The sequence below is a fragment of the Asanoa ishikariensis genome (assembly GCF_900107455.1).
Classification (GTDB): Bacteria; Actinomycetota; Actinomycetes; order Mycobacteriales; family Micromonosporaceae; genus Asanoa; species Asanoa ishikariensis.
Window position 1 is genome coordinate 1,132,921 of the sequence record NZ_FNQB01000003.1, and the last position, 230,686, is coordinate 1,363,606.

The 230,686-nt window shown below is 69.2% G+C and carries 183 protein-coding genes, 3 pseudogenes and 2 riboswitches (2 of these 188 running past the window's edge); of the genes and pseudogenes, 95 read left to right on the forward strand and 91 right to left on the reverse strand.

Annotated features, from left to right (window positions below):
- From BLV39_RS29250 to BLV39_RS29270, 5 genes and pseudogenes are all read left to right on the forward strand, one after another.
- A protein-coding gene (locus BLV39_RS29250; RefSeq protein WP_090799870.1) for a class I SAM-dependent methyltransferase crosses the window boundary here: on the forward strand, nt 1-327 show its 3' end. Its footprint begins 330 nt before the window's first position; the window shows 327 of its 657 coding nt (coding positions 331-657); the start codon falls outside the window, past its left edge; its stop codon occupies nt 325-327.
- Between the two features lie 69 nt (nt 328-396).
- Nucleotides 397-1,093 (forward strand): annotated as a pseudogene (locus BLV39_RS29255) (response regulator transcription factor).
- A complete protein-coding gene (locus BLV39_RS29260; RefSeq protein WP_090799871.1) occupies nt 1,086-2,111 on the forward strand; it encodes a sensor histidine kinase in 1,026 nt (341 codons plus the stop codon). The pseudogene BLV39_RS29255 and the gene BLV39_RS29260 overlap by 8 nt, the downstream one beginning before the upstream one ends.
- A 72-nt stretch (nt 2,112-2,183) precedes the next feature.
- The gene (locus BLV39_RS29265; RefSeq protein ID WP_090799872.1) at nt 2,184-2,732 is read left to right on the forward strand and encodes a DM13 domain-containing protein; all 549 of its coding nucleotides are present in this window, start codon (nt 2,184-2,186) and stop codon (nt 2,730-2,732) included.
- A gap of 853 nt (nt 2,733-3,585) precedes the next feature.
- Complete coding sequence (locus BLV39_RS29270) at nt 3,586-6,141, forward strand: ATP-binding protein (RefSeq protein ID WP_090799873.1); 2,556 nt, start codon at nt 3,586-3,588, stop codon at nt 6,139-6,141.
- Between the two features lie 31 nt (nt 6,142-6,172).
- Here BLV39_RS29270 and BLV39_RS29275 read toward each other — a convergent pair whose 3' ends face one another.
- The 4 genes from BLV39_RS29275 to BLV39_RS29290 form a co-directional block, all read right to left on the reverse strand.
- Nucleotides 6,173-6,499 (reverse strand): hypothetical protein, encoded by a 327-nt coding sequence (locus BLV39_RS29275; RefSeq protein ID WP_090799874.1) that lies wholly within the window; start codon nt 6,497-6,499, stop codon nt 6,173-6,175.
- 168 nt (nt 6,500-6,667) lie between these two features.
- Nucleotides 6,668-7,903 (reverse strand): hypothetical protein, encoded by a 1,236-nt coding sequence (locus BLV39_RS29280; RefSeq protein WP_218137099.1) that lies wholly within the window; start codon nt 7,901-7,903, stop codon nt 6,668-6,670.
- A 29-nt stretch (nt 7,904-7,932) separates the two neighbouring features.
- Nucleotides 7,933-14,208, reverse strand: a complete 6,276-nt coding sequence (locus tag BLV39_RS29285) for an RHS repeat domain-containing protein (RefSeq protein WP_090800779.1) — start codon at nt 14,206-14,208, stop codon at nt 7,933-7,935.
- A 62-nt stretch (nt 14,209-14,270) separates the two neighbouring features.
- Entirely contained in the window at nt 14,271-17,861 is a 3,591-nt protein-coding gene (locus tag BLV39_RS29290) for a LamG domain-containing protein (RefSeq protein WP_239083416.1), read from the reverse strand.
- 427 nt (nt 17,862-18,288) lie between these two features.
- Between BLV39_RS29290 and BLV39_RS29295 the strand changes: the two genes are divergently transcribed.
- Complete coding sequence (locus tag BLV39_RS29295) at nt 18,289-19,632, forward strand: RICIN domain-containing protein (RefSeq protein WP_090799876.1); 1,344 nt, start codon at nt 18,289-18,291, stop codon at nt 19,630-19,632.
- 257 nt (nt 19,633-19,889) lie between these two features.
- Here BLV39_RS29295 and BLV39_RS29300 read toward each other — a convergent pair whose 3' ends face one another.
- From BLV39_RS29300 to BLV39_RS29310, 3 genes are all read right to left on the reverse strand, one after another.
- Nucleotides 19,890-20,354 (reverse strand): hypothetical protein, encoded by a 465-nt coding sequence (locus BLV39_RS29300; protein ID WP_090799877.1) that lies wholly within the window; start codon nt 20,352-20,354, stop codon nt 19,890-19,892.
- A gap of 265 nt (nt 20,355-20,619) precedes the next feature.
- Nucleotides 20,620-26,784, reverse strand: coding sequence for an RHS repeat-associated core domain-containing protein (locus tag BLV39_RS29305; protein WP_239083415.1), 6,165 nt, complete (start codon nt 26,782-26,784; stop codon nt 20,620-20,622).
- Nucleotides 26,785-26,839: 55 nt separating this feature from the next.
- The gene (locus tag BLV39_RS29310; RefSeq protein ID WP_239083414.1) at nt 26,840-30,508 is read right to left on the reverse strand and encodes a LamG domain-containing protein; all 3,669 of its coding nucleotides are present in this window, start codon (nt 30,506-30,508) and stop codon (nt 26,840-26,842) included.
- 412 nt (nt 30,509-30,920) lie between these two features.
- Between BLV39_RS29310 and BLV39_RS44395 the strand changes: the two genes are divergently transcribed.
- Nucleotides 30,921-31,142 carry a hypothetical protein gene (locus BLV39_RS44395; protein WP_239083413.1) on the forward strand — a complete coding sequence of 74 codons (222 nt, stop codon included), beginning with the start codon at nt 30,921-30,923 and terminating at the stop codon, nt 31,140-31,142.
- Between the two features lie 36 nt (nt 31,143-31,178).
- On the opposite strand, the pseudogene BLV39_RS45160 reads toward BLV39_RS44395, so the two are convergent.
- The 4 genes and pseudogenes from BLV39_RS45160 to BLV39_RS43745 all read right to left on the reverse strand — a co-directional run.
- A pseudogene (locus BLV39_RS45160) lies at nt 31,179-31,376 on the reverse strand (ATP-binding protein); the annotation flags it as partial.
- Between the two features lie 356 nt (nt 31,377-31,732).
- Nucleotides 31,733-32,272, reverse strand: a complete 540-nt coding sequence (locus BLV39_RS29320; protein ID WP_143049923.1) for a DUF3995 domain-containing protein — start codon at nt 32,270-32,272, stop codon at nt 31,733-31,735.
- Between the two features lie 444 nt (nt 32,273-32,716).
- On the reverse strand, nt 32,717-33,814 hold the full coding sequence (locus BLV39_RS29325) for a hypothetical protein (protein WP_090799881.1): 1,098 nt from the start codon (nt 33,812-33,814) through the stop codon (nt 32,717-32,719).
- Between the two features lie 66 nt (nt 33,815-33,880).
- Nucleotides 33,881-34,075, reverse strand: a complete 195-nt coding sequence (locus BLV39_RS43745; RefSeq protein WP_090799882.1) for a hypothetical protein — start codon at nt 34,073-34,075, stop codon at nt 33,881-33,883.
- A 183-nt stretch (nt 34,076-34,258) separates the two neighbouring features.
- Between BLV39_RS43745 and BLV39_RS29335 the strand changes: the two genes are divergently transcribed.
- Nucleotides 34,259-34,897, forward strand: coding sequence for an HNH endonuclease family protein (locus BLV39_RS29335; protein ID WP_090799883.1), 639 nt, complete (start codon nt 34,259-34,261; stop codon nt 34,895-34,897).
- 296 nt (nt 34,898-35,193) lie between these two features.
- On the opposite strand, the gene BLV39_RS29340 is transcribed toward BLV39_RS29335, so the two are convergent.
- The 6 genes from BLV39_RS29340 to BLV39_RS29365 all read right to left on the reverse strand — a co-directional run bounded on the left by BLV39_RS29340 (nt 35,194) and on the right by BLV39_RS29365 (nt 42,667).
- The gene (locus BLV39_RS29340; protein ID WP_090799884.1) at nt 35,194-35,880 is read right to left on the reverse strand and encodes a hypothetical protein; all 687 of its coding nucleotides are present in this window, start codon (nt 35,878-35,880) and stop codon (nt 35,194-35,196) included.
- Between the two features lies 1 nt (nt 35,881).
- Nucleotides 35,882-36,361, reverse strand: a complete 480-nt coding sequence (locus tag BLV39_RS29345) for a sigma-70 family RNA polymerase sigma factor (RefSeq protein ID WP_090799885.1) — start codon at nt 36,359-36,361, stop codon at nt 35,882-35,884.
- Between the two features lie 146 nt (nt 36,362-36,507).
- The gene (locus BLV39_RS29350) at nt 36,508-36,954 is read right to left on the reverse strand and encodes a hypothetical protein (protein WP_090799886.1); all 447 of its coding nucleotides are present in this window, start codon (nt 36,952-36,954) and stop codon (nt 36,508-36,510) included.
- A 117-nt stretch (nt 36,955-37,071) separates the two neighbouring features.
- Entirely contained in the window at nt 37,072-37,518 is a 447-nt protein-coding gene (locus BLV39_RS29355; protein ID WP_090799887.1) for an SDR family oxidoreductase, read from the reverse strand.
- Nucleotides 37,519-37,558: 40 nt separating this feature from the next.
- Nucleotides 37,559-39,055 (reverse strand): endo-1,4-beta-xylanase, encoded by a 1,497-nt coding sequence (locus tag BLV39_RS29360; protein WP_090799888.1) that lies wholly within the window; start codon nt 39,053-39,055, stop codon nt 37,559-37,561.
- 717 nt (nt 39,056-39,772) lie between these two features.
- The gene (locus BLV39_RS29365) at nt 39,773-42,667 is read right to left on the reverse strand and encodes a glycoside hydrolase family 9 protein (RefSeq protein ID WP_090799889.1); all 2,895 of its coding nucleotides are present in this window, start codon (nt 42,665-42,667) and stop codon (nt 39,773-39,775) included.
- 175 nt (nt 42,668-42,842) lie between these two features.
- On the opposite strand from BLV39_RS29365, the gene BLV39_RS29370 reads away from it, so the two are divergent.
- On the forward strand, nt 42,843-43,349 hold the full coding sequence (locus BLV39_RS29370) for a hypothetical protein (protein WP_090799890.1): 507 nt from the start codon (nt 42,843-42,845) through the stop codon (nt 43,347-43,349).
- A 294-nt stretch (nt 43,350-43,643) separates the two neighbouring features.
- Nucleotides 43,644-46,145, forward strand: a complete 2,502-nt coding sequence (gene uvrA, locus BLV39_RS29375) for an excinuclease ABC subunit UvrA (RefSeq protein ID WP_204082572.1) — start codon at nt 43,644-43,646, stop codon at nt 46,143-46,145.
- Nucleotides 46,146-46,343: 198 nt separating this feature from the next.
- Here uvrA and BLV39_RS29380 read toward each other — a convergent pair whose 3' ends face one another.
- Nucleotides 46,344-46,832: a cupin domain-containing protein gene (locus BLV39_RS29380; RefSeq protein WP_090799892.1), complete on the reverse strand. Its 489-nt coding sequence runs from the start codon at nt 46,830-46,832 to the stop codon at nt 46,344-46,346.
- A 110-nt stretch (nt 46,833-46,942) separates the two neighbouring features.
- On the opposite strand from BLV39_RS29380, the gene BLV39_RS29385 reads away from it, so the two are divergent.
- A complete protein-coding gene (locus BLV39_RS29385) occupies nt 46,943-47,419 on the forward strand; it encodes an RrF2 family transcriptional regulator (RefSeq protein ID WP_090799893.1) in 477 nt (158 codons plus the stop codon).
- A gap of 50 nt (nt 47,420-47,469) precedes the next feature.
- On the opposite strand, the gene BLV39_RS29390 is transcribed toward BLV39_RS29385, so the two are convergent.
- A complete protein-coding gene (locus tag BLV39_RS29390) occupies nt 47,470-47,889 on the reverse strand; it encodes a DoxX family protein (RefSeq protein ID WP_090799894.1) in 420 nt (139 codons plus the stop codon).
- Nucleotides 47,890-48,184: 295 nt separating this feature from the next.
- Here BLV39_RS29390 and BLV39_RS29395 point away from each other — a divergent pair, with 295 nt between their 5' ends.
- Nucleotides 48,185-48,637 (forward strand): hypothetical protein, encoded by a 453-nt coding sequence (locus BLV39_RS29395; protein WP_143049924.1) that lies wholly within the window; start codon nt 48,185-48,187, stop codon nt 48,635-48,637.
- Here BLV39_RS29395 and BLV39_RS29400 read toward each other — a convergent pair.
- Nucleotides 48,634-51,225 carry a tetratricopeptide repeat protein gene (locus BLV39_RS29400; protein WP_090799896.1) on the reverse strand — a complete coding sequence of 864 codons (2,592 nt, stop codon included), beginning with the start codon at nt 51,223-51,225 and terminating at the stop codon, nt 48,634-48,636. The genes BLV39_RS29395 and BLV39_RS29400 overlap by 4 nt on opposite strands.
- Before the next feature lie 794 nt (nt 51,226-52,019).
- Between BLV39_RS29400 and BLV39_RS29405 the strand changes: the two genes are divergently transcribed.
- The 3 genes from BLV39_RS29405 to BLV39_RS29415 all read left to right on the forward strand — a co-directional run bounded on the left by BLV39_RS29405 (nt 52,020) and on the right by BLV39_RS29415 (nt 54,206).
- Complete coding sequence (locus tag BLV39_RS29405; protein WP_143049925.1) at nt 52,020-52,331, forward strand: hypothetical protein; 312 nt, start codon at nt 52,020-52,022, stop codon at nt 52,329-52,331.
- Nucleotides 52,328-52,678, forward strand: a complete 351-nt coding sequence (locus tag BLV39_RS29410; protein WP_090799898.1) for a hypothetical protein — start codon at nt 52,328-52,330, stop codon at nt 52,676-52,678. The genes BLV39_RS29405 and BLV39_RS29410 overlap by 4 nt, the downstream gene beginning before the upstream one ends.
- Before the next feature lie 145 nt (nt 52,679-52,823).
- A complete protein-coding gene (locus tag BLV39_RS29415) occupies nt 52,824-54,206 on the forward strand; it encodes an NB-ARC domain-containing protein (RefSeq protein ID WP_176985131.1) in 1,383 nt (460 codons plus the stop codon).
- On the opposite strand, the gene BLV39_RS44850 is transcribed toward BLV39_RS29415, so the two are convergent.
- The gene (locus BLV39_RS44850) at nt 54,191-54,703 is read right to left on the reverse strand and encodes an RICIN domain-containing protein (protein WP_342342480.1); all 513 of its coding nucleotides are present in this window, start codon (nt 54,701-54,703) and stop codon (nt 54,191-54,193) included. The two genes, BLV39_RS29415 and BLV39_RS44850, sit on opposite strands and share 16 nt — an antisense overlap.
- A 320-nt stretch (nt 54,704-55,023) precedes the next feature.
- Here BLV39_RS44850 and BLV39_RS29425 point away from each other — a divergent pair, with 320 nt between their 5' ends.
- Complete coding sequence (locus BLV39_RS29425) at nt 55,024-56,289, forward strand: ricin-type beta-trefoil lectin domain protein (RefSeq protein ID WP_143049926.1); 1,266 nt, start codon at nt 55,024-55,026, stop codon at nt 56,287-56,289.
- 759 nt (nt 56,290-57,048) lie between these two features.
- Here the strand turns inward: BLV39_RS29425 and BLV39_RS29430 are convergent.
- The 3 genes from BLV39_RS29430 to BLV39_RS29440 all read right to left on the reverse strand — a co-directional run bounded on the left by BLV39_RS29430 (nt 57,049) and on the right by BLV39_RS29440 (nt 58,793).
- Nucleotides 57,049-57,357, reverse strand: a complete 309-nt coding sequence (locus BLV39_RS29430) for a hypothetical protein (RefSeq protein WP_090799902.1) — start codon at nt 57,355-57,357, stop codon at nt 57,049-57,051.
- 165 nt (nt 57,358-57,522) lie between these two features.
- Nucleotides 57,523-57,921, reverse strand: coding sequence for a hypothetical protein (locus BLV39_RS29435; protein ID WP_090799903.1), 399 nt, complete (start codon nt 57,919-57,921; stop codon nt 57,523-57,525).
- A gap of 368 nt (nt 57,922-58,289) precedes the next feature.
- Nucleotides 58,290-58,793, reverse strand: a complete 504-nt coding sequence (locus tag BLV39_RS29440; protein WP_090799904.1) for a DinB family protein — start codon at nt 58,791-58,793, stop codon at nt 58,290-58,292.
- A gap of 82 nt (nt 58,794-58,875) precedes the next feature.
- Between BLV39_RS29440 and BLV39_RS29445 the strand changes: the two genes are divergently transcribed.
- From BLV39_RS29445 to BLV39_RS29455, 3 genes are read left to right on the forward strand one after another with little or no spacing between them, the layout of a single operon-like run.
- On the forward strand, nt 58,876-59,193 hold the full coding sequence (locus tag BLV39_RS29445; protein WP_090799905.1) for an ArsR/SmtB family transcription factor: 318 nt from the start codon (nt 58,876-58,878) through the stop codon (nt 59,191-59,193).
- Entirely contained in the window at nt 59,190-59,714 is a 525-nt protein-coding gene (locus BLV39_RS29450; RefSeq protein WP_090799906.1) for an SRPBCC domain-containing protein, read from the forward strand. The genes BLV39_RS29445 and BLV39_RS29450 overlap by 4 nt, the downstream gene beginning before the upstream one ends.
- Nucleotides 59,714-60,094, forward strand: coding sequence for a VOC family protein (locus BLV39_RS29455; RefSeq protein WP_090799907.1), 381 nt, complete (start codon nt 59,714-59,716; stop codon nt 60,092-60,094). The genes BLV39_RS29450 and BLV39_RS29455 overlap by 1 nt, the downstream gene beginning before the upstream one ends.
- 18 nt (nt 60,095-60,112) lie before the next feature.
- Here the strand turns inward: BLV39_RS29455 and BLV39_RS29460 are convergent, their stop codons facing one another.
- Together BLV39_RS29460 and BLV39_RS29465 are read right to left on the reverse strand one after the other, a co-directional pair.
- Nucleotides 60,113-63,175: a tetratricopeptide repeat protein gene (locus tag BLV39_RS29460; RefSeq protein ID WP_239083409.1), complete on the reverse strand. Its 3,063-nt coding sequence runs from the start codon at nt 63,173-63,175 to the stop codon at nt 60,113-60,115.
- Entirely contained in the window at nt 63,172-63,603 is a 432-nt protein-coding gene (locus BLV39_RS29465; RefSeq protein WP_239083408.1) for a hypothetical protein, read from the reverse strand. The genes BLV39_RS29460 and BLV39_RS29465 overlap by 4 nt, the downstream gene beginning before the upstream one ends.
- A 149-nt stretch (nt 63,604-63,752) precedes the next feature.
- Between BLV39_RS29465 and BLV39_RS29470 the strand changes: the two genes are divergently transcribed.
- Nucleotides 63,753-64,097, forward strand: a complete 345-nt coding sequence (locus BLV39_RS29470; RefSeq protein ID WP_143049927.1) for a hypothetical protein — start codon at nt 63,753-63,755, stop codon at nt 64,095-64,097.
- A 612-nt stretch (nt 64,098-64,709) separates the two neighbouring features.
- Here BLV39_RS29470 and BLV39_RS29475 read toward each other — a convergent pair.
- Together BLV39_RS29475 and BLV39_RS29480 are read right to left on the reverse strand one after the other, a co-directional pair.
- Complete coding sequence (locus BLV39_RS29475; RefSeq protein WP_090799910.1) at nt 64,710-65,396, reverse strand: RICIN domain-containing protein; 687 nt, start codon at nt 65,394-65,396, stop codon at nt 64,710-64,712.
- 13 nt (nt 65,397-65,409) lie between these two features.
- Nucleotides 65,410-68,217 carry an ATP-binding protein gene (locus BLV39_RS29480; RefSeq protein ID WP_090799911.1) on the reverse strand — a complete coding sequence of 936 codons (2,808 nt, stop codon included), beginning with the start codon at nt 68,215-68,217 and terminating at the stop codon, nt 65,410-65,412.
- A 1,180-nt stretch (nt 68,218-69,397) separates the two neighbouring features.
- Between BLV39_RS29480 and BLV39_RS29485 the strand changes: the two genes are divergently transcribed.
- The 7 genes from BLV39_RS29485 (at nt 69,398) to BLV39_RS29510 (ending at nt 80,564) form a co-directional block, all read left to right on the forward strand.
- Nucleotides 69,398-69,892 carry a class III lanthionine synthetase LanKC N-terminal domain-containing protein gene (locus tag BLV39_RS29485; protein ID WP_143049928.1) on the forward strand — a complete coding sequence of 165 codons (495 nt, stop codon included), beginning with the start codon at nt 69,398-69,400 and terminating at the stop codon, nt 69,890-69,892.
- Between the two features lie 323 nt (nt 69,893-70,215).
- Nucleotides 70,216-70,401, forward strand: coding sequence for a hypothetical protein (locus BLV39_RS29490; protein ID WP_090799913.1), 186 nt, complete (start codon nt 70,216-70,218; stop codon nt 70,399-70,401).
- Between the two features lie 197 nt (nt 70,402-70,598).
- Nucleotides 70,599-72,797, forward strand: coding sequence for a S8 family serine peptidase (locus tag BLV39_RS29495; RefSeq protein ID WP_090799914.1), 2,199 nt, complete (start codon nt 70,599-70,601; stop codon nt 72,795-72,797).
- A gap of 33 nt (nt 72,798-72,830) precedes the next feature.
- Entirely contained in the window at nt 72,831-76,322 is a 3,492-nt protein-coding gene (locus tag BLV39_RS29500; protein WP_090799915.1) for a DUF8189 domain-containing protein, read from the forward strand.
- Nucleotides 76,323-77,226: 904 nt separating this feature from the next.
- Entirely contained in the window at nt 77,227-77,376 is a 150-nt protein-coding gene (locus tag BLV39_RS45165; RefSeq protein WP_176985133.1) for a BTAD domain-containing putative transcriptional regulator, read from the forward strand.
- An 11-nt stretch (nt 77,377-77,387) separates the two neighbouring features.
- Nucleotides 77,388-77,666: a BTAD domain-containing putative transcriptional regulator gene (locus tag BLV39_RS43210; protein ID WP_176985134.1), complete on the forward strand. Its 279-nt coding sequence runs from the start codon at nt 77,388-77,390 to the stop codon at nt 77,664-77,666.
- A gap of 129 nt (nt 77,667-77,795) precedes the next feature.
- Nucleotides 77,796-80,564, forward strand: coding sequence for an AfsR/SARP family transcriptional regulator (locus tag BLV39_RS29510; protein WP_176985135.1), 2,769 nt, complete (start codon nt 77,796-77,798; stop codon nt 80,562-80,564).
- A gap of 709 nt (nt 80,565-81,273) precedes the next feature.
- On the opposite strand, the gene BLV39_RS29520 is transcribed toward BLV39_RS29510, so the two are convergent.
- Both BLV39_RS29520 and BLV39_RS29525 read right to left on the reverse strand, forming a co-directional pair.
- The gene (locus tag BLV39_RS29520) at nt 81,274-82,458 is read right to left on the reverse strand and encodes a PP2C family protein-serine/threonine phosphatase (RefSeq protein WP_090799918.1); all 1,185 of its coding nucleotides are present in this window, start codon (nt 82,456-82,458) and stop codon (nt 81,274-81,276) included.
- Nucleotides 82,459-82,579: 121 nt separating this feature from the next.
- The gene (locus BLV39_RS29525) at nt 82,580-83,908 is read right to left on the reverse strand and encodes a hypothetical protein (protein WP_090799919.1); all 1,329 of its coding nucleotides are present in this window, start codon (nt 83,906-83,908) and stop codon (nt 82,580-82,582) included.
- Between the two features lie 692 nt (nt 83,909-84,600).
- Here BLV39_RS29525 and BLV39_RS29530 point away from each other — a divergent pair.
- Nucleotides 84,601-86,004 carry a hypothetical protein gene (locus tag BLV39_RS29530; protein ID WP_143049929.1) on the forward strand — a complete coding sequence of 468 codons (1,404 nt, stop codon included), beginning with the start codon at nt 84,601-84,603 and terminating at the stop codon, nt 86,002-86,004.
- A gap of 63 nt (nt 86,005-86,067) precedes the next feature.
- On the opposite strand, the gene BLV39_RS29535 is transcribed toward BLV39_RS29530, so the two are convergent.
- Nucleotides 86,068-88,446 carry an ABC transporter permease gene (locus tag BLV39_RS29535; protein ID WP_090799921.1) on the reverse strand — a complete coding sequence of 793 codons (2,379 nt, stop codon included), beginning with the start codon at nt 88,444-88,446 and terminating at the stop codon, nt 86,068-86,070.
- Nucleotides 88,443-89,123: an ABC transporter ATP-binding protein gene (locus BLV39_RS29540; protein ID WP_090799922.1), complete on the reverse strand. Its 681-nt coding sequence runs from the start codon at nt 89,121-89,123 to the stop codon at nt 88,443-88,445. The genes BLV39_RS29535 and BLV39_RS29540 overlap by 4 nt, the downstream gene beginning before the upstream one ends.
- Nucleotides 89,124-89,356: 233 nt before the next feature.
- Between BLV39_RS29540 and BLV39_RS29545 the strand changes: the two genes are divergently transcribed.
- The 4 genes from BLV39_RS29545 to BLV39_RS29560 all read left to right on the forward strand — a co-directional run bounded on the left by BLV39_RS29545 (nt 89,357) and on the right by BLV39_RS29560 (nt 93,442).
- A complete protein-coding gene (locus tag BLV39_RS29545; RefSeq protein ID WP_090799923.1) occupies nt 89,357-90,631 on the forward strand; it encodes a sensor histidine kinase in 1,275 nt (424 codons plus the stop codon).
- Nucleotides 90,628-91,299 (forward strand): response regulator, encoded by a 672-nt coding sequence (locus tag BLV39_RS29550; protein ID WP_090799924.1) that lies wholly within the window; start codon nt 90,628-90,630, stop codon nt 91,297-91,299. The genes BLV39_RS29545 and BLV39_RS29550 overlap by 4 nt, the downstream gene beginning before the upstream one ends.
- Before the next feature lie 299 nt (nt 91,300-91,598).
- A complete protein-coding gene (locus BLV39_RS29555) occupies nt 91,599-92,156 on the forward strand; it encodes a TetR/AcrR family transcriptional regulator (protein WP_176985136.1) in 558 nt (185 codons plus the stop codon).
- Complete coding sequence (locus tag BLV39_RS29560; RefSeq protein ID WP_090799926.1) at nt 92,153-93,442, forward strand: FAD-dependent oxidoreductase; 1,290 nt, start codon at nt 92,153-92,155, stop codon at nt 93,440-93,442. Before BLV39_RS29555 ends, BLV39_RS29560 begins: the two co-directional genes overlap by 4 nt.
- A gap of 279 nt (nt 93,443-93,721) precedes the next feature.
- Here BLV39_RS29560 and BLV39_RS29565 read toward each other — a convergent pair whose 3' ends face one another.
- A complete protein-coding gene (locus BLV39_RS29565; protein WP_143049930.1) occupies nt 93,722-94,024 on the reverse strand; it encodes a hypothetical protein in 303 nt (100 codons plus the stop codon).
- 1,133 nt (nt 94,025-95,157) lie between these two features.
- Here BLV39_RS29565 and BLV39_RS29570 point away from each other — a divergent pair.
- Both BLV39_RS29570 and BLV39_RS29575 read left to right on the forward strand, forming a co-directional pair.
- The gene (locus BLV39_RS29570) at nt 95,158-95,523 is read left to right on the forward strand and encodes a nuclear transport factor 2 family protein (RefSeq protein ID WP_090799928.1); all 366 of its coding nucleotides are present in this window, start codon (nt 95,158-95,160) and stop codon (nt 95,521-95,523) included.
- A 148-nt stretch (nt 95,524-95,671) separates the two neighbouring features.
- Nucleotides 95,672-95,854 carry a hypothetical protein gene (locus BLV39_RS29575; RefSeq protein ID WP_090799929.1) on the forward strand — a complete coding sequence of 61 codons (183 nt, stop codon included), beginning with the start codon at nt 95,672-95,674 and terminating at the stop codon, nt 95,852-95,854.
- 204 nt (nt 95,855-96,058) lie between these two features.
- Here the strand turns inward: BLV39_RS29575 and BLV39_RS29580 are convergent, their stop codons facing one another.
- The 3 genes from BLV39_RS29580 to BLV39_RS44405 form a co-directional block, all read right to left on the reverse strand.
- A complete protein-coding gene (locus BLV39_RS29580) occupies nt 96,059-96,256 on the reverse strand; it encodes a hypothetical protein (RefSeq protein ID WP_090799930.1) in 198 nt (65 codons plus the stop codon).
- A gap of 376 nt (nt 96,257-96,632) precedes the next feature.
- Nucleotides 96,633-97,400 (reverse strand): hypothetical protein, encoded by a 768-nt coding sequence (locus BLV39_RS42535; protein ID WP_143049931.1) that lies wholly within the window; start codon nt 97,398-97,400, stop codon nt 96,633-96,635.
- A 355-nt stretch (nt 97,401-97,755) separates the two neighbouring features.
- Nucleotides 97,756-99,336, reverse strand: a complete 1,581-nt coding sequence (locus tag BLV39_RS44405) for a hypothetical protein (RefSeq protein WP_244895846.1) — start codon at nt 99,334-99,336, stop codon at nt 97,756-97,758.
- A gap of 1,317 nt (nt 99,337-100,653) precedes the next feature.
- Here BLV39_RS44405 and BLV39_RS29590 point away from each other — a divergent pair.
- Complete coding sequence (locus tag BLV39_RS29590) at nt 100,654-100,902, forward strand: ATP-dependent DNA ligase (RefSeq protein ID WP_176985137.1); 249 nt, start codon at nt 100,654-100,656, stop codon at nt 100,900-100,902.
- Nucleotides 100,903-101,144: 242 nt separating this feature from the next.
- Here the strand turns inward: BLV39_RS29590 and BLV39_RS29595 are convergent, their stop codons facing one another.
- The 3 genes from BLV39_RS29595 to BLV39_RS29605 form a co-directional block, all read right to left on the reverse strand.
- Nucleotides 101,145-101,387, reverse strand: coding sequence for a DUF2283 domain-containing protein (locus tag BLV39_RS29595; protein ID WP_090799932.1), 243 nt, complete (start codon nt 101,385-101,387; stop codon nt 101,145-101,147).
- Nucleotides 101,384-108,127, reverse strand: coding sequence for a polymorphic toxin-type HINT domain-containing protein (locus tag BLV39_RS29600; RefSeq protein WP_143049932.1), 6,744 nt, complete (start codon nt 108,125-108,127; stop codon nt 101,384-101,386). Before BLV39_RS29600 ends, BLV39_RS29595 begins: the two co-directional genes overlap by 4 nt.
- A 296-nt stretch (nt 108,128-108,423) precedes the next feature.
- On the reverse strand, nt 108,424-111,543 hold the full coding sequence (locus BLV39_RS29605) for an AfsR/SARP family transcriptional regulator (protein WP_090799934.1): 3,120 nt from the start codon (nt 111,541-111,543) through the stop codon (nt 108,424-108,426).
- Between the two features lie 23 nt (nt 111,544-111,566).
- Here BLV39_RS29605 and BLV39_RS42540 point away from each other — a divergent pair, with 23 nt between their 5' ends.
- Nucleotides 111,567-111,806: a glycoside hydrolase family 5 protein gene (locus BLV39_RS42540; RefSeq protein ID WP_143049933.1), complete on the forward strand. Its 240-nt coding sequence runs from the start codon at nt 111,567-111,569 to the stop codon at nt 111,804-111,806.
- A gap of 114 nt (nt 111,807-111,920) precedes the next feature.
- The gene (locus BLV39_RS43215) at nt 111,921-112,067 is read left to right on the forward strand and encodes a hypothetical protein (RefSeq protein ID WP_176985138.1); all 147 of its coding nucleotides are present in this window, start codon (nt 111,921-111,923) and stop codon (nt 112,065-112,067) included.
- A gap of 265 nt (nt 112,068-112,332) precedes the next feature.
- On the opposite strand, the gene BLV39_RS29610 is transcribed toward BLV39_RS43215, so the two are convergent.
- Complete coding sequence (locus BLV39_RS29610; RefSeq protein WP_143049934.1) at nt 112,333-113,622, reverse strand: hypothetical protein; 1,290 nt, start codon at nt 113,620-113,622, stop codon at nt 112,333-112,335.
- Nucleotides 113,623-113,788: 166 nt separating this feature from the next.
- Here BLV39_RS29610 and BLV39_RS29615 point away from each other — a divergent pair, with 166 nt between their 5' ends.
- Together BLV39_RS29615 and BLV39_RS29620 are read left to right on the forward strand one after the other, a co-directional pair.
- The gene (locus tag BLV39_RS29615) at nt 113,789-115,051 is read left to right on the forward strand and encodes a sensor histidine kinase (protein WP_090799936.1); all 1,263 of its coding nucleotides are present in this window, start codon (nt 113,789-113,791) and stop codon (nt 115,049-115,051) included.
- Entirely contained in the window at nt 115,048-115,710 is a 663-nt protein-coding gene (locus BLV39_RS29620) for a response regulator (RefSeq protein WP_090800788.1), read from the forward strand. Before BLV39_RS29615 ends, BLV39_RS29620 begins: the two co-directional genes overlap by 4 nt.
- Before the next feature lie 129 nt (nt 115,711-115,839).
- Here BLV39_RS29620 and BLV39_RS29625 read toward each other — a convergent pair whose 3' ends face one another.
- The 3 genes from BLV39_RS29625 to BLV39_RS29635 all read right to left on the reverse strand — a co-directional run bounded on the left by BLV39_RS29625 (nt 115,840) and on the right by BLV39_RS29635 (nt 120,141).
- On the reverse strand, nt 115,840-116,682 hold the full coding sequence (locus BLV39_RS29625) for a hypothetical protein (RefSeq protein WP_090799937.1): 843 nt from the start codon (nt 116,680-116,682) through the stop codon (nt 115,840-115,842).
- Between the two features lie 96 nt (nt 116,683-116,778).
- Nucleotides 116,779-118,275: an arabinofuranosidase catalytic domain-containing protein gene (locus tag BLV39_RS29630; RefSeq protein ID WP_239083406.1), complete on the reverse strand. Its 1,497-nt coding sequence runs from the start codon at nt 118,273-118,275 to the stop codon at nt 116,779-116,781.
- A 30-nt stretch (nt 118,276-118,305) separates the two neighbouring features.
- Nucleotides 118,306-120,141 carry an RICIN domain-containing protein gene (locus BLV39_RS29635; protein ID WP_090799938.1) on the reverse strand — a complete coding sequence of 612 codons (1,836 nt, stop codon included), beginning with the start codon at nt 120,139-120,141 and terminating at the stop codon, nt 118,306-118,308.
- Nucleotides 120,142-120,378: 237 nt separating this feature from the next.
- Here BLV39_RS29635 and BLV39_RS29640 point away from each other — a divergent pair, with 237 nt between their 5' ends.
- Genes BLV39_RS29640 through BLV39_RS29655 form a run of 4 tightly spaced genes read left to right on the forward strand, consistent with a single transcriptional unit; the run spans nt 120,379 to nt 125,088 of the window.
- Nucleotides 120,379-121,623 (forward strand): sugar ABC transporter substrate-binding protein, encoded by a 1,245-nt coding sequence (locus BLV39_RS29640; RefSeq protein WP_090799939.1) that lies wholly within the window; start codon nt 120,379-120,381, stop codon nt 121,621-121,623.
- Nucleotides 121,624-121,637: 14 nt separating this feature from the next.
- Entirely contained in the window at nt 121,638-122,531 is an 894-nt protein-coding gene (locus BLV39_RS29645; protein WP_090799940.1) for a carbohydrate ABC transporter permease, read from the forward strand.
- Entirely contained in the window at nt 122,528-123,352 is an 825-nt protein-coding gene (locus BLV39_RS29650; RefSeq protein WP_090799941.1) for a carbohydrate ABC transporter permease, read from the forward strand. The genes BLV39_RS29645 and BLV39_RS29650 overlap by 4 nt, the downstream gene beginning before the upstream one ends.
- Nucleotides 123,353-123,384: 32 nt before the next feature.
- Entirely contained in the window at nt 123,385-125,088 is a 1,704-nt protein-coding gene (locus BLV39_RS29655; protein ID WP_090799942.1) for an amylo-alpha-1,6-glucosidase, read from the forward strand.
- Here the strand turns inward: BLV39_RS29655 and BLV39_RS29660 are convergent.
- Nucleotides 125,085-126,098 carry a LacI family DNA-binding transcriptional regulator gene (locus tag BLV39_RS29660; protein ID WP_090799943.1) on the reverse strand — a complete coding sequence of 338 codons (1,014 nt, stop codon included), beginning with the start codon at nt 126,096-126,098 and terminating at the stop codon, nt 125,085-125,087. The genes BLV39_RS29655 and BLV39_RS29660 overlap by 4 nt on opposite strands.
- 276 nt (nt 126,099-126,374) lie before the next feature.
- Here BLV39_RS29660 and BLV39_RS29665 point away from each other — a divergent pair, with 276 nt between their 5' ends.
- Nucleotides 126,375-126,869: a hypothetical protein gene (locus tag BLV39_RS29665; protein ID WP_143049935.1), complete on the forward strand. Its 495-nt coding sequence runs from the start codon at nt 126,375-126,377 to the stop codon at nt 126,867-126,869.
- A 190-nt stretch (nt 126,870-127,059) separates the two neighbouring features.
- Here the strand turns inward: BLV39_RS29665 and BLV39_RS29670 are convergent, their stop codons facing one another.
- The 6 genes from BLV39_RS29670 to BLV39_RS29695 all read right to left on the reverse strand — a co-directional run bounded on the left by BLV39_RS29670 (nt 127,060) and on the right by BLV39_RS29695 (nt 132,333).
- On the reverse strand, nt 127,060-128,034 hold the full coding sequence (locus BLV39_RS29670) for an ABC transporter permease subunit (protein ID WP_090799945.1): 975 nt from the start codon (nt 128,032-128,034) through the stop codon (nt 127,060-127,062).
- On the reverse strand, nt 128,031-128,930 hold the full coding sequence (locus tag BLV39_RS29675; protein WP_090799946.1) for an ABC transporter ATP-binding protein: 900 nt from the start codon (nt 128,928-128,930) through the stop codon (nt 128,031-128,033). The genes BLV39_RS29670 and BLV39_RS29675 overlap by 4 nt, the downstream gene beginning before the upstream one ends.
- Nucleotides 128,927-129,322, reverse strand: coding sequence for a GntR family transcriptional regulator (locus BLV39_RS29680; RefSeq protein WP_090799947.1), 396 nt, complete (start codon nt 129,320-129,322; stop codon nt 128,927-128,929). Before BLV39_RS29680 ends, BLV39_RS29675 begins: the two co-directional genes overlap by 4 nt.
- 154 nt (nt 129,323-129,476) lie before the next feature.
- Nucleotides 129,477-130,655 (reverse strand): GDSL-type esterase/lipase family protein, encoded by a 1,179-nt coding sequence (locus BLV39_RS29685; protein ID WP_090799948.1) that lies wholly within the window; start codon nt 130,653-130,655, stop codon nt 129,477-129,479.
- Nucleotides 130,652-131,260 carry a TetR/AcrR family transcriptional regulator gene (locus BLV39_RS29690; RefSeq protein WP_239083405.1) on the reverse strand — a complete coding sequence of 203 codons (609 nt, stop codon included), beginning with the start codon at nt 131,258-131,260 and terminating at the stop codon, nt 130,652-130,654. Before BLV39_RS29690 ends, BLV39_RS29685 begins: the two co-directional genes overlap by 4 nt.
- Before the next feature lie 299 nt (nt 131,261-131,559).
- Nucleotides 131,560-132,333, reverse strand: a complete 774-nt coding sequence (locus BLV39_RS29695) for an AraC family transcriptional regulator (RefSeq protein WP_090799950.1) — start codon at nt 132,331-132,333, stop codon at nt 131,560-131,562.
- Nucleotides 132,334-132,387: 54 nt separating this feature from the next.
- Here BLV39_RS29695 and BLV39_RS29700 point away from each other — a divergent pair, with 54 nt between their 5' ends.
- Together BLV39_RS29700 and BLV39_RS29705 are read left to right on the forward strand one after the other, a co-directional pair.
- Nucleotides 132,388-133,371, forward strand: coding sequence for a zinc-binding dehydrogenase (locus BLV39_RS29700; protein ID WP_090799951.1), 984 nt, complete (start codon nt 132,388-132,390; stop codon nt 133,369-133,371).
- 37 nt (nt 133,372-133,408) lie between these two features.
- The gene (locus tag BLV39_RS29705; protein ID WP_143049936.1) at nt 133,409-134,137 is read left to right on the forward strand and encodes a hypothetical protein; all 729 of its coding nucleotides are present in this window, start codon (nt 133,409-133,411) and stop codon (nt 134,135-134,137) included.
- Between the two features lie 10 nt (nt 134,138-134,147).
- Here the strand turns inward: BLV39_RS29705 and BLV39_RS29710 are convergent, their stop codons facing one another.
- Both BLV39_RS29710 and BLV39_RS29715 read right to left on the reverse strand, forming a co-directional pair.
- Nucleotides 134,148-134,450: a MerR family DNA-binding transcriptional regulator gene (locus tag BLV39_RS29710; protein ID WP_090800793.1), complete on the reverse strand. Its 303-nt coding sequence runs from the start codon at nt 134,448-134,450 to the stop codon at nt 134,148-134,150.
- 621 nt (nt 134,451-135,071) lie between these two features.
- Nucleotides 135,072-136,037: a S41 family peptidase gene (locus BLV39_RS29715; protein ID WP_275414215.1), complete on the reverse strand. Its 966-nt coding sequence runs from the start codon at nt 136,035-136,037 to the stop codon at nt 135,072-135,074.
- On the opposite strand from BLV39_RS29715, the gene BLV39_RS29720 reads away from it, so the two are divergent.
- On the forward strand, nt 136,022-136,552 hold the full coding sequence (locus BLV39_RS29720; RefSeq protein ID WP_090799954.1) for an ArsR/SmtB family transcription factor: 531 nt from the start codon (nt 136,022-136,024) through the stop codon (nt 136,550-136,552). The genes BLV39_RS29715 and BLV39_RS29720 overlap by 16 nt on opposite strands.
- Here BLV39_RS29720 and BLV39_RS29725 read toward each other — a convergent pair.
- Entirely contained in the window at nt 136,527-138,458 is a 1,932-nt protein-coding gene (locus BLV39_RS29725) for a potassium transporter Kup (RefSeq protein WP_204082571.1), read from the reverse strand. The two genes, BLV39_RS29720 and BLV39_RS29725, sit on opposite strands and share 26 nt — an antisense overlap.
- 311 nt (nt 138,459-138,769) lie before the next feature.
- Between BLV39_RS29725 and BLV39_RS29730 the strand changes: the two genes are divergently transcribed.
- From BLV39_RS29730 to BLV39_RS29740, 4 genes are all read left to right on the forward strand, one after another.
- Complete coding sequence (locus BLV39_RS29730) at nt 138,770-142,003, forward strand: BTAD domain-containing putative transcriptional regulator (RefSeq protein ID WP_090799955.1); 3,234 nt, start codon at nt 138,770-138,772, stop codon at nt 142,001-142,003.
- Between the two features lie 468 nt (nt 142,004-142,471).
- Entirely contained in the window at nt 142,472-142,609 is a 138-nt protein-coding gene (locus tag BLV39_RS43220) for a hypothetical protein (protein WP_176985139.1), read from the forward strand.
- Nucleotides 142,610-142,718: 109 nt separating this feature from the next.
- Nucleotides 142,719-144,041, forward strand: a complete 1,323-nt coding sequence (locus tag BLV39_RS29735; protein WP_090799956.1) for a YcaO-like family protein — start codon at nt 142,719-142,721, stop codon at nt 144,039-144,041.
- Nucleotides 144,038-144,733 carry a TfuA-like protein gene (locus BLV39_RS29740; protein WP_090799957.1) on the forward strand — a complete coding sequence of 232 codons (696 nt, stop codon included), beginning with the start codon at nt 144,038-144,040 and terminating at the stop codon, nt 144,731-144,733. The genes BLV39_RS29735 and BLV39_RS29740 overlap by 4 nt, the downstream gene beginning before the upstream one ends.
- On the opposite strand, the gene BLV39_RS29745 is transcribed toward BLV39_RS29740, so the two are convergent.
- Both BLV39_RS29745 and BLV39_RS43225 read right to left on the reverse strand, forming a co-directional pair.
- Complete coding sequence (locus BLV39_RS29745; protein ID WP_090799958.1) at nt 144,672-145,895, reverse strand: MFS transporter; 1,224 nt, start codon at nt 145,893-145,895, stop codon at nt 144,672-144,674. The genes BLV39_RS29740 and BLV39_RS29745 overlap by 62 nt on opposite strands.
- A gap of 76 nt (nt 145,896-145,971) precedes the next feature.
- The gene (locus BLV39_RS43225) at nt 145,972-146,154 is read right to left on the reverse strand and encodes a hypothetical protein (RefSeq protein WP_090799959.1); all 183 of its coding nucleotides are present in this window, start codon (nt 146,152-146,154) and stop codon (nt 145,972-145,974) included.
- A gap of 220 nt (nt 146,155-146,374) precedes the next feature.
- On the opposite strand from BLV39_RS43225, the gene BLV39_RS29755 reads away from it, so the two are divergent.
- Together BLV39_RS29755 and BLV39_RS29760 are read left to right on the forward strand one after the other, a co-directional pair.
- The gene (locus BLV39_RS29755) at nt 146,375-146,968 is read left to right on the forward strand and encodes a malonic semialdehyde reductase (RefSeq protein ID WP_090799960.1); all 594 of its coding nucleotides are present in this window, start codon (nt 146,375-146,377) and stop codon (nt 146,966-146,968) included.
- A gap of 10 nt (nt 146,969-146,978) precedes the next feature.
- On the forward strand, nt 146,979-147,722 hold the full coding sequence (locus BLV39_RS29760; RefSeq protein WP_090799961.1) for an SDR family NAD(P)-dependent oxidoreductase: 744 nt from the start codon (nt 146,979-146,981) through the stop codon (nt 147,720-147,722).
- Between the two features lie 69 nt (nt 147,723-147,791).
- On the opposite strand, the gene BLV39_RS29765 is transcribed toward BLV39_RS29760, so the two are convergent.
- On the reverse strand, nt 147,792-148,535 hold the full coding sequence (locus BLV39_RS29765) for an IclR family transcriptional regulator (protein ID WP_090799962.1): 744 nt from the start codon (nt 148,533-148,535) through the stop codon (nt 147,792-147,794).
- Between the two features lie 155 nt (nt 148,536-148,690).
- Here BLV39_RS29765 and BLV39_RS29770 point away from each other — a divergent pair, with 155 nt between their 5' ends.
- Nucleotides 148,691-150,139: an aldehyde dehydrogenase family protein gene (locus BLV39_RS29770; RefSeq protein WP_090799963.1), complete on the forward strand. Its 1,449-nt coding sequence runs from the start codon at nt 148,691-148,693 to the stop codon at nt 150,137-150,139.
- 7 nt (nt 150,140-150,146) lie between these two features.
- Nucleotides 150,147-151,547, forward strand: coding sequence for an MFS transporter (locus tag BLV39_RS29775; protein WP_090799964.1), 1,401 nt, complete (start codon nt 150,147-150,149; stop codon nt 151,545-151,547).
- Here BLV39_RS29775 and BLV39_RS29780 read toward each other — a convergent pair.
- A complete protein-coding gene (locus BLV39_RS29780) occupies nt 151,520-151,894 on the reverse strand; it encodes a nitroreductase family deazaflavin-dependent oxidoreductase (protein ID WP_143049937.1) in 375 nt (124 codons plus the stop codon). The genes BLV39_RS29775 and BLV39_RS29780 overlap by 28 nt on opposite strands.
- Nucleotides 151,895-152,034: 140 nt before the next feature.
- Here BLV39_RS29780 and BLV39_RS29785 point away from each other — a divergent pair, with 140 nt between their 5' ends.
- A complete protein-coding gene (locus BLV39_RS29785) occupies nt 152,035-152,988 on the forward strand; it encodes a peptidoglycan-binding domain-containing protein (protein WP_176985140.1) in 954 nt (317 codons plus the stop codon).
- Nucleotides 152,989-153,029: 41 nt separating this feature from the next.
- On the opposite strand, the gene BLV39_RS29790 is transcribed toward BLV39_RS29785, so the two are convergent.
- Complete coding sequence (locus BLV39_RS29790) at nt 153,030-153,986, reverse strand: ribonucleotide-diphosphate reductase subunit beta (protein ID WP_239083430.1); 957 nt, start codon at nt 153,984-153,986, stop codon at nt 153,030-153,032.
- A gap of 38 nt (nt 153,987-154,024) precedes the next feature.
- Nucleotides 154,025-156,397, reverse strand: coding sequence for a ribonucleoside-diphosphate reductase subunit alpha (locus BLV39_RS29795; protein WP_090799967.1), 2,373 nt, complete (start codon nt 156,395-156,397; stop codon nt 154,025-154,027).
- 126 nt (nt 156,398-156,523) lie between these two features.
- Nucleotides 156,524-156,729, reverse strand: a riboswitch (cobalamin riboswitch).
- Between the two features lie 91 nt (nt 156,730-156,820).
- Nucleotides 156,821-157,025: riboswitch (cobalamin riboswitch) on the forward strand.
- Nucleotides 157,026-157,121: 96 nt separating this feature from the next.
- Here BLV39_RS29795 and metE point away from each other — a divergent pair.
- On the forward strand, nt 157,122-159,377 hold the full coding sequence (gene metE, locus BLV39_RS29800) for a 5-methyltetrahydropteroyltriglutamate--homocysteine S-methyltransferase (protein ID WP_090799968.1): 2,256 nt from the start codon (nt 157,122-157,124) through the stop codon (nt 159,375-159,377).
- A 110-nt stretch (nt 159,378-159,487) separates the two neighbouring features.
- Nucleotides 159,488-159,934, forward strand: a complete 447-nt coding sequence (locus BLV39_RS29805) for an acyl-CoA thioesterase (RefSeq protein ID WP_090800799.1) — start codon at nt 159,488-159,490, stop codon at nt 159,932-159,934.
- Here BLV39_RS29805 and BLV39_RS29810 read toward each other — a convergent pair.
- Nucleotides 159,928-160,470 carry a hypothetical protein gene (locus tag BLV39_RS29810; protein ID WP_090799969.1) on the reverse strand — a complete coding sequence of 181 codons (543 nt, stop codon included), beginning with the start codon at nt 160,468-160,470 and terminating at the stop codon, nt 159,928-159,930. The two genes, BLV39_RS29805 and BLV39_RS29810, sit on opposite strands and share 7 nt — an antisense overlap.
- Nucleotides 160,471-160,607: 137 nt before the next feature.
- Between BLV39_RS29810 and BLV39_RS29815 the strand changes: the two genes are divergently transcribed.
- The 3 genes from BLV39_RS29815 to BLV39_RS29825 are packed head-to-tail and all read left to right on the forward strand — an operon-like array spanning nt 160,608 to nt 163,130.
- Nucleotides 160,608-161,528 (forward strand): metal ABC transporter solute-binding protein, Zn/Mn family, encoded by a 921-nt coding sequence (locus BLV39_RS29815; protein WP_090799970.1) that lies wholly within the window; start codon nt 160,608-160,610, stop codon nt 161,526-161,528.
- A complete protein-coding gene (locus BLV39_RS29820; protein WP_090799971.1) occupies nt 161,528-162,268 on the forward strand; it encodes a metal ABC transporter ATP-binding protein in 741 nt (246 codons plus the stop codon). The genes BLV39_RS29815 and BLV39_RS29820 overlap by 1 nt, the downstream gene beginning before the upstream one ends.
- Nucleotides 162,261-163,130: a metal ABC transporter permease gene (locus BLV39_RS29825; RefSeq protein ID WP_090799972.1), complete on the forward strand. Its 870-nt coding sequence runs from the start codon at nt 162,261-162,263 to the stop codon at nt 163,128-163,130. Before BLV39_RS29820 ends, BLV39_RS29825 begins: the two co-directional genes overlap by 8 nt.
- Here the strand turns inward: BLV39_RS29825 and BLV39_RS29830 are convergent.
- Nucleotides 163,114-163,932: a sugar nucleotide-binding protein gene (locus tag BLV39_RS29830; protein ID WP_090799973.1), complete on the reverse strand. Its 819-nt coding sequence runs from the start codon at nt 163,930-163,932 to the stop codon at nt 163,114-163,116. The genes BLV39_RS29825 and BLV39_RS29830 overlap by 17 nt on opposite strands.
- 83 nt (nt 163,933-164,015) lie before the next feature.
- On the opposite strand from BLV39_RS29830, the gene BLV39_RS29835 reads away from it, so the two are divergent.
- Entirely contained in the window at nt 164,016-164,657 is a 642-nt protein-coding gene (locus BLV39_RS29835; protein WP_090799974.1) for a tetratricopeptide repeat protein, read from the forward strand.
- A 20-nt stretch (nt 164,658-164,677) separates the two neighbouring features.
- Here BLV39_RS29835 and BLV39_RS29840 read toward each other — a convergent pair whose 3' ends face one another.
- Nucleotides 164,678-165,091, reverse strand: a complete 414-nt coding sequence (locus BLV39_RS29840) for a WD40 repeat domain-containing protein (protein ID WP_090799975.1) — start codon at nt 165,089-165,091, stop codon at nt 164,678-164,680.
- A 364-nt stretch (nt 165,092-165,455) separates the two neighbouring features.
- Complete coding sequence (locus tag BLV39_RS29850) at nt 165,456-166,352, reverse strand: alpha/beta fold hydrolase (protein ID WP_090799977.1); 897 nt, start codon at nt 166,350-166,352, stop codon at nt 165,456-165,458.
- Nucleotides 166,353-166,509: 157 nt separating this feature from the next.
- On the opposite strand from BLV39_RS29850, the gene BLV39_RS29855 reads away from it, so the two are divergent.
- The 5 genes from BLV39_RS29855 to BLV39_RS29875 all read left to right on the forward strand — a co-directional run bounded on the left by BLV39_RS29855 (nt 166,510) and on the right by BLV39_RS29875 (nt 172,288).
- On the forward strand, nt 166,510-167,133 hold the full coding sequence (locus BLV39_RS29855) for a sigma factor (RefSeq protein WP_090799978.1): 624 nt from the start codon (nt 166,510-166,512) through the stop codon (nt 167,131-167,133).
- Nucleotides 167,134-167,225: 92 nt separating this feature from the next.
- Nucleotides 167,226-169,889 (forward strand): ATP-binding protein, encoded by a 2,664-nt coding sequence (locus tag BLV39_RS29860; RefSeq protein WP_176985141.1) that lies wholly within the window; start codon nt 167,226-167,228, stop codon nt 169,887-169,889.
- Nucleotides 169,886-170,848: an NAD-dependent epimerase/dehydratase family protein gene (locus BLV39_RS29865; protein WP_090799980.1), complete on the forward strand. Its 963-nt coding sequence runs from the start codon at nt 169,886-169,888 to the stop codon at nt 170,846-170,848. The genes BLV39_RS29860 and BLV39_RS29865 overlap by 4 nt, the downstream gene beginning before the upstream one ends.
- 31 nt (nt 170,849-170,879) lie before the next feature.
- Nucleotides 170,880-171,200, forward strand: a complete 321-nt coding sequence (locus BLV39_RS29870; protein ID WP_090800801.1) for a PadR family transcriptional regulator — start codon at nt 170,880-170,882, stop codon at nt 171,198-171,200.
- The gene (locus BLV39_RS29875; RefSeq protein ID WP_090799981.1) at nt 171,200-172,288 is read left to right on the forward strand and encodes a hypothetical protein; all 1,089 of its coding nucleotides are present in this window, start codon (nt 171,200-171,202) and stop codon (nt 172,286-172,288) included. The genes BLV39_RS29870 and BLV39_RS29875 overlap by 1 nt, the downstream gene beginning before the upstream one ends.
- 4 nt (nt 172,289-172,292) lie before the next feature.
- Here the strand turns inward: BLV39_RS29875 and BLV39_RS43230 are convergent, their stop codons facing one another.
- The 4 genes and pseudogenes from BLV39_RS43230 to BLV39_RS29890 all read right to left on the reverse strand — a co-directional run bounded on the left by BLV39_RS43230 (nt 172,293) and on the right by BLV39_RS29890 (nt 177,428).
- Nucleotides 172,293-172,430 (reverse strand): hypothetical protein, encoded by a 138-nt coding sequence (locus BLV39_RS43230; RefSeq protein ID WP_176985142.1) that lies wholly within the window; start codon nt 172,428-172,430, stop codon nt 172,293-172,295.
- A 163-nt stretch (nt 172,431-172,593) separates the two neighbouring features.
- Entirely contained in the window at nt 172,594-174,876 is a 2,283-nt protein-coding gene (locus BLV39_RS29880) for a cellulase family glycosylhydrolase (protein ID WP_143049938.1), read from the reverse strand.
- Between the two features lie 76 nt (nt 174,877-174,952).
- Nucleotides 174,953-176,383 carry a GH1 family beta-glucosidase gene (locus BLV39_RS29885; protein ID WP_090799983.1) on the reverse strand — a complete coding sequence of 477 codons (1,431 nt, stop codon included), beginning with the start codon at nt 176,381-176,383 and terminating at the stop codon, nt 174,953-174,955.
- Nucleotides 176,384-176,394: 11 nt separating this feature from the next.
- Nucleotides 176,395-177,428 (reverse strand): annotated as a pseudogene (locus BLV39_RS29890) (LacI family DNA-binding transcriptional regulator).
- Nucleotides 177,429-177,663: 235 nt separating this feature from the next.
- Here BLV39_RS29890 and BLV39_RS29895 point away from each other — a divergent pair.
- The 4 genes from BLV39_RS29895 to BLV39_RS29910 all read left to right on the forward strand — a co-directional run bounded on the left by BLV39_RS29895 (nt 177,664) and on the right by BLV39_RS29910 (nt 182,353).
- A complete protein-coding gene (locus tag BLV39_RS29895; protein WP_090799985.1) occupies nt 177,664-178,971 on the forward strand; it encodes an ABC transporter substrate-binding protein in 1,308 nt (435 codons plus the stop codon).
- 68 nt (nt 178,972-179,039) lie between these two features.
- Nucleotides 179,040-180,011 (forward strand): carbohydrate ABC transporter permease, encoded by a 972-nt coding sequence (locus tag BLV39_RS29900; RefSeq protein ID WP_090799986.1) that lies wholly within the window; start codon nt 179,040-179,042, stop codon nt 180,009-180,011.
- Nucleotides 180,012-180,023: 12 nt separating this feature from the next.
- Nucleotides 180,024-180,926, forward strand: a complete 903-nt coding sequence (locus tag BLV39_RS29905) for a carbohydrate ABC transporter permease (protein ID WP_090799987.1) — start codon at nt 180,024-180,026, stop codon at nt 180,924-180,926.
- Entirely contained in the window at nt 180,923-182,353 is a 1,431-nt protein-coding gene (locus BLV39_RS29910; RefSeq protein ID WP_090799988.1) for an MGH1-like glycoside hydrolase domain-containing protein, read from the forward strand. The genes BLV39_RS29905 and BLV39_RS29910 overlap by 4 nt, the downstream gene beginning before the upstream one ends.
- On the opposite strand, the gene BLV39_RS29915 is transcribed toward BLV39_RS29910, so the two are convergent.
- Together BLV39_RS29915 and BLV39_RS29920 are read right to left on the reverse strand one after the other, a co-directional pair.
- Nucleotides 182,350-183,930: a Na+/H+ antiporter gene (locus tag BLV39_RS29915; protein WP_090799989.1), complete on the reverse strand. Its 1,581-nt coding sequence runs from the start codon at nt 183,928-183,930 to the stop codon at nt 182,350-182,352. The two genes, BLV39_RS29910 and BLV39_RS29915, sit on opposite strands and share 4 nt — an antisense overlap.
- A gap of 30 nt (nt 183,931-183,960) precedes the next feature.
- Entirely contained in the window at nt 183,961-184,677 is a 717-nt protein-coding gene (locus BLV39_RS29920; protein WP_090799990.1) for a tetratricopeptide repeat protein, read from the reverse strand.
- A 67-nt stretch (nt 184,678-184,744) separates the two neighbouring features.
- Here BLV39_RS29920 and BLV39_RS29925 point away from each other — a divergent pair, with 67 nt between their 5' ends.
- Nucleotides 184,745-185,170, forward strand: a complete 426-nt coding sequence (locus BLV39_RS29925; protein WP_090799991.1) for a hypothetical protein — start codon at nt 184,745-184,747, stop codon at nt 185,168-185,170.
- Between the two features lie 8 nt (nt 185,171-185,178).
- Here BLV39_RS29925 and BLV39_RS29930 read toward each other — a convergent pair whose 3' ends face one another.
- Nucleotides 185,179-185,763 (reverse strand): dihydrofolate reductase family protein, encoded by a 585-nt coding sequence (locus tag BLV39_RS29930; protein ID WP_090799992.1) that lies wholly within the window; start codon nt 185,761-185,763, stop codon nt 185,179-185,181.
- Between the two features lie 70 nt (nt 185,764-185,833).
- Between BLV39_RS29930 and BLV39_RS29935 the strand changes: the two genes are divergently transcribed.
- The 3 genes from BLV39_RS29935 (at nt 185,834) to BLV39_RS29945 (ending at nt 187,987) form a co-directional block, all read left to right on the forward strand.
- Nucleotides 185,834-186,322 carry an Lrp/AsnC family transcriptional regulator gene (locus tag BLV39_RS29935; protein WP_204082570.1) on the forward strand — a complete coding sequence of 163 codons (489 nt, stop codon included), beginning with the start codon at nt 185,834-185,836 and terminating at the stop codon, nt 186,320-186,322.
- Nucleotides 186,323-186,450: 128 nt separating this feature from the next.
- Entirely contained in the window at nt 186,451-187,422 is a 972-nt protein-coding gene (locus BLV39_RS29940) for a maleylpyruvate isomerase family mycothiol-dependent enzyme (RefSeq protein ID WP_090799994.1), read from the forward strand.
- Nucleotides 187,415-187,987 carry a sigma-70 family RNA polymerase sigma factor gene (locus tag BLV39_RS29945; RefSeq protein ID WP_143049939.1) on the forward strand — a complete coding sequence of 191 codons (573 nt, stop codon included), beginning with the start codon at nt 187,415-187,417 and terminating at the stop codon, nt 187,985-187,987. The genes BLV39_RS29940 and BLV39_RS29945 overlap by 8 nt, the downstream gene beginning before the upstream one ends.
- A gap of 83 nt (nt 187,988-188,070) precedes the next feature.
- On the opposite strand, the gene BLV39_RS29950 is transcribed toward BLV39_RS29945, so the two are convergent.
- The 4 genes from BLV39_RS29950 to BLV39_RS29965 all read right to left on the reverse strand — a co-directional run bounded on the left by BLV39_RS29950 (nt 188,071) and on the right by BLV39_RS29965 (nt 190,914).
- Nucleotides 188,071-189,465, reverse strand: a complete 1,395-nt coding sequence (locus BLV39_RS29950) for a peroxidase family protein (RefSeq protein ID WP_090799996.1) — start codon at nt 189,463-189,465, stop codon at nt 188,071-188,073.
- The gene (locus BLV39_RS29955; protein ID WP_090799997.1) at nt 189,462-189,689 is read right to left on the reverse strand and encodes a hypothetical protein; all 228 of its coding nucleotides are present in this window, start codon (nt 189,687-189,689) and stop codon (nt 189,462-189,464) included. The genes BLV39_RS29950 and BLV39_RS29955 overlap by 4 nt, the downstream gene beginning before the upstream one ends.
- Before the next feature lie 38 nt (nt 189,690-189,727).
- Nucleotides 189,728-190,483 (reverse strand): SDR family oxidoreductase, encoded by a 756-nt coding sequence (locus BLV39_RS29960; RefSeq protein ID WP_090799998.1) that lies wholly within the window; start codon nt 190,481-190,483, stop codon nt 189,728-189,730.
- 65 nt (nt 190,484-190,548) lie between these two features.
- The gene (locus BLV39_RS29965) at nt 190,549-190,914 is read right to left on the reverse strand and encodes a sigma-70 family RNA polymerase sigma factor family protein (RefSeq protein ID WP_090799999.1); all 366 of its coding nucleotides are present in this window, start codon (nt 190,912-190,914) and stop codon (nt 190,549-190,551) included.
- Between the two features lie 128 nt (nt 190,915-191,042).
- On the opposite strand from BLV39_RS29965, the gene BLV39_RS29970 reads away from it, so the two are divergent.
- The 5 genes from BLV39_RS29970 (at nt 191,043) to BLV39_RS29990 (ending at nt 195,278) form a co-directional block, all read left to right on the forward strand.
- The gene (locus BLV39_RS29970) at nt 191,043-191,765 is read left to right on the forward strand and encodes an alpha/beta fold hydrolase (RefSeq protein WP_090800000.1); all 723 of its coding nucleotides are present in this window, start codon (nt 191,043-191,045) and stop codon (nt 191,763-191,765) included.
- A 68-nt stretch (nt 191,766-191,833) separates the two neighbouring features.
- On the forward strand, nt 191,834-192,466 hold the full coding sequence (locus BLV39_RS29975; RefSeq protein WP_090800001.1) for a TMEM175 family protein: 633 nt from the start codon (nt 191,834-191,836) through the stop codon (nt 192,464-192,466).
- Between the two features lie 70 nt (nt 192,467-192,536).
- Nucleotides 192,537-192,977, forward strand: coding sequence for an iron chaperone (locus BLV39_RS29980; RefSeq protein WP_090800002.1), 441 nt, complete (start codon nt 192,537-192,539; stop codon nt 192,975-192,977).
- A 27-nt stretch (nt 192,978-193,004) separates the two neighbouring features.
- A complete protein-coding gene (locus BLV39_RS29985) occupies nt 193,005-193,955 on the forward strand; it encodes a hypothetical protein (RefSeq protein ID WP_090800003.1) in 951 nt (316 codons plus the stop codon).
- Between the two features lie 72 nt (nt 193,956-194,027).
- Nucleotides 194,028-195,278 carry an SGNH/GDSL hydrolase family protein gene (locus tag BLV39_RS29990; RefSeq protein ID WP_090800004.1) on the forward strand — a complete coding sequence of 417 codons (1,251 nt, stop codon included), beginning with the start codon at nt 194,028-194,030 and terminating at the stop codon, nt 195,276-195,278.
- On the opposite strand, the gene BLV39_RS29995 is transcribed toward BLV39_RS29990, so the two are convergent.
- Nucleotides 195,271-198,153: an AfsR/SARP family transcriptional regulator gene (locus BLV39_RS29995; RefSeq protein WP_176985143.1), complete on the reverse strand. Its 2,883-nt coding sequence runs from the start codon at nt 198,151-198,153 to the stop codon at nt 195,271-195,273. The two genes, BLV39_RS29990 and BLV39_RS29995, sit on opposite strands and share 8 nt — an antisense overlap.
- 169 nt (nt 198,154-198,322) lie before the next feature.
- Between BLV39_RS29995 and BLV39_RS30000 the strand changes: the two genes are divergently transcribed.
- A complete protein-coding gene (locus BLV39_RS30000; RefSeq protein ID WP_143049940.1) occupies nt 198,323-198,799 on the forward strand; it encodes a GNAT family N-acetyltransferase in 477 nt (158 codons plus the stop codon).
- Here the strand turns inward: BLV39_RS30000 and BLV39_RS30005 are convergent.
- Together BLV39_RS30005 and BLV39_RS30010 are read right to left on the reverse strand one after the other, a co-directional pair.
- Nucleotides 198,777-201,512: an AAA family ATPase gene (locus BLV39_RS30005; protein ID WP_090800007.1), complete on the reverse strand. Its 2,736-nt coding sequence runs from the start codon at nt 201,510-201,512 to the stop codon at nt 198,777-198,779. The two genes, BLV39_RS30000 and BLV39_RS30005, sit on opposite strands and share 23 nt — an antisense overlap.
- Before the next feature lie 55 nt (nt 201,513-201,567).
- Nucleotides 201,568-202,191, reverse strand: coding sequence for a hypothetical protein (locus BLV39_RS30010; protein ID WP_090800008.1), 624 nt, complete (start codon nt 202,189-202,191; stop codon nt 201,568-201,570).
- Between the two features lie 72 nt (nt 202,192-202,263).
- Here BLV39_RS30010 and BLV39_RS30015 point away from each other — a divergent pair, with 72 nt between their 5' ends.
- Entirely contained in the window at nt 202,264-202,740 is a 477-nt protein-coding gene (locus BLV39_RS30015) for a DUF5946 family protein (protein ID WP_204082569.1), read from the forward strand.
- 27 nt (nt 202,741-202,767) lie between these two features.
- On the opposite strand, the gene BLV39_RS30020 is transcribed toward BLV39_RS30015, so the two are convergent.
- The gene (locus tag BLV39_RS30020; RefSeq protein WP_090800009.1) at nt 202,768-203,718 is read right to left on the reverse strand and encodes a quinone oxidoreductase family protein; all 951 of its coding nucleotides are present in this window, start codon (nt 203,716-203,718) and stop codon (nt 202,768-202,770) included.
- Entirely contained in the window at nt 203,715-203,921 is a 207-nt protein-coding gene (locus tag BLV39_RS42550; RefSeq protein WP_143049941.1) for a hypothetical protein, read from the reverse strand. The genes BLV39_RS30020 and BLV39_RS42550 overlap by 4 nt, the downstream gene beginning before the upstream one ends.
- Before the next feature lie 63 nt (nt 203,922-203,984).
- Between BLV39_RS42550 and BLV39_RS30025 the strand changes: the two genes are divergently transcribed.
- Nucleotides 203,985-204,617: a TetR/AcrR family transcriptional regulator C-terminal domain-containing protein gene (locus tag BLV39_RS30025; protein ID WP_090800010.1), complete on the forward strand. Its 633-nt coding sequence runs from the start codon at nt 203,985-203,987 to the stop codon at nt 204,615-204,617.
- Between the two features lie 52 nt (nt 204,618-204,669).
- Here BLV39_RS30025 and BLV39_RS30030 read toward each other — a convergent pair whose 3' ends face one another.
- The gene (locus tag BLV39_RS30030; RefSeq protein WP_090800804.1) at nt 204,670-205,275 is read right to left on the reverse strand and encodes a class I SAM-dependent methyltransferase; all 606 of its coding nucleotides are present in this window, start codon (nt 205,273-205,275) and stop codon (nt 204,670-204,672) included.
- Between the two features lie 58 nt (nt 205,276-205,333).
- The gene (locus tag BLV39_RS30035) at nt 205,334-206,656 is read right to left on the reverse strand and encodes a lanthionine synthetase LanC family protein (RefSeq protein ID WP_204082568.1); all 1,323 of its coding nucleotides are present in this window, start codon (nt 206,654-206,656) and stop codon (nt 205,334-205,336) included.
- A gap of 73 nt (nt 206,657-206,729) precedes the next feature.
- On the opposite strand from BLV39_RS30035, the gene BLV39_RS30040 reads away from it, so the two are divergent.
- Complete coding sequence (locus BLV39_RS30040) at nt 206,730-207,932, forward strand: MFS transporter (protein ID WP_090800012.1); 1,203 nt, start codon at nt 206,730-206,732, stop codon at nt 207,930-207,932.
- 13 nt (nt 207,933-207,945) lie between these two features.
- On the opposite strand, the gene BLV39_RS30045 is transcribed toward BLV39_RS30040, so the two are convergent.
- Nucleotides 207,946-208,314 carry a VOC family protein gene (locus tag BLV39_RS30045; RefSeq protein ID WP_090800806.1) on the reverse strand — a complete coding sequence of 123 codons (369 nt, stop codon included), beginning with the start codon at nt 208,312-208,314 and terminating at the stop codon, nt 207,946-207,948.
- Nucleotides 208,315-208,376: 62 nt separating this feature from the next.
- Between BLV39_RS30045 and BLV39_RS30050 the strand changes: the two genes are divergently transcribed.
- Nucleotides 208,377-208,835 carry a MarR family winged helix-turn-helix transcriptional regulator gene (locus tag BLV39_RS30050; RefSeq protein ID WP_090800013.1) on the forward strand — a complete coding sequence of 153 codons (459 nt, stop codon included), beginning with the start codon at nt 208,377-208,379 and terminating at the stop codon, nt 208,833-208,835.
- A gap of 54 nt (nt 208,836-208,889) precedes the next feature.
- Here BLV39_RS30050 and BLV39_RS30055 read toward each other — a convergent pair whose 3' ends face one another.
- Genes BLV39_RS30055 through BLV39_RS30070 form a run of 4 tightly spaced genes read right to left on the reverse strand, consistent with a single transcriptional unit; the run spans nt 208,890 to nt 211,280 of the window.
- Nucleotides 208,890-209,570 (reverse strand): hypothetical protein, encoded by a 681-nt coding sequence (locus BLV39_RS30055; RefSeq protein ID WP_143049942.1) that lies wholly within the window; start codon nt 209,568-209,570, stop codon nt 208,890-208,892.
- 10 nt (nt 209,571-209,580) lie between these two features.
- Entirely contained in the window at nt 209,581-210,027 is a 447-nt protein-coding gene (locus BLV39_RS30060) for a nitroreductase/quinone reductase family protein (protein ID WP_090800015.1), read from the reverse strand.
- A 2-nt stretch (nt 210,028-210,029) separates the two neighbouring features.
- The gene (locus tag BLV39_RS30065) at nt 210,030-210,395 is read right to left on the reverse strand and encodes an MmcQ/YjbR family DNA-binding protein (protein ID WP_090800016.1); all 366 of its coding nucleotides are present in this window, start codon (nt 210,393-210,395) and stop codon (nt 210,030-210,032) included.
- A 9-nt stretch (nt 210,396-210,404) separates the two neighbouring features.
- On the reverse strand, nt 210,405-211,280 hold the full coding sequence (locus BLV39_RS30070) for a DUF5996 family protein (RefSeq protein WP_090800808.1): 876 nt from the start codon (nt 211,278-211,280) through the stop codon (nt 210,405-210,407).
- A 215-nt stretch (nt 211,281-211,495) separates the two neighbouring features.
- Between BLV39_RS30070 and dnaE the strand changes: the two genes are divergently transcribed.
- The 5 genes from dnaE (at nt 211,496) to BLV39_RS30095 (ending at nt 217,627) form a co-directional block, all read left to right on the forward strand.
- A complete protein-coding gene (dnaE, locus tag BLV39_RS30075) occupies nt 211,496-215,098 on the forward strand; it encodes a DNA polymerase III subunit alpha (RefSeq protein WP_090800017.1) in 3,603 nt (1,200 codons plus the stop codon).
- Nucleotides 215,095-215,448, forward strand: coding sequence for a DUF6300 family protein (locus BLV39_RS30080; protein WP_090800018.1), 354 nt, complete (start codon nt 215,095-215,097; stop codon nt 215,446-215,448). The genes dnaE and BLV39_RS30080 overlap by 4 nt, the downstream gene beginning before the upstream one ends.
- A gap of 123 nt (nt 215,449-215,571) precedes the next feature.
- Nucleotides 215,572-216,345 (forward strand): SAM-dependent methyltransferase, encoded by a 774-nt coding sequence (locus tag BLV39_RS30085; protein ID WP_176985144.1) that lies wholly within the window; start codon nt 215,572-215,574, stop codon nt 216,343-216,345.
- 158 nt (nt 216,346-216,503) lie between these two features.
- Nucleotides 216,504-216,833 (forward strand): sigma factor-like helix-turn-helix DNA-binding protein, encoded by a 330-nt coding sequence (locus tag BLV39_RS30090; RefSeq protein ID WP_308442626.1) that lies wholly within the window; start codon nt 216,504-216,506, stop codon nt 216,831-216,833.
- The gene (locus BLV39_RS30095; RefSeq protein ID WP_090800019.1) at nt 216,833-217,627 is read left to right on the forward strand and encodes a hypothetical protein; all 795 of its coding nucleotides are present in this window, start codon (nt 216,833-216,835) and stop codon (nt 217,625-217,627) included. The genes BLV39_RS30090 and BLV39_RS30095 overlap by 1 nt, the downstream gene beginning before the upstream one ends.
- Here the strand turns inward: BLV39_RS30095 and BLV39_RS30100 are convergent.
- Nucleotides 217,624-218,217 carry a hypothetical protein gene (locus BLV39_RS30100; protein ID WP_090800020.1) on the reverse strand — a complete coding sequence of 198 codons (594 nt, stop codon included), beginning with the start codon at nt 218,215-218,217 and terminating at the stop codon, nt 217,624-217,626. The genes BLV39_RS30095 and BLV39_RS30100 overlap by 4 nt on opposite strands.
- Nucleotides 218,218-218,342: 125 nt before the next feature.
- On the opposite strand from BLV39_RS30100, the gene BLV39_RS30105 reads away from it, so the two are divergent.
- The 4 genes from BLV39_RS30105 (at nt 218,343) to fxsT (ending at nt 224,991) form a co-directional block, all read left to right on the forward strand.
- Nucleotides 218,343-219,626 carry a toll/interleukin-1 receptor domain-containing protein gene (locus tag BLV39_RS30105; protein WP_143049943.1) on the forward strand — a complete coding sequence of 428 codons (1,284 nt, stop codon included), beginning with the start codon at nt 218,343-218,345 and terminating at the stop codon, nt 219,624-219,626.
- Entirely contained in the window at nt 219,619-220,575 is a 957-nt protein-coding gene (locus BLV39_RS30110) for an AAA family ATPase (protein ID WP_090800022.1), read from the forward strand. Before BLV39_RS30105 ends, BLV39_RS30110 begins: the two co-directional genes overlap by 8 nt.
- 262 nt (nt 220,576-220,837) lie before the next feature.
- A complete protein-coding gene (locus tag BLV39_RS30115) occupies nt 220,838-221,527 on the forward strand; it encodes a hypothetical protein (protein ID WP_143049944.1) in 690 nt (229 codons plus the stop codon).
- Complete coding sequence (gene fxsT / locus BLV39_RS30120) at nt 221,524-224,991, forward strand: FxSxx-COOH system tetratricopeptide repeat protein (RefSeq protein ID WP_090800024.1); 3,468 nt, start codon at nt 221,524-221,526, stop codon at nt 224,989-224,991. The genes BLV39_RS30115 and fxsT overlap by 4 nt, the downstream gene beginning before the upstream one ends.
- On the opposite strand, the gene BLV39_RS30125 is transcribed toward fxsT, so the two are convergent.
- A complete protein-coding gene (locus BLV39_RS30125) occupies nt 224,983-226,392 on the reverse strand; it encodes a hypothetical protein (RefSeq protein WP_143049945.1) in 1,410 nt (469 codons plus the stop codon). The two genes, fxsT and BLV39_RS30125, sit on opposite strands and share 9 nt — an antisense overlap.
- Before the next feature lie 41 nt (nt 226,393-226,433).
- On the opposite strand from BLV39_RS30125, the gene BLV39_RS30130 reads away from it, so the two are divergent.
- Nucleotides 226,434-227,042, forward strand: coding sequence for a GyrI-like domain-containing protein (locus BLV39_RS30130; protein WP_090800026.1), 609 nt, complete (start codon nt 226,434-226,436; stop codon nt 227,040-227,042).
- Here the strand turns inward: BLV39_RS30130 and BLV39_RS30135 are convergent.
- The 3 genes in view from BLV39_RS30135 to BLV39_RS30145 are tightly spaced (at most 4 nt apart) and all read right to left on the reverse strand, a layout consistent with a single transcriptional unit that may run on beyond the window.
- Nucleotides 227,018-228,085: a hypothetical protein gene (locus tag BLV39_RS30135; protein ID WP_143049946.1), complete on the reverse strand. Its 1,068-nt coding sequence runs from the start codon at nt 228,083-228,085 to the stop codon at nt 227,018-227,020. The genes BLV39_RS30130 and BLV39_RS30135 overlap by 25 nt on opposite strands.
- Nucleotides 228,082-229,320: an MFS transporter gene (locus BLV39_RS30140; protein WP_176985145.1), complete on the reverse strand. Its 1,239-nt coding sequence runs from the start codon at nt 229,318-229,320 to the stop codon at nt 228,082-228,084. The genes BLV39_RS30135 and BLV39_RS30140 overlap by 4 nt, the downstream gene beginning before the upstream one ends.
- Before the next feature lie 4 nt (nt 229,321-229,324).
- On the reverse strand, nt 229,325-230,686 hold the 3' portion of the coding sequence (locus tag BLV39_RS30145) for an HEXXH motif domain-containing protein (RefSeq protein ID WP_090800029.1). 357 nt of this gene lie beyond the right edge of the window; the window shows 1,362 of its 1,719 coding nt (coding positions 358-1,719); the start codon falls outside the window, past its right edge; it ends in the stop codon at nt 229,325-229,327.

The following is a 230,686-nucleotide window of genomic DNA, read 5'->3' on the forward strand; positions in this document are numbered from 1 at the left end:
CCGGCCGAAGGGCAATGGAGCCACGCGGTGCTGCTCGACGGCAACATCGGCATCGGCGGCGACCCGGTGGCCCTGCTGCGGCGCTGCACGTCGCTGCTCCACCCGGCCGGCACCATTCTGGTCGAGCTGGACCAGCCCGGCAGCGGGTCCTGGCGCGGGTCCGCCCGAGTCGCGTCGGCGACGCTTGGGGAGGCGTTTCCATGGGCCCGGCTCGACACCACCTCGGCGCCGCCCGTCGCCGCGCGAGCGGGTCTCGCGGTCCGAGCGATCGCCCAACGCGGCGGCCGGTGGTTCGCCGAGCTGAGCTCCCCCGACCGGCGACCGTAAGGAACTGGCAAGGACTCCTCCGGCCACCCGTGGTTACGCTGGCGCTGCGGACAGGGCGGGAGGTGGACGATGACGCGGCGCGTGCTCGTGGTCGACGACGACCAGACCGTCAGCGACGTCATCTGCCGCTACCTCGAACACGCCGGATACGCGGTCGGTCACGTAGGCGGACGGCGCCGAGGCCCTCGCCGCCGTCCGCCACGAGGCACCCCACCTGATCGTGCTCGACGTGATGCTGCCGACGGTCAGCGGCCTGCAGGTATGCCGTGAGCTCCGGTCCCGGCCCGACGGCGTGCCGATCATCATGCTGACCGCGCGGGGCGACGAGGCGGACCGGGTCCTCGGTCTCGAGCTCGGCGCTGACGACTATCTGACCAAGCCGTTCTCCCCGCGCGAGCTGGTCCTGCGGGTGGGCTCCGTGCTGCGCCGCGCGGGCGCCGGCCCGGCGCCCGCGACCGCCGAGGTGCTCCGCGACGGTCCGATCGAGGTACTCACCGGGCCGCGAGTCGCCCGGCTCGGCGGCGCCGAGCTGACCCTGACGCTGCGCGAGTTCGATCTCCTGACGCACCTGCTGCGCCACCCGGCTCGCGCCTTCACCCGCGCCGAGCTGCTCGAGCAGGTGTGGGGCTGGACGTTCGGCGACCAGTCGACCGTGACCGTGCACGTGCGGCGCCTGCGGGAGAAGATCGAGAGCAACCCGGCCGACCCGCGGCGGATCATGACTGTATGGGGCGTCGGATACCGCTACGAGCCGTCCGATGCGTGACCTCGCCCTGATCTTCGCGATCGCCCTGGCGGCGGCGCTCACCGTCGGCCTCGCCGGCGCCCTGCTCCTGCGCCTGCTGCGAGCCCGGTCGATCCTCGTTCACCTCTCCGCCCTACTCACCTGCACCGTGCTCGCGGTCGTGGCCGGGGTGGCCGCGGTGGCCGAGGCGATGTTCCTGTCGGCCCACGACCTCGAGGTCGTCTTGATCACCGTCGCGGCCGCGGCGGCCGTCAGCCTCGGCGTGGGCTGGCGGTTCGGCCACCGGCTCGCCCGCGCCGCGGTCTGGACCGACCAGGCCCGGGCCCGCGAACAGCGGCTGGAGAAGGACCGCCGCGACCTCGTGGCCTGGGTCTCACACGACCTGCGGACGCCGCTGGCCGGCTTGCGGGCGATGGCCGAAGCGCTGGAAGACCGGGTGGTCGACGACCCAGCGACGGTCGCCGAGTACCACCGGAGAATCCGGCAGGAGACCGATCGGATGACCCGGCTCGTCGACGACCTCTTTGAACTGTCCCGGATCAACGCGGGAGCGCTGCGGCTGTCGCCGACCACCGTCCCGCTCGGCGAGATCGTCTCGGACGCCCTCGCGGCGGCGGCACCGCTCGCCACCGCCCGGCGGATCCGGCTGGTCGCGGCGAAGTCGGGCTGGCCAACAGTCACGGCCAGCGAGCCGGAGCTCGCCCGAGTGATCGCCAACCTGCTGCTCAACGCCGTCCGGTACACACCTGATGACGGCACAGTTCGGGTCGAGGCTGGCCGCGAACCCGACGCCGCCTGGCTCGCCGTGGCCGACACCTGCGGCGGGATCGCACCGGCAGACCTACCGCGACTCTTCGACGTGGCCTTCCGCGGCGAACGGGCGCGTACCCCGGCCCAGCCGACCGGTGGCGCCTTCGGCGGTCTCGGGCTCGCGATCGTGCACGGCCTCGTTCAGGCGCACGGCGGGTCGGTCGACGTGCACAACACCGCGGAAGGCTGCCGATTCGTGGTCCGACTGCCGGCGGGCAACGCCGGCTGACGCGCCGCCGGGAAGAAGATCTGTCAGCGTTTGGTAAGGGTTTTCCTGGGCAGGATGCGCTGTACTGACGAAGTGATTGCTCCGCTACTTCGCCGGCCGATGGTTTGGGTCGCGACTTTCGTCCTCGTTTCCGCGGCCGGCCTCTACTGGTTCCAACCGTGGAAGCTTTTCACCGATCGTGAGGTCGTCGAGACACTAGCCGCCGTTCCGTCGCCGCAGAGTTCCGGGCCGCTGTCCGCGCCCACATCCGGGCCACCTAGCGGCCCAGCGGTAATACGACAGGGCGATTTCGTCAGCCACGAACACGGCACCAACGGCCGCGCACGCGTGGTTCGCAACGCGGACGGTTCCCACGTCCTGGAGTTGGTCGGCCTCGCGACCTCCAACGGTCCCGATCTGCGGGTCTGGCTGTCCGATCAGCCCGTGCGGGCCGATGCCTCCGGATGGCGGGTCTTCGATGACGGCAGGTGGGTCGAGCTCGGCCGGCTCAAGGGCAACAAAGGCGACCAGACCTACGCGATCCCATCTGGTACGAACCTCGACCAGCTCGGAAGCGTCACGATCTGGTGCAAGCGATTCTCGGTCTCTTTCGGCGCGGCCAGCCTCGCACTCACCAGCTGACGTCAGTCGGATGAGGATCCCGCCACCGCGACCAAGCGCTCGCCGGGTTCGCCCGCAACAATCCCACAGGTCGCTGCCACCGGCCGTGGCGAGAAATCCGGCTGCTCGTCTCGCTGCCTACCTGGAGGTCGGCTTTAGCGTGCCTCAGGGACGCTGGCATTGGCTCGAGCAGGTTGGCGCATGGCACCATGGGGACACAGGTCGGGCCGTCGGCCGCTGACCACCCGCCGAACGGCTGAAGGGTCGGCCATTACCTCCTCACGCCCTCCGGGTGTCCGTGATCCGGATAGAGCCGACCACCGCGCAGCTCAAACCACAGTAGTGCGCTGAGGGTGGCCGTAATCCAGGTTTACCGCCGCCGACGAGAGCGTGTGCAGGCCACGCGACCGGAGGGCATAGCAGGCGCTCCCCGCTCGCCGCCATTGTTGCGTGCCGGTGAGGTCTGAGGTGCCGGTGGCGCCGAAGCCGAATCGACCAAGGCGCCACCGGCTGGACACTGGACTACCTCAAATGTGCCCGCAGCCGGGCCGTGGGGAGCCACCTTGCTTCATCAACACTGACCCAATCCCACCCGGGATTCAACAGTTGCGTCGATTCGTGAGTCCAGAGAACCTGCGCATGGTGAAGAAAATCGTGCTGTGGAGGAGGTTTGAGATCGATGACCGTGTTGGGGAGCGGGTTGCGTCGAACTTCCTTTACCGCTAGGCGACAGGATGAGAGGCGAACCCGCGATCGATGAACCGGGCGGCCAGGGCCGGCGACGCGAGGCAGTAGTCGTTGGCTCCGCCGACACCGCATTGATCATGGTCTTCGGCTAGCCTGTCGTCTTCATGCGCTGACGGGGAGCCGAGTATTGGACGACGAGTTCGCAGCACAGCTACGCGGTCATCGCCTCGCCCTCCGACTCACCCAGGAAGTCCTGGCTGAACGGGCCGGCATCAGCGCCCGCTCGGTGGGCGAGATGGAGCGCGGACGCGGTCGCGGACCACAGCCGCGCACGCTGGAGCGACTGGCCACGGCGCTCGAGCTCACCGACGACGCCCGCAAGCCCTTTGTGGACGCCGGCCGGGCGCTGTTCTGGAGCAACCGCGCCGCGCCCGCCGCCAGCCCACCTGTGCAGGTCGGCGCGGCCCGCCACCTGCCGCGTAACATCGCCGACTTCGTCGGCCGCCACGATGAGCTGGCCCTGCTCGATGCGACCCTGTTCGCCGAGCCACGAAAGGCACGCCTGGTCGCGATCTCCGGCGCTGCCGGTGTCGGCAAGAGCGCGCTGGCCATCCACATCGGTCACCGCCTCGCGGCGCGGTTTCCCGACGGGCAGCTCTACGCCGAGCTCGGCGGGGAGAACCGCGTGCCCGCCGAACCGACCGACGTGCTGGCGGTCCTGCTCAGGATGCTCGGCGTGGACGGCTCCGCCCTCCCCGCGGGACTCGAGGACCGAGCGGCCATGTTTCGATGCCGGATCCTGGACCGACGGACCCTGCTGATCCTCGATGACGCGGCCGGCCATCGACAGGTCGCCCCGCTCCTGCCACCCGACGGTGTCGCGACTGTCATCACCAGCCGCCTGGCACTCACCGGGCTTCCCGGTGCGGAAACCATCGATCTGCGGCCGCTACCCGGCCGCGACTCGATCGAGCTTCTGCGTAAGGTCGCGGGTCCGGAACGCGTGCAGGCCGAGCAGGACTCCGCCAACGCGCTGGTGGCGGCGTGTGGCAACCTCCCGCTGGCCGTCCGTATCGTCGCCGCACGTCTTGCTGCCCGACCCCACTGGACGTTGGGTCAGCTAGGCGAGCGGCTGATCGACGAACGCCGCCGGCTCGACGAGCTGCGCCACGGTGACCTGTCCGTGCGGCCCATGCTGCAGGTGACCTACCGTGCGCTGAGCCCGGCGGCCGCACGGGCGTTCGCGTTGCTGGGCTCTCTGTGCGGCACGGGGATCTCGTCCGTTCCGGAATGGGCCGTCGTCGCTCTCCTGGACAGCAGCCCTGTCGCCGCGGCCGCTGCCGTCGACGAGCTGCTCGACGCACGGTTGCTCGAGTCGACCGGTCTCGATCAGGCTGGCCAGCAGCGCTACCGGTTCCACGAGATCACCCGTCTCTACGCACGGGAGCGGCGCGAGGCTGAGATCAGCGACGCCGAGTGGTCCGCCTCGTTCGCCCGCGTCGCCGCGGGTTGGCTCGGTCGGGCCCGCCTGGCGCGCGAAGGTCTGCAGTGTGAGCGCTTCTACCTGGATGACCCGGCGGCCGCGGTCCTCGGCAGCTACCCGACGGCGACCGCCGTGGGAACGAACGCCGTGGAGTGGTTCGAAGCCGAACGGGACAGCCTGGTGGCGCTCGTGGCGGCCAGCCGGACGGCCGGACGAGCCGACATCGCGCGCGGCCTTGCCGCCTGTGCGGCCGAGTTCTTCGAGCTGCGCGGCTATTACGACGACTGGCGTCGAACGATGCGGACGGCCCTGGACTCGTGCCGCGAGGCCGGAGACCGGCACGCCGAAGCCGCGATGTTGCGTGGCTTGGGCGGTTGCCTGGTCGAGTGTGAGCTGCCCGACCAGGCGCTATTGACCTTGCGTGCCGCGCGAGCACTCGCCGAACAGGTCGGAGACACCGCGGGAATGGCCATGGCCAGCAAGGACATCGGTTACATGCTCGGCCTGGCCGGTCAGCTCGACGAGGCGGAGAGTGAGCTGCGAGCGGCCGTCGACGGGCTGGATAGGTTCGGGCGCGACTCGGTCAAGGTCATTGCCATGACCAACCTGGCCTGGGTGTTGCGCGAACGTGGGGCCTCCGACGAGGCGATCGACGTCGTCCGCGCGGCACTGAGAACCGCGCGTGGGGCAGGCGACAGGTTCGCGCTGGCGTACGCGTCGCGTGGCCTGGCCGGGGCACTGCTCGCTGCCGACCGCAGCGCCCTAGCCGAACGAACCGCACGGCGGGCCGCTCGGCTCTTCGAGCAGATCAATGATCCCATCGGCGCCGCTCAGAGCCTGCGCGTCCAAGGCGAGGCGTTGGCGAAGGATCCGGCGCGGCTGGTCGAGGCGGAGCAGGCTTTCAGGGCTGCCGCGGAGATCTTCCGTCGCCGCGGTCACAACTGGGGACTCACGCTCGCCGAGTTGAGCCTCGGCGAGGCTCAGGCGCGCCGCGGCCTCGCCGGCGCGGACACCCGCCTGCGCGAGGTGCTGCGGTTCTGGACCGCCGAGAACGTGCCAGCCTTGCGCGCACGAACTCTCGTCGCCCTGGCCCAGGTCGCCGAGCAGGCCGGTGACCCGTCGGCCGTTCTGCTCAAGACGGAAGCGTACGAGCTCTATCGGAGTTTGAAGGCGCCGCAAGCCAAGGAGCTGGCACGACAGCTCGGATGGGACGAGGACGCGACCTACGAGGTCGCCGTGTCACTGGACGAGGGTTCGTGAACGAGAGCAGCGGCGCCGGTCGGGCGACCCATCACAATCCGGTTGGGTCCGTCCGTCCGGCGATGCGCGGTCGAGGAGGTTGGCACGGTGCTGGCCTCGTCTCGACGACGTGGCTCCGGGACCGGCCTCGGCAGGACATCGCGAACTCCATGCCGGCCTGGAACCGAGTCTCGACACCGAAGTGGTCGAGCAGTTCGGCCAGCCGCCGGCTGAAGGTCCTCGGCGACACGTGCAGCCGGTTGCAGGCCGCCGCGTCCGTGATCCCGCTGAGCAGCACCATGAGCACCGGTTGGAGATGGACGGGCACCGTCTCGAAGCAGCCGCGCCAGCGCTGATCCTGCTCGCGTGGTTGGAGCATGGCGATCCCCCCGATGGGCCGTGGATGACGAAGACCCGTTCATCAGAGCGCGGGGATCGCCTGCGGGCCAGGACAGTGAACCGGACGTTGAACCAGACGTTCCGCGATTGCCACCTCGAAGGCCCGGGCTGTCGCGCCCCGGCGGGCCGGGGCGCGACAGCGTGGTTGTCAGGGCATGCCGCTCAACGGGACGCTGTACAGCACGCGGCCTCCGGGGGCGCCCGCGTTGCCGCGGGGCCACTCTGTGGTCGACCACACCTGCCCGGTCGACCACCAGTAGGTCACCGCCTCGGGATGCAGCGACCAGCACAGCGTGGTGGTAGCACCGTTGACCTGACAGGTGCTCGACCGTCCGTTTCCGCCACCTGGCGTGAAGCCCCAGATCTGGCCCTTCAGGGTCGCCGAGCTGTGCACGACGTACCAGCGGTTGTTGAACGACAGCACGCCCTGCTGGTTGCCGACCCCGCTGGCGTACGCCTCGATCGGTGTCGCGTTGGTGGGTAGGAGGAAGTCGGCGCCGAACGAGTAGCGGATCAGCCGGCCGCGCTTGGTCTGGTCGCTGAAGTACTCCGCGGTCACCAGACTGTCGGGGCTGGTGCTGCGGTCGAGCGACAGCGACGAGAAGCACGGGATGCCGGTGTCACTGTCCATGCTGCACGCGCCGCTGCTGTAGGTGTAGTAGCCGATCTGTGGCATCACGTACTTGTAGCCGTACGCCGCCCATCCGCCACTGACCTTGCCGATGTCGGAGACCCCCGAGGTGGTCTGCAGGATGTGGCTCATGCTGAACACCCGCAGGGCCACGGTGCCGTTGCCGACGGCGTTGACGATCAGCTTGTCGCCGAACCAGATCATGCCGCCGATGTGCGTCTTGGCGGCGGTGAAGTCGCTGCCGGTCGAGTTGGGGTCGACCAGATAGACCCACCGGTACTTGGGCGCGCCCGGGTTGGTGGTGTCGATGAACGCGACCCGGGCGTCGTTGCGTCGGTCGCCGCTCCCCCACGACCAGCCGGACAGGATCGCCTGCTTGGCACCCCAGGCGCCGTCGTCGTCGGCGTCGCCCGAGCTCGTGATCCCCTGCGGGGCCCAGTTCGAGTCGGTCGCGTCGGCGCTGTTGAAGCACCACTTGGCGGTGGCGGCCGGAGAGAGCGGCAGCGCGGCCAGCTCCTCGCTGTTGCAGGTGGTCATCGCCCGGTTGCCGTCGTCGAGCACGGTCGCGACACCGACGTTGGGCAATGCCGCGTCCAGCGCGGAGATGGCGGCGGCCGGCTCGGCGTGCCAGGTGAGCCCCATCGGGGTCTTGCTCGTGGCGACGAGCGGATCGGCATAGGCAGCGGCCGCCGGCGAGCCGGGCAGCGCCACCAACGCGACCGCCACGGCGAACGACAACATGCCAGCGGTCAACCCACGTATGGTCATTGTTCCCTTCCCTGTCATGAGATCAGTCCTATGTCCTGCATGTCCTGGATCAAGGACGCGTCATTGGTATCGATCTGGAGGAGAATCGCGGGCATGGGGAAAAGGACCTTGTGGTCACGCCACTGCGATGCCGGGTTCTCCCGCTGCAACGCCCCGTTGGAGATGTTGCCCTCGTTGTCGATCCGTAATGTCTTGCCGGGAAGGGACAGGGCGGTGTAGGTCCGGTCCTTCAAGTGGGGCGTCACGATTCGCCCTAGTGGCTCGACGGCCTCGCTGCCCTTCAGCGGGATGCCGCCCGCTGCGGTGAGAAGATTCTCGGTTCCCGACTTGTAGTTTCCGTTCTCGTAATTACCCAAGGCCTCTATGAGGTTGATTCCCACCGATAGGTAGGGCGCATTCTTCATGTACTCATAGACGGGATCGGGTTGGTCGCCGCCGTAACAGGACTTGGAGTCGCCTCCCATGGCGAGGCAGACGTGCGACATGAAGAACAGTGCGCCGAAGTAGCCCGGCTTGCACGCACCGCTCGACAGGCACCGATAGTGGGTAATCGCGTCACCAATTGTGAAGTCCGCGCTGCCGTGGTAGCCGTATTGGCTGCGCAGGGCGTTATATTCGCTCTGGGAAAGGGTCTTGCCCGTAATCTTGATCCCGCTCAGCTGTTGGGCCCGCGCGCTCGGTGGGCGTTGCACCCTCTTGGTCTTGGTGCTCGACAGGCCCATCTTCCTGCCCCAGGATTTGTTCTTCTTGGTGCCGCATCCGTGATAGCAGCCGCCCGCGCCGCGATGGTCGCCCTTCTTGAGTGGACGCGGGTCGTAGCCGTAGCAGTCGAACTCGCGGCAGTCCGCGGGGATCGTGCCGGTCGGGTCGCTCATGCTGATCGGGCTGTTGTTGGCGTAGGCGTACCCGTTCCACTGCTGTGGATCGCCGAGGTCCTGGACCGGGTCGACCGAGATGAACCGGCCGAGGGACGCGTCGTACTCGCGGGCACCGACGTGGGTCAGGCCGGTCGGATCGGTGTCACCGCCGACGAAACCCTTGCCGTTGGGCCAGGCCGGGCTGGTGCCGCGCGACTGACCGTAGGGCGTCTGTCGCCTGGTGGTGACAGTCTGGGTGGCGGCGTTGACGCTGGTGTGCTGGGTGCCCTGGTGGTCGGTGTAGAGCCAGGTCAGCCCGGCCGGGGTGCGGGAGGCGACGAGCCGGCCCGCGAAGGTGTAGTAGCGGGTGCCAGTGACGTTGCCACTGGTGTCGCGGCGCAGCTCCTGGCCGGGCAGGTAGAGCGTGGTGCCGGTGGCGTCGCGGCGGATGAGTCGGGTGCCGTCCACGCCGTAGATGTTCGTTTCGGTCGCCTGCCCGCCGACGGTCACCTTGGCCAGCCGGCCTTCGGCGTCCCAGACGAGGTCCTGCGAGCCGCTGCCAGGCGGACACATGTTGGCGCTGCTGCCGGTGGGTCGGCAGGTCGTGTTGCCGGTGTTGTCGTAGCCGAAGTTCGTGACCACGGCGGCCTGACCGGGCGCCGTGGTCGTCACCCGGGTGACGGCGTGGGGCCGGACGACCCCAGGCCCGCCGGTCGGCACCGTGTAGCTACGGCTGGTGTCGCCGGCCGCCGCGTGTGACACCTCGGTGCGGCGGTTGCCGGCCGCGTCGAAGGTCCAGTCCAGCCAGTACGGTGCCGGGCCACCGAGGTTGCCCACGGCCGGGTTGGTGCCGCAGGCGACACCGGCCTTCGGTGTCCAGGCACTGGTGAGCCGGCGCAGCAGATCGTGCCGGAAACACTGGGTGTCGGCGGAGCCGACCTGGGGAGCGTCGGCGATGGAGGTGATGGTGCCGGAGGCGTCGTAGCTGTACGCACGGTCGGAGACGGTTCCGGTCGCGGTTTCCGGCTTGACCGCGGTGCGGGTGACACGCCGGGTCGTCTCGTCGTAGTAGGTGGTGTCCTCGACGTAGACCCCGCCGCCGGTCTTGCGCGTGGTCTTCGTCGGTTCCCCGAAGCGGGTGTAGTCCTGCGCCGCGACGTAGCTGGCCACGCCGATGGCGGTGGTGTCCAGCGTGCTGGGAAGGCCGGTGGCCGGGTTGTGCGCGGTGGTGACGGTCTCGTTGGTCAGGCCGCCGCCGCCCGGGTAGAGGATGCTCGTCTGGCTGCCGTCGTAGTCCGAGTATCCGAAGCCGATGCTCCACGTGCTGGCCAGACCGGTTCCCTCGACAGCGGGGATGACGTAGTTGACGTTTGCGGGCTGCGAACGGTTGGTGAACGTGCCGACCTGCCACTTGTAGATGCTGGCCACGCCGGACTGGTCGTACTCGAAGCGGTGCGCCTCAGTCAGTTGGGCCTTGGCGCCCAGCGTCGAGCCCGTGTAGAGCTTGTCGTAGAACTGCTTCGAGCGCAGCCGCCCGGTCGATGAATCGTCTCGGATCTCAGTCTTGCGGCCGAGCGTGTCGTAGACGTGCCAGAGCGACTCGCCGCGGGCATCAGTGGTCTTCACGACCTCGTCGTACTCGTTGTACGCGGTCTTCGTGGTGCCCTTGTCCGGGTCGACGGCCTCGACCTGGCGCCCCTTGATGTCGAACGTGTACGTCCAGCGGTTGTCGTCGTGGTCGCTGACCGTCGTCTGCTGACCCTTGCCGTTGAAGGCGTACCGGGTCGACTGGTAGGCACCCGCGACGCCCTGCGCAGTGGTGTGCTGGCGCAGTTCCACGGTTCGGCCCTGGTAGTCGGTGACGGTGGTGGTCGGCGTGCCGCCCGCCGGTGGAGTCACCGAGGTGCGGTCTCCTTCGTAGGACGTCGTGGAGCGCCACTTCTCGACCACATTGTCAACCCCGTCGCCGGCCAGCAGGATCGTCGCGAGGGGCCGGCTGGCGTTGTCGAACACCGTCCTGGTAATTGCGGGGACCGACCATTCCGGCTCCCACCACAGCGTCCCGGACGGGCTGCCCGGCTCAGCGTGTGCGCTGTAGCTGACCGTGGCCCGGCCGAGCTTGTCGTAGTTGGTGTCGCTGACCACCCGGTCCCCGCCGACGCCCGCCGTCTGCTGCTGCCGCGGTCGCAGCAGCGAGTCCATGATCTCGTAGCTGACCCGGTAGCCGCCGCCCGCGTGGAGCGCCTTCGAGATGGTGTAGGGATAGGCGTTCCGATTCGCCGCGATGGCGTAGGTGTACTCGGCGGACGGCTTGTCCCCGTGATCGGCCTTGCTCCAGCCGATGTTCCACACCCGCCACACCCGGCCGAGCGCGTCGTGCGAGATGTCGGTGACGTGCCCGTTCTGGTCGATGGCGCGCTTGGTCGATCCCCAGTACGGATTGGTCTCCGCGACGGTGACCCAGTTGTACGGCGCCGGCCCGGTGGTCGTGATCAGCGTTACCGGTCCGCCCACCGCCGGGGTGTACGCATTCCGGGTGGTGTTGCCGCGGACGTCGGTGCTGGTCTGGATCCGGCCGTGCATGTCATAGGTGCTCTGACTGGCGGTCTGCCATACGGTGCCGCCACCCGGGCTCCAGTCCTTGAGCTGCTCGACTCTGGTGACCGACCCGAAGGTCGGTGCGGTGTCCACGCTCGCGGCGCCGTCGTAGTAGCTCCGCACGTCGGAGATGACGTGCTCGGCGCTGGTCGGCGCGGTGCCGCACGGCAGCGCCGTCGTGGTCGACTGCTTCACCGTATGCAACAGGTTCGCGGCCACACCGCGGTTGTACGTGTTGGTCGTGCAGGTCTCGTCCCCGGTCCGGCCAAGGTCACCGTCGTCCTGCGACCGGTCGACCGTGCCGTAGGTGTCGGAGAGCCAACTCTGGGTGCGTCCGGTGCGCCAACCGCGTGCACCGTCGACACCCAGCGCCACCGCCTGGTACGTGGTCTTCGTGTTGGTGAACCGGGCGGTGACGGTGTCGCCGTTGATGGTGCGTGATGCGGTCGGCGGTGACATCCACGGCACGCTGACCGACTTGGACACCGGTTTGGTGACGACACCGTTGTAGGTGATCTCCTCGCGGACCATCCCGGCGAACTGGTCCTCGTCGTAGACGGTCTCCGAGCCGAGCGACGCCGGCACCGTGACGCTGCGGGTGCCGCCGGTCGGTGCCAGCCGGTCGCCGTGCATGCCCTGCAGGTACCGCAGCTCGGTCAGCGTCTGCGCGCCCGCGTCCTCACCGACCCGGACCCGGACCGTGCCGTAGCCGCGGAACTGGTCCCAGGTCTTGCGGTCCGGTTTGGTCAACCCGTCGTCGTCGGCGTAGTGCCAGGCCGGGGTGCCGTACTCGTAGAAGGTGAACGTGGTTAGGCCGGGATGACCGACCGTGTCGACGGGCAGATCCGACTCTGACACCGACTTGACGCGATGCTTGTGCCACCACTCGGTGACCAGCTTCTTGCCCTGCGGGTCGTCCGGATCCACCACGAGCACCGGATAGCAGCGCATGGTGTTGGTGTGTGCCGCTGACGGCTTGTTTGAGCTCGTGCACTGCGGCTGGTCCCACTCCAGATCGATCTTGGCGCCGGTCTCGGTGATGATGTAGTCGATGCGCTGCCAGTTGTTGGTCGTGGTGGTGCTGGTCAGCACCCGGTTGGGCAGCGAGACCGGGGTGAACGTGATCGGTGGCATGGTCGCGGTCGAGCCGACCAGTCCGGCCTGCTGGATCTTGTCCAGCCACAGGCCCGCGTGGTCGGAGCCGTCACCGGGCGGCGGGAACGAATGGGTGAAGGTCCAGGACGAGACGTTCTGCCAGTCCGGCGTCGTCCGGGTCGTGTCCCAGACCCGCGTGGTGACGGTCGCCAAGCGCTTGGTGGACCAGAACGTCGGTGAGTACTTCTTGGCGCAGGTGGTGCCGGTGCACTCCTGGTCCCAGGGAGTGTCCGGCCAGTTCGTCGCATTGTGGGTGCCGCATGAGGTGGTCACACACCGGTCCGCCGTGCCGAACAGCACCTGTGCGGGTGGGCTGACCGAACGGTCCGTGGCGCCGCGATCCCAGGTGCCGTAGTCGATTCGGGTCAGCGTGCCACCGCGGACGTACGAGGCCGCGTCGGTGTCGCTCAAGTTGCGGGCGTACTTGTTGGTTTCCTTGGCGTACCAGTACGACATGGTGTTGCCACGAACATCCACGACGTAGTCCAGGTTCCACCGCCAGGCCTGGGTGCAGAACGAGGCAGAGAAGGAGCTCTGCCGGCAGGGTTCGCCGGTGTGGTTGCCGGCGACCGGAACCGTCCACGTGGAGTCGGTCACCGCTGACTGGCCCGGCAGGCTGTGCCGGCCGAAGAAGTACTGGGTGCCCTCCCCCGTGGTGACCTTCCAGTACTCGCCGTCGTTGTCACCGTTGCCGCCACCGGTCAGCTTCTCCACCCGGGAGCCGTCCTCAGATCGGCCGTGCCACCCCTTCCCCGCCTCGTACACGAGCTCCGTGCCGCCTCCGTTGAGGTTCAGCACCGCGTTGTCGGAGCGCCAGCACTGGTCTCCGGTCTTCGTGGTGTTGTTCGCACCGGGGCCCATGTCGTCGGAGCAGGGAACGTACCGTCGCTCGATGTAGCCCGGCCAGTAGTCGAATCCTTCGCCGATCCAGGACGGCTGGTTGTTGGTGACGGCGGATCGACCATCCACACTGGACGATGAGTAGGCGACCGAGACGTCGGGGGCCGGGCCGCCCGGGGCCGGGGGGACCTCCATGGGGTACGACCAGGAGAAGTCACCGCTGTTGCCGCCCGCCGACCAGGTTGCCGACGACGCCAGCGAGGTGGCCGTGAAGTCACCGCCCGAGCCGGAGGGGCCGGCCGCGAGGGCGATGAGGCTGGAACGGCCCAGCGACGTGCGAGCGGTCACTTCGCCGGTCACCTCGTCGTTGGTGGACGGCAGCGGAGTCGCCGCGCAGTTTGGACCCGGGCTAGGCAGCACCGCGCAATCGGGCAACCGCCACAACCGCAGCCGCGACGCCCAGTCGCCGCCGTACGCGTGCCGGAAGGCGTCGTAACTGACCGACAGCTTGACCGGGCGGTCGGTCTTCGTCTGCGGCCGCTCCACCCGCAGCAGCAGCCCGTCCCGCCAGGCCGCCGGCGCCGTCGCCCGATCCAGGACGCGCACCGTCACGTCGGAGACCCGCTCGCCCGCCGCACCGGCGATCCGGGCGACGTCCGACGTGGGCCACACCGGTGCCGGCGCCGCCACGTGCTTCTGCGGCGCGTACGGCCAGGCCCGGGTGCGCACCTGCGCGCCCACGGAGTCCAGCTTCTCCTTCTGGGGCGACAACCGGACCCGCTCCGGCGTCGCCTGGGCCGGCACGGCGACCAGCAGGCCACCGAGCAGAACTCCGGCCAGGACGCTCGAGACAAGCGTGCGCGCCGCCGTCCTCGCTTCGTAGAACACGTTGGCCTCCCTGGCTAGGCGTTGTAGAGGGCGCGGACCTGGGCGTCGGTCATCGCGCCTTGGAACGCGGCGATGCCGTCGATGGCTCCGACCCACTGGTCGGTGAGCTGGTCGCGCCACAAGGTGCGCCCGACCAGGAACGGTCCGGCGGCCGCCATGGGCGTGAAAGCCACGCTCTGAGTGCCTTCGAGCGCGCCGTTGACGTAGATCCGAATCTGCTTACGACTGGCGTCGTACACACCCACGACATGGGTCCAGACGCCCTCGTCGGCCGTCGACAGCGACGAGACGCTGGCCCCGGGCGATCCGGTGACGTCCTCGTCGGTGACGATGAACTGCCATTTGCCGGTCGTCGACAGGAACTTCAGCCAGGCACCGCTCTCGTGGGCGCCACGCTGCGCCACCGCCGTGCGGCTCCCGTCGCGGGCGTCCAGGTTGACCCAGGCGGACATGGTGAACGACTCGTCGGTGCGCAGCACCGGCCTGTCCTGCCACGTCGTGTACTGGTTTCCCGCGCCGTCCGGCGGGGTCAGTCCGGTCTTGGCCGCCGACCGGCCGTACTCCTGGGTCGCCTGCCACGGCTCCGGGTTCTCCTCGGGGAAGTACCACCCGTCGAGCCGCAGACCGTTGCCGCCGTTGCCGGCCCCGATCGTGGCACCTCTGGTCAGCGCCAGCCACCGGCCGAACGGGGTGCCGTCGCCGGCGTCACACGTGTCGGCCAGATCCTGCACGTAGCACGGTCGGGCCAGCTCGAAGTCCCACCGACCGACCTGGATCGGGGCCAGGATGCCTTCCGCGTCGACGCCCCCCGAGGTCGGATCCGTGGCGAGCTGACCGGTGAAGTCCTGGGCGACCAGGACCCGGTCGAACACCTGCACGTCGGCGATCTCGCCCTTGAAGAAGGATTCGTCGGCGCTGAAGTTGCGGCTTCGGCCCACGGCGAACACGCCGTTGGCGATGTAGCCGTCACCTCGGCTGGCCAGCCAGGTGGACGGTGGGGTGACCGAGGAGACCAGGACACCGTCCACGTACAGACTGATCTTCTTGTCGACCTCGTCCCAGGAGCCGGCGACATGCGTCCAGCGGCGGATGGCCGTCGGGGAGTTCGAATGGGCCTCGACGAAGGTGCCGCCGTCGCGGTCCGGCACCCGCATCCGCCAGCGGTCGGCCCAGCAGTCGTACTCGAGGGTGAACCCGCTGGAGACGTTGCCGTCGGCCGAGGCGACGGTCAGGTTCCCGCAGCCGGTGAAAGAGTCGACCCGGACCCACGCGGCCACGCTGAACGACCCGGCCGTGTTGACGGCCGGCCCGGCGGTGACGGCCTTCGAGCTCGTTCCGTTGAACCGCGTGGTCTGTCCGCCGGCGAGGCGGATCCCGTCGGCCCACGTCACGCCGGTCGCGGTCAACGGCGTGTCGAAGCTCAGCGCGGGCTGCTTGTCGGCCAGGGCCTGGGCCTGCGTCTGACCCGGGTACGTCTCCAGTCCCCACCGGGCGACCGGCGGAGTCGGGCGGTTGACGAGGATCTCCCGCGTCGCGATGTTGCCCAGGTTGCCGACGGCGTCGACCCCGCGGACCCAGAGGATGTTCTGCCCGTACCGGGGCACGGTCAGCGTCACCGTGGCTGTCCTGCTGGTGGTGCCGGTCGCCGCGACCTCGGTGGTGGGCGGGCTCGACCAGCCGTAGCGGAACTTGACCACGTCGGTGGCCGGCGTGCTCAACGTGAATGTCACGGGCAGACCCGGCCAGGGGACGGCGCCCGGCGTGATCGTCGGCGCCGGTGGCACCGCGGTGTCCACGGCGAACTGGCACCAGGGTGACCAGCCACTCCACTGGTCGTAGGGCGCCGGGTCCACCGCGGTGACGCGGTACGCGTACGTCTTGTTCCTGACCACCGTCACCGCCGCGGTCGTGGCCCGCGCGTTCGCCGTCGCGGACGCTTTGGCCGGCGGTGAGAGACGTCCCGGATAGGTGTCGGTGACCGTGCCGATGCCGCCCGCCGGCACCTCGATCCATTCGTAGGTGCCGGTCAGCGTCTGCCCGGTATCGGCGTCCGGGTAGACCGCCGAGAACGTGGGTGTCAGCGTTCCGGTGGTCAGCACGCCGGTGCCCGGGCAGGCGACGCCGGCGACGCGCAAGCCGTTGGGCTGGCCCGGCTTCGAGTCGTAGTCGACCACGAGCTTGGCCTGCGCCGGATAGAACTTCTTCCACCGGTCCTGCGCCGACTCCCACTCGCCCAGTTCGTTGCAGGCACAGAAGCCGACGGTGAGGGTGTTCCAGCTCTTCGTCGCCGCGGTCTGCACCTGCGTGGTCACGGCGTCTCGCTCGAAGTTCATGATCATGTCCGGCTGCGGCGAGTCGGAGCAGCCGCCCGCCTTGTTGGCGTGCCCTTCGGCCGAATCGAGCCAGGTCGCCAGTTTCATCGCCGACCACGACGCCTTCATCGTCGCGGTGATCGCCGAGGAGAAGTACATGTGCACCCAGGTGTTCCCGCAGGACCAGGAGTGCTGGAGCTTCATCTGGACGTACGCGGACTCGATGTGCTTTCCGCTCAGTGCCGCTGTCGGGAACTCGAAGAACGACCGGAACCGAACGCCGTCGCACGGACCGTCGGGGCTCAGCCCCACCCTGGCCACCGAATAGTCGGTGTTGGTGCAGCCGTTGCTCGTCGCGTACGCCCACTTCGACCGGGCCACGGACCAGGAGGGGTCGATGAAGAGCGGGAACGTGGCGTCGGGGCGGTCGAACATCGTCGCGTCGGGCACGAGCTCGAGGTCGCCGTCGCCGGTCACCCGTGTCGCCACCGACGCCGTGCGCGCGCCGTCGCCGGCCGCGAGCGCCGTCGACGGCGCGGGCTCCGCGGCCGACTTGGCCGCGACGGGCGACGACGAGTCCCACATCACCGCCGGCTCCGCCTGGGCCAGCAGCGTGCCGCCGTCGACGGCCCGCAGGGAGCCGTCTGCGAGCCGCTCGAGTCGCGCGTCGCCGCTGGCATCGAGGGTCAGCTTGCGCACCCGACGGTCCGCCGCGGCCGCCGCGGTCTTGACCACCAGGACGTGGGTGAAGCCCGTGTGCGTCGCACGAACGACCAGGTCAACGTCCGGGAACACACCGGAGTAGGTCGCCGAGTCGCCGGCGACCCGGGGCACGGGCAGCCGACCCGGCCAGGACAACCCCAGCGAACGGCCCTCGCGGGTCAGTGACACCAGCGGGCCGTCGCCACCGGCCGAGAACGCGACATCGGCGACCGAGGCGCGCGGTCGCAACCGACCATCGCCGCCGGCCCGCAGGCGCAGGTCGACGTCGGCCCACGACCCGTCCGAGCGGCGGGTGCGCTGGGGCACGACCGCTGATTCGAACCTCAACCGACCGTCGGGCTGAGCCAACACCTGCGTGTACTCGGTCCGCGTCCCGCCCACCGCGACAGGCTGGCGGCAGGCCGCCGCGGCGGCGAGCGCCTCGCGTTCCGACGGCGCCTGTGTCACGCACGCCCTGCTCGTCGCCTCCGCCGCCGCGACCTCGGCTCCGACGGCTGCGGTCGCCGTGACGACGACCAGGACCACCGCTGCCGTCGACAGCCATCGCCTTCCCCACCCCGCACCGACCACGAAGCCCTCCCCCGATCCCGAACCGCTGTGCGGGCCGTCCCCGCGCAGCGATGCGTTTCAGGCTGGCGGCACGCGGTCCGGGCCGACAAGATCCGGGGGCAGTTGATGACCAGAACTCGCCATTTCGCTTGGCGCTGGCACTGGGACGGCGGAGAATCCGTGCGCGAAATGTGTTACGGAACCGACCTCAATCGAGTCGTATTGACACTTCACGATGCGTGAACGCATGCTAACCAAGCCGGGGCTGCCCGCGGTCGCAGAGCGTCCCTAGTGGACTCCGCATCGACGTCGAACCCACCGGGATGGGGGCGCGCTCCGGCGTGCCCGCTCCTCGCAACCCGTCCGACGCCACCGAGAGCGCGGTGCAGAGCAACGTCGTCGCGGCCGGCTACCGCTGAGCCCACCGTCCAGAGAACGGAGCACACCCATGCCTCAGGTCACCAATCGGCATCGTTGGCGCGCGCTACTCGCGGCCGCCGGGGCCTTCGTTCTGGCCTGCACCAGTGTCACGGGCATCCGGCTTGCCTCAGCGGCGGCGGACGCTGTCCCCCTGGCGGCGACCGCCGGATGTGGCAAGGCCCCGACGCTGAGCAGTGGAACACACACGATCCAGAGCAGCGGCCAGAACCGCAGCTTCGTCCTGCGGGTTCCGGCCAACTACAACAGCAGCAACCCGTACCGGCTGATTTTCGCGTTCCACTGGCGCGGCGGCACGATGAACGACGTCGCCTCGGGCGGAAGCAGCGGAAACGCCTGGGCCTACTACGGGATGCTGGAACAGTCGAACAACAGCGCGATCCTCGTGGCGCCGCAGGGCATCGGCAACGGCTGGGCCAACTCCGGTGGTCAGGACATCACGTTCGTGGACGACATGATGAGGCGGATCGAGGACGCCCTCTGTGTCGACACGGCACAGCGCTTCGCCATGGGGTTCAGCTACGGGGGCGGCATGAGCTACGCGATCGCGTGCGCCCGTGCCAGCGCCTTCCGGGCGGTCGCCGTGTACGCGGGCGCGCAACTCAGCGGATGCGCCGGGGGCACCCAGCCGATCGCGTACTTCGGGATGCACGGCATCTCGGACAACGTCCTCAACATCTCCATGGGACGTACGCTGCGTGACACGTTCGTCCGCAACAACGGCTGTGCCGCCCAGAGCCCCCGCGAGCCGGGTCAAGGCAGCGGGTCGCACATCACCACGCTCTACTCGTGCCGCGCGGGATACCCGGTGCAGTGGGCCGCCTTCGACGGGGGCCACGGGCCAGGTCCGGTGGATGGATGCTCCGGCTGTGAGGACGGCGTCAGGACGTGGACCAAGGGCGAGGTGTGGCGGTTCTTCGCGCAGTTCGGGGGCACCAGTCCTTCGCCGGACCCGACCACTCCGCCGCCTAACCCGAGCGGCAACCGGCTGCGGAACGAGGCCTCCGCGCGCTGCCTGGACGTCAGCCAGGCTTCCTCGGCCAACGGGGCGCAGGTCCAGGTCTGGGACTGCCACAACAACGCCAACCAGCAGTTCATTCAGAACGGGGCCGCCCTGCAGGTGATGGGCAAGTGCCTGGACGTCCCGGTGAACGCGGCCGCCGGCACCCGGCTACAGATCTGGGATTGTCACGGCGGCGCGAACCAACAGTGGGTGTTCAACGGCAACGGCACCATCAGCAGCGCCCAGACCGGGCTGTGTCTGGACGTCAACGGCGGCGCCACCGCCAACGGCTCCGCGGTCATCGTCTGGAACTGCCACGGCGGCAGCAACCAACGCTGGGCGCGAGCGTAGACACGAGGTTGGAGAACAGCCACCTGACCTGACCTCGACACACTACGACCTGAGCGGCCCGCGGTGGAGGAACCGCGCTTCCTCCACCGCGGGTAGCTCAAAGGCGCTTTGCTCGAGCTTGAGCCGACGGGGATCACCGAAGCCGTCGTTGTTTGAGCTCAACGAGGCATCGCGGCTTGCCGGGCCTCGATCGGCTATTCATTCTGGTTCCCAGGCTGCCCGCGTCTGTGGGTCGACAGCGTGCAGACGGACCTCCCCTACAGGTACGACACGCCGGTCTGCCGGCACCGCTGCCAGCCTGAGCTGCTGGAGTGGTTGTAGTACAGGTCGATACACATCTGCCCGACGCCACTGCTTCCGGATGTCTGCCCGCCCCAGAACCATATGTTTAGCGTCGAATAACGGTTCTCCAAGGCTTTCGTGCAGTCCCTCGTTACCTTGGGCGTCTTCCACGTGCTCGAGAAATTGATCGTCACGTAAGCGGTGACCTTGCAGCCCGTTGCCGAGGTCGCGTTCGGGCCGAACTGGATCGTGCCGCTGTGTTGGATCGTGTTCATCGAAGGACCCGGCACCCAGTCAATGAAGTTGCATGCGAATATCGCCTGTGCCGGATCTGCATAGCCGAAGTCCTGACAAGCCGTGTACGCCTCGGGAGGCGAGGCGTTGGCGGTGGTAGAAGTCAGCGATAGAGCGGCAACGGCTACGGCAATGACCGACAGCATGCGCCGAACGAGTCTGGTATACATCGTTCCCCGTCTTCAGCGAGGGCGAATCGAGCGCCCGATGATCTTATACGTGAGCAGTTTGCTGGAGCTGCGATGTGCTGTCAAGAGCATCTGCGGCGACCTATTTGCTATTAGAACTCGAAGATGACTTGAGTATGAATTCAGCGGATATGGAGGATGAATGGAGTGCGATGCTGAGCCGAATCCGCAGAAGTACCGACCCGATACTCTCAGTTCTGAATGCATCGTGCTGGATCTGGGTTTAGGGAAAGTCGCCCTTCTCTTTTGCATCACAGATCGTGTCGCCCAGGAGTGTGACTAACCCGACCCTCTTGCTAGCGAAAAGGAGCATCCCGCCAAGCCCGAACTTCCCCCAGGTCGGCGTGTCGCAGTACATATCGACTTGGAGCTGTGCCGTATGGAACAGCAACGGAGGTCCTGCTTTATTGACGTTGTAGACGAAAACCCCCGCTTTTACGGCGAACTGGACCTGTTTTTCATGCATACATTGGAAAGAGAGGATGCAGATGTCGCGACGGAGGACGGGCTTGGCGACCTGCAACGACAACATCGTGGGGCTGGTTGTCGTCTTCTTCTTCGGCTTCAGAGATCCGGGCTTCGGGACGTACCTGGCCTTGGTGCTGCTTCGGTTGTTGGCCTTGCCCCACTTCTTGTTCTTTGCGGTGCCGCAACCACCTGGGCAGCCCCCAGCGCCGCGGCCGTCCTTCTTCTTGAGCGGGCGCGGATCGTATCCGTAGCAGTCGAACTCGCGACAATCAGCCGGAATGGTGCCGGTCGGATCGCTCTTCGTCACGGGGCTGCCGTTGGCGTAGGTGTAGGCGTTCCATTGTTGCGGATCGTCGAGGTCGTGGATCGGATCGACCGAGACGAAGCGGCCGAGTTCAGGGGCGAACTCGCGGGCGCCGATGTGGGTCAGGCCGGTGGGGTCCTTGTCGCCGCCCACGAAGCCCTTGCCGTTGGGCCACACGGGGCTGGCGCCGCGGAGCTCGCCGTAGGGCATTTGCCGCCGGGTGAGGACCGCCTGGCTGGCAGCGTCGACGCCGGTGTGCTGGGTGCCCTGGTGATCGGTGTAAAGCCACGTCAGGCGAGCGGGATCGCGGGAGGCCACGAGTCGGTCGTTGAAGGAGTAGTAACGGGTCGCGCTCATCGCCCCGTTCTTGGCACGGCGTAGTTCCTGCCCTGGTAGGTAGAGGGTGGTGCCGCTCCCGTCGCGTCTGATGAGCCGCACGCCCTCGGCGTCGTAGACGTGGGACTCGACGGCGGTCCCGCCGGCGCTGACCGCGCTGGCCCGGTTCTCGGCGTCCCACGTGATGCTCTGGGAACCGGTGTTGGGGCAGGCGTTGTTGACGCTGCCGGATGGTCGGCACACCGTGTTGCCGGCGTTGTCGTACGTGTAGTTCATGACGACGTCCGACTGGCCGGGTGCCTTTGTGGTGACTCGGGTCACCGCGTGGGGTCGAACGACGTCCGGCCCGCCGTCGGGTACGGCGTAGGTGCGGGTCGTATCGCCACCGCCGGTGTGGGAGACCTCTTGGACCCGGTTGCCCGTGGTGTCGAACGTCCAATCCAGCCAGTACGGGGCTGGCCCGCCGAGGTTCGCGACGCTCGGCGCCACCCCCTTGCAGGTGACGCCGGCCTTCGGCGTCCAGGCACTCGTGAGCCGCCGCAGGCGATCGTGCCCGAAGCACTGGGTGTCGGCGGCTCCGATCTGCGGGGCGTCGGTGATGGAGGTGATGTTTCCTTGGTCGTCGTAGTCGTAGGAGCGGTCGACGACGGCGCCGGCGGCCGTTTCGGGCTTGACCTTGATCTGGTCGACGCGGCGGGTGCTCTCGTCGTAGGAGGTGGTGTCGTCGACGTAGACACCGCTGGCGGTCTTGCGGATCGTCTTGGTGGGTTCACCGAGGCGCGTGTAGTCCTGCGCGGCGACGTAGGTGGACACCCCCGTGAGACCGGTTTCCAGTTTGGTGGGCAGACCGGTGACGGCGTCGTAGACGGTCGTCACCGTCTCGTTGGTCAGGCCGCCGCCGCCGGGATAGAGGATGCTGGTGGGGCTGCCGTCGTACGATGAGTAGCCGTAGCCGAAGGTCCAGGTGGTGTCGAGGCCGGTGCCCTCGACCGGGGGGATCACGTAGTTGACGTTGGACGGTTGCGATCGGCTCGAGAACCCGCCGACCTGCCATTTGTAGATGCTGGCTGCGCCGGCCTGGTGGTACTCGTACCGGTAGGACTCGGTGAGCAGCCCCTTCGCGCCCAGGGCTGAGGTGGTGTAGAGAACGTCGTACTTCCACTTCGCCCGCAGGCGTCCCGTCGACGAGTCGTCGCGCATCTCGATCTTGCGGCCCAGGGCGTCGTAGACGTACCACAGGGACTCACCGCGGGCGTCGGTGGACTTTCGGATCTCGTCGTAGTCGGTGTACTCGAACGTCGTCTTGCCTTTGTCCGGCTCGGTGACCGCGACGCGTCGGCCCTTGACGTCGAACGAGTAGGTCCATTTGTTGCCGAGGTGGTCGGCGGCCAGGACCACTTCGTCTTTGGCGTCGTACTCGTAGCGGGTCGACTCGTACGCGCCGGTGACGCCGCTCACCGTGGTGTGCTGACGCCGTTCGACGGTACGGCCCGCGATGTCGGTGAGCGTCGTGGTGGGGGTGCCGCCCTCGGGCGGGGTGACAGTGGTGAGATCACCCTCGTAGGTGGTGGTGGTCCGCCAGTCCTCGACGAGGTTGTCCTTACCGTTGCCGGCCAGGAAGCTCTGCGCACGGGGCCGGTTGGCGTTGTCGAAGACCGTCCGGTTCACCCCTGGCACCGACCATTCGGGCTCCCACCACAGCGCTCCGGACGCATTGCCGGGCTCGGCGTGCGCGTTGTAGGTCGTCGCGGCCCGACCGAGCTTGTCGTAGATGGTGTCGGTGACCACCCGGTCGCCGCCGATGCCGGCAGTCTGCGTCTGCCGGGGGCGCAGCAGCGAGTCGGCGATCTCGTACGTGGTGCGGTATCCCCCAGCGGCGTGCAGAATCCTTGATGTGGTGTACGAGTAGGCGTCGCGGTTGGGGGCGAAGGTGTAGGTGTACTCCTCCGACGGGCTCGACTCGTGGCCGGCCTTCGCCCAACCGACGTTCCACACCCGCCATACGCGCCCTAGCGCGTCGTAGGAGACGTCGGTGACGCCACCGTTGGGTTCGGTGGTCTTCGTGACCGAGTCCCAGTACGGGCTCGTGTCCTTGGTGCTGACCCAGTTGTACGGGGCGGGGCTCGTCGTCGTCACGCGCGTGACGGGCCCGCCGACGGCCGGGGTGTAGTCGGTGCGGGTGACGTTGCCCCGCACATCCGTGGCAGTTCGCACACGGCCGAAGGAGTCGAGCGTGGACTGGCTCGTCGTCTGCCACAAGGTCCCGCCACTCTGGCCCCAGTTCGTGAGCTCCTCCACCCGCGTTTCCGATCCGTAGGTGGGCTCCGTGTCGACGCTGGTGGCGCCGTCGAAGTAGCTACGCGTGTCGGCGAGGACGTGGGTGGAGCTGGTGGGCGCGGTGCCGCAGGGCAACGCGGTCGTCGTGGTCTGTTTCAGAGTCTCCAGCAGGTTCTTCGCGAGGTTTCGATTGTAAATTTGCACCGTGCACTTCTCGTCGCCGATCTTGTTGACGTCACCGTCGTCCTGCGTGCGTTCGAGGGTCCCGTACGCATCGGAGAACCACGCCTGCGTTCGCTTGGTGCGCCAGCCCCGCGCGCCGTCGACGCCCAGCGCGGTCGCTTCATATGTTGTCTTGATGTCGGTGAAGCGGGCGCTGACGGTGTCGTCGTTGATGGTCCGCGACGCCGTCGCGCCGGACATCCACGGCACGTTGACCGATTTGGACACCGGCTTGGTGTCGACGCCGTTGTAGACCGTCTGCTCGCGGATCATCCCCGCGAACTGGTCCTCGTCGTACACGGTCTCCGACCCCGTCGACGCGGGCACCGTCACGTTCCGCGTGCCGCCTGAAGCCGCAGCCCGATCGCCGTGCATGCCGCGCAGGTAGCGTGTCCGCGTCAGCGTCTGCGCGCCGGGCACGTCTCCCACCCGGACGTCGACCGTGTCGTATCCGCGGAACTGGTTCCACGTCTTGCGGTTCGGTTTGGTCAACCCGTCGTCGTCCGCGTAGTGCCACGCTGCTGGCCCGTACGTGTAGTAGGTGAACTTCGGCGGAGCCGGATGGCCGGACAGGTCCGACGGCAGGTCCGATTCGGAGACTGACGCGACCCTGTGCTTGTGCCACCACTCCTGGACGAGTCTCTTCCCTTCCGGGTCGTCCGGATCGGTGACCAGCACCGGGTAGCAGCGTCTGGTGTTGGTGTTCGCCGCACCGGGCAGGTTCGAGGCGGTGCAGTCATTCAGGTCGTACTCGACGTCGATCTTCGCGCCGGTCTCCGCGATGATGTAGTCGATGCGTTGCCAGTTGTTGCTGGTGTTGTTCATAGTCAGCACCCGGTTGGGCATCGACACGGGCGTGAACGTGACCGGGGGCATGGTGACCACCGTTCCGACCAGACCGGCGTGCACTATCTTGTCGAGCCACAGGCCGGCGTGGTTGGACCCGTCTCCGGGCGGTGGGAACGAGTGCGTCAGCGTCCAGGAGGCCACGTTCTGCCAGTCCGCGGTGGACTTGGAGGTGTCCCACACCCGTGTGGTGACCTTCGCGAGGCGTTTGGTGGACCAGAAGGTCGGTGAATACTTGGTCGGGCAGGTGCTGCCCGTGCACTCCTGGTCCCACGGGGTGTCGGGCCAGTTCGTCGAGTTGTGCGTGGAGCAGGAGGAGGTCACACACCTGTTTCCCGGCTCGAAGAGCACTTGGGCGACCGCCTTGACCGAGCGGTCGGCCGAGCCACGATCCCAGGTGCCGTAGTCGATGCGGCTGAGCATGCCTTCCCGGGTGTAGGACACGGCGTCGCTGTCGGTCAGGTTGCGGGCGTATTTGTTGGTCTCCTTGGCATACCAGTAGGAGGTCGTGTTGCCGCGTACGTCGACCACGTAGTCGAGATTCCACCGCCATGCCTGCAAGCAGAACGAGGTGACGAAGGTCGCGGCGCGGCACGGGTCGGCGGGCTTCTCGCCGGCTGCCGGGTGGTTCCCGGCGACCGGCACGGTCCACGTCGAGTCCGTCACCGAGGACTGCCCGGGCAGGCTGTGCAGGCCGAAGAAGTATTGCGTGCCGTCGGCGCTGGTGACCTTCCAGTATTCACCGTTGTTGTCGCCGTTACCGTTCGCGCCGGTGAGCTTCTCGATCCGGGCGCCGTCTTCCTGGCGGCTGTGCCAGCCCTTGCCTTCCTGGTAGACCAGCTCGCCGCCTTGGCCGTTGAGGCTCATGACGGCGTTGTCCGACCGCCAGCACAGGTCGCCGGTCTTCGTGGTGTTGTTGGCGCCGTTTCCCATGTCGTCGAGGCACGGAACGTAGCGGCGTTCGATGTAACCTGGCCAGTATTCGAACCCCTCACCGATCCATGACGGCTGGTTGTTCGTCACTGACGAGCGTCCATCCACATTGGCTGACGAGTAGGCCAGGGCCAGGTTGGGCACCGCACCGGCGATCGCCGGTGGCACGTCCATCGGATAGTTCCACGAGAACGCGCCGCTGTTGCCGCCCGCGGACCAGGTCGCCGATGGGGACAGGGACGTGGCGGTGAAGTCGCCGTTCGGTCCGGACGGGCCTGCGGCCAGGGCGACCAGCGAGTTGGCAACGCTCACCGGGGTCTCCGCGCTCACCGTCGCGGACTTCGCGTCGTTGGTGGACGGCAAGGCCTTGGCGGCGCAGGCCTTGGCGGACGGCGTCGTCACGGCACAGTCGGGGAGTTGCCACAGCCGCAACCGTGAGGCCCAGTCACCTCCGTGGGCGTGCCGGAAGCCGCTGTAGTTCACGGACAACCGGACGGAGCCCTCCTTGGCCGCGCCGGGGGCGCCGGCCAGGCGCATCAACAGGCCGTCTCGCCATCCGGCGGGGGCGTTTGCCCGGTCGAGCACCTGCACGGTTACCGCAGAGAGCCGCTCCCCCGTCGTACCGGCTGCCCGGTCGACGAGGATGGGCAGGTTTCCCGCGCGTACCGCAGTGTCGCCGGCGCGTCGATCTGCCGCTGTCGGCAGGGTCACTCGGGCGGTGCCGGGCGTCGGCCAGACCGGCTCGGGGGCCGGCACGTGCCGCTGCGGCGAATAGGGCCACGCCTTGGTCCGCGCCGGTCCTCCGTCGGTGTCCAGCTTCTCACGCTGCGATTGCAGTCGGGCCGGTGCCGGCAGGGGGTCGGCCGCCGCCGGCACGACCAGCGCTCCGCCGAGGAGCGTACCGATGATGCCGCTGGCAACCAGCTTACGTAGCAGTCGTGGGCGGGTAACTCGCCGCTGGGCTCGCGCGGACTCTACCGCCGGTTTCTCTTCCTCGAACACCAATTCCTCCACCACGTGTCATGTCCTGCTGAGCAACCGGAAGGGGGTAGCGCCTCTAGAACTGGGGATCTTTGGCGGCCTCGTTGCCGTGGAGGACCTTGACTTGGGCGTCGGACATGGCACCCTGGCGGACCGATACGTCGTCGACGGCGCCGATCCAGGGGTCCCTGAGCTGGTCGTGCCACAGCGTGCGGCCGACAAGCAGCGGTCCCGACGAGGCCATCGGGACGAACCCGAGGGCCTGCGTGCCCACGCGTGCGCCATTGACGTAGAGGCGCAGCTGGTTACGCTGCGAGTCGTAGACACAGGTCAGGTGGGTCCAGACATCGGGCTCTGGGGGTAAGACCGAGCTGACGCTCGCGGTGGTGGAGCCGTTGACATCCTCGTCGGTGACGGCACACACCCACTTGCCGGAGGCGGTGGCCTTGATCCAGGCTCCGCTCTCGTGCACGCCGCGCTGTGACAGCACGGTGTTCTCGCCTTCGAACCGTTCGGGTGCGACCCAGGCGGACATGGTGAAGGACTGGTCGGTCCGCAGCACCTGCCTGTCCTGCCAGATGGTGGTCTGGTTGCCGTCCTCGTCCGGCGTGGTCAGTCCGGTCTTGGCGGCCGAGCGCCCCCATTCCTGGGTTGCCTGCCACGGTTCCGGGTTCTCCTCAGGGAAGAAGAGGCCGTCCAGATGCAGCCCCTTGTCTCGGTTGCCGGCCCCGATCTCGGCGCCGCGGGTCAGTGCCAGCCAGCGACCGAACGCCGTCCCGTCGCCGACGTCGCAGGTGTTGGCCAGGTCCTGGAGGTAGCAGGGTCGGGCGAGCTCGAATTCCCACCGTCCAACTTGGATCGGCGCCAGGAAGCCTGGCTCGTCGACGCCGCCGGAGCCGGGCTCCGACGCGAGCTGACCGGTGAAGTCCTGGCCCACGAGTGCCCGGTCGAAGACCTGGACGTCGGCGATCTCGCCCTTGAAGTAGGAGTCGTTGATGCCGTAAAAGCGGCTGCGGCCGACCGCGACGACACCGTTGGCTATGTAACCGCCGCCACGGCTGGCGAGCCACGCGCTGGATGGAGTTACCGAGGAGACCAGCGCGCCGTTGACGTAGAGCTTGATCTTCTGGTCGAGCTCGTCCCAGACACCCGCGAGATGGGTCCACTGGCGCAGAGCTGTGGGACCGGTCGACGCGGCCTCGACGAAGGTTCCGCCGTCCTTGTCCGCGACCCGCATTCGGTAGCGGTCCGACCAGCAGTCGTACTGGAGCATGAAGGCGCTGGCGGCGTTCCCGTCGGCGGAGACTGCGGAGAGGTTGATGCAGCCGGCGTACGGGTCCACGCGCACCCACGCGGCCACGCTGAAGGAGGCCGAGGTGTTCACTGCCGGACCTGACGTGGTCGCCTGCGAGGATGTGCCGTTGAATCTGGCCGTCTGCCCGCCGACGAGGCGGATTCCGTCCGCCCAGGTCACGTTGCTCGCGGCAAGGGGAGTGTTGTAGCTCAGCGATGGTTGCCTGTCTTCCAACGCCTGAGTCTGGGTCTGCCCCGGGTATGTCTCCAGGCCCCAGTGGGCGACCGGTGGGGATGCGCGAGCGACCGTGATCTCTCTGGTACCGAGGTTGCCGAGGTTGCCCGTCGCGTCGACGGAGCGGACCCACAGGACGTTCTGCCCGTACCTCGGCACCGTCAATGTGACCGCGGCGGTCTTGGTGGTGGTGCCGGTCGCGGTGACCTCCGTGGTGGGAGGGCTGGACCACCCGTAACGGAACTTGACCACGTCGGGGGTCGTCGTTGTGAAAGTGAAGGTAATCGGTGCGCCGGGTCCGGGTATCGCGCCGGGGGCGATCGTCGGGGCGGGCGGCACCGTGGTGTCGACGGCGAACTGACACCAGAGCGACCAACCGCTCCATTGCGAGTACGGCGCCGGGTCCACGGCGGTCACCCGGTAGGCGTAGGTCTTGTTCTTGACCACCGTCACCGCCGTGGTCGTCGCCCGCGCGTTCGCGGTGGCCGGCGCGTTGGCGGGTCCAGGCAGGCGCGCTGGATAGGTGTCCGTGACGGTGCCGATGCCGCCGGCCGGAACTTCGATCCACTCGTATGTGCCGGTCAGGGTCTGCCCGGAATCGGCGTCGGGATAGACCGCGGAGAACGTCGGGGTCAGCGTGCCGGTGGTCAGCACGCCCGAGGTCGGGCAATTCACTTGGGCGACTTGCAGGCCGGTGGGCTTGGCTGGTTTCGAGTCGTAGTCGACGACGAGCTTCGCGTCGGCTGGGAAGAACTTCTTCCACCGGTCCTGGGCGGTCTCCCACTCCCCGTTCTCGTTGCAGGCGCAGAACCCGACGGTGATGGTTGGCCAGCTTCCGTTCGCGGCCGTCTGCACCTGGCCGGTCACCGTGGAGCCGCTGAAATTCATGATCATGTCGGGCTGCGGGGAGTCCGAGCAGCCCGAGCCTTCGTTGGCGTGTCCCTCGGCGGAGTCGAGCCAAGACTTGAGCCTCATTGACGACCAGGACGCCTTCATGGTGGCGTTGATGACCGGTGTCAGGAACATGTGCGCCCAGGTGTTGCCACAGGACCACGAGTGGTCGAGCTTCATCTGCACGTACGCCGACTCGATGTGCTTGCCGCTTAGCGACACCGAGCCGTTCGACGTCGGAAATTCGAAGAACGAGCGGAACCGCACGCCGGCGCAGGGGCCGTCGGGGCTCAGGCCGACCCGGGCCACCGAGTAGTCAGTGTTGGTGCAGTTGTTGTTGGTCGCGTACGCCCATTTCGTCTTTGACACCGACCAGGCGGGGTCGACGAAGACCGGGTAGGTGACGCCTGCGCCCTGTAGCAGCGAGGCGTCCGGGATGATTTCCAGCGCGCCCCCGGCGGCGACGCGGGTCGCCACCGCCGAGGTACGCGCACCGTCACCCGCGGCGAACGCCGTCGAGTCGGCCACGCCGTCGGTGCGGCCGGCTGCCAGGTCGCCGCCGGTTGGCCGCGACGAGTCCCACATCACCGCCGGCTCCGCCTCGGCCACCACCAGGGCGCCCGCCACGGCCATCAGCGATCCGTCCGCCACCTGCTGGACCTTCGCATCGCCGCCGACGGCGAGCGACAACGTCCGTACGCGAGGATCGGCGGCCGCCGTCGCCGTCTTGACCACCAGGACGTGGGTGAACCCGGTGTGCGTCGCGCGGACCACCAGGTCGACGTCTGGCAGGACGCTCCGGTAGGTCGCGGAGTCTCCCGAGACGGTCGGGGCTGGGAGTTGGCCCGGCCAGGTCAGGCGCAGTGTCTTGCCGCCCCTAGTCAACGACACCAGCGGTGTGTCACCGCCCGCGGAGAACGCGACGTCGGCCACCGAGGCCGTCGGGCGCAGCAGCCGGTCGGCGCCTGCGCGCAGGTTCAGATCGACCGAAGCCCAGGATCCGTCGGAGCGCCGGGTGCGTTGCGGCACGACCGCCGACTCGAAGGTCAGCCGACCGTCCGGCTGTGCGACCACCTGTGCGTACTCGGACTGCGATCCGCCAACCACCACCGACCGAGCGCAGGCGGCGGCGGTCGCCAAGGCGTCCTTCTCCGACTTCGCCACATCCGTACACGCCAGGGCCGCCGCGGCCAACGGGGACGAGATGACCGCCGGCACGAAGACGACGCCGGCCGCTATCGCCACCGCCACCGCCACCGATGCCCGCGACCACCGCTTGAAGAAACTGTCCACCACGCCGTCCTCCCGCACTCCGAGCAGTGCCATGCGGGCAGGCTGCTACCGGCCCGTAGCCCTCGGCAAGATCCAGATGAGAGGTTGGCGACAACTCGCCACGTGCCCGTGGCGCTGGCCGTGGTTCCGGGAACCCCAGGTCGCCTGGCGGCTACGGCCCCAGGGACTCGACGACCGGCCGATGACCGTCGGTCAAGCACCGCCAGGTCGCGACCCGCTCAGCCGACCGCCACGCGGCCCAGCCGTCGGAACGTTTCCCGTGGCGGCACGCCCGCGGTGCCACGGCCAGCGGCTCGTCCAACGCCGCGACCTTCTCCAGCCACTCCCACGTCGGCCACCACTGAGGGCAGCAGACATAGCCGCCCGTCCTTATCGTGGCGGGATGACGTGAACGCTGCACGAGCACGAGGACGACATCGTCGCCGCTTACAACGCCGGGCAGCCCGTGGAGAAGATCGCCGCGAGGTTCGAGCTCGGCGCGGCGCGGGTGGAACTCATCGTCGACCGGTGGCTGCCGCCCACGGCACTCCAAGTCCCCGGCACGGGAGTCCTGGTCGCCACCGGCATCAGGTTCCTCGCGGCATTCCTCATCGTGCTCGGGATCGTCGCCGCCATGGTGTCCCTCCCGATCCTGACGTCGCTGGCACCGCCGCGCGGTCGGTGGTAACGGATCACCACGCGGCCCGCAGCTAGAGCGGGCCAGACCCGCGACCTCGCGTACGAGCCGGGACTTCCCTACCCCTGCCTCTCCAATGACAAGGAACGTGCTGCCGCGGCCGGCGTCGCCCGCTCGGTCCAGCGTGCGGAGGAGTTGGAACTCCTCTTCGCGCCCCACTAGCAGCAGACAGAGCATCTGCCGCATTCCGCGATTACCCGGCCGCCTCGCTGCCCAGCCATCCATCGCACCCGATTGTTATCTGGTCCTGTACCACTCGAAGAGGATGAAGCTGGTGGCGTTGCGGATCGACACCTCCAGCCGCTGACTCGAAGGCGGGGTGAGGCCGAGAGTGAACTGCGCGGTCGCCACGGTCTGCACTGGCGCGGTTGCGCTCACGCGGTATCACGCGGCTTCCCGCCCCCTCATACGAGGGACAGTGCCGCCCCAGGCGTCGGTTGGCCTCCGACCCGCGAGGCAACACGCTTACGCGAATGGGCTCCCCGTTGCACTCGACGACGGTCAGGTCCTGGGCCGACCAGCTCACGTTGCTCCGACTCGTCGCTACGCGTGCGGCTGCCGGCGCGACGGTGCGCCAATCATCAACCGCTGTCCTCACCATCTGGGCTCGCCGCTGCGTGGCAGCCGGCGACCTGAGGCTGCCGCGCCCTTTCGTCCGTTGGGCGCCGCATGTACGCCCGGGTAGCCGCGATGAGGACCACGGCACCTACGAAGAAGTAGGCGTTGATCGCGATGCCGGCCCAGAACTCGCCGACAGAAATGTCCTGACTGCCCATGAACCCGCCGCGGCGCACGCCAGTGAGCATCACCGCGTTCTCGACCAAGCCGGGTACGCCGCGCACCACCAATAGGACAGTACCGATCCAGAGCGACGTCGAGATGACCCACCGGGGGACAGCCGCTCCCCACGGCCGCACGCTAGCCAGTGAAACGAGCGCACCGGCCGCCGCAACAGCGATGAGCACAACGTTGAAGGCGACGTACGCCGAGTAGCTCCACGGTCCACCGCCGGTCGGGTCCTCGCCGGGGTACACGACCGCCGCGACGTGCGAGAAGACGAAGGTCCCCAACCACGTCACCGCGGCGTACCCGGCTCGGCCGGACTTCCTCATTCCATCCATGACCTGCAGCCAACCGTGTCGGCGGCCGGTCGGCCTCCCTCCCACGCGCCAGCACACTCCCCCGCGTGGGGGACCGGATTCACCCCTGGCCGGGAGGGCTTGGCACGCACGTGCGCCAGATGCTGGTGCACGTCGGAACGAAGGGACGCATCATGACCACCGCAGGACTCGAGCTGTCACCGTCACTGCTCGGTGACGGACGCCGGCCGGGAGAGCCGGCACCACCGGCCGGCCCACCGCCGGCGGCAACGAACCGCTGTGTTGACCTCAGCGGCGGAGACACCCGCTGCCCGGGTGGCTGACGCCGCCAACTCGATGTCGGTCATGGCCTTCGCCGGCTCTGCTCTATTTGAGGTACGACGCGAGCACAGACATGACCTCGCCGCTGCGATCGACTCCGACATCGTGCCCCGATGAGTCATGCCGAGTGGGCCCACTGTTCGGTCAGTCGGAGAACGCTCGCAGGTGCAGTGGAGAGGCCACTGCGTCGGCGAACCATGGGTAGAAGTCGTTGCTCGGGTCGATGTCCGCCCGCACGACGTCGCACCAGTCTGGCTGGTCGAGGACCGACAGATAGCGCCGCACGATGTGGTCGCGCTCTTCGGCGGTGCATCCGCTTCGATGAGGGGCCTTGTCGGCAAGGTGGTGGGCGATGAAGGCAGCGGTGGTGTATCTGGCCGCGGTCGGCGCCTGTGCGGCGAGGTGAGTCGCGTGCGCGGTCAGGACGATGGGGGCCGGCGGGTAGTGCTCGAGGGTCATACCCACGCCGCCGCAGTCCCCCATGATTTTCAGCAGCCGGCCGGCGTGATCCCACAGGTCGTCGTCGGCCTCACTGCTCAGCACCGCCTCGTGCAGGTGGGCCGCGGTCGCCAGCTGTCCGGCGAAGTAGCCGTTGAGGAAGTCGCCGTCGCACGCGTGGCGGAGCAACCATTCGCGGGCTGGGCCGTCGACGCCGCGTTGGCACAGTTGCTCGACGACGTACACCCGGCCCCAGCCCGCCACTCGTTGTGCCAGCCACAGCAGGGCTTCGGTGCCTGATACGCGACGCGAGAGGGCTTCGGTCGCTAACGGCCCGAACTGTTTCGACAGCAGGCCGATGGTCTGGATCAGCGGGATGTCTTCGTCGGTCCAGTCTGTGGCGAGCAGCGCCAGCCCGACGGTTGCCGAACACCGGTCGGTGGCGTGGCGCACGAGCCACCGGCCGGTCCGGCGTACCCGCTGGCGGTCCGCCCGCAACGCCGCCGCCGCGATGTGATCGTTGCGGTGGATCGGCACGTAGAGGTCGTGGAACGCGTCGGCGAGCTCGCTCGGCGGGGCATCGGTTCTGGCGAAGTGCTCGTCGAGGACGGCGGTGACGTCCGCGCCGTCGAGCCGGCGGTCACTGTGGCCCTTTAATCGCCGACCACTGTGGAGCGCGTCGTCCGGGTACGGCTCCCCGTCACGGGTAAGGACACCGTCCGGGTTGTCGCGGTGCAGCCGCAGGGCGTGGTCGAACAGAGTGGTCCGAGGTTCGAGCCCTTCAGGCTCGGTGGTCGCGCTCACCGGCGAACGGTGGTCTCAATTCTTTCGTTCATGGTTCAAGATAGTAACGCCATCGTGCGGGTCCGCTCAGATTGCGCCGGTCAGCTGCAGTGACTTCATCACAACCAGACCGAGCAGCAGTACGGTCATGGCGGTGTTCGTGGCCACATGCGTGGCCACCCGCCGCTGCTGCGGTGCGTAGGCCAGACCCGCGGCGACCGCACCGCCGACCAGTAGCCCTCCGAGGTGGCCCTCCCATGACGTGAAGCCGGCGGAGAGCATCGTCTACCCGCCGGTCCTCGATCGGTTCGACAGCCTCGGCATCGGAGCCCGATACGCCTGAAGGCTCGCGCAAGGAGCCGGTCATGGACCGACAACCAACACATCTGCTTTCATCTATGTGACGTGTGTCGTGTCCCCGCCGGAACACCCCTGTCCGGCCACGGCCACAGGTCAGGAGACACGATGGTCCGCACCCTCAGGGCCGCGATCGCCATGGCAGCCACCACCGTGGCCACCCTCACGATCACCCTCACCGCGAGCCCCGCCGCCGCCACCCCACCGAGCATCCCCTCGTACAGCACCGCGTTGAGCCGGCTCAACGCGCTGACCGTCGCCGCCGAGTCCCACCACTCCACGTACAACCGTGACCTGTTCCCGCACTGGATCACCATCACCGGCGCCTGCAACACCCGAGAGCAGGTCCTCAAACGTGATGGCACCGGCGTCGTGGTCAACAGCAGCTGCGCCGCCACCTCCGGCAACTGGTACAGCCCCTACGACGGGGCCACCTGGACCGCGGCGTCCGACGTCGACATCGACCACATGGTCCCCCTCGCCGAGGCCTGGTCATCCGGCGCCTGGTCCTGGACCACCGCACGCCGCCAGACCTACGCCAACGACCTCGGCGGCCCCGAGCTCTGGGCGGTCACCGACAACGTCAACCAGTCCAAGAGCGACCAGGACCCCTCGACCTGGCAACCGTCACTGTCCTCGTTCCGCTGCACCTACGCCCGCGCCTGGATCCAGGTCAAGTGGTACTACAGCCTGACCGTCGACAGCGCCGAAAAGACAGCTCTCAACGGCATGCTCTCCACCTGCTGACCGACACCCCTCCTTGCCCGCCCGTTTCCGGGCGGCCCACACATCCGGCCTCCGCGACGCAGCCCGTTGCCCGCGGCGGATGCGCAGGTCTGCCTGTTGGAGTTCGTGGGCAGTTGCATGGGACCACGGGCCGCTGTGTGAGCAGGAGACCCCGTGCGGTCCCGTTCCAGACGTGGGGACGGGACCGCACCGTGTCAGCTCAGGGATTCGAGCGTAGGACGCCCAGCCGCTGGGCAGCCCGGCGGCGACGCTCGCCGCCCCCTGTACGAGGCGTCAGCCGGTCCTCGTCGGGCGCGCTAGTTCGCAGGCGTGAAGTACTCGCCGAGCTGGGTCGCACCGTTGACCATCTTCCAGGCGTAGCCGTTGACGTCGTTCTGCATAGTCGTGCCCGGGTCCCAGGCGACGTACACATTGATGGTGTTCGTGCCCGCGGGGGCCGTGACGTCGAGGCTTGTCGTGACCGGGGGTACACCGCAGGCGACCTGGCGGGACGCGTCCACGCCGTCGGGCAGTTTGTAGAACCCAGGTGAGACGTCGAGTCGGATGGTGCCGGTGCCGGTGCCCCGGCAGGTGACCTCGTAACGGTAGGTGCCGGCACGCTCGACGACATTCGCCGAGTCGACGGGTGAGTGCGCCGAGGCGGCCGAACCGACGAGCCAAGCTTTGCGAGGCAGGAGATCTTTCGTGAACGGGGGGTCGTTCGGATCTGGCGTCGTGGGGGTCGCCGGTGCGGTGGCGCCCGATGTCGCCGCGTTCGGTGGTGCCACCGGAGTTCGCGCCAGCGGATTGGCGATGACGACAGCGCCGACGGTGAGACCGACGATCGAGACCGCTGCGCCGAGCGTGGTCGCTCGACGACGGTGCCGTAGTGAGCGCCGGGCCGCGGCCGAGCCACGGGGGTGGAGCTCATCCAGCATGGATAGCCGCAGTTCGTCGAATGCGGCGTGGACCTGCTCCTCTGTGAGGTCTTGGTCGCGAGACATCTCAGGCATGGTGTACCTCCGAGTCGAGGCGGTCGGCCAGCGCCATCCGACCGCGATGGAGCCATGAGCGGACTGTGCCTTCCGGGACGTCCTCCCGCAGCGCGATCTCAGCCACGGGAAGATCAACGAGATAGCGCAGGACCATCGCGCGGCGGACCCTGTGTGGCAGGGTCGCGAGCGCCGCAACGATGGCCAGGCGTTGAGAATCCGGCGGATCCACCACCGGCTCGGCCCGTTGCGAACGCAGGTAGGCACGTGCGGTCCGCAACCGGCGCCAGCGGCTCGCGGCGAGGTTGAACGCGACACGACGTACCCACGCGGCTGGATCGTCGTAGGAGTCGACGCGCCGCCAGCGGGCCAGAGCCCGGACGAACGCCTCCTGGACAAAGTCTTCCGCTTCCTCGCGGTCACCGTAGGCGGCGAAAACCTGCACCACGATCTCGGCGTAGTGCGCTGCGTAGAAGTCGTCGAAGTCATGCATCGGCCACTACACGCCTGGACTCTCCGAAACGTTGCGCATAAACCAAACGAAGCCCGTGCACCGAAGACCACAGCCTGATCTGGATCCTCGGCCTCGCGAACTCGCCGGCGGCCGTCCGCGACCGCGACATCGTCCTGCGCGGACGATCAGGCGGTCCTGTACCAGCTGTCGAGGCTAGCCGCGTAGCGTTCGGCGTCGTAGTCCTCCTCCAGCCACACGACGTAGTCCAGGATCCGCCGAGCTTCATCCGTGCCCAACGCGGCCAGGAATTCCTTCGTCCGGGCCACCCCGGCGCCCAACAGCATCTGCCCATCGATGGCGCCGGTCGCGTCCATGCTGGTCGCGCGGGCACGATCGATCAAGAGCACGTCCTCGACGACGCCCGCGTGCCAGAGCTGGGCGGCGCAGATCCGCATCAGGTCCGTATTGCCGTAAACAGTTCCCGTTCCGGCGTAGGCGCTTGCCTCGTGCCGGGCTTCTCGAGTGAGGATCTCGCGAACTCTGGGAAGCAGGTCGGCAGCGACGCGCAAGCCGTGGGCGGCAAGGTACTCGTCGGCGTCTCGCTCGAACCTGTCAAACATCTGCGACTCCACGTGCCCTTTGTAGCAGCGCGTAGTGCACGCCAGGCCAAATGCCCGCACCGGGACGAACGGCGGCGGAGCTGGTCGCCGGTGCTCCGCCGGCGCCGACGACGGGCACCAGTCCGTGCGCTAGATGACGGGAAGTTCGCCGCCGTCGACGACCAGGGTCGTTCCGGTTACCCATTGGGCCCGGTCCGAGACGAGGTAGGAGACGGCCTCGGCGATGTCGCGTGGGTCTCCGGGCCGGCCCAGTGGGATGCCCGCCGTGACGTCGGCGAGCGAGGCGCCCATCGCGTCGGCGCCCGGGGTAAGCACGTTGCCAGGAATGGTCGTGGCGACGCGGATCCCGGCCGGCGCGAGCTCAGCGGCGAGCGCCTTGCCGTAGGTGTTGAGCGCGGCCTTGGCGGCGCCGTTGAGCGCGGCCGCGGCGAACGCCTGCACGCCCGTGTGCGTGCTGATGTCGCCCTGGATGAACGTGGCAGCCTTCGGCGTCTCGTCGGTGGCGTTGCGGGCCGTGACGCTTCCACCCGGCGTCCTGCGCGACCTCGCTGCCGCCAGCGACCACCTGGCCCGGATCGCCGATCTCGCCTGCGATCCGGGCCAGGGGTCGCATCACTTACGTGCGGGACACGAGCCTGAACTGCTGGTTCGATTGTCCGTTGCAGTTGTACAGCTGGATCTGTGCTCCGTTGGCCGTGCTCCAGACGTCAAGGCATCGCCCGGACTGGACGCCGGAGATGGAGCCGTTGGAGTTGAGGTTCCATTGCTGGTTGGTCCCGCTGTGGCAGCTGTAGATCTGGATCCCCGCACCATTGCCGGAGCCGGCGGCATCCAGACACATGCTGCCGTACACCTGAAGCTGTTTGTTCGAGGTGTACGTCCACGTCTGGTTGGACTGCCTGTTGCAGTCGTAGAGCTGCACCCGGGTGCCGTTGCTCTGGGAGGCATTGGGCACGTCGACGCACCGACCCGACTGAGAGCCGACGATCTCGGAGCCCGATCCTGGGTTGGAGGTGGGTGACGAGGTCGGGTTGGCGGTGGGGCTGCTTGTGGGGCTGCTTGTGGGCGAGGGGCCGGCGCTGTTCAACGCGTCCAGAGTGGACGTGTACGCGGCCTTCTTGTTGCCGTTGCAGTCGAAGAGCAGCGGAGTGCCGCTGGAGCGCCACGAGTCGCAGTCCCGCACACCCCACACCGTGATGCCGTTGCAGCGGGAAACGGCAAGGCAGTCGTTGACCACGTTGCGGTACGTGTTGGCCTGCGTGCTGCCGGATCCCTCGATGTCGAGCTCGGTGATCTGCACGTCCACGCCGAGGGCGGCGAAGCTGGACAGCGTCGTGCGGTAGTTGCTGTTGTAGGGCGAGTTGGCGTTGAAGTGCGACTGGAACCCGACGCAGTCGATCGGCACACCACGCGACTTGAAGTCGCGCACCATGTTGTAGACGGCCTGGGTCTTGGCCCAGGTCCAGTTGTCGGTGTTGTAGTCGTTGTAGCAGAGCTTGGCGTTCGGGTCCGCCGAGTCCGCGGCGCGGAACGCGGCCTCGATCCAGTCATTGCCGGTGCGCTGCAGGTTGGAGTTGCGGCGGGCGCCGCTGTTGCCGTCGTCGAACGCCTCGTTGACCACGTCCCACGCGAGGATCTTGCCGCGGTAGTACGTGGCGACGCGGGTTACGTGGTTGAGCATCGCGGAGCGCAGTGAGCTGCCCTCCATGCCCTGCATCCACCCCGGCTGCTGCGAGTGCCAGGCCAGCGTGTGGCCGCGGACCTTCCAACCCCGGTTGAGGGCGTGGTTGACGATCCGGTCGGCGTTGCCGAACGTGAAGTTGTTCTGCTGTGGCTCGGTGGCGTCGATCTTCATCTCGTTCTCGGCCGTAACGACGTTGAACTCGCGGTTCAGGATCGTCGTGTACGCACCGTCGCTGAGCCGACCGCCGGCGACGGCGGCACCGAAGTACCGGCCGGACTGAGCTGCGGCCGCGCCGAGGGTGGGCTCGGCAGCTTGGGCCAGATTAGGCATCAGCGAGACGAGCAGGGCCGCAACTATCGCAGCACTTCCGGACAAGGTGAGGGCCCGGAGTCGACCTCGGGCGAGTCTGGGGCGAGTTCGGGAGATCATGGTGATCCTCCAACATGGATACGAAGTCGACGTGGCGGTTTTAGGCAGGACACATCGCCTGGACGTGCGTTGCTACGTGGTTGTGCGCGCCGACGGCGGGCACCGGGGCGACCGGTGTGCGTCGACTCTGCTACCTACTCAACGGCGTTACATGTGATCGTTAACATCCATGGACGTCATTAGGTTTCCAGAAAGTTGCGGCCATTTCAAGCAGTGATTTCGGAATATCGCCGATAGTTTCGGAGACCGCGCTGCCCTGGAGAAGATCGCGGTGGTGTCGTTGCCCGATATCCTGTTGCGGTGAGGCTGGGATTGGTGTTCTTCGGTGTTGACGGGACGTTGGTCCCACACACCAGCAGCGGACAGCACCTGGCGGAGCTGCTGGGCCACGCCAAAGTCGTGCAGGAGGCGGAGGCCGGCCACGCCGCAGGAATCCTGACAACGAGCAGGTCTGCGTGCTCGACGCCCGCGGCTGGGCGTCGCGAAGTCCTGCGGAGGTGCGTGGGTTCCTGGAGACGCTGCCGCTGGTAGAGGGCATCGCTGAGACCGTCGACTGGTGCCGTCGGCGCCGGCTGGTGCCCATCCTGGCCGCGACGTGCTACCGCTTCTCGATCGTTGGCTGGAGAACATGCCGTAGTCAGCGCCCGCTAGCGGCACACGTGAATCTTGGACAGTTACCGCTCGCACTGCGGTAACTGTCCAAAATCTCGACACGAATCAGGCCGTGCAGGCGACGCCGTTGAGGGTGAAGCTGGTCGGCTTCGGGTTGCTTCCGGTGTGGGCGCCGTTGAAGCCGATGCCGGTCGACGCCCCCGGTGCCAGCGCACCGTTGTAGGACAGGCTCGTGGCGGTGACCGCCGCGCCGGTCTGGGTGAACGTGGCCGACCAGCCCTGGCTGACCTTCTGCCCGGAGTGCGGGAAGGTGAAGCCGAGGCTCCAGCCGTTGATCGCGGTCGTCCCGGTGTTGGTGATCGTGATGTTCGCGGTGAACCCGCTGCCCCAGTCGTTTGTCGCGTACGCCACCCTGCAGGCACCGGCGGCGGGCGGCGCCGACGTGGTCACGGTGACCGACGCGGACGCCGGGGAGATGTTGCCGGCCGCGTCGACGGCCACCACGTAGAAGGTGTACGCGGCGGCCGCGGTCAGCCCGGTCACCGCGAGCGTGGTGCCGGTGGGCGAGCCGACGAGCAGGTCCGTCGCGCCGTTCTCCCGGTAGACCCGGTAGCCGGTGACGCCAACGTTGTCGGTCGACGCCGCCCAGCTCAGGGTCACCCCGCCCGTGGTGATAGTGGACGCGGTCGGCTGGCCGGGCGCCGTCGGCGCGACGGCGTCCGGCGCGGGCGGGTCGGTGGTGGTGACGGAGAGCGGTGCGGACGCGGCGGAGCGGTTGCCCGCGGCGTCCTTGGCCACCACGTAGAACGCGTAGGAGGTGGAGGCGGTCAGCCCGGTCACCGCGAACGTGGCGGCGGTGGGCGAGCCGACGAGGACGTCGGTGGCGCCGGCCTCGCGGTAGACGTCGTACCCGGTGACGCCCACGCTGTCGGTCGACGCCGCCCAGCTCAGGGTCACGCCGCTCGGGGTGACCGCCGACGCGGTCGGCCGGCCGGGCGCCGTCGGCGCGGTGGTGTCCGGGGTGGGCGCGCCGGGCTCGACGCCCCAGACCCGCCGACCACCGGCGTAGAGCGGCACGTTGCGGTTGGGCCCGGCGACGGTGCTGTACGACGGGTCGTTGGTCGGGTCCCAGGTGCCACCCTCCGGTACGCCGACCTTGAACTGCACCTCCATCCGGTGCTGCGACTGCCCTGCCGGGGCGATGGTGTGCCCGGTGCAGTCGACCTCGACGTACCAGAGGTCGCCAGAGACCTGGCGGGCCGTGGACGGCGACGGGCACCCCTGGGTGTAGCCGGGGGTGACCACGACGGGCGTCGCGCCCTCGGCGCGGAAGTAGTAGCGGAACTTCGCGTCGGTCAGGGCGCGGGCCGGGTACGCGGAGCGGTTGTAGATGATGGCCTTGAGCCCGGTGCCCCGCAGCTCGGCCTGCATCACCGTGGTCTCCACGGTCAACTCGTCGCGGTCCGGGGTCTCGGCAACCGGGAAGTTCGCCAGCGGGGTGCCGCCGTGCTTGGTCAGCAGCGCGGCGAGCGCGGAGGTGAAGCCGGCGTTGTAGTCGGTGGCGACCTCGTTCATCACGTAGTCCGACCGGGTGTCGCTGTACGCGTCGTTGGCCGACGAGGGCCCACCCACCAGCGCGCCGTAGAGCACATGCCGGGTCTCCTCGGGCACGGTCTGGCTGTCCCACCAGGAGCCGTGCGCGGTGCGGTGGTGCGGGTTCTTCGGCGAGTTGGCGCCGAACCCGATCACGTAGCTGGAGTTGCGCGGGTTGTCGCCGAGCGCGTAGTTGATCTGCCGCAGCGCGAAGTCCTGGTACCGGGCCTTGCGGGTGGCGTCGGTGAGGTGGTCACCGTGCAGCAGGGCGACGAAGCTGGTGTTCGACGCGTAGCGCAGCGCGCCCCACGAGTCGAGCACCGCCATGCCGCCCGGTGAGTACGGCACCCGTTGCCCGTTCACGCCGACGGTCCAGTAGTCGAGCCACCGGTTGGCGTCGTCCAGGTACTTCTGCTTGCCAGTCAGGCGGGCCAGCAGCACGTACGCGCCGTACTGTTTGTTGTCCCAGGCGATCGTCCACTTGTAGGACTTGGTGGTGGTCTGGTTCTCGTTGCCGAGCAGGTCGTACTCGCTCTCGGCCTTGGCGAGGTAGCTGGCGTCGCCGGTGGCCCGGTACAGCCAGATCGCACCCCAGACCAGCTCGTCCTGGTAGCCGCTCCACGACCGGTAGAAGTTGGTCGCATCGGTGATGCACTCGTGGTAGCTCTTCCGCACCGTGTCGGCGAACGTGTAGAGCTGCTTCGCGTGACCGAGCAGCTTGTCCGCGTAGGCGGCGTCGGTGGGTCGGAAGACCATGGACGACGCGGCCATCGCCGCCGCCGTCTCACCGGCCAGGTCCGCGCCGCCACAGCTCGCATCGATCTTGTACGAGGGACGCGCCATCGGCATCACCTCGGCCGGACCCCACCATTTGTGGTCGGCGTCGCCGTTGCCGATCTGTCCGTAGAGGACGTTCGGTGACGGGTGCGCCTTGACGAAGTAGTCGTTGACGAAGCGCAGGTTGTTGAGCAGGTGCGGGAGCTGCCCGGAGGCCACGTAGCCGTCCCGGTACTCGACCGCGCCCCAGGCGAGCATGGTGGCGCTGAACGCCATCGGGAAGCCGAACTTGACGTGGTCGCCGGCGTCGAACCAGCCACCGGTCAGGTCGAGCCCGACGTCGGCGCCGTCGGTCAACGCGGAGTCCCCGCGCCAGGAGACGCGGTTCCAGGAGGGCTTGGGGCCGGACTGCTGGGCCTCGTAGAAGAGGAGGGACTTCTGCAATGCCTCGGCGTAGTTGAAGGCGGGCGCGGCGGCCTGCACGCCGGTCGTGGCGGAGACGGCCGCGGACGCGGGACCGGGGACGGCGCCGAGGGTAAGCCCGGTGACCAGGGCCGCACCGGCGGCGAGGACACGGCGTGGCCACGGCTGGTCGGACCGCGCCCGCCGCAGGCGTCTGACGTGGTGCATGACGGTTACTCCTGTCGGAGGTGGGGGCAGGTCCAGGAGCCGGGAGCGCTCCCATGGATAGACGACAATGTAACGGGGACGTCATCAGTTTGTGAAGGGCGGTCACTCTCATCGACAGAAGCGGATGCGGCAGTCCACTGACAAAAATGTCACCCGTCCGTTGTAGCGTGCGGCCATGACCGAACAGATCACCGACGAACAGAGCACTGACGGCCGGGGCGACTTCGACTTCTTCTTCGGCCGGTGGCATGGCGCGGTCCGCAAACTCGCCGACGTCAGCGACCGCGACTGCACCGAGTGGGTCGAGTTCGAGGCGAGCTGCGATTGCGCCCCGATCCTGGATGGACTGGGCAACTTCGAGACCGCGATCATGCGTCCCGGCGGCGAGGCTGTTGCGGGAGCGACCCTGCGCCTGTTCGACCCGACAAGCCGGACGTGGCGGATCTGGTGGATGTCGACGCGGCTGCCGGGAGTCCTTGACACGCCGGTCGAGGGGCGCTTCGAGGGCGACCGTGGCGTCTTCGAAGGCCCGGATGAGTTCCATGGCAAGCCGATCCTCGTGCGCTACGAGTGGGACCTGCTCGGCGCGGACAAGGTCCGGTGGGCGCAGCGATTCTCCTGGGACGACGGCGCCACCTGGGATGATCTAAATTGGACCACCATCTGGACCAGGCTCCCTTGACCCCAGACCGCTGCGCTGTGAGAAGAATGCCATCGTCGAGGCATTGACCGAAGAAGTCCAGTCGCGGGTCAACAACGCCGGCAACTTCACCGCCGGATTCTTCGAGGCAGGGTCTGCCAGGGAGACGCCCACCTGCTCATGGCGGCACGCTGGGACCGCACCCGCCCCAACCACCTCACCAGGACGGGCCAGCCGCCCGAGAGCCCTCCGCCCGATACGCTGGCATAAGCAGCATTCGCCCGGCTCGGGAGGAAGACCGTGCCCAGGTCACCGCGATCCTCTCACGACGCCTACGTGCGGGTCCGTGGCGCGCGGGTGCACAACCTGCGCGACGTCGACGTCGACATCCCGCGGGACGGGCTCGTCGCGTTCACCGGCATCTCCGGCTCGGGCAAGTCCTCACTCGCATTCGCCACCATCTACGCCGAGGCCCAGCGGCGCTACTTCGAGTCGATCGCGCCCTACGTCCGCCGCCTGCTCAACCAGATTCCGGCGCCGCAGGTCAAGGAGATCACCGGGTTGCCGCCGGCGGTCGCGTTGCAGCAACGGCGCGGCGCCGGTGGCGCCCGCTCGACGGTGGGCACGCTGACGACCCTGTCCAACCTGCTGCGCTTGCTGATGTCGCGGGCCGGCACCTACCCGCGCGGCACGACGGATCGGCTCGACTCCGACGCCTTCTCCCCCAACACCGCGGTCGGCGCCTGCCCGACCTGTCACGGGCTCGGCCGTACCCACGTCGTCTCGGAAAGGTTGATGGTCCCCGACCCGAATCTGAGCATCCGCGACGGCGCGGTCGCCGCGTGGCCCGGGGCGTGGCAGGGGGTCAACCTGCGCGACATCCTCGTGGCGCTCGGCTACGACGTCGACCGGCCGTGGCGCCGGCTGCCCAAGCGTGACCGTGACTGGATCCTCTACACCGAGGAACAGCCTGTCGTGGAGGTGCATCCGCAGCGCGAGCGCGGCGAAGGAATCTACAACGGACGGTTTTGGAGCGCCGCTTCGCACGTGATGCACACGCTGACCAATTCGAAGAGTCCGAAGATGCGCGAGCGGGCGCTGCGCTTCGTCGAGGTGGGACCATGCCCGACGTGCGACGGCACGGGACTCAAACCCGAGGCGCTGGCGGTGACGTTCGCCGGGCACCACATCAGCGAGCTGTCGGCGCTGCCGCTGGCGGAGCTCGCCGAGGTGCTGCGCCCGACCGCTGCGCTGACCGATCCCGAGCCCGCGTGGGAGTCGTCGTTGTCCGGCGAGCGCAGCGAGGTCGCGGTGACGCTCGCCGCCGACCTCCGCGACCGGATCGCGGTGCTCGTCGACCTCGGGCTCGGCTATCTCCAGCTCAACCGGCCGGCCCCGACGCTGTCGCCGGGCGAGGCGCAGCGGCTGCGGATCGCCACCCAGCTGCGCTCCGGGCTCTTCGGCGTCGTCTACGTGCTCGACGAGCCGTCGGCCAGCCTGCACCCGGCTGACGCCGAGCCCCTCATGCGGGTGCTCGATCGCCTGCGCGCCGCCGGCAACTCCATCTTCGTCGTGGAGCACGACATGGATGTGGTACGCCGTGCCGACTGGATCGTCGACGTCGGACCCGGCGCGGGCGAGGGCGGCGGGCACATCGTCTACAGTGGACCGGTTGCCGGCCTGCGCGACGTCGAAGGCTCGGCGACCCGCCCCTACCTTTTCCCCGCGCGCCGTCGGGCGCCGCGGCGGCTGCCCCGCGAGCCGGCCGGCTGGCTGCGGCTGCGCGGGATCGACCGGCACAACCTGCGCAACCTCGACGTCGACCTGCCGCTGGGCGTGCTGACCGCCGTCACCGGGGTGTCCGGATCCGGCAAGTCGACGCTGATGACCCAGGTCGTCGCCGGGATCGTGCGCGACCACCTCGGCCTGCCGGCCCCGGCCGAGCCCGACGACGAGGAGCCAGGCGGTCCCGGTCCGGCACCCGCGCCCGACGTGGCGACCACCGCCGCCGACGTCCACGGGCTGGACGCCTTCGACCGCCTGGTGAGCGTCGACCAGAAGCCGATCGGCCGCACCCCGCGCTCCAACCTCGCCACCTACACGGGGCTGTTCGACGCCGTACGCAAGGTGTTCGCGAACACCGACGGGGCACGGGAACGCGGCTACGACCCGGGACGGTTCTCGTTCAACGTGGCGTCCGGCCGGTGCCCGACCTGCCAGGGCGAGGGCTTCGTGACCGTGGAGCTGATCTTCCTGCCAGGCACCTACGCGCCCTGCCCGACCTGCCACGGCGCCCGCTACAACGCGCAGACACTGGAAATCACCTACCGGGGCGCGACGATCGCCGACGTGCTCGGGATGACCGTGGACACCGCCGCGACGTTCCTCGCCGACGTCCCGGCGGCCGCCCGGAGCCTGCGTACGCTCCTGGACGTCGGGCTGGGCTACCTACGCCTGGGCCAGCCGGCCACCGAACTGTCCGGCGGCGAGGCGCAGCGGATCAAGCTCGCCACCGAGCTCCAGCGCGCCCACCGTGGACACACGCTCTACCTGCTCGACGAGCCCACCACCGGACTGCACCCCGCCGACGTCGAGCTGTTGACCCGCCAGCTCCAAGGCCTCGTTGACGCCGGCAACTCCGTCATGCTGGTGGAGCACGAGATGAACGTCGTCGCCGCCGCCGACTGGGTCGTCGACCTAGGCCCCGGCGGCGGGGACGCGGGTGGACGAATCGTCGCCGCCGGCCCGCCCGACGAGGTCGCCTCCGGCGACAGCGACACCGCGCGCTACCTGGCCCGGGTGCTCGGAGTTCCGTCCCGGCGGCGCGCGGGCGCATGACGGAGTCGACGTAGACCAGTCGCTGCGACCTGCCGCGCCAGGACAGCGCGTTAGGTACGCCCACCGTTACTAATACAGCCAACGCGAAGCTGACGCGGTCGAATGGGCGGCTGAGGTGCGCGTACGGCGGCGCCGCGGATGCGCCGGCGCGATCTCGGGATACCGCTCGGCCACACCACCACAGTCACCCCGCCGGAACTACTTCTTGAGGTCGAAGTAGTTCGCCGCGCGGCCCGCCCACAGCGGGCTGTCCACGTAGTGGTTGTCGTAGCGGTCCTGGGTCTCGCCGACTTCCTGCCAGGTGGCTTCGCCCTGGTGCACCTTGTCGAGCAGTCGGTAGTAGTCGAACCGGGGTTTGCCGGGGGTGATCACGACGAGGAAGTCGGCGTCCTGCCCGTCGGCCGGGGCGAAGGCGTGCGGGGTGTTCGGCGGGACGAAGAGCGCGTCCCCCTTATGCAGGATGTGCAGCTCATCGCCGACGAGCATCTCAAGGGCGCCGTCGAGCACGAAGAACAGCTCACCGGAGTGGGTGTGCAGGTGCGGCGGCGCGCCGTCGGTGCCGTGCTTGAGCAGAGTGCGGTTGCTGGTCAGGGCGCCGCCGGTGTGCTCGGGGTCGAGTAGCAGCGTGATCACGCTGGCCGGGTCGCTGTCGAGAACCTCGGCCTGCGCTGCGCGTACCAGTGTCATTGTCGGCTCCTTCGGTGTTCGCTGTTTCCTAGACATTAAATGTCCAGGATCACCCGCCGCTAGCGATCATGGCGGGCGTCACAAATTCTGGACATGTAAAGTCCAGGACTATGCGGACAAGTCAGGGCGTCGAATGGGCCCTCCACACGTGCCTCAACCTGAGCTGGCTGGACGCCCCGGTGCCGACCGGCATCCTCGCGGCGTTCTACGAGCTTCCGCCGGCCTACCTGAACAAACAGCTCCAGGCCCTGGTCCGGGCCGGGATCCTGACGTCGACCTCGGGGCCACGCGGGGGATTCCAGTTGACCCGGGACCCGGGGGAAATCTCGCTGCTGGACATCGTGGCCGCGATCGAGGGCCCCGAGGAGCTGTTCCGGTGCGACCGGATTCTCAGCAAGGGGCCAGGGGAGCACGCAGGCGTCGACTATCGACAGTCGTGCGTGTTCGCCCAGGCCATGCGGGGTGCCGACCTGGCCTGGCGACGAGAGCTGGCCGGCAAGACCGTGGCTGACGTCCAGGCCGACGTCGAGCACCGGCACCCCGAGTCCCCGGCCAACACCCGGGCCAGGATCGCGGAACTGCGCTAGGACTTTCACCGCGGGCAGAAGGCTGGCGCGACGGTGCGCTCCCCCGGTCGTCAAGAACCTTCGGTCGTATTTCCCAAATGACTGCGGGTGCTCGGAGGCCTGCCCGCAGCGTGCGCTACTCGCATTGACCACCACACCAGCGGCGCTTGAAGCGGCAGCCTGCTGTAGGCGATCGCCCGCGCGAGCGGACTGCGTCGCCGCCAGTCGATCGCCATCTTGACGTTGGCCGGGAACACCGCGACGAATAGCGCCGCAGCGGCCAGCCCGCCTACCGCGCGGGTCGGCCGGCACGCGACTGCGCCCGCGACCGCCAACTCGGCGACACCGCTGGCATACGTCCACGCCCGAGCCGGCCCAGGAAGCCGGCGCGGGACAATGCTGTCGTACGGCCCCGGCACGGCAAAATGGGTCAGCCCCGCCACCCCGAGCAACAGAGCCAACGCGAACGCGTCGCGGTCATCAGGTGTCATGGCCCGAGTATCACCTGGCGGCCACATCATTCGCCGTGGCGTGGAGAACCCGTGAGTCGCTGAGCTCGCGGATGCCCTGCGCGGCCCGAACGGCTGGTCAACCGGACCAGCCCGCGGTGAGACCGGCGACCATCCACACTGGCTGCTCTCGCTGCCTGGTCGCCATGGTCGAGTACAGCCGAGCGCGTGCTGACCGGGCCAGAGCGCGCGTCCGGGATCGTCCGGATCTGGTCGCCAACGGCGCCGTCACGGCCATGCTTACGCCATCGACGCACACCCGACGTTGGAGGAATCCGTGCGAGTGCTCCGCTTACTGACCGCTCGGCTGCTGGCGACCACTGCTGTCGCGACCGTCGCGCTCGTCGGCGTCACGGCCGGACCGGCGCAGGCCGTCCGATCTCAAAACATCCCCGTCTATAGCGCCAACAATCCCGCAATCACCCTGGGTAGTGGGCGTTGGTTGTCTGAGCGGGGTGCCTACTCGAACGGGGAGATCTCCGTCGAGGACCGCTTTGACGACGGCGCCAACGGCATCATCCTCGAGTTGTCGAAGCGGACCGGTAGCGCGTGGTCCCGCGTCAACCTCGTCAGTGTCCGCGGTGTGAACAAGTCGAACTATGTTGACGTCAAACCGATCTACAACGGCGGGCCGACTGTGGGACAGCAACTCCAGATCAAGGTGTGCAAACTTCTTCCCAACGGGGATTGGAAGGACTGCCAGATCAGGATCGACCACAACTACCCCTAGGGCGAGATCGCGCCGAGGTCTTCGCGGATCTGATCGGCCAGCGGGATGTCGAGGTCGGTGTAAAGGGAGTACGCGCGTTCGTACTCCATCCGGGCTTGGCCGAGTTCACCACAGGTGTGGTGAGCACGGCCGAGCCCGGCGTGCGCTCTGGCTTCCTGGTGGCGCGCCCCGATCTCGACGGCTATCGCGAGCGCGGCGGCGTGGCTGTCGAGAGCCTCCGCGACGCGACCCGCGATGAGCGCGGTCTCGCCAATGCCGTTGAGCACGAACGCCTCCCCGTGTCGGGTGCCGGTGGCCCGGAAGATCGCCAGCGCCTGCCGTCGATGCGCCATGGCCGGCACTGGCTCTTCGAGTCGGGTGTGGAGTGTGCCGATGTTGTCCAGTGTCATCGCTTCACCGAGACGGTGCCCCGCATGCTGGTAGAGGTCGAGGGCCTGCCGCAGGTGGGCGCCGGCCGGACCGTACTGACCCAGCCGCACCTCGACCAGGCCGAGGCAGCTGAGCGCGGAGGCCTCGCCAGTGCGGTCGCCGATGCCGCGAAACAAGACCAGGGCGCGCTGCTGGCATTCCACGGCCGCCGGGTAGCGGGTGAGGTGCTCTTCCACGATGCCGAGGTTGGTCAGCGCCCGTGCCTGCCGTGGCCGGTCTTCGAGCTCTTCGAAGACGACCACGGCCTTGCGGAGGTGTTCGGCGGCCGACCGGTAGCGGCTCAGTCGTTCCTCGATGATGCCGAGGTTGCCCAGGGAGCGGACCTGGCCCGAGCGGTCGCCGATCTCCTCGAAGAGGGCGAGCGTTCGCTGGAAGTACTCGGCGGCCAGTTCGAAGCGCCCGAGTTGCATGTGCGCGGCGCCAAGGTTGATCAGAGCGTTCGCGTGTCCGGCTGGATCGCCGGCGTCGTGCGCAGCGCGGCTGGCATGGCCGTGGATGGCCACGGCCTCGGCTGAATAGCCGCTGTTGAGGTAACGCAGCAAAGTGTTCGACAGGTCGATGGTGTGGGTGGGCCACCCGGCGGTCGCGGTGTGGGCGGCGACGGCGACCAGATTCGGCCGTTCGGTGTCGAGCCAGGTGATCGCGGCTTCCGGATCGGTCAGTGGTGGGGTGGGCGTGGCGCCCGGGCCGATCCGCGGTCGTTGGTCGGACTCGGCCGGATGCAGGACGTCCATCGCCGCGGCCGCGGTGGACAGGTAGTAGTCGAAGAGCCGGGTCTGGGCGGCGCGGCGTACGGGTGCGGGATCCTGATCGCGGGCCTGCGTGCTGGCGTAGGTGCGGATCAGGTCGTGCAGGGTGTATCGGTCGGGTGCGACGCGTTGCAGCATCTGGTCGCGGTGCAGTTCGGCGAGGTCGGATCGGGCGGAATCCAGGTCGGTGTCGGTCAGCGCGGCGGCGGCGTGCGCGTCGATGTCGTGACCGGGGTGCAGTGCGGTGCGTCGCAGCAGCCGTTGCCGGTCCACCGGCAGGTGCCTGTAGGACAGGTCGAAGGCGAGCTCCACACCGGCGTCCAGAGACCGGTCGCGGTGGCGTTCGTCGAGCCAGTCCGCGTGGTCGCTCAGCGTCCAACCGGATGTCCGCCGGATGCGTCCGGCGACCAGGCCGAGAGCCAGCGGCAGGTGGCCGCAGCGATCGGCGATCCGCTCCAGGGCGCGCGGATCGCTGCCGGTGGGAACGCGGTCCATTGCCTGGGTCAGGAAGGCGGCCGCTTCCCGCGGGGGGAACACGTCCACGAGCAGGTGCTTCATGCGTCCCGAGTCGATGAGCCGGCGTCGGCTGGTGACCAGCGTCGGGCAGCCCGGCGTCTGTGTCAGCAGCGGCAGCACCTGATCGGCGGTGGCGGCGTTGTCGAGGATGACCAGGGTTCGGGTGCCGGACAGGCGTTCGCGGTAGGCCGCGATCCGGGCCGGCGACCCGTGCGGGATCGCCTGCCCGGGCATGCCCAGCAGACGTAGGAACCCGTCCAGGACGGCGGCGGGATCGGCTGGAGGCTGGGCGGGATCGGGATGGAACCCGCGCAGGTTGACGAACAGCGCCCGGTCGACCGCGCCCTCACCTACCAGCACATGTCCGACGCGGATAGCCAACTGGGTCTTGCCGACCCCGGCCATACCGGTGATCGCGAAAGCCGGCACCACCTCGTCGACCCGCAGCTCGCGGCGCAGCGCCTCCAGTTCGGCCGCTCGACCGGTGAACCCCTCCAAGTCGTGCGGCAACGTGTCCTGCACGCGCACCTGGGCTGCCGCTTGTGCCTCGCCGCCGAGCACACGCAGGGCTTGCCGCCACTGCGTCACGTATCCCTCGTCCGGGTGCAGCACCCGCACCACGGCGACGATGAGGTCACTGTTCAGGCGCCGCCGGCCCAGCCGGAAGCAGTCGGCCACGGTGCTTTTCCCGGCCAGCTCGCTGGCACGTACTCCCGCCGCCGTCCACGCCGCGTTGACCCGGCCGGTCATTGTCTCGTACGAGGGACTACCTGCCCAGACCTTCAACAACTGGAGCCGCTCGACGATCTCGTCGAGGGTGCCGGCCTCCGCCGGGTCGGGTGGCGCGACGAACGTCCCGGCGGGTGTGTTGGACCGTTCCGCGCTGCGCGGCATCGACTCTCCACGTCCGCAGGACGGCTCCCCGTTCGCCGCCTGCCTCGTACGCGACGGGCCTGATCAACGATCGACCTTATCCGATGCGGCGTGAGGTTCAACACCACGCATCGGTTACGCCGCGGCGAACACTGACAGCACCTCGGGCGACTCGTGGCGGCCCGGATGCGGGTGCGGTCGTTGCGGTGGCCTGTCGGTCGCTTTCCTCGGCGATGTTGTCGATCTCGCCGCCGCTGGCGTCGCCAAGTTCGCCAACGGTGGTATCTGGCTGCAGGCAAACGACCGGCGGAAACTGCCTTGGCTTCTCCCCCGGCCGCTTCGACCATGCCTTCTTAGTGTCGGTGATTCACATGTCCGGACCGCGATAGTAGACAGGCATCCTCACGCCATCCACCGGGTCGTACATCACCGGCCGTTTCGGCCGACTCAAACTCCCCCTCCTTGACGTCGGCCTCGAACGGTCCTAGCGTTTTTGAAGTCGACGTCATGGCCAACCCGGTCTTAAGCCGGAGTGGCCTTTTCTTTGCGCTGCTTCGGTAGAAGCGGTCGTGAAGGAGAGGTCGAAGTGGACTGGCCAGGCATCCTGCAAGGGTTGGCGGCTCTGGTTGGCGCCCTAGGGGGCATCATCGTGCCTATCTATGTCTTACGGCGCGGTGGGCAGCCGCCAGCAGGCGCGACCGTTGGTGAGGGTCAGAAACCCAGGCCGGACACAATGAAGAGCAGCGACGGTACTGCACTACCGTGAGTCGGCTCTCAAGGACCCAAAGGGAGATGTGGTGAATTCCCTCGCCGACATGAAGCGCGATCTACGTCGGACTATTTCCATCGCCACTATCGCGTTGGCAGTCGTGGCGCTGGTGCCGTTCGTCCTGGTCGTCGTGACCATGGCTCAGGGGCGGTGGGACGACGTGCCCGGCTGGTCCGTCCTGCTGTGGCCAGGCCTGCCACTCTTCACGCTGTTCGTCGCAGCCGGCTACGCCATCGCGTCGCTGCGCGCCTCCGACGCCGCGGCCTCCCGCCGCTACAGCAGGATCAACAACTGGATCCTGCTCGCTCTCATCGTCGTCGTCAGCGGCTCGAGCGCGATCATCACTGCGCTGCGATGAGTTTCACCGTCGACCCGGACGCTATCCGAGCCTTCGCGCAGCAGATGACCGAACACGTCGCGGTCACCCAAGCCGCCCGTGGCTACCTGCACCGGCACAAGGACCTGGCACGGCAGAGCGACATCGGTCTGCTCAGCCACCCCGCCGCGCACTCGGTCGCCGTCGAGATCGGGGCGCGCCACCAGGAAGCCAGAGCCCACGCCGGGCGCGCCCGGGCCCACCGCGCCTGCGGGGATCTCGCCGGCGCCCGCGCGGAGTACGAGCGCGCGTATGCCCTGCACACCCGGCTCGAACTCCCGTCGGCCGATCAGATCCGCGAGGAGCTGGCCACGATCCTGCCGCCGTGACCCGGGTGCGGCGTTCGGAACCGTCCGGGACCGTCCGGCCTGCTTGCCCAAGGGCGAGTCGCGCCGAAGTCTGCCGTTGACGGGCTGGGGTTCGCGAGGTGGGGGCGATGCCGCAATGAGTTTCGACAGACCGATGCCACCGTCGGTGCCCGCGACGAACGCGGCCGATTTCGTCGCCGCGCTGCGCGCGCTGCGCGTGTGGGCTGATCTGACCTACCGCGCACTCGCGATCAGATCGAAATCGCTCGGTCACTGCCTTCCGATGAGCACCACCGCGTCGACGTTGGGGCGGAACACCCTGCCGCGCCGGGAATTCGTTGCCCAGTTCGTCGCCGCTTGCGGGCTGGATCCCGATCAGGCGAAGGAATGGACCGCGGCTCGGGACTCGTTGGCGGCCGGACAGCCGGCTGTCGCGCGGGGCGCCAGCGAACAACCTGCCACCAAGCCGGCGGCCACGGACGACATCGCACCCGCGATGCTCCCCCCGGACGTGCCGGATTTCACGGGCCGCACGGTCGAGGCGGACACGCTGTTCGGACGCCTCGACCGGGAACGACGCGGCGGCGCGGCCGCGCTTCCCGTCGCGGCGGTCTTCGGCATGGCCGGGTCGGGCAAGACTGCGCTGGCGCTGCACGTCGCGCATCGGCTCGCCGCCTCCTATCCGGATGGACAGCTTTGGTTTGACCTCGGCGGTGCCGTTGGCTGTCCATTGGGCGCAGGTGAGGTTTTGAGCCGGATGCTCCGGGCGCTCGGCATGCCGAGCCGGGCCATTCCCCGCAGGCTCGACGAGCGCGCTGAGACCTACCGGATGCGCCTGGCTGGCCGCCAAGTGCTCGTCGTGCTCGACAACACCCGGGGCGAAGAACAGGTGCGGCCCTTGCTGCCCGGCACCGGAACATGCGGTGTGCTGGTGACGAGCCGTCGCCGGCTGACCGGGATCGAGGGCGCCCACCATCTGGAGCTCGCCGTATTCCCCGAGGCTGACGCGCTCGGGCTGCTGAGCCGCATCGTCGGCGTCGAGCGACTGCGGAGCCAGCTGGCAGAGGCCGGCGAGATCGTCGCGCGTTGCGGGCGGCTGCCGCTCGCCGTACGCGTCGCGGGCGCCCGACTGGCCGCCCGACCCGCCTGGCCGCTACGGCGACTCGCTGAGATCCTCGGTGACGAGCGACGCCGGTTGGACCAGCTGGCCACCGGTGACCTCGCGGTGCGGTCCTCCCTGTTGGCGAGCTACCAGGACCTCCAGCAGGAGCAGCAGCGGCTGTTCCGGCTGTTGGGTCTCTTCGACGCTGAGGACTTCCCCGGTTGGCTCGCGGCCGCCGTCCTGGGTGGCCCACCCACCCGCGCCGCGGATCACCTCGAGGCGCTCGTGGACGCGCAACTCCTGGGCGTCGCCGGCGTAGATCCGGGCGGGCAGCTCCGCTATCGGTTCCATGGCCTGGTGAAGCTGTTCGCGCGGGAGCAGGCGCGCGCCGAGGAGTCAGACGAGTGCCGCTGGTCCTCCGTGTGCGAAGGTCAGGCGCCCGCGTAGAAGATCTGGGAAGCGCTCGACCTGTTGCACGTCCATTGGATCAGTCTGGTGCCGTTTGCCGTCCCCGCGCTGGCGATGCCCATGCACAATCCCGAATTCACGTTCTTGTACAGCCGCGGAGAGCCGCCACGCGCGGTGGTCATCGGCACCCACAGGTTGCTGCGATTGGCTTCCTGGCAGGTGTACTGCTCGAGCGGGGCACCTGCCACCGTGCTGTTCCTTGGGACCCTGATGCACTTCTGACTGTGTTGGTTCCGCGATAGGCATAACGTTGCCAGCGCGAATCGGCCCCTACCCGATGCTATGCCGACCGCATCGCTGTTCGAGTTAGTGCGAATCTGTTCGGGTTCGTTCGACGGCTTGCCAATCGGTCTCGACAAGGCGGACGATCGTGGCGCACGGCGCTCATCGAGGGCTGGCGATTGGCTCCACGGCGTTGGAGCCCACGTGACCACTGGCCAACAGCATCGCCCTCGTTCGCGCGCCGCAGTGACCACTGTGGTCGCTTTGATCGCCGCCTACGCCGTCGTCAACCCCGCATCCACGAACGCGTCGGGAAGCCGGCGCACGGCGCGGTTACCTGCGCCGGATCCGAAGCGGCGCGATAGCCGACAAGATCGGTGACGGCCGCCGAACCACCGTAGCGAATCACAAGTGCAAGGAAGGAAACGATGTGAGCTCAAGCCGCAGTGTAGGGTTCCTTGCCTCGAGACGAACGCGACAGTTCATCACAGCGATTGCTTGTGCTGTCGCCACTACGTTGACCGCGCCAGCCCCGGCGACCGCCGGTCCGGCGCCTGCGTTTAAGAACGTATCGGTGCGCAACTCGGCCATCGATCCGGCGATGCCCACCAATTGGCCGCGCTGGCGATTTGAGGTACAGAACCCGGCCGATCGGTCCCGCTGGGCCATGGATGCCGCCTTTCAGGGCGGCCCAGGCACGAGAGTGCAACTTTGGGAGCCCAACAACGGCGACGCCCAGCTCTGGTACGAGGAAGCCGCTCGGGAGGGCGGGGTGTACCTACACCCGGCTTACAACCGGGATCTTTGCCTCGGCGTGACCGGAACGCAGGTGGGCAGCCCGCTGCTCGTCCAGTCCTGTAACGGAAACGCCCTGCAACGCTTCCATATCGTCTGGGGCGGACGCGGCGGCGGCATGCGGGAGATACGTTCGGTCGTCGACGGTCGCTGCATTGACGTCAGTTACAGCCAGTACCAGCCTGGGACGACTTTGTGGTTATGGGGCTGTCGGAATTTCGACGCACCGCAGCGCTGGCTGCGGCCGGCGCCCAACCGCGACGACGGCCGGACAGAACCCGTGCTGTTCGTCCACGGCTACGATCCGGCCGCGAGCCCGGGCTACAACTGCTGGGGCTATTTCGGCAATATGATCAATAAGTTCCTGGAATGGGGCTGGACGTACAACATGCGTACAGTCGGCTACTACGCGGGCGACACTCAATGCGACGTCCGAATCGCGAGCGATACACACAACTCTGGGCTCTACTGGCTCAGCCAGCAATTTGCCTGGTTCATATATGACAACTACTCCTCCAAACATGTGTCGGTCGATATTGTCGGGCATTCGATGGGCGGGCTAATCGCGCGCGGCGCTGTGCACTACACCCGCAAGGGAGCTGGCGAGGACAGTTCATGGCCGCCGTACCTGTTCGTCGAGGATGTCGTCACGCTTGGCACGCCACACGATGGGTCCGACCTTGCAGGCTTTTGCGATGTTCTTCTGCGCGATCCGGAATGTATCGACATGCGGTGGGGATCGGGGTTCGTCAACGGGCTGTCCACGGCGGAGAACCCGCAGTCCGCCCAAAACACGGACTGGACGACCATCGGCGCGGAAGACGACGCGGTGGTCTCCTGGCAGTCCGCCCAGGGCATGCAGGCCGGCCATCGAATCCGTTACTTTTCTCAACAGGGCATGTGTCACGACTGTCTAAAGAGCACGACGTCCGGATCGTTCTGGATGTACAACTGGAATTACCATGACGGCGGGCCTGGCAACATCCAAGGTGGGTCGCCGGTGTCGTCCACCTCAAACGCGCTGCATAACTACTGGCGCTGGTAGCTGGTGCGCTCGGATCCGCTGACGTACCGGTGTCGTTGGCGGATCCGAGCATACTCAGATTCCACTCGTCACCATCGGGATGGCGGTCTCGGACCGTCGACGTAGCAGTCATACGCCGTCAACCTTGACGGGCACCCAGACTTCCATTGGGACCGCCGGCCCGCCCGGCCCCGCACAGACCCAACCGCCTACTGATCGGCGGTTTGCTCGCTGGACCGCTGTTCGTCTTCGCGTTCCTCCTGCAAGGAGGATTCCGCGGCGGCTACGACCCACGCGTCATCCGGTCAGCTCGTTGGCGCCGGGCCCCGCCGGTTGGGCAGATAGCCACTTCTTCCTTTGCCGGCGCGCCCAGCCTCGCCTTCGCGGTGGGCCTGCGGCGTAGCTTGAGACCCCGGCACGCTTCGTTCGCCCAGTGGCTCACCGACAGCAGATCCATCCACCCGAGCGGGTTCGCTGTGTCCCCGCTGCGGCGGGCGACTTCATCTGCCCGAGCACATCGCGGGAGTCGGCGAAGTTCGTGTACACGCACGGGTTCGCTGCGATCGCGAGATCTAGCCGAAGCGCGACTACACGATCGAGGGTCCCGGTCGATGGTGGTGACGGCCTGGTGGTGGCCATCGTTGGCGATGTTGTAGATCTCGCCACCGAGCGCCGCGTCAGCGTGCCGACCAAGGTAGGCCTTGGTTTCCGCTGCACAATCCCCAGCGCGGTCGACCTGCTTGGAGAAGCCGTCCAACGCGTCGGGGTCAACCCGAAAGCTCATGCGGCCACCGCCAGCGCAACACCAACGGCAACCACGACCACCGCCACTCCAAGCAGAAGCCAGCTCTTGATGAAGTACGTCGCGCCCGCCAACAGCCCACCGACAATGGTCACGATCAACGAGGCGGTGCGGTCATCACTTGTCGTCGACGAGAGGGCCGCAATGAAGCCGACCAGTATGCACAGATTCGCGATCGCGGGCCGCAGGTTCCGGTAAGACGACTGCTGTAGTTGATGAACAGCACCCCGGTACGCGCGCAGGTGTTGTTCCCTCTCCTCCGGGTCAACCTCACGTCGCCGTGGCATCTGCCCACGATATCCACGAACGTCAACGCCCGGATGCCCTCAGTAACCGATGTGACTAGTGGCCGGAGGTCTCCTCCGGCCAGACTGTTGCGCCCGGCTGCCGGCCGTGTCTACTCCCACCACATGCTTGACAGATCCGTCCCAGCACATGGCTTACACAATCGCCTAGCAGCTCTGCAGGACGCGCTCCACGTCCGCACCCGCTTGCACGAGCACGGCCTCGGCGCGAAGTTCCTCGGGAAGGTGGCGCCGCTGCCTTTCGTGCGCGAGCAAGGTGGAGCAGCCAGGCAGAAGCACGACCGCATCAGCGAGCCCGATGTACCTGACGAGCAGGTCGAGAACGGCACCGGCGGAGAACCGGCTGATCATGAGACTGTCGAGTGTGCCGTCGGCAAGGGCCGCGTAGAGGTCCGCCGTGCCGCCGTCATGGGCGCTGATGTGCCAGTAGCTGTGTTGAGGTTCCCGACGGTCGACGCGGGGCTCAAAGACGGCCAGGAACGCGTCACCCGCCATCGGCGCCGCATCGCCTTGGTCGAACCGCTGAACGAACATGTCGTAGCTCATTCGAGGACGCTAGCCCTCGGCGAGAACGATCGCTTCAAGTCCCTGGTGGGACTCATCATCCGCCCCCGTCAGCCAGCCGAATCCCGTCGACAATGTCCAGCTGCCACAGCGCTCCATCGGCACCTCGCGCTGCCGCGCGCGTCGTGACAAGCCGCGGCGGCGCCCAGAGCCCTTAGACACGCTCGCGTCCAGCTCGAGCACGCCGACGCGACGAAGTCCACATAGCACTGGCCCTGCCGCGAACGGCGAGCGGATCGCGGCAGATCCGGTTGGCCGTCACAGTGGTCGCCAGGTCTGACAGGAGGGATGGGATTGGCGCAACCAGGGTTCGGCCGCACGGGAGTCGAAGCCGGAGCCAGGGCTACTGGTCAGGTGTTCACCAGCCACTGTTGCCCGTCGATGAGTTCGCGAACCGCGTCGAGGTGTCCGGCGTGGCAGGCGGTCTCAGTGATCACATGGAGCAGGACATCCCGAACATTGTGCAGGCGCCACTCACCCTCGGGAAAGGGCCACCAGAGCAGGTCGGCATCTGGGGATGAGGCGGCGAGGACCGCATCTGCCAACGAAGCCTCTTGCCGATAGCGGTCAAGGACGTCGGCGGCCGGCAGCCCGGGATCCACCTGCCATGCGCTGGCTTGGCTACCCACCTGGTCGACGACCACCGGATCCCCAGCCACAACGCCACGGAAGTACAAACGCTCCACCGACAGCGTGAGGTGCTGCACCATCCCCAGGCAGCTCCACCCGGAGGGCAGCACGGGGCGCCTTAGCGCCTCATCGCTCAGGCCTTCCACGGCACCCAGCACGTGGTTTCGCTGTCTCTGGAGGCACTGCATCAACGCGGTGATCTCGGCGTCGACTGCCACCGTCATTTCTGAACCTCCCGGACACGACACTTCTTCACGGACTGAATGTAACCTTGCGGGTACGTACCCACAAGGTTACATTCGCATCATGGACGCCGTGTTGCACGCGCTGGCAGACGAGAGCCGGCGCACGGTTCTCGAGATTCTCCGCGACCACCCGGCGAGTGCAGGAGAGCTGGCCGAGGCTCTCCCGATCGCTCGCCCGGGCGTGTCCCGGCATCTTCGCGTGCTGCGGGAAGCCGGGCTGGTCGACGTACGCCAGGACGCGCAGCGCCGGATCTACACACTCCGCCCGGAGGCGCTCGTCGAGGTCGACGAGTGGCTGGGAACGTACCGCCTGCTCTGGGAGAACCGGCTCGACGCTCTTCATGCTGCAATCGCACGAGGAAAGAAGGCACGACGATGACCACGATCGCGACGATGCGAGCGCTCGACGAGACCCGCGGAGCAGTCAGGGTCGAGGACCTTTACGACACGGACATCGGCGACCTCTGGCAGGCGTGTACGACGCCCGAGCGGCTGGCCCGCTGGATCGCCCGGGTCGACGGCGACATGCGGGTCGGCGGCACGATCCGGACCGTCTTCACGAGCAGCTGGACCGGTCCGGCGCGCATCGAGGTGTGCGATGCGCCCCACCACCTCCTGCTGACGACGGAGCCGGGTACGGACGACGAGGGGCAGATCGAGGCGTGGCTGACCGAGGAGGGCTCCAAGACCCGACTGGTGGTCGAGGAGCGCGGCCTGCCGATGAGGCATCTCCCGTTCCACGCCTCTGGTTGGCGGGTCCACCTCGAGGATCTCGGTCGGTCGCTGGAGGTCGACGGCCCGGTCCATCCGGAGGGCTGGAGCTCCGATGCCGGAGCGCCCGGCTGGAAGGAACGCTGGGAAGAGCTCACGCCGACATACCAGCAGATGGAGATCGATTGATGTCGGACCTGATCAGACTCAGCCTGACGACGGTCAATGCGCCCGACGCGATCGCGCTCGCGCGGTTCTACGCCGAGATCACCGGCGGGGTCGCGAAGGGTGACGAACACTGGGCGCTCGTAGAAGGGCCGAACGGCGACATCGGGTTCCAGCAGATCGACGACTACCGGCCGCCGACCTGGCCTGATGGCGAGGTGGGGATGCAGATGCACCTCGAGTTCTTCGTCGACGACCTGGTGGCGACCGGAGCGCGTGTGCTGGCCGCCGGCGCTACCCGATTCGAGCATCAGCCCAACGCGGACCACTGCTTCGTGTACGCCGACCCGGCCGGACATCCGTTCTGCCTGTCCATGTGGGGGGCCCCGAGAGTCGGCGACTGACTCAGCTCGTTCGAGCCCCTACTTCTGCATACGGGCCGAGATCTCGTCGAGCTGCCTGCGGACGTCGAGCGCTTCATCCGTGCGGCCGAGTCCGTCGAGGACATCGGCGAGTGTCTGGTGCGCTACGAACAGCCGCGCGGCGAACGTACGTGGCTGTCTCTGCCTGAGAGACCCGTAGAGGTCGAGGGCCTCAAGGATCGAGTCCAGGGCTTGTGGCAGGTTGGCCTGCACATTCACACACGTAGCGGCGTATGTCCACAGCGACATGGCGAGGTTGGGCAGGTGGGCATCCGGGTTGCCCTGGGCCAGCCGGCGCCAGATGCCGGTCGCTTCCTCGGCTGAGGCCAACGCCTGTTCCGGCTCGTCCAACCGCATCAGGCAGACGCGGAGATTGCTTAACGACTGGGCGAGCTCCGGCAAATCAGTGTCCGGGTTGGTTTCGGCCAGCCGCCGCCGGAGGCTGTCCGCTTCCATGGCCCGGGCCAAGGCCTGTCCCCGCTGGCCCAACTTCATTAGGGAGGAGCAGAGGGTGATCAACGACCCAAGGAAGGCAGATAGATAGGCATCCGGGTTGGTCTCGGCCAGCCGGCGGTAGATCCTCGCCGCTTCCTCGGCCGGGGCTAACGCCTGCTCCCCCCTGCCCGCCTCCGACAGGTGGCGGCCGAGATTTCTCGACAACATGGCGAGGTGAGACAGGTGAGCATCCGGGTTGGTCTCGGCCAGCCGCCGCCGGATACCAGCAGCCTCCTCTATTGGGGCCAGGGATTGCTCCCACTGGCCCACGTCCCCAAGGCAAGCACCGAGGTTGTTCAACGACGCGGCGAGGTCGGGGAGGTAGGCGTCCGGGTTGGTTTCGGCCAGCCGCCGCCGGATGCCAGCAGCCTCCTCGGTCGGGGCGAGGGCCTGCTCCTGCCGGCCCAGCGCTGACAGACATATGCCGAAGTTGTCCAACGACGTAGCGAGGTCGGGCAGGTGGACGTGCGGGTTGGTTTGGGCCAGCCTCCGCCGGATGCCAGCAGCCTCCTCGGTCGGGGCAAGGGCCTGCTCCTGCCGGCCCAGCACCGAGAGGCACACGCCGAGGTTGCTCAACGACAGGGCAAAGTCGGGTAGGTAAGCGTCCGGATTGGTCTTGGCCAACCGGCGGTAGATGCCCACGGCTTCCTCGGCCGGACCCAACGCCTGCTCCCGCCGACCCAGCACCGATAGGTCACCGCCGAGATTCGTCAACAAGATAGCGAGGTGGGGCAGGTGAGCATCCGGGTTGGTTTCAGCCAGCCGCCGCCGGATGCCGACGGCTTCCTCGGTCGCGACTAGGGCATGTGCTGGCCAGCCCAGCGCCGACATTGAATTACCAAGGTAGTTCAACGACACGGCGAGGTTGGTTAGGTAGGGGTCCGGGCTGGTCTTGGCAAGCCTGCGGTAGATGCTCACCGCTTCCTTGGCCGAGGCCATGGCCTCCTTCTGCCAGCCGGCGTTGGCGACTCGGAAGGCATGGGTCGCATGTAGGCGGGCTTGCTCGGCAGGGTCGCTGGTGTGCGTGAGGCGGTGGTGGGTGAGGGCACCGGTAATGGCAGCGGTAGCGATGTCGAGGTCGATGTGGCGCCCGGCGGGCAGTAGGGGTTCAAGGATTTCCAAGACGCCCGGGTCGATGCCGGGGATGCCGGTCAGGCGGGTGAGCGTGGCCCCGCCCGCGGTGATTGCCAACTGCGGGTGCTCGCGGATGAGCGGGTACAGCACGTCGATGGCGACGTGTGGCCAGCGGCGAGCGGTCTCGACCAGCACGGTGAACGCGGCCGCAGCCCATACCGGCGGCAGCGCACTGGTGGTGAGCAGGCCGGCGATCGCCGCGGGTGTCCAGTCGCGTTCCAGGTCCACGACGCCGTGATTGCCGTGGCCGGGGGTGGACAGGGCGATGAGGTCTTCGCCGAGTCGGTCGGGGTGCAGGGGCTCGAACACGGTGCGAGTGTCGGCCGGCGGGTAGCAGGTGGTGTGGTCGTCGATGATCTGGTCCGCAGCCGTGCCGGAGGCGGCCACTCCGGCATCGACCAAAGCGTGGCGTGCCGCGTCTCGAGGTTGGCCACCGGTTAGGGTCGCGGCGACCACCGTGCGGTGCATCACCGCGGGCGGGCTGTGCATCGATAATTCGGTACGGGTGTGCAGCTGAGACCAGTACGCCAGCTCCCGGCGCAGTAGATACGCCGACACCGTGGCGACCTGGGTGGGTGGGGCCTCGCCGTGCCGGGTCGCGTCCACGGTCGCCAGCGCCGCCATGTGCACGGCCAGGACCTGCCCGAACCCATCCCCGGTCAGGTCCGGTACCGGCCAGTTCGCCGACTCGAGGTCTAAGGCGGTCGCGAACCGGGCCGCGGCGGCGACGAACAGGCCCGTGCGGTCGTCGGCACTGTCCGCGGCCAGCGCCGGCAACGCCCGCTGGTCGACCTCGATGCCAAGGTCGCTGTCGGCCCGCTCTGCCAACGCCGGCCACCAGTAGCCGTCCGAGCGAGCCAACATCAGCACCCGCACCCGGGTACCCGCCCGCGCGTGCAGATTCCCCAACTGAGTGAGCAGGCCCAAGAGAGCCGACGCCGGCCACCGATCCGCGTAATCCACCAGCACGAGAACCGCACCACCAGCCAACTCGACCGTCGAGACCGCGGCGGAGCCAGCGACCGGGCTCGGGGTGTGAGTCACCTGCCACACCGCCCATCCCGCGGCCGCGCACTGGGCGCTGACCTGCGCGGCGAGGCGGGTTTTGCCCTGCCCGCCCGCTGCGTGCAGGAGCAGCGCTGCGACCGGCTCCTCCCCGCCGACCCAGGCGGCCAGGGTGTCCAGGGTGTGCTCACGGCCGGTGAAGGGCACGACCTGATGCCGGGCCAGCAACAACCGGCTCGGCTGCGCCCGCGCCCGTTCCACGGTCAGCGGCAACGGTGCGTCATCAGCCGGTACGACGCGGTACGGCGGCCGGTCCAGGCTGATCGTCACGTTCCCGCCGACACCGCTGATCTGGATGTTGTCGCCGAAGACCACGCTGCCGGTCACCGACTGCTCCACGGCCAGGTGCGGCCCCCACCAGCGGGTCACCGGTCAACCTCGACGTCGCCGGAGACGTCGTCGACCTGCCGTACCGGGCCCGCCGTCGACGACCGAGTCAGTGACTGCCCGCCGTCACCGTCGCCCGGCGGTGACGCCGGCGCCGGTGACGGCGAGGACGCAGCCGGCGGCGGTGGGACCGCCGAGGGTGGGGCGCCCGGGCCGATCCGGACACTGCCCCGCACTCCGCGGACCTGTGCCACCCCGCCACCGATCGCCGCATCGGTCACCGACTGCCCACCGGCGCGCCGACGAGCACCGATCGCACCGACCGCGGTGAGGACTAGACCCGCCAGGCCGACGAACAGCCCCAGCACACTGGCCCACTTATCCGCCTTGTCCAGACTCTGGACGGCCAAAAACGCTCCTAGCCCGGCGACCAGCAAACCGCCGGCGAACGGCATCCGCCACCTGCGCATCCGATCACCTTCCGTCATCACACCATCGTGGACTGCCGTAGCCACCGACGGCATCGCTCTCCTGGCCGCTCTTGCGGTTATGAACGGTGCTGGTCGGTCGTCAGGGTCGGCCGGGCTGCTCTTGTCACGGCTGCACTTAGGATGCGGACGTGGACGGGAAGCGTCGCGTGCAGTTCAACCACCTCGGTACTGCACGGCGTGAGCTCCTGGCTTGGGCCGGCGCCATCGCCGTACCCCTTGCGCGGGTGGAGTTCGTCGTCCCGTTTGTCAAGACCGACTTTGACGCCGACGTGTGGCTGTTCTTCGACACCCACGCCAACGTGGAACATTGCGCCGAAACGGGCGAGACGGCCAGAGTAGAAGAAAAGTTCCGCTCGATCCTCGCTGGCGACGGCTACCCGACCGACTGGCTCGTCGGTATCTCGTTCTACGTCGACTCCCACGACAACGTTGAACGCAACTATGAAGGCAACTACTTCTATCGCCTGCGGTAGCCGGCCGGGTGGCCACTAGCCTGAACGTCGTACCGTCGCTAAGGGACCAAGGAGCGGCTCAGCCGCCCGACCGACTATGAACAGCCCCTGCACGCGCAGGAATGCGATCGCGCCGCCCGGAACGGCCCTCGCGCCCCAGCAAGTGGAGGTGGATGCGCTTCGGCGCGCGTTCCGCGGCTTTGAGGTGGGGTTCATACCTGCGCACAACAGCGGTCAACTCCACTCGTCGCCCGCGCCCCGCAGACGAGAGAACCGCAGGCCCTGGCGCGGGTACCCGATCCCCGCGCCCGCCGGGGCATCCGCCATCAACTGGCGGTCGTGGTCACCGCGCGGAAGTATCCACGGCCATCGTCGTATCAGTCATCAGGTGCTGCTCCTTGATCAAGAGTTACACCGTTCGTTTTACAGTCCCGGTAGCAGCCTGTCGGACGCCCGGGCGGTGCCTACATCAGGGATGCCGAGAGCCGGCAGGTCAGCTGACCGTGTCGACGTCCGATATCCGTCCTCGTGGCCCGAGGGCCACTGGACCAATGCGATCCGGTTGCCGTCCGGATCGGTGATCCAGGAACTTCTCCTTGATCGGCGCGGGTTCCGGCCGCGGCCGGCACACGATCAGCAGGTGTGCATCAAGTTTGGACAAACGATCCGCCATTGCTGCGACCCGGTGGCGTTCGCCGGGCGGGTCACGGCGCGGAAGTCCTGCGCGCTGGAAGCGTAGTAGGAGTGGTCCAGGTACCGACCACTGCTCACTTGCTGGATCGTGTAGTAATCGCCGCCAAGGGCCTGCAGGTGCCAGAGCTGTGTGTTGTTGTTCTGCTGTGGACGAGTGACGACGCGGTAGTCAAGGCTCGCGATCTCGTGGGCGTCGAGGAAGCGACCACTGCTCACCTGGACGATGGTGTACTGGCCGAAGCCGATGTCAGTCAGCAGCCACAGTTGGGTGGAGTCGCGCTGAAAAAGCGGTCTGGTGACCACGTTGTAGTCCATCGACGAGATCTCATGCGCATCGAGAAATCGAGCGCCCCAGTCGTGGAAGATGCGCATCACGCGCGGGGGCTGCAGCGCAACGGCCGCCAGAATTCGGGAGTCCGTGGGCGCGCCAGCGCGAGCCGCCGACGCCCCACCTGTCGAGGCGAACATGATCGCGGCCGCCACGGCCAGCGTTGCGAGCAGCCGCCCTGCCACTTGGTGTCGCACCTTGGCGGTGCTGATGCCGGCCATGGTGCACGTGACGATAGCCATTGTTGTCTCCTCGATGTCGATGGTGAGGAAACACTGGCTGGACCCCGCCTCGGCCATCAACCTGGAAACCTCAGGTGTTTGCCCGTGTGGAGGCAGCCAGCCGGGCCCGAGAGCGGATGCCGAGCTTGCGATAGATCCGGGTCAGCGCGGTCTCGACCGTGTGCACGGTCAGGAACAGGGCCGCCGCGACCTCGCGGTTGGAGTGGCCTTCCGCGACGAGTGCGGCGATCCGCCGCTCGGCCTCCGTGAGCTCGGTCGAGCTGGGTCCGCGCCCACCGATGCGCGCCAACTCGGCCCGGGTCTGATCGGCCCACAGGGGCGACCCGAGCCGTACGAATCCAACCAAGGCGTCATCCAGAGTGGAGCGGGCGGCCGTCGCGTGCCCGGCTCGGCGGTGGGTCCGGCCAAGGGCGAGCAGGGTACGAGCGCGGTGAAAGGGATCCGGGCTGCGAGCGTGCTCGGCCAGCGCGCCTTCGAAGTCGGTGAACGCGCTGTCGACGTCGCCCCGAGCCGCTTGCAGCAGCCCGTGGCCGCGGTGAAGAATCGCCAGCATCCAGGCGCGGTCGACGGCCGCGGCCCGCGGCCGCCACACGTCGATGATGCCCTCGGCCGCGTCGAGCTTGCCGACCGCGATGAGCGCCTCGAGCAGGTCACCGAGCTCGAGTCGCTGGGCGGGCTCGAGCATGAAGTCGTTACGGATCTCGTACGATCGCTGCAGATGGGGCACGGCCAGGCCAGGCTGGCCGAGCGAGAGCTCGAGGAAGCCGAGCACCCAGCTATGACCGGACTCGGCGATGCGGATGCCGGCGGCCTCGCCCCGGCCGATCGCCGCCACCGACCGGTCGCGGGCCGCGTCCACCTGGCCGCGATGCGCCGCGATCACGGACGCCGGAAACTCGGCTGGTGGCGCGAGTTCCTCGAACTGGGCCATTACGTCCAAAGCGTCAGCTACAAGCCGGTCGGCCCGTTCCCAGCGGCCGGCCCGCCATTCGAGAAAACCGAGGAACCATCGCGCCCACGCCGCGGTGAGCGGATCGTTGCGGGCCTCGGCCCCGCGCACCATGTCATCGAGGATGTCTCGTCCGCGCTGCGTGTCGGCCGACCAGAACAGCTGCAAGCCGTACTGGTAGGTCGGTCCATCCGGCAGCGGCCACGAGGGCAACGTCCGTTCCAGCGCCACGGCTTCGTCCATCGCGGCGACATCGAGGCCGTACCCCGCGTAGAAGCGGGTCACACAACGGCCGGCCAGTGCGTGCGCGTATAGGGCCGCGTCGTCAACTCGCGACGCCGCGCGGCTGGACAGTTCGTCGTGATACATCCGCTGCTGCCAACCGGCGCCCCAGTTCATCGCCTTGGCCAGGCGGAGGTGGATGGTCGCCTGCAGCCGGTCGTCGGTGGCGGCGGACCCAACCGTCTCGGCGAGCGCCTGCTCGTAGAGCGGGATCGACGCCGGTGCCGCCTTGGTGTCGGCCAGGTGCAGCAGCACCGCGGCTCGGTCGTTGCCCGCCGCCGCGCCGGCGAGGGCAGTAGTCAACAGCTCGGTCGCGCGGAAGATGTCCCCGGCGCGACGGTGCATGTCAGCCGCCAGCAATAGCCGCCGCCGCACTTCGGCGCCGGAGTTGGCCACGGTGAGTCGGAGCGCCTGCTCGGCGAGTTCGCCGGCGGCGCTCGGTGCGCCGCGCACCTGCGCCGCCTCGGCCGCCGCCTCGAGCACCGCCGCCACGCCCTCGTCCGGTCCATCAGTGGCCAGGGCCAGGTGGCGGGCCTTCTCCTCGGCGGAAGGGACGAGTGTGGCGAGCCGCGCGTGCAGGGAGCGCCGGCGTGATGGGGCCTGACCGGCCGCGACTGCGCGACCGAGCAGCGGATGGGTGAACCGGAGCCGGTCACCGCCGATCTCGAGGACTCCGGCCGCCACCGCCTCGGCCAGACCAGCATCACCGGAGCGACCCAGGGCCGCATCGACCAGGTCGATCGTTGGGTCGGCCAGGGCCGCGACAGCGCGGGCGACCCCGCGGGCGGCTGGACCCAGACCGCGCAGCCGGGTCTGCAGTAGTTCGTTTAGGTCCGACGGGATCGGTAGATCTTCGCCCGGCGCTACCGTCCCGCCACGACGGGCCAGGGCGGTGGCTAACTCAAGGGCAAAGAACGGGTTGCCGCCCGATGTCTCCCACAGCCGCAGCAGCAGCGGTCGAGGGTATGTCGCGTCGAGACGGCGGCGGAGCACCTGACGCAACTCGCCAATACTTAGGCCGGTCATCTCAATGGTTCGCCGATCGTCCGGGCGGACGCGGCGCACCCACTCCGGCGCGATGCCGCGGGCCGCGAACAGCACGGCGATCGGCTCCCGATCGAGGCGGTCGAGCGCATAGCTGACCGCAGCGAGCGAGGCGCCATCCAGCCACTGAACGTCGTCGATCGCCAAGCAGACCGGTGCATCCGTGGCGAGCTGGCGAAGCACTCCCAAGAAAGCCAATGCCACGGCCCGCTCCTCCGCGCGCAGATCGGACTCCCCGACCAGCAACACGGCGTCGATCGCCCGCCGCTGAATGGGCGGCAGGGCCGACAGGACGTCGCCCGCGACCTGACCAAGCAGGTCGGCCAACCCGACGTACGAGAACCGCGCCTCGGCCGCTGAAGGACGGCAGGACAGCACCCGGTAGCCACGCGCGACCGCCACAGAGATCCCGGCGAGCCACAGAGTCGTCTTGCCGATCCCCGCCTCGCCCTGCAACACGATTGCCCTGGGCGGCCGGTCGGCGATGTCCAGCGTCGCCACGATCGCCGCCACCTCCGCCTCCCGGCCGACAATCACCGGGCCGGCGCTGTCTCGGTCGGAGCCACCCCCGTCATTGAGGCGGCCATCCAGAGGCGCGTGCATCTCCCCATTGTGTACCTTGAGCGGCGTCGCGACGGAGAGCAGCGGTGGGCTGAGCTCTACTCCACCGGCTACGACGTCATCGCCCGCGCCGCGCGGTAGCAATCAGTGCGGTCCTCCGGCCTCACCCATCCCGCATCCCAATCCTCAGCTCCAGCCGCACGCCTCCTCCGCCGTCGTTGGGGTGCCGTCGCCAGAGGGTCCTCGATGTAGACGCGGCGGGCGAGCCCGTCACGGGACTCGGTCATCGTGAAACCGCGTCGTGGCCGTCGTTGAACGCTTCCGCCGACAGAACGGTGTGAGGCTTACTTCTGGAATTCTTCATCAGGCGGCTGAACAGGTGAGCGCTCTGTCAACGACAGCTCGTTGTCCGCTGACTGTCTTCAGAACCGCACCCGGTTGCAAGTCGCGCGCTCGGTGAACAGGACCTGGATGCGCTTCGGCACGCGTTTCGCGAGTTTGAGGTGAGGCTCGAACCTGCGCACAGCGTTCTCGCCGTCGGCGGGCTCGTCCTCGACCGTGTCCTTCGCGGTGGGCGCGCCGGCGGCGGGCGACCATCTTGGCCGGATCGGGCCACGGCGTCGTGCGCTCCGGCAGCCGGTACTCCCGCCGGGCCGACTCCTCGAGCGCCGGATCAGCGGCCAGCGCACCCGAGGCGGGGAGCGTCTGCAGCGACTCGGCGGTGACCTCGCGCTGCGACCAGATGCCGGCATCTGGCATAACGCGGAGTGTGCGACCTCGCTGGCGCACCACACAGCCCTGGCCGCACGAGCACGCGCCCAGGGCAGCCACCTCGTGGCCGCCGTTCCGGCCAAGCCACCCCAGTTGCCCGATCCTGCGTCCCGCCGTGTTGTCGTCGGGGGCGACGCCCACCGGCGGGCTGGTGGCTTCCGCAGTGAGATAGAGCGGCAGCAACTCGTAGGCGTCATAAATAGCGCTCCGCTACGCGTCCAGCTGTTGCACCGGCCACGGGATGTCAGGATCGCATCCCCGCGCTGACGCCGGTCCGTTCACCCTGGAGCAGGTGGCTTGACGCCCAATGGCACGAGGTTGAATGCGCAGGACAGGGCCCGTTTCCGGGTCGGCTGCCCACCGAATCGCCGGCACGATCCGGGCGGTGTCGCGAACCCGACAAGGGACCACGTTTCAGGGCCGTTTCAGCGAGCCGGCCATGGTTGTCAGCGTGACGGAGAGCGACTCGCTGCTGTTGTTGGACATCGCACGCGCGGTGTTGGGACGGTCCAGCGGTACGCGGTGGTCGGTGCGGCCCACGGATGCCTGGTGCCATGTGACATCGCCGGCCGGCGTGTCCCGCAAGCATGGTTGGAAGCTGCACCTGCGCGCGACCCCGCTGTCGGCGCCGCTGGTACTCGCGCGGGCGACCGAGGTACCGATCGAGCGGGAGTGCTCATTCAAGTTCGCCACGGCCATCCGCCGGGTCATCGAACTGGTCGACGGCTGGTACGACCGCGGCGGCAGTGGGAAGTTCGTCACCGGGTACCCGACCGACGACGAGCACTTCCGGGTGGTCGCCGAGGAGCTGCATCGGGCGACCGACGAGATGGCCGGGCCGAGGATTCTGTCGGACCGGCAGCTTCGGCCAGGGAGCCTGGTCCACTACCGCTATGGAGAGTTCCTCAGCGAGCGGGCGTTCACCGACGACGGGTTGTTCGAGTAGCGGATGGTTGGCCCGGACGGCAGCGCCGTGAAGGACGAACGCCAGGCATGGTTCTCGCCGCCGGCGTTGGCACCTTCGCCGTTCCCGGATTCCGCGGTAACGGCGGACGCCGCGCCGCAATCGGTGTTGCTGGACGGGCGGGTTTCGCGCGACCGGTGCGATCCGGCACGCCAACAAGGGCGGTGTCTTCCGCGCGGTCGACGAGTCCACCGGTACGGAGGTCGTGATCAAGCAGGCCCGCGCGCACTGCACCTGACCGGACTCGCACTCTCCGACAGCACGCTGGTCGACGCCGGCGTCCAGCGGCTGGGGCGCTGGCCGGCGTGTCGCCCGACCGCTGGAACGTCAAAGGGACGGTCCTCTGCTCCGGCTACGCCGGTGTCCTGCGGACCGCCCTGTCCGTGACGGAGTCCGCTTCGGATGCTCGGCTCCGCGCACTCGTCGAGGCGGCCGCGACCGCGACGCTCCAGGCCCACGAACCGGGCTCACGCTTCGGCTTTCCACACTAAATCATGGGCGTCCGGGTCGATGGTGCCGACCTTCTGTACGGGGCTTCCGGCGTGGCACTCGCCCTGTACGACTACAGCCACCACAGCCCCACGCCGTGGCCCTCTCTCCTACTGCTCAGCTAGGCCACGCCTTTCAGCACCGCTTCAGTGGCCAGTTCTAGGTTTCGGGCAGGAATGGATCTCTATTGGGAGTTTTGATGCCTCTTGCTGTCCGGAAACGCTTAGTGGTGGTCGTTCCGACGATCGCCCTGCTGTTAGTCGCCAACCAGGCGCACGCTCAGCCAAGCCGCGATGGCGCCAGAACGACCATCATCAACGCCGACTCGCCCGCCGCGGTTCCCGACCACTACATGGTCAAGCTGGTGGACACCAGCTCCGTGCGATCCGAGAGCCTCGATGAGGTCGCGCACGGCCTAGCTACCACGTACGACGGGGAAGTCGACCACATCTTCAAGTTCGCGTTGCAGGGCTTCTCCGTGCGGATGGCGGCGGAGGACGCACAGCGCCTCGCCGCCGATCCCGCGGTGGAGTATGTGGAACAGGACCAGTGGGTGGGACCCGCCAACGACACGCAGGAGAGCCCAGGCTCGTGGGGCCTCGACCGCATCGACCACCGCAAGCGGCCCCTCAACGGCGCCTACAGCTATCCCAACGCGGGCGAGGGTGTGACCGTATACGTCCTGGACACCGGGCTTCGGATCACCCACACAGAGTTCGACTCCGGCGCACGCGCCCGCTGGGGTTGGGACTTCGTCGGCATGGACCCGATCTCGGATGACTGCGGCAACCATGGCACGCATGTCGCGGGGACCATCGCCGGCACGAAATACGGCGTGGCGAAGAAGGCGACGGTGGTCGGTGTAAGGGTCCTGGATTGTGGCCCGAACACGCTGATCTCGAAGATCGCGGCCGGCATCGACTATGTCGTGCAGCACGCGCCGAGGCCGGCGGTCATCAACATGAGCATCGAATGCAAGCTGCCGTCGGGGCAGTCCTGCTCATGGCCGACGCTCGACTCAACGGTCAACTCCGCGATCCAGGCCGGCATTCCGGTGGTGTTCGCTGCCGGAAACTTCAACAACGACGCCTGTAAACGCGGCCTTGCCGGCATTCCAAACGCGATCGTCGTCGGCGGCACCGAAAGCAACGACTCGCGCTCAGGGAGTTCCAACTGGGGGGCATGCGTGGACATCTACGCCCCCGGTGAATCGATCGTTTCCGCAGGGTCCGCCAGCGACACGGCGGTGCTTTCATTGAATGGCACCTCGATGGCGGCACCACATGTCACCGGGGCCGTCGCGCTCATCATGGCGCGCAGCGCCCAGTGGGCGCAGCAGACACCAGCGGATATCACCGCCGAGTTGGTGGCCCGGATGTCCACCAAGAACGTGCTGACCAATCTCACGCCCAGCGACCCGAACAAGCTGCTCTACAACGATGGCCCGCCGGTCCGGGGAGGATCCTCGATAGCAGTGGCGCCCAACGCGGACGGGCGGCTCCAACTGGTCGCGGCGACCGCGGACGGACGCTGGATCTCTCGTACCCAGATCACACCCGGCACCACCGCTTTCACTGACGCGACGTCGCTGAACGTCAGCCGAAACTACTACTCGGTCGCCGCGCAGCGGGCCGTGGGCAACGCCAAGGTCACCACCGTCGCGCTTACCCGAACCGGAAGTACGTCACCTCCCCTGAACGACGGTGAGGAGATCGTCATCGCGGAGCAGCTGGCGCCGAACTTCAACAACTGGACGGAAAGCCCGGCCACGCTCGACGGTCGGCTCACCGCTGCCGCCCTCTCCAGCCGTGGCGACCTGCTGGAGATGTGGGGTGCCAACACTCTGGGACAGGTGTGGCGCCGCACGCAGACAACATCCTCCATCACGAACTGGTCGGCTTGGCAACCGTTCGGTGCCTTCGGGGCGGGCGCCGCCGTACGGTCCATCGCCGCGGAGCAAAACGCCACCGGACTGCCCCAGGTCTTCGTGACGACGACGGACGGGCGGCTCCTGACCGGCTGGGAGACCCTGAAGGGCGGCGGCTTCATGACCGCGCAGGTACCCGGGCTGCCCGGTGGGGCGAAGGTCCGCTCGATGGCCGTCGCCCGCTACCCCGACGGCAGGGTGTTCCTCGCCGCGACTGACGACAAGGGGCAGGTCTTCAGGACCGAGCAAAACAAGGGCTGTCAGGAGAGCTTCGCCTGCAACAGCTGGTGGACCTGGTCGCTGCTCGATGGCTCGGTGCGATCCCTGGCAGCCGACGTCAACGCCAACGGCCTCGTCGAGGTGTTCGGTGTGAACGCCGCCGGTCAGATCTTCCACGTTGCGCAGGTGGATGCCGACGGCAACAACTGGACGAAGTGGTCTCAGATCCCCGGCGCACCCCTGCGGCCCTAGCGGCAGCAGTCATCGAAAGGAGTCGAGTACACCGTGAACCGTTTTGCCCGCACGACCATTGCGATAGCGGCAGCCGGGTTGTTGGCGACTTTCCCCAGCGGCCTAGCCATCGCGGCGCCCGAAGTCCCGCCGACAAGGAGCGATGGCCTCGCCCCGTTGATCTCACCGCCAGGCGCGACCCTGGTGAAAGACCACTACGTCGTGGTGCTCAAAGGCGATCCAGGCACCGACAGCGCCAGGCAGTCTTTGACTGAGGCACTCGATCACGCCCGCGACATTGGCGTCTCCATCGACGCACCGTACGACCGCGTTGCCAACGCCTACGTCGCGACGTTGACGGCAAGCCAGCTCGAGCAGGTCCGGGCTGACCCGGCCGTCGCGCACGTCGAGGCCGACCGGCTCATATCGGCGGCGGCTGCGGCTCGTGGTGCGCCGCCTAGGGCGGCGGAGCCCGTGTACAAGACGGGTAACGCGTCCGCCACCGCGGGCTTCGACGTGGACGCCCCGGCCCCCTCCTGGGGTCTGGACCGGATCGACCAGCCGGCCTTGCCGCTGGACAACGAATACCACTTCGAGGTGGTCAACCCTTCGGCGAACATCACCATCTACGTCATGGACTCGGGCATCAACAGCACGCACAACGAGTTGTCCGGCAAGGTCGATACTGGGATGACCAACGTGTTCGACGGGAGGGGTACCCAGGATTGCTATGGCATCGGAACGGCGGCCGCGAGCCTGGCCGCAGGCCGCACACTTGGTGTGGCCAAAGGGCTACAAGACTCCGTACGCCTGCGCTCTGTGCGTGTCATCGACTGCGAGGGTCGCACCACCCTGGCGCAGATACTCGACGGCTACAGCTGGATCGAGGTGCGGGCCAATATTCACAACGTGAAGCCCGCCGTCGCATTCACCGGTTTCCGGACCTCGGCCAGCCCGACGCTGGACAACGCGACGCGCAATCTGCGGGCCGCCGGCGTTCACACGGTGGTAGCCGGGGTGAACTTCGGAACCACTGGGCCATTGGCTACTCAAAACAACTGCGATCTCTCGCCGCAGCGCGCGGGCTTGCCGCTCGTGGTCGGATACACCGGAAGTAATGACAGCCGCATCACCAACAGCGGCTGGGGCCCGTGCACCACCCTCCTCAGCCCGCAGTTGGGCACCAAAGCCGCGTTGCACACCAGCAATTCGGCAACCATCGTCCTCAGCCAGGATGACCTCAGGACAGCGGGCGCTGGATACGTTGCAGGCGTCGTTGCCATGCAGATTCACCGGCATCCGACGTTCACCGTGCAACAGATCGAGGGCGCGATCCTCAACGAGGCGAAGCCGGTGGTGACCAACACCAACGGAACGAGCAACCGGTTGGTGCACTGGCCGTACGGCGGAAACGCCGAGCCTGAACCGGAGGAGCCCGAAGAGCCCGAAGAGCCGGAATGGGGCCCGGCGGAGGCGGAGCTGGGCCGGTCGGTCAGCGGCGACTTCGATGGCGACGGCATGACCGACTTCGCCCTGACCGACGACGCGCCGGCCTGCAACCAAGGTGACGAGTTCAACGGCCAGAACGTCGTGGCGACGACCAGGGGCCAAGGCGGGTTCAAGATTGCCCGGGGAAGCCCTCCGTTCGCCGCCACGATCAACTGCGCGAAGCACCTTATCACCGGCGACTTCAACGGCGACGGCACGGACGACGTCGCAGCCATCGGGCGGTCCGGCTGCACGGCCCAGTGCGACCAAGGCGCCGTGATGACCGCCAGCACCAACGGCAACGACGACAGTGTGTTCTACGCCGTGGACGGTGTGACCCCGAGCGACGTAGGTTTCGTGCCGAACGACCAAAGCCCGGGCGATCACTTCTTCAGGAAGGCCATCGACGAACGGTCAAGGTTTGTCGCGGGCAACTTCAACGGTGACGAGAAAGACGACATCGTCATGCTCCACCAGCCGGACGTCAGCCCCTGCCCGCACCCCTGCAACGCCCCGGGCGACTGGCACGTGTACGACGGCGCGCTGCTCACCTCCACCGGCAACGGCAAGTTCACCGACAGCTGGATCGAGTTCCCCCAACCCTTCGCCTACTGGTCCGAGGACCGGGCGAACCCGACCGGCAAAAACAACATCACCGTGGCCGCTGAGGACTTCGACGGCGACGGCTACGACGACATCGTTCTGACCGGCGGGTACGGCTGGCACACGCAACCCGTGGCGTTCTCCAACGGCAACGGCACCTTCAGCGTCAGCAACGCGAACCTGCCGGGCTTCGCCTCCCTGGCCCAACAGCCGGGACAAAACGGCATCAAGACGAAGGTCGCCGTCGGCGACTTCAACAAGGACGGCCGCGCCGACATCGCGCTGGGCGGGATACAGAGCTGGGCCAACGTCCCGGTGGCGCTATCCCAGGGCGACGGGACGTTCATCCAAACCGGCTGGACTCCGTCGAACAGCGGGATCATGCTGGTGGCGGCCAAGGAGAAAGCGGGGTTCCTCGGGGGCGACTTCGACGGTGACGGCCGCGGCGACATCGCGCAGCCCCACGCCTTCACCAGAGTGCCCGTCAGCTTCTCCCAAGGTGACGGGCACTTCAACACCGTGGCCAACTGTGTGTGCGAGGCGGACGCCTATCCGGCGCACCCCGGCACTTCCATCGCGGCCTCCGTCGGTCACGACGGCCGGATGCGCGTCTTCGGCGTCGACCAGGCTGAAGGCGTCTGGCACACGCGTCAGGTGAGCACGGGATCCGAAACCGTGGCGCCATGGACACCCGGCGGGAGCAACCAACGGACGGTGGCGTCGCAGGCCAACGCCGACGGGACCGTCGCACTGTTCGCCGCCGATGTCAGCGGGAAGCTGTTCAATGTCCAACACCACGATCCCACCAGCAACACACAGTCGTGGACGCCGATGGCAACACCGGAAGACGGACGGGTCACGTCCGTAGCCGTGGCACGTAACGCGGACGGCCGGCTTCAGCTGTTCGCCGCCACGACACACTCCACTTCGACTAAGGCCGGGGTCTGGACACGGCGAGAGACGTCGGCCGGCTCTGGCACCTGGTCGGACTGGGTCCGGATCGGCAGCACGGTCTATCACAAGGGCCGGACCGTGGCCGCGGAAACCAACGCCGACGGTCGTATCGAGCTGTTCGTCCTCAACAACGGCAAACAACTCCACCACCTCTGGCAGGTCGCACCAGGCTCCGAGGCGTGGTCGGATTGGACCCTGATGCCACACGCGCTCACCTCGATCGCCGTTGCCCGCAACAGCGACGGACGGCTGGAGATATTCGGCACCAATGACAAGACCGAACTCTGGCAGCGATGGCAAACATCCCCCGGATCCGCCACCTGGTCCGGATGGGCACTCATGGGCAAGAACGCTCGCTCGGTCGCCGCGGAAACCAACGCCGATGGGCGGATAGAGCTGTTCTCGGTCACCCAGTACGGCACCGGCTGGCACCGTTGGCAGAAGCCAACCGGCGGCTGGAGCAACTACAAGTCGCTGGGCAACCCCCACCTGCGTCCCTAGGGTTATTGCCGCGGCGGTCAGGTTTGTCAGCGAGACCTGACCGCCGCGGCACCACACCGACGACGAGTCGTGCCCCAGGCGGGAGCCGAAACCGCTAATGGCCGCATTGGAGGAGGCTGTCCGGCCTTCGGACACCTGGGCCTGGATGCGGCGTGTGGCGCCGCCTGCCGCCCACCCCGTGATGCTCAGGCGGGACCCGGATCGTCGATCCGTTCCCGCAGTTGGGCATTCGCGATCCGGGCCCCTGCGGCCTGGTTCTCGTGCGCGGTCAGCGAACGGCCGAGCTCGTCGAGAGTGGGCAACAACCGCTGCGATACAGCCCGCCGATTCAGCGCGTCGAGGGCGGCGGCCTGCCGCCAGACCTTGCGCTGTAGCTAACGCCGCACCGCGGTCAGGTCACCATCGAGCTGGGCCCGCAGGCCGTCCCGCTCGGCCGCCAGCTCGACCAGCTGCGATCGGGCGTCGGTAGACGGGGTCATGTTCTCACCTCCCTCCGACCAGGTGGCAGTCAGCGCACCGCCCAGGTCAGGCTCGTGGAAGGCGACCACGCGGAGGCCGACAGAGGCCGCGTCACAGCACAACAGGCCAAGGGACAGCTCGTCGGACGGCAAGCAGCACCAAGGTGTTGGAAGTTTTATGCCAGTCATCGACGACGTCAGCATGGGCCACGGCGAAATCGAGAGCCGCATGTGTCGCCCGGCAAGCTTGCATCGCTGGCGGCAGGTCACCACGGGTAACCAGGTAGAGACGGGAGATCGCAATCCGTCGACCTGCACCGGTTCCGCTCGCTCACCAGCCAGGCTCGCGGCTGCGGCGACGCGGGCGACACCACGGTGCAGGTGTCTTTGCCGCACGAGGCGCTCAGCCTGCGGCGCGGTCCGGCGCTCACCGGCACGGATGGCCGGTGGGCGGGGACATCCGGTTCACGCTCGAACGGAAGCGGGTCGCCGCCCGGCTCGCCCACTGCGACGCCCGGATGCGTCTGGGCGGGCACGGCGACGTGGTGTCCGACCTGGCCGAACTCGCCGCCGAGGACCCGCTGCACAGGAGGTGATCTCCCGCCTCATGCTGGCGCTCTACCGCACCGGCCACGTCGGGGCGGCGCTCGACTCCTTCGCGCAGGCGCGGCAGCGGCTCGTCGACCACTTGGGCACCGACCTGGGCGTTGAGCTGGACGGGTGGCACCGGCGCATCCTGCGCCGGGATGCCGCGCTGACGGGTTTCGGGACGGGACGCCAGTCCAGGCCAGCCGGAGCGGGGGTCGGCGCCGATCGGCCGGATGAAGCACCTTTGACGCAGCTCAGAGTCGGCTGGTTCCCGCCGCTGTGTGTCGTATTTTTGTAACGCACGGAAGTCCGGACAACGAAAACCGATCTGCCACGCGTCGCGTAGTTCGATGTGTGGCCGTAAAGGGGATCGGTATCTTTGGGGGTTTCCGTGCAGGTTAGACTTCTTGGCCCGGTTGATGTGACTGTGGACGGTGTCGCCCGGCCAGTCCCCGGCCTGCGCCGCAAGGGGGTACTCGCCGTCCTGGCACTGCACGCCGGCACGATCGTGAGCGTCGACCGGCTGGTGCACGCCATCTGGGACGAGCATCCACCGGCCACGGCGCTGAACACGCTCCAGCGTCACATGTCATACCTACGTCACGTCTTCGGTGCGCGGGACACCATCGTGGCCCGTTCACCCGGCTATGTTCTGGAGCTCGGCTCCGAGGCGACGGACGCCGCGGTGGCCGAGCGCCTGGTACGGCAGGCACAGCAATCAGAGGACTGGATAGCGAACACCGCACGACTCAGGGCCGCTCTGGCGCTGTGGCGGGGTCCGGCATTGGTGGACGTGGCCGGCCTGCGGTGGATGGAGGAGCAGTCGCGGCGCCTCACCCTGCTGGAGGAGGAGGCCCGGTACGCGCTGATCGAGGCCCGCTTGGTGCTGGGCGAGCACGCCGAGCTGGTGCCGGAGCTTGCGCGCCTCACCGCCGAGCAGCCCTACCACGAGAACGTGCACGCGCAGCTGATGCTGGCCCTGTATCGGGCCGGTCGGCAGGCCGACGCGCTCGAGGCGTACCAGGTGCTGCGGCGGGCGCTGCGCGAGGACCTGGGGATCGAGCCGAGCGCGGCACTGCGGGACCTACAGACCAACATGCTGCGGCACGACCCGACTCTCGATCCGCCGGGACAGGCCGTGGCCGGGTCCCGGTCGGCGTCGAAAGCGACCGTGCCGTCGCAGCTCCCGCTCGCGGTGCGCACGTTCGTCGGCCGGGAGCCGGAGCTCGCCCGCCTGGACGCGACCCTGACCGATACCGAGCAGGCGCAGCCAGCGGCGGTGGTCATCTCGGCGCTGTCGGGGACCGCCGGGATCGGCAAGACCGCGCTCGCGCTGCATTGGGCACACCGCGTCGCCGCACAGTTCCCCGACGGGCAGCTCTACGTCAACCTACGCGGGTTCGACGCGGGCGGTTCGGTCCTGGACCCGGCGGCCGCGTTGCGCTCGTTTCTGGACGCGCTCAACGTGCCGGCCCACCGGATCCCGGCGACCCTGGACGACCAGGCTAGCCTCTACCGCAGCCTGCTGGCCGGCAAGCGGGTCCTGGTGGTCCTGGACAACGCCCGCGATGTGGCACAGATCCGGCCGCTGCTGCCCGGCTCCGGTGGATGTGTGGTGGTGGTGACCAGCCGCCGGCAGCTCACCGCGCTGGTCGCGACCGAGGGCGCCCACCCGCTGACCCTGGACCTGCTGACCCCGGCCCAGGCGCGCGACCTGATGTCGGCCCAGATCGGCAAGGACCGGGTGGCGGCCGAGCCAGCGGCGGTCGACGAGATCATCGAACGTTGCGCCCGGCTGCCCCTCGCGCTGGCCCTCGCCGCCGCCCGCGCCGCGACGCGCCCCCACCTCCCACTGTCCGGGCTGGCCGCCGAGCTGCGCGACGCCGGCGCACTCGCACCCTTCGACCGCGACGACGCGACCGCCGACCTGCGCGCGGTGTTCTCGTGGTCCTACAGCGCGCTGAGACCGGATGTGGCGCATCTGTTCCGCCTGCTGGGGCTGGCCCGCGGGCCGTACATCACCGCGGACGCCGCGGCCAGCCTCGCCGGTCTGCCGCTGGCGCAGGTCCGCACGCTGCTGACCGAGCTAACCGACGTCAACCTGCTGTCCGAGCACGCGCCGGGGCGGTACACGTTCCACGACCTGCTCCGGGCGTACGCGGCGGAGCAGGCCGACCAACTCGACGACAACCACATCCGCCGCCCGGCGGTCCATCGGATGCTCGACCACTACCTGCACTCGGCCCACCCCGCCGCCCAACTCCTGGACCCCCACCTGGTCCCCATCGACCCGGCGCCGGTACAGCCACACGTCATCGTCCAGCAGCACAACAGCCACCACGCCGCGCTCTCCTGGTTCTCCGCCGAGTACACGCCGCTCCTCGCCGCCATCGACCACGCCGCCGAGATCGGCTTCGAGCAACACCCATGGCAGCTCGCCTCGACCGTGAGCACGTTTCTGCTACGCCAGGGGCTCTGGCAGCAGCACACACACGCGCACAGCACAGCCCTGGCCGCCGCGCGGCGGCTCGGACACCGTGCCGGTCAGGCCCACGCCCTCTTCGGCCTCGGGATCGGTAATGCCCGAGCCGGGCGGTTCGACGAGGCCCACCCCCAGCTGGAGCAGGCGCTTGACCTCTTCGGGAAGTTGGACCACCGGATCGGTGCGGCCGTCGCGCTGGAGACCCTGGCCTGGATATCGGAGCGTCGAAATCGTCCCGCCGACGCGCTCCGCGACGTGAACCGGGCGCTGAGCATCGTGGAGACCACGAGCCATCGCGGCCACCAGGCCAGGTTCCTCAACGACCTGGGCTGGTTCCACAGCCTGCTCGGCGACCACCACCAGGCCGTCGCCCACTGCGAGAAGGCACTCGCCATCGGCCAGGAGCTGGGTGACGTGAACGGCCAGGCGGCGACCTGGGACAGCCTCGGCTACGCCCACCGCCAGCTGCGCGACTACCCGCGGGCCATCCGCTGCTACCAGCAGGCGGTCGACCTGTACCGCGAGCTTGCGGACGCGTACAACCAGGCGGTCACGCTCGCCGACTTCGGCGACACCCACCAGGACGCGGGCGACGCCGACGCCGCCCGGCTCGCGTGGCGCGAGGCCCTGCGCATCCTCACCCAGATCGACCACCCAGACGCCGACGACGTACGCGCCCGGCTCGACCGGGAGTCCGCACCGGAACCGGCGTGAGGATGCGCTCGTAGAGGACCGCGCCTAGGATCGGGTTGATTGCGGCGAGGCCGAGGCGGGCAGCCGCGCCGGCGTCGTTATACGGGAGCGGCGCTGCTACCAGCTGAGCTACGGCGGCGCACGTAGCCGGCAACGGGACTCGAACCCGCGACCCATCGCTTACAAGACGACCACCCGGCCACCGAATACCGCACAGCCCAGAACACCGACTACCTAAGCAATCCGTGGCACTAAACTACATACAACGCGCCTCGGCGCGCGTTTCGTGGGTCTGAGGTGGGGCTCAAACCCTGCGCACGGCGCGATCCTCGACCAGACACTCTGCGGGCCGCCCTCGCGTTCCTCCCGGACAGCCGCGTCCCCCTTGCCGAGCCACTCTTAGCGCGGCCGACCATGGGAAGGTGGTCAGAACGGCCCTCGATGGCGGAAGCCAACGGTCAGCATTGGTTGACCGCCATTGCCCGCGATAGCAAGCGGGCACGAGCTGAGGCTACGGCGGCGGAGGATGTGCAGCACGCCGATGGTAGGGCCTAAGCGGCGAGCAACAGCGTCACACTCACCACGCCAGAGGGCGGTCAGGAGCATGGCCAGGTCGAGTTGGGTTATGTCACGCATGAGGAGTTGGGCCATGTCACGCAGGAGAGCGTGACCGACCGAGTCGTGCAGTTCGCGGGCCGGTGGCAGAGCCATCCAACACAGAGGGCGCGGGCTATCCGGATCCCGACGTTCTCCTGGCCCAGGGATCGCGGGCTGGGCGCCATTCGAGAAGGATGGCGGTCGCGTCGTCCTGAAGTCGCTCGCCGTGGTGGGTGAGCACGGCCTGCACCAGCCGTCGCATGGTCTCCGGGGTGGGTAGCTCGTCGTTGAGGGCCCGTTGCACCAGATCGAGCAGGCGCTCCAGGCTGAACCGCTCGCCCGCCCGGTTGACGGCGTCGGTGACCCCGTCGGTGTAGACCAGCACGCGGTCGCCGGGATGCAACATCTCTTCGTGCACCCGCGGCGGTTTGTCGGAGAAGTACCCCAGACCCAGCGGCAGCGCGGTTGGGCCGGGCAGCTCTTTGATCGCCTTGCCGTCTCGTACCAGCTGGGCGCCGGGGTGGCCGGCGTTGATCATGCGGAGTGTGCCGTCACGCCGGTCGAGCTCGATCAACACGGCGGTGGCGAACAGCCCGCGGTGCTCGGAGCTGAACCACCGGTCGACGCTGACGGCAGTCGCGGCCAGGTCAAGACCCGTGCGGCGGGCGTTGCGGTAGGCGCCTACCGCCAGGGATGCGAGCGCGCTCGCCTTGATGCCGTGGCCACAGGTGTCGAAGAGGCCGACGCTGAGCACGTCGCCGTTGAGCGCGTAGTCGAACACATCGCCCCCGACGTCGTAGCAGGGCTCGAGCACCGCTGTGACCACCACGTCGCTCGCGGCGAATGTCAGCGGCGGCAGGAGGCCCCAGACGATCTCGGCGGCAACCTGCATCGGCTCGCGGCGGCGCAGCCGCTCGACGGTGTCGCCGTAGGCCCGCCGGCTCTTCAGCAGCTGGGCCACGCACGCGGTCACCTCGTGGGCCGCGTTCTCGTCCAGCTCGGCGTCGCTGTCGAACTGGACCACACCGAGCCGTTCACAGCCGTCGAGAAGCGGCATCCAAAGCCGCCCTGGCCCGCGTTGCGCTTCGAGGGTCGTGAACGCGCGGCCGGCGAGGGTGGAGTCGATCGCCGCTGCCTCGACCGGCCGGCCCGGCGGGCTCAGCGGCACCAGGCTCACCTGCGCGTAGTCGGCCAGGAAGATGATGATGTCGCGGGCGTCGACCAACGACGCGACCCCGGCCACCAGCGCCGGCAGCTCGTCGGGCCCGGTCAGCGGGGCCTGGTTCAGCAGCCGGCGCACCGCTTCGTAGGCCCGCACGCCACTACCCTAGCCGCGGACCGACCCTGCCCCGCGGCCTGGTTGCGGCTGAGCCACCCGCGTAGGGGCGGTGGCCAGCGCGGACTCTCCTCGCGACCACCGCCACCCGTGTCCACAGGAATCAGCGAATCTTGGCCTTGACGTATTTTTCCCAGGCGGCGTAAAAGTCCTCGTACGAAACGTCGAGGACCTCTTGCAGGACATCCTTGATCTCCTTGCCCCGGTAGTGCTCCGCGACCACCTCGAAGGCCTTCGGCTCCCCGTACTTCTCGGCTATGTAACCGATCGCCGCATGGCCGCACCAGTACGCGAGATCGGTGCTCTCGGCGTTCTTTCTGTTGAACTCGTCTTTCAGCCCTAAGGACCAGCCGGTGCGCAGGGATTCCTTGGCCGCCGGGGTGCGGGGACTGGTTGTCCACGGCTTCTGCTCGTTCTCGAGGTATTCGGCGAATCCCTCGGTCACCCAGCTCGACTTCAGAACGAGGGTGAGGTCATCCTCCTGGTAGGTGAGCGCGGCGACCATCGAGTGGGCCAACTCGTGGCGGAAAATCTCCGAGGGCCCTTCGGGCACACTCTGATCGAAGAAACCGGTGTTCAGGTCGATCACCACGCGACTGCCCCCGATCAGAGGGGCCTTGTCGTCGTCCGGTGCGTTGATGTCCTGGAAACGGCGAACGCCGTACGACTTCCCGGCCTCGGTCGGTGGCTCCTTCGACCTCCGGTAAAGCGAAGCGAGATCCTTCTTGCCCTTCACCAATGAGATGACGAAACCCTGCGGGATCTCGCCGGCAACTCCGCCGGCCCGCCACGCGGCGAGGTCCGCCACCGCAGCCCGCTCGGCCTGCGGGGCGTACCGCTTGGCCTGCGCCTTCAACGACCCGTCCACGATGAACAGCGTGTGCTTGGTCCGCTCGACGTGGATGGTGCGCCACTTGTCCCAGGGCGCGGGATAGTAGGTGAATTCTCCCCTGTTGTTGGTGATCCCCTTGACCGCCGTGACCTTGATGGGGCCGCCCTGTTCGGTCCGGACGATCGTCCATTCGTACTGCTCGTCCACCGGGTGCAGGTCGTACCCGTCGATCTTGTGCACGAACGCCACCACGTGGTCGACGCTGGCTCCGGTGCCGACAGGTCTGAAAGCCGACCCTTCTCCGAGTCTCTTGAACGCGGCCTCGGCGAACGGCACTTTCATCAAGTTGCGGAACAGCACGCCCTGCTGGTCCACCAGTTTCTTGTCCGCCGGGTCGTAGGCCGCCAGGAACGCCTTCTCGTCGCGGTCCTTGAGCGCCTTGGCCTGTCCCGCCAACAGCGCGTCGATCTCGTCGATCTTGATGGGGTTGAGCGCCTCTTCCGCGGCCGCGTAGGCGGCATCCCGCTTGGCCTGCTCGTTCGCGAGATGCCCCCGAACCACGAACACCGTGCCGGCGAGGAGCAGGACGACCGTCAGCACCGAGCCGAGGATGATCCACCGCCGGCGCTTCGACTGCCCGCCCCCCGGCGGGGCGCCCGACCCGGGCGGCCCGTACGGTCCGGGCCGCGCAGTCTGGTGCGCCGGGTCGTACGGCCCGTAAGACCCACTTGCCGGGTGACCCGCGGGGGGCGGGCCGGCGGGGGTGGACGGGGGAACGGAGGGGTGCCCCTCGGTCATGAGTCTGTTTCCTCGCTTGTGTACGTCGAATCGGTGGGACCGTTCGCCACGACTGTCCCGAAAGGATCCGCGCCATTGTGGGGCGCGGCGCCGCTGATGGTCAGCGCCGCCCGATGACCCTCAGGTAGCGCGTGTAAGAAACGCAGCCGTGACGGCGTCCAGACCCCGACTCACGATCTACCCCATGGCAGCGACCAATTCCGGAACGAGTCCAAGACCCGCCAATGAGAACGTCCAGACCGGCAGCAGTCCAGGACGTTTGACCGGACGTTTGACCGGACGTTCGGCGGCCGGGGTCCTGCATGGTGCGGGTGTCCAGTGGGATCAGCGGAAACCTGGACGAGAGAGCTACGTCACCATCGGCATCTCGGCTGCGTCGCTTTGAATCCGGGACGGACATTGGCGGCCCCGGAAGGAATAATGACTCGGCCTGTCCGGTCTCGGTCCCTTGTGGACTCTGGCCGGTCCGACGTCGACATCAGCGAGGATCTGTCATGGCCGAGGGCCACCCCTCCGTCCCGAGCCCACCCGCCCAACCTTGGGCACACGCGCCCGCTCCGGTGCCGCCGCCGCCGTCCCGGTCCCGGCGCGGCCTGTGGATCGCGTTGACCGCGGTCGGGGTCGTTCTGGTCCTTGCGCTGGCCGGCTCGGTGATCGCCGTGGTGCGCCTCCTCGGCCGCCCCTCCGCCGATGGCGCCGAGTCCGACGAGATCGCGACCCTGCTGGCGGGGCACACCGGGGCCCTGGCGAAGCGGGACCTCCAGGCATTCCTGGCGCCGTTCGACCCGGCCGACAAGGACCTGATCGCGCGGCAGACGACCCTCTTCCACAGCCTCAACAAGCTACCCCTGGCCGAGGCGCGGTATGAGGAGTTTGGCGCCACCGTCTCGACCGAGGGCACGTTCGACGTGCAGGTGTCGTTCGTGCACCGGTTCGATGTCGCCGACCCGTCCCCGGTCGATGAGTTGTACGAGTGGACGGTGACCCGCGCCAGCCCGGACGCCGCGCTGAGGGTCACCGCGGTCAAGGGCGGCCTGCCGGTCGACGAGAACTCTGACATGGTCACGTACTACCCGGCTCCGTGGGACCGAGGCCGCCCCATCCATGTCGAGAAGACCCCGCACACAGTGGTCATCGCGGACGAGTCGCTGAAGGCGCAGGCCAAGCGGTACGCACGTGTGGCGGAGCGCGCCGCGACGGAGAATCTGGCCGCGTGGCGCGCCGGCGGAGTCGACGCGAAGGTACCGCAGGGCTTCGTGATCTCGTTGGTGAAGGGGAAGAAGGAGCTCGGCTCGCTGTACCGAACAACGAAGGACACGCCGACCGAGTCCGGTGTGGCGATCCCCGTGCGCCCGGCCGGGGAGCTAAACGGCGGTGGCGAGCAGGAGATCGCCACCAGCCGCGTGGTCATCGACGTGGCTGACAAGTACCACTTCGCGCAGGGCGACGACCGGACGCTGGAGATCTTCCGACACGAGTTGGCGCACGCCATCGTTAACGTGCTGACGAAGCGTGGCCCGGGCGCGACGGCGTTCGACGGCCCGGAGAAATGGGTCGTCGAGGGGTTCGCCGAGTACCTCGCGCATGGCCGCAAGCCCTTCACGACCAGCGATCGCACCGCCGAGGCCAGGCAGATCCTCCGCTCCTACGACTACCAGCAGGACCTGCCCGGCAACGCCTCCTGGAAGATGGAGGACCGGTTGAGCTACCACTACTGGCTGGGTCACTCGGCGATGAGCTACCTCGCCGACCAGTACGGGGAGGAGAAGGTCTACCAGTTCGTCGCCAAGCACTATCAGGGCGCGCCGGTCACCGCGGCGACGCGGGACGTGCTCGGGGTCTCGTACGCGGACTTCGAGGCCGGCTGGACGGCGCACCTACGGTCGGCCATGCGCTGACCCGGTGCGGGCGGTCTCGCAACCGGATCAGGCAGGCTGCTCGGATGCTCAGCGTAAAGGGCTCTATTCGGTGCGCAGCGCTGTGGCGGTGCGGGTACGCGCTGCCCAGCCGGCCGGCAGCAGCGCGCCGAGGACGGCGATGACGATGCCGCCGAGGCCGAACAGCACCAACTCGACCGGGCCGAAGACGTCGAGGATCGAGGCGGGCAGGTGGTAACCGGCCCCGCGACCCATCTCGGTCACGATTGTCCGCTGCAGGAGCACCCCCGCCGGCGTACCGATGGCACCGCCGGCCAGGCCAGCGACGGAGACCGAGGCGATGACCATCGCGATGGTCTGCCGCGGTGCCATGCCCAGGGCCTTGTGAATGCCGAGGTCATGTACGCGTTCCCGGGTCTCCAGGACGACCATGTTGAGGACGCCCAACGCGGCGACGGTGGCGAGCATCAGGCTGAGCACGGTGGTCAGCGCGTTGATGATGAGGACAATCTCGGGAGTGCCGATGTTCTCGGTCATCGCGTACGCGTCGAATTGTTGTATCTCGGGCTCCAACGCCTCGGCATAGGCCTCCGGGTCGGTTCCGTGCTCCACATTGATGTAGAAGAGCTCCGGTTCGGCGGTCGCGAGGGTCTTGGCGGCAGTGAGGATCTGCATGCCGTCGTGGTCATCGTTGAAGGCCTCTCCGACGATCCGAACGGCGATCTGCGTGCCGTGGTCGGTCAGCACGACGGTGTCCCCAACGCGGGTCTGGGTAGCGGTCAGAAACGGTGTCGCTACGACGATCTCGCCGGGCTTGCCGAACCAGGAGCCTGAGGCCATCCGGTAGCCGGACGAGCAACTGTTACCGGTGGCGCCGAGGATCTGGAGAGCGCCAGCGAACCCGGCCACGGTCACCTCACTTTGAGCGACACCGCAGTAGCCGCTGGTGCCGGCCTGGGTAGTGATGGCCTTGACGATCGCTGCCGTGTCCTGCGCCGACCTGGGCGTGACGACGGGCCTGGACGGTTCCCTGTCGGCCTTGACCGGATCTCCGCCGGGCGTCCCCTGTGTCGGCCGGCCGGTGCCGATGACGACGTCGCCGTGACTCGCGGTGGCCTGGACCTCGGCGAGGGAGGCGGCCAGGCCGAAGGAGAACGTCACGGCGGCTGCACCGAACGCGATCGCCGCGACGATCGCCGCCGACCGGACCGGTCGAGCGAAGGGATGGGCCATCCCGAGCGTCACCGGCCGGGGCAGGGGGATCCGCGCGGTCAGCCGGGCTGCCCACTGGCCGCGGCCGGCCTTCGGGGTACGTCCGACGGCGAGCGCGTCGACGGTGCGCAACCGCCCGGCGCGTGACGCGGCCACCCAGGCGGTCGCGGTGACCAGTGCGAGCACCGCGGCGAGCAATCCCGCGTCGACCCACGGGGCGACGCCGGAGTCACTCGTGCCGTAGATGTCGTTGGTCAACGTCAGCACCGGGATGGCAATCGCGTTGCCGAGGATCACGCCGAGCACGGCACCGGTCAGGGCGGGGATCAACGCCTGACCGAGGTACGCTCGTACGACCTGGCTCGGAGTGAACCCGAGCGCCTTGAGAATGCCGATCCTGCGGGTCCCTGTGCTGACCGCGCCGGCAATCACGTTGCCGACGATGAGGACCGCCATGATCAGACCCAGCACCCCGAACGCGATGAGGAACGGCACGAACAGGGCGGTGTCGCCGGAGCCGTCCTCCCGGGTCGTGAGCCAGGACCGCGACGCGGTCAACGCCCCCGCAGGCAGTGCCGCTTCTACCGCGACGCGGCCGGCGTCGACCTGCGCGGCGGTGTCGGCGGCGGCGAACCGGTAGAGCATCTGGTAGCCACCGTCCGCTTTCGACGTTGCCAACGCCGCGATCTGCTCCGGAACCACCCAGCCGTCGGCGGTCGCGCTGATCGAACGGGCCTCACCGACGATGGTCAGGGTCGGGCTGCCAGGCAGGTCCGACAGCCGCCACACCGTGCCGACCGCCCGCTCGTGTGGCGGGAAACGGCCGTCGTTGACGACCACCAGCTCGCCCGGGCCGGTCGCCCACCGCCCCTCGGTCAGCGTGACCGCGTCGACGGCCGCACCATCCGGCGCGGTCCGTCCGACCACCGTCAGCGGCGATATCGGCTGGTCCTTGTCGTCGACCGGGTGGATCGAGGCGGTCCGGAACGGGCCGGTGGCCGCGGCGACCCCGGTGGCCTGCGCGGAGGCCGTGAGCTGGTCAGACGTGGTCTTGGTCAGGTCGAAATACGCGGTCAGATGCGCGCCGTTCTGCTGGGCGAAAGCCCGGTCGAACGGGGCGTTGGAGGCTACGAGCAGCGTGCTGCCGAGCACGGACGCGGACACCGCGATCATCACCACCAGTCCGATGACGACGGTCTGCACGCGGCGGCGCCCCACTCCGGAGCGGACCACCCGGCTTAGCGCGCTCATCGGGCCGACTCCCGCGCGGTGTCGACGGCGACGCGGCCGTCGACGAGTTGGATGGTACGGGTGGCACACGAGTTGGCCAGCGACAGATCGTGGGTGACCATGATGATCGTTTGGCCGTCCGCGTGCAGCTCTCGGAGCAGCTGCTTGACGTCCTCCCCGGAGGCGCTGTCCAGCGCGCCGGTGGGTTCGTCGGCCAGCAGCAGCGCCGGACGGTTCACTAGTGCCCGGGCCACCGCGACGCGCTGGCGCTCACCGCCGGAGAGCCGCCCCGGGTAGGCGGCGGCGTGCCGGTCGACGCGCAGTGCCCCAAGCACGTCCATCGCGCGGCGCTGCGCGGTGCTGCGGGATATCCCGGTCAGTTGCGCGGGCAACATGACATTGTCGGCGACAGTCAGGTCGTCGAGCAGGTTGAAGAACTGGAAGACCATGCCGATCTTCGCGCGCCGATACATCGCGGAACCGGCCTCGCCGAGCTCGTCTACGCGGACGCCGTCCACAGTCACCGTGCCACCGCTAGGCCGGTCCAGGCCGGCGACCAGGTTCAGCAGCGTCGACTTGCCGCTGCCCGAAGGCCCGAGGATCGCGACCGCCTCGCCGGCCGCAATCGTCAGCGACACGTCGCCCAAGGCGGGCGGCCCGTCGCCGTACCTTCGGGTCACGTCGCGCAGCTCGATCATCGGCAAAGTCACGGTGGGTCCTCCTCGGGTCCGACCACGTTCAGGCCGGCTAGACGCTAGATCCACTCCGGACCGGATACATCGGTCGCGACACACCGTTCGACGGAGGCGCCCCCGGCACCCATCGTGATGAGACGCGACCGATCTCATCCCTGAGATTTAGGCGAGCGATGTGACCCCAGCCGGTCTTGCGGCCGAAGCCGCGAACCGGAATTCGCCGCGATAATGGCCCGGTGACGAGCGTGACGGCGGCTGACCGGCTGCGGGCCGGAATCGGGCGACTCCTGCGCTCGCCCGGGACGCTGCCACGGCTTTCGTGGCGCAGCCAGGCAGTCGACGCGGGCCTGGCGTTGCTGACGTACATCGTTGTCGGGAGCATCGGCATCACCCGGCGCGTACCCCCGGCGACGATGTACGACCAGCTGCCCGCCCCGCTCCGGGATCAGATCGTGCCGACCGACCTCCATCGGACCACCTGGGCAGTCCTGATGCTCCTGACGGTCGTACCGTTGGTGTTCCGCCGCCGGTACCCGCTGACGATGCTGTGGGTCGTGCTGGGCGTTGCGCCGTTGCTGGCCGCAGACCCGGTCGCGTTGCTGCTCTCCTTCGTCACCTGCATCATCGCCGGCTTCACCGCGGCGGTGCACAGCCCGTACCGGGTACCGGCACTGGCGAGCCTGCTGGTGGCGGTGCTGTTCTACGGCAACACGGAGGCCGTCCGCGTCCCGGACGCCGTCCTCCCGTTCCTGATCCTGTTCCCGATCCTGATCGCGGCCGACGGGCTGCGCCGCTGGAAGCACCGCGCCGACGAGGGCCGTGCGCACCTGTCCGCACTGGAACGAGACCAGATCACGGCGCTGGTCCGCGCCACCGAACACGAGCGGGCCAGGATCGCCCGCGAGCTGCACGACGTGGTGACGCACCACGTCAGCGTGATGATCGTCCAGGCCGGCGCTGGCCGAAAGGTCCTGGACACCGCCCCCGAGCAGACCCGGGAGGCCCTGCTGGCGATCGAGGCCGGCGGACGGGCCGCGATGACGGAGCTGCGCCACGTCATGGGCCTACTCACGATGAACAGCGCCGGGCCGGACTCCGCTGGTACGGCGGACCTCGCTCCCCAGCCCGGGCTGGACCGCCTTGACGCACTGGTCGACCGGCTGTCAGATAGCGGGGTCCCGGTCACCATGACCAGAACCGGGCAGCCGCGCCCGGCGCCGGCGGGCGTCGAGCTGGCCGCCTACCGGGTGGTCCAGGAGGCATTGACCAATACGGTTAAGCACGCGGCCGGCGCCACCGCGACGGTTCACGTCGAATACGGCGCCGACTACCTGCGGGTTCAGGTCACCGACACCGGCGGCGGACCCAGCGCGTCGGCTGCGGCCGGCGGCGGGCAGGGGCTGATTGGCCTACGAGAACGGCTCGCCGTCTACGGTGGAACCCTGCGCGCCGGGCCGCGCCTGACCGGCGGCTACCGCGTCGACGCACAGATACCGCTGGAGAACACGTGACCGAGCCCTTGCGGGTGGTGATCGCCGACGATCAACCGCTGCTCCGCGCCGGCTTCCGGATGATCCTGAACGCCGACGGCATCGACGTGGTCGCCGAGGCGACCGACGGCACCGAGGCCGTCGATGCGGTCGAGCGCACCCGGCCCGACGTTGTCCTGATGGACATCCGGATGCCGGAACTGGACGGGCTGGAGGCCACCCGGCGCATTCTCACCGGAGCCACCGACGAGCCGCGCGTAATCATGCTGACGACGTTCGACCTGGACCACTACGTCTACGCGGCGCTGACCGCCGGGGCCAGCGGCTTCCTGCTCAAGGACGTCACACCCGAGCACCTCGTCGCCGCCGTCCGCATGGTCCGCGCCGGCGACGCGCTGTTAGCCCCGGCCATCACCCGCCGCCTCGTCGAGCGGTTCGCCCACCGCGACCCCGACCCGCCCACCTCCCACCGCGACCTGGCGACGCTGACGAGACGCGAAATCGAAGTGCTGCAACTACTCGCCCGGGGTCTAAGCAACGCCGAGCTCGCCGGCCACCTGCGCCTGTCCGAGGCGACCGTCAAATCCCACGTCGCCCGAATCCTCGCCAAGCTCGGACTCCGCGACCGGGTACAGGCCGTCGTCCTCGCGTACACAACTGGACTGGTCAACCCGGCGACACCCACGTAGTAAGGGCCTCGTATCGAGGGCGACACGAGCCCGACTCCGAATTGGTCCTATAGAAGCGGCAGTCAGGGCGGCGATGCGCTTGGAGACCGCCTGCTGAGTCAGGGGCGAGGCCGACCTGCTGGGTGATCCGACCACTGTCGATCCGGCGCCGGTCCGGTCGGTGGTGTACCCGGACGGCTGCGGCAATCTCAAAACGAGTTGATATGACTCGCCTGGCACCACCAACCAGTTGGTTGATCGATCGCCTCAGTCAGTGCTACCGTCCACCAACCAGTTGGTTGAGGTTGAGGTGCATGGAAATGGCTGACCAAGCCGACCGTCGTCAGGCGCTGATCAGTGCGGCGTTCGCGGCGATCGCGAACGAAGGCTTCGAGGGCTTGCGGTTGCGGCCGATCGCTGCCGCCGCCGGCATCGACCACTCCACGTTGCACCACTACTTCCGGACCAAGGAGGACCTGATCGCCGCGGTGCTCGAGCACGTGACCAGCCAACTCGAGGGATCCATGCGAAACGACCTGGAACCCGCCGGGCGACTGCGCCACCACCTGGGTGCGATCGCCACGGCTATTGCGGAACGGCCTGAGCTCTTCATCGTGCTCGACGAGCTTGACCTGCGCGCCCGCCGCGATGTGACGATGGCTGCCAACATCAAACATGACGAGCAGGGCTGGCGGGCCGCGCTCGTGGCGCTGTTCGACGAAGGCATCGAGCAGGGGACCTGGTCGGTCGACCTCGACGTCCACGCCAGCGTGGAGCTCGTGATCGCCACCCTCAAGGGCCTTCGCTTGCGTCCCGATACGGCCGAGGTCGTCGTCAAGCAGCTCTGCGACCTCTATTCACGGGGAGCCTCAGAGTGATCAACGTAGTCATCATCGGCGGCGGCATCGGCGGTCTCGCGCTCGCGCAGGGCCTGCGGCGACACGGGGTCCAGGTCGCGGTGTACGAGCGCGACGCGCATCGCGACGACCGGCTGGACCGCTACCGGCTCGCGATCAACCCGGCCGGGAGCCGGTCGCTGCGAGCCTGCCTGCCCGACCAGCAATGGCAGGTGTTCCTGGACACCGCAGGCCGCCCCGGTGGCGGCTTCGGCTTCCTCGGCACCGACCTTCGCGAGCTGGTGGTCGTCGAGGACGCGATCATGTACCCGCATGTCGCCGACCCCGCCGAGCGGTCCTACCCCGTCGACCGCCACACGTTGCGCGGCATCCTCCTCGACGGGCTCGGCGACACCGTCCACTATGGTAAGACCTTTGACCGGTACGAGATCGGTGCCGCCGGCCGCCCAACCGCCCACTTCGCCGACGGCACCACGGCAACCGGTGACATCCTTGTCGGCGCAGACGGGATCAACTCCCGTCTGCGCGCGCAATACCTGCCCGCCGCCACCTGCCACGACACCCACGCGATCGGCGTCGGACTCAAGCTGCCGCTCGACCGGGACACCCGAACCTGGCTGCCCGCCCGGTTGGGCCAGGGCATGAACCTCGTCATGACGGCCGCGCCGCAGTTCCTGTTCACCTCGGCGTTCGAACGTCAACAGCCGGCCGGGGACGACTACCTGCTGTGCGCCTTCGTCGCCCGCGACGACCAGTTCCCCGCACACCCGGAAGGCCTCGACGGCACCCGGCTCAAGGCCCACATCGCCAGCCTGACCACCGACTGGCACCCGGCACTGCGCCAGCTCATCGACCAGTGCCCACCGGAGGACGTGAGCGCGTACCCGTTCCGGGCGTCCGACCGCCCAACTCGCTGGACGCCCTCCCAGGTCACCGTTCTCGGTGACGCGGTGCACAGCATGCCGCCAACCGGCGGCAACGGCGCCAATACCGCCCTGCGCGACGCCGCCCTCCTCACTCGGCAACTGTCGCAGGTCGCCCAGGGCCAACTACCCCTACTCGACGCGATCGGTGACTACGAGGCCGACATGCGCGATTACGGCTTCCAGGCGGTCGACCTGGCCATGGAGACCCTGCGGCAGGGGCTGACCAGCAACCCGGTCGACATGTTCTTTAGCCGCGCCTGGTTCCGTTTCTGCGACCTGGCGGCGCCGCTTCGCCGCATGACGTTCGGCAACAGCTGGGCAAAGGTCAGCGCCCCTCGCCAATGGGAGCGGGCGGTCACCACCCCGATCCGCACGCCCTAGGAATCGCGGTCGCGTCGGCGTTCCACATCAGAGCCGTAAGGGAACGTGCGAGGCGTCGGCCGCCTGGCTCGCCGACGTCACGACCACGTTCACGAAGTTCGACGTACCGACCGGGCCGGACTTCGTTGTGGTCGACTCCACCGCGGAGTACGTGAGTGCGGAGGCCAACGCTTCGTCGTGGCCTTGCGCGACATCTACCGCTTCGCGGGAGAGGATTGACCGCCATCACCTCGTACACGGTCGAACTGCCGACGGATAGCCTCGCCTGATCCCTGTCCTTCAATGATTCATCGGCGCCACCGCCTCGCTCGCCGCCATCCAGGCCGCGAAGGCGACGTGACCGATCCCGAACGCGACCAGGTCGGCATCCCAACGCGAACCTTTGCCGCCGGCGGACCACACGAGCAGGCCCACCCCGGCGGCCACGTTGAGCGCCGACCACACGCCGTTGACCACTGGTCCGGAGTTTCGGCCGGCGAGTGGGGTCAGGTGCCGACGGCCCGTGACGGCGGTGGCCAGGTGCGGTGCGGCATTGGCGATCAGCAACCCCGCGGCGAACGACGCGACTCGTGAACGATCCATTCCCGCACGCTAGCGACCGCGGTCTGCTGTCGCATAGTGCGGCGCTGTCGTCGCGGGCCGGGTCAACATATTAGTCAGGTCAGTCCCAGTTCCTCGGCGGTCGCGGCAGCACTTTCTCGCAGCGCGTCGCGTTCTGGACCGTCTGGCAGTTCGTCAGCGAGGGCGAGCGGGCGACGGCCACCGGTTGGACGCGCACCCAGAGTCAACCACGGGTACAGCGATCGGCGCAGGAACGACTTCACCCGCCGATGGGCACGGGTCGACCGCGGGAACCGACGGTTGGGCATGACGTGCCTTGCGGAGCGCTGGTGAGCCAAGAAGCGCAGAACGGCGCGTCGTAAACGAATCGAGGCCGCGCGGCGCCGGGGCCGCGGTCGCTGCTCGGCCGTTCCGTGAGGGTGCACTGGTAGTCGCAAGGCGCTGTCACGCTGGCCGGGCGACCGTAAGTCAGCCCTGAACTCATTCATCCATCGTTGGCTCCCACGACGCGCGATGTGCGATCCATGTGTGCTCGGTGGTTCCGGAACACGGTGATACGCGCCAGCAGTGCCCGGCATGCTTCGCGCCTCACAATTTGTACAGAGCATGAAAGATCGGCACCAAGCGGCAGCGCAGGGTGCTCACTAGTATCACCGTGTTTGCGCTCTAATCCGCTGCTTTGACAGAGGAGGCCTGAACGGTCGCGGCCCGACGACGCGCCTGGAGTCGAAGCGCCACAAGACTTGCCGCTCCCCCACCCACTTATCAGGGACCAGGCGCAGGACATTAGGCCCGGGATAGGTACGCACTACAGGTGGCTCATGGACTTAGCTCTGAACCCGATCCACCGATCGCCCGCCGGGCCGAGCCTGACCTCGTGCAACAAGACCACCTCCTTGGAGGGGAGGACATGGATGCGCCTCGGCGCGCCTGGCGCGGGTTCGAGGTCGGGCACGAACCTGCGCACCGGTGGTGGCTGCGGATCCCCACGGTCAGCGGCATGAGCGGATTCCAGCGAGCGCCTGATGAGGGGCGTTGCGGAAGTGGCATGAGATCAGCGGATCTACCACGATGGCGACAGCCTCGTCCTTGACTCTCCCGCAGGGGGAGCCGTCAGTGTGGACGTGTAAGGAGAGCCACGGAAGGAAACACCCATGAGCACTCAGCTTTCACTTGATCCGACAGTAGCCGCCCATATCGCCTCCATCAACAGGTTCGACATCGATGCCGTCATGGCCACGTTCGCTGAAAACGCGTTGGTCAACGACGTTCACCGCGAATTTTGGGGGCAAGAGCACATCCGTGCCTGGGTCGCTAAGGAAATGATGGACGATCACGTCACCCTCGAACCGGTCGAGGCTGTCGACAACGCCGGCATGCACGTTGTTCGGTGCAAGTTCGACGGTGACTACGACAAGACCAACCTGCCGGATCCACTGATCATGACGAACTACTTCCGGGTCAGCGATGGCAAGATCGTCACCCTGTTCGTTATTAAGAACAGCGATCCCGCGTACTGACCACCGCAACCTCCCGGGCCGGTCGCCCGTCCGTGGTGGGCCCGCGGGCGGGTAATCGGCTTGCCGGCGGGCCGCTGAGCGTGTCGTCGAGGCCTTGTCGGGCCTGCCGGTCGCCAGATGGCGAGACGATTGCCGGGTATGGCACGAGGTGCGCCGGCTGGTCGAGGATCGGGCCGACGCCGAGGAACGGGGAGAGTGCCTTCTGTACGGCGTCGACGTCGTCGAAGCCGTCACCGAACTGCTCACAGGTGTTCTACCGCAGGCCGAAGTCTCCGGACTGGCGCATCCACTCGAACGGCGCCTGACGGAACAGGCGTCGATCACACCGTGACAACTGTTAGCCTCCCGGGTCCGTTCGCGCACGCCGGCGATCCTCGGAAAGGAACGGTCAGCACCTCCGCGATGGCCAACCGAGAACGTGAGGTTTCGGTGCTTCTGGGCCTGTAGATGGCGCGTCGTGACGGTGCCAGTGCCGGACCGGCACCGTCACGACAGCAGCACGCATCCTGGTGAGCGCGCGCCATTTGGTGCGGATTCATTCAGGCGGCGGCTGGTTGCTACACCGTGGGGCCAGCGGCGAGCGACCGAGGAGGGCCATCGCCCGAAGAACCTGCGCCCGCTCGGACGGTCTCGTGCCGCGCAGAACGATCACGACGAGGACGATCCGGGTCACCGCCCAGATCATCGTGCAGGAAACGGGGACGAGGAACGCGTAGGTGTGCAGCGCGTCCATTGAGGCAACCTCCGGCAGACACGGCACGCACGCGTCCGCTATGACAGCTGCACGAGATCAAACGCGGGTCGGCATCGTCAATCTCTACAGTCGTGTGCGGAGAGTTCCCCAACCTACGTGTCCTGCTTCCGATGATTTACAGCCGTAAGCGAGGATTGAACCGTGCGTCTGACTCGCCTCCTTAGCATCGCCGCCAGCGTCTTCGGCGTCCTCGCTACCACGCTAGTCCGTGTCTGTGAAGCGGACACGCGGCGAAAGTCCGAACATCAGCCAAGTAGGCGCTGGGCGGCTGATGTTTAGCGGATCTGCCGCGCCGTCTGGTAGCACGGTCGCCGGCGCCTGGGTAGTGACTATTGACAGAAGGTGCGCCTGGTCGTTAGGTCGAACGCGCTCCCCGGCGCGTCATCCGCAGCGAGACGCGCTTTACTTCACTTCCCATCCAGTAAGGTAGAGAAACTGTACGAATGAATAGCACATTCATCGCGCGCAGGGGGCGATCGTGGTATGACTGCCTCATGCCGCGCTCGAAGAACAGATTCGGGATAGGGAGTACGCTGCCGCGCAAAATGCGTCGGGTTTTGCGCCTCTTTCCAGCGAGCAACTCTCCGGAGTCGACGTCCCGGAACCACACTCGTCCGGCTGCATCAACGAACCGAAACCATCTTCTGTATGCATCGAGCGGGACGCGCACCGATCGGTGCGATTCGTCGCTTTCGGGCGCCTCGCTCCAAGTTAGAGAGCCATCTGGGGCAAGGCTGCTTGCGTACATGCCGTCAGATTTGCTTATAGCTGATGTTCCAAATGGTCCCCATTTGGATTCGGGACGATACCGGCTTTGCAAGATTGGGTCGGCGGTCGCCTTGACCTCGCGCTTGGTCATTGCGCGAAAGACCATCCCAACGTTGGTGATTGGCAAGTCTGATCCGTTATGCACGAAGACGGTAACCCTTTCAACTGCTACTTCATGTTCTTGGTCGTTGATGTGGTAAACGACCAACTTCTCAATCCAAGCAGCGATGGCGCTTGCCTGCTCTCGATCAGCTGCCCTTCGATCGCGAAGAATAATATAGAGAGCTAGGAAGATCGAGACGGAACTGCCAACCGAACTAACCCACTGTGGGATGTTTCCCCAAAGACCATTCACCGGGGTAGTATAGATATAGGTCGAAGGAGCGTGCGACGCCGACAGGAGGACCACTCCAAGCGCAGCCGCACCGCGGCGCCTCGTCGCCAGCCACCTAGCCGCCGGCACGTAAGGCCTCTACTACGTCGTCAGCGAGTCCCGCAGGAGCTCAACCACTAAGCTACGCGCCGCCGCGCCGGTTGAGTCAGACCCGAGCCCTTCACATGGCAGCGGAGGTGACTCGTTAGGACCACAAGATCGGATCCACCTGGTACCGACAGTCTGCCTGGTGCGGATGCTGCCCAAGGCTTCCCATGCTCGGACCCAACGTTGCCGTTGAGTCCCACCCCGCGGGCTCGGTGTCGTGGTCACCGTTCTAGGACCTGGTCGGTCTCGTCTTGTGCGCTGCCCGCGCTAGCTCGTTGTCTTCTTGGCCGGTTGAACCATGCTCTAACTTTTGTGCAATCCACAGCACCCGCGCGCTCAGCCGCTCGACATCGCTGCCATACCGATGGCTCTCATAATCATCGAGCGGCTGTACATCTGGCAACTGCTCAGCGATCAATGCGGCTACATTGCCGACGGGGAACCACGGCGGCAGATCTTCAATATCATTTGCCCAGCGCGGAGATGCTTCGCCTCCGACACTCTCGCTCCAAGTAGAAACGCCGACTAGTACCGGATCCAACGTCTGCGGTTGATCAGTCAGCAGTTCAACAATGACGCTTTGAATCTCCTCATCGCCTATCTGTGCGGCCGTCCATGAGAGCACTCGTCTCGCGTGCATCGCGTTTGCGGTCCACGTCGCAGCCAAGGACCACGGTGCAGCCACCAGCAAAGTCATTATTTCTGCACTCGATTCAGCCTCAAGCTGAGTCCGTTCTGCCTTTCGTGCTACAAACATCAGCTCGCGCAGAACCGCAACCGCAGCCGCAAGTGGTTCCAGACGAACGCTGCGCGCAATTACCTCTCGAAAATCATGATCGTCAGCGTTGCGAGCGACCTTCGCAGCAAGACTAGCTGTGGTATCCAGCCCAACCGGAATTAGCGAGATTATCGGTGGCAGGTTCACCGCAACCGCTGTCGCAGCCATTAGACGCTCGCAAAGGTCACGGTCGTATGGGCGATGAGTCACCCGCGCCCACGGGCGTGCGGCTTCAAGCAGTTCGTGATGCTCGCGAACCAATCGCTCGGCGTCTGTCTCTTCTGGTTCCGGCTGTGGTGGCGCCTCCACAGGCGGTGCCTCGGCCGTCACACCCTTCCAAGTTGCGGTCAGAGATAATGAGGCGCGCTTAAGCTCGTTAACTGAATCGGCCCATAGCTGATCGTCGGTGCCCTCTGGAGGGCGTCCGGGCCAGCGGCCGGCCGAATCAAGCAGGCGCCGGGCGCACCTTTCAACCCAGTCACACCACGGCGTCAGTGCTTCATCCACAGCCTTAGCTGCGTGAAGCTCCGCGCTTAGCTGCACGAAGGGAGCGCTGAGCGTAACCACGGCCGCTGCCAAGGCATTGTCTAGCGCCTCTGCGTAAAGTCGCGTCTCCGCCCGGGATGGCTCGACCGTCAAGCGTTCGCCGTTCGCGTCGTAGATCAACATAGAGCGACTGACACGCCTGCGCATCAGTCGCCAGTCGTCGACGGCAATCTTGACGCCAGCCCGCTGTTGATGACCGCTCTCAATGATTGCGCCACATTGACGAGCCACTGCCAGCATTGTTGACGCGGCAGCTGTCGCCAGACCATGATCACGCACAGAGAACGACGCACTTACGACGTCCGCCGCTTCGGCATCGGTCAGGTTCCATGATCGCTGTAGTTCTTGGAACTCAGCGAGCTGTTCCTTCTTCCACTCCCTTAGCAGGTCCGCCGTAAAGTGCTGAGAAGTTTGATCAATTTCCCAGGCGTGTGTCTCGCAGAGCGGAATCAGGTTCGACGCATCACGGTTGTCAGCCTCGGACATGCCCGGGTCCCAGCGAGGGCCGCCCTGGCTACGCGCGTGGATGTGAGCAACGCGGCTGTTGAGGATGTACTCGCCTGTCTCGTCGTTCAGCCGGTAAAGGGGCTTCTTGCAGGTTGGCTCGCCGCACCGCCATGCCGTGCCGTAGAGCTGCTTGATCGTGCCCTCAGTCGGCGTCCGATGCTCGACTGGGCCGGCACCTGAAGTGTTTGACACCTAACCATCATCGCCGATCGCTATCCCGCGAGATGTGAACCCCCGCGCGTCGAAGCGCATGGAGGGCGTTCGTTGGCCGCTCTCCACCTTCGCCCTTCACGAAGGCCCGCCTGAATATCCGAAGCAGCGACGATCGCTGCATACCGGGACGCGATCAGGTCAGCTGCCAGGTGCCGCTATTGACGGCCACGTCCGTGGGCATGTCCAGCCGTCCCCATGTTCGGGGAGACCCGCCGAGGGTTCGAACCTGCGCCGTGATCGCGCTACGACCGCCGGATCCGGACCGGCGCGACGGCCACAAATTGGCCCTGAGCTGCGGGAATGCAGTTTGGATTGTGCCACGTTTGGTCCACTCGGGTTCGAGCTCCGTCGGGACCACCCGGGTTCGAGCTCCGTCCGCCATCTTCGATGCGGACAACCCGAACCCGCGGGTTTGGCTCCATGCGCCAGTCGCTCCTCTACCGGGTCGACCGGTACGCCGACAGTCGGTGATCTTTCGCGCGGGGCTACCCTGATGACAGCGCGACGCGCTGTTCGATCACGATCTTGCCCAAGTGCTGGTCAGCGGTTTGGGGTGTTCTGCGGGTTCCCGGCGGCGCACCGCCAATGAAGGCTCTGAACTGGCGTTTCATGCCAGATCGGAGCTCTCCTCATGTCTAATATGGACACTTGTGTGCTCGATGTGTGATCGACGGTCTGGGCGACGGTCCCTGGGCGACGGCGATGAACGACATCCAACTTCCAGCAGGATCATGTGCCGGACCCCGATGAAGGTCTGTGGGTTGCATCATCGGGATCCGAGCTGATCGTCCAGCGTGTCTTGAAGCCACGGTCCCCCGCTTGCGGGCACCAAGTTCTGGATCACGCCACAGCATGCCCACCGCCCTGCCAACCGGCCGGAGATGACTTTTCGACGGCGGAGGCGTGGGAGGCGATCAGCCGTGAGGTGTGTCCGCATTGACGCTGGGGAATCTAGCTGCGTCGCTGCGCTCATCCGTTCGACGAGCGGGTCGTGGCAAGATCCGCGTGTCGGGCGGGCGGCCCGGCACCGTGACGATCCCCGGCCGACGCGACCGCGCCACCCGGTAGAGCCGGATGCTGGCCGTGTCCACCAGCACGCTTCCGGTCGGGCCGGCGTGGGCGTATCAGCCGAAGTGGGACGGATGGCGATGCCTGGCCTCGGTCCGCGAAGGCCGGGTGCAGCTGCAGACCCGCAACGGCAAACCGATCGGTGGGCAGTTCCCCGATATCACCCGCGTCCTGCGCCGCAGCGTGCCACCCGGTGTCGTCCTCGACGGCGGGCTCGTCGTCTGGGACGAAGCCCGCCAACGCAGCAGCTTCTCCCTGGTGTAACGACGTGCCGGCACCGGCCGGCGGGTGCTGCAGCTTGCGCGCGAGTACCCGGCGCATTTCGTGATGCCAGGCTAAATGTCGATCGGCAAGTCGCTACCACTCCTCGTGGACGGTGTGCAGGAACTCTTGCCGCCAGTCATTTCCCACCCTTTCCTTGTGCGCCGTCTGCTTAACCATCTTTAGGGCGTTTAGCGCTTGCCTATTGCCCGGTGCCGCCGCGTGGGTGAGGTCGCGGACCCGGGTCAGGAATCGCCCCCGGGAGCCTCTGCCCCATCGAGTACGTAATGTGCGAGCTTCGATCTTGCCGCTAGCACTTCTATACCGACAAGGCGACCTTCTTCATCAAAGTCAAGGTTGATCATGCCGCCGACCTCGATCGGATCACATGCATATACTTTTTTTGATGCGACCCGACTCTGCGGATCCGAGAGATACACGTATGCAGCATTGGCGCCAGGATCGTACGTAACGCGAAATTCGGTCATGGCCTAGCTCTCTGGAGTCGCGAAGGATATCCTCTATCCACGTTCCTTATGACTGTATTGATGTTTCCGTCAATCGTCTTTCCAATAAATATCTTTGAACCCGGATCATAATAGCCCATCTTCCATTGGCCGTCGTGCCAGTACGGGAAAGGTTCTCTGTCGAGGACCCTGCGGGCCTCCGCCTCGCTTACCTCGCGACTCGCGAGGCGATCACGCGCATGGTTACTAAATTGGTCGCCAGGGAGGTCTTCAGGGCAGTTGTGGACAAGGATTGGCGTAACGCCAGCGAGGACATAGTAGGTGTGGATGTTGTCAACGGTGAGGTTATACATGGTGACCGGGCCGCTGTATGTGGTTACTTTCCGAACCACGGCCCCTGAGGCATCGAGGGTGTCCAGGGTAACGCCGTCGTGAAGGTTCGCTGCACCGACCCACTCGCCCCGGCTTGGTACCCAGAAGGGGTGCTCGTCGGTCGTCTTTACAACTGTCTCGACCCCGTTAACGGTAGTAACCGTGAGGTCCGTCAATGCCACGTCGATGTTGACGTGAAGCTCGGTCACCTTCCTGGCGGTTGTTTCACCCGACTCTGGGTCGGTGACCGTAAGCTGGTCTCCGACTTCGATTTGGTCGATGGGTCTCGTTTTGCCGTCGGCCATGAGTACCAACGTTCCCGCCGCAAAGCTGTTTGCCTTGCACGCCGCCCCAAGGAGGTCGTCGGCCTCCTTTTGCACAGCCTTCTCTGCGTCGAGGACTTCTCTCGCCCATTTGCGTTCTTTAGCCAGAGCTCCTACTGCTTTTATGGCCCTTGCGATGCCGCTAATCAGCTCCCCTGATCGGCGGGCGAGAGAAAACGCTCGGCCAACGGGGAAGACGTCGAGGGCTGCCCAGAAGCATGCTGCAGCGCTTCCGTCTATGCAGCCCATGATGTTGTCGATCCCGAGGAGGCTGATGACGATTTGGCCGGCCGCTTCGATCACGACATCGAGTGTGGATTTGTCCTCAATGTCGTGCGCTTTGTCGACGTCCTCTTTGGACGGCTTCGTGCCTCCGCCGTCGTCGCCCTTCGGTGGCGTGGGCGGGTCTGGCGGTGGCTTGACGGGATTGCTGTCCATGCCATCGTCGATGCGGCCCAGGCCGCTGGGATCGCTGCTTGTTACCGGGCTGTTGTTGGCGTAGGCGTAGCCGTTCCAGCTTTGCGGGTCGGAGAGGTCGAAGAGGGGGTCGACGCTGATGAAACGGCCCAAAGTGGGATCGTATTCGCGGGCGTCGATGTGGGTCAGGCCGGTCGGGTCGAGGGTGCCGCCGACGAAACCTTTTTGACCTGGCCAGGTGCCTGGCTGGTTGCCGCGGGGTTCGCCGAAGGGCATCGTGCGGCGACGGGTCATTGCCAGGGTGTCGGAGTTGATGGTGGCTTGGTTGGTGTCGTGGTGGTCGGCGGAGAGCCAGGTCAGGCCGGCGATGGTGCGGACGGCGACTGTGTCGCCATTGTGTGAGTAGTAGCGGGTGCCATCTGAGGCGGCGGTGCCGTTGCGGTGGATTTCGGTGTCGCCGAGGTAGAGGGTGGTGCCGTTGGCGTCTCGGCGGAGGATCCGGTTGCCGTCGGCGTCGTAGACGTAACTGGTGGTCAGGCCAGCCTGGGTGGTGGTTTCGAGGTGGCCTTCGGCGTCCCAGGTCAAGGTTTGGGTCGTGCCGTTAACGGTTCGGCTGGTGGTGAACCCGCCGCCGTTGTAGCCGAAGGAGTCACCGGGACGGCTTGCTGCCCCCGTGTAGGCGACGGAGGAGACCGCGTGCGGCTGCGGCGCCCCAGCGGCGGGGTAGGTGCTGGTGGCGGTGGTGGTGCCTGCCGCTGTGGTGGTGGCCTGGGTTTTACGGTTGCCGGTGACGTCGTAGGTCCAGGCGACCTGGTAGGGGTCGGTACCAGTGCGCTGCGGTGTGGTGGTGCAGCCGGTGGCGGCCTGGGTCCAGGCGTTGGTCATCCGGCGTTGGTGGTCGTATTTGAAGCATTCGATCTGGTCGAGCACGCCGTTGGTGGTGCCGTCCATGGACAGGACGTTGCCGGCGTCGTCGTATTTGAAGGCGGTGCTGGTTTTGCTGTCCCACTTGGTCGTGTCGGCCTGGTTTTGCGTGGCGACGTCGCTGGTGTTCAGGCGGCGCGTGCCTGTTTCCAGGACGTAGGACTGGCGGACCTGTTTGGTTCCGGTGCCTAGGAGACGCTGGGTAACCTGGCCGTCCCACGCGAGGGTCGTCCCACCGACGTAGGTGGTGGCACTGCCCGCCTTCATCGTCGTTGCCGCTCCTGCGGCGGTGTATTCGTAGACGAGCGTCTCGGCCGGGAGCCCACCGACCGAGGCACCACCTGGCAGGGTCGCGGTCGCGATGGAACCATCCACGTTGTACGTCGCCGAGGTGGTGTAGCTGCCGAGGCCGACCTCGCTGACCGGCACGGTGACTGTGGTTCCGAGCGGCTGATAGCTGGCGTCGTATCCCGTCACGGCTGTGGTGTAGGTGTTGCCGCCGGTGTGCCGGGTGGACGAGGTGGGCAGGCCCTTGGCCAGGGTGTCGTAGATCCACGAAGCCCGCAGGGTGCCAGTGGCGGAGTCGTCGCGAAGTTCGGTCTGTCGGCCGAGCTCGTCGTATTTGCGCCACAGGACTTCGCCGCGTCCGTCAGTGGACGTGATCAGTTGGCCGGCGTTGTTGTAGGTGCTGGTGGCGGTGCCGGCGTCTGGGTCGACGGTTTTGGTGCGGCGGCCGAGCAGATCGTAGGTGTGGTCCCAGTGGTTGCCGGCAGCGTCGGTCACCTTCGTCAAACGGTCGCTGTCGTCGTAGGCGTAGGACGTGTCCTCGTGTGTCCCGGATGGGCCTGAGCCGGCGTACTGCCAGACTGCACTGGCGCGTCCGCGGGCGTCGGTGATTGTGGTCGTCGGGGTGGCGCCGACCGGTGGGTCGACGTTGACTCTGTCGCCGTCGTAGGTCGCGGTCGTCAACCATTTGCGGGTGTCGAGAGACCAGAGCTCGTCCGTCGACTGCCGGCCCAGGCTGTCGTAGGTATACCGGTTCTGTGTCTCGACGTTGGAGTCCGCGAAGTTGCGCAGGGCGTTGCCAGGGGCGGTGTTGCCGTCGTAGAACGCGGAGATCTTGTTCACGAGGCCGCGCTCGTCGTATTTGCTATCGGAGACGGTCGTTTTCCCGTCCGGCGACATCTGTTGCGTCTGCCGCGGCCGGAGCAGACCGTCGAAGAACTCGAATGATGAGATTTGGGCGCCGGCCGGGTTGAGGGTCTTGGTTTGGATGGAGTTCGGTGCGGTGTTGGTGACCGCGTACGCGTACTCGGTGTTCGGGGTCAGGTTCGTCTCCCGGCCGGGCAGCCAAACCTTCGTGGTGCGGCCCAACGCGTCGTACTGGCCCGTGGTGACCTTGCCGTTCGCGTCGTTGACCGTGATCGGTAGCCCGCGTGTGGGGTCGAGGGTGGTGGTGATCTCTTGCTTGTTCGTATCCGGCATGGGGTTGCGGACCTTGACCGTGGCGTCCAGGCCGTTGGTGCCCTGGGTGTAGGTCGTGGTGCCCGTCCGGTCCAACGCGTCGGCGACGGAAGTGGCTCGTCCGTACGTGGTGTCGTATCCGATGGTTGAGGTTTTGATGTAGTTCGGTGTTGACCCGGTGTACGAGGTGGCTGCCTCGGTCTTGGTGACGAGGCCCTTGGTGGGCGCGGCGCCGTGGGTCGTGGCACCGTCGTAGAAGGTGCGTATGTCCGAGACGGCGTCGGCGGGGAACGACGGCGTCGCTGTACAGGCGACGCCCACAGTGCGGACCCGGTTGGGCATGCCGATGAGGTAGCGGCCGCCGGTGGTGTTGTCGGTGTACCAGTACTCGGTACAGCGGTCGTCGGTGCTCAACGCGACGTCGCCGCGGTCGTTGGTTTTAAGTAGGTAGCCGCGGCCCGGGTCCCAGGTGTTTTCGACGGCGGTCTCGCGGAACCGAGGTGGTGTGGCGCCCGCGAGCCAGGTGTAGGTGCGGGTGACCAGGTTCCGGCTGATGATCGACCGCTGGTCAGCCGGGATCACCCATCCGAACAGGGACCGTATGCCGGTCTCGAAATTCACGGGCTCGTAGATCGTCTTCGACTGGATCTGTCCTGCGGAGTCGACGTGCTGCTCCTCGAGCAGCCAACCGCGTCGCCACCGGTTGTCCGGCCACGCCGTTCCGATCGAGTTCGTGACGGTGGAGACCCGGTCCTCACCGACGTCGGTCAGATCGCCGCGGAGGCCGCGCATGAAGATCTTCTTGGTCACCGTCTTAGGACCCGCGTCGGGTCCGGTGGTGATGGTGACGTTGGTGTAGCCGCGCCAGTCACCCCACGACTTTTTGTATCGGTCTTCGTCCCCGCCTTCCCGGCCGGCGGTGGCCCACATCGACGCCCCGCCGTCGTAGGCCCACAACACTGACGTGGACGCCGCGTCGAGGCTGTAGGCGTACTTGTTCACGACGTCGGGCGACCCGCCAACGAGGTCCTTCTCGGTGACGCTTTCGACGACGTACTTGTGCCACCAGCCGAAGCCGGCCTCGACGGTCTGCGGCTTGAAGAACCTCGGGAAGCAGCGGCGCGGGTTGTTTTCCGGGGTCGGGAACGTCCCCCCGAACTGGCAGCCGCCGCCGACACCGGTGTACTTGACCCCGATGAGCCCGCCGGTCTCGGTCTTGACCTCGTTGATCCGGAACTTGCGTGGTTGGGCCATTGTCGCGCCCGGGTCGTAGTCCGCACGTTGGTCCATGCGCACGCCCTCGAACCGCACCTCAGGCAGGGTCAGGGCGGTACCACCGGCCCTACCCGTGCGCTGGATAGACCGCAGCCACAGCACCGGGTCGGTCCCGTTACCCGTAGACGGGAAATCGTGCGTCAGCGCCCATTCGTCGACGCTGTTGTAGGTGGTGCCGGTGCCTGTCCAAATCTGGGTCGTGACCTTCGCCAGCTTCTTCGACGTCCAGAACGACGGGGCGAGGTTCTCCGGGCACGCCGAGGCCGACGTCGAGCAGTCCAGGTCCCACGGTGTATCCGGCCAATTCGCAGTTTTCGGGGCAGCGAAGGTCCCACAGTCGCTCAAGCACCGCTCGTTGTTGGTGAAGAGCACCTTCGCCGGCGGTGTCGCGGTGGCGAGCTCGGTGCCGGCACGCATGCCGTACTCGATGCGGTTCAGATCGGCGGAGCGATCGTAGGTCTGGAACCACTCCCCATGGCCGAGCGTGCCGGAACGTTGCGTCTGCTTGTCGTAGAAGTACGCCATCGAGTTGTTGTGCACATCGACGACGTAGTCCAGGTTCCACCGCCACGTCACGTACGCGAACGAGTCCCGGATGCCCGCCGCGTTGTACAGCGGCTCGTTCGCGTGGTTGAACAAGACCTTGACGTTCAGCGCCGAGTGCGTCTCCCGTTTGCCCGTCGACCAGCCCGGCAGACGGTTGAGGCCGAACGTGTACTTGGTGCCGTCAGCGGTGGTCAGCCGCCAGTGCTCACCGGTCGCGCCGTTGCTCGCCCCTTCCAGCTGCTCCAGCTTCTCCCCGTCGTCGTCGGCCAACCGCCACGTCCCGTTGGCGTCAGGGATCATCTCGGTGGACTTGCCGCCCCACACGAGGCGGAAGTTCGAGAACCTGTAACACAGGTCCCCGGTCATCGCGACCCAGGAAGGGTGGTGGTCGATGTCGTCCGCGCAGGGCCGGTACGCCCGTTCGATGTAGCCGCCGGTCTGCAGGTCCCAGCCCTCACCGACCGCGCCCGGCTGGACGTTCTCCCCCGCCGTCTGCCCATCAACCGAACCCGAGTTGTACGACAACCCGACACTCGGCTGCAGACCACCCGGGACCGGCGGCACGGCCATCGGATACGACCAGGAGAAGTCACCGGCCGACGTGCCCGCGGTCCACTCGTACGACGACTTGTACGACGTCTTCGAGAAGTCACCGGTGTCCGACGACGGCGCCGCCATCACCGCCAACACCTGCGCACCCGCACTCATCGCGGGATCCGGCGCCGCCTGCTGCGGGCTACCAGAAGCGGGGGCATCAACGGCGGGAGCGTCGACCACCGCGGACACGTGACCGGTCCGGTTGTCCAGCCGCGACGACTCCACCGGCTGCGGGCTCGAACACCCCTCGGCCGCCGGCGTCGTCAACACACAAGCCGGGAACCGGGCCACCATCAACCGCGAACGCCAGCCACCACCGAACGCACCCGCGAAACCCGACGTGTCCACATCCACGGCCACCGGCCCGGACGACGAGCCGCCGTCCGCCCGCTGCACCCGGAACAACACACCGTCGAGGGCCGCGGCCTTCGACACCTTCTGGTCAAACACCTCCACCGACGCACGAGCCGGCACCGACGCTGCCGACCGAGCCGCCGCGTCCACCTGCGGCCGACCGACCGACACCACCCCAGATCCCGCCTGCGCAAGACGCCCACGCGCGCCCGCAGCCGGCGCGGCCGGCAGGTCAACCTCCTGCAGCGACGCCGCCGGCCATTTCGGCGAAGAAGGCGTCCACTGCGGCATCGACGACTCCGACACCGCCGCTGGTTTATGCGGCGACGTCGGCACCGACCGCTGCGAGATGTCCGGGCTGGACGTGCCGCCCGGTGGGGCAGCGGCCGCCTCCGGTGCTGCCAACAGCGATGCGATCATCACGGCTGACATCACCGCGGCGATGCGTGGGCGTTTCAGAATCACGGCGAAGCTACGGGCCACAGACATCAGGCGTCTCCCTGTACCGAGACTGCAGCTCCCCGCGACAGCAACATGCCCGTCACCACCGTCGACCCAACTGGGTCGTCAGCGGTTGACCAGCGCGCACCCGACGAGAGCCTTGGTGCGCACATGAAACCCCACCTAGCGCGAAGAGCAAGACGCGGTGAACCGTCCACCACCCGCCGAGGTGGCCGTCCATGGCTGGGAGCTGGAACTTTGAAGATCGCAAACGGATGGCGTACGGATGGCGCGACCAACGAGTCACGGCGTCCTCGCGCGGCGCCTCCTGGCGTCCGGTGGGCCTAACCGCCGCCAGATTTGCTCGGTCCAAGCGCTGGGCTGCCGCCCTGGTCGAGGTGCGTGAGTCGGCGGGCCACGTCCTGTTGCTCAGGTGCCTCCTGCTCGAACAGGGTCAACGCCACCTTGAGATGCTGCCGGGCCTGTTCGGGGTCCTCGTCGATCAGGCAGATGGCCATGCCGTGGGACGCGCGAGCCCGTTCGCCTTCGTTCCCGATAGCGGCTGCCAACTGCAATGCCTGCTCGAAAGCCTCAATCGCGCCGGGTTTCCCAAAGGCGATCAGCGTGTACGCCAGGTCGTTGAAAATCTTGGCGGACACGTGCCTAATTCTGGTCGACGTGGACGCCTCCAGGGCCTGGCGGTGATGTCGTTCGGCTTGGTCGTACATGCCGAGCTCGCGGTAGACGTTTCCGAGGTCGTTCAGGACGTCCACGGCGTCAAAATTCCGTTGTCTCTGGTGAAGGGCCAGGCAAAGACGCAGAATCCGAAGTGCCGGCGCCGGCTGCCCGGCACGAAGTCGAGTCTCCCCCAGCACAGCGAGCGCGGTGAGGAGTCTACGAAGGTCGGTCGTCTGACGAGCGAGGAACAACGCGGTTCGGCCCGTACGCAATGCCCTCTCTGATTGGCCCAGCTCCGCATAGGTTTTGCCGAGCATCGATAGCCAACTCGGAACCATGTCCAGAGTGGAATCACGCGCGATGGCTTCCTCCAGCAAACGCGCTGCGGCCGACATGCGCCCTTGCACCAGATACACTGTTGCCAGGTTCCCTTGACTCACATAGAAACCACTCCAGTCGCCGATTCCACGGCGAATCTCGAGTGCTTCCCGCAGGTGTCGCTCAGCCAGGCCGAGTTTGCCCATGGTGAAGTATCCGGAGGCGAGATAGTTGTGAGCAGCGCTCGCCAAGCTGTCATTGACCAATGCCCTGGCGACCTCCAACGCTATCGTCTGTGTTTCTACGATCTCCTCGACCGCGCTGTTGTTGTACAAGTGTCGCCACACCGCCATTGCCAGCTGTCCGCCGCGTTCGTGGCGGCCCAACGCTGGCGCTGAGCGAATCAAGGTAAGCAGATTGGCCTGCTCTTCAGCGAACCAGCCGGGTCCAGGGTCTGCAGGAGTGAGCTCTCGGCGAAGCGTCGGAGCCGTCTCGAAGTACTGGAAAACCCCGCTGGACGCCCCACCCGGAGACAGGCTCAAGGCGGACGCGGCCGCGTAGTAGTCATAACAGCCGCCTATCCAGCCGGTTCGAACCTCTGCGGGATCGATCGCGTTCGCCAGACTCGCCGCGTAGCTCTTCATCAGATCGTGGAGTCGATAGCGCTCTACGTCGTGCTCGACGAGCAGGTTGGCATCGGCAAGCTCGTCTAGGTCCTGCTGGGACTGCTCGACGGCGCCGTCTGTCGCGGCGGCGACGGTGTACGCCGTCACGTCATCGACCGGTAGCGCCCCGATCACGCGGAACGCGTTTTGCGCGCCAACGGTCAGCTTCTCGTACGAGGTGCTGAAGGCAGCTGTCACCGTGCGGTCTTCAGCAGACAGGTAGGACAGCGCGGACCCGTTCCGCAACCGCGCCGCCAGATCGGCGAGACTCCAGCTGGTGCGACGGCTCACCCGAGCGCCAGCCAGTCGCAGCGCCAACGGATGGTGACCGCACAGCTCGACGATTTGGGCAGCAGCCTCTGGCTCGGCGCCCACACGTCCATGGCCCGCGATTCCGGCCAGCATTTGAATGCCTTCGCTGCCCGTCAGGACCGGAAGCGATTCGGACCATGCAGCGGTGGTGTTGGTGAGTCTTCTCCGGCTGGTCACGATCACTAGACTTCCGGGCGCGTCGGGAAGCAACGTTTCGATCTGTTCCGAGCTTGCGGCGTTGTCGAGTACCACCACACACCGGCGACGCGACAGCTCATCCCTCCACAGCGCCGCCCTTCCTTCCGCCCCAGGTGGCAGGGCGGCGGTGGGGAACCCAAGCTGGCCCAGCAACATCCGTAGAACGACACTCGTTTTGCGGGCCGATGCTTCGGCATGCCCCTGCAGGTCGATGAAGAGTTGAGCATCCGGGTAGCGATCCTTGACCAGGCGTGCCGCATGTACGGCCAGCGTAGTTTTGCCGATCCCTGGCATCCCGTCGATCATCCAGACAAGACTCTCGCCGGCGTGAACCACTTCGTCCACGTGCCTGATTAACCGCTCAACGACACCGTCACGGCCGATGAACCCGTTCGGAGATCGAGGTAACCACGACCTCGGCACCGCCTGAACCGCCGACGCCGCGCCGTTGCTCACCGCGGCGCTCGTCTCGGCGGTTTCCGCCAAACCCGGCGGCGTCGCATCGACCGAATCGGAACCCACGAAGACGCTCCGCTCGGTGTCGATGAACGTCTGCGACGGATCCAAGCCGTGATGGACGCGGAAATACGTCCGGACCCCTCTTGCTACCGCGAGCGCTTCAGTTCGCCGGCCGGTGCGGTGCAGAGCCAGCATCAGCAGGACAGCCGGACGCTCCCGCTCCGGCTGCGCTGCCACCACCTCGCGCAGCACCGGAATCTGCTCGTCGGCATAGCCGACGTTGATCCGAGCCTCGGCCAGCCGCTCGATCGCGTCCAGCCGCTGCTCCTCCAGAGCCGCCCGAGCCGGCTCAGCGAACGCCGCGGCTACGTCAGCCAGAGCGGTGCCTTGCCAAAGCGCCACCGCCTCGCTCAGTTTGCGGGAAGCGGCCGCCCAGTTGGTCCGCCCCGCGAAAGCCGTCGCCTCTCCCACCAAACGCCGAAACACCTGGTAATCAGTGTGTCCTGCTGCGCTAACCAGCTTGTACCCGCCGGTCGTGGTCACGATGGTCTCGGCCTGGCCCCAGGCCAGGAGGGCCTTACGGATGGCAGCGACATCATTCTGTATCTGACTGCGCGCGGTCGAGGGCGGCAGCGCGCCCCAGATCGCTTCGATCAACTCGCCGACGGTGACGGCGCGATTCGGCGCGAGCAGGAGGTAGGCCAGCACAGCGCGACGCCGAGGGCGCTCGAGACGAACCCACCCTTGCCCGACGCGGATCTCGAGCGTGCCCAGCACCCGAAAGCGCATCTGTTCCTCACGGGTTGAGTCATGACGTATCGACGAGCGCCGCATGGCGCCCGCCAGCAGGCTAAACGATGGACGTGATGGTGGCGAAGAGGAGAGCGGCTGCAAGGCCTGGCGGGGGCCGGGTCTGCCAGCCGGAGGCGCAAGCCTGGCTGGACTGGATGAGGGCCAACGGCGTTTCGTGGACGGCGTGGAAACTGTCGACCGGCACTGACTCCACCAACCTGCTGGCCGCCGGAACACCGGTCAGCGGCGGCTGGAACGCCTACCTGCACGGCCATGCACCGATCGTCGTCGCCGGCATGAGGTAACGGCGACCCTTCCGGGCCGCGGCGACAGTCACGGCCCGGAAGGAAACGTTTCGCCAGCACGCCTTGGCGGGTACGAGGGGCGGCCATCGGTACACCACCCCCAGGGAGAACCCCATGTCGGTCCAGGCATTCCTCTACGTTCTCGCCGTCATCCTGATCGTGCTGGCCGCCCTGCCCCTGCGGACGCGGGGGTTCTCCCTGGCCCTGCTCGGCGCGGCCTGCGCACTGCTCGCATACGCCTGGCCGGTGATCACCGGCTGAGCGACCCCGACGTGCACCCGGCGCGGCGCGGCACAATGATCTCGTGGAGCTGACGACCGCACACTGTTGTGCCGGTTCGTCCCTCCTCACCCGGCAGTGCCGGCGCAGGCGACAGGCGTGTGGGCGGCACCAGCGGCAGCATCGACCCCCGGCGAAGACCCGCTGACAGACCCGGCCACCCCCGCTGCGAGCCGAGCAGTGCTCTGGAAGTGCCCCCTTGCCAACGCCTTTGGTTGTGAAGGGGGCACTTCCAAACATCCTCACCTCACGTGGCGGGCACGACGACCGGCGCTGCCGCCACAGGTGCCTGGTCCTGCCCGCTGCGCAGGGCGCGCGCGACCAGCCCGTACCCGATGAGCAGCAGCACCGGCGCGACCAGGCCGGTGACGCGACCGGTGGTCAGCATCAGGAACGCGACGACGCCGACGCCGGTGATCACCGGGACGTACCAGCGCACCAGGCCCGCACGGGAAGCCGCGACCGGCACGAGGATCAGCCCGAGCAGGGCGCCGGCCATTCCCGGTATCGCCACCGCGAGCCCGAACATCGCGTAGCCGTCGGTCCGCGTGGTCACCATCGCCTGCTGGGCGGGGTCGAGTGTCTGCTGCACGCCGAGCGCCAGGTAGTCGCCGATCATCAGCCCGTTCCAGTGGAGCAGGCCGACGACCGCGATGCCGCCGGCGACGAAGGCGAAGACGCGACCCCGGCCGGTGATGCGCCGGACCACCGCGAGCATTCCCGGGATGAACAGGAGCCAGCTCAGGTGCAGGAAGAACGCGCTGGCCTGCGCAAGCTGCGGATCAGTGCTGAACGGGTCGATCCGGGTCGCGGTGCCGGGCATGGTGGCGACGCCGACCGCGAGGGCGACGGGTGCCGCGACCAGGCACGCTTCGCCGACCTTCTGTTTCCAGGTGCTCTCCGCGCCGCCGCCGACGGTTCCCCACGCCTTCGCCACGATCACGATGTTCGCGGCGGTCAGCACGGCCGGCCCGGCCAGCGACAACGGCACCGGCTCGATCGCGAACAGGAAATAGAGCGCGAACCCGGCGAGGGCCGCCCCCGCCGGCCACCACCCGATGACCTTCGCCCGGGCCGCAGCGACCGGCGTGAGCGCGAAGGCCACGAACCAGCCGACCAGACCCGGCAACTGCCAACCCGCGGACATCCACGTGTACGTCGAGACGCGCTCCTCGAACGCCGTAAAGGTGGCAGGTTCGACGGTCTCGGCGACCGCGATCGCGGTGACGTCGGTGAGCACCAGACCGGCGAAGGTGACCAGGCCGACCAGCGTCGCGACCCAGGCGATCGCGCCGAGCACGCGGCCCCGGGCGTGGATCGGGCCGAGCAGGCTCAGGAAGCCGGGGACGAAGAGCACGTACGCCCAGTGCAGGAGCACGGTGTGCCACACGGCACCCTCTGGGTCGGCGCCGACGTGTGTCTCCCAGGCCCCCTCCCCGAGGGCCGGGTCGACCGCGGTCGCGACCAGCAGAAGGACCGGCGCGACGGCCAGGCACAAGAGTCCGGCCCGGCGCCGCAGGACTGTGGATCCATTCATCTCGTTCTCCCCTTCCCCCCGGCGACCTGCCGGGGCTCGGGGAACGTATGGCTGCCCGGCCGCCCCGGTCGTCCTTCCCTGGGCAGACCGGCGTCCGCCGCGTGGGGGATACGCGGTCCGCCGGTGGACGGGCGCTGGCCGACGACGCCGCCCGTACGCTCGGGCAATGCTCTCTCGGCGGATGATGCGGGTCGACGTCGTCGTGGCTGTCGTGTTCCTGGCAATCGGCTTGGTCGAGGAGCTGACGGCGCCGCACCAGCTGTCGTGGTGGTGGGCCCGCCTCGCCCTGGCGACACTGCTGGTGCTGGTCCGTCGGGCGGCCCCGCTCGGCACGATGGTCGTTGACGTCGTGGTCCTGCAGACCCTGCTGATGCCGATGTCGGTCGACAACTACCGGGTGTGGCAGGCGTTCTGCATGTTGATCGGCATGCACACGATCGGCCGCGAGATCATCCTCCGCGGCCCCGACCGCGATCCCCTCTGGCGGCGCGCCGCCGCCCTGGTCGTGGTCGCCGGCAGCGTGGTCTACCTGGTCCTGCAGGACCTGGCGATGCTGTCGGACTACTTCGCGACGGTCGGCTACCTCCTCGCCGCGTGGGTGTCGGGTCTGCTCCTGCAGATCCAGGCCCGCCGCATCGCCGAACGCAACGCGGCCGTGGCCGCCGCCGAGGCTTTGCGCGCCCGTGAGGCCCTGGCCGACGAGCGCGCCCGCATCGCGCGCGAGCTCCACGACATCGTCGCCCACAGCGTGACGGTCATGGTCCTGCAGGCAAGCGTCGTACGCCGCCGCCTGTCCGAGTCGCAGGAATCCGAACGCCACCTGCTGTCCTCCGTGGAGGACGCCGGCCGCGAGGCGGTGACCGAGCTGCGCCGCACGCTCGGCCTGCTCCGCGGCGCGGCGTCGCCGGAGCTGGCGCCCCAGCCCAGCTTGAGCCGCCTGGACGACCTGGTCGACCAGCTGCGCGCGTCGGGCCTCGCCGTACGCGTGCGCGTCACCGGCACGCCGCTGATGTTGGCGCCGAGCCTCGACCTGTCGGCCTACCGCATCCTGCAGGAGTCGCTGACCAACGTCCTGAAGCACTCCGGCACCGACCGGGCGGACGTGACCATCTCCTACTCCCCCGACGCGTTGTCCCTCTCGGTCGTAGACCCCGGCGGCCGCTCTTCGCTGCCGTCCGCCGCCCGCCCACCGGGCGTGGGCGGCGGCCAGATCGCGGGCGCGGGCACGGCAGTCGGCGCGGGTCACGGCATCGTCGGGTTGCGCGAGCGCGCCGCCATGTTCGGGGGCACTCTTGAGGCCGCGCCACAGTCCGGGGGCGGCTTCCGCGTCACCGCGAACCTCCCGATTCCGACCCGCGCCGACTACACGCATCCTCCGGAGTGGACCCGCGGGCCGGCGGCGGTCGGGGAAGGGACCGGTGCGCGGTGATCAGGGTGGCCATCGCCGACGACCAGGCGATGATCCGAGCCGGGCTGCGGATGGTGCTGGAGACCGAGCCCGACCTCAGCGTCGTAGGCGAGGCCTGCGACGGCGCCGACGCGCTGGCCGTGGTCCAGCGGACGTCTCCCGATGTCGTCCTGCTCGACATCGCTATGCCACGGATGGACGGCCTCGCCGCAGCTCGGCGCCTGGCCGCGCTGCCCGACCCGCCGCGGGTCATCGTGTTGACCACGTTCGACAGCGACGAGAACCTCTACGCCGCGCTGCGTGCCGGCGCCAGCGGCTTCCTCCTCAAGGTCTCACCTCCCGAACATCTCGTCACCGCGATCCGGGTGGTCGCCGCTGGTGCCTCGATCCTCGATCCGGCCGTCACGACCCGGGTGATCGCCGCATTCACCCGCCAGCCCGCCCCGGCGCCACCGGCCGCGCTCGACCTGCTGACCCCGCGCGAGCTCGAGGTGCTCGGCCTCCTCGGCCGTGGACTGTCCAACGTGGAGATAGCCGCCCGGCTCGGCCTCGGTGACGCTACGGTAAAGACCCATGTGGCCCGGGTGCTCATGAAGCTCGAGCTCCGAGACCGCGTCCAGGCCATCATCTGGTCGTACGAGAGCGGCGTGCTCCGCGTCGGCGACGCTGGGCTCCCATGATCGCTCGCAGCTGACAGGTATCCCGTACCGCGTAAGCTCGTAAACCAGCTCCGTTCATGCGGCGGAGCCGCGAGGACCGCTGGCGGGTCCTCGCGGCGTTCGATGTATCTCGGTGCCGCGTGAGAGGTCCTAGGTGACGTCGAGGGTCACGATCCGCATGCCCCCGGCGCGGCAGGCTTTCTCCCAGCCCCGCATGGATTCGGTGTTCATGAAGTTCGCGGTGGACTGGTTGAAGGCGCCACCCCGGTAGCGCCACACGGCCACCACGTAGGCGTCGTTGTTGAACGCCTTGAGGATTCGCAGCTCCCAGCCGGCCTCCTTGCGCAGCCGGTTGAGCTTCTGGAAGGCACTCTCGTTGTTGGCATCGACGCCGGCAGCCAGGATGCCGTAGTTCCATTTCTGGCCCGAGCTGCCCTGGTCCGAGCGCCACAGCCCACCGATCTTGCCGTCGTCACGGATGACGATGTCGACGAGGCGGAAACCCTGGTCCCACAACACGTCGTCCTGGTTCACGAAGTCCGTCCACGTCGGGATGGCGGTCCGCCAGAACCGATCGCCGGTGCCCGGGCGCCATACCGCGAAGAACTCGTCGCCGTCACGATCGAGCTCGGCCATGCGCAGGCCCTGGTCGTAGTAGATGTCGTCCCAGAGCTCGAGCTCGCCGATCGACATGTGGCCGTGCACCCACTGGGCGCCCGAGCCCGGCCGCCAGACCGCGGTGACGTCGTGGCCGACCACGTCCAGCTCGGTGATCCGGTATCCGTTGTCGAAATAGAAGTCGTCCCGTTCGAGGAACGACGACCAGCTCTGGTCGTGATACCAGTACTCGTTCCCCGGGTTCACCACGGTGCTGCAGCTCGCGTGGTAGCCGCCGTACGGCGCGGCCGCCGCCGGCGCCGAGGCGACGTGCAGGACGCCGGCCACGGCCATAACGCTGACCGCCGCGATGCGCGCGATCCTCTTGAACATCATGCCCTCCCCTTCGATGCGGGATCGTTGTTGCCCCGCATCGAAGGGGAGGGCGGTTGCGCACCCGTTGTGACAATGTTGTGCCGCAGCTCAGCTTGGTCAGCGGTAACCGGCGTTCACCACGTTGGCCTGCACCGCGTTCTCCGTCGCGTCGGATGGATAGCCGGCGACCATCGCCCCTTCATAGAAGGTGCCCGCGCTGAGGTTGGCGCCGCCGTCGGGCTTGCAGCAGTCACCGCCGCTGCCCAGGATGATCGCGCCCTGTTTGCGCATCGGGCTGTATCCCGACGGAAGCGAACCGTCCCAGAGCGTATAGAGGCTGCCGGACTGGGCGTTGCTGCCCTTGATGGCGAAGCGGCTCGTGCCGTTGTTCTTCAGCGTCGCGGTGACGAACTTGCTGGTGAAGGCGCGCTGGTTGGAGTTCCAGCTCTGGCTGCCGCCGGAGAACAGGCCCCACTCGAGGTCAGCCTGCACCCATGGACCGCTGCCGGAGCAGCCACCGAACCAGCACTGGGTGCTGAAGTTGATGGCGTCCATCGCGCCGGCGGCGTCGGCCTTGCGGGTCGTCTCGCTGTTGCCGTAGTCGAAGCAGCAACCGCCGTTGACGTGGGTGCCGCTGGTCACCACGTACATGCCCTCGGGCGCGGCACCGGTCGGCACGCCGGTCAGGTGTCCGTCCCGCCAGTAGCTGTTGCCGGGATTGATGTACAACGAGTAGGCCTTGGCGCCGCCCACCGTCAGGGACTCCGACGTCGCGACCGCCGGCCTGCTCTGCGGCGAGCCCGGCACGACGCTCGACCCCTGATACCAGAGGTCGTTGCCGCGACCGGCCTGGTCGAAGACGACCGTGATCACACACGTCGTGTTGGCACAGAACGCGTCCTGCGTTGCCGCGTTCGCGGTGCCGCCGGCGCTGGACACGGCGATGTCGCGGGTGGTGTTGTCCGACGAGCGCCGGACCTGGTAGAGGTTGCCCGCGTACGCACCGTAGAGCGCCCGCGTCGTGCTGTGGGCCGCGACGCACGGAGTGCCGCCGGAGGCGTAGATGTCGCACGGGCGCGCGCCGGTCGGCTGCTGCGTGCTCGGCGACGTCCATTGCTGGTTGGTGCCGCCGTGGCACGCCCACAGGTGGACCTTCGTGCCGTTCGCGGTGCCGTTGGCGTTGGCATCGAGGCACAGCCCGGACTGCACCCCGGTGATGGTGCCGTTGGTGTTCACGTTCCACTGTTGGTTGGCCTGGCCGTTGCAGGTCCAGATGATCGCGGCCGTGCCGTTGGCGGTGCCCTGACCCGAGGCGTCGAGGCACTTGTTGCCGTACACCATGAGCTGTCTGGTCGACGTCCATGTCCAGGTCTGGTTGGTCCCGCCCTGGCAGTCCCACAACTGGACCGCGGCGCCGTTGGCGGTGCTGGCGTTGGCCACCTCCAGGCAGCGGCCGGACTGGACGCCGGCGATCCGGGTGCTCTGCCCCGGCTCGATGGCGGCCGCCGACACGGGCGCGGCGCCGACGGTGGTGGCGCCGACTCCGATGAGCAGGCCGATCAGCGCACCGGCCAGAGCGGGGAGACGTCGAAGGGGACGGCTTCGCAGTCGCACGAGTAGCTCCTCAATGGTGAGTTGAGTGGGTCAGCGACCCCAGATCCGCCACGTCTGGTTCAGCGGGCTGCCCTGACCGGTCGGGTTGCAGGTCCATTGGTGGACGATCGCCCGCGCCGCCGTGGAGACCGCGTTGACGTCGACGCACTTGCCGCTGTGGCGGGCGACAAGCTGATAGTCGTGCGCGTCGTTGCCCGAATAGCTGACGCGGCGGAGGGTGAACTGCTGGTTGAGGCCGTTCGCGCAGGTCCACTGGATCACGGCGGCGCCGTTGGCGGTCGAGACGCCGCTGACGTCGAGGCACTTGCCGCTCTGCTGGTTGACCACCGTGAACGTGTCGGCTACGCCGGTGACGGGGCGGAAGTTCCAGAGCTGCTGGTCGCCGCCCTCGCAGTAGAACTGCTGCTGGGCGTTGCCGTCCGCGGCGCTCGTGCCGGTGTTGTCCAGGCACTGCTGGGAGTGCTGGGCCACGGCCACCGACTGGAAGGAGCCGTCCGAGGGTGGCAGCAGGGTGACCGTGTAGGTGTCGGTCTGGTTCGCGTACGGCAGGGTCACCGTGACGTTGTTGTTGGACACGTTGACCACGCTGTTCGAGACGGTGATCGGGCCCTGCACCGCGCCGCCGCCGTTGTTCGGCACGCGTTGCGTGCGGACGCGCACCTGGTTGTTCTGCACGAGGCCGCTGGTGGTGTCCAGCCGCTGCAGGTTGACGGTCAGGTTGCCGGTGGTGCGGCCGCCGCCGACCAGGACCCTTGCCTCGCCGGTGGCCTTCGTGGCGTACGCGTCGTAGGACTGGCTCGCGGTCACCGCGACCGCCTGCCCGCTCTGGGACCCGTAGTAGCGGTAGGCCCACCACTCGCCCTTGGGCTGGTGCTGCCCGGCGGAGTTGCGGACCAGCAGGTTGGCGATGTCGTTGTGCAGGTTGCCGCCGCCGGCCCAGTTCGCCCGCAGGCCGTCGGCCCGGGCGCGTTCCAGGCGTGCGATGTACCAGGCGCCGTCGGCGGGGTTCTGCTCGTCGGGCGCTCCGTACTCGTTGATCTGGTACGGACGGGGGTGGGCTATGCCGCGCGGGTCGAGCGTGGCGTTGGCGGCGGCGACGTTGGCGACCGGGTCGCCCGGCAGCGAGTGCCAGCTGACGATGTCCGGCACCGTGTTGGTCGAGCGCACGAAGTCGAGGTACTGGTTCCAGAAGGTGTGGCTGGTGGACGGCACGCAGGCGCAGCTCGGCCCGACGATGAGCTGGTTCGGGAACTCCGCGCGGAGGCGCTGGTAGGTGCGCCGCCACAGTTCCAGGTACTGGGAGATCGGGCGGTTCCAGAAGATGGTGATGTTGGGTTCGTTCCAGAGGTCCCATTGCACGGTGATCCCCGCCGTCCGTACGTCGCTGACGAGGCGGGTCAGGAAGCTGTCGTAGTCGCTCCAGTTGCCGTTGTCGCCCGGGAAGCGGGAGATTCCGGCACCGTCCGCGCCCCACAGGTCGTGCGGCAGGATGATGAACGTGCCGCCGAGGGCCGCGGTCCGGCGGGCCTGGGCGAGGGTGGAGCTCCACCGGCGGTCGTACGTCCCACCGACCCACCCGCTCCCGGCGAGCTGCGCGCCGCCGGCCCGCATGTACTGGAACTTCACGTCGCGGTAGAAGTGGTCGGCCGGACCGCTGGCGTTCTCGGTCATGCCGTAGATCCAGCCGGACGCGCGATAGGTCGGCGTGCCGGTGGTCGTGGCGAAGTTGACGCTGATCGACTCGTCTGCGGCCTGGGCCGGAGACGCGGCCACGGTGACGGTGGCGGCGGCAGCGAGCAGGCCGACCACGAACCGGGCGGCGATCGCTCGGACTGGTCCTGGCCTGCCACGGGACGGGGTTTGCACGGGCGGCTCCTTGATGGGCGTGGGGACGACGCGCTCCGGGGCTGCACTGCGAATCGATTCGCTCGGATCGTATGACCGAGACTCAAGGATGTCAATGGATGTCGCGCCGCTGGCAATGCGGCTGTGGTTGACCATCGCGTAGTCGACCTGATCATCTCTTGACCGCCGAGTATGGACAGACCTATCTTCGGGCGAACCGATTCGTCGAATCGGTTCGCTACGGAAATGAGGCAGCACATGACAAGGCTCAGCCGACCGCGGCGCCTGGCCGCCGTCGCCGTGATAGCCCTCTGCGCCGTGACAACGGCCGCCTGCTCGTCGTCCAGCGACGACCCCGCCGGCGGCGGAGGCGGCACCTACCTCGTCTGGGACCCCTACCCACAGTTCGCCGACGACTCCGACTGGGTCGCACTGCTGAAGAAGTGCGGGACCTCCGCGGGAGTAACCGTCGAGCGGACCGGCTACGACACCACCGACCTGACCAACAAGGCCCTGCTCGCCGCCCAACAGGGCAACTCGCCGGACGTGCTCGTCGTCGACAACCCGGTGATATCGACGCTGGCCGAGGCCGGCGCCCTGACCACCACCGAGGAGAACAAGCTGGACGTGTCGAGCATGGAGGCCAACCTGCTCGGCGCCGGCCAGAGCGAGGGCAAGACCTACGGGGTGCCGATCGGGGCCAACACCCTCGCCCTGTACTACAACAAGGACCTGCTGGACGGTGCGGGCGTCGATCCCGGCTCGATCAAGGACTGGACGTCGCTGACCGCGGCGCTGACCAAGGTCAAGGCGGCCGGGAAGAAGGGCATCACCTTCTCCGCGATCGGCACCGAGGAGGGCAGCTTCCAGTTCCTGCCCTGGTTCTGGGGCTCTGGCGCACAACTGACCAGCTTGGACTCCGCGCAGGCGGTGTCCGCGCTGACGCTCTGGACCGACTGGCTCAAGCAGGGGCACGCCCCGAACTCCGTCATCAACAACACCCAGACCACGAGCTGGCAGGAGTTCGCCACGGGCGAGTACGCCTTCGCCGAGAACGGCACCTGGCAACTGGGCAACGCCGAGAAGCTCGGGTTCGGGTACGGCACCATCGCGATCCCGGCGAGCACGGGCGGCCCGGCGCCGGCGCCGACAGGGGGCGAGTTCGTCTCCATCCCGGTGCAGAGCGACGCCGGCCGGTACGCCACGACGCAGCAGCTCGTCACCTGCCTGACCAGCGCCGACAACCTGCTCACGACCGACGCCACGCTCTCCTACGTCGCACCGGTCGCCGCTGTGCAGGAACGCCAGGTCGCCGCGGACCCCAAGCTCAAGGTCTGGGTGGAGGCCGTCAAGGTGGCCCGGGGCCGCACCGGCGACAACCTCGGCACGAAATACCCGAAGATCTCCGAACCCCTGTGGACAGCGGTGCAGGCGGCCCTGAGCGGCACCAAGACACCGCAGGAGGCGCTCGCCGCCGCACAGGCCGCCGCCTCGAACGGATAGCGCCGACCGACCCGATGACTCCCCCGACACGTACCCGCCGGTGGCCGGCGTGGGCGTTCCTGGCGCCCGTGACCGGCTACCTGGTGGCCTTCTACGCCTACCCGCTCTACCGCAACGTCGAGTTGAGCCTGCGCGAGTACACCGTGCGCTCGTTCGTGCAGGGTGGTGCGCCCTTCGCCGGCCTGGACAACTACCGCACCGTCCTGTCCGACCCGACGTTCTGGCCGACGCTGGCGCACACCCTGGTCTTCACCGGCGGCTCGCTCGCCTTCCAGTTCACCTTCGGGATGGCCCTGGCGCTGTTCTTCCACCAGCACTTCCCGCTGTCGCGCACGCTGCGCGCGTTGATCCTCGTGCCGTGGCTGCTGCCGCTGATCGTCTCGGCGTCGACCTGGTCATGGCTGCTCAACAGCGACTCGGGCCTGGTCAACGCGGCACTGGGCGTGGTCGGGATCGAACCGGTCCACTGGCTCACCTCGCCGGGCTGGTCGCTGGCCTCGGTGACCATCGCGAACATCTGGATCGGCATCCCGTTCAACCTGGTGGTGCTCTACAGCGGCCTGCAGGCGATCCCGGCCGAGGTGTACGAGGCGTCCGCACTTGACGGCGCGACGGGCTGGCAGCGGTTCTGGTCGATCACCCTGCCGTTGCTGCGGCCGGTCTCGGCGATCACGCTGCTGCTGGGACTGATCTACACGTTGAAGGTCTTCGACATCATCTGGATCATGACCAAGGGCGGCCCGACCGGCTCCTCGGCGACGCTCGCCATCTGGTCGTACCGGCTCAGCTTCGGCAATCTGCTGCCCGAGTTCGGTCCGGGCGCGGCGATCGGCAACCTGCTCATCGTGATGGCCCTGGTCGCCGGGCTCCTCTACATCCGGCTCGAGCGAAGGCAGCACCTGCGATGACCACGTCGAGGCCGCGCGCCTGGTGGAAGACCGGCGTCGGGCTGGTGCTGACCGGGCTGATGCTTTTCCCCGTCTACTGGATGGTCAACGTCTCGTTCACCCGGGACCGGGACCTGCGGGCCACCCCGCCGCACCTACTGCCGACCGACGGCACGTGGGACGGCTACCGGGCGGTGATCGACCAGCAGCTTCCGTACCTGGGCACCAGCTTCGTGGTTGGTCTCGGGACAGTGGCGCTGACCGTGGCGCTGGCCGCCCCCGCCGGATACGCGCTGGCGAAACTGCGGCCACCGGGCGGACGGGCGCTGAGCTTCGTGCTGCTGATCGCCCAGATGATCCCGGGAATCATCATGGCGATGGGCTTCTACGCCAGCTACCTCACCCTGGGCATCCTCAACACGCTGCCGGGCCTGATCCTGGCCGACTCGACCCTGGCGGTGCCGTTCGCCGTCCTGATCTTCACGGCCTTCATGTACGGAATTCCCGACGAGCTGCTCCAGGCCGCCGTGATCGACGGGGCCGGCCGGCTGCGTACCTTCTGGTCGGTCGTGCTGCCGGTCAGCCGCAACTCGGTCGTCACCGTGTCGCTGTTCGCGTTCCTGTGGTCGTGGTCGGACTTCATCTTCGCCTCGACCCTGGTCGGCGGCGGCGACCACCAGCCCATCACCCTCGGCATCTACCACTACATCGGCAACAACAACCAGCAGTGGAACGCCATCATGGCCACCGCTGTCGTCGCCTCCATCCCCGCCGCCATCCTGCTGATCCTCGCCCAGCGCTACGTCTCGATGGGCGTGACCGCCGGCGCCGTCAAGGACTGACCAACCGCACCGCAGAGAGGCAACCGCCACCCATGACCGTCGCCCCGTCCGGTCCGCAGTTCTCCATCCAGGACATCCCGTTCAGCTACCACGGCTCGTGGCTCAACATCTCCCCGGTGGTAGGCGAGAAGACGTACGCAGAGGACCTGCACCTGGTCTCGCACCAGGGCGGGCTGCACCCCGTGCTGCGGCTGTCGCCCACGGACGCCAATACGACGGTCATCGCCACGCCGTCCCTGCTGACCTGGCACGCCGGGCCGGGCCGGATCGACGCCGTCTTCGACGGCCCCGAGACCGTGCGGATCCGGGGCCGGCGGCTCGGTCTGCGGATCGCGGCGGCCGAACCCGCCCTGACCCCGTTCAGCGGCACCTACCTCTACCACGACCCGGTCGACGACTCGCACGTGTTCACCTCGTACGAGACCGGCCGCCGCTACCGGGTCACGATGCTGGCCGGTGCGCTACAGGGCACCGAAGGTGTCGAGGCGCTGGGGACCGCGGAGCGTCACCTGGACCTGTCGGGCGATCAGCCCTGGGAGATCGCCGTCGAGGAGTACGCCACCGCCCGCCGGCCGTACCACCGGACCGCCCTCTTCGACCGCCTGTGCCTGGACCGGAGCACCGAGTTCACCGCGTTCGTCGACGCGATCGCGCCGTGGCGCGGCGCGGACACCCCGGCCGCCGAACTCGCCGCCTACGTGCTCTGGTCGGCGACGGTGCGCCCGGCGGGCTTCGTCACCCGGCCGGCCGTGCTGATGTCCAAGCACTGGATGGACAAGGTGTGGAGCTGGGACCACTGCTTCAACGCGATCGCGCTGGCGGCCGGGGAGCCGGAGCTCGCTTGGCACCAGTTCCACCTGCCCTTCGACCACCAGGACGAGGCCGGCGCCCTGCCCGACTCCATCACCCACTCCGAGGTCCTGCACAACTACGTCAAACCCCCGATCCACGGCTGGGCCCTGCGACACCTGCGCCGGCGCCTGCCCGCGCAGCCGCAGCGGGCGGCGTTGGCCGAGACGTACGACCGGCTGGCCCGGTGGACCGGCTTCTGGCTCGACTCGCGCCGCTCCCCCGGTCAGGACCTGCCCCACTACCAGCACGGCAACGACAGCGGCTGGGACAACGCCACCACCTTCGACGACGACCGCGTCCTGCAGACGGCCGATCTCGCCGCGTTCCTCATATCGCAGTTGCGCTGCCTGGCCGACCTCGCCACCGAGCTCGGCGAACCCGCCGACGCCTGGGCCCACGAGGCCGACCGGATCCACTCCGCCATGCTGCGGGAGCTCTGGGACGGTGCCCGGTTCCTTTCCCGCGCGCCCCGGACAGGGCGGCGGCGGGCCAGCCGCAGCCTGCTCGACCTGATGCCCGTCGCGCTCGGCGCCGACCTGCCGGCCCCGGTCCACACCGCGCTGGCCCGGGGCGTGCGGACCCACCTGACCACGCACGGCCTGGCCACCGAGCCGACGGACTCGGCCCACTACCTCGCCGACGGCTACTGGCGTGGACCGATCTGGGCACCGTCCACGGTCCTGGTCGAGGACGGCTTGCGACGGGCCGGGCACACGGGGATCGCGGACGACATCGCGGCGCGGTTCCTGGCGCTGTGTGAGAAGTCGGGCTTCGCGGAGAACTTCGACGCCGAAACCGGTGCCGGGCTCCGCGACCGTGCGTACACGTGGACCGCCAGCAGCTATTTGATCCTCGCCGCCGCCCAGCAGGAGAGACGCCTTTAGCGGGTCGGCACCGGGCCGGTGCTGGAGCGCAGCGAAATGGGCGGGCTGTGCAGGTGGTGCCGCGGCACGCCCCCGGGCGAGGCGATGATCTCCAACAGCAGGGCCACGGCCTCGGCGCCCATGTCCCGCGTCGGCACGTCCGCAGCGGTCAACGGTGGCCGGAAGTCCTCTGCCCAATGCTGGGCCGCGACCCCGGTCACGGAGAAGTCGGCCGGGACGGACAGGCCGGCGCCGGTCAGCGCGCGCTGGATTCCCGGCAACGCGGCCTCGTTGATGGTGGCCACCGCGGTGACATCCGGGTGGGTGGCGAGCAACTGCTCCACGCACGCCTCGCCGGAGGCGGCGTCGTCGCCGCAGCAGACGTCGACGCCGGTCAGGCTGCGCTCCACCACCGCCGCCCGGAACCCGGCCAGCGCGCGATGGCTGGGGCCGTAGCCCGTGGCCACCAACTCGGCAGAACGGTTGACCAGGGCGACGTGCCGGTGGCCGAGATCGGCCAGGTGGTGCACGCACCGGGCGATCAGACCGGCGTAGTCGATGTCGATCCAGCTCATGCCGTGCGGTTCGGCGGTCCGCCCGATCGTCACGAACGGCAGCCCCGCCTTGGCCAGCCGGGTCACCCGGTCGTCGGCCAGCCGGATCTCCATCAGGACCACGCCGTCGACCCGGCGCCCGGTCACGATCCGCTCGAACGACCGGTCGTGCTCGCCACCGGACGGCGACAACAGAACGTCGAGGTCGTGCCGGGCGGCGGCCTCGATGACGCTGGCGACAAAGCCCAGTTGCATGTCGGTCAGCCGCTGGCTGGCCGGCGGGATCACCAGGCCGAGGGTGCGGGTGCGCCCTTCCTTCAGCGCGCGAGCGCTGGCGTTGGGCCGGTAGTCCAGCTCGTCGATGACCGCCTGGATCCGCTGCCGGGTCGCCTCGGAAACGGTGCGCTTGCCGCTCAGCACATAGGAGACGGTGCTGCGGGACACTCCCGCACGGCGGGCGATCTCCCCGATGTTCATCCGCCACCCCTCGACGCTCCGCCGACGAGCATAACCGTGCCGCACTGCGACGCAGTAGCTCGTCGGGCTGGCACCCGCGGCGCGAACGGCACCGCGGCGCCGGAGCCGACTATTTTCGACTGATTGGTGAGGCGAGAGGAAAGCCCCTCACGGCGAGCACAACACGCGCGACGGTGCGGCCGCGCGGGTCCTCTTCGGCGACGGCTCCTTCCCGGACGTGACCCACCACCTGGGGCTAGTATCGTCGCGTTGATCAACTCGAGGCGAGGAGTGTCGATGCGACGCGCGGCGGTCAGCCTGACGGCGTTGGCTCTGGCCGTGGGAGCGACCGCCTGCGAGTCGACCCCGGTCGCCGCTCCCCCGGCCACGCCGACGCCGACCACCGCCGCCCCGCGGCCCGCCGCGGCCGCGCGCCCCGCCACCGCGGCCGTCTGCGCCGAGGCCGTCCAGATCAGCGACGCCGGCGCGAAGGTGTACAGCCGGACCCTCGACGAGCTGTACGTGCTCGCCCGCTCCGACCTCGACCAGGCGACGATCGACGCGCGCTCCGCAGAGAAGGAGCGGGTGCTGGACGAGGCCGTGGGCGTGTGGGCCGACCGACTGACCACGTTGGCCCGGCTCGACGTCGACCCGCCCGCTCGCACCGCGCTGCTGCAGGGAGCCAGCACCATCAAACACGTCAACGACCCGGCCACCCCGATCTCCGTCGGCGAGGTCCGCACCACGCTGGAGCGCATGGGCGGCACGATCGCCGCCTCCTGCCCCGCCTAGCTCTCCTCGAACACCTCGGCGGGCCACGGTGTCGGCGCATCCAAGGTTCGGAGCCGGCTCCAGGCCGAGGCCCGACGCGACACCATCCGCTGGATCGCCTTTCACAACCACCGCCGAACGTCGGCGCAACGCTTGGCCGACAAGCCGAACAGCGTGTCAACCAACACTGTGGACGTTTGTGGTCAGGGCGCTAGATCATACGGCGCCGTACCCGCCACACCACCACACCGATCAGGACCGCCGCGACGGCGATGAACAGGGCCGCCTCGATGAGCTGGAACGTCCAGAACCGGTCGGCCGGGTGGTAGACCCCGAACTGCTGGATGCCCCGCGCGTGCAGGAACTGGTTGAGGTTGGTGCCGGCCTGGTTGGCGGCGCCCTCCAGCTCGTCGTACTCGGTCCAGCTCAGCCTTTGCCCGGTGGCGTCTGCGTAGCCGTGTTCGATCATCCAGTCAGCGAAGCTGGGCACGGTCCCGTGCCCTGCCTGGTCCTTCGCGCCGCCGACGGGGACCGGCTGCATGGTGGTGAGCGGCGTGGCGTACCCGGGACGGGCCAACAGCGCCACCGGCATCCGGGTGGCGAGGAACGCCCCGAACGCGACGCCGAACGCGGGCAGGCTGCGCCGCAGGATCGCCCCCGCGGCGGTGGCGATGCCGAACGCGAACAGCGCGTACGCCACCGGGACAAGTCCCTCCAGGTCGAAGGCGTCGTACTGGAACCGCCCTTCCCACGCGTCGAATGGCTGACGGAACCAGGTGAGCACCAGGGTGAACATCCCGGTGAGCGTGACGGTGACGCCGGCCAGTGCCACGAGCTTGGCCGCCAGCCAGCGCATCCGGGGCACGGCCTGCGTCCAGGCGAGCTGCCAGGTGCCGTCCTCCAGTTCGCGCGCGAGCAGCGGCGCACCGAGGAACGCACCGATGACGACGGGGACCAGATAGAAGCCCGCCAGGAGGTTCTCGACGTACCCGTACTCCTCGTCGAGTCGGCGGAAGGAGGCCGCGCAGGCCTCGTTGATACCGGCCTCTCCCGCACATCGGGCGGGACCGCCGGGGAACAGGTCGTGGGCCTGCGTCCCGAGCACGAGCAGGGCAATGCCGAACATGCCGACCAGCACGCCCAGGACGCAGACCTGGGCGTGCTGGCGCCAGATCAACCACGTCATGCCGGCACCCCCGACGTGACCACGGCACTCGGCTCGGACGGCCGGCGCAGGTAGGCCAGCACCAGGTCCTCAAGCGCGACCGGCCGGGCCTGCCACCCAGGCGCGGCCGGGATCGCGCCGTCGCGTACCAACAGGGTCGTGTGCCGGTCGCTGTGGACGGCCTCCACGACGGCGACGGCCCCGTCGAGGTCGTTGGCCGTGCGCGGGCCGACGAGCAGCCGGTGCTCGGCGAGGAGGGTGTCGATGTCACCGGTGAGCGTGACCCGGCCGTTGTTGAGCACGACCAGGTGGTCGCAGACGCGCTCGAGCTCGTGCACGACGTGGGAGGAGAACAGGACGGTCACCCCGCCTTCGGCCACCGCGCCCATGAGGACCTGCAGGAACTCGTGCCGGGCCAGCGGGTCGAGGCTGGCCACCGGCTCGTCGAGGACAAGCAGGTCCGGCCTTTTCGCCAGGGCCAGGGCCAACGCGACCTGGGCCTGCTGCCCGCCGGAGAGCGTGCCGGCCCTGCGGTCGAGCGGGATGCCCAGTTGCGCCAGCCGGCGCTCGGCCAGCCCCTGGTCGAACCGCAGGTTGCAGGCCCGTCCGAAGCGGAGCATCTCGGCGACGGTGAAGCGCTTGTACAGCGGGTGGTCCTGGGCCAGGAACCCGACCCGGGACAGAGTTTGCGGCGTGCTGGCGGTGACGTCGTGGCCGAGGACCTCCACCGTGCCGGTGCTCGGTGCCAGCAACCCGACGACCAGGCGCAGCAGCGTGGTCTTGCCCGCGCCGTTCGGCCCGACCAGCGCGATCACGCCGCCCGCCGGCAGGGCCAGGGTGCAGTCCCGCAGCGCCCAGCCCTTCCGGTACCGCTTGCCCACACCGTCGGTGCGCAGCGCGAACTCGGTCGCTGTCACGCCACGTCCTCATTCCTCGTCTGCTGGTGGACGGAAGTAAAAAGCGCGTTGACCGCCTGCTCGTCGAGGCCGGCCGCATAGGCGCGGCGCAACCAGGTCGCCAGGCCGCGGCCCAGCGACGTGTACGTCGATGACGACATCGCGGCCGACTGCAGTTCATTGACGAACGTGCCTTGGCCGGGCCGGCCGGTGACCAGGTTCTCCTGCTCCATCTGCCGGTACGCCTTGGCGACGGTGTTCGGATTGATCGCCAGGTCCTCGACCACCTCGCGGATGAGCGGGAGGCGGTCACCGGGTTGGAGAAAGCCCAGCAGCACCGCCTGGCGGACCTGCTGGACGAGTTGCAGGTACGGCGGCACGCCGGAGTGGGTGTCGAGCCGGAAGACGAACACGGTAGCCCCTTACTGCTTTACTAGTACCATAGTAAAGCAGTAAGTTGGAGGTCAAGAGAGCCGGCGCACCCGCACGACCGCGGCGGGCAGCGCACGCAGGCGCCGCCACGCGCGGCGGGCAGCGGGCACCACCGGCCGGGCTGGTCCTGCCACGTCACCCGTCGCGGGTGGCGGCGAAGGCGCCCTTCTCCTCGAACGCCAGCTTTCCGAAGCGCTCGGCCATGCGGCGGTGTGCCGCGGCGTCCGGATGCAGCCGATCGGGCAGCGGCAGCTCCGCGAAGTCCGCCTCGCCATAGAGCTCGAGCCCATTCAGGTAGTGCAAGTGGGGATCACTAACGGCGCGCTCGGCCACGATCCGGGCGAGCTCCTCACGGATCGATCGCAGCGTCAGCTTCCCGGCGGCCCGGTCGGCTGGGTCGCCGGTCGCGACGAACTTGACCTGCCCCTCGCGCATGGCCTCGAGATCGAAGGCGCCGGGCCCAGGAGTGTCCTCATGGATCGGGCAGTAGATCGGCGAGACCACGAGCAGCGGCGTGGCAGGGTGCCCGTCCCGGATCGTGTCGAGGAAGCCGTGCACAGCCGGGGTGAACGCCCGCAGCCTCATCAGATCGGTGTTCACCAGGTTGATGCCGATCTTGACGCTGACCAGGTCAGCGGCCATGTCTCGCATGGTACGGGCGGTGAACGGGTCGAGCAGCGCACTGCCGCCCAGGCCCAGGTTGAGCAGCTCCACACCACCCTGCGCCGCCGCCAGCGCCGGCCAGGTGGTGGACGGGCTGCCGGCGTTCGAGCCATGGCTGATCGAGCTGCCGTGGTGAAGCCATACCGGGCGGTCAGTTCCCGTGACCGGTGTGACCGCGGCGTCGGTGCGCAAAGCCACCAGGTCGGTGATCTCGTTGTGTGGCAACCAGATCTCAACGGTCTTCTCGGTGCCCGACAGGCGGGTGAACGACACCGTGCCGGGCGGCCCGGTCCGGTGTTCAGCCGTCCCGGTGCTCATGTCGATGGTCACGATATTGCCGCCGGGCACGCTGCTCTGCCCGGCCAGGCTGCCGTCGATGAGCAGGTCGTAGCGGCCGGGCGGCTGGGCCGGCAGGCCGATGTAGACCCGCCGGGTGGCCACGGCGTCGAGCTCGATCGCGGTCGCGGCGGTCCGGAAGCAGACCCGTACCCCGGACGGCTGGGCCTCGACCAGGTGCAGTTGCGGGTCGGGGCTCTGCGCACGGGCCCAGCCTGGCAGCCGGTGCGGCCGCAGGCCGTGCGTGGTGCGTTCCCACTCGGCGGCGCCGCGCAGGAGGCTGGTCGTGATCGGTGTGGTGATCCAGGTGCTCATGACGCCACCTCAGGGGGCGGGGTGTGAGTGGACAGGGCGGGCCAGTTGCGCAGCAGGGCGTCGAGGGCGTCCATGATCCGTTCCCAGGACTCCTGCGAGTCGGGCTCGCTGTGGTCGAAGCCGCCGGCCAGTTCGAGGCTGATGTAACCGTGGAAGGTGCTGCCGATCAGCCTGACGGCGTGGACCTGGTCGGCCCCCTCAAGGCGGTAACCGAGCAGGATCGCCCGCATCAGCTGCGAGTGCCGCGGTCCGGCACTGCTGGCCGCGGTCTGCGGGTCGAGGCGCAGCCGGGCCGCGGCGTAGCGGCCGGGATGCTCGCGGGCGTAGTCGCGGTAGACGGTGCCGAGGGCGATCAGCGCGTCCCGGCCGGCCCGGCCGGCCAGTGCCGCGGCACCGCGGTCGGCCAGCTCGGCCAGGGCGTACAGGGAGATCCGGGTCTTGAGGTCGCGAGAGTTCCGCACGTGCGAGTACAGGCTCGGCACCTTGACATCGAACCGCCGAGCGAGTGCGGAGACGGTGACGCCGTCGAAGCCGACCTCGTCGGCCAGCTCCACGCCGGCCTGCACCAGACGCTCCGCCGTCACACCCGCTCGGACCACACTCACCACCCGCTTCCTAAGACAACTATCCACCAGCCTAAAGCATTTAGGCAAATAGGGCCTTGGCCAACGCCGGCCGCGCACCGCGCCGCCATGGCAAGTCTTGAAACAGATGCTGCTGCTGGGGCCATGGTGACCGTTGACACCGGCCCGTCTGGTTCGGGCTGGTCGTCGACGACGTGGTCACCGACGACATCGCCGCCTGGGTGGACGCCGGTGGACCCGGCGTCGCGCCGCTGCCCGCGGTCCTCGAACTGTCTGTCGTCCAGGGAGCCGACGCGCACTGAATCTGGCGGTCGGCGTCGTCAGCGACGGCTGGGCGCGTCCGAGGTGTTGCCGCTGCGGTGGCGGCCGGGTGTCGTGCCGACGACGGCCGTGAAGGCGGCGATGAAGCTGCTCGGGTTCGCCCATCCGCAGGCGTGCGCGACGTGCGTCGTGTTGTGGCCTTCGGCGAGCAGGACGAGCGCGTGACAGATGCGCAGTTGGGTGCGCCACTCAAAGAAGGTCATGCCGAGCTCGTCGTGGAACAGCCGGCTCAGAGTGCGGGCGCTGGCGCCGATGCGCTGACCGAGCGCGGCCAGCGAGCTGTTGTCGGCGGGGTCCTCGGCCAGGATGTGGGCCACGGACCTCAGCCGGTCGTCGCGTGGTTCGGGCAGGTGTGTGGGCTGCTCGTGCGCCTGGTGGAGCTCGTCGACCAGGACCCGGTGCAGACGCGCGCGGGCAGCGTTGTCGAGCTGTCGCGGGCCGGTGAGGGTCAGCAGGACCTCGCGGGCAAGGCCGGACGCGAGGAACACCGCCGGGCCGCTCGGGGCGCGGCGGGCGAGTGCGGCCGACAGGAAGACGATCCGCATGTCGGTCTCGCCGTGCGCGCGGTGGTGGTGCGTGGACAAGGCCGGGACCCAGGCGACCCGGTTGGCCGGAACGATCCAGGTGCCCGTCTCGGTGTGGACGGACAGGATGCCGCTGGCCGCGTACACCAGATGCCCGCGTGGGTGGGAATGTGCCCGGCTGGTCCCGCCGGAGGGCCACAGGTGCCTTCCCCCGGACGGCCAGATGCGGGATTGGCGGGCTACGGGCATAACTTGGCATTCTAACGGTGGACCGCCGACCGGCTCGTGACAAGAGTTGGGGACATGAGAACGACGATGCGAGCAGCGGTCTGCGTACGCGCGGGTGGCCCTGAGGTCCTCGAGATTCGTGAACTGCCGGTGCCAGAGGTGCGCGAGGGCTGGAGTCTGGTGCGAGTGATGGCCGCCGGCCTGAACCGCTCGGAGTTGCGCACCCGCCAAGGGCATTCGCCGAGCGTCCGGTTCCCACGGGTGCTGGGGATCGAATGCGTGGGCGTCGTGGCGGCGTCGACCGATCCCGCGCTGCCGGAGGGGACGACCGTCGCGGCGGTGATGGGAGACATGGGCCGGGCGTTCGACGGTGGTTATGCCGAGTACGCGCTGCTGCCGAACACGCTACTGATGCCGGTGGCCACCACGTTGCCCTGGGAGGTGCTGGCCGCGTTGCCGGAGACGTACCTGACCGCGCAGGGCGCCTTGGACGCCCTGGGGATCCGGCCAGGTGAGCGCCTGCTCATCCGCGGCGGCACCTCATCGGTCGGCATGGCCGCCGCGTCGATCGCGCACGGCTGCGGCGTCGAGGTCGCCGCGACGACCCGCCGGCCTGAGAAGGCCGGCGCGCTGGCCAAAGTCGGGGTCGACCACGTGCTCGTCGACGACGGCGGGGCGCCGCGCACGCCGTGGCCCGAAGGTCCGGACCACGTTCTCGATCTCATCGGGACGAGTACGGTGCTCGACTCGCTGCGCCTGGTCCGCCGCGGCGGGACCGTCTGTGTGGCCGGGTCCCTGAGCGGATGGCTGATCCCGCAGTTCGAGCCGATCGCGATGATCCCCTCCGGAACCCGGCTCACGGCGTTCCACAGCGACGACGCCAAGGGCAGCGCGGGCGCGGCCGTGCTCCAGCGGGTCGTCCGCAACGTCGAGGCCGGTGTCTACCAGCCGAACCTCGACACGGTCTTCGACCTGGACGACATCGTCGCGGCCCACCGGCACATGGAGGACAACCAGGCGGCGGGCAAAGTTGTCATGCTGCCTCGGCGCGCTACCTGATGCCGTCGGCCACAGGCGGAGACTGAAGAATCGCGACATGGTCCGCCTTACGCGATTGCGGTCGGTCGACATGAACGCCCAGGTCCTGCCGAGCCGGCTGGGCGCGGAGAAGCCGCACCGGTGGAAGGCCGCCGACCGGTTCGCGAAGCACGGCGCGGTCGTCACCGAGCTGTACTCACGCGACCTGCTGCGAGGCGAGCCCGTACCCGCTCAGACGTGGTGGGTGCGCCTTCTGCCCGACGAGCAGGTCGGCGCGGCACGTTTCAGCGACCTTGCGATGTCCGTCGCAGATGGTTTCGGCGAGGTTCACGAGGTGCCGTTCGACCCGGACGTGGTGGACCTCCCGGACCACCAGCGCCGCCTGGCCATCCTCGGCTTCGTGCAGGAGAACCTGTTGGCGCTCGCCGCACTGCGGGGCTGGCCCCGGCAGCCGTTCGAGGACGCTTACCGGGCGTGTCTTGCCGACAACCTGCACCTGGAGCTTCTCGGTGCGGCAAAGGCCAGTCCAGACCGCCGCCTTCGTGCTCGCGTGCGGTTCAGCCTGGACGGCAACGGCGACGGGTGGTCGGTGGTGGAGTTCCTGGACCGCGGTGACCGCGTGGTCGGGCGTAGCGAGGCGTTCGACAGCCCATGGGAGACACGCGGCTTTCGCCATATCGAGAAAAGCCTCCGCTGGCATGAGAACACCTCGGTGTCCCTGGTGCCGTGGTGGACAGTAGGCGACTGGGAGGGCCAGCGACGTCTCATCCCTAGCCCTGGGAACTGAGTCGGCGGGGTCAGTCGTCCTGGCGGGCCTGGTTCTGGCGCAGCGCCTCTTCGAGCTGGTCCTCGAGGATGATGATGCGGCAGGCCGAAGCGATGTCCGTGCCCTCGTCGCACATCTCCCGAGCCCGCGCCGCCAGTCGTATCTGATAACGGGAGTAGCGGCGATGCCCGCCGTCGGAGCGCAGCGGCTCGATCAGCTTCGCCTCGCCGAGCTTGCGCAGGAAATCCGGCGAGCAGCCGACGATCTCCGCAGCCCGGCCCATCGTGTAGGCGGGGTAATCCTCATCATCAAGCCGGTTTTCGGGTTGGCCCATGTACACCTCCGTGGCGAGGGCCCCGGCGCTGGAAGCGCCGGGGCCCAAGGGTTGCGGGTCAGAAACACCATCTACCGACAGAACGTCGGCTTGTCGTATCCACACCAAGCCTCGCTGAGGCTTTCGGGTGCGAGGATCGCATAAGCGTGACCGGAGACCACCTCTCGTTCGATGGAAACAGCGGTGTCCGCCCCTGAGCCCGTCAATGCGGCCGGCGGCGGGCGATCCAACGGTGCGCAGCCCTCCCTTTCCTCTGACTTCATCCTTCTTACTCGTGCTGTCCGCCGGTGTCGGAACCCCACGCGACTTCATGGCCCCGGCACGTGCGACGAACGGTATTGCCCTGGCGGAGCCCTGAAACTGCCTCAGCCCCACCAGCTCTGCGCCCGGACCGCGAATCACAACCCGGGGTACTGCCGTACCTGACTTCCTGCCGTGCCGAGCGGGCCCTGAGAACCTCGGCCCTGCTCCTTCGCCTCGTGCGGGCGGGTGCGTCAGCGTCTTTGTTGTTCCTCTCTCGACCAGAGGAACGTTAACCGATGCCAACGAGCATGTCTAGGTTTTCGAGCACAGATTTCCTGCGTGTCGGCCAGCAGGGTCCCGCCCTGTGCCTTCGACGAACTAGGCCAGGATGGAACCCGGTCGCGTGGCGAGGCGTTCGCGGAGCAGCGCGAGCGCCGCGGGCAGGGTGTCGTCGGGGGTGGTCTCGACGGTGGGTATCACTCCCACGCCCTCCCAGTTGCCGCCCGTCACCGGGGATACCGAGCGGGCGACCGGGACCGTCAGCTCCAGGTGGTCGTCGATCCGGAAGCCTTGTCGGGGGTGGGCGCCGCCGCGGCTGCGTTGACCGACCACGGTCGCCCGACCCGTCTGCTGCAGGTCGTAGGCGAGTTGTTCGCCGCCGGAGAACGTGGTGCCGCTGATCAGCACGGCGAGCGGCTTGTCCGGACCGAAACGGCGGCCTGGCGCGTACGGGTGGGTCCAGGCCTGCGCCACGCGGCCGGTGGTGCGTTCGAACAGGCCGCTGATCTCCACCGGCGCGGCGCCGAACAGGTAGCCGCAGATGAACGTGACCATCGACGGTTCGCCGCCCAGGCAGCCGCGTAGGTCGAGAACCAGGGCGTCGGCCGGCGCGACGAGCGTCATCGCAGCCGCGATCGCCTCGCCGGAGACGACCGTCGGGAAGAGCACCGGGCGCAGGTCGAGATGGGCGATGCCGTCGTCGAGGCGTTGGACGGCGGCGACGCCACCGCCGGTGCGATCCGCCCAGGCGGCCATCGTGGCGAGGTCGGTCTCGTCGTCACCGTGACCGTCCGGCAACGGGTCCTCGTGGTGGATCAACCGGAGGTGCTTGTCGCCGTTGACCGACTGGAGGGACCGCGTGACGGCGTCGGCGAGGGCCGCGCGGTCGACGGGAAAGGCCGTGGATTCGAGCACCCCGACCACCTCGCGGGCCACGTCAGGAAAGACGTAGTGCCTCGACATCAGGTCGACGACCTGCTTAACGATCTCCATGAACGAAAGAGTCAAGAGTTCTTGACCCTTTGTCAAGCCCCTGGTTCGCTGGTCCCATGACCCACGGACCACCGGCCCAGACGCTCGAAACCCGGCACTTCAAGGCCTTGTCCCACCCGATGCGGCACCGGCTGCTCTTCGCCCTCGGCGAGAAGCCGGCCACCACCAGCCAGCTCGCGGCCTCGTTCGCGACGCGAAAAGGCAACATCGCCCACCACCTGCGGGTGCTGCTGGAGGCGGGCCTGGTCCGTCCGGCGGGAACACAGCGGGTACGCGGCGGCGTCGAGCAGTATTACGAGCGGACCGCACGGGCCGTCCACCTGCCCAGCGAGCACTACGTCGAGCATCTCCCGACGGCGTTCCGGGCCATCGCCGACGAGATCGCGACCGCGCAGGAGGAACCGGTGCTCGTGCTGCGGTACCTGCACCTGAGCCCCGATCAGGCGGCACGGATCACCGAGACCCTCAACGCGATAGCCCACGAGACCCAGGACGCGGGCGCCGACCACCCGCGCTACGGCGTCCTACTAGGACTCTTCCAGCCTGCCGTGAACGCCTCTGTCACACCGCGATTCGCGAGCCCATGATGACCGTGCGCTCGCGCGGCAGGCCGAAGTACTCGGCGGCGTCCGCCGTCACGTACGACGTGGCGATGAACAACCGCTTGCGCCAGCCGGCCATGGTCGGCTCGTCGCCGCGGGTCAGCTCGATCTTCGACAGGAAGTACGAGGCGCCGTCGAGCGAGACCAGTCCCTCGGTGCGGTCCGGATCGAGCAGGGCGAGGGTCGCGGGCACGTTCGGCGTCTCGATGTAGCCGAACCGGGCGACGACGTGGACGATCCCGTCCCCCGCGAACCCGAGGTCGTCGACCACGATCCGTTCGCTGTCCGGCACGTACGGCACGGTGTCCGTCTCGATGGACAGGATCACCACGTGCTCGTGCAGGACGTGGTTGTGTTCGACGTTGGCCCGCAGCGCCAGCGGCGCGGTCTCCTTGCCCCGGTTGAGGAACACGGCGGCGCCCGGCACCCGCGTGAACCTCGCCGGCTCGTCGTGCAGCGCGGTGACGAACTCGCGCAGCGGGCCCTCCGCCAGGCCGCGTTCGCGGGTGACCACTTCGCGTCCGCGCGACCAGGTCGTCATCACCGCGAACGCGGTCAGCCCGATCAGCAACGGCAGCCAGGCCCCGTGCAGCAGCTTGGTGAGGTTGGCGGCGAAGAACAGCAGGTCGATGGCCAGCAGGACACCGCCGCCGGTCAGCACCAGCCACAACGGCTTCCGGAAGCGGACCCGGGCCAGATAGAAGAAGAGCAGCGTGGTGATCGTGATGGTCCCGACGACGGCCATGCCGAAGGCGTACGCGAGGGCGGCCGAGGTGCGGAACGCGAAGACGAGCGTCAGCACAGAGACCATCAGCAGCCAGTTGATCCACGGTACGTAGATCTGGCCGATCGTCGACTCCGAGGTGTGCGCGATCCGCAGCCTGGGCAGGTAGCCGAGCTGCGCCGCCTGGGACGCGACCGAGAAGGCGCCGGTGATGACGGCCTGCGAGGCGATGACGGTCGCCGCGGTCGCCAGGATGACCATCGGCAGGCGAGCCCAGTCGGGGGTCAGCAGGAAGAACGGGCTGCTGATCGCGCTTTCGTCCGAGAGGATCAGCGCTCCCTGGCCGAAGTAGCTGAGCACGCACGCCGGCAGCACCAGCGACAGCCAGCCGCGGGTGATCGCCCTGCGCCCGAAATGGCCCATGTCGGCGTAGAGGGCCTCGGCGCCGGTGACGGCGAGCACGACCGCGGCCAGCGCGAAGAACGCGATGTGGAAGTGCCCGGCCAGGAAGCTGATCGCGTACGTCGGCGACAGCGCCATCAGGATCTCGGGGTTCTGGACGATCCCACCGACGCCGCAGGCGGCGATGGCGACGAACCAGGCGATCATCACCGGGCCGAAGAACCGGCCGACGGCAGCCGTGCCCTGCCGCTGGACGAGGAAGAGCAACACGATGATGACCGCGGTGATCGGTACGACCGCGTCGTCGAGGCCGGGCTGCACGATCTTGAGGCCCTCGACGGCCGACAGCACGGAGATCGCAGGCGTGATCATGCTGTCGCCGAAGAAGAGCGCGGCACCGAACACCCCGAGCGCGGCGAGCACCAGAGCGGCGCGGCGCCCACGTCCACCGGCCAGACGGCGGAGCAGGGTGATCAGGGCCATGATGCCGCCCTGTCCCTGATTGCTGACCCGCATCACCAGCGTCACGTAGGTGAGCGTGACGATCAGCATGACCGACCAGAACACGAGCGACACGACGCCGTACACGTTGTCGGTGCTGACCGGCACCGGGTGCGGGTCGGCCGGGTTGAAGACGGTCTGGATCGTGTAGATCGGGCTGGTCCCGATGTCGCCGAAGACGACACCGAGCGCGCCGACCACCACGGCCGCGCGCACCACGTCCCGGCCGCCGGCTTTCTTCGCCGGCGACGATTCTGTGCTCACTCGTTCCCCCCGAGGTCGCGATACCGGGCCTCATCCTGCCGGTTCGGAGGCGGATCGCGGCGTCAAGAAATCGTCAAGATTCACCCCGCGGACCCACGCGGGCGAACCTGCCGGGAATGCTGCCGGTCGCTTGCCCGGATCCCGGGCGACGGCGCTGGTCAGCGCGGTGGGGGCGACGTTGAATATCGATCAAGTCGCGATGGGGCCAGTGTGCCGTACGGTACTGCTCCGGCGGGGTGCGAAAAGGGCGCGGCCCATCCATGCACGTGGATAATGCACGCCGTGGCGGCTCGGGCTAGACGGAGACGGTCGTGAGCGAGGACCATGCGGCACACGTCGGGGCGGCGATCCGCCGGCATCGGACGGCGGCCGGGCTGACCCAGCAGGAGCTCGCCCAGCGCGCGGGCCTGAGCGTGCGCTCACTGCGCGAGATCGAGCAGGGCCGGGTCGGCCGGCCGCGGTCGAGTTCGGTTCGCGGACTGCTCGACGCGCTGGCGCTGCCCGCCGACGAGGGTGCGGCGCTGCTTTCTCCCTCGACCGCCGCACGCAGACTGCGGGTGGGCGTGCTCGGGCCGTTGGACGTCGTCGTCAACGGATCGAATGTGGACCTTCAGTCCGTGCGGCAGCGCACTGTGCTCGCGCTGTTCGCCCTGCACCACGGTCGGACCGTTCCGGTCGACGACATCATCGACGCGCTGTGGGGCGACCAGCCACCCCGGACCGCGCGCAACCTGGTGCAGCTCTACGTCGGCGAGGTGCGGACGCTGCTCGAGCCGGCCGGGCATACCGTGCGGTTCGCCGGGAGCGGTTACGCGGCCGAACTGGGCGACCAGGAGGTCGACCTGGCGCGGTTCGACGATCTTGAGACGCGGGCACGGGCCGCGTGGTCGGACGGCGACGCGGAGCAGGCGGCCAGGCTGTACGCGGACGCGCTGGGCTTCTGGCGCGGTCCGGCACTGGTCGATGCGGGAGACCGGCTGCGCCACCATCCGGCCGCCATCGCCGCCGGGCAGCGGCGGATCGCCGCCACCGTCGCGTTCGCCGACGCCGCCATCGCGCTCGGCGCCGGCGAGCGGGCGATTCCCGCCCTGCGGGCGATGTGCCGGGAAGAGCCTCTCCACGAGGCGGTCCACGGCCGGCTGATGCTCGCGCTCGCGGCCGCCGACGAGCGGGCCGCCGCCCTGCAGGTGTTCGCGGACCTGCGCGCGGTGCTCGCGGACGAGCTCGGGGTCGAGCCGGGCGCCGCGCTCGCCGACATCCACCTGCGGATCCTGCGTAACGGGCGGCCCGTGACCGGCGCGGCGCCGCCGGATCGGCCCGCGCGCCAGCTCCCGGCCCCGCCGTCGCCGTTCGTCGGTCGCACCGGCCAACTGGCGGCGCTCGACCAGTTGCTGACCGGGGACCTGGTGGCCGTGATCGCCGGCACCGCCGGGGCCGGCAAGACCGCGCTGGCCGTCCATTGGGCGCACAGGGTCGCCGAGGAGTTCCCGGACGGTCAGCTCTACCTGAACCTGCGCGGATACGACCCCGACACACCGCTGAACCCTGGCGACGCGCTGGCACGGCTCCTCGCCGGCCTCGGTGTGCCCGGCGAGACGGTCGCGGCGACGGTCGACGAGCGGGCCGCACAGCTCCGCACGGAGCTGGCCGGCCGGCGCGTGTTGATGCTGCTCGACAACGCGGGCACGGCCGAGCAGGTCCGGCCGCTGCTGCCGGGCACCGCCGGGTGTGCCGTCGTGGTCACCAGCCGCGACGACCTGGCGGGTCTGGTCGCCGAGCGGGGCGCCCGGCGAGTCGACCTCGACCTGTTGCCGGAGGCGGAGTCCGCCCTGCTGCTCCGGCGGCTGATCGGCGCCCGCGCCGAGGCCGCGCCGGACGCCGTCGCACGGCTCGCCCGGCAGTGCGCGCACCTGCCGCTGGCGCTGCGGGTCGCGGCCGAACTGGCCGCCGCCCGGGCGGAGTCGTCACTCGCCGACCTCGCCGGCGAGCTGGCCGACCACCACGAGCGGCTGCGATCGCTGGATGCCGGTGGTGATCCCAGAGCCGCGGTCGCCACTGTCTTCTCCTGGTCGACGCGGCAGCTCGCGGCGGACACCGCCCGCACGTTCCGGCTGCTCGGGCTCCACCCGGGAGCGAACATCGACGCGTACGCCGCGGCGGCGTTGGCCGGCACCAGCCCCCGCCAGGCGCGTCACGACCTGGCCGCACTCGGCCGCGCGCACCTCACCCAGGTGAGCGACGGCGGCCGGCACGGCATGCACGACCTCCTGCGCGCGTACGCCATGCGGCTCAGCGGAGAGCTGGACGGCGTCCGGCAGAGCGTGGCGGCGCGCGGCCGGCTCCTCGACTTCTACCTGGCTACCGCGGCGGCGGCGATGGACACGCTGCATCCGGCCGAGGCGCACAGAAGGCCGCGCGTGCCCGCGTCACCGACGCCGATGCCCGACCTGCCCGATGCCGCGGCCGCGCTGGCCTGGCTCGACGCCGAACGGCCCACATTGGTCGCGGTGACCGCGCACGCGGCCGCTCACGGGTTCGGCAGCCACGCCACCCGCCTCGCCACCGTGCTGTTCCGGTACCTCGAAGGCAGCCACTTCGCCGACGCGTCGATCATCTACCGCCATGCCCTGGCCGCCGCGAGACACGACCGCGACCGCGCCGCGCAGGCGGACGCCCTGCACGGTCTGGGCTGCTTCCACTTCAAGTGCGGGCACTTCGACCTGGCGGCCCGCTACCTGCGTACCGCCCGGGAGCATTTCCGGCACGTCGGCGACCGTGGCGGCGAGGCACGCGCGCTGAACAACCTCGGCAGCGTCGAGCAGTGGCGCGGGCGGTACGACGCGGCCGCAGAGCTCCACCAGCGCGCCCTGAACCGCTTCCTGGACGTCGGGGACCAGGTCGGTCAGGCGCGGGCCCTGTCCAACCTCGGCCGGACCGAGTACCGGCTGGGACGCCTGGACGCCGCCGCCGGACACCTGCGACAGGCGCTCGCCCTGTGCCGGACCATCGCGGACGCACCCGGCGAGGCCGAGGCGCTCGACCGGCTCGGCAGCGTCGAGCATCAACGGGGCCACCACAGCCGGGCCGCCGAATACCATCTGCGGTCGCTGCGGCTGCACCAGCGCAACGGCGACCGCAGCGGCGAGGCGTCCACGATGACCAACCTCGGCACCGTCTACCCGGAGCTCGGCCGGCATGCCGAAGCGGCCGACCTGCTGCACCAGGCGCAGGCGCTGTACCGGGAGCTCGGCGACCAGGACGGCGAGGGCATGGCCCGCAACGGTCTGGGCGAGGCGTCGCGGGCCGAAGGACAGCATGCGGAATCGCTCCGCCACCACACCGCCGCCCTCGCGCTCGTCACGATGAGCGGCGCCCGCGACCAGCAGGCACGCGCCCACGCCGGCCTCGGCCACGCCCACGACGCGCTCGGGTCCGCCGCCGACGCGAACCTCCACTTCCGGCACGCCCTCGCCCTCTACGCCGACCTGGGCATGCCGGAAGCCGAACCCCTACGGACGCACGTCGCCACCCGCCGGCCGCGATGACAACCCCTAACCCCAGATCCACAGCCCGTTGTGGCCACCGTTGCAGTACGCACGACGTATTCTCTCTCGGCAGACCAAATACGCACGTCAGGAACTCCTTAGGTCGACGCTTTCCCACGCCTGTCGAGCCGCTGCTTCGTTGCCTGAAAGGCACTCCTCGGTACGGTACGGCGGAGCGACCCCAACACCGCTTGATCGCTACGGGATGCCGTCGGCGACACGCTGACCAGCGCCGATGCCCATCGACGGCGGCCCGGCCGGCACGCGATCGGCAGAATCCCGGCGGATCGCGGTCAAGGGCAGACAGATTGAAGGTTGGCTGTATATGCTTCCGTTCGCTGGCGGAAATAGGCCGCCGCCTTTGTCGGCCGTCGATATGTCCGCGACATTGTCCACTCACGTCGGGCGATAGGATCGGACGCTTTCGTGGCCGTCGAGTTCGCACGGGAATCAACGGGAGGAGCTGCCATGAAGGACAACGTGGACGCGGTCGAGCTGGCGGAGGTGTCGCCGGTGGAGCTGCAGCAGCTGTTGGAGGACGAGCTCGGCCTCGCGGTCGGCGACACCGGGTGTGCCGCCTTCGCCGCGCCGATCAGGCAGGAGTGAGCCGCGCTCGGCTGACTGTTCCGCCGGGTCACGGACCCGTGGGTGCCGACGGTCGCGGGGTCACACCCGCGGCCGTTGGTCCCGAACGCGCAACCGCCGGCCCACGACCATGATTCGAGACCAGGCGCCGAAGCTGCGCGGTCACGGCGCTCACCGCGAACGCCGCCCGCAGGACACGTTCGACAGCGTGCGCCCGCACTTCCGCCGGATCGGCATCACCCGGATCGCGGACATCACCGGCCTGGACCGGATCGGGATCCCGGTGCACAACGCCATCGTGCCGCGGTCCAACGACGTCCTCTCGGTCTACACCGGCAAGGGACTGACCCCGATCGACTCGATGACGTCGGCGGTCATGGAGGCGGTCGAGCGTTACGCCGGTTGGCTGCCGCTGCGGCCGGCGACCGTCGCCTCCTACGAGGACCTGGTGTCCACGGGCACCCCGGCGATGCGCCCGGCCGACCTCAACATCGCGCTGCTTCCCCAGTACGCCGACCATCTCCCCATCTACTGGGTGCCCGGCCACGACCTGGTGAGCGAGGAGACGGTGCTCGTACCCACCAGCGCGGTCTGCTACGGGACGGATCCCGGCGCACCACCCTGCTACCGGCTCGGCGTCACCAACGGCCTCGCCTCCGGAAACACCCTGGAGGAGGCGGTGTGCCACGCGCTGTGCGAGCTGGTCGAGCGCGACGCGCTGACCCTCTCGGAGATCGTCAGCGGGCGGTTGAGCCAGATCCTGGCCGAGGGGCTGGCCGGGCCGCGCCGGCCGGAGCAGGTGGCCGCGCTACGGCAGCTACATCCGCACATCGACCCGGGCAGCACGCCGCCGACCGTCGCACGCCTGCTCGACCGGTTCCACGACGCCGGCCTGCGCATGCGGCTGGTGTCCATCACGTCCGACCTGGGCATCCCCAGCGTTCTGGCGGCGTCCTCGGAGGACAACGGACCGTCCACGTCCAAGGGGTACGGCGGCTACGGCACGCATCCCGACCTCGAGGTCGCGATGCTGCGGGCGGTGACGGAGTGCGCGCAGTCGCGGGCGGTGGACATCCAGGCGATGCGCGAGGACATCAACCTGCCCGACGCGCAGGTGCCCAAGCACCGGCACCATACGAAGCGCGCCACCACCGTCGACCTCAACAGTTGGGCCTGGCGGCCGGCCGAGCGGCAGGTCTCGGCGGCCGAGCTTCCGTCCCATCCCAGCGACGACGTGGTGAGCGACATCAGGATGATGGTGGCCCGGCTCCGCGACCGGGGCATGTCCCGGGTCATCGTCGTGGACATGTCGCCGCCGGACCTGCCGGTGCGGGTGGCGCGGGTGGTCGTACCCGGTCTGGAGTCCTGGGCGGTGGACCGCTCGAAGCTGGGTCAACGGGCGGCGAACGCGTGGAACCGGGCGCTGCGGCAGCTCACTTCGGTGTCCGCATGAGCCGCCCCGTGGTCTTCGTCGGCCCGAGCCTGCACGGCGGCGCCGCCCTGCGGCGTGCCGACATCGAGTTCCTGCCGCCGGTCCGGCGTGGCGACATCGACGCGCTGCTGGCCCGCGACGCACCGCCGCCGGCGATCGGCATCATCGACGGCGCGTTCTTCCAGAGCCTGAGCGTCTCGCCCAAGGAGGTGCTCCGGGCGATCGACGTGGGCGTGCGGCTGTACGGCTCCTCCAGCATCGGCGCGCTGCGGGCGGTGGAGTGCGCGCCCTACGGCATGGTGGGCGTCGGCCGGATCTACGAGGAATACCAGTCCGGGCGGATCAACGCCGACGACGAGGTCGCCATCACCTACGACGACGAGACCGGCCGGGCGCTGTCCGAGCCGCTGGTGAACCTGCGCTTCGCCGTCGCCGCCGCACAGGCCGCCGGCGTGGTGGAGGTTCCGCTCGCGGAGCATTTCCTCCTGCTCGCCAAACGCCGGTACTTTCCGGAACGCACCGTCGCGCTGATCCTGCAGGACCTGGCCGCCGAGGTCGGAGAGGCGCCGTGTGCCCCGCTGCGGCAGTTCCTCGCGCACGGCGCGCCGGACACGAAGCGGGACGACGGCCTCCGTCTTCTCGACCTGATCGTCACCGACGGCTCCGCGACGAACGGGCGACCACTGGAGTGGCCTCCGCCGGTTCACCACTGACCATCAGCGACAGCAGCGCCGCGAGCGCGGTCACTCCCCCGGCCATCAGGAACGCGACGTCGACGTCGTCGCCGGCGAGGCTGATCAGTTGGCCGGCGGCACCGGAGCCGAGCGCGTACCCGGCCCACATGGACGAGCCCATCCAGGCAAACGCCTCGGTGCGGTAGCGGGCCGGAGCCGCCTCACCCAGAGCCAACTGGTGCAACGTGTCGCGCGGCCCACCGACGAGGCCGACGGCGAGCAGCGCGATGCCGAGAGCCAGCAGCGTCGGTGCCTGGCTCACGCCGGCCACCAGCAGCGCCGAGACGGCGTGGAACAGGGCCAGTTGCCGGCCGAGCGAAGCCGCCCGGGGCCGGGTGCCGTAGACGAGCGCGCTGACCACCGTGCCCAGGGAGACCGCGCCGACGAGCAACCCGGCCGCACCGGCGGAGTCGGCCTCGGCGGCCGCCGCCGGCGCGGCGACGATCACGGCACCGAACACGAACGCGTCGCACACGATGATGGCGAGCAGCAGGCGCACCTGCCCGCTCGCGAGTGGACCGAGATAGTTCCTGCGGTCGGCCCCCACGGTGCCCACGCGCCGCCGGACGCCGGGCGTGCTCACCAGCAGCAGGATGCCGATCAGCATGGCGAGCCCGGCCACCCCGGTGACGACGATCGGATCGGCGAACAGCAGCAGCACCGACACCACCAGCGGCCCGGTGACGTACATGGCCTCGTTGACGACGGCGTCGAGGGCGAACGCGGCCGGCAACCGCTGCGGCGGCACGAACGCCGGCCAGGTGGCGCGCACGACCGGGCCGGCCGGCGGGGAAGTGGCGCCGAGCGCGACCGCGCAGCCGACGAGCACGCCGGTGGGCAGGTCCTGGGCCAGGGCGACGATCAGGACGACGTACGCGGTCAGGTGGGCGGCGAGCAGGCCGAGCAGGATCCGGTGGGCCGCGAGGCGATCGACGAGTCGCGCGGAGACGGGCACCGACAGGGCCAGCGCGGCGGCGAACCCGGTGAGCACGAGCCCGGCCGCCGCGTACGACCGGCCGAGGTCGACCACCGCGAGGAACAACGTAAGGGTGAGCATCGGGGCGGCGATGCGGGTGGTGACGGCGGAGACGACCAACGGCCGCACCTCGGGAACCGCGAACAGCTCACGATAGGCCCGCACCTGACCTCCACCCGATCACCCGAATGCCCCGGCAGCAGACTAGTCGATTGAGATCGATGCCTCGCGGTGGCTCGACTCAGCTCGCCCTCAGCAGCTTCAGGGCTGCGGCCAGGGTCTCGTCGGGAGAGGTCCTCGACACGTCGGGGAAGACGTGGTGCTTCCACATCAGGTCGACGACCCGTTCAACGATCTCCGTGCACGAAAGAGTCAAGAGTTCCTCGCGGTCGTGCACGAGGCCAAGGACGCGGGCGCCGACCATCCGCGCTACGACGTCCTACTAGGACCTTTCCGACCCCTGGGGCTGGCGCCGACTTCCACCGGCAGGGAGTGACGAGGGTCGCACCGGCCCCAGCGGGGCTGAATGTCCCGTCCAGCGGAAAAGCCGCCGCCCGGCACGTTGTCGACGAGCGAACGCCCGACCAAAGCTGGGTCAGCCGGCCGACGAATCGCCGGTAGCTGACACACCACAGGACGGAAACATGTCTCTCCTACTCGACGGCACCACGCAGGACCTCTTGTTCCGGGCCGCCCGCACGGCCAACACCTTCACGACCGACCCGGTGACCGACGGACAGCTCAAGGCCGTCTACGACCTCATCAAGTACGGCCCCACCGAGATGAACGGCCAGCCGCTGCGGATCGTCCTGGTCCGGTCGCCCGAGGCGCGCGAGCGGCTGCTGGAACACATGGACGACGGAAATAAGACCAAGACCAGCGCCGCGCCGCTCGTCGCGATCATGGCGGCCGACACCAACTTCCACCACGAGTTGCACCGCACCTTCCCGCACGCGCCGACCGCGCGGGACAAGTTCGACCGGCACGAGGCCCTTCGCGTCGGGTCGGCCCGGCTCAACGCCGCGCTCCAGGTGGGTTACTTCATCGTCGGCGTCCGGGCGGCGGGCCTGGCCGCCGGTCCGATGGTCGGGTTCGACGCCGACGGCATCAACCAGACGTTCTTCCCGGACGGCGAGCACCAGGTGCTAGCCGTGGTCAACGTCGGCAAGCCCGGCGCGAACGCATGGTTCGGCCGCGGCCCGCGGCTCGACTACGACGACGTCGTCACCACGGCCTGAAGGAGGAGAGATGCAGACACACGAAGGACGGGTGGCGGTCGTCACCGGGGCTGCCCGGGGCATCGGGCAGGCGATCGCCCGCCGGCTCGGCGAGCGCGGCGCGACGATCGTCGCGATCGACCTCGACAGCCCGGACGAGACGCTCGCGCAACTCGGCAAGTCCGGCCACACCGTCCTCGGCCGCGCGGTCGACGTGTCCGACCCGGACCGGGTGGCCGCGGTCGGCGCGGAGATCGTCCGTAAGTTCGGCCGGGCGGACATCCTGGTCAACAACGCCGGGATCCTGCCGCACATCAGCATCGACGATCTCGACTACGCCACGTGGCGGCGGATCCTCGCGGTCAACCTCGACTCACAGTTCCTGATGGCCAAGGCCCTGCTGCCGGCGATGAGAGAGCGAGGTTGGGGCCGGATCGTCAACCTGACCTCCAACTCCATCGTCACCGCCGCGCCGAACCTCTCTCATTACATGGCGAGCAAGATGGGCGCGATCGGCTTCACCCGCGGACTGGCCAACGACGTCGCCTCGTACGGCATCACGGTCAACGCCGTGGGTCCCACCCTCAGCCGCACACCGGGCGCGCTGAAGGAGCACTCCGACGAGGCCCTGGCGGCGGCCGCCGCGAGCCAGGCCATCAAGCGCAACGGCGAACCCGACGACGTGGCCGGCACCGTGGCGTTCCTGACCAGCGACGACGCCGGCTTCGTGACCGGACAGACCATCATGGCCGACGGCGGGTACGCCCGGCTCTGACACACGCTGGCCCGAGGGGCGTCATCCGCGGCTGGGGGCGCGGGTGGCGCCCCTCGGGCCAGCGCTGCGTCAACTGCCGAGCTCGGCGCCGAGGTCGGCCGCCGCCTTGACCAGGATCGGGCCGATCCACGGCAGCGTGCTCTCCGGTAGGCGGGTCGCCGGGCCGGCCACCGCCAACGCGCCGCGGACCCGGCCAAACGGGTCGACCACGGCCGCGCCGATCGCGGTGATGTCGGGCTCGACGCCGCCGATGTTGACCGCGTACCCCCGTTCGCGGGTCTCCTCGAGCACGAGATCCAGCTCCGGGTCCGCCGCCGCGGCCGGCCCGAGACACCGCACGAGGTTGTCGCGCGACAGCTCGGCCAGGATCGCGCGCCCGGTCGAGGAGAGCGTCGCCGGGTGCTCGATGCCTAGCCGCAGGCCCGCCCGCAACGACCGGGTCGACTCCTGACCCGCCAGGAATCGGGTGCGGCCGTTGTGCAGCACCGCGACATGCACCGTCTCGCCCAGTTCCTCGGCCAGCGCCGCCAGATACGGCTCGCTGCGGCGCACGAGTTCGCCCTCCGCCCGGTCACGGGCGCCCGACAGCTCGAACAGGGCCGGTCCGGGCAGGTAGGGCCGATGTCCGGGCCCGGCGGGGCGCACCACATGGCCGCTGCCCTCCAGCGCGGCCAGCAGCCGGTGCGCTGTCGACGTCGGTAGCCCGGACTCGGCCGCGAGCTGGGCGAGCCGGGTCTCACCGTGCTCGCTCAGCACGGCCAGCAGCCGCAGGGCACGCAGGACCACGGACTCAGCACTCTCGTTCTCCCGCATGTCGGAAGAGTAGCGCGCCCAACCAGCGAGACCCACGTCACTAATTCCGCTCAACGGAAGACTTGGTCGGTCGGGGTTTGGCGTGCCGCGGCTGTGGTGGGACGTTCGGCTCGGGCATCCGACCGGGTGTCCACCGCTGACACGAAGGTCGAGAGATGAGCACGGTCAGGACAGCCCTGCACTGGATCAACGGCAAGTGGGTCGACTCGGCCCAGCACGGCGAGAGCGTCAACCCCGCCACCGGCGAGGTCGTGGGCCGCTACGCCGACGCCGGCCGCCACGAGGCGGAGGAGGCCGTACGTGCGGCGACGGCGGCCTTCCGCGAGAGCCGGTGGGCCGACGACATGGAGTTCCGCACGAACGTGCTCCTGGAGATCGCCGCGTCCTTCCAGCGCCACGAGCGCGATCTGGCCGACCTCACGACGCTGGAGAACGGCAAGACGATCGGCGAGGCGGAGTTCGAGGTCAGCTTCGCCAAGGGCAATTTCACCACGGCCGCCGCGCTCGCGCAGACCACGTACGGCCGGGTCATGGAGGTCGAGCCCGGCAAGCACACGATGGTGGTGCGGGAGCCCGTCGGGGTCGCCGCGGTGATCACGCCGTGGAACTCACCGACGGCGCTGCTGGCCCGCGACCTCGCACCCGCGCTCGCCGCCGGCTGCACGGCCGTGGTCAAGCTGCCGGGGCAGACGCCGTTGCTCAACGAGGCGATCAGTCGGGTCTTCGCCGACGTCCCGAGCCTGCCGACGGGCGTCGTCAACATCATCACCGAGAGCGGCAGCGAGGCCGCGAAGTGGCTGGTCGACAGCCCGGACGTCCCGGTGATCATGTTCACCGGCAGCACCCCGACCGGGCGAGCCATCGGCGCCTCCGCCGCGAAGCACGTCAAGCGGGTGGGTCTCGAGCTCGGCGGCAAGACACCGCACATCGTTTTCGACGACGCCGACCTGGACCTGGCGCTGGCCGTCATCGAGAAGTCGCTGACCATCTTCACCGGCCAGTTCTGCATCACCGCCAGCCGGCTGATCGTCCAGCGCGGCGTGTACGAGACGGTCAAACAGCGCCTCGCCGAACGCCTGGCCAACGTCACGGTCGGCCCCGGCTCCGACCGGTCCGTCGACATGGGAGCGCTCATCGACAAGGCCAGCGTCGCGCGAGTCGACCGGCTGGTCGAGGAGGCCATCGCCGGCGGCGCGGTCCCGGTCGTCCGCGGCGGCCCGGTCCGCGACGGCGACCTCGCCAACGGCGCGTTCTACCGGCCGACGCTGCTCGAGGTCACCGACTCGTCCCTACCCATCGTCCAGCAGGAGGTGTTCGGCCCGGTGCAGACGATCCAGGTCTTCGACACCGAGGCGGAGGCGGTCGCGCTCGCCAACGACAGCGAGTTCGGTCTCGGCGCGAGCGTCTGGAGCAACGACGTGAACCGCCCGCTCCGGGTGGCGCGGAAGGTGCAGGCCGGGATGCTCTGGATCAACGACTGGGGCCAATTGCCGAACCAGTTCGAGATCGGCGGCTACAAGCAGAGCGGTGTCGGCCACGCCAACGGACCGGGCGGCATCGACCATTTCCTCGAATACAAGACGATCACCCAGAAGTTCGCCTGAGCCGGCCATGACCAGCTCGCCTGTCGCCCGTACCGTCGCCGTCGCGGTGGTCGCGATCTTCGTGACCTACCTGCCCATCACCGCGGTGAGCGTCTCGCTGACCACGATCGGAGGCGCGACGGGCGCGTCGACGGCGGGCTTGCAATGGGTGACCGTCAGCTACATCATCCCGGTGGCGGCGGTGATCCTCTCCGCCGGCGTCTTCGGCGACCTGCACGGCCGGCGCCGGGTGTTTCTGATCGGCATGGCGCTGACGGCGGCGGGCACGGCCATCGCCGCCGCCAGCGCTACGGCCGGGTCGGCCGCCTTGGGCATCCTCTGCGCCGGGCAGGTGGTGACCGGGGTGGGCGGCGGGCTGATCGTGCCGACGACGCTCGGGCTCATCGCCCACGCCGTCCCGGAACCGGCCCGACGGGCACGGTTCGTCGCGATGTGGGCGACCGGGCTCGTCGGCGGCCTCACGGTCGGACCGCTCGCCTCCGGCGTCATCCTGCGGTACGCCGGTTGGGGTTGGATCTTCACCCCGGTCACCGTGCTCGCGGTCGGCACCGCCGCCCTCGCGGCCCGATGGCTGCCCGAGTCCCGGTCACCGACCGGCCGGCACCTGGACTGGCCGGGCCAGATCTTCGCGTCCGTCGCCATCGCGGCCAGCATCTTCGGCGTCATCGAGGGCGGGCAGGCCGGCTGGGGCTCGCCGCGCGCGGTCCTCGGCCTGGTCGCCGGCGCCGCCGCGCTGGCCGGATTCCTCCGGGTCGAGACCCGCTCCACGTCGCCGCTGCTGAACCTGGCGCTGTTCCGCTCCCCCGCGTTCAGCGCGGCGGGCGTCGCGGCCCTGGTCGCCCTGTTCGCCCTGGTCGGCACGATCTTCCTGCTGAGCCTCTTCTTCGGTGCGGGGCAACACCTGTCGCCGCTGCAGATCGCGGTGAGGCTGCTGTTCCTCAACGGCGTGACCGTCGTCGCCGGCCCGTTCGTCGGACGGCTGCTGGGCCGGTGGTCGCCGGTCGGCCTGTTGGCGTTCGGGCTGGCGCTCGGGGCGATCGCCATGCTCTGCCTGACCGGGCTGCGGGCCGGCGCCGGCATCGGGGACGCCGCCTGGCGGCTGGCCGTCCTCGGCGTCGCGGACGCGTTCATGCTCAGCGCGGTTGCGGTAGCCGCCATCCACCGGGTCCCGCACGATCTCGCCGCAATGGCCGCGGCCGGCAACACCGCGCTGCGCCAGTACGGCGGCACGCTCGGCCCCGCCGTCCTCGGCGCCGTTCTCACCACCCGGATGGGCTCCGGGGCGTCCATGGTGGACGCCCTGCACACCGCCCTGGCCCTCAACGCGGGGTTGCTCCTGGCCGCTGCCCTCGGTTGCGCGTTGGCGGCGCGCCTGGACCGTCAGCGGGTCGCGACGAGCAACACGTAGGCGCGGACGCGTGCCGGCCGCACGACCGCGCGGGCCCAGGCCGGAATCAGCGGCGTGCCGGCCGCGGCGTCGAGCAGGCGAACCTGACTCACTTCATGTCGCTGGCCCGCGCGGGTCAGCGCGACTCCCCCGGGTCCGCGCGCGTTGCGCAGCCACTGCACGTCGTCGCCGTAGAAGAGGGCGACCACCCAACCCTCGGGCGCCGGGAACGCCATGACCGGTGTCTGGTACGAACGCCCGGACCGGCGGCCGACGTGGTGGATGACCGCCAGCGGCGGCACGCGTCGCGCCATCGGCACGATGAGCGGGTTGACCGTCTTACCGACCTTGCGAAACGAACGTGGCACCGGCACAGGAGCCTCCCACGACACGACGGCGGCTTGTGAACGCTATCGCGGGCGGCGATTCGACGTACATGGAATGTCGTGGACCCCCGGTGGGGCGGTGGCGAGCATGGGTCGATATCCGTATCGAAGGGAGTTCTGCTTTGCTCTCGTCAACATTCCGCCGGGTCCTGGCGGGCCTGTGCGTCACCGTGCTGGCATCGGTCGGGCTGGCGGCCACCGGACCGCCGGCGTCGGCGGCCCCGCTCATCTGCAACACCGTCAACGACGTGTGGAACACCGGGGTAGGACCCGACAAGGCCGCGGTCGCGTTTCCGACGTACGGCGGCTACCAGAGCGACTGTGATCTGCGGATGGACGAGAGCTGGAGCAATCCGGCGGTTCGCGTGCTGCAGTCCACGCTCAACGCCTGCTACGGGCCTTACGCGATCTACCACGGCCACGACGGCGGCAAGACCCGCCAACTCTCCGTCGACGGGGAGTACGGGCCCAACACGCTGGCCGCCGTCCAGGAGTTCCAACGCTGGTGGAACAGCCGCAATCCCGTGGGCGAGGCCGACCTCACCGTCGACGGCTACGCCGGCCCTAACACCCGGTCGAAGATGAAATGGGTGAGCAACGGGCTCTACGGCGGGAGGTGCACCACCGTCGTCAAGAACCCGGAGATCACACCGACGGCGCCGCCCGGCGTGCGGGGAATACCGAACTACTCACCGGACTGCGTCATCAGCAGGACGGCGATAACCGCGTCGTTGCACGGCCGCAGCGTCTTCCTCGACCGGTGCGGCAACGGCACCCGGGTCCGGATGGAGAACGCACCCGCGGGCGCCGTCGTCTCGGTCGACCGCTCGAACTTCCGGTCGCCCGATTACTGCGTCGACGACAAAGGCAAGCACGTCGACTGCTACCTGGACTCGTACGAGATCGGGGTGCGTTCCGAGAACCCCCGCTACCACTTCCGGGACGACAGCTCCCGCAGTGGTAACACCGTCGTGTCGCCATGGATCGCCGCGACCGACTACTACACCCGGCCCTGTTTGCTGCTGGTCGGGTACTACCAGTGCTGGAACAAGTGGTACGCGGACACTGATGCCTGAGCTGCACGGCTCGGCGGGTGACCGCCGAGCCGTGCGACAGCCTAGAAGTCGTCGTCGAAACCGACCGTGCCGGTGACGCCGACCTGGTACGCGGACACCCGGCGCTCGAAGAAGTTGGACAGCTCTTGCACGTCCTGCAACTCCATGAAGGCGAACGGGTTCTTGCTGCCGTAGCGCGGCGCCATGCCCAGCACGGCCAACCGCCGGTCGGCCACATGCTCGAGATACGAGCGCATGTCGGCCGGCGACAGGCCGCTGACGCCTTGCTCCAGCAGGTCCTCGGCGAACTGCACCTCGCAGTCCACCGCCTCCTCCATCATCGCGGTGACCTGTTTCTCCAGGTCGGCGTCGAACAGGTCCGGCTCTTCACGCCGGACCGTGTCGACCACGTCGAACGCGAACGCCATGTGCATCGACTCGTCGCGGAACACCCAGTTGGTGCCGCTGGCCAGTCCATGCAGGACGCCGCGGGAGCGCAGGAAGTACACGTACGCGAAGGCGCCGTAGAAGAACAGGCCCTCGATGCAGGCGGCGAAGCAGATCAGGTTGAGCAGGAACGCTCGGCGGTCGTCGCGGGTCTTCAGCTCGCGCAGCTCGAAGATCGAGTCGATCCACTTGAAGCAGAACTCGGCCTTGCGCCGGATGGACGGGATGTTCTCGACCGCGGCGAACGCCTCGAACCGCTGCTGCTCGTCCGGCACGTACGTGTCGAGCAGGTTGAGATAGAACTGGACGTGCACGGCCTCCTCGAAGAGCTGCCGCGACAGGTAGAGCCGGCCCTCCGGCGAGTTGACGTGCTGGTAGAGGTTGAGGACCAGGTTGTTGGCGACGATGGTGTCGCCGGTCGCGAAGAACGCCACCAGCCGCGAGACGAGGTGCTGCTCGGCGGGCGAGAGCTTGGCCAGGTCGGCGAGGTCGGTGTGCAGGTCCACCTCCTCGACCGTCCAGGTGTTCTTGATGGCGTCCTTGAAGCGGTCGAAGAACTCCGGGTAGCGCATCGGCCGCAGGGTCAGGTCGAGTCCGGGGTTGAGCAGGGTCACTGGCAGGCCTCGCAGCTCTCGGGGTTTTCGAGGGAGCAGGCCAGAGCCTCGGCGTCGGCCACGACGGGCAAGGTCTGGACCAGGGAGACGGTGGCCTGCTGGATCCGGGTCGCGGGACGCGACCGCAGGTAGTACGTGGTCTTCAGCCCGGACTTCCAGGCGTAGAGGTACATCGAGGAGAGCTTGCCGATGGTCGGCGCGCTCAGGAACAGGTTCAACGACTGCGACTGGTCGATGTACGGCGCCCGCGCCGCGGCCAGGTCGATCAGCGCCCGCTGCGGAAGCTCCCACGCGGTGCGGAACAGCTCGCGGACGTCGGCGGGCAGGCTGTCGATGCCCTGCACGGAACCCTCGGCCCGCTTGATCTGGTCGCGGACCTCGGGCGTCCAGCTACCGAGCGCCTTGAGCTCGCGTACCAGATAGTTGTTGATCTGGAGGAACTCGCCGGACATGGTCTCGCGCTTGAACAGGTTGGACACCTGCGGCTCGATGCACTCGTAGCAGCCGGCGATCGACGCGATGGTCGCCGTCGGCGCGATCGCGACCAGCAGCGAGTTGCGCAGACCGGTCGTGGCGATCCTGCCGCGCAACGCGTCCCAGCGCGCGGTCCGCGTGGGCGTGGCGCCCCACAGGTCCGGGTGCAGGTCGCCGTTCGCGGCGCGGGTCTCCGGGAACGACGGGTGCGCGCCGAACTGCTCCGCCAGAGCGGCCGAGGCCTCCAGCGCGGTCAGGAGAATCTCCTCCTGTACGCGGGTCGACAGCTCACGGGCCGCGTCGGAGTCGAACGGCAGCCGCAGGCTGAAGAACGCGTCCTGCAGACCCATCAGGCCCAGCCCGACCGGCCGCCAGCGCGGGTTCGACGCGGCCGCCTGCTCCGACGGGTAGTAGTTGATGTCGATGACCCGGTCGAGGAAGACCACAGCGGTACGCACGGTCGCGCGCAGCTTGTCCCAGTCGACGCCGTCACCGGCCAGGTGCGCGCCGAGGTTGATCGAGCCGAGGTTGCAGACCGCGGTCTCGTCGTCGGAGTTGACCTCGAGGATCTCGGTGCACAGGTTGGACAGGTGGATCGCGTTGCCCGGCGCGCCGGTCTGGTTGGACAGCTTGTTCGACGGGTCCTTGAACGTCATCCAGCCGTTGCCGGTCTGCGCGAGCGTGCGCATCATCCGCCCGTACAGGTCGCGCGCCTTGACGGTCTTGACGGCCTTCTTCTCCGCGGCGCGGTACGCCTCGTCGAACGCCTCCCCGAACAGGTCGGGCAGCTCCGGCGCGTCGGACGGGTCGATCAGGGACCAGTCCTCGTCGGCCTCGACGCGGCGCATGAACTCGTCCGGGATCCAGTTGGCCAGGTTGAGGTTGTGCGTCCGCCGGGAGTCCTCACCGGTGTTGTCGCGCAGCTCCAGGAACTCCTCGACGTCCGGGTGCCACGGCTCCAGGTAGACGCACGCCGCGCCCTTGCGCCGGCCGCCCTGGTTGACCGCGGCCACGCCCGCGTCGAGGGTCTTGAGGAACGGCACGATCCCGTTCGACTTGCCGTTGGTGCCGCGGATCAGGGCGCCCCGGCCACGGATCCGCGACCACGAGATGCCGATGCCGCCGGAGAACTTGGACAGCTTGGCGACCTGGTGGTAGCGCTCGTAGATCGAGTCGAGCTCGTCGCGCGGCGAGTCGACCAGGAAGCAGGACGACATCTGGGTGTGCCGGGTGCCGGAGTTGAACAGGGTCGGCGAGCTGGGCAGATACGCGAGGCTGGACATGAGCCGGTAGAAGGCGATCGCCTCGGCCGGGTTCGTGGACAGTCCACATGCGACCCGCAACAGCCAGTACTGCGGCGTCTCGACCACGAGGCGGGTCTGCGGGTGCCGCAGCAGGTAGCGGTCGGCCACCGTACGCAGGCCGAAGTACTCGAAGCGCCGGTCACCGTCGGGGTCGATGGCGTCGTCGAGCTTGCGGGCGTTGCGCGCCACGAAAGCTGCGGTCTCGTCGCCGATCAGGCCCTGGTCGTACGCGTACCGGATCGACTGGCTGAAGCTCGCGACGCCCTGGCCGCGGACCTCCTTGTCGACGTACGCCGCCAGCAGCCGCGCCGCCAGCCGCGAGTACTGCGGCTCCTCGCCGATCAACTCCGCGGCGGTCTGGATCGACAGCTTGTCGAGCTCGGCCGTGGTGGCACCGTCGTACAACCCGCTGATCGTCTTGGTCGCGACCCGAAGCGGGTCGACCTCGTCGAGGTCACCGACCCACAACTCGACCGCCCTGACGATCTTGTTGACGTCGACCGGCTCGAGGTCGCCGTTGCGCTTGCGGACCTGCATCGCGTGCCGTCGCTGCTCCGGCACGGCGGGCGCCTTCTCCTGGGTGACCGTCATGTCCCCCTCCTCACGACCAAAACCCGAGGTCGTCGGACACGCAGGGAGACGCCACCGACCCGCGACGCGACGCGGCTCGGTGCTGGCGTCGGCCGTCCCACGCGGCCTTCGACCGCCGCACCCCGGACGGCGTGCGGCGCACTGGCAGGTCTTCGGACTCGTGGGCGCTTGCACGCTCCTACTGGCCGTCGCTTCCCAGGCCGAGGGCCCAGTGCTTCGTTGACGGCGGTCGTTCCCACTCACCGCTGCGGGGCAGTCCCGGATTCGCACCGGGTTCCCTGTTGCCTCGACCATCCGGTGAGGACGGCCGAACCAGCTGCGAGAGACACCATATATGGGTGTCACCACGAAACACCAACACCAGATGGTGTGCCGGCGTGTTGCGTGATGTGCGTCGCTCCCCCTTCGCTGGTGGCGCCCTCTACGATGAGCGACAGTGCTGGTTCGCCTGCGGTTCACCGGAGGCGTCGTAAGAGGGAACCTGGTGTAAATCCGGGACTGCCCCGCAGCGGTAAGTGGGAACGACCGCCGTCGAAGACACTGGGCCACCCGGCCTGGGAAGTGACGGCCAGTAGGAACGTGCACAGCGCCCACGAGTCCGAAGACCTGCCCGCACCGCGTACGCGACCGCGTGCGCCGCCGACGGCCTCTCGGGAGGGCCAGGGCCGCCGTTCCTCGCGCCCTGGGTGGTTGTCGGCCACTTCGAGGGAAGGAACACCCGCAGGTGACCACACCGTTCGGGCAGAGCACCGTGCTCGGCTATCCACGCATCGGCCCCGACCGCGAGCTCAAGCGCGCCGTCGAGGCGTACTGGGCCGGTCGTATTGACGCGGCTGCGCTCCAAGAGACCGCCGCCGGCCTGCGCGCCCAGGTCTGGCGCACGCTCCGTGACGCCCGGCTGGACGCGATTCCGTCCAACACGTTCTCGCTGTACGACCACATGCTCGACGCCGCCGTGACCGTCGACGCGATCCCGGACCGGTTCCGCGCGCTCGGGCTCGGCGACCTCGACACCTACTTCGCGATGGCCCGCGGCACGGCCGCGCAGCCGGCTCTCGAGTTGACCAAGTGGTTCAACACCAACTACCACTACCTGGTGCCGGAGATCGGCCCGTCCACGGCCTTCGCGGCCCGGCCCGACAAGCCGCTCTCCGAGTACGCGCAGGCGCGTGAGCTGGGCCTTTCGACCCGCCCGGTGCTGGTCGGCCCGGCCACCTTCCTGCTGCTGGCCAAGCCGGCCGCGGACGCGCCGGACGGGTTCCGCCCGTTCGACCGGCTCGACGACCTCGTGACGGTCTACGCCGACCTGCTCGCGGCGCTGGCCGACGCCGGCGTGTCGTGGGTGCAGCTCGACGAGCCGGCCTACGTCGCCGACCGCAGCCCGGCCGAGATCGACGCGCTGCGCCGCGCGTACACCCGGCTCGGTGGTCTTCGCCGGCGTCCGCGCCTGTTCGTCGCCACCTACTTCGGCGAGTTGGGCGACGCACTGCCGGCCCTGCTCGGCACCCCGGTCGAGGCGATCGGGCTCGACCTCGTCGCCGGCCTCGGCAACCTGGAGCGGCTGGCCGCGAGCGGGCCGATTCCGGGCAGGACGATCGTCGCGGGCCTGGTCGACGGGCACAACATCTGGCGCACGGACCTGCGCACCGCCGCGGAGCGGGGCGCCGTGCTGACCGGTCTGGCCGACCACGTGTCGGTGTCGACCTCGTGCTCCCTGCTGCACGTGCCGGTCGACCTGGCCGCCGAGCCCGACCTGGATCCGGCGCTGCGGGAGCGGCTCGCGTTCGCCCGGCAGAAGGTCGACGAGGTCGTACTGCTCGGCCGGGCGCTGCGGGACGGCGTGGCCAAGCTGCCGGCGCCCGCTGGCCCCCACCACTGGCGGGACGACACCGTTCGTGGCCGGCTCGCGGCGTTGCGCCCGTCGGATACCCGGCGTGGCCCCTACCCGTCGCGGGCCGCGGCGCAGCAGGCCCGGTTGGGGCTGCCGCCGCTGCCGACGACCACGATCGGCTCGTTCCCGCAGACCGCGTCGCTACGGGCGGCGCGGGCCGACCTGCGCGCCGGGCGGCTCTCCCCCTCGTCCTACGCCGCTCGGATGCGGGACGAGGTCGCCGCGGTGATCGCCCTCCAGGAGCGCCTCGGCCTGGACGTGCTCGTGCACGGCGAGCCGGAGCGCAACGACATGGTCCAGTACTTCGGCGAGCGGCTGGGCGGCTTCGCCGCGACGGTGAACGGCTGGGTCCAGTCGTACGGGTCGCGTTGCGTCCGACCGCCGATCATCTACGGAGACGTGACCCGGCCCGCGCCGATGACCGTGGAATGGTCCAGCTATGCCCAGTCGCTGACCCGCAAACCGGTCAAGGGCATGCTCACCGGCCCGGTCACCATCCTGGCCTGGTCGTTCGTCCGCACCGACCAGCCGCTCACCGACACCGCCAACCAGGTCGCCCTCGCCCTGCGCGACGAGACCCACGACCTGGAGGCGGCCGGCATCCAGGTGATCCAGGTCGACGAGCCCGCACTGCGGGAACTGCTCCCGCTGCGGGCCGCCGACCAGAAGGCGTACCTGGACTGGGCGGTCGAGTCGTTCCGCCTGGCCACCAGCGGGGTCGCCGACAGCACCCAGATCCACACCCACCTCTGCTATTCGGAGTTCGGTGAGGTGCTGTCCGCCATCGACACCCTGGACGCCGACGTGACCAGCATCGAGGCGTCGCGCTCCCGGATGGAGATCCTCGACGACCTGCGCGCCGCAGGCTACGCCCGGGGCATCGGGCCGGGCGTGTACGACATCCACTCGCCACGGGTGCCCGACCAGGCGGAGCTCACCGCCGCGCTGCGCCTCGCGCTCGCGGCGGTGCCGTCCGAACGCCTCTGGGTCAACCCCGACTGTGGCCTCAAGACCCGCGGGTACGAAGAGGTCGAGCCGGCCCTCACCAACCTGGTCGCCGCCGCGGCCGAGGTCCGCACCACCCTGTAACGATCGAATGCCTCCCGGGACTGCCACAAGTGGTCCCGGGGGGCGCCTTGAAGGAGAACCCCTTGCCCGGCAAGCCCACCGCCTCGTCCCGACTGACCATCTCGCGCATCATGAGCCCGCACGACACCAACCTGATGGGCACCGTCCATGGTGGAGTGATTCTGCATCTCGTCGACGACATCGCCGGTGTGGTCGCGGCGCGGCACTCCGGTGGGCCGGCGGTGACCGCCTTCATGGACGAGATGGCGTTCCTGACCGCCGTGCACGTCGGCGACGTGGTGCACGCGCACGCGCAGGTCAACTGGGTCGGCACCACCTCGCTGGAGGTCGGCGTCCGGGTGCTCGCGGACCGCTGGAACGAGTCGGTTCCCGCGACTCACGTCGCCACGGCGTACCTGCTCATGGTCGCCACCGGCCCAGACGGGCGCCCGCGGCGGGTGCCGCCCGTGCTGCCGGAGACCGACACTGATCACCGCCGCTTTCGTGAGGCCCAGATCCGGCGGGACCACCGGCTGTCGCGGCGCGCGGCCATCACCGCGTCGCGCAACGGTCACTGAACCTGATCTGCCGTCAGCGCCGACGGCCGTTCGCCGTCGTAGGGAATCCATAGGAAGCCGGCGGCGAACGGCACGAAGCTCGGGCCCCGCAGATCGGCGAGCACCGTTTCGGCGAGCACCAGGCCGGCCAGGGTGTCGTCGCCGTCGGCGAGCACATCGGCCCAGTTCTGCCTCAGCTCCGCCGGATCGACCTGCCAGTCTGGCTCCCAGCCGACCTTGGCTGCCTGGTAACCAGCGAGCCCGGCGACCAACTCATAGAGCCCACGGCCGACGATGCTCAACTCCGCGGCCGTCAGTCGTAGCCGCTCATGCCCGCGGTCGAGCGCGACAGCCGCACCGACGCCGACGGGCATGACGGACATTTCCAGGTACGGAACGCCGTCGATCGCGGTGACCCGGTTGAGCAGTGGTTCGTGCAGGCGGATGTGCCGTGACCCGACCTTGATGCCCGCGGCGCCGCGAACCAGGTCGCAGGCGGCACGCGCCGCAGCGTCGTCGGACCCGAAATTAACCACCAACTCGAAGACGATCGCCACGCATATGACGATATGGCGATACCGCTATAAATAATGAAAGTCACTTTCAACTCTCTTGCGTCGCTCGTACGCCACCCTTAGCGTCCTGTCCGTAATGAACTTCGTTTTCATTTAGGACTCGAAAGGTGGCGTCTCCGATGCGTCATGAACGCGCGGCTCTCTTCGGTGCCGCCCTGGTCTCGGTCGCGGTGCTCGCGGTGGGGTGCGGTTCCTCGTCCGGAGGCGAAGGCGAAGCGGCCGCCGCGACCCCGACCGGCGTCTCCGTGGTCGCCTCCACCAACGTCTACGGCGACATCGCCAAGCAGATCGCCGGTGACAAGGCCACCATCACCTCGATCATCAGCGACCCGGCGGCGGACCCGCACTCGTACGAGGCGAACACCCGCACGCAGCTCGACCTCTCGAAGGCCGAGATCGTCATCGAGAACGGCGGCGGCTACGACGACTTCGTCGACACGATGCTCAAGTCGGCCGGCAGCGACGCGAAGGTGCTCAACGCCGTCGACATCTCCGGCAAGACCGCCACCGGCGGAGCCGAGCTCAACGAGCACGTCTGGTACGACTTCCCGACCATGAGCAAGCTCGCCGACCAGCTCGTCAGCGCGCTGTCGACGGCCGACCCCGGCAGCGCCGCCACCTTCAGCGACAACGCGACCGCGTTCAAGCAGAAGCTCCAGGGTATGGAGCAGCAGTCGGCCGCGATCCGGTCCGCGCACAGCGGTGCGGGCGTGGCGATCACCGAGCCGGTGCCGCTCTACCTGCTCGAGGCGTGCGGGCTGGCGAACAAGACTCCCGAGGAGTTCAGCGAGGCGATCGAGGAAGGCACCGACGTGCCGGCCGCCGTACTGAAGGAGACCCTCGACCTGTTCGCCGGCAAGCAGGTTGAGCTGCTCGCCTACAACGAGCAGACCTCCGGCCCCGAGACCGAGAAGGTGCTGGCGGCCGCGAAGGACCACCAGGTCGACGTGGTCCCGGTGACCGAGACGCTGCCGGCCGGCAAGGACTACCTGACCTGGATGACCGAGAACCTGTCCGCCATCGAGACCGCGCTGCGCTGATGCTGGAGCTCGTCGATGCCGGGCTCGCGTACGGGCCGCGGCAGTTGTGGTCGGGGCTCTCGTTGCGGGTCGAGCCCGGGGAGTTCGTCGCGGTCCTCGGCGCCAACGGCTCCGGCAAGACGAGCCTGGTGCGCGCGATCCTCGGCCTCCAGCGGTTGTCGGAGGGCACGGTCCGAGTGACCGACGGCATCGGGTACGTGCCACAACAGCGGCGGATCGAACCCCTCACACCGCTGCGGGCCCGCGACGTGGTCGGCCAAGGTCTCGACGGACACCGTTGGGGCCTTGGCCGGTCCGCCGACCGGAACGCCCGGATCGGTGCCGCGCTCGAGGCGGTCGACGCGGCCGAGCTCGCGGACCGGCCGGTCGGACTGCTCTCCGGCGGGGAGCAGCAGCGGGTACGGGTCGCGCAAGCCCTCGTCGCCGGCCCGCGGCTGCTGCTCTGTGACGAGCCCCTGCTCTCGCTCGACCTGCGCAGCCAGCGCACCGTCACGGCCCTGGTCGACCGGCGCCGCCGGGAGGCCGGCACCGCCGTGGTGTTCGTGACCCACGAGATCAATCCGGTACTGCCCTATGTGGACAGCGTGCTCTACCTGGCCGGCGGGCGCTTCCGGGTCGGCACCGTCGAGGACGTGTTCACCTCGGCGACCCTGACCGAGCTGTACGGCGTGCCGGTCGAGGTCGTCACCGCGGGCGGTCGGATCCTGGTCGCCGGCATCCCGCAGGCACACCATGAGTGAGATCTTCAACTTCGCCGACTACGGGCAGCTCCTGGCCCTCGTGCACAACTCGATCGCCGCCGGCGCGGTGCTGGGCCTGGTCGGCGGCCTGATAAGCGTGTTCGTGATGATGCGCGACATGCCGTTCGCCGTGCACAGCATCAGCGAGCTGTCCTTCGCCGGCGCGTCGGGCGCCCTGCTGTTCGGCGCGAACGTCGTGCTGGGCTCGTTGACCGGATCCATCCTGGCCGCGCTGGTCATCGGGCTGCTCGGCACCAGAGCCCGCGACCGCAACTCGGCCATCGGCGTGCTGATGCCGTTCGGACTCGGCCTGGGCGTGCTGTTCCTGGCGCTCTACAAGGGACGCTCGGCGAACAAGTTCGGGTTGCTGACGGGCCAGATCGTCGCCGTCGACACACCACAGCTTTCCTGGCTCCTGGTCACCTCCGCGATCGTGCTGGTCGGTCTCGTGGTGGTGTGGCGGCCACTCGCGTTCGCGAGCACAGATCCGGAACAGGCGGCGGCGCGCGGCGTACCCGTGGCGGCCCTGTCAACGGTCTTCATGGTGTTGCTGGGCCTGACGGTCGCGATGTCGGTGCAGATCGTCGGCGCGCTGCTGGTGCTCAGCGTGGTGTGCACCCCGGCCGCGGCGGCGATGCGCGTCACCGCGTCCCCGGTGCTGGTCACACTGCTCAGCGTGGTGTTCGCGGTGGGCTCCGTGGTCGGCGGGATCCTGCTCGCCCTGGGCAGCACGATCCCGATCAGCCCGTACGTAACAACGATCTCGTTCCTGATCTACGTGGCGTGCCGGATCATCGGAAGGAAGGGCCCCTTGTTAACGAAATCCGCAGCGCAAGGGACCCTTGTTAACGGCACGGGGTGAGCAGGAACTCGCGGACCCCGCGCAACCGGGTTGTCAGGCGCGCTTGGCTGTTGGTGCTGTCCAGGCGCACGTCGACCGGTCCGGGGATGCCGCTGCCGGTGCGCAGGGCTCGTGGGAGTGCCGACTCGTCCAGGCCGTCCCGCCGGGCGATCAGGACACCGAGCTCGTGGCGGCTGACCGCGTCCGCGCCGGCGACGTGGTGGATCCCGGCGTGCGGTGACGCGGCCAGCTCCAGCAGCGCAGCCGCGAGGTCGGCCACGTCCACCGGGCAGCGCAGGTCGTCGGTGAACAGGGCACCGGTCGCGCCGCCCGCCAGGGCATGCACCTGGCGCTCGTGCTGTGAGTCGCCGTGCCCGATGATCAGCGAGGTGCGGGCGATGACCGCCGCCGGTGTGATGCCCCTGACCGCTGTCTCGGCGGCGGCTTTGGCGGCACCGTACGGCGTGATGGGGTCCGGCACCCGGGTCTCGTCATAACGGCCGGCCGCGCCGGAGAAGACCGCGTCGCTGGACACGTGCACGAGCCGCGCACCGATGTCGGCAGCGGCCAGGGCGACGTGCGTGCCGCCGTCGGCTGTGGTCGCCCAGTCCGACTGCTGGTACGCGGCGTTGACCACCACAGCGGGCCGCACGGCCCGGACCAGCGCGACGACCGCGTCACGGTCGCGGATGTCCACGTGGTGCGAGTCGGTGTCCGGCCGCCGCCGGTGGAAGGTCGTCGCGACCCGCTGGCCCGCGCACCGTGCCTGCCGGGTGACCTCCCGCCCGAGAAGGCCGCTGCCACCCACCACGAGAAGATCCACTCGATCACCGTAGTGCCCGGGGCCGAGCCTGTCCGATCGAGACGTTAAGGTTCGTCTTTCTCTTTCCTGACGGGGGCAGCGCCATGGAAGACCGGATCGAGCAGACCAGGAACCTCTACGACAGCTTCGTGTTCGGCGGTGACGCCGGGGCGCTCCGTGTCGCCGAGAAGCAGCTCGACACCGTACGGGCCGATCTCGCGCTGGCGCGCGGCCGGATCGTGCACGGCCGGTTCCTGGAGAACGGCGACGTGGATCCGCGCGAGCTCGCCCTCTTCGAGCAGGCGCTGGTGCTGTTCCAGGCGATCGGTGACGTCCGCGGCGAGGCCGAGGCCCACTTCTGGATCGGCATCTACAACCAGGTCGTCGAGGGCAACCACGCCGCCGCCGTGCCCGCGTTCGAGCGGTCGCACGAACTCGCCAAGCAGATCGACGACCGGCGGACCATGTCGTACGCGCTGCGGCACCTGGGTGTCGCCGCGCAGGCCGCCGGGCGGCTGGACGCCGCGCGTGAGCACCTCGAGGAGTCCGTGAAGCTGCGACGGGAGCTCGGGCACCTGCCGGGCGTGGCCGCGAACATGGTGGGGCTGGCGTACATCGCCGCCGGGCAGGGGCGGCACGACGACGCCCGGGCGATCATCGACGAGGCGCGGGCCATCGCCGAGGCCAGTCAGGCGCACGGCACGCTGCGGTCCATCGAGGAGGCACACGCGGCCATCGCGTCGTAAGGCGCGATCGAGTAGCCCGGCTAGTGGATCAGTCCGTGGATCTGGACGGTCCGGTCCTCGCTGCCGCTGGCGAAGAACTGGCCGTCCGGGCTGAAGGCCATCGTGTGGACGACCCCGGTGTGCCGCACGGTCGCCGGGCCGATGGGTTGACGCTGCTCGACGTCCCAGAGCTGGACCTTCACCCGGCCCTGCGGATCGACCTGGGCGACAGCCAGCGTCCGGCCGTGCTCGCTGAGCGCCAGGGCCGGCAGGAACGCCGCGGAGCCTGGCAGCACGCCGGTGCGCTGACCAGCGATCACGTCCCAGATCTCGACGTTCTTTCCCCACTCGGCCACCGCGAGGGTCCGGCCGTCCGGGCTGAACTCGTCCTGGACGGGCTCGTTCGTCGACGCGCGCGGGGTTCCCGGCCCGGCGACGGGTTGGCGGCTCTCCACGCTCCACCGCCCGGCGACCTGTCCGTCGTAGACGGGGAACCTCGTGGCCGGCCAGCCACGCGGTGCCGTCGGCGATCCGGCGCTTGGGGTTGGCCCCGTACCCGGCCGGCTGGGCGACCGCGGACCGCTCCGCGTCCGCACCGGTCAACATCCCGCCGTCGGGGTTCACGAAGACACCGGACGGCAGGAGTGGGGACGCGTCGAAGAGCAGCGGGCCGCACCGTCCGTCAGGGCCGCTGAGCACCGCCACCGTCGTCGAGGTGCCGCAGTCGACACCGAGGCGGTAGCTTCGCGCGGTCACCCGCCAACTCTTAGCCAACCCGGGCAGTCACGGGATCTCATACACCACAGTGGAGCGACGCCGTCACGGGGTGACCTCCCGCACGGCGGCGACGAACGCGGCCGGTGCCTCCTGCGGCAGGTTGTGCCCCGCGTCGGGAACCCGGTGGTGTGCGCGTGGGCCGGTGAAGTGGACCGCGCTGGGGCTGCCGTCGGTGGCGGGGAAGTTCCCGTCGGCCGTGCCGTCGAGGGTGACCGTGGGAACGGTGATGGCCGGTGCGAGGGCGAGTGCGGCTTCGGCCTCGGCGTAGTCAGGTGCCCCGGCGGCCTGCCCGAGCCGGTGCCGGTAGGAGTGGATGACGACCTCGACGTAGTCGGGGTTCTCGAAGGCCTGTGCCGCACGGTCGAGGTCGGCGGCGGTGAAGCTCCACTTCGGAGAGTTGCGGCGCCAGATCACCTCGGCGATCTGGCGCCGGTTCGCGGTCAGGCCCGCGCGTCCACGCTCGGTCAGGAAGTAGAAGAAGTACCAGAAGCCGGCCTCCAGGTCGGGCGGCAGCGGGTGCATCGCGGTGCTGATGTCCTGGACGAGGTAGCTGTTGACCGACACGAGGCCCGCGACCCGGCCGGGGTGCAGGGCCGCCGCTACGCAGGCGGCGCGTCCGCCCCAGTCGTAGCCGGCCAGGACCGCGCGCGGAATGCGCAGGGCATCCATCAGGGCGATGACGTCGGCTCCGAGGGCGGCCTGCTGCCCGGACCGTGGGGTGTCCGGGCGAAGGAATCGGGTCGGCCCGTGGCCGCGCAGGTACGGCACGACGACCCGATGCCCGGCTTCGGCCAGCATCGGTGCCACCTCGACATAGCTGTGGATGTCGTACGGGAAACCGTGGAGCAGGATCACCGGCGCCCCGTCGGCAGGCCCTGCTTCGTGGTAGGCCACGTCGAGCACATCGGTGGTGACCCGCCGGATCGGTAGGTTCGTCATTCGGCGCTCCCCTCTCTCGTCACCAAACGAGACAGGACAACCGAGAGTTCTGTGACAGCGGCAGCCGCGCGCACATTACGTATTCCTACGTACGCAACCGACCGGTGCTCGCTCATACCTTCGAATCCAGGAAACCGCCTGGCGAAGGAGAACGACGATGGACCACCTGACTGACCCGCAGGCGGCCGTTTCCGTCTTCTTCGAAGTGCGCCCACGCCTCTTCGGGATCGCCTACCGGATGCTCGGCATCGTCGCCGAAGCTGAGGATGTGCTGCAGGAAACCTGGCTGCGGTGGCAGGACACCGACCACGAGACCATCGAGAACCCGTCGGCGTTCCTGGCGCTGATCACCACCCGGCTGTGCCTCAACGTCGTGCAGTCCGCGCGTTGGCGGCGCGAGACCTATGTCGGGCCCTGGCTTCCGGAGCCGGTGGACACCAGCGCCGACCCCGCGCTCGGTGCCGAGCGGGCCGAGGCGCTCGAGTTCGCCTGCCTGCTGCTCATGGAGAGGCTCACCGCGTACGAGCGGGCCGCCTATGTTCTCCGCGAAGCCTTCTGCTATCCCTACGACGAGATCGCGGACGTGCTCGCGGTCAGCGCGGTCTATGCCCGCCAGCTTGTCAGCCGCGCCCGCAAGCATCTGAACACCGCACGACCCAAGCCCGCCGCGAAGGTCGACTATCGACGCCTGTTAAGCGGCATTCTCGCCGCCGCCCAGACGGGGAACGTCGCCGCGCTCGAGGACCACTTCGCCGCGGACCTCGCGCCCGCCATGGGGTGACCCGGGTCTCGTTGCCGCGATCTTGCCGCTGATGCATGATTCCCGCAGTAGGCGGGAGGATTCCGGGTGGCAGGTCGCGCGCGAGGATCCTGGTGATCGTCGGCCGGGGGGCCGAGATCGAGGCGCTGAACACCCTGCTGGACGAGGCCGTCGCGGACCGCGGTGGCGCTTTCGTCATCCGTGGCGAGGCCGGCATCGGCAAGTCGACGCTGCTGGGCGAGGTCCGTGCCCGGGCCGAGGCGCGCGGGATGCGGGTGCTGATCACCACCGGTGTGCAGGCGGAAGTCCAGATCGCGTACGCCGGCGTGCAGCACCTGTTCCGTCGCCTGCGCCCCGACCTCGACTCCGCCGACGGCCGGTCGCCGTTCCGGGTCGGTGTCGGCGCGCTCGACCTGCTCGCCGCGCTCGACGAGCCTGTCCTGCTGGCCGTCGAAGACGCGCACTGGCTGGACCGGGCGAGCTGGGACGTGCTCGCGTTCATCGCCCGGAGGCTGGAGTCGGACCCGGTCGCGCTCGTCATGACGGTGCGCGACGGTCCGGACGTCGACCGGCTCCTGGCCGCCGCCGCGTTTCCGCAACTGCCGTTGGAGCCCCTGGAGCCGGCCGACGCCCGCACATTGCTCGATTGCGTCGCGCCCGGGCTGTCGCCCGCCCTGGGCGACCGGGTACTCGCCGAGTCGGCGGGCAACCCGCTCGGCCTGGTCGAGCTCGGCGGGCTGGCCGCCCGCTCCGGCGGCGCCGCCATGCTGCCGGCGCTGCTGCCCCTGACCACCCGCGTCGAGCAGACGTTCACCGGGCTGGTCGACCAGTTGCCGCCCGTGACGCGCGCGCTCCTGCTCGTGGCCGCGCTCGACGACGACGACAACCTCGACGAGGTGCTCGCCGCCACCGCGGAGCTCGAGAGCCGACCGGTCACCGCCGACGACGTCGAGCCGGCCGTCGGCGGTCGCCTGGTCAGCGTGGACGAGCACAACCGGCTGCGGTTCCGGCATCCGCTGCTGCGGTCGGCGCTGCGGCAGTCCGCGAGCGTGGCGCGGCGCAGGCGGGTGCACGGCTGCCTCGCGGCGGTGGTGACCGGCGCCGACCGACGGCTGTTGCACCTGGCGGCCGCGGCCACCGGACCGAACGAGGCGCTCGCCACCCAGCTCGCCGACTTCGCGGCCCGAACCGGCCGGCGGCAGGCCATCGCGATCGCGGTGGATGCCATGGAACGCGCCGCCCTGCTGAGCGAGGATCCGCAGGATCGCGGCAGCCGGCTGTTGTGGGCGACCCGCATGGCCGGCGCCCAGGGCGATGTCGAGTCCATCCGCCGCCTGCTCGCGCTGATCGACGAGACCGCACTGCGTCCCGCCGACTGGTTGCGACTGACCTGGTACCGCGAGGTGAACCTGTCCAGCGGCTGGACCGGCAGCGACCGTCTGGGGGTCTACACCGAGCTCCTGGAGAGCATGCGCACCGACGGCGATACGGACGGCACGCTCGATGCGATGAACAGCGTCGCGCTCCGGTTCTACTGGTCGAACCCCGACGAGCCCACCCGGATGCGGCTGGTCCGGGTCGCGGAGCGGATCGACGCTCCGCCGGACGACTGGCGGGTGCTGACCACGCTGGCGATGGCGGCGCCGGTCGAACGCGGCGCCGACCTGCTCGACCGGCTGGCCGCCGCGCAGGACCGGCTGGATCTGACGTCGACGGGAACCGGCGAGCTCGGCGTCGCGGCGTCGGCGCTCGGCGCGTACACCCTGTCGAACAAGTTCCTCACCGCGAGCGTGGCCGGGCTGCGAACCGAAGGCCGGATCGGCACGCTCACGTCGGCCCTGACGAGCCTGGCCTTCAACGCGGCCACCGCCGGCGACGCGCGGGCGGCCATGAACGCCGCGACCGAGTGCCTGGCGCTGGCCACCGAGATCGGCCGGCCGGCGTACGCCCTGCAGGCCCGTCTGACACTCGGGCTCGCGGAGGCGCTGCGCGGCAACGCCCCGATCGCCGTCGAGATCGCCGAGCAGAGCGAACAAGTGCTGCTGACGGCCGGCATGCACCCGATGCTGTCGTTGACGCAACGCATCCGCGGCGTGACCGCGCTCGGCGAAGGGCGGCCGGAGGAGGCGTTCCGGGAGCTGCTCCGGGTGTTCGATCCGGCGGACGTGGCCTACCACCCGTACGTCCGGTTCACCCTGCTCGGGCACCTGGCCGAGGCAGCGAACTACAGCGGCTCGCTCGACGAGGTCCGCGCCGTGGTGGCCGAGCTGACGCCCATCGCCGCGCTGAGCCGCTCGCCGGTGCTGACCGCCGGTCTGGTGTACGCGGGTGCGGTGGTGGCCGACGACGCGGACGCGTACGACGCCGCCCTCGCCGCGGACCTGCGTGACTGGCCGTTCGAGCGGGCGCGGGTGCAACTCGCGTACGGCGGCTGGCTGCGCCGCCAGCGTCAGGCGATGGAGTCGCGGCCGCTGCTGCGCGCCGCCGCCGGCACGTTCGACGCGCTCGGGGCGGCGCCGTGGGCGGAACGCGCCCGCGCCGAGTTGCGGGCGACCGGGGAGTCGCGGCGCAAGCCGACCGAAGCGCTGGACGCGTTGACGCCCCAGGAGCAACAGATCGCCGGGCTCGCGGCCGAAGGGTTGAGCAACCGGGAGATCGCGGAACGGTTGTTCCTGTCGCCCCGCACCGTGACCACCCACCTCTACCGGCTCTTCCCGAAGGTCGGCGTCAAGTCGCGTGGCGAACTCGCCGCGGTGCTGAATAGCCTTGCGCCATGAGAGTCGTCGTCATCGGTGGCAGCGGGCACATCGGCACCTTCCTGGTCCCCCGGCTGGTCCACGCCGGTCATGACGTGGTCAACATCAGCCGCGGACAGCACTCCGGCTACGTCGATGACCCCGCCTGGGAGCAGGTGCGCCAGGTGACCGCGGACCGCGCGACGGGCACCTTCCCCGACCAGGTCGCCGACCTCGCGCCTGACGCCGTCGTCGACCTCATCTGCTTCGACCTCGACTCCGCGACCGCTCTTGTCGAGCGGCTGCGCGGCGCGACCGGGCATCTGCTGCACTGCGGCTCCATCTGGCGCAGCGGCCCGAGCGTGAAGGTGCCGGTCACCGAGGACACCGGGACACCACCGGTCGGCGAGTACGGCATCGCGAAGGCCGCCATCGCACGGATGCTCAAGGAGGAGACCAGGTCCGGTGGGCTGGTCACCACGTCGCTGCATCCGGGCCACATCGTCGGCCCCGGCTGGCACCCGATCGGTCCGCTCGGCAACCTCGACTCCACGGTGTGGCACCGGCTCTCGGCCGGGCAGCCGATCGAGGTGCCGGGCATCGGCGCGGAGTTCATGCACCACGTCCACGCCGACGACGTGGCACAGGCCTTCGAAGCCGCGATCACGCACCGCGACGCCGCAGCCGGCGAGGACTTCAGCGTCGTCGCGCCCTCCGCCCTGAACGTGCGCGGCTACGCCCAGATCGCGGCGTCGTGGTTCGGCCAGAGCGCGGAGCTGCGCCCGGTGACGTGGGACGAGTTCCGCAACAGTGCCGGCGACGAGGCCGCCCAGCTCAGTTGGGAGCACCTCGTCCGCAACCACTACTTCAGCATCGAGAAGGCCCGCACTCTGCTGGGCTACACCCCGGCTTACGAGCCGGAAGACGCGATCCTGGAGTCGGTGCGCTGGCTGATCGACCACGAGCAGCTCGATGTCGCCAACCCATTGACGATGGATTGATCATTTATCTATCGTGTACGCCGTGGCGGCGATGCGCGAACCGACTTTCCTCATCCTGACGGCTCTGGCCGACGGGCCTCGGCACGGCTACGGCATCGTGCAGGAGGTCCGGGTGCTCTCCGGCGGGCGGACCAGCCTGCTGACCGGCACCCTCTACACGGCGTTGGACCGGCTCACCGCGGAAGGGCTGATCGAGCCGGACCGCGAGGAGGAGGTCGACGGGCGGGTGCGGCGCTACTACCGGCTCCGAACCGAAGGACTCGCTGCCCTGACTGACGAGACCGCCCGGCTGCGCCAGCTCACCACGGCCGCCGAGGCCCGGCTCCGTGCCGTCCGCCCGGAGCCGGCGTGATGACCGGCCAGCTCGCCCGCCGCTACCGCCGGCTGCTGTTCGCCTACCCGCGCGCCTATCGCCGTGCCCGGGGCGACGAGCTGGTCGGGGCCCTGCTCGACGCGGCCGGTTCGGACCGCACGCGGCCCAGCGTCCGAGAAGCCACCAACCTGGTCGGGCACGGGCTGCGAGCACGCCTGGGCCGGCCGGCCAGCCGCACCGTCGTCGCCTGGGCCGTGCTCACCACGGTCGTCTGCGGGCTGCTCGCGGCGGCCTTCGCGACCCGGGCCGGTTGGGAGACCGCCCGCCCGTTGCCGCGCACCGCCGAGGCGCAGGCCATGCTCGCCGAGATCCTGCCCGACCAGAAGTTCACCGGGATCGAGGACGAACCCGCGCTGTTCACCATCTACGGGTCGCCACTGGGCCGGAGCACGGTCCGTGAGCTGCTGCTCGGCGACGGCGGCGAATACTCCCAGGCGGGAGTCGCCGGCTCGGCCCCGCTGCCGCCGATGACGGACCCGGCGGAGATCGTCGACCAAGCCCGGCACAACATGCGCGCGCACGGCTGGCGCGTCTACCGGCCCATATTCCAGGACCTGTACGGCTGCACCGGGCCGCCCTGCGATCCCACGACGATCCCCCAGAGCACCATCATCGTCGCGGGGCGCGGCGACACGACGTTCACGTTGGAGGTCACTCCCACCGACAGCTACAACCCTGGGAGGATCTCGGGCGGCTTCCTGCGGGCGACCCCGGTCGCCGTCTACCCACTCGCCCTGGCCGGTGGCATCGCCGGCGCGCTGGTCGCGTTCCTGCTGTTCGCCTGGGCCAGCCGCCGGACCGAGGGTAGGCACCCGGCCCGGGCGATGGTGAAGACGCTGCTGGGCATCGCGCTGTTCCTCTGGTGGGCGCCCACGCTGCTCGCGGTCCCCTCGATGGCGTGGCACACCATCGACGAGCCACACCCGTCGTGGCATCCGATGTGGGAATGGCTCGGCCAGCCGGTCTTCTCGCTGTTCTTCGTCCTCGGCTGCGGGTCGGCGCTGCTCGGCCTCGCCCTGGCCGCCCTGCCCGGCCGTGCGCCGCAGCGGGCGCACAGCCCGGGCTGAGCAATCAGCGACCGCTGGGTGGGATCTTCGAGTTGCTGTCGGCGCGGTCCGACGCCTTCAGCTTCTTGGCGGACCGCTTCTCCTTCAACGACTTCTCCGCCGGTTTCTTCGCGGAGCCCTTCTGTTTCGACTTCTCAGCCATGGTCACCCTTCACGTGCGATCGATAGCGCGGCTTCGGCACGTCAGGCGTCAAGGTCACGACCGACGCCTTAACCGTACGCTGGTCGTAGCCGTTTGAGTGCCGCCGGTGACTCGCCGTTTCGGGTCTGGCTTCCCCACCCCGAAACGGCGAGCCGCCCTCGCGTCAGATGCGGTAGATGGCCAGGCCCATGATGGCGGGCTTGCCGGAGGCACCGGTGACATTGATGTTGAGGACTCCGTCGGTGACCGCGACGGTGTACGGGCCGTTCTCCCGCCAGTGGCCCAGCGCCAGGTCACCGAGGTTGCTGGCCTTGAGGATGCCCTCGAGGGTGACGTTGAACCGGCGGGTGTTGCCCTGCACCCCCTCCATCTCCCAGACGTAGACCTGGTACTGGCCGTTGGCCACGGTCTGCGACATGGCGATGGTCCCCAGGTCGGTGCCGATCAGCCCGGTGCGCAGCATGCTCACCGTGGCGGCGTCGGGCAGCGGGCTGGGTGTGACGGTGTTGCTGTGCGCGGTGCCGCCGGAGACCGTGAAGCCCGACGACTGCGCCTGGGCGTCCCACTGGTTGCCCTCGACGACGACCGCCGGCCCGTTGAGGTTGACGCCCTTGACGAACCCGGTGGTGGGCGGGTTCGTCGGCGGCGGTGACGACGGGGTGCCGGTGACCACGGCGCGGTCGAGGGTGACGACCGTGCCGCCCGCCGCGGCGTTCTTCGTGCCGGTGTTGCGGATCCGCAGCGTGTGGTTGCCGGCGGCGAGCACCGGGCTGGTCCACACGGCGACGTCGCCGGTCTTCGCTGCGGCGTAGAGGTCGACGCTGACCTCCGTAGCCCCGTCGATCGAGACCGCGGCGATGCCGTGGTGCGACCCGGTCACGGCGCGATAGGCGACCCGGGTGCCGGTGAAGGCCAGCGTCGCCGTCTCGCCCGTGGTCAGGCTCCAGCTCTGGCTCCCGTTGTAGAAGACCGCCGGCGCCGCCTCGTTGCAGCCCGTGCAGTGGTTCCAGCCGCTGTAGCTCCAGTTGGTGGCCGCGTCGTCGACCGAGACCGTGCCTGGGTCCGAGGTCGGCGGTGGCGTAGTGGGCGGTGGTGTGGTGGGCGGTGGTGTGGTCGGCCCGGTGCCGCCGTTCTTGCCGATCAGGCGGGCGGCCTGGGTCGCGAACATCTGGTACGCCGGGTCGTACTGCGCCTTGGTGGTGTCGGGCTCGCCGTAGATCGAGAAACCCTCACCGTTGTCGGGCGGCCAGATGAAGGTGGCCGGGTTGACGCTGTCGTCCTGCGGGTGTGGCCGGGTCGCCGGTGGCACGACCTTGCCCTCGACCCGCCAGGACAGCCAGCCGGCACAGTTGTCGTTGTTGTAGATCGCGTCGAGCCAACTGCTGTAGATGCCCGAGCGCGTCACCTTCTCGGCCGCGCTGCGGCCCGGGTACGCGAACTCCTGCAGGATGACCGGCTTGCCACCGGCGGAGGCCGACGCGCAGTGCTGGTTGACCAGGTTGACGACCTGCTGCGGGGAGATGTTGTGGTAGGTCGGGTAGGTGTGCCAGGTCTGGAAGTCGATCGCGGGCACGTTGGCCGGCTCGGTGTTCGGGTCGGAGCCGGCCTGGCCGCCGTAGAAGCCCTCGCTGCCGGTGGTGACGAGCTGACGCGCGCCCTGCGCCTTGATGTACGACGCCATCTCCTGGTACCAGCTCTGCGCCAGGGCGACAGAGCTGACCTCGGGCTCGTTCATCAGGTCCCAGGCGAAGACCGTCGGGTCGTCCTTGTACTTCACGCCGGTGATGGTGTTGGTCCGGTTGAGCACGAAGCTGACCCAGTCCTTGTACAGCTGCTTGGTGCGCGGGTCGCTGTAGAAGAACGTGTACCGCTGCGCGTCCCCGGAGGGGTTGTAGTTCGGGATGTACCAGGAGTTGATCTGCTGGGTGCCGCCGGCCCACTGCCAGAAGTCCATCATCGCGATGTTGAGCTTGAGGCCGAGCTGCCCGGCCCGCGCGATGACGTAGTCCCAGCGGCCGAGGCCGTTGGTGGTGCTGGGATTGAACGCGTACGTGTTGGTGGCGGTGTCCCAGTAGATCAGGTAGCTGCCGTGCATGCCCATGTTGGACGCGTCGGCGGTGCTGTTCGGGTTCCAGATGTGTTTCTTGGTCGTGCCGTCCAGCGACCCGGTCACCGAGTGCAGGATGCCGCGCACGACGTTGTAGTTCGACGCGTCCGCGTAGCCCAGCATCGAGTCGACCTCGGCGCGGGTGCCCCAGCCGAGGTAGTGGCTGTTGGTGCCGGCGACGTAGAACGGCTTGCCGTCGAGCGCGAACCTGGTGCCGGAGGTGGTGACGAAGCCGGGTGCGGCCGTCGCCGAGGTGGCGAACGTCAGCGGCAGCAGCACGGCCACGATCACCGCAATCATCAGAGGTACGACGTACCGGTTGATCCGAAGAGCTCTCACGCAGGTCTCCTTCGGGTGTGATGCGCACTGAATGTGCGGACGCGGGCGTCCCCGCGTTCCGCTTCCTTGCGACGCCTCAGCCGGCTGCGGGCGGGTCCAATGGGGGTAGGGCGTTGGCGGCGATGACGTTCCGGTACCAGTGGCCGCTGTTCTTGATCGTGCGGTGCTGGGTGGCCCGGTCGACGTGGACGAGGCCGAAGGGCTGGCCGTACCCGTACACCCACTCGAAGTTGTCGATCAGCGACCACATCATGTAGCCGCGCACGTCGACGCCGTCGGCGATGGCGTCGTGCAGCGCCGCCAGATGTGCGTGGACATAGGCGATCCGGCCCGGGTCGGCCACGCTCCCGTCGGGACCGACCCGATCGGGGAAGGCGACCCCGTTCTCGGCGATGACGATCGGGACCGGGCCGTAGTCGTGGCGGATCCGGTTGAGCAGCTCGCGCAGCGCGCCCGGGTCGACCGTGCCGTGGATGGTGGACGGGCCGTCCGCCGACGCCACGTGCAGCAGACCTTCACTGCCGATCCAGCGGTTGTACGGATCGGCGGGGCCGGGTCCGGCGGCGACGTAGAGCGGCGTGTAGTAGTTGACGCCCAGCAGGTCGATCGGGGCGGTGACCGTCGCCAGGTCGCCGTCGCGCACGAAACCCCAGTCGGTCACGTGGGCCGTGTCGGCGATCAGGTCGGCCGGGTAGGCACCGCGCAGCAACGGGTCCAGGAAGACCCGGTTGCGCAGGGCATCGGCCCGGCGCACGGCGTCGCGGTTGGCGACGGTGTCGACCGGCGTGCGCACCGGGGCGGGATTGAGCGCGATCGAGACCTGCGCGGTGGCCGGCAGCGTCGCGCGCAGCGCCGCCACGGCGAGCCCGTGCGCCAGGTTGAGGTGGTGCACCACCCGCAGGGCGGTGGCGTCGTGCGCGATGCCGGGTGCGTGGATGCCCGAGGCGTGGCCCAGAAACGCGGTGCACCACGGCTCGTTGAGCGTCGTCCACAAGGGAACCCGGTCGCCGAGGCGGGCGCCCACCAGGGCGGCGTAGTCGGCGAACCGCTCGGCCATGTCGCGGCGGGCCCACCCGCCGATGTCCTGCAGCGCCTGCGGGTGGTCCCAGTGGTAGAGCGTGAGCATGGGCTCGATGCCCCGGCTGAGCAGCTCGTCCACCAGCCGGGAGTAGAAGTCCAGGCCCTTGGGGTTGCCGGCGCCCCGGCCGTTGCGCTGCACGCGCGGCCACGACACCGAGAACCGGTAGGTGCCCAGGCCGAGCTCGGCCATGAGGGCCACGTCGTCGCGGTAACGGCGGTAGTGGTCGACGGCTAGGTCCGCCCGGTCCTCGTTGGCGACGCGACCGGGCACGGAGGTGAAGGTGTCCCAGACCGACGCGCCGCGACCGTCGACGTCGAGGGCGCCCTCGACCTGGAACGCCGCGGTCGCCGCACCCCAGCGGAAGCCGGCGGGGAACTCGAGCGGGGCAACGCTTCGGTCAGGCGCGTTCCTCGTGGGGACGGTCATCGGCGACACTCCTACCGGGTCAGTGTGGTGCGCGGTGGACGCCGGTGCTGCCGCGCGGCAGCAGCCGGTAGGGCTCGGCGGGCTGGGAGCCGGGCTCCCCGCTGCCGTCGATCGCGGCGAACAGCATCCGGGCCGCCTGTGCGCCCCGGCCCGGTATGTCGTGGGCCAGCGCGGTGAGCTTGGGGTTGACCAGGCGGCAGAGCCGGGAGTCGTTGAACGAGACCAGGGACAGGTCGTCGGGCACCCGGACCCCCATCTCGAGCGCCACCTCGAGACCGGTGACCGCGGTCAGGTCACTGTGGTAGATGATCGCGGTCGGTCGCTCCGGCATGGCCAGCAGCCGCCGGGTGGCCTGGGCGCTGTCGGTCTCGGAGTAGTCCGCGCGCACCGTGACCGGCTCCGGCAGACCGCGCAGGCGGCACACCTCGTGCAGGGCGGCGGAGCGGTCGACGATGTGCGCCATGGCCGGGTCTCCGGCCACGTGGGCGAGCCGGCGGTGGCCGAGGGCGGCGAGGTACTCCGCGACGTCGGTCATGCCGGCGGCGTCCTGCGACCAGATGCTCGGCAGGGTGCCGGTGCCGGTCGGCCCTCCTATCACGACGGCGGGCAGGTGCAGGTCCTCCAGCACGGTGATGCGAGGGTCGTCCGCGCACAGGTTGAGCACGATGACGCCGTCGACCCGGTGCTCCGCCCACCATCGGCGGTAGGTGGCGATCTCGGCCTCGGTGTCCTCGACGACCTGGAGGTTGAGACCGCAGGAGCGCGGTGAGAGCTCGGCCTCCAGGCCGCTGATCAGTTCCATGGTGAACGGCTCGTCGCCGAGCAGTCGGGCCGGCCGTTGCAGGGCCAGCCCGATGGCGCCGGCCCGGCCGCCGCGCAGCGCGCGGGCGGCGCTGTGTGGGCGCCAACCGATCTCGGCCGCCACGGCCAGCACCCGCTCGCGGGTCTCGTCGGACACGCCAGGTTGGCCGTTGAGCGCGAACGACACCGCGGATCGGGAGACTCCCGCGCGCTCGGCGATGTCGCCGATGGTGGGTCTCTTCACCGCAGGGCTCCGATCACTAAACCGATTTCGTTGTGGTTCGGCACAGTAACAGCGCGCTCCTTCCGGCGGTAGCCCTTATCTTTCGCGATTGTTTCAGGCGCAACACGGCGTTGACGTACTTGCGGTTGTCGATTATGGTCCCGGTCACTGTTTCGATTTAGTACCTCTCCCGTCCCCGGCCGGACGCGACGTTCCCCTACCCCTCCATGCGCCTGCAACCTCACAGGAGTCCACTATGGAGCAACCTCGATCCAGGAAGTTCCGCCGGCGCCCCGGCGTCGTCCTGACCGCGCTGCTGCTGGCCGCCTCGCTCGTCACGGGCGCCTGCGGCAGCGGCGACGACGCGAGCGACGACGGCGGGCCGGTGACCATCAGCTGGGGCTGGTGGACCAACACCCCCGAGAAGGACGCGCTCTACCGCAAGTGGCTCGACGGATTCGAGGCGAGCCACCCCAACATCAAGATCAAGTCCGAGTTCCTGCCCTGGGACGCCTACTGGGACAAGGTCAAGACCACCACCGCCGGCGGCAACGCCTACGACGTGGTGGGCCTGTGCTCGTGCTTCGCGGCATCGTACTTCGACAACGAGGTCTTCCTGGACCTCAAGAAGTTCGACGACTACGCGGGCAGCATCGCTCGTGCGCAAGACGGGCCGGTCGGCGTCTTCGGCTGGCAGGGCAAGCAGTACGCGCTGCCGGTCGGCGTCTCGGTCCCCCTGCTCGGCTACAACAAGGACCTGTTCAAGGCGGCCGGCGTGGCCGAGCCCGACCCCGAGGTGCCGATGAGCTTCGACGCCTTCAGGGAGATGGCGAAGAAGCTCACCAAGACCAGCGGCTCGAAGGTGACCCAGTACGCCCTGCACCCGGGCAGCATCAACTTCTGGGAGTCGCTTATCGCCATGCACGGCGGCTCGATGTACGACAACTTCGTCGGCCCCACGAAGGTCACCATCAACAGCCCGGAAGGCGTGGCCGGCCTGGCCGACTACGCGAGCCTGTTCACCGACAAGATCGTGCCGCCGATCGACGAGCAGCGCGAGAACCAGTGGCTCAACGGCGACCTCGACAGCCTGCGGACCGGCAAGGTGGCGATGGCCCGGGTCGGCCCGTGGAACTTCGCCGACATCGCCGCCTCCTCACCGAACATCGGCGTCGCACCGCTGCCGAAGGTCGGCAACGAGCTACTGCTCTACTCCGGGGCCAACGGGTACGCCATCTCCGCCGAAAGCGAGCACCCCAAGGAGAGCTGGGAGTTCCTCAAGTGGATGCTCGAGACGGACAACCAGGTCGCGTTCGCGAAGTTCAGTGACGTGCCCGTGGACGGCGACGCGCTCAAGACGCTCCCGGAGATCATCACCCCGCGCGAGTTCGCGCCGACGCTGCTCGCCTCCCTGCCGGCGTTCCGGCCCGGTCTGCTGACCGTCAAGGAGGAGCTCGGCAAGAACGTCGGCCTGGTCATCGACGACATGGGCCGCGGCAAGCTCACGCCGCAGCAGGCCGCCGAGAAGATCGAAAAAGAGGGCAACGCGCTGCTGTCCCACTAGCGCACCGGACTGGACCAGACGGGGCGGACGCGACCGCGTCCGCCCCGGCACCACGGGAGGCGTACCGCATGACCATGGTTCTCAAGCCCGGACGGCCCGGGCGGCCCCGCCGGCGCTGGTGGCGCCGCGAAGGCGTGCAGGGCTACGTGTACATCAGCCCGTGGCTGCTCGGGTTCCTGATGTTCGGTGTCGCACCGCTGATCGCCGCGTTCCTCACGAGCCTGTCCAAGGCCAACGTGTTCCGCACGATCCGGTTCGTCGGCCTGGACAACTACCAGAAGATCCTCACTGACGACCCGGTGTTCGCCACCATCGCCGGCAACATGCTGATCTACGTGATCGGCTCGACGATCATCTCGATCGGCCTCGGCCTCGCACTGGCGTTGCTGCTGCACCGGGACTTCCGCGGCAACCACGTGTTCCGCACCCTGATCTACGTGCCCAGCCTGCTGGTCGGCATCGCCACGGCGTACCTGTTCAAGCAGGTGTTCCAAGGTGGTGAGGTGGGGCTGGCCAACATGTTCCTGGGCGTGTTCGGTGCCGGGCCGGTGAACTGGCTCGGCAACTCCGAGCAACCCTGGCTGGCGCTGGTCGCGCTGATCCTGGTCAACGTCTGGTTCGCCGGCGGCACCATGCTGATCTTCCTGGCCGGTCTCAAGGGCATCCCGCCCGCCTACTTCGAGGCCGCCCGGGTCGACGGGGCCGGGCCATGGCAGATGTTCCGCCGGGTCACCCTGCCGCTGCTGTCGCCGGTCATCGTCTTCAACACCATCATGGCGCTGATCGGGCACATCCAGGTGTTCGAGACGCCGCTGGCGTTCGCGAACAACGGCGGCATCAGCACCGGCAACCCGCTCGGCTACGAGAACAGCCTGGGCACCTTCGTCACCTACCTGTACGTCAAGGGCTTCGTCTACCAGGACATGGGCTACGCGTCCGCGCTGGCGTTCATCATGTTCGCCGCCACCCTGGTGCTCACCAGCCTGGTGTTGTGGTTCGCCCGGCGCTTCACCGCGTACGGCGACTCCGAGCGGAACTGACCGGAGGGTCACATGCAAGACGTGCTGGACAAGCCGCGGGGCGACGCGGCGCCGCCCGCCGCACCGGTCGCACCCCGCTGCCGCCGCAAGGGTGTGCGGTCACGCTGGGGGCTGACCGGGCGGATCACCGCGCTGAGCCTGTTCTGCCTGCTGCTGCTGTTCCCATTCCTCTGGCTGGTGTCGCAGTCCCTCAAGGACACCAACCAGTACTTCGCGCGGCCGTTCCAGTGGATCCCCGACCCGGTGCGGTGGGAGAACTTCACCGACGTCATCTTCAAGTACGACTTCCTGCACTACATCGGCAACAGCCTGTGGCTCGCCGTGTACGCCGTCGTGGTGAACATCCTGTCGTCGTCGTTCGTGGCCTACGGCTTCTCCCGGTTCCGCTTCCCGGGCCGCAACGCGCTGTTCATGGTCGTGCTGGCCACGATGATGCTGCCCGGCCAGGTCATGACGATCTCGCTGTACCGGGTCTACCGCGACATCGGCTGGATCGACACGTTCTGGCCGCTGCTCGTCCCGAAGCTGTTCGGCGCCGCGTTCGAGATCTTCCTGTTCCGCCAGTTCTTCCTCAGCCTGCCCCGCGAGATCGACGAGGCCGCCCGCATCGACGGCTGCGGGACGCTGCGCACCTGGTGGCACGTCATCCTGCCGCAGTCCAAGCCGGTCATCATCGTGGTCGCGGTCTTCACGTTCCTGGGTAGCTGGCGTGAGCTGTTCGGGCCGCTCATCTATCTCACCGGCGAGGAGAACCGCACCCTGCCGCTGGGCCTGCTCTACTTCACGTCGCCGTTCGGCTCGTCCCTGCCGATGCTGATGGCGGCGATCGTCATCTCGCTCATCCCACCCATCGTCCTGTACGCCCTGGGCCAGAAGTACATCGACAAGGGCGTCGCCATCGCGGAGATCAAATGACTTCCCTGGACCACGCCGCACTGCCATCGCCGGTACTCGACGCCGAACCCTCGCTCGTCGAGCTTTACAGCGCCGCCTGGGAGCTGGCCTACGAGCACGTGGTGACGCGGGACGGCGTGCCGCGTTCGCCGTACATGGACGAAGGCTTCGACCCGGACACCATCTGGATCTGGGACACCTGCTTCATGGCGCACTTCTGCAAGTACGCGCCCGACCTGTTCCCCGGCGTGGAGAGCTTCGACAACTTCTACGCTCCCATGTACGACGGCGCGCCGTCCTCGTTGCGCATCCACCACCCCGACAACCCGCCGCTGTTCGCCTGGTCCGAGCTCGAGTACGTGCGGCACACCGGCGACCTCGACCGGGTGCGGTGGCTCCTGCGCGACCGGCGCTTCCTCCAGCAGCACTTCGCGTTCATGGAGGGCACACCGGCCGGCAGCCGGTTCCCGCACAGCACCATCCCCACCACCGCCGCCCGGGTGTCCGGCGGCTACCTGTGGGAGGGCGTCACCAGCGGCATGGACAACACACCACGCGCGCCGATCCAGGGCCAGCACGGCACCTCCGGCGACATCCTCTGGTTCGACCTCGCCGCGCAGCAGGCCCTGTCGGCCGCGTCGATCGCCGAACTGGCCCGGCTGATCGGCTTCGAGGAACTGGCGGTCGAGTACGACGCGCACCACGCCCGGCTCGCCGCGCTCCTCGACACGTTCTGGTGCGCCGATGACGGCATCTACTACGACCGCTTCGCCGCCGCACCGAACGACTTCCACCGGGTACGCACGCCCGCGGCGTACTGGCCGCTGCTGGCCGGAGTCTCCTCCGCCGGGCAGGCCGCGGCCCTCGCGGCCGCACTGGCCGACCCGTCGTGCTTCGGCGGACCCGCACCGTGGCCGTCGGTGGCGCACGACGATCCGGCGTTCCGCCCGGACGGCATGTACTGGCGCGGCGGCGTCTGGGTCCCGGTCGCCTACATGAGCGCCCGCGCGCTGGCCGACCACGGCCACGAGTCACTGGCCCATCGGGCGTCGCTCGACCTGATCCGGCACATGGCCCGCACCTGGGACGAGTACTCCCCCGCCACCATCTGGGAGGCGTACTCGCCGACCCGCCCGGCGCCGGCCACGGCCAAGGACGACCGCGAGATCGTCCGCCCCGACTTCTGCGGCTGGTCGGCACTGGCCCCCATCGCGATGCTCATCGAGCACGTGCTGGGCTTCCGGGTCGACGCGACCAACGACACCGTCCGCTACCGGCGCCACCTGCCGGGGCGCAGCGGCATCCGCGGCCTGCGGTGTGGCGGCACCCGTCTGACGCTGATCGCCGACGACGCGGGCCTGGACGTCGAGGTGGACGGCCCGCTGACCCTGTCACTGGCCACCCGGGACGTGAAGCTGAGCGCGGGGCGCCACCGCCTGCCGCACTAGTCGGTGGGTGCGGGACCGAGCAGGCGTACCTCTTCGATGTCCATGGACGCCTGGAGGTCGCGCAGGACGATGTCGTCGATCTCGCGGTCGTCGCGCATCGCCGTGACGGCGCGGCGTTTGCGGTCCAGCACCTCCAGGCGTACCCGCCGGTCGACCTGGTCCTGCCAGGCCTGCACCGCGTGTTCCGTGCCCTCCGCGTTCAGCTGGTCCAGATGCCCCTGGTAGTCCGTGCGGATCCGGTCGACGACCTCGCCGGGCGCACCGAACCGCGTCGCGATCTCCGGCAGCGCGGCCAGTGCCACCTCCGTCGCGCGGATGCGGGCGTTGCGCGTCTCCACCTCGCGCTCCTCGTCGCTGGTGAGCCCGGCCCACCGCACGACCATCGGCAGCGTCAGACCCTGGACCAGCACGGTGACCACGATGACCACCGAGGTGACGAACACGATCAGGTCGCGCTCCGCGTACCTGCTGCCGTCGTCGAGCGTCGCCGGCACGGCCAGCGCGGCGGCGAGCGAGACGGCGCCCCGGAACCCGGCCCACCCGCTGGCGGTGCGGACCTTCCAGTTGACCCGGCGGGTGCGTTGCACGGGGCGCCGGTCGACGAGCCGGATGACCATCGGCGCCAGGTGCGACCACGCCAGGCGGATCCCGATGACCGCTGCGGCCGTCAGCAGGGCGATCCAGACGGCATGGCCGACCGACTGGCTCGTGATGCCGCGCACGGCGGCCGGGAACTGCACGCCCACCAGGACGAACAGGCTGCCGTTGAGCATGAACGTGCCCAGGTCCCAGAAGGAGTACGTCTCCAGGCGCGACCGGGCCCGGATGACCCGCGGGCCGGCCCAGGACAGCACGAGCCCGGCGACCACGACGGCCACCACCCCGCTGGTGTGCACGACCTCGGCGACCAGGAAGGCGAGGAACGGGGTGAGGATGCTCAGCCCGCCCTCGCGCTGCGGGTCGTCGACGTAGCGCCGGATCAGCACGATGCCGTAGCCGACGACGACCCCGACCAGGACCGCGCCGACCGACGACCAGATGAGCTCGCCGACCAGCAGGGCCGGTCCCGGCACGTGCCCGTCGACTAGCGCGCTGACGGCGACCGCGAACAGCACCAGCGCGGTGCCGTCGTTGATCAGGCTCTCGGCCCGCAGCGTCGTCAGCGCGCGGCGCGGCATCCGCTTCGCGAGCCCGGCCACCGCGGCGGCGTCGGTGGGTGCCAGGACCGCGCCGAGGATCCAGGCCGCCGACGCCGCCACGCCGATCCACTGCAACGTGTACGAGACGCCGACCATCGTGATGATGACCAGCACCACCGCCGACAGGATGATCACCCGCAGGTTGGAGCGGATCTCCCGCAGGCTGGTGTTGAGGCTCTCCCAGTAGAGGATCGCCGGCAGGAACAGCAGCAGCACCACGTCGGAGGGCAGCCGCACCTCCGAGAACTCGGGGATCAGCCCGAGGAGCGCGCCGAAGACGATCAGCAGCACCGGCGGTGCGACGCTGTAGCGGCGGCCGATCGTGGTGCCCACCAGAACGGTGGCGCCGAGCACCACGACGATCAGCAGTCCCTCCATGGGCTGCATCCTGCCCGAGAGGGCGACGGGTCAGGCGAACGCCGCACGCGGGTCGAGCAGCTTGCCCCGGTCGTACTCGCCGTCGAAGCCCGCCTGGCCGAGCGCCTCGACGGCGGCGGCCCGCACCCGGGCCAGGTCCGCGGCGTCGTCGGGGTCGGGCACCTGGCCGAGTGCCGCGAACGCCGCGTCCGAGACGCCGACCATCAGCGCCGCCCGCGCGTGGTCGCCCTCGGCCGAGGCGAGCGCGGCGCCGGCCACGCAGACGTACGGCACGAAGTCGGCCCAGCCGTTCCGGAAGACCCGCTCCCGACCAGCGGCGAACATCTCCCGGGCCACGTCGAGGTGTCCGAGGAGCAACTCGCAGAACGCGAGGTTGTGCTTCTCCGAGTTGACCGTCTCCGGCCGGCCCAGCTCCTCGTTGAGCGCGATGCTCTCCTGGTAGAGCTCCCGGGCCCGGTTCAGGTCGCCGGACATCCGCGCCACGGCGGCCAGCACGTGTCGCGGCCGCTCCTCCAGGCTCCGGTCGCCGGAACGCACCGCGACGGCGAGCGCCGCCCGGGCCCGGGCCGCCCCCTCGGGCAGGTCGCCGTCGCGGATGGCGACGCGGGCGAGGGCGTAGCGGGCCTCCACCTCGCCCGCGAGGTCACCGGCCGCCGACGCGCGCGCGATCTCGGCCTCGCTCATCCGCACGACGGCCTCGGTGTCCCCCCGCCGGAAGGCCGAACGCACCTCGGCACTGAACGTCATGACTGCTGGCTCCCTCTGGCTCCCCCGACAACCCGAAGGACCCTACCCGGCGCGTTACGCTGCGGTCGTGGATTCGCAGCTCGTCGGTTTCTGGTCGAGCGACTGGGGATACGACTCGGCGATGGAGGACGAGTGGCTCGTCCTGCGCGCGGACGGCACGGGGTGGCGCGCCTACCTGCGGCCCTGGTACACCAGCGCGACGCTGTTCCGCTGGGCGCTTTCCGGCCCGGGCACGCTGCGGGTCGACACGTATCGGGAGGTCGTGCTCGACGAGTGGGACGGCCGTGAGGATCTCGCCGTCACGCGGGTCGACCAGACGCTCGAGGTCGCCTACCGGACCGAGCAGGGGACGCGGCCGCTGCTCGACAGCCCGGTTTCCCTGCTGACGGTCGATCTTCCCTTCCTCGACCTCGGCGGTGCCTACGCCTTTGCCGATCCTGAGGAACCTCGGCGCGACTTCCTACACAGCGCGGGCATCCAGTCCGCCGTGTGAGCAGGCGGTCAGAGACGGACGCGGTACCGGATGTGGGTTGCCTCCGGGCTGTCGACCACGCGGACAATGTCCAGCTCGACGCGCGCGGGCAGCACGTCGAACAGCCGGCGGCCCGCGCCGAGCAGCACCGGGATCTGGTGGATTTGGAGCTCGTCCAGCACGCCGGCCTCGAGCGCGCGTTGCGCCGTGTACGCGCCGTGCACCAGCACGTCCCGATCCCCCGCGGCGGCCTTCGCCTGCGCCATCGCGCTCGCGATGCCGTCGGGCACGTAGGTCACCGACGGGTAGCTCGCCGCCGAAGGACCCGGCGGCCGGTGGCTGGGCACGAAGATCGGCATGCCGTGGTGTTCGCCGCCCCAGTGATCGACCTGCTCCACGGTGCGCCGGCCGGCCACCACCGCACCGGTCGCCTCCATCGCGGCGGCCAGCTCCCCCGCCGGCCCGGACCGCCGCAGCTCGCCGGCCGGGGTGTAGCCCCAGGCGTGGAGCCGCTCGACCGCTGCGCCGTCACCGCCCGGGTTGTCCGGTCCGTCGTTGGGACCAGCGATGTAGCCGTCGAGGGACATCGACATGTAAAGCACCGATGAGGACATGCGGCCGACGCTAGCCGTACCGCCGGTGTGACCGATTGTAAAGATTGCCGTCGCGGCGCAAAATTGTTGCGTGACGAAGCCCCTCGCGCTCGACGACGTCGACCACGAGCTGCTCGCGCTGCTGCAACGCGACTGCGGGCGGACCCTGCGCGAGCTCGGCGACCTCGTCTCCCTCTCGCCGAGCGCTGTGAAACGACGGATCGACCGCTACCGCAGGCACGGGCTGATCTCCCGTCAGGTGACCCTGCTCGACCCGGCCCGGGTTCCGGCCGTGTTGCTGGCCGTGTGTCTGGTGACGCTCGAGCGCGAGTCCGGCCGGCGCCATCAGGAGTTTCGGGAGCGGCTGCTCGCCGCTAGCGAGGTGCAGCAGATCTACGACGTGTCGGGCGAGTGGGACTACGTCGTGATGGTCGCGTGCAGTGGCATGGCGCACCACACCGAGATCGCGAAGCGCCTGTTCGACGAGGCGCCCAACGTGCGGCGCTACACGACGCTGTTCGTGCTCGACCCGGTGCGCACCAGCGGTGCCCTGCCGACGCGGGCCCCCGCCACCGAGTGACCTGCGTCACATCGGGCCGTCCACATCGGGCACTCCTGCGTACGACGTCTGTCCTGTCCCTGATCCGGCAGCTTTATTACCAAATCTCGTTAGGCTCACCGCTATCGATGCATGAACTGAGGATCGAGATGACCGAACACCGCCACACCGGCGATCTTGCCGGCGCGTACGCGCTGGAGGCGTGTCCGCCCGACGAGGAGCGCTTAGTCGCCGAGCATCTGAGCCGCTGCCCGACCTGCGCGGCCGAGGTCGCCGACCTGGGCCGCGTCGCCGACTGGATCGGAACGTCCAGCGCGCACGCACCGGCCGCCGACCTACGTGCCCGCGTCCTGTCCGCCGCGCTCACGGCGCGACCGGCGGGACGGCCCCGCCCGGACGCGGAGGCGGACCGGCTCGCCGAGGTCTACGCGGCGCAGGTCGCCGAGTTGGACCGGCTGCTGGCCCGGCTCTCGCCGGCACAGTGGCTGCTCCCCTCGGGGCCGCACCGGTCGGTCCGCGACCTCGTGGTCCACCTGCGCGGCAACGACGCGCCGGTCGCGGCCGCGACGGGCATCGCGCGTGCGCAGTCCACTTCGGACGTCCACCTCGGGTGGCAGCGCCAGGCCGGCGCCATCGTCTCGGCGCTGGCCGACGCCGACCCGGCCGTCCTGGACGGGCGGGTGCCGCTGGCCGGTCGCACCGCGATCCAGCGACCGCTGCGGGAGGCGTTGGTGCAGCGGGGATTCGAGACCTGGATCCATGCCGAGGACGTGCGCGCGGTGGTGGCGGCGCCACCCCGGCCGCCGAGCGCGGCGCAGTTGTCCGACATCGTGGCGTTCGCGGCGCGGCTGCTGCCCGCCGCGATGGTCGCCGCCGGCCGGGAGCACCCGGGCACGGCGGTCCGGCTGGTGTTGACCGGCGACGGCGGCGGCACCCGGCTGGTCCGGCTGTCCCCGGCGTCGGGCAGCGCGGTGGCGGCCGAGATCTCGATGCCGGCGGAGCGGTTCTGCCGGCTGCTGGCCGGGCGGCTCACCAGTCCGTTGCACAGCGCCGACGTCGGCGGGGACCGCGACGTCGCCACCGACTTCCTCACCGTGGCCGCGACGATGGGTTGTGACTGACGTGCTCGCCATCCCCGACGAACAGGACGTGCGGCTGCGGGCCGGGCTCATCGCGGGTGACGAGCCGACGCTGGCCGAGGTCTACGACACGTATGGCCCGGTCGTCTACGGGATGGCATTGCAGGTCACGGGCGACCGGGGCGCCGCGGAGGACATCGCCCAGGAGGTGTTCGTCGACCTGTGGCGGCGGCCGGAGCGCTTCGACCCGCACCGGGCCCCACTGCGCGGCTGGCTGATGTTGATCGCGCGCCGGCGCGGCATCGACTGGATCCGCCGCCGCGGCACGCAGGAGCGCGTCCGGCAGGCCGCCGTCACCGATCCGCCGCCGGCGCTGGTCGAGGACGACGTGCTCGCCTCGACCGCGCGCAAGCAGGTCCGCCGGGCGATCGCGGACCTGCCCGCACCGCACCGGCAGGCGATCCTGCTGGCCTACTACCGGGGGCTGACGTACCGGGAGGTGGCCCGCACGTTGAACATCCCGGAGGGCACGGCCAAGTGGCGGCTGCGCAACGGGCTGCGCCGCATCGGTGAGCAGCTACGGGCCGAAGGACTCACCTACGACTGATCAGTCGGTCTCCCAAGGCGTCACGTCGCCTAGGCGACCCCGCCACCCACTGCGGCACAGCGGGTGCGGCGGCGAAGACCTGTCTACACCGGACGGTCGACCGGCACGCCGAGGGTGAGCAGGTCGGCCAGGCCGTAGCCGGGGCCGATGGCGGGCAGGTTGGGCTGCCAGTCCGGATCGACGCTCAGGTAGCTCGCCGCGTCGGCGCGGAGCAGCCCGATCAGGACCTCCGCCACGATCTGGCCGCCGACCGGGCCGAGCCGGTCGCCGTTGTTGCCGCGGTGCTCGGCCTCCTTGAGGATGTAGAACCACAGCGGGGTCCCCCGCGGCCAGTCGTGGTCCAACTCGCCGGCGGTCAGCGGCACGGCGCCGATCAGCCCGGCGACCTCCTCCCCGCTCGGCAGCCCGGTGGTGTCGCCGCGCAGCAGGTCGCGTACCGCCAGGGAGCGGTAGGCGTCGGTGTCGACCGCGCCGGTGACCTGCTCGGGCAGGCCGATCAGGCTGGCCGCGAGGCGGCCGTCGAGGCGCTTGGCGCGCTGCGCGCGCTGCCGGCCGGGCATGTCGAAGATCTGCGCGAGATCCAGGCGCCGGTTGGCGGGCAACGGCCCGAACCCGACCAGGTCCGGGAAGAGCGGCACCGCGGGGCCGCCCTCGACAAGCTGGTACGTGTGCCGGATCTGGCCGTGGCCGTAGCGGTAGGCGGCGTCGGCGAACTCGAGCGGGATGAACGCCTGGCCCAGCTCCGGCGCGAACCACTGCCCACCGTCGGCGAGGACCTGCTCGACCAGCGGCGCGCCGACGAGTCGGGGCAGGAAGTCGTGCACCACGATCCACTGGTAGTGCCAGGTGAGCGCCGTCCGCGCGTGGTCGAAGATCTGGCCCTCGGGCACGCCGTGCTCGCGCAGCAGATCCACGATGTGGTTGTGGGCGCGCAGCAGGGCGACGTGCAGGCTCAACGTGAACAGGTGCACGTCGTTGCGCGGGTCGCCGATCAACGCCACGCCCTGGTGGTTGCGCGGCACGTCGCCGCCGTCCGGGCCGAGCAGGAACTTCGCCGGATCCTCGAGGTCGAACAGGAACACCGAGCCGATCGGGCCGTCGGAGTAGAGGATCTCCAGGTTGAGCATCGGGGCACGGGCGTTGAGCAGCGCCTCGGCGGCCACCCCGCCGGCGATCGGCGAGCGGTCGGCGGTCAGGTCGTGCGCGACGATCTGGCCGAAGAACGGCCACCCGGCGGCCTCGGTGGCGTCGTCGCCGGCGGCGTTGAGCTGGTCCAGGACCGCGGCGGAGTCGCAGACCCCGCCGTTGCTGCCGGCCCGCATCAACAGTTGCGGGTCGGTGCCCAACGGGTCCAGGTCGCGGAACATGCGGCCGTAGCGGGCGGGCCCGGTGGGCCCGTCGACGGACCTGGCCGGACCCAGGCAGTGGTCCCGCGCGGCGAGACGGCTGCCGTGCGGGTTGGCCCGAGCGGAAGTCATCCTTCCTCCGTAGCATGATTGGCGCCCGGTTGGGGCGGGTTCTCCATCGTTTCGACCGCGCCGAGCAGGCTGCGCAGGCGGACCTCGTCGCCCTCGGCCTCCGCCGGGTCGAAGATCCAGTCGTCGACCGGCACCCGGACGGCCTCGTCCACGGGCTGGCTGGTCTCGACGTCGTGCAGCTCCAACTCGACGATGCGTTCCAGCTCTGACAGGTCGTCGGTCATCGGTACCTCCGATAGGTGTGGCGGGTGAGGTGGATGTGCTACCTGCGGGAACCGTCGCGACCGGGCCAGGTGCCGAAGCGGATCCCCCCGAGTGTCGCGTCCGGCCCGGGCATCAGGGTCCGCTCGCCGAGCACCGCGCCGAAGTAGCGCGCGCTCGGGTCGGTGACCACCGTGCGCGGGTCGTTGCGGAAGGACAGCGCCTCCCGGAAGAAGTCGTCGAGCCGGAACTGCTCGGGACCGGCGACCTCGACGGTGGCGTGCAGCGGCGCGCCGATCGTGGCCCCGGTGACCGCCTGCGCGACGTCGTCGCTGGCCATGGGCTGGAACAGCGCCGGCGCGAACCGCAGCGTGCCGGCCTCTTCCGCCGCGGCGGCCATGCTGCCGACGAACTCGTAGAACTGGGTCGCGTGCACGATCGAGTACGGAGTCCCCGAGTTCTTGATCAGCTTCTCCTGGGCCTGCTTCGCCCGGAAGTAGCCGCTCTCCTGCAGTCGTTCGGTGCCGACCACCGACAGCGCGACGTGGTGGCCGACACCGGCCTTAGCCTCCGCCGCGAGCAGGTTGCGCGTCGAGGTCTCGAAGAACTCCAGCACCGCATCGTCCGCAAAGGACGGTGAGTTGGAAACGTCGACCGCGACGGCCGCGCCGTCAAGGGCTTCGGCGAGCCCCTCACCGGTGAGCGTGTTCACACCGGTGTTCGGCGCCGCCGCCACCGCCTCGTGCCCGAGCTGGCCGAGCTTCGCCACGACCTTCGCGCCGACGAGTCCGGTGCCGCCGATGACCACGATCTTCACGATGTGCCTCCCTCGCTTGGCTGGTGTCTCAGCTATGACCGGACAGGTCCACGGAACGTGACAGGTCAGGGGCGGTGCCAGCCGCGCAACTTCGCCGGGCTCAGCACGATCCACACGTACGCGACGCGGAGTTCGGCGACCTTGACGGCGACGACCGCGAGCGCCCGGCCCGCGTCGCGCAGCGCCAGTCCGGCGCGACCGTTGACGGCCTCGACCGTCAGCTCCGTGGCCGGGCGGCCACAGAGCAGGACCGAGAGCAGCTCGGCGACGTCGTCGGCACCGTAGATCGGACCCAGCGCCGCCGGCACCAACCCGCCTCCGTCGCACACGGCGACGACGTCGGTCGCCAGGGCGGCCCGCAGTGCGGCGACATCGCCCTGAGCACAGGCCGTGGCGAGCCTGCGGACGACGTCGTCGTGCCGGTCGAGCATTCGGTGTCCTCTCAGTTGCCAGCTATGACCGCACAGCGCCGTGTTCTGTGACACCTCCCGGCGCTGTCACGGATCGACGAGGTGCCCGGTCTCAGCTAGCAACACCCCAGGAGAGAGAAGGAAGAAACATGAGCAACTCGCGTCCCACCGTTGTCCTCGTCCACGGTGCTTTCGCCGAGTCCGCGAGCTGGTCCGGAGTCATCGAGCGGCTGCGCGCCCGCTCCGTCGATGTCGTCGCGGCCGCCAACCCGCTGCGCAGCATCCCGGGCGACGCCGCGTACGTGCGCGACGTGCTGGCCTCGATCGACGGCCCCGTGGTGCTGGTCGGCCACTCCTACGGCGGCATGGTGATCACCGAGGCCGCCGCCGGCAACGACAAGGTGGCCGGCCTCGTCTACGTCTGCGCGTTCGCACCGGACCACGGCGAGTCGGCGCTGGAGCTCTCGACCAAGTTCCCCGGCGGCACGCTCGGCGAGGCACTCACCGGCTATCCGGTGGCGACGGGCGGCAACGAGCTCGCGATCCGCCCGGAGGCGTTCCACCACCAGTTCGCCGCCGACGTGACCGCCGACCAGGCCGCCGTGATGAGCGCGACGCAGCGTCCGGTCACCGAGGTCGCCCTCTCAGCCGGGCTACCGACCGCCACTGCGGCGTGGGCCTCGCTGCCGTCGTGGTTCGTCTTCAGCGACCAGGACCTCAACATCCCGGTCGCGTTGCACCGCTGGATGGCGCAGCGGGCGGGCGCCAAGGGCGTACACGAGGTGGCCGGCGCGTCCCACGCGCTCAGCGTCTCGCAGCCGGGCGCCGTGACGGACGCGATCCTCGAGGCCGTGGAAGCGCTCGCGGCCTGACCCTGGTCCGGGTGGGGCCTCGGCAGCGTCGCCGGGGCCTCATCCCCTACGAGAAAGGGGCCTCCCGGGTGCCCAAGAACCGCCTCGAAGCGTTCAGCGACGGCGTGCTCGCCATCATCATCACCATCATGGTGCTGGAGCTGAAGGTGCCGGAAGGACACAGCGTCTCCGCGCTGCTGCACACGACTGGCATCGCGCTGCTGACGTACCTGCTCAGCTTCGTCTACTTAGGAATTTACTGGAACAACCACCACCACATGTTCCACCTCGTGCGGAAGGTCGGCGGCGGGGTGCTGTGGGCCAACCTGGCGCTGCTGTTCTGGCTGTCGCTGCTGCCGTTCACGACCGCATGGCTCGACGAGTCCCACTTCGCGCGGACCCCGGTCGTCGTCTACGGCCTCAACCTGCTCGCCGCGTCCGTCACGTACGTGGTGCTGCAGAACGTCATCATCCGGCAGCAGGGACCGCAGTCGCCGCTGCGGGCGGCGGTCGGCGCGGACGTCAAGGGCAAGGCCTCCGGCGTCCTGTTCGTCACCGGGACCCTCAGCGCCCTGTTGCTCGGCGGCGCCGGTGTGGTCGTCGCGCTGGCGTGCTTCGCCGCCGTCGCGGTCCTGTGGATCGTCCCGGACCGGCGCATCGCCCGGGCGGTCCGCGAGCACCGCACCCCGGAGGAGGAGCCATCCCAACCGGTCAGTTTCTGAGAAGCGCCGGGTCCGGTCCGGTTCCTAGCATGAGAATCGACCTGAGCGAGACCCTGCACCGGAGGCTGCGATGACCGCCAAGAAGAAGACCACCGCGAGCTACGACGGCTTCAGCGAGGAGGAGCGCGGCGCGATGAAGGACCGCGCCGCAGAGCTGAAGCGTCGTGGCTCCAAGAGCCAGGACGGCGAGGCCGACCTGTTGGCGAAGATCGCCGAGCTGGGTGCCGCGGACCGCGCCATCGCCGAGAAGCTGCACGCCATCATCACGAAGAACGCGCCGGAACTCGCGCCGCGGACCTACTACGGGATGCCGGCGTGGGCCAAGGACGGCAAGGTGCTCTGCTTCTTCCAGCCCGCGGAGAAGTTCAAGACGCGGTACTCCACGTTCGGCTTCAACGACGGCGCCCACCTCGACGACGGCACCATGTTCCCCACGGCATGGGCGATCACCAAGCTCACCGCCGCCGACGAGAAGCGGATCGCGGAGCTCATGAAGCAGGCGGTCAGCTAGCTTGCGCGGTCGTTGTCCTATGGATACATGGTGGTCGACGACATCGAACGGCGGCTGGCCTCGGCCGCCGAAGCGCTCCGGGAACACGAGGTGGTCGGCCGGCGCAGCATTGAGCTGCGCCGGCGGGCGGACGAGCTGACGGCGCACCTGAGCACCCTGCGGTCTCGGCACGCCAAGGAGCAGGCCGACGTCGACCGGCTCGAAGGGCTCTCCCTCACCCGGGTGCTGGCCTCACTGCGCGGCTCGCGCGACGACCGGCTGGAGCGCGAACGCGCGGAGGCCGAGGCGGCGCGCTACCTGGTGGCCGATGCCGAGGCCCGGCTCGGGGCGCTGCGGCGTGAGCAGGCCGCCGCGCGGGCGCGGCTCGACGACCTCGCACCCGCCCCGGGCGCGTACGCGGCGGTGCTCGACGAGAAGGAACGATTCCTGGCCGCGTCCACGGACCCCCGCCGGGAGCGGCTGCTAGCGCTCGCCGACGAGCGGGGCCGGCTCCAGGGCGAACTGCACGAGATCGCCGAGGCCGTCGCGGTGGCCCGGGTGGCGGCCGATGACCTGGCGCTCGTACAGGACGGGCTGCGTGGCGCGTCCGGCTGGTCGACGTACGACACGTTCTTCGGCGGTGGTGCGCTCAGCAGCGCCATGAAGCACTCCCGGCTCGACGCGACGGCATTCGCGGCGGCCCGCGCCGACCGCAGCCTGGCCGTGCTGCGCACCGAGCTCGCCGACGTCCCTGACGCTCCGGCGACCGCGCCGCAGCTTGCCATCGACGGGCTGACGCGGTTCGTCGACGTCTGGTTCGACAACATCTTCACCGACCTCGCCGTGCGGGGCCGGATCCAGCGAGCCCAGGAGAACGTCGCCCGGTGCGCGGCGATGGTGGACGACGTGCGGGGCCGGCTGGAGCGGCGGACCGCCTCGGCGCACGAGCGACTCGTGGCGATCGCGACCGAACGCCGCAATCTCCTAGCGGAAAGGTAGGTATTGACGGACGTCGTGCTGCGATGATCTGATCGCGATCTCAGAACATTCTTCATGTTTTCTGGAGGTCGCATGCGTCGTCCCGCGTTCCTGACCGCCACGCTCACCGTGCTCGCCGCGGGCGTCGTGGCCGTGCTCGGCAGCAGTCCACCCGCATCCGCCGCGCTGCCGACCGCCGCCGTGGCGCTGGGCGACAGCTTCGTCAGCGGTGAGGGTGCCGGCAGCTACCAGGCCGTGACCGACCTCAACGGGGTCGCACAGGGCTTCCCCGGTTGGTCGGCGGCCAACAACAACGCCTTCTTCTGCCACCGTTCGGCGAACGCGTCGATCCAGCAGGCGGCGCTGCCGGGCATCTCCGCCCGGTTCAACCTGGCCTGCTCCGGCGGGCAGCCCTTCGACATCGCGTCGGCCTCGGCCAGCCGGGCCAAGGGCCGCACCGTGGCCTCCCAGCTCGACCAGTTGCGGGCCGTCGCGCAGACCCACGACATCGACCTGGTCATGATCGGACTGGGCTCCAACAACAGCCAGTTCACGTTCGGCAACGTCGCGGAGAAGTGCGCCAACCGGTTCATCGCGGACGCCTGGACCGGCTGGTGGGAGTTCTGGGCCTACATCAACGGCCCGGTCGAGCAGGCTCCCTGCGCGACCAGCGACCTGGCCACGGACGCCCAGCTCACGGCGGCCACCGCCGAGACGCTGGCCGCCGTGCGGCAGATCGTCACCACCGTCCGGCAGATCGACCCGGACGGGCAGCACCGGATCGTGCTCCAGGACTACACCAACCCGCTGCCGTTCGACCTGGCCCAGCGCTTCTGGACCGAGGACGGGCGGGCCGACGACCGCGACAAGTTCCGGGAGCTCGGCGCCGAGCGGTACGCGGCCGGCTGCCCGATCCACCGGGCCAGCCTCGCCGCCGGCCATTGGTTCTCCGGGGGCCTCGGCACGATCGTCCGCACCGGACAGTCGACGCTGAGCGCCGAGTTCCCGGGCGAGGACATCGTCTACCTCAACGTGCAGCGCGCCTTCGACGGTGCGCGGCTCTGCGAGACCGACGCGAGCCCGACCGGGGCGCTGGCCACCCCGATCCGGCTGCAGGACGGGCCGACCGGCGTGCCGGTGACGAGCCTGTCCGGCAAGGACAAGATCGCGATCCAGCGCATCGCCAACGCCTGCGCCACGTACTTCCAGACGTGCCAGGAGTCCTGGCACCCGAACGCCGCGGGCCACCAGGTCCTCGGCCAGTGCCTGGCCGCCGCGGCGACGACCGCCAACCGGACCGTCGCGTGCGTACGGCAGGCGGACGGGCGCATCGCGTTCAGCTAGCTGATCGGCGCTGGCCCTCGCCGGGTGGCGGGGGCCAGCTCTGGTCACCATGTTCCAGGTCCGTCAGCCGCCTGCGCACCGCGTCGACGTCCAGGTCGTTGTCGCGGTCGCTGTCGGGAAGCTCGGTCAGGATGCTCAACGCCTGTTGCCAGGCCTCGCGGGCCGGGTCGCCGCTGTCCGCGGCACGGTGGGCATCGCCGAGTCGCACCAGCGTGCCCGCCTCGTAGAGGCGGGCACCCAACTCCTTGAACAGGTCGATGGCGCGCTGGAAGCTGGCGATCGCCGGTTCCTGTTGCCCGAGGTGATGCTGGGCGAGGCCGATCGTGTCCCAGGTCATCGCCTCGCCGTCCACATTGCCGAGTCGCTGGTTGAGGGTCTGCGCGCGCAGGCTGTGCGCGAGAGCGTCGTGATACCGGCCAAGGCGGATCTCGCACCATCCGGCGTTGTTCAGCGACTCGGCCTCACCCGCCGGGTGGTTGGCGGCGCTGTACAGCTCGTGGGCACGGCGGACGTGCTCCAGTGCCCGCTCCGGCTCGTCGAGACGATCCCACCTGAACCCCATGTTCTGGTGGGTCTGGGCCTGTCCGACGAGGTCGCCGCGGCGGGCGTAGAGCTCCAGCGCCGCCGCGAAATGACGGTCGGCGTCGTCGTACGCGTGCAGCAGGACACTGGCGCCGGCCGTCGCACGGTGGGCGTACGCCTCGGCCACCGGCTCGCCGAGGTGGCCGGCTGCCCGTAAGGCCTCGTGCCAGGCGTCGATCCGGTCGTTCCAGATGACCTGCCGGTTCAGGTACGTGTCCAGCACCCACGCGATCTGCCAGGTGCGCTCGTGCCAGTCCGACGCGGCGGCTCGTCGTAGCGCCGCGAGCAGCGGGCGATGTTCGGCGTGCAGCCACGCCACGGCCGCGGGGCGATCGGGAAACTGTTCGGGGCGGGTGCCGGCCGCCGGCGCGTGGATCGGGACGGGAATCGGGTCGCGGGCCGGATGCGCGAGCCGGTCTGCCGCGTACCCGGTGTGCAGGTAGTGGTCGACGAGCCGTTCGGTGGCGGCGTCGCGCTCGCCGGGCGGCACCTCGCTCTCGGCGAGCTCGGCGGCGTAGGTGAACACGAGGTCGTGCCAGCCCCACCGGCCCGGAGTCCGTTCGACGAGCAGACTGATCCCCGCCAGCTCGGCCAGCAGCTTCCTGACCTGCGGCACCGGAACGGCGGCGAGGCTGGCGGCCGCACGGGTGGAGATCTCGCCACGGTGGTTCAGACCCAGAAGCCGGAAGAGGTACGCCGCCTCGGGCGTGAGCGCCGCGTACGACCAGGAGAACGCGGCCCGCAGCCGGCTGCCCGGATCGACGGAGTCCAGCGCGGCGCGGTGATCATGCGTCCCCGTCAGCTCGGCGGCGACCTGGGCCAGCGCGAAGCCGGTCTGCTGGGCGCGCGCCGCGACGACGCTGAGCGCGAGCGGCAGCCCGGCGCAGAAACCGATCACCCTCCCGGTGGCGTCCGGATCAGCGTCGACGCCTTCGGCGCCGAGCCGGTCGGCCAGGATCTCGCGCGCCTCGCGCCGGGTCATCACGTCGAGGATGACCGGGTCGGCACCGTCGCTGACGACCAGGTCGGTGAGCAGGTCCCGGCTCGTGACGACGACCAGGGCGGTCGGGGTGCCGGGAAGCAGCCGGCGGACCTGGCCGCTGTCGCGGGCGTTGTCCAGCAGGATCAGCATCCGTCGGCCGGCGACCACGCTTCGGTAGAGGCCTAGCTGGGACTCGAGGGCGGCCGGGATCCGTTCGGCCGGAACCGCAAGGGCGTCCAGAAACCCTCGCACGACCTCGGCGGTCGTCACCGCGGCGCGGCCTTCGTCGAACCCCCGCAGGTCCACGTAGAGCTGCCCGTCCGGGAACCGATGGGCGACCCGGTGCGCCCAGTGCACCGCCAGCGCTGTCTTGCCGACGCCCGCGGTGCCGGACACCGCCGACACCGCGACCGCCGTCGACTCCCCCGCCAGCAACGCGTCCAGGGCCGCGAGCTGCGGTTCGCGGCCGACGAAGCCGGCCAGGTCCGCCGGTAGCTGTGCCGGGGTCAGCCTGGTCGGCGCCTGCGCGGGCTCGCCCCGCAGGAGCTCCCGATGGAGAGCCTGCAGCTCGGGCCCCGGGTCGGTGCCCAACTCCTCCGCGAGTCGCGCCCTGGCCCGCGCGTAGTGGTCCAGCGCGTCGCCGGGGCGGCCGGCGGCTCGCAACACCCGCATGAGCGCCGCGGTGAGCGACTCCGCCCGCGGATAGTCGCCGACCAGGCTAACCAGCGGGCCGAGCACCGCGCCGGCGTTTCCGACGCGAAGCTCGGCACCGGCCCACGCCACCGTCGCGTCGAGCCTCTCCTCCGCCCAACCGTCGCGCGTACGCGCGGCCCAACTGCCACTCATGCCGGCCAACGGGGTGCCGTGCCACTCGGCCAACGCCTCCCGGAGCAGCGTCGCCTGCCGGTCCGCCGGACAGCCCGGCGCTCTCGCCGCGGCCGTGAGCCGGCGGAACCGGAACAGGTCGACAAGCTCCGGATCGACGTCGAGGAGGTAGCCGCCGTCGGAGTGGACCAGCCGTGGCGGAGCCCCGCCGGCGTGCGCCGCGAGCACGCTGCGGACGTGGGCGACGTGGGCGCGCAACGCTCCGCGGGCATCCCGTGGGGGCGACTCGTCCCACAGCCGCTCGACCAGGACCTCCGAGGGCACGACGTGTCCAGGGTCCGCCAGCAGCGCGGCCAGCACAGCGCGTCGTCGTGGCTCGCCGGAGTCGACGGGCCGCCCGTCGACCACCAGCGCCACCGGCCCGAGGAGGCGATACCGCACCGTCTTCGTGAGCCCGTTGTGCGAGGTCGCGCCGCCTTTGGTCATCGTGACTCCACACGGGACAGGCATTCGACGAACGGCAATGTCGACAGATCCTAGCGGCCAGCTAGGGCTTTGTGGGTCTGCGAATGGCTGACCGGTAGCTCTACGGATCCGCTTGGCCACCGTCGCGTCAGACGCTTTCTCCATGGCTGGTGCGGGTGGAGGGCGGCGGGTGCGGCGGTTGCGTCCCGGCGAGGTCGAGACGGTCGTCAAGGTCTTCGAGGGCATGTCGACGTGGTCGCGGTTCCTGCGCTACCACACCGCACTGCCCCGGCTCACCGGTGCGTACCGACGTGCCTTGACCGATGTGGACGGCAGTCGGCACGTGGCGTTGGTCGCCGAACGGCTCGACCACCGGGGCTGGCGCCCGGTGGGTATGTCCCGTCTCGTCACCGTACGCACGCAACCGACCCGCGTCGGCGAGATCGCCGTCGAGGTGGTCGACGCCGCGCATCGGCAGGGGTTCGGCGAGGACCTCGTGCGGCGGATCGTCGCCGAGGCCGCCGTCCTCGGACACGACCACGTGTACGCCTACGTCCTGCGCGGCAATGCGCCCATGCGGCTACTCATCGACAAGCTCTTCCCGGACGCGACCGCCGACGGCGAGCTGATCACGATCTCCACCGCTAGCCGCCGAGTCGGCGGATGAGGTCGCGACGGGAACGCATGCCCAGTTTGCGGTAGACGTTGCCGAGGTGGTAGTCGACGGTGCGGACCGAGAGCAGCATCTGTTCGGCGATCTCCCGGCTTGTTCGCCCCTGCGCGGCGGCGTGGGCGATCCGCCACTCGTGCGGCGTCAGCGCGTCCGCGGCGGCAACGATGACCGGCGCGGCACCGGCCGACGGGGACAATTCGGCACGCGTCTGCTCGGCCCACACCGCGGCCCCCGCCGTCTCGAAGATGTCCAGCGCCGCCTCCAGATGGGTGCGGGCGCGGTGCCGTCGACGCGCGCGGCGCAGCCACTGCCCGTACCGCAGCAGTGTCCTGCCCCGCTCGAGTGGTGCGGGCACCTGGCCGGCGACGCGCAGCGCGGCCTCGAACGCCATCTCGGCGGTGGTGTCGTCGGCGAGGGTGGCCCGCGCGCGAGCGGCGACCGCCGCCGGCACCCGCCCGCCGGTGCGCGCCGCCGACGCATCGAGCCGCGCCGCGACAGCGCGTGCCTCCTCGGTGTTCCCGGTCGCGGCGAGCGCCTCGACGAGGTCACCCTCGTGGGCGACCGCACCGCTGTCGACCACCCCACCGGCGCGAAGCATCGTGTCCACCATGGTCAGTTCCGCCACCGCGTCCGGATAGCGGCCGGCCGCCAGGGCGGCGGCACCCAGCGCGCTGCGGGCGTACGCCTCGACTCCGAGGTGGCCGGGCGCGAGTGCGATCGCCTTTCTCGCGTGCGCTGCGCATTCCGGTGCGCCGCGGGCGGCCTCGACCCGGGCGAGGGCGACCGTCGCCTCGGCCGTGTTGACCGGCTGTCCCATGGCCTCGGCGAGCTCGACCCCTTCGAGCGCGTCCGCGTACGCGGCGGCAAGCCGGCCCAGCCGCAACTCGAGCTCGGCCCGCAACGGAAGCGCGTAGGCGAGCAGCGAGATGTCGTTGACCTCGCGGGCGCCGGCGACGTCGCGGTCGAACATCCGCCGCGCCTCGTCCCACCTCTCGATCCAGGTCAGGACCATCCCGGTCTCGGCGCACGACCCGTCGGAGCGCCGGGCCGCGCTGACGGGCATGGTGGCCAGCGCCAGCGGTGTCGCCTCGGGCAGCCCGGCGAGCACCTGCGCGTACGCGAGCCGCGCCGCGACCTTCGGGATCTTGTGGTCGCCGACGAGTGGATCCGCCAGCTCGTAGGCCCGGGAGCAGACCTGGAGCATTTGGGCGACGTCCCACCGCCGGTTCGGGGCGTTGACCAGCAGGCTTATCAGCCGGCCGGCGTGGGCGGGAGCGGTCGGCGCGAGCTGTTCCGCCGCGTCGAGCAACTCGTCGAAGATCTCGTCGATGTCGCCGCGCAGCGCGGCCAGGTAGGCCCGGTTGGCCAGCGCCTGGGCCCTGGTCCCGGGGTCGTCGCCGACCAGCAGGAGGGTCTCGCGGATCAGCCGTTCCGCGTGGTCGACGGCGCCGGATGAGATCCACAACGGGCATGCGGCGACCAGGCGGGCGGCGCTGAGTGCCTGGTCCGGAGTGAGCATGGCCGCCCGTTCCCAGGCGGCCGCCTCGGCGGCGACCCCGCCGCGACGGCTGGCGCGTTCGGCGGTTTCGGCAAGTGCCTGGGCCACGGCCGCGTCGGGGCCGGTCGCCGCCTGGGCGAGATGCCACGCCCGGCGGTCGGCGTCGAGCGGACCGGAGCACGCCCTGGCCAGCGCCGCGTGGGCCGCGCGGCGTCCGCCGGGTCCGCCCGACGCGTGCACGGTGGAGCGGACCAACGGGTGACGGAACTCGACGCTCTGGCCGGACACGCGGAGCAGGCCGAGCTCCGTCGCCGCGTCCAACGCGGCGACCGGCAGGTCCAGTTCCCGCAGCGCGCCCATGACCAGGTCCAGGGTGGCGGTCCCGGCGACCGCGCAGGTGAGCAGCGCGAGCCGCTCCACCGGGGTCAACGAGGAGATCTGGGCCGCGTACGCCCGTTCGAGCCGCTCGGTCGTCGGCATCGTGTCGCCGATGGGCACGCGGCCGGCCCGCTGGTCGTCGGTCATCGCCTGCGGGATCTCGCCGAGCGCGAGCGGGTTGCCGTTGGCCAGCGTGGTGAGCTGCTGGGTGACCAGCGGGGAGTCGACGCCGCCGCGGCGCAGCAGCTCGGCGGCGGACGACGCGTCGAGCCCGTCGAGGTGCAGCTCGGGGATCCCGGGTGCGGCGAACGCGGGGATGTCGCGGGTGGCGAAGACGAGCAGGACGGCCTCGGCGAGCAGCCGGCGTGCGGCGAAGAGCAACGCCTCGGCCGAGGCGCGGTCGAGCCAGTGCGCGTCGTCGACGATGCAGAGCAACGGCCCGGCCTCTGCGGCGGCGGCGAGCAGGGACAGCGTCGCCGCGTACACGGCGAATCTGTCGACCGGCCCGACCGCGTCGGCCTGCGCCGTCGCCGCCTTGAACGCCGCGAGCTGCGAACCCGGCAGCTCGTCGAGGTGCGTCAGCAGGGGTCGGGTGAGGGCCGTCAGCCCCGCGAACGGCAGATCTGACTCGAACTCGACGCCCGTGGTCCGCGCGACCCGAAGGCCGGTAGCGTGCGCGGCCAGGTCGTCGAGCAGCGCGGTCTTCCCGATCCCGGCGGCGCCACGGATGACGACGACCCGGCTCGACCCGGCGCGCACGTCGTCGGCGAGCGCGGCCAGCATCCGCCGTTCGGCATCCCGGCCGACCAGCCCGATCCCGGCGGCCACCATCCGAGGATGGTCTCAACCCCCGAGCCACCCAACTATCGAAAACCCGACCGTCGCCTTAGTCCTGTTGCTCCTCGCGCGCCTGGCGGGCCATGCGGGCCTCGCGGGCGGCCAGGACCGCGCCCAGGCCCGGCTCGGCCACCTGCGGGCGGTAGAACTCGCCGGCGGAGGTGCGCAGCAGGAGCAACGACGGGATCAGCACGGTGAGCAGCTCGCCGGCGGTCAGCAGGCTGCGCACGACCGAGTACCAGCCGGGCAGCAGCCGCGACCAGGCCTCCTCGACCACGGGATCGGTGCCGTTGGTCGGCGAGAACTCCGGGTTGTTCGCGATGCCGACGCCGAGCAGGCACACCGCTGCCGCGGCGGCGACCCACACCGCGACCCGCGCGGCCGGCGAACGCCGCCGGATCGCGGCCGCCAACGCGCCGAAGACCACGATCACGCCGACCGCCACCACGACGTTGACGTTCAGCGCGCCGCGCATCTGCTCGACCCACACGTCCGCGTCGTCGACCGCCCGCTCCAGCAGGACCCGCAGCGCGCCCGGAGCGGCGTCGTCGAAGTTGCCGATCGCGAGCCGGGTCGCGATCACGTCGAGCACGCCGAGGACGGCCGCGCCGGCCAGGAAGACGGACGCGATGGCGACCGGCCGCGGCGGCGGACCGCCAGGATTCGTGGCCACGCTGTCGTTCCTCCTCCAGATGATCAAGGACGGCAGCGTACGCACGGCTCAGGATCCGGCACAATCCCTCAGGTGGCCATCGATGCTCACCCGCCGCTGTGCGCGGAGTGCGGTTCCCGGCAGGCGCCGTTGAGCTGCGACGAGCTCTTCGAACGGCTGCTGGCGCTGGACCACTCCCGGCAACCGCCGTGGGGTCCGCTGCACGGTGTCGTCGTGTCGTGCTTCTTCCTGCAGCATCCCGCCCATCGGCTCGCCCCGCGGGGCAGGAAAGACGCGGGGTGGGCGTTCCTGCTCGCGTACCGGTCGGGCGGTCCGGCTGCTCTCGAAGCGGTGATCCACAGCGCCCGCCGGCGCAACTCCCACCGCAGCCACGCCGGCCCAGAGCTGTTCCACCCGGCTGTTCCGTTGCCCGAGCGCCCGGCGCCGACGAGTTTCGGCACCACCATCGCCGATGTGGCGGTGGACGGGAGTTTCCCGGCCGATGGCTACGACCAGCGGGTCAGCGCCTGGGCTTCGGCCACGTACGCCGCCTGGACCGGGCCGTCGTGATCAGACGGAGGTCGCTCGGTCTGACCGTTACGGCAGCACGACTAGTCTGCGGCCCCGCAAATCGGTGCGTTGCCAGGCCTTCTCGATGTCGCTCAGGGGGACCTTGACCACGTCGAAGGTCAGCGCTCCGGACTGCGCCCACGTGACGACCTGGCCGTACACCTCCTGCATGGTCTGTGGGCCGAGTCCCTTGGCCGCGCCGTAGATCTCGACACCGGAGGTGCGCAGGCTCTCCGCGGCGAGAACGAGCCCGGCGCCGGCGGACTCGCCGATCTGGATCAGCCGGGTCGGCTTCGGGAACGCGAACGTCTGCGGCACCAGCGATCGCAGCAGGATCTCGGTGGGTCTGCCCCAGAGAAAGTCCAGCACGACGTCATAGCCATCGCCCTTGGCATCGAGGTACGCCTGCGCCAGCGCTTCGTCCGGTACGGCGGTGTTGATCACCTCATCGACTTGCAGCTCACGCAGTTGGTCGTCGTCGCGGCCGGTCGCGATGATTCGTCCGGCGCCGAGCAGGCGGGCCACCTGCACCGCGAGTCGCCCCGCGACGCCGGTCGCGCCCTGCACGAGCACCGTCTCGCCCGGCACGAAGCCGGCGGCGGTCTTGATGGACATGCCGGTGATCGCCGTGCCCAGCACGGTGGCGATCGCCGGGTCGATGCCGTCCGCGATCGGCATGTAGGCGCCCTTGGGCACCACGGTCTTCTCGGCGAGCGCGCCGTACGGCCGGCGGGGGTTGCCGAACCCGACCAACGTGCCGTCCGGCAGTGCGCCTATGCCGTCGAAGGCGGGAATCGCCGGCAAATCCGCGATGTACTGCTGGCTCGCGTAGTGCGTGCCGGCCGCGATGCGCTTGTCGACGGTCTCGACCGCGACCGCCCTCACGTCGATGACCACCTCGTCCTCGCCGGCCACGGGATCCGGGAAGTCCTCGTAGCGGGGGATGCCTCCAAGCTCGTGCAGCACCGCTGCCTTCATGACAGCTCCTGGCCGAAGAACGCCGCGATCCGGCGCTGCCATTTCGGCAGGAAGCGGGGAGGGCGAGCGGGCGAGTGGTGCGGGGCGTTGCGACCGTGGACCGCCGCGCCCTGGTGTCCGGCCGGCCGCTCGACATGCGCGGGCACTGCGGGAACGCGATGTGTCACCCGGTGCAGCACGCTGCGGAAGTTTGTCATCTTCATCGCCTCTCTATCGGTGATAGAGAGAATCTAGCACTGATAGAGTGCTGGCGGGAGGTGTCAAATTTGGCGTTGGACCGACAGCGGATCGTCGCCGAGGCCGTCGCCCTGCTCGACGCCGAGGGTCTCGACGGCGTGACGACGCGAAAGCTCGCCGCGCGGCTCGGTGTGCAGTCGCCGACCCTCTACTGGCATCTGCCCAACAAGGCGGCCCTGGTCACGGCGATCGCCGACGCGATACTCGACCAGGAGTTCGGCGACATGTCACCGCCCGAGCCCGATCAACACTGGCAGGACTGGTTGAGCGGCCTGGCCGAGCGGCTGCGCCGGGCGCTGCTCGCCCATCCGGACGGCGCCCGAGTCATCTCCGCCTCCCAGCTCTCCCGCACCATGGCCGCGATCTCCGAACTGGCCATGAGCACCCTGGTGGCGCGCGACATCCCGTTGCGACAGGCCCGCGTGATCGTGCTGACCGTCGAGCGCTTCACGGTCGGCCACGTCCTCGAAGAACAGGCCCCCCGTCCGGACACGGAGGCGCTGAAAGACTTCGACATGGCCGCGTTCACCGACCAACACCCGACCGTCGTGGCCGCGATCGCCGACTACTTCCGCCCTGGCCGCACCGTGGACGACCTGTTCCGCGAGTGCCTGGAGGTCGTCATCGCGGGCGCCGCGGTCAAAGCCGGGGCCAACTCCTGACGGCCTCGGCGGCCTCACGGACGGATCGCGAACCGCACTCTTCGGACGGGTATCAGCGGCGGCACGCGAGCAGGACCGTGTCGTTCTGGTGGTGGGTGCCGGGCGGTGCGGGTGTGGTCCGCGGGCGCGACTCGTTGGCCAGGATCGTCCAGTCGTCGCCGAGCAGCGCGGCGATGTCGGCCGGGTGCCAGTAGTCGGCCGGGTCGAAGCCGTGGTCCGTGCCCGGTGGGAGGTCGGCCGGGTCGTGGCTGGCGACGAGCAGGGTGCCGCCGGGCGCGACCGCGGCGACCAGGCCTCGCGGGCCCGCGTCACCCGCCTGCTTCAACAGGGGGAAGTACTGCGCGGTGACCAGGTCGAACTCCCCCGGCGGCGGCGTCTGCGTCAGGTCCAAAGCCGTCCAGGTCACCCGATCGGCGAGGTCTGGGTCGGTCGTGGCGGCGCGGTCCAGCGCCGTCCGCGAGATGTCGATCGCGGTCACCTGCCACCCGCGCTGCGCCAGCCAGCGGGCGTCGGCGCCCTCACCGCAGCCGACGTCGAGCGCCCGCCCTGGCGGCAGGTCGGTGACCTCGGTGACCAGGACGCCGTTGGGGCGACCACTGAAGACCTGGTCGCGGCTGCCGTACAGGTCGTCCCAGAACTGGGCGCCGTGGTTGCTCATCACGCCACCCTGCCCGGCGTCGCGGCCGCCCGCCAAACCTCCTTGCCGGAACGGCAAATCAAGCGGCGGCTCGGGTGACGCACAGCCGCTCGGGCACGGCCCACCACTGGTCCGGGCGGTCGACGACCGCAGCGGTCGGGCCGTCGTCCAGGACGCGGGCGAAGCGCAGCAGGAACGCGGCGATCCCCGCGGCGCCCTGCATCCAGGTCGTGCCCGGCGGCAGCAGCGGCGGGTCCTGCCGGTACTCCACGAACTGCCAGCGCGCCCCCGCGTCGTCGCGGATCGCCCGCTCGACGAGGGCATCGGCCATCGTCTCGACGCCACCCATCAGCACCGCCGCGTACGCCTCGTCCGTGGTGTCCTGGGCGGCGTCGAGCAGGACGTCGGCGACGCCCGCCGTGCCGCAGCAGCGGCCGTCGTTGTCCCAGAAGCCGGGGCGGAGCCGTTGCGGGAGACCCGAGCTCAGCACCGAGTGCAGGCAGCGCCGGCGCAACTCGTCGACCCCGAAGTCACCGACCCGCTCGACCCCGGCGCGGGCCAGGGCGGCGAACACCTGGGAGGTGCCGGCGGGGCCGTGACACCAGTTGTACGTCACCGGCTCGACCTCGCGCTGCGACCGCGGGATGGTGTGCTCGACGACGAACCCGCCGTTGTCGAGCGAGGCGATGGCCAGCAGGTGCGCGGCACCCTGGCGCGCGGCGGCGACGAAGTCGGCCCGGTCGAGGGCGTGGCCGGCGACGGCCAGCGCCGCGGCCACGCCGGCGGTGCCGTGCGAGAAGTTGGGGGTGCTCGACGTGTATCCCGGCAACATCCGCCAGTCCAGGCCGGCCTCGGTCGGCTCGGCCGCCCGCAGAAGCGCCTCTCCCCCGGTCGTCATGATCTCGGCGGCGACCGGACCTCCGGACCAGGCGGCGGTGAGCACCACGCCGGCGCTGCCCGAGACGACGTCCGACAGCACGCCGCCGAACATCTCCCGGACGCTCGGCGACGGTTCCCATCCGGCGGGCGTGCGCAGCGCGGCCAGCCGTTCCATCGCGAACCGCTCCTGCCCGGGAGCCAACAGCCGCAGCGCGGTCACCTCACCGCCGAGGCCGTCGTAGAGCGACGGGTCGCTGCGGTCCGAAGGCCCGCCCAAGCGGTCGACGATGCCCGCCGCCAGTGCGGTCTCGGCGCCGTTCAGAGGACGATGGCGGCGGACCTCGGCGAGTACGGGAGCCAGCCCGGCAATGCCCGCGTAGAGCGAGTCGCGGTCCTCGGCCGGCTGCGGAGGATCGTCGCCGACCACGTCGGGGAGCCACGGCCCGTCGTCGTACCGGACCTGGCTCAGCACCCAGGCCCAGGCGGCCTCGCCCAACTCGCGATACCTCGATGCGTCAGACACGCCGCCACGATAACGGCGTGACCGGCGCCACTCGGCCTTGCCATGAGGGCGCTCTCAACGGTCCGATCTCCGGATGTCCGCCTCGACGAGCACCGGTGCTGCCATCCCCCGCGAAGTGCTGCGGGCGCGGACGGCCGTCGCCGTCGTCTTCGGCCTCAACGGCCTGGCGTTGTCATCCTGGTTCGCCCGGGTGCCGGCCGCGCGGGACGCGCTGGAGCTCAGTGCCGGCCAGTTGGGCCTGCTGCTGCTGACGGTCTCCGCGGGTGCGGTGGCGGCCCTGCCGGTGGCCGGCGTGCTGACCCACCGGCTCGGCACCTCGCGGACCGTGGCCGCGGTGACGGTCGTGGCCTCGGCCGGGCTGGCGCTGGCCGGCGTCGGCGCCGGAGTGTTCGGCTCGCCGGCACTGGTCGGCATCGGCCTGTTCGCGCTCGGCTACGGCAGCGGCACCTGCGAGGTCGCGATGAACGTGCAAGGGGCCGCGGTCGAGCGCCGGCTGCGTCGCACGATCATGCCGCGCTTCCATGCGGCGTGGAGCCTGGGTACGGTCACCGGCGCCCTGTTCGGCGCCGGGTGTGCCCGGATGGACGTGCCGATCGGCGTACACCTGGCACTCGCGAGTGTGGTCATGGCCGTCGGCACGCTCTTCGCCGCCAGCGCGTTCCTCGCGTCCACATCGGACGACGGCTCGGCCGCCGCCCGTCCCCGGTTGCTGGCCGCCTGGCGCGATCCGCGCGTCCTGCTCATCGGCCTGTTCGTGCTGGTGTTGGGATTCACCGAGGGCGCCGCCAACGACTGGCTGGCGCTCGCCTTCGTCGACGGCCACGAGGTCAGCGAGGCAGCCGGCGCGGCGGCGTTCGGCGTGTTCGTCGTCGCGATGACCATCGGGCGCACGGCCGGCACGGTCGCCCTCGACGCGTGGGGCCGGGTCCCGGTCCTGTTCGCCACGATGCTGATAGCGGCCGCGGGCACCGTGATCGTCGTGTTCGCGGGGACCGCGGCGGTCGCGCTGGGCGGGGTGGCCCTGTGGGGGCTCGGCGCGTCACTCGGCTTCCCGGTCGGCATGAGCGCGGCGGCCGACGACGAGGCCCGCGCCCCGGCACGGGTCAGCGTCGTAGCGGTCCTCGGCTACACGGCCTTCCTGGCCGGACCACCGCTCGTGGGTTTCCTCGGAGACCACGTCGGCATCCTGCGCGCATTGCTGGTCGTGCCACTCGTCCTGCTGCCGGCGCTCGCCCTGCTGCCCTCCGTGCGGGAACAACGGGGCCTCGCGGCATAGGCGCTATCGGCGATCAGGCGCGGTCGTGGAGAGTGACCTGGTAGCCGTCGGGGTCGGCGAAGGTGAATGTCCGGCCGAAGGGGCCGTCGATCGGTGCGGACACGATGGTGTGACCGTCGGCGACGAGCGCGTCGTGAACGGCCTGGACATCCGTGGCGTGGAGCCAGATCGCGGCACCGATGCCGGGCTGGGCGACTGAGGCGAGATCGGTGCCGGGAACGACGTCGCGGAGAGCGAACGCGATCGGGGTCGTCTCGAAGACGACGGCATGGGGCGGCCCCTGCGGCGAGCGGACGAGGCCGAGGTACCGCTCGTAGAACGCCTGCGACGCGTCGAGGTCGCGAGCTTGCAGAGAGAGGAAGTCAGGGCCGGTCGCGGGCATGATCATGCTCCTTCGGATCGTGTCAGTCTTCTGACACGACAAACCTATGTCAGACTACTGACATGAGTCAAGCTGGTGCCGGCATCGACCTGGAGACGTCCCTGGGCTACCTCCTGAAAGAGGCGTCGAGCGCCCTCCGCGCGGCCATGGAGGCGGTGCTGCGGCCGCTCGGGATGACCGTGACGCACTACTCCTGCCTCGAGCTGCTGGCTCAACGACCCGGCTTGTCGAACTCCGAGCTCGCGCGGGGCGCGTTCGTGACACGGCAGTCGATGAACGTGCTGCTCCAAACCCTGGAACGAGAGGGCTACGTGACCAGGCCGGCGGAGGCACCCTTCGGGAAGGTTCTTCCCACGCGCCTCACGCCTCTCGGGCGACAGAGCCTCGAGAAGGCGACCGCGGCGGTCCGATCCGTCGAGCTCAGGATGCTTGGCGGCTTGACCGAGTCCGAGCAGTCAGCCGCGCTCCGGATCCTGCGAACCATGGTCCGCTCCCTGCGCGACGGCAACGACGGCGCGTAGCTCGCCACGCAGCCGGCCGCCCAGCAACGCGACCGGACGCCGGTGGCGGGAGTGCTAGCGCCGTTCTCCGTGTAGGGCGAATATCGTGCGCGCCCAATAGTCTGGTTCCTCGTGACCGAGAAGGTTGTCCGGGCCAATCGCGAACGATGCCCAATGCTCGTTGACCATGGCCAACGCATCCGAGGTCGATGTTCCGAATATCCGGACTATTTCTTGGACGATCGCCCAGGCGTAATCCCGCATGTCCTCGACCACCGCGAAGCCGAACTCGAATTGGCCGATGGCGGCCGCCGCGGCGCGGGCCGCTTCGCTGACCGCGGGATCCGGATCCTCGATGCGGGCGGCGACCGCCGCGAGTAGCTGCGGTCGGATTTGCCGAACCTTCCGAAACGTCGACGCCGGGTGATCCAGCGGTGAGTAGCCGGCCAGCTCGACGAACTCGCGCACCATCGCGTCGCCTACCGACTCGACCACCCTTGCCAGCCACGCCAGCAGGTCGGCTCGTCGCGGAGTTCGTGGGTCGGCCACGAGTTCGGCGACATACTGAGCGGCCGGCATCGCGGCCGAATAGACGTTCGGATATTCAAGCAACTCGTATGACAGGTGAACCAGACCCGCCTCCACGGCCTGCGGATCGCTCGACGAGAGCCCGAGCAGCATGGTCGGCGTGTCCGGGTGCGCCGAACCGTTCCTGTTCTCTAGACGAACCCAGTCGGTTTCCTCGAGGACTGACACCACCCGCACCTTATGGCGTCGGCTCCAGGACCACCACGGCCGTCTCCCGCGAGCGCAGCGCCGCGTAGCCGTCCAGGTCCTTGTCGACCGCTCGCCAGCAGTCCCACAGGCGGGCCCGCTCCGTGCCGGTCGCCGCATATCCGCGGACCTGTCGCGACCCGCCGGGCAGGTCGATCCGGGCCTGCGGGTGCGCCTGGAGGTTGAGCCACCACGCGGGCTCCGCGTCGCCCCAGCCGTTCATCGCCAGCGTCACGACGTTGGGCCCGTCCTCGAGATAGCCGAGGATCACGGCGCGCTCCTGGCCGGTGCGCCGGCCGGTCGTGGTCAGGCGCAGCGTGCCCCACCGGCGGCCGCGCGGCCGCCACAGGCCGAGCTTGCCGAAGGTGAGCCGGTAGATGCCGCGGTGGGTGTACCACGCCGTCAGGACGACCCAGCGCGGCGGGACTTTGACAGCCATGACTACAGCGTGTCGGACGTCCGCAACTCCGGGTCGGCGCGCATGTGCCATGCGTCGCTCACGAGCTCGCGCAGCCGCGCGACGTCCACCTTGGTCAGCCGGACCATGACGAGCGGGAGACCGTCGTACGCCGGCGTCGTGAAGAAGGTCTCGGGTTCACCCAGCACCAGCGCCTGCTTCTCGGCCTCGTCGCCGACGTAGAGGACCGCGATGTCGGTGCGGATGACGCGCGGGCGGCCAGGTTGGCGTTCCGGATAGGACCAGACGAAGCCCTTGTTGCCGACCCGGAAGTCGAAGCCGTCGCTCTCGATCTCGACCACGTGGGGCAGGGCGAGTGCGAGGGTACGAACGTCGTCGGCGTCAGCCACCGAGACAGGCTAGCCGGCCGGCCAGGTGCCCGAGGTGGCCGCCGCCGCGAACGTGCGGCGCAGGAAGTCCAGCAGCACCGCGTCCGGATCGGGGGCATTTCTGACCTCCGTGTACGGCAGCACGAACTCCCCCAGCTCCTCGTCGTAGCCGGAAAGACCCTCGCGGAAGCCGGGCGGCTCCGGATAGGCGTACGAGTAGAACAGCCCCTCGTCCCGGCCGCCCGGCCAGTATCCGGCGCTGGACACCTCGTCGCAGTACGCCTCCCACATGACCCGGTCCGGGCAGTTGGGCACGCCGCCGGGGTGTTGGGGCGCGGGGCGGCCCGAGAAGCGGGTCACGGCGAGGTCGAACGCACCCCAGAAGAAGTGCACCGGCGAGACCTTGGCGCGGTACTCGGCGCGGAACGTGTTGAGGACCCGGTCCGCCGACACCAGCGAGGTCCAGAACGCGTGCATGGCCGCAGCGTCGTAGGAGGCGTGTTCGTCGTCCCGGTCGAACGGGATCACGTCCGGCAGCTCGACCGGCAGCGGGTTGATCGTGACGTCGATGTCGAGGTCCGCGAGATGCGCCCGGTACTCGGCGTAGAAGTCGGCGACGCTGCGCGGTTCGAGGGTCATCCGGCGGCTCTTGCCGGTCGTCGTGCGGATGTCCAGGGCGTGCGCCACGAAGTCGAAGGCGATCTCGACACCCAGATCGCGGTACGGCATCAGCGACGTCGTCAGGCCGGTGCTGTTGACGTAGAGGGTGACGTTCCACCAGTGGTTGGCCGGCGGCGCGAGCGCGAGCCGCGTCTTGCCCACGATCTGGGTCCAGAGCTGCACCGTGTCACGGGTCGGCTGCCAGGCCGCCACTGGGAGGGCGGGCCATCCGTCGGCTTGTCCCATCCCGCCCATTTTAGTGCCCAGGCGGGCCGGCCGCCGGGGCATCGAACCGCCCCGATGCGGCGCTCGCCGGCCGCCTTGGGCGGCCCTCAGATGCGGTAAAGTTCGGCGGCCTCGGCTGCCGGAGAGCGTTACGAACGGTGAGGTTTCTGCTGCTCACCGTAGTAGTAGGTGTGAGTTTCGTTCGTTGGCCGCGTCGCTGCCGGCCAGGACGGCGGATGGCGACGAGACTCGGGCGTGGCGCCGGGGGCGTTGGTGGGGCGGTCGAAGGGGTGGGGTCTGTGGATTCATTTGTCCACTTGCATGTGCACACCGAGTTCTCGATGCTCGACGGACTGGCCCGGCACAAGCCCCTCGTGGAAGAAGCCGCCCGGTTGGCGATGCCGGCGCTGGCGATCACCGACCACGGCAATATGTATGGCGCCTACTCATTCTGGAGCCAGGCACGCAAGGTCGGGGTCAAGCCCATCGTCGGGATCGAGGCCTATCTCGCCCCCGTTGACCGTTTCCACAAGAAGCCGGTGCGGTGGGGTACCCCTGACCAGCGCGGCGACGACGTTTCCGGCTCCGGCGCCTACAGCCACATGACGATGTGGGCCCAGGACGCCGTGGGCCTGCGCGCCCTGTTCAAGCTCTCGTCGCTGGCCTCTATCGATGGCTACTACTTCAAGCCTCGGATGGACCGCGAGCTGCTCGCGACCCACGCCAAGAACATCATCGCGACCACCGGGTGCCCGTCGGGCGAGGTGCAGACGCGTCTGCGGCTGGGGCAGGCAGAGGAGGCGTACAAGGCGGCCGCCGAGTTCCAGGAGATCTTCGGGAAGGACAACTTCTACCTGGAGCTGATGGACCACGGCCTGTCGATCGAGCGCCGGGTACGGGACGGGCTGCTGGACATCGGCAAGCGGTTGGGCATTCCGCCGTTGGCGACCGGTGACTCGCACTACGTGACGAAGGATCAGGCGAAGGCGCACGACGCCCTGCTGGCCGTACAGTCGGGGTCTCAGCTTGATGATCCGAACCGATTCAAATTCGACGGCGACGGCTACTACATCTGGTCCGCGGAGGAGATGCGCGGACTCTGGGACAACCAGGTAGCCGGCGCGTGCGACAACACCCTCGCGATCGCTGAGCGGATCGGTTCCTACGACGAGGTGTTCGCCGAGTCGAGCCGGATGCCGCTGTTCCCGGTGCCCGAGGGCGAGGACCAGATGACCTGGCTCGTCAAGGAGACCTGGCGGGGCATGGAGCGCCGGTTCCGCGGGGAGCCGCTTCCGCAGGAATACCGCGAGCGGGTCGAGTACGAGCTGCGGATCATCGAGCAGATGGGCTTCCCGGCCTACTTCCTGGTCGTCGCGGACCTCTGCAACTACGCCCGCAGCCAGCGCATCCGGGTCGGTCCCGGCCGCGGTTCGGCGACCGGCTGCATGGTCGCCTACGCGCTGGGGATCACGGAGCTCGACCCGATCGAGCACAAGCTGCTCTTCGAGCGGTTCCTGAACCCCGAGCGCATCAGCATGCCGGACATCGACCTGGACTTCGACGAGCGTCGGCGCGGCGACATGATCCGCTACGTCTCCGACAAGTGGGGCGCGGACCGGGTCGCGCAGATCATCACGTTCGGCACGATCAAGGCGAAGGCGGCTCTCAAGGACGCCGCAAGGATCATGCACGGCCAGCCGGGCTTCTCGATCGCCGACCGGATCTCCAAGGCGATGCCGCCGGCGGTGATGGGCAAGGACATCTCGCTCAGCGGTGTCTACAACCAGCAGGATCCGCGTTACAACGAAGCGGTCGAGATCCGCACGCTGCTGGACAGCGACCCGTCCACGCGGGCGATCTACGACACGGCCCTCGGGCTCGAAGGTGTGATCCGCCAGCCCGGTGTGCACGCCGCCGGCATCATCATCTCGGACGCGCCGCTGCTCGACGTCATCCCGATCTGGGCCCGTCCGCAGGACGGCGCCACGATCACCGGGTTCGACTACCCGACGTGCGAGTCCATGGGTCTGCTCAAGATGGACTTCCTGGGCCTGCGGAACCTGACCGTCCTGGACGACGCGGTCGACAACATCAAGGCCAACCGCGGCCTCGACTTCGACCTGGACAGCCTCCCCCTGGCCGACGACGCCGCGTTCGAGCTGCTGGCCCGGGGCGACACCCTCGGCGTGTTCCAGCTCGACGGTGGACCGATGCGCGCCCTGCTGCGCGCGATGGCCCCCAACAAGTTCGAGGACATCGCGGCCGTTCTGGCCCTGTACCGGCCCGGTCCGATGGCCGCCAACGCGCACATCGACTACGCGGACCGAAAGAACGGCCGCAAGCCGGTCGTCCCGATCCACCCCGAGCTCGAGACACCCCTCGCGGAGATCCTCGACGAGACCTACGGCCTGATCGTCTATCAGGAGCAGGTCATGGCGATCGCGCAGAAGGTCGCCGGTTACAGCCTCGGCGGCGCGGACCTGCTGCGCCGCGCGATGGGCAAGAAGAAGAAGGAGATCCTCGACAAGGAGTTCGTCGGCTTCGAGAAGGGGATGCAGGACCACGGCTTCTCGGCCGGCGCGATCAAGGCCCTGTGGGACATCCTCCTCCCGTTCGCCGGGTACGCGTTCAACAAGTCCCACACCGCCGGCTACGGGATCGTCTCGTTCTGGACCGCGTACCTGAAGGCGAACTTCCCCGCCGAGTACATGGCGGCGCTGCTGACCAGCGTCGGCGACGACAAAGACAAGATGGCCGTTTATCTGGCCGAGTGCCGCCGCATGGGCATCACCGTGATGACCCCTGACGTCAACGCCTCCGACCTGCGGTTCACCGCTGTCGGTGAAGACATCCGATTCGGCCTCGGCGCGGTCCGCAACGTGGGCGCGGGCGTCGTCGACTCGCTGGTGAAGACGCGGCGTGAATCCGGCCCCTACAGCGGCTGGAAGGACTTCATCAACCGGTCCGAGATCAGCGTGTGCAACAAGCGCGTGCTCGAGTCGCTGATCAAGGCCGGCGGCTTCGACTCACTCGGCCACACCCGGCGCGGCCTGCTGGAAGTACACGAGCAATCCGTCGACGCCGCGGTCAGCGACAAGCGCAAGAAGGAGGCAGGGCAGGACAGCCTGTTCGACTTCGGCACCGCGGAGATCGCCGACCTCAGCGAGTCCCTCCTGCCGACACCGGGCGAAACCGAATGGGACCGCAAGACCAAGCTGGGATTCGAGCGAGAGATGCTCGGGTTGTACGTGTCGAGCCACCCGCTGGCCGGCGCAGAACGGATCCTCAAAGCGAACTCTGAGCTGACCATCGCGCAGATCAGCAACGAGGAGCTCACCGACGGCACCCAGGTCGTCCTGGCCGGCATGCTCACGTCGGTCGCCAAGCGCATCACCAAGCAGGGCAAGGTCTGGGCCTCAGCGACCCTGGAGGACCTCGACGGCGGCATCGAGGTGCTGTTCTTCCCGAACACCTACGAGCTCGTCGCCGACCGGCTGGCCGACGAGCTCGTCGTCGCGGTCAAGGGTCGAGTCAACCGACGCGACAACGAAGCGGCCAAGATCAATGCACAGGATCTGGCGATCCTGACCGTCACGGACGCCGATCTCGAGAAGCACCCCCCGATCGTGCTGACCATGATGGCCGACCGCGTACAGCCGGCCATGGTCGCGCGCCTTCAGGAAATCTTCAAGATGCACCCCGGGGACCACGAGATCCGCATCAAACTCATGCGCCCCCACGGCGGCGGCACGCTGCTGCGCATCACCAACTACAGCGTCAACCCCACCACGGCGTTCTGGTCGGAGATGAAGACCGAGCCGGCGGTAACCCGCGAATGACCGACCTCCCCGGCGAACCAGCACGTGTCACGTTCGCCGTCGACGTCCAGAACCTGCGCCCGTGCCATCGCTGCGGCGGAGATCCCTACCTGGCCGTCACCATTCCGCACGCCACCATGAGCGGGAACCGGACGATACCGCTGTGCCCACGCTGCGACGCGGCGGACAGCGTCTCGCACGGCCTGCTCGCCTTCTTCGCGGTCCACAGCGCCGTCGCCGAGTCGAACACGAACGTGTTCCAGGAACTGGCCCGACAATGGGTCGCGGCGAAGCTCCAGCAACCAGGCACCGTCACGGATGACACATTCCAGACGGAGGTCGACGCCTGGCGCGCAGGCGAATTCGACTAGCCTTTCTGCTCGCTCATGTCCCTTGTGGACCATGGCGTGTCGCACCCAACGCCTGCAGGTCCTTGTCTGCCGCGTGAGCAAAGGGATTGCATGCCTGCGTGTGACCAGGTTTGATCGGTTCCCGTGACATTCTTCGATGAGCTTGCCCGCCCGGATCGGTATCCGCGCTCGTCCCGGTACGACCCGGCCTGGCTGCTCGACCTGGACATGGGGCCGAACCCGTTGTGGCTGCTGGAGGACCTGGCCCGGGATCTTGACCTGCGCCCGGGAATGCGGGTCCTGGATCTGGGCTCCGGCAAGGGAGCGACGTCCGTGTTCCTGGCCCGTGAGTACGGCGTCCAGGTCGTGGCGGCCGATTGGTGGATCGCGCCGGATGAGGCAACAGCCGTGTTCGCTGACGCTGGCGTTTCCGGCCAGGTGACCGCCGTGCGGGCCGAGGCGCACAACCTGCCGTTCGGGAAGGACAGCTTCGACGCCATCGTGAGCATCGACGCGTTCGAGTACTTCGGCACCTCTGACTGGTACCTGCCATACCTCGTGGGGTTCCTGCGCCCTGGCGGCCAACTCGGCGTGGCGACGCCGGCAATGACCCAGGAGGTCCGAGAACTCGGGGCGATCCCGGAACGCATCAAGGAACTGTTCGGCTGGGAGCCGATCGCCTGGCACACCGCGCAGTGGTGGCGCTTTCAGTGGGAAGTCACCGAACTCGTGACCGTCACATCGGCACGACTGCAAGAAGATGGCTGGCGGGACTGGCTGCTATGGACACAGGCGCTGGCCGAGCACACAGGCGACTGGGCTGGCGCAGAACACAATCGCCAGGCAGTGATCGACCTACTCGCCGCCGACGCCGGCGAGTTCCTCACCTTCGCGATGGTGACAGCGAGGAAGAACTGACGAGCAAGCCCCACCGACGCAACCTTTGGCGGCCCCATTTCGTATGTGGGTGGACCGAAGCGTGGGAGGGGATGCGTTGCCGGAGCCGGAAAGCTTCGAGGATTTCGTCCACGGCTGCTCGCGACAACTGTTCCGGGTCGCCTGCCTGCTGACGGGCGGTGACACCCACCGCGCCGAGGATCTCGTTGCCGACGCGCTGGCCAGGACCTATCTGGCGCGAGCTGATCACCAGCGACCCACCCGAGCGCGCCGCGTACGCCGACCACGGCGCTGACCTCGCGACCCGCGACAGCGTCATGCGGTCGTTGCGCGGGCTCACCCATCGGGAGCGGGCCGTCGTGGTCCTGCGCTACTTCCTGGACCGCACCGAGAAGGACACCGCCGCCGAGTTGGGCGTGTCCGTCGGCACCGTGAAGAGCACCAACGCGCGCGCCCTGAAGAAGCTGCGGGTCTCGCCCGAGCTGACCGCTCGCACCGGGAGAGTGTGATGCCAGACCTCGACGAACTGCGCCGCGCGCTGCACGACGCGACCGAAGACCTGCACTCGAACGTCACCATGGACCGGATCCGTCGCCGGGTACGCAGTCGGCGGGTGCTGCGGAACACGGCGGTCGCCGCCGGAGTCGCCCTCGTCGTCTCCGCCGTGGCGGTGCCCGCTCTTGACCGAACGCCGCGCGGCGGAGACCCGGCGGCGAACCCACCGGCGACCGCGTCGGCCTGCCCCGGCCCACCTTGGTTGGGTGTACCGCTCGACACCGGCGTCAACATCCAGGAGCCGGGCGGGCGGACGTACGCCGTCGTCATCGGGCTGCTCGGCACCCCCGATCATGCGGGCTTCACCACCGCGTTCCGGGACGGGTCGACCGGCCAGGTCGTTGCCTGGGACCTGATTGGGCTCCCCCGCGATGCCTCGGGCGGCTTCACCGTCGAGGGACAGACGTGGTGGTTCCAGAGCAGCCAGCTCGTGTTGGGTGCGAACCGCGTCCTCGACGTCGGGGTGTACGGCGGGGCCGCTGCGCGGATCACGGTCGCCTCCGAAGGCCGGGCCTCGGAGGCGACACTGGCGAGCGCCGAAGGGTGGACGCTCTTCTGGGTGCAACGCACGGCCAAGCCGCTGCCGACCGACGCCAACACCGGACCTCGCGGTTATCAGGGCCCGGAACGGCTGTCGATCACCGCGTACGACACTGCTGGCCAGCCCCTGCACACGGTCACGGGCGGCCACAATACCGGGAACCTGGTGGCCGGCGCTGTGCCCGACGTGAGCCCGACGCCCTGCTAGCTGTCAGCGTCGAGGCCCCTAACGGGACGCCGACCCCGCAGCAGCGTCGCCTGTTCGCGTTTCAGCGCGGTGAAGCCGGCCCGCACATAGGTCACGAACGGCGCGCCCGGATGGGTGATCAACGCTCTGCGCTGCGGGGCGCCGCCCGGGCTCGCCAGATGGACCTCATAGGACGCCACGTGCGCGCAGAAGTCCTGCAACGGCGGCGGGATGTCGTCTTCGACGATCAGGTCGGCGTGCTCCACGATCAAATCGCGCATCCGAACGTTAGCGGGCATGAGTGCGTGCTGGATCCACCGCTGCCACTCCTGCGACTCCTCGCCCGTCGGCGGGCCGGCCTGCCGCGTGTCGTGGTCCGGCAGTTGTGAGGCTCGCATGGTGCGCCAGAGATGCTCGTTCACCGCCAGGAGCGCCTGCAGCGGTCCGTACAACTCGCGCAGTTGATCGTTCACCCTCTCCAACCGCGCCTGCCGCTGCTGGTTGCGCACGAGCGCGACCTGGTTCGCCACGAACACGATCATCGCGACCACGACGCTGGCGGAGGCGGTGACGACGGCGGGTTCGATGCCAAGCGTCGAGGCGGCGGCCATGGATTCATCCTGTCGTGACGTCCGCACCGGTGACAAGGAGAGCCCGCCCGATCGGTGTATTGACGGCTCGGACGGCCGTCGGCAGGCTCGGAGGCGCCACGTCGCAGGCTGTCGGACGGAGCTCGGTGCGGTTCTTCATCAGCCACAGTGCACGAACCGAGCAGGCCAAGGCCGTCCTGAGACAGCTACGCGTGCGGCTGAGGGCAGCGGGGCACACCGTCTTCGTCGACGCCGACGTCCTCGCCGGTCTGCAGTGGCGCTCGGTGCTCTACCACGAGCTCGCGATCTGTGACGCCGCTGTCGTCCTGCTGGATCAGACGTCGCTGAGCAGGCGGTGGGTGCAGCGCGAGGCCGATGTGCTGCTGTGGCGCCGCGCTTTCGACGAACGGCTGACGATCGTTCCGGTCCTGCTCGACGACACTAAGATCGACACGGTACGAGGGTCCGGCTTCGGCGAGTTCACCGAAGCCCAGTTCCTGCTGGCCGACGGCCTGGGCCCAGCGACCGTGGCGGAGCGGGTCGCGGACCGGTTCGCGGCTTCGGAGCGGCCGGACCCGCCGGATCTGCCTGGAACACGCATGCGGCAGTGGTTCGACGACATCGAGACCGTGCTGACCCGGATCGGTCACCAGAACAAGTTGCGCCTCGCCGCTCTGGAGCTCGGAGTCTCGCCGCAGGACGCCGACCAGGTCCTGCTCGGTGTCGCCGGCGGCTACCGTTTCCTGGCACACCAGTTCCTGGCCCGGTCCGTCGACACCGCGGCCGTCGACGCGATGAGCCGGATCCTCTACTGCGCTGACACAGACACGCTGCGCAAGCTCGCCGGACTCATCGCGCCGACGTGGGTCGACCACTCCGCGGCCCTGCCGCTGAAGCTGGCCGGGCCGACACCGCGGACGGTCGCGGTACTGAACGCGCGCGACTTCCGCACGGCGCTGCATTACGTGCAGCGGGCCACCTGCCTCGACCGCCGGGTCCGCGTCGAGCAGGTCTCCGGCGTCGTCGGCGAGGACAGTGCCGGTGATCTGTTCGCGCAGTGCGAAACCGCGGTGCTGCGACTGGTCGGCGCCGAACCACCGTTCGACACCCTCGCCGACGTGCCCCCGCAGGAGCTGCGCGACGGTCCGCCGGAGCCCGCCTACCTGATCGTCAGCACGGCCAGTCTCCCGACCCGCGCGGTCACCGACGTCATCGACGACATCCGAGCGCGATACCCGTGGCTCGTCGTGGTCGTGCTCGTCGGCACGGAACCCCCTGGCCCGGAGACGCTCGCCCGGTGGGGCCTCGCCGACGCCAAGGTGCTGGCACCCACGCTGGACCCGGGCGAGGAGTTCCGGGCCCACCGCACGGTCCGCAGCCTGTACCGCATGATCGACAGCAGCCTCGAGGAGGGCCCTTACGGTGACTGACGCGGAGACGACGCGCATCCGGGTCCCGGACAACCGGGACGGCCGCACGTACGTCATAGATCCAGACGTCGCCTTCGCGGTCGACGTCGCCCTGGCCACCGGCCGGCCGTTGTTGCTGCGCGGCGAGCCCGGCTCCGGCAAGTCGTCGCTGGCGGCCTACGTGGCGCGCGAGCGTGGCTGGCGGTACTACGAGCACGTGGTCACGTCCCGGACCGCCGCCCGCGATCTGCTGTGGACCTTCGACGCGGTGCGCCGGCTGGCCGACGCGCAGGTCCGCACGCCGGGCGAACGGCTCGACGACACCGCCTATGTCGAGCCCGGCGTCCTCTGGTGGGCCTTCGCACCGCAGGACGCCCGTCGTCGTGGCGCTCGCGCGACCGGGAGCACGGCACCACTCGCTGTCGATCCCAACCCCGCCAACGCCGACCGCTCGCCGACCAAGGCCGTCGTGCTGATAGACGAGATCGACAAAGCCGACCCCGACATGCCCAACGGGATCCTCGTGCCCCTCGGATCCAGCGAGTTCGAGGTGACCGACGTCCGCACGCGGGTGCGCCACGACGCGAACGCCGGCCGTGGCGATGTCGAACACCTCATCGTGATCACCACCAACGAGGAACGCGAACTGCCGCAGGCCTTCCTGCGCCGCTGCGTCGTCACCTGGCTGCCTGAGCCGACGCATGAGCACCTGCTCCGGGTGGCCGAAAGGTACCTGCGCCAGTACGAAGGCACCTTCGGCCGGGCAGACCGCGAACTCGCCGACGCGCTCGCCGTGGAGGTCATCGCGGCACGCGCCCAGGCGCGCCAGGCCGGCATCCGCCCGCCCAGCACCGCCGAATATCTGGACACGCTGCGAGCGCTGCGCCAGCTCGGCGGGCGCATCGGCGACGTCGATTGGCGGCGCCTGCGATCGCTGACGCTCGTCAAAGTTCAACAGCCGGAACGCTGAGATGGCCGGCGAGATCTGGTGGGCGGACGTGATCCGCGCGAGCCGGGCGCTCGGCGTCACGTCCGACTCGGACTTCGCGAGAGTCGCACGGCTCCTCGGGTTCGACCCGCGCGGCGCCTCGGAGCGCCCGACAACGAGGCCGCCTTGGGGAGTCCCGCCGGACGGACCGGCCACGACCGATATGCCCGAACCGGGCGCCCGTCCCGAACCGGCCCCCCCACCCGCCGCGCGGCCAGCCGCCGCGACGGCCGGAGTCCCACTCGTGCCGATCAGCACCGAGCCGATCCTCGCGGACCTGCCGACCGGTCCCGTCCTGGCCAGACCGTCCCCTCGGCCGAGCGCGCCGCGTCCACATCTGTCCCTGCTCGCCCCACGGTCGACCACCGCGATCCTGCAATATCTGCTGTCACGGCTCGTCGCCGACGGCCCGGTCGACGTCGCCGCGGTCATCGAGCAGATCGCCGCAGGTCGGCCGCTGCCGACCCTCCCCCGGCGGCCACAGCGGACGCTGCGCTTCGGCGCGGAAATCCTCGTCGATCTCGGCGAGCACATGCGTCCGTTCCGCCGCGACCAGGCGGACGTCGTGGCGGCGGCCCGTGCCGTCGTCGGCGTCGGCTCGAGCAGCGTCCGATACTTCGCGGACGCGCCGCTGCGGGGTATCGGCCCCGGCCGCCGCGCCGGGTGGACGCCCGGCTACTCGCCGCCTGCCGCCGGGACCGCCGTGCTGTTGCTGACCGACCTCGGAATCGGCGGCGACCGACTGTCGCTCGAGCGGGCCTCGGTGCCGGAGTGGCTGCGGTTCCTGCGGCTCGTCGGGCGCGCGGGGTGCCGGCCGGTCGCACTGGTGCCGTATCCGCCGGAACGCTGGCCGTCCCGCCTGAGAGCGCTGTGCCCCATGCTGACCTGGGACCGCGACGTCACGGTCGGCACCGCCCGAACGGCCGTGCCATGACCACCGACGTACTCACCGAGTTCGCCCCGCCCGACCCCGGCGTCGAGGAGCTGGCGACGCTGCTGAGCGTCGCCGTGACGATCGAGCCGGAGCTCATCCGCGCGGTGCGGCTGACCTTGGCGCCACGCTGGACCGTCGGCGTCGAGGCGGATCTATGGTTCAGTGACTGGGTCGGCACCCGCACCGCGGAGTCGATCCAACTACGTGCCGAGCTGCTTCCCGTCCTGCGGGACCGGCTGACCCACCGCCTCTCCGCCGACCGTGCCGACCCCGCCTGGCGGCTGTGGGACACGATGTCCGCGGTTCGGCCCGACCAGCCGGCCGCGCTGGCGTTCGAGGAAGAGGTCACCTGGACGGCGATGTGCCGGGCCGCCGGCGCAGAGACGGCCGGCAGCGACGAGCTGCTCCAACCGGCGCTGCGCGCCGTCGTCCACGAAGGCCGTTCGGGAGTGGCCGACTGGTTCAGCGCCGCCTGGCCGCGCCTGCCGCTCGCGGTGCGGGAGACCGTGACGGCCTGGCAGCTACTGCAGGCGGCGGCCGACCGGTCCGACGCGCCCGCCCTCGCCGACGAGGTCCGGCTGAGCCTCGCCGACGTCCATACGCTCGGGTCGAGCATCGCCGACGTCACGATCCGGGCGCGCCATGACGGTGCCGACCTGGTGCTGAACTACGCCGGAGCCGCCCCTGCCGTGCTGCTGCCCGTGCCGGACACCAGCCCCAGGATCGTGGAGGCCGTCTGGGAAGCCGACGGCTCCCGCCATACCGAAACCCTGCATGTCGGTGCGGATGCCGCGCTGACGCTGCGGGTGGGCGCCGGCCCTGTGCGGCTGCGCACCGGTCGCGGCCACGTCTTCCGTGTCGGCCCACCGTCGGCCGTTGCCCCTGGGACACCGGACGCGGATCCCAGGCGAACCCGGCGTCCGGGCGCCGACGAGACGGGCCAAATCGTCGGCGGGCTGCCACCACGTTCACCGGACTTCACCGGGCGCCGAGACCACCTGGACCGGATCGAGGCCGCCCTGCGGACGAGCACCCGAACGTCCGTCCTGGTGCAGACGCTGCACGGCATGGGCGGGATGGGCAAGACCCAGATCGCCGTCGAGTACGCCTACCGCCACCTCCACGAGTACGACCTGGTGTGGTGGATACCAGCCGAACAGACGTCCACGGTTCTCTCCGAGTTCGCAAGGCTGGCGCAGCGGCTAGGAATTCCCATATCGGAGGACCTGCAGGAGACCGCACGTAACGTCCTGGATCGACTCACCGTGCCCGACCTGGCCTGGCTGCTCATCTACGACAACGCCGACGATCCGCGCCACCTGGAGCGATACCTGCCATCGGCTGGTGGCCACGTGCTCGTCACGAGCCGCAGCCAGGAGTGGGCGAGCGTCGGCGACACCATCGAGGTCAGCACGTTGAGCAGGCAGGAGAGCATCGAGCTGCTGCGGCGGCGCTCGCGCGGAACGGACGGAGACATCCAGATCACCACGGTCGAGGCCGACGCGCTGGCCGACCAGTTGGGCGACCTGCCGCTGGCCCTCGAGCAGGCCGCGGCCTGGCTCAACGCGACCCTGATGCCCGTTCGGGAGTACATCGACCTGCTCGACACACGTATCGAGCTGCTGAACGAGGGCACGCCGCCGAACTACCCGACCTCCGTCTCCGCCTTCGTCACGCTTGCGATGGAACAGCTACACCGCGACGGATCCGCGACCGCGCAGCTCATGGAGCTGTTCGCATTCCTCGGCAGCGAACCTGTCCCGATCGCTCTGCTCCGGCGCGGTCAGCACGCGGACCTGACCGAACCGCTCCGATCGCTGCTGCGACAGCCGATCCAGGTGAACCGGTCGGCGCGCGACCTCTCCCGCCTCGGTCTGGCAAGGATGACCGCCGGGCAGCGGCTCCAGGTCCACCGGCTGGTTGCGCGGATTCTGCGGGACACAATGCTCCCGGACCGGGCCGCCGAGTCGCAGCGCAACGTGCGTGCGCTCCTGGCCGCCGCGAACCCCGGGGATCCCGACGAACGGGGCGAGTTCGACGCCCAGGCCCAACTCGGGCCGCACATCGAGCCTGCTGGCCTCGTCGACTCCACCGACGTCGAGTCTCTTCAGGTACTCCTCGATCACGCCCGCTACCTGTTCATCACCGGCGATTATGAGAACAGCCGGCTGCTCGCCGAGCGGGCGGCGCAGGCATGGACGGCCCGGGACGACGACCCGCGCCTCGGCCCGAACGGTGAGCTGACACTGCTGGCGCAGGCCCGGCGCGCCGAAGCCCTGCGTGCCCTCGGCGACAGCGCCGCCGCTCACGCGATCACCCGCGACACCTACGATCGGCTGCGCAGCAGCTCAATGCTCGGGCCACACCACGAGTACACGCTCATCGCCGGCATCCAGGTCGGCCACGACCTGCGCATATCCGGCCTTTACCAAGAGGCGCTGGCGTTCGACACGCAGGGCCTTGCCGCGTTCCGCGACGTCTTCGGACCGACCGACGTGTACACGCTGCGCGCCATGGCGAGCTTGGCCAGCGACTACCGACTGATCGGCGACTTCGCCGAAGCCCTGCGCATCGACACGGACATCGCCGACGTCTGGGCCGACCAGGCAACAGACGACTGGCGGGCCTTGACGGCGCAGCTCCAGGTGAGCCGGGACCTGCTTGACCTGGGCAGCTATGACGGCGGCGTGGAGGTTGCCGACCGGATGTTGCCGGCATTGAGCGCAGCTCTCGGTCCGCTCACCATTGATGTGCTGGTGGCGCGGCGCGTCCGGGCCGCGCTGTCACGAAGGACAGGCCGGCTGGAAGCCGCAGCCGACGCCTTGCTCGAGCTGCACGTGGAGATCGTGACGCGCCTGGGCCCGGGGCACGAGCATGCGCTCGCCACGCAGGTCAGCCTGGCCAACGCCCTGCGCGAGCTGGGCGACCTCGACGAGGCCGGGCGGCGGATAGGCGAGGCGGTGGCGCGCTACCAGGCGGACTTCGGAGAACGGCACCCGCTGACGCTGATCGCCGAGGTCGACGCGGCCGTCATCTACCGAGCGGCCAGCGACCACGACCGTGCCCGGTCGCTCGACCAGCGGTCCGCGCTCAGCCTCACCGAGATCCTTGGAGCCGACCATCCGGCAACACTCTGCGCCCAGACCGGCCTGGCCACCGATCTCGCACTGGCCGGGGAGCACGACGCAGCCCGCGCGCTGTCGGCCGAGACCCTGCAGCGCTGGCAGGCTGTGCTCGGCGGTGAACACGAAGCCCGGAACGGGTCCGAACATCCGGACCTTTTGCGGTGCGCGGTCAACCTGGCCCAGGACCTCGACGCGACCGGCTCTCCGGAAGAATCCCGGGCGCTGCTGGAGCAGTCGGTCGCTGGGCTGAGGCGCGCGCTCGGCTCGACGCATCTCGACGTCCGGGCGGCGGAAAACGGCCATCGCCTCGAGTGCGACATCGAACCGCCGTCAACCTGACCGAATCACGAGATTGCCAGAGAGGTAGACGCCGCGGGCAGGGACGGCACCGTTCCACAGGGTGTACGCCACGAACAGCGTCGCGGCCAGCAAGCCCATCGTCGGGTCGGCGAAGTACCAGGCAGTGGCCGCGACCAGCCCGACCGGCAACACCACGCCGAGGTGGAAGCCGCGCAGTGACCCTCCGGGTCGGGCGGCGGTGGGTTCGAACGGGCCGAACGTGGAGGTGAAGGGCGGGATTCGTCGGGCGGTGCTGCCGGGCCAGAGGCGCCCCACGCCGGCGACGTCCACCACGTACATCCGCCGGAAGCCGAGGCACCGGCGCAGTTCGACCGCGAAGTCGAGCCCGGCCGGAAGCGCCTCGACGAGGCGGCGGTCCCAGAGGATCCGCTGATGCCAGCGCTCGCCGTGACCGTCCACTATCTCCAGCCAAAGCGCCGCCCGCCCGACCACGGGCGCGGCGACCACGCCGCGCGCGACGCCCGGTTCAAGACGGCGCCGCCAGGCGCCCGTTGCCCAGCGGCCGAGCCGCCAGGTCCACACCACGCCGAGCGCGATCCCGAGCAGAAACACGAACTGGCTCCACGAATCGCGTTCGATCACCCAGAGGACCTCGAAGCGGCTCTCGTCGACGGGCAGCGCGAACCCCGGATCCCGCGGGTCGTAGCGGAACGGCACCCGGGTGCCTTCCGGGTACGCGTCAGGATCGGCGGGCGTCAACCGGACCGTCGCGGCGCGGCCGTCCGGCGCCGTCACCGTGACCCCGATGCCGCGGTCTCCGGCCGTTGACACCTGGGTCACGATGCCGTCCCCGGTCTGGCTGAGTCGGCCCTCCTGCGCGGCGTTGAAGCGGTTGTACTCCGAGATCGCGACGGTCAGTGCCGCGAGCGGAAGCAGCCAGCCGACCACGACCGCCTTCCAGATGACCCGGTTGGCGCGCGGTGACCCTGTCCGTAAGGCAGCCGGCGTCGCAGCCACGGGCAGAGGCGTGGTCGCTTGCGCGCGGGCGAGGCGCAGCAACACGATTCCCGAGACCACGAACGCCGCGAGCATGACAAGGCCGACGATGAGCGGCGTGGGAAAGCGCTCGGACTCCAGCCAGGCGGTGCTTGCGCCCGGGCCGCTCACCGACGCCCGCTCGGTCAGCTCGCCCGGGTCGGAGCCCAGGTGGATCGGCATGATGTCGATCTCTGCGATTCGGACAGTGCCGTCGTCCGAGACGAAGGTCCCCTCGCAGCTCCACTCGTGCGGGTCGACCTCGTCACACGTGCTGACCCGCACCTGTCCGGCGACTCCCCCGTGGTGTGCCAGATAGCCTTCGAGGCCCCACACGGTCAAGCTGACACCGATGACGAGAGTGACCACTGCGGCAGCGGCAGCCTTCAGAACTCCCGCTTCCACAGATCGATTGTGCCCGGACGCCGCAAGGGAGCACTAGATCCATGACCCGCTATGACGTCAAGCGCGAGCTCAAGGCGTGCTACGCGCCGACGAACACCGACTGGGCTCTGGTCGACGTGCCCGAGCAGCAGTTTCTCGCCGTCGACGGGCAGGGCGACCCCAACACCAGCGTCGACTACGTCCGCGCCGTCGAGTCGCTGTACACCGTCGCGTACACGATCAAGTTCAGGGGTAAGGCCGACGGGCGGGACTTTGTGGTCGGGCCGCTCGAAGGGCTCTGGTGGTCCGAGAACCCGGAAGTGTTCACCACCCGCGCCAAGGACGCCTGGCAGTGGCGCATGCTCGTCAGCCTGCCCGACTGGGTCACCGACGAGATCGTCGACGAGGCCAGGCAGGCCGCGCTGCGGAAGAAGAGCATCGTCGAGGTGCGCCGCGACGTGCTGCACGAGGGCACCAGCGCGCAACTGTTGCACCGCGGTCCCTACGACGACGAAGGGCCCGCGCTCGCCCGGCTGCACGACGAGTACCTGGCCGCCCACCACCTGCGGATGGCCGGGCACCACCACGAGATCTATCTCAGTGACCCGCGCCGGACCGAGCCCGCCAAGCTCAAGACGATCCTGCGTCAGCCGGTGCGTTCGCGCGCGTAGCGGGTGCAGGGCGCGCCCAGTTGGGCCGCGATCGCGAAGGCATCGTGCGCCGCTTCCAGGTCGCCCGTCCGCACCAGGTGGTCGCCGAGCGTTACGTGGGTTTGCGGGTCTTCGGCGTCGAGGTCCACGGCCCGGCGATAGAACGCCGTCGCGGCCGCGGAGTCACCGGCGACCGCCGCGGAGTCACCGGCGACCGCCGCGGCGGCTCCGCGGGTGCCGTAGAGCACCCGGAGGTTCTCGACGGCGATGACCCTGTCGTCGTCCGTAGCCCGGTCGACCGCCGCGACGGCGAGCCGCTCCGCCTCGTCCAGCATCGCGGCGGTCGCGGTGTGGTCGCCTTGGTAGAACGGCATGAAGCTGATGGCCCGCCAGGCCGCGCTGGCCAGCCGGAGGCTAAGCGATCCCGGTGGTGCGTGGACGAGCAGGTCCTGCGCCGCGCCGGCCCAGTGTGCGACCTTCTTCGGATCACGGTCCGAGCGTCCGTGCTGCACGGCGAGGTTGACGGCGGCGCTGACCCGCTCCTCGCGCGGAGCGTCCTCGTCGCTCGCCGTGGCGGCGTAGTCGTCGTACATCTCCGGCGGTACGACGCCGCTGTCGTCACCCTGCAGCTTGGCTTCCGCGATGTGGCGCAGCCTGGTCAGTGCCCGCTGGTGGTGCCGGTCGCGCTCCTCGTCACCGGTGGCGGGAAGCTTGAGCAGCGTGGCCCAGAAGCCGAGCTTGTGCAGGACCCGAGCCACCCGCAGGCGGTCGCCGACAGGCAATGCTTCCCAGTTGTCGGTGAGGCCGCACAGGTGGGCCCACTCGGGAGACCTGTCGTGCGGAGGGAGCGCGCGCGGGTCGTCGATCAGCGGCAGGTGGGGTGCGTCCATCCGGATGCTGTAGCGCAGCGTGCTGTGTGTGACGCTCTGGCACGCCGGAATGGGCTGTCCGCGCAGCAGGTTGCGGCCCATCACGCACAGCACCCGTGCGTGCAAAGGGCCACGGTCGCTGCGCAGGTCGAAGTAGGCGGCAAGCAGTTCTGCCGTACGCGGTGTCTCCATCATGATGCCCCCTTCAGCGCGGGAGTTGCGTTGCCGACGCTCACCGGGCCCAGGAAACGGCTGCACAGCAACGCCGCGACGACCATGCCGCCGAACAGGACCCAGCCGCTGACGTCAGCTCCCAGAGTGGCCAGCAGGTAGCCCGCGCAGAGGGCGCCGAGGGCGACGGCGCCGTCGGTGAAGACCGCCGTGGCGCCCAGCACCCGCGCCAGGGCCGCGTCCGGGACCGTGCGTACGCGGGTCATGCCGACCACGACCGAAACGATCGTGCCGAACACGCCGACCGCTCCCCACGCGGTGCCGAGCAGCACCGGGTGCTTGGTCATCGCGATCACCCCGATGGCCACGGTCCAGGCCCAGACGCACGACAGAAGCAGGGTGCGTGGGTTCGTGTTGCGATAGAGCCGTGGTGCGACGATCGCTCCGGCCAGGCCACCGGCACCGGCTGCGGCGAGGATGACACCGACCATCCACGGTGGATACCCCCGCGCCTCGCCGACGACGATGACCAGCAGGATGACGACCTGGAAGACGAGGTTCGTGAACGCGTTGGTCAGCATGGCCACGCGCAGGAACGGGACGGACCAGGTCCAGCGCAGGCCCTCGGCCATGCGTTCCCAAAAGGGCGCGCTGCCGCTTGCGGCCGGTCGGGCCGCGAAGACGTGCTTGGGCAGCACGGCGAGGGCCACGATCGAGACGAGGTACGACACCGCGTTGAAGGCGAAGGGCGCCCACCGGGCGACTCCGAACAGCGTGGCGCCGAGGACCCGTCCGGCCAGGTTCCCGATGGGGTACTCGGCTTCCAGATAGGACAGTGCGGCGGGCAGGTCGGCGTCGTCGACCGCGTCACGGACGGCGGCCACCTCGGCCGTGCTGAAGAACACGTAGGCGGTGCCTTCGACGAAGGCCGCGCCGACCAGCAGGGGAACCACCCAGGCGAGGTCGCGGCCGGCGGCCAGCACGATGGTCAGGGTCCCCAGGAGCCCGACGACCTGGCACGCGAGCATGAGCTGCCTGCGGTTGACGGCGTCGGCGAGGACACCAGCGGGCACGTGGAACAGCAGGGCCGGCAGGGTCAGGGCCACCGTCACCCACCCGGCGACCGCCGGATCGCCGGTCACGGCCAGCGCCATCAGGGGGTACGCGATCCGGACCCCCGACACTCCGACGAGCGCGACGCTGTCTCCCGCCCACAGGCTCAGGAAGCGCCGGTTGCGCAGCAGGCGTGCCTGGAACACGATTTCAGCCCTCGGCCAGCCACGCGACCAACCGCGGCAGATCGCACCGCCCGTCGAGGGCGTGATACAGGCTCGCCACGACCTCGGCCCGGTCCAGGAGCGGCCACAATGGCGCGTCGCCGCGCAGGCACAGCGCGATGCCGGCCCACGGCTGCGGACACCACGGGTCCTGGGTGAGCTCCTGCTCGTACAGGGACAGCGCGGTGTCGAGGTCGCCCTCGGCGTACGCGGCGTCGGCCGGTGGCGGCTGGCCCGCGCTCGCGCCGAAGAGCCGCAGGTAACCGGGAAGGAGGCGACTGCGGTAGTCGATGGACGGCGTCGCGAGAGCGGACGGCGGCAGCGGGCCGGCCGGCTGACCGGCCTGCCACCGGTCCCGCAGGGCCGCGACGTCGTCGTCCGCGACGCGCATGTTGCGCACACGCCAGAAGACGTGGTGGGCGGCCGCCGACTCGTCGGCGAGCCGGTCGGCGGCGTCCGGTACCGGCTCGTCCCAGCCCAGCGTCGCGGTCGTCATGGCGTCGACGAAGCGGCGCCCGCTCTCGGTGAGCAGCGGCGAGGTGCGCGCCTCGTCCAGCGCACGGCCCACCTGAGTGCGCCACCGTGCGAACTCGACGTGGGCCAGCAGCGTCCCCCTGGCGCTGTCGCGCCGGTTGACCCGCCAGAAGTCGGTGACGCCCAGGTGCGCGTAGATGCCCTGCAGCAGCCCGTTCAACGGACGCGGGTCGTCACGCCACGGCGCGTACAGGTCGTCGCGCGGCACCGGCTCGTGCAGCGGGACCTGGTCGGCCAGGACGCCGAGCTTGGCGTGCTGGAACTCGTGGATGAGGGACAGCGCGAACTGTTGTGGTCCGGCCGCGGCGGACATGTTGACACCGCCGAACGCGTCGAACGAGGTGTTGCTCATGCCGACCGGCTCCGGCTCGGCGGACAACGGGACGACGGCGCGCAGGCCGTGGTCGATCGCGCCGGCGTAGCCGCGGTAGTCGCTGTGCAGGAGGTCCATCGCCACGCTGAACTGCTCCTGCCACACACCGGCCTGCGCGGCCGAGAGCCGCGGCGGACCCCCGGCGAGCCGCGAGGCGAAGTACGGGTCGAAGAAGTCGCGGAACGGGTCGAGGTCGTCGAGAAAGACCGGGTGACCCGTGGTCCTGGTCCGGCCCAGCAGCCGCAGCGGAAGCCATCGGCCGTCAAGCTCGGCACCGGTGTCCGGCACGGTCACCGTCCGGTCGGCGGACGAGATCTCGATCAGCCCGTCCCGATGGTCGAGTTTGGCGACGCAGTGCAGGCCCGGGTCGCCGATGCGGGCCAGGCCCAGCCGGGGCAGCATGACAACGCCGTCACGCACGACCACGGTCAGGGCGCCGGC

Coding starts and splice junctions, on each gene's coding strand:
- BLV39_RS29895 (WP_090799985.1), top strand. CDS start 177,664: ATGGAGCAACCTCGATCCAGGAAGTTCCGCCGGCGCCCCGGCGTCGTC.
- BLV39_RS29385 (WP_090799893.1), top strand. CDS start 46,943: ATGCGGACAAGTCAGGGCGTCGAATGGGCCCTCCACACGTGCCTCAAC.
- BLV39_RS29915 (WP_090799989.1), bottom strand. CDS start 183,930: ATGGAGGGACTGCTGATCGTCGTGGTGCTCGGCGCCACCGTTCTGGTG.
- BLV39_RS29955 (WP_090799997.1), bottom strand. CDS start 189,689: ATGACCGACGACCTGTCAGAGCTGGAACGCATCGTCGAGTTGGAGCTG.
- BLV39_RS29990 (WP_090800004.1), top strand. CDS start 194,028: ATGCGTCGTCCCGCGTTCCTGACCGCCACGCTCACCGTGCTCGCCGCG.
- BLV39_RS29855 (WP_090799978.1), top strand. CDS start 166,510: ATGGACCACCTGACTGACCCGCAGGCGGCCGTTTCCGTCTTCTTCGAA.
- dnaE (WP_090800017.1), top strand. CDS start 211,496: ATGGCGACGAGACTCGGGCGTGGCGCCGGGGGCGTTGGTGGGGCGGTC.
- BLV39_RS29380 (WP_090799892.1), bottom strand. CDS start 46,832: ATGACACTGGTACGCGCAGCGCAGGCCGAGGTTCTCGACAGCGACCCG.
- BLV39_RS29310 (WP_239083414.1), bottom strand. CDS start 30,508: ATGGCACTGCTCGGAGTGCGGGAGGACGGCGTGGTGGACAGTTTCTTC.
- BLV39_RS29345 (WP_090799885.1), bottom strand. CDS start 36,361: ATGCATGACTTCGACGACTTCTACGCAGCGCACTACGCCGAGATCGTG.
- BLV39_RS29760 (WP_090799961.1), top strand. CDS start 146,979: ATGCAGACACACGAAGGACGGGTGGCGGTCGTCACCGGGGCTGCCCGG.
- BLV39_RS29805 (WP_090800799.1), top strand. CDS start 159,488: ATGAGCCCGCACGACACCAACCTGATGGGCACCGTCCATGGTGGAGTG.
- BLV39_RS29790 (WP_239083430.1), bottom strand. CDS start 153,986: ATGCGCTACCCGGAGTTCTTCGACCGCTTCAAGGACGCCATCAAGAAC.
- BLV39_RS29480 (WP_090799911.1), bottom strand. CDS start 68,217: ATGCACGCGCCTCTGGATGGCCGCCTCAATGACGGGGGTGGCTCCGAC.
- BLV39_RS30040 (WP_090800012.1), top strand. CDS start 206,730: ATGTCCGCCTCGACGAGCACCGGTGCTGCCATCCCCCGCGAAGTGCTG.
- BLV39_RS29720 (WP_090799954.1), top strand. CDS start 136,022: ATGACCCACGGACCACCGGCCCAGACGCTCGAAACCCGGCACTTCAAG.
- BLV39_RS30045 (WP_090800806.1), bottom strand. CDS start 208,314: ATGCCCGCGACCGGCCCTGACTTCCTCTCTCTGCAAGCTCGCGACCTC.
- BLV39_RS29405 (WP_143049925.1), top strand. CDS start 52,020: ATGAAGCGCGATCTACGTCGGACTATTTCCATCGCCACTATCGCGTTG.
- BLV39_RS29885 (WP_090799983.1), bottom strand. CDS start 176,383: ATGACCGTCCCCACGAGGAACGCGCCTGACCGAAGCGTTGCCCCGCTC.
- BLV39_RS29700 (WP_090799951.1), top strand. CDS start 132,388: ATGAGAACGACGATGCGAGCAGCGGTCTGCGTACGCGCGGGTGGCCCT.
- BLV39_RS29640 (WP_090799939.1), top strand. CDS start 120,379: ATGACAAGGCTCAGCCGACCGCGGCGCCTGGCCGCCGTCGCCGTGATA.
- BLV39_RS29625 (WP_090799937.1), bottom strand. CDS start 116,682: ATGATGTTCAAGAGGATCGCGCGCATCGCGGCGGTCAGCGTTATGGCC.
- BLV39_RS29335 (WP_090799883.1), top strand. CDS start 34,259: ATGGTCCGCACCCTCAGGGCCGCGATCGCCATGGCAGCCACCACCGTG.
- BLV39_RS29655 (WP_090799942.1), top strand. CDS start 123,385: ATGACCGTCGCCCCGTCCGGTCCGCAGTTCTCCATCCAGGACATCCCG.
- BLV39_RS29570 (WP_090799928.1), top strand. CDS start 95,158: ATGAGCACTCAGCTTTCACTTGATCCGACAGTAGCCGCCCATATCGCC.
- BLV39_RS30005 (WP_090800007.1), bottom strand. CDS start 201,512: ATGGTGGCCGCCGGGATCGGGCTGGTCGGCCGGGATGCCGAACGGCGG.
- BLV39_RS29495 (WP_090799914.1), top strand. CDS start 70,599: ATGCCTCTTGCTGTCCGGAAACGCTTAGTGGTGGTCGTTCCGACGATC.
- BLV39_RS29995 (WP_176985143.1), bottom strand. CDS start 198,153: ATGACCAAAGGCGGCGCGACCTCGCACAACGGGCTCACGAAGACGGTG.
- BLV39_RS30050 (WP_090800013.1), top strand. CDS start 208,377: ATGAGTCAAGCTGGTGCCGGCATCGACCTGGAGACGTCCCTGGGCTAC.
- BLV39_RS29735 (WP_090799956.1), top strand. CDS start 142,719: ATGATTCGAGACCAGGCGCCGAAGCTGCGCGGTCACGGCGCTCACCGC.
- BLV39_RS29400 (WP_090799896.1), bottom strand. CDS start 51,225: ATGCCGCGCAGCGCGGAACGGTCCAACACACCCGCCGGGACGTTCGTC.
- BLV39_RS43210 (WP_176985134.1), top strand. CDS start 77,388: ATGCTGGCGCTCTACCGCACCGGCCACGTCGGGGCGGCGCTCGACTCC.
- BLV39_RS44405 (WP_244895846.1), bottom strand. CDS start 99,336: ATGTCCGAGGCTGACAACCGTGATGCGTCGAACCTGATTCCGCTCTGC.
- fxsT (WP_090800024.1), top strand. CDS start 221,524: ATGACCACCGACGTACTCACCGAGTTCGCCCCGCCCGACCCCGGCGTC.
- BLV39_RS29275 (WP_090799874.1), bottom strand. CDS start 6,499: ATGCTCCAACCACGCGAGCAGGATCAGCGCTGGCGCGGCTGCTTCGAG.
- BLV39_RS29390 (WP_090799894.1), bottom strand. CDS start 47,889: ATGACACCTGATGACCGCGACGCGTTCGCGTTGGCTCTGTTGCTCGGG.
- BLV39_RS29540 (WP_090799922.1), bottom strand. CDS start 89,123: ATGATCGAGCTGCGCGACGTGACCCGAAGGTACGGCGACGGGCCGCCC.
- BLV39_RS29370 (WP_090799890.1), top strand. CDS start 42,843: ATGACCGAACAGATCACCGACGAACAGAGCACTGACGGCCGGGGCGAC.
- BLV39_RS30060 (WP_090800015.1), bottom strand. CDS start 210,027: ATGGCTGTCAAAGTCCCGCCGCGCTGGGTCGTCCTGACGGCGTGGTAC.
- BLV39_RS30130 (WP_090800026.1), top strand. CDS start 226,434: ATGACCCGCTATGACGTCAAGCGCGAGCTCAAGGCGTGCTACGCGCCG.
- BLV39_RS29795 (WP_090799967.1), bottom strand. CDS start 156,397: ATGACGGTCACCCAGGAGAAGGCGCCCGCCGTGCCGGAGCAGCGACGG.
- BLV39_RS29755 (WP_090799960.1), top strand. CDS start 146,375: ATGTCTCTCCTACTCGACGGCACCACGCAGGACCTCTTGTTCCGGGCC.
- BLV39_RS29600 (WP_143049932.1), bottom strand. CDS start 108,127: ATGTCTGTGGCCCGTAGCTTCGCCGTGATTCTGAAACGCCCACGCATC.
- BLV39_RS43225 (WP_090799959.1), bottom strand. CDS start 146,154: ATGGTCGGCGCCCGCGTCCTTGGCCTCGTGCACGACCGCGAGGAACTC.
- BLV39_RS30095 (WP_090800019.1), top strand. CDS start 216,833: ATGCCAGACCTCGACGAACTGCGCCGCGCGCTGCACGACGCGACCGAA.
- BLV39_RS29615 (WP_090799936.1), top strand. CDS start 113,789: ATGCTCTCTCGGCGGATGATGCGGGTCGACGTCGTCGTGGCTGTCGTG.
- BLV39_RS30080 (WP_090800018.1), top strand. CDS start 215,095: ATGACCGACCTCCCCGGCGAACCAGCACGTGTCACGTTCGCCGTCGAC.
- BLV39_RS29705 (WP_143049936.1), top strand. CDS start 133,409: ATGGTCCGCCTTACGCGATTGCGGTCGGTCGACATGAACGCCCAGGTC.
- BLV39_RS30020 (WP_090800009.1), bottom strand. CDS start 203,718: ATGAAGGCAGCGGTGCTGCACGAGCTTGGAGGCATCCCCCGCTACGAG.
- BLV39_RS29340 (WP_090799884.1), bottom strand. CDS start 35,880: ATGTCTCGCGACCAAGACCTCACAGAGGAGCAGGTCCACGCCGCATTC.
- BLV39_RS29535 (WP_090799921.1), bottom strand. CDS start 88,446: ATGAGCGCGCTAAGCCGGGTGGTCCGCTCCGGAGTGGGGCGCCGCCGC.
- BLV39_RS29295 (WP_090799876.1), top strand. CDS start 18,289: ATGCCTCAGGTCACCAATCGGCATCGTTGGCGCGCGCTACTCGCGGCC.
- BLV39_RS29605 (WP_090799934.1), bottom strand. CDS start 111,543: ATGCGGCGCTCGTCGATACGTCATGACTCAACCCGTGAGGAACAGATG.
- BLV39_RS29870 (WP_090800801.1), top strand. CDS start 170,880: ATGCGCGAACCGACTTTCCTCATCCTGACGGCTCTGGCCGACGGGCCT.
- BLV39_RS43745 (WP_090799882.1), bottom strand. CDS start 34,075: ATGCTCTCCGCCGGCTTCACGTCATGGGAGGGCCACCTCGGAGGGCTA.
- BLV39_RS29455 (WP_090799907.1), top strand. CDS start 59,714: ATGTCGGACCTGATCAGACTCAGCCTGACGACGGTCAATGCGCCCGAC.
- BLV39_RS29580 (WP_090799930.1), bottom strand. CDS start 96,256: ATGGACGCGCTGCACACCTACGCGTTCCTCGTCCCCGTTTCCTGCACG.
- BLV39_RS29650 (WP_090799941.1), top strand. CDS start 122,528: ATGACCACGTCGAGGCCGCGCGCCTGGTGGAAGACCGGCGTCGGGCTG.
- BLV39_RS43230 (WP_176985142.1), bottom strand. CDS start 172,430: ATGGCTGAGAAGTCGAAACAGAAGGGCTCCGCGAAGAAACCGGCGGAG.
- BLV39_RS29850 (WP_090799977.1), bottom strand. CDS start 166,352: ATGACGAACCTACCGATCCGGCGGGTCACCACCGATGTGCTCGACGTG.
- BLV39_RS30135 (WP_143049946.1), bottom strand. CDS start 228,085: ATGATGGAGACACCGCGTACGGCAGAACTGCTTGCCGCCTACTTCGAC.
- BLV39_RS29910 (WP_090799988.1), top strand. CDS start 180,923: ATGACTTCCCTGGACCACGCCGCACTGCCATCGCCGGTACTCGACGCC.
- BLV39_RS29670 (WP_090799945.1), bottom strand. CDS start 128,034: ATGACGTGGTTGATCTGGCGCCAGCACGCCCAGGTCTGCGTCCTGGGC.
- BLV39_RS30030 (WP_090800804.1), bottom strand. CDS start 205,275: ATGAGCAACCACGGCGCCCAGTTCTGGGACGACCTGTACGGCAGCCGC.
- BLV39_RS29260 (WP_090799871.1), top strand. CDS start 1,086: ATGCGTGACCTCGCCCTGATCTTCGCGATCGCCCTGGCGGCGGCGCTC.
- BLV39_RS29660 (WP_090799943.1), bottom strand. CDS start 126,098: ATGAACATCGGGGAGATCGCCCGCCGTGCGGGAGTGTCCCGCAGCACC.
- BLV39_RS29900 (WP_090799986.1), top strand. CDS start 179,040: ATGACCATGGTTCTCAAGCCCGGACGGCCCGGGCGGCCCCGCCGGCGC.
- BLV39_RS29685 (WP_090799948.1), bottom strand. CDS start 130,655: ATGAGCACCTGGATCACCACACCGATCACGACCAGCCTCCTGCGCGGC.
- BLV39_RS30100 (WP_090800020.1), bottom strand. CDS start 218,217: ATGGCCGCCGCCTCGACGCTTGGCATCGAACCCGCCGTCGTCACCGCC.
- BLV39_RS29940 (WP_090799994.1), top strand. CDS start 186,451: ATGACCGAACACCGCCACACCGGCGATCTTGCCGGCGCGTACGCGCTG.
- BLV39_RS29435 (WP_090799903.1), bottom strand. CDS start 57,921: ATGAGCTACGACATGTTCGTTCAGCGGTTCGACCAAGGCGATGCGGCG.
- BLV39_RS43215 (WP_176985138.1), top strand. CDS start 111,921: ATGTCGGTCCAGGCATTCCTCTACGTTCTCGCCGTCATCCTGATCGTG.
- BLV39_RS30070 (WP_090800808.1), bottom strand. CDS start 211,280: ATGGGACAAGCCGACGGATGGCCCGCCCTCCCAGTGGCGGCCTGGCAG.
- BLV39_RS29465 (WP_239083408.1), bottom strand. CDS start 63,603: ATGCGCAGGTGGCGGATGCCGTTCGCCGGCGGTTTGCTGGTCGCCGGG.
- BLV39_RS29530 (WP_143049929.1), top strand. CDS start 84,601: ATGGCCGAGGGCCACCCCTCCGTCCCGAGCCCACCCGCCCAACCTTGG.
- BLV39_RS29980 (WP_090800002.1), top strand. CDS start 192,537: ATGACCGCCAAGAAGAAGACCACCGCGAGCTACGACGGCTTCAGCGAG.
- BLV39_RS29930 (WP_090799992.1), bottom strand. CDS start 185,763: ATGTCCTCATCGGTGCTTTACATGTCGATGTCCCTCGACGGCTACATC.
- BLV39_RS29710 (WP_090800793.1), bottom strand. CDS start 134,450: ATGGGCCAACCCGAAAACCGGCTTGATGATGAGGATTACCCCGCCTAC.
- BLV39_RS29430 (WP_090799902.1), bottom strand. CDS start 57,357: ATGCCACGGCGACGTGAGGTTGACCCGGAGGAGAGGGAACAACACCTG.
- BLV39_RS29320 (WP_143049923.1), bottom strand. CDS start 32,272: ATGGATGGAATGAGGAAGTCCGGCCGAGCCGGGTACGCCGCGGTGACG.
- BLV39_RS29775 (WP_090799964.1), top strand. CDS start 150,147: ATGACCAGCTCGCCTGTCGCCCGTACCGTCGCCGTCGCGGTGGTCGCG.
- BLV39_RS29950 (WP_090799996.1), bottom strand. CDS start 189,465: ATGACTTCCGCTCGGGCCAACCCGCACGGCAGCCGTCTCGCCGCGCGG.
- BLV39_RS29610 (WP_143049934.1), bottom strand. CDS start 113,622: ATGAATGGATCCACAGTCCTGCGGCGCCGGGCCGGACTCTTGTGCCTG.
- BLV39_RS29985 (WP_090800003.1), top strand. CDS start 193,005: ATGGTGGTCGACGACATCGAACGGCGGCTGGCCTCGGCCGCCGAAGCG.
- BLV39_RS29965 (WP_090799999.1), bottom strand. CDS start 190,914: ATGCTCGACCGGCACGACGACGTCGTCCGCAGGCTCGCCACGGCCTGT.
- BLV39_RS43220 (WP_176985139.1), top strand. CDS start 142,472: ATGAAGGACAACGTGGACGCGGTCGAGCTGGCGGAGGTGTCGCCGGTG.
- BLV39_RS29475 (WP_090799910.1), bottom strand. CDS start 65,396: ATGGCCGAGGCGGGGTCCAGCCAGTGTTTCCTCACCATCGACATCGAG.
- BLV39_RS29565 (WP_143049930.1), bottom strand. CDS start 94,024: ATGGATCGTTCACGAGTCGCGTCGTTCGCCGCGGGGTTGCTGATCGCC.
- BLV39_RS42550 (WP_143049941.1), bottom strand. CDS start 203,921: ATGAAGATGACAAACTTCCGCAGCGTGCTGCACCGGGTGACACATCGC.
- BLV39_RS29825 (WP_090799972.1), top strand. CDS start 162,261: ATGAGTGAGATCTTCAACTTCGCCGACTACGGGCAGCTCCTGGCCCTC.
- BLV39_RS29665 (WP_143049935.1), top strand. CDS start 126,375: ATGCGACGCGCGGCGGTCAGCCTGACGGCGTTGGCTCTGGCCGTGGGA.
- BLV39_RS29645 (WP_090799940.1), top strand. CDS start 121,638: ATGACTCCCCCGACACGTACCCGCCGGTGGCCGGCGTGGGCGTTCCTG.
- BLV39_RS29815 (WP_090799970.1), top strand. CDS start 160,608: ATGCGTCATGAACGCGCGGCTCTCTTCGGTGCCGCCCTGGTCTCGGTC.
- BLV39_RS29440 (WP_090799904.1), bottom strand. CDS start 58,793: ATGACGGTGGCAGTCGACGCCGAGATCACCGCGTTGATGCAGTGCCTC.
- BLV39_RS42540 (WP_143049933.1), top strand. CDS start 111,567: ATGGACGTGATGGTGGCGAAGAGGAGAGCGGCTGCAAGGCCTGGCGGG.
- BLV39_RS29905 (WP_090799987.1), top strand. CDS start 180,024: ATGCAAGACGTGCTGGACAAGCCGCGGGGCGACGCGGCGCCGCCCGCC.
- BLV39_RS29410 (WP_090799898.1), top strand. CDS start 52,328: ATGAGTTTCACCGTCGACCCGGACGCTATCCGAGCCTTCGCGCAGCAG.
- BLV39_RS29875 (WP_090799981.1), top strand. CDS start 171,200: ATGACCGGCCAGCTCGCCCGCCGCTACCGCCGGCTGCTGTTCGCCTAC.
- BLV39_RS29595 (WP_090799932.1), bottom strand. CDS start 101,387: ATGACCGAATTTCGCGTTACGTACGATCCTGGCGCCAATGCTGCATAC.
- BLV39_RS29450 (WP_090799906.1), top strand. CDS start 59,190: ATGACCACGATCGCGACGATGCGAGCGCTCGACGAGACCCGCGGAGCA.
- BLV39_RS29300 (WP_090799877.1), bottom strand. CDS start 20,354: ATGCTGTCGGTCATTGCCGTAGCCGTTGCCGCTCTATCGCTGACTTCT.
- BLV39_RS29765 (WP_090799962.1), bottom strand. CDS start 148,535: ATGCGGGAGAACGAGAGTGCTGAGTCCGTGGTCCTGCGTGCCCTGCGG.
- BLV39_RS29360 (WP_090799888.1), bottom strand. CDS start 39,055: ATGATCTCCCGAACTCGCCCCAGACTCGCCCGAGGTCGACTCCGGGCC.
- BLV39_RS29970 (WP_090800000.1), top strand. CDS start 191,043: ATGAGCAACTCGCGTCCCACCGTTGTCCTCGTCCACGGTGCTTTCGCC.
- BLV39_RS29920 (WP_090799990.1), bottom strand. CDS start 184,677: ATGACGTTCAGTGCCGAGGTGCGTTCGGCCTTCCGGCGGGGGGACACC.
- BLV39_RS29365 (WP_090799889.1), bottom strand. CDS start 42,667: ATGCACCACGTCAGACGCCTGCGGCGGGCGCGGTCCGACCAGCCGTGG.
- BLV39_RS29835 (WP_090799974.1), top strand. CDS start 164,016: ATGGAAGACCGGATCGAGCAGACCAGGAACCTCTACGACAGCTTCGTG.
- BLV39_RS29740 (WP_090799957.1), top strand. CDS start 144,038: ATGAGCCGCCCCGTGGTCTTCGTCGGCCCGAGCCTGCACGGCGGCGCC.
- BLV39_RS29445 (WP_090799905.1), top strand. CDS start 58,876: ATGGACGCCGTGTTGCACGCGCTGGCAGACGAGAGCCGGCGCACGGTT.
- BLV39_RS29555 (WP_176985136.1), top strand. CDS start 91,599: ATGGCTGACCAAGCCGACCGTCGTCAGGCGCTGATCAGTGCGGCGTTC.
- BLV39_RS29695 (WP_090799950.1), bottom strand. CDS start 132,333: ATGCCCGTAGCCCGCCAATCCCGCATCTGGCCGTCCGGGGGAAGGCAC.
- BLV39_RS29865 (WP_090799980.1), top strand. CDS start 169,886: ATGAGAGTCGTCGTCATCGGTGGCAGCGGGCACATCGGCACCTTCCTG.
- BLV39_RS29820 (WP_090799971.1), top strand. CDS start 161,528: ATGCTGGAGCTCGTCGATGCCGGGCTCGCGTACGGGCCGCGGCAGTTG.
- BLV39_RS29770 (WP_090799963.1), top strand. CDS start 148,691: ATGAGCACGGTCAGGACAGCCCTGCACTGGATCAACGGCAAGTGGGTC.